Annotated in this window: 163 protein-coding genes, 3 pseudogenes and 1 riboswitch (1 of these 167 only partly in view); of the genes and pseudogenes, 72 read left to right on the top strand and 94 right to left on the bottom strand. The window is 57.6% G+C overall.

Features of this window, described 5'->3' with window-relative positions:
* The 5 genes and pseudogenes from H598_RS0105065 to H598_RS0105080 form a co-directional block, all read left to right on the top strand.
* Positions 1-1,457 carry the 3' portion of an acetyl/propionyl/methylcrotonyl-CoA carboxylase subunit alpha gene (locus H598_RS0105065; RefSeq protein WP_028112041.1) on the top strand. Its footprint begins 499 nt before the window's first position, so only the last 1,457 of its 1,956 coding nucleotides appear in the window; its start codon lies beyond the left edge, outside the window; it ends in the stop codon at positions 1,455-1,457.
* A complete protein-coding gene (locus H598_RS0105070; RefSeq protein WP_028112042.1) occupies positions 1,454-2,359 on the top strand; it encodes a hydroxymethylglutaryl-CoA lyase in 906 nt (301 codons plus the stop codon). The genes H598_RS0105065 and H598_RS0105070 overlap by 4 nt, the downstream gene beginning before the upstream one ends.
* Complete coding sequence (locus H598_RS0105075) at positions 2,356-4,305, top strand: acetoacetate--CoA ligase (protein ID WP_028112043.1); 1,950 nt, start codon at positions 2,356-2,358, stop codon at positions 4,303-4,305. Before H598_RS0105070 ends, H598_RS0105075 begins: the two co-directional genes overlap by 4 nt.
* A gap of 345 nt (positions 4,306-4,650) precedes the next feature.
* Positions 4,651-4,839, top strand: a pseudogene (locus H598_RS27160) (LysR family transcriptional regulator); the annotation flags it as partial.
* 12 nt (positions 4,840-4,851) lie between these two features.
* Positions 4,852-5,568 (top strand): LysR substrate-binding domain-containing protein, encoded by a 717-nt coding sequence (locus H598_RS0105080; protein WP_245595555.1) that lies wholly within the window; start codon positions 4,852-4,854, stop codon positions 5,566-5,568.
* 220 nt (positions 5,569-5,788) lie between these two features.
* On the opposite strand, the gene H598_RS0105085 is transcribed toward H598_RS0105080, so the two are convergent.
* The 4 genes from H598_RS0105085 to H598_RS0105100 all read right to left on the bottom strand — a co-directional run bounded on the left by H598_RS0105085 (position 5,789) and on the right by H598_RS0105100 (position 10,115).
* Positions 5,789-6,367 carry a thymidine kinase gene (locus H598_RS0105085; protein ID WP_028112045.1) on the bottom strand — a complete coding sequence of 193 codons (579 nt, stop codon included), beginning with the start codon at positions 6,365-6,367 and terminating at the stop codon, positions 5,789-5,791.
* Positions 6,368-6,501: 134 nt separating this feature from the next.
* Positions 6,502-8,061 carry a Na+/H+ antiporter NhaC family protein gene (locus tag H598_RS0105090; RefSeq protein WP_028112046.1) on the bottom strand — a complete coding sequence of 520 codons (1,560 nt, stop codon included), beginning with the start codon at positions 8,059-8,061 and terminating at the stop codon, positions 6,502-6,504.
* Positions 8,062-8,147: 86 nt separating this feature from the next.
* Positions 8,148-8,346, bottom strand: a riboswitch (Lysine riboswitch).
* A 93-nt stretch (positions 8,347-8,439) separates the two neighbouring features.
* Positions 8,440-9,366, bottom strand: coding sequence for an FAD-binding protein (locus H598_RS0105095; protein ID WP_028112047.1), 927 nt, complete (start codon positions 9,364-9,366; stop codon positions 8,440-8,442).
* On the bottom strand, positions 9,366-10,115 hold the full coding sequence (locus H598_RS0105100; RefSeq protein ID WP_028112048.1) for an electron transfer flavoprotein subunit beta/FixA family protein: 750 nt from the start codon (positions 10,113-10,115) through the stop codon (positions 9,366-9,368). The genes H598_RS0105095 and H598_RS0105100 overlap by 1 nt, the downstream gene beginning before the upstream one ends.
* A gap of 312 nt (positions 10,116-10,427) precedes the next feature.
* Between H598_RS0105100 and H598_RS0105105 the strand changes: the two genes are divergently transcribed.
* The 6 genes from H598_RS0105105 (at position 10,428) to H598_RS0105130 (ending at position 17,033) form a co-directional block, all read left to right on the top strand.
* Positions 10,428-10,820 carry an H-NS histone family protein gene (locus tag H598_RS0105105; protein ID WP_028112049.1) on the top strand — a complete coding sequence of 131 codons (393 nt, stop codon included), beginning with the start codon at positions 10,428-10,430 and terminating at the stop codon, positions 10,818-10,820.
* Between the two features lie 141 nt (positions 10,821-10,961).
* The gene (locus H598_RS0105110) at positions 10,962-13,988 is read left to right on the top strand and encodes an amidohydrolase family protein (RefSeq protein ID WP_051252436.1); all 3,027 of its coding nucleotides are present in this window, start codon (positions 10,962-10,964) and stop codon (positions 13,986-13,988) included.
* A 7-nt stretch (positions 13,989-13,995) separates the two neighbouring features.
* The gene (locus tag H598_RS0105115; RefSeq protein ID WP_342663223.1) at positions 13,996-15,270 is read left to right on the top strand and encodes an amidohydrolase family protein; all 1,275 of its coding nucleotides are present in this window, start codon (positions 13,996-13,998) and stop codon (positions 15,268-15,270) included.
* Between the two features lie 78 nt (positions 15,271-15,348).
* Complete coding sequence (gene rcsF / locus H598_RS0105120) at positions 15,349-15,732, top strand: Rcs stress response system protein RcsF (protein WP_028112052.1); 384 nt, start codon at positions 15,349-15,351, stop codon at positions 15,730-15,732.
* Entirely contained in the window at positions 15,722-16,432 is a 711-nt protein-coding gene (tsaA, locus tag H598_RS0105125) for a tRNA (N6-threonylcarbamoyladenosine(37)-N6)-methyltransferase TrmO (protein ID WP_028112053.1), read from the top strand. The genes rcsF and tsaA overlap by 11 nt, the downstream gene beginning before the upstream one ends.
* A complete protein-coding gene (locus tag H598_RS0105130; RefSeq protein ID WP_028112054.1) occupies positions 16,425-17,033 on the top strand; it encodes an acyltransferase in 609 nt (202 codons plus the stop codon). Before tsaA ends, H598_RS0105130 begins: the two co-directional genes overlap by 8 nt.
* A 73-nt stretch (positions 17,034-17,106) precedes the next feature.
* Here H598_RS0105130 and H598_RS0105135 read toward each other — a convergent pair whose 3' ends face one another.
* The gene (locus tag H598_RS0105135; protein WP_084144337.1) at positions 17,107-18,684 is read right to left on the bottom strand and encodes a CHASE domain-containing protein; all 1,578 of its coding nucleotides are present in this window, start codon (positions 18,682-18,684) and stop codon (positions 17,107-17,109) included.
* Between the two features lie 226 nt (positions 18,685-18,910).
* Between H598_RS0105135 and H598_RS0105140 the strand changes: the two genes are divergently transcribed.
* Complete coding sequence (locus tag H598_RS0105140) at positions 18,911-20,626, top strand: proline--tRNA ligase (protein WP_028112056.1); 1,716 nt, start codon at positions 18,911-18,913, stop codon at positions 20,624-20,626.
* A gap of 82 nt (positions 20,627-20,708) precedes the next feature.
* On the opposite strand, the gene H598_RS23390 is transcribed toward H598_RS0105140, so the two are convergent.
* A complete protein-coding gene (locus tag H598_RS23390; protein WP_051252438.1) occupies positions 20,709-21,332 on the bottom strand; it encodes a TetR family transcriptional regulator in 624 nt (207 codons plus the stop codon).
* Between the two features lie 331 nt (positions 21,333-21,663).
* Between H598_RS23390 and H598_RS23395 the strand changes: the two genes are divergently transcribed.
* Complete coding sequence (locus tag H598_RS23395) at positions 21,664-22,827, top strand: patatin-like phospholipase family protein (RefSeq protein ID WP_051252441.1); 1,164 nt, start codon at positions 21,664-21,666, stop codon at positions 22,825-22,827.
* Here the strand turns inward: H598_RS23395 and H598_RS0105155 are convergent.
* The 19 genes from H598_RS0105155 to rpsB form a co-directional block, all read right to left on the bottom strand.
* Positions 22,785-24,734, bottom strand: coding sequence for a monovalent cation:proton antiporter family protein (locus H598_RS0105155; RefSeq protein WP_028112057.1), 1,950 nt, complete (start codon positions 24,732-24,734; stop codon positions 22,785-22,787). The two genes, H598_RS23395 and H598_RS0105155, sit on opposite strands and share 43 nt — an antisense overlap.
* Positions 24,735-24,790: 56 nt before the next feature.
* The gene (gene tilS / locus H598_RS0105160; protein WP_028112058.1) at positions 24,791-26,116 is read right to left on the bottom strand and encodes a tRNA lysidine(34) synthetase TilS; all 1,326 of its coding nucleotides are present in this window, start codon (positions 26,114-26,116) and stop codon (positions 24,791-24,793) included.
* A complete protein-coding gene (gene accA, locus H598_RS0105165; RefSeq protein ID WP_028112059.1) occupies positions 26,107-27,066 on the bottom strand; it encodes an acetyl-CoA carboxylase carboxyl transferase subunit alpha in 960 nt (319 codons plus the stop codon). The genes tilS and accA overlap by 10 nt, the downstream gene beginning before the upstream one ends.
* A gap of 34 nt (positions 27,067-27,100) precedes the next feature.
* Positions 27,101-30,577, bottom strand: a complete 3,477-nt coding sequence (gene dnaE / locus H598_RS0105170) for a DNA polymerase III subunit alpha (protein WP_028112060.1) — start codon at positions 30,575-30,577, stop codon at positions 27,101-27,103.
* Between the two features lie 9 nt (positions 30,578-30,586).
* Positions 30,587-31,162 carry a ribonuclease HII gene (rnhB, locus tag H598_RS0105175; protein ID WP_035415441.1) on the bottom strand — a complete coding sequence of 192 codons (576 nt, stop codon included), beginning with the start codon at positions 31,160-31,162 and terminating at the stop codon, positions 30,587-30,589.
* Positions 31,155-32,300: a lipid-A-disaccharide synthase gene (gene lpxB / locus H598_RS0105180; RefSeq protein ID WP_028112062.1), complete on the bottom strand. Its 1,146-nt coding sequence runs from the start codon at positions 32,298-32,300 to the stop codon at positions 31,155-31,157. Before lpxB ends, rnhB begins: the two co-directional genes overlap by 8 nt.
* A 10-nt stretch (positions 32,301-32,310) precedes the next feature.
* Positions 32,311-33,081, bottom strand: a complete 771-nt coding sequence (lpxA, locus tag H598_RS0105185; RefSeq protein ID WP_028112063.1) for an acyl-ACP--UDP-N-acetylglucosamine O-acyltransferase — start codon at positions 33,079-33,081, stop codon at positions 32,311-32,313.
* Positions 33,082-33,085: 4 nt separating this feature from the next.
* The gene (fabZ, locus tag H598_RS0105190; protein ID WP_028112064.1) at positions 33,086-33,535 is read right to left on the bottom strand and encodes a 3-hydroxyacyl-ACP dehydratase FabZ; all 450 of its coding nucleotides are present in this window, start codon (positions 33,533-33,535) and stop codon (positions 33,086-33,088) included.
* Between the two features lie 18 nt (positions 33,536-33,553).
* Positions 33,554-34,588: a UDP-3-O-(3-hydroxymyristoyl)glucosamine N-acyltransferase gene (gene lpxD, locus H598_RS0105195; protein WP_028112065.1), complete on the bottom strand. Its 1,035-nt coding sequence runs from the start codon at positions 34,586-34,588 to the stop codon at positions 33,554-33,556.
* A gap of 4 nt (positions 34,589-34,592) precedes the next feature.
* Complete coding sequence (locus H598_RS0105200; protein ID WP_035415443.1) at positions 34,593-35,078, bottom strand: OmpH/Skp family outer membrane protein; 486 nt, start codon at positions 35,076-35,078, stop codon at positions 34,593-34,595.
* A 57-nt stretch (positions 35,079-35,135) separates the two neighbouring features.
* Positions 35,136-37,625: an outer membrane protein assembly factor BamA gene (gene bamA, locus H598_RS0105205; RefSeq protein ID WP_028112067.1), complete on the bottom strand. Its 2,490-nt coding sequence runs from the start codon at positions 37,623-37,625 to the stop codon at positions 35,136-35,138.
* 28 nt (positions 37,626-37,653) lie between these two features.
* Complete coding sequence (rseP, locus tag H598_RS0105210) at positions 37,654-39,009, bottom strand: sigma E protease regulator RseP (RefSeq protein WP_028112068.1); 1,356 nt, start codon at positions 39,007-39,009, stop codon at positions 37,654-37,656.
* A complete protein-coding gene (ispC, locus tag H598_RS0105215) occupies positions 39,009-40,199 on the bottom strand; it encodes a 1-deoxy-D-xylulose-5-phosphate reductoisomerase (RefSeq protein WP_028112069.1) in 1,191 nt (396 codons plus the stop codon). Before ispC ends, rseP begins: the two co-directional genes overlap by 1 nt.
* Positions 40,200-40,202: 3 nt before the next feature.
* Entirely contained in the window at positions 40,203-41,060 is an 858-nt protein-coding gene (locus H598_RS0105220; protein ID WP_028112070.1) for a phosphatidate cytidylyltransferase, read from the bottom strand.
* Positions 41,061-41,091: 31 nt separating this feature from the next.
* Positions 41,092-41,850, bottom strand: a complete 759-nt coding sequence (gene uppS, locus H598_RS0105225) for a polyprenyl diphosphate synthase (protein WP_028112071.1) — start codon at positions 41,848-41,850, stop codon at positions 41,092-41,094.
* Between the two features lie 88 nt (positions 41,851-41,938).
* The gene (frr, locus tag H598_RS0105230; protein ID WP_028112072.1) at positions 41,939-42,496 is read right to left on the bottom strand and encodes a ribosome recycling factor; all 558 of its coding nucleotides are present in this window, start codon (positions 42,494-42,496) and stop codon (positions 41,939-41,941) included.
* A 36-nt stretch (positions 42,497-42,532) separates the two neighbouring features.
* Positions 42,533-43,264 (bottom strand): UMP kinase, encoded by a 732-nt coding sequence (pyrH, locus tag H598_RS0105235; protein WP_028112073.1) that lies wholly within the window; start codon positions 43,262-43,264, stop codon positions 42,533-42,535.
* 69 nt (positions 43,265-43,333) lie between these two features.
* Positions 43,334-44,209 carry a translation elongation factor Ts gene (gene tsf, locus H598_RS0105240; RefSeq protein ID WP_028112074.1) on the bottom strand — a complete coding sequence of 292 codons (876 nt, stop codon included), beginning with the start codon at positions 44,207-44,209 and terminating at the stop codon, positions 43,334-43,336.
* A gap of 117 nt (positions 44,210-44,326) precedes the next feature.
* Complete coding sequence (gene rpsB, locus H598_RS0105245) at positions 44,327-45,055, bottom strand: 30S ribosomal protein S2 (RefSeq protein WP_028112075.1); 729 nt, start codon at positions 45,053-45,055, stop codon at positions 44,327-44,329.
* A 270-nt stretch (positions 45,056-45,325) separates the two neighbouring features.
* Here rpsB and map point away from each other — a divergent pair, with 270 nt between their 5' ends.
* From map to H598_RS0105265, 4 genes are all read left to right on the top strand, one after another.
* Positions 45,326-46,114, top strand: coding sequence for a type I methionyl aminopeptidase (map, locus tag H598_RS0105250; RefSeq protein ID WP_028112076.1), 789 nt, complete (start codon positions 45,326-45,328; stop codon positions 46,112-46,114).
* A gap of 62 nt (positions 46,115-46,176) precedes the next feature.
* Positions 46,177-48,762: a [protein-PII] uridylyltransferase gene (gene glnD / locus H598_RS0105255; protein ID WP_028112077.1), complete on the top strand. Its 2,586-nt coding sequence runs from the start codon at positions 46,177-46,179 to the stop codon at positions 48,760-48,762.
* A gap of 18 nt (positions 48,763-48,780) precedes the next feature.
* Positions 48,781-49,605: a 2,3,4,5-tetrahydropyridine-2,6-dicarboxylate N-succinyltransferase gene (dapD, locus tag H598_RS0105260; RefSeq protein WP_028112078.1), complete on the top strand. Its 825-nt coding sequence runs from the start codon at positions 48,781-48,783 to the stop codon at positions 49,603-49,605.
* Positions 49,606-49,888: 283 nt separating this feature from the next.
* Positions 49,889-50,242 (top strand): DUF3718 domain-containing protein, encoded by a 354-nt coding sequence (locus H598_RS0105265; RefSeq protein WP_035415447.1) that lies wholly within the window; start codon positions 49,889-49,891, stop codon positions 50,240-50,242.
* Positions 50,243-50,293: 51 nt separating this feature from the next.
* Here the strand turns inward: H598_RS0105265 and H598_RS0105270 are convergent, their stop codons facing one another.
* From H598_RS0105270 to truC, 3 genes are all read right to left on the bottom strand, one after another.
* A complete protein-coding gene (locus tag H598_RS0105270; RefSeq protein ID WP_028112080.1) occupies positions 50,294-51,700 on the bottom strand; it encodes a PTS transporter subunit EIIC in 1,407 nt (468 codons plus the stop codon).
* 10 nt (positions 51,701-51,710) lie between these two features.
* Positions 51,711-52,181, bottom strand: a complete 471-nt coding sequence (locus tag H598_RS0105275) for a flavodoxin (protein ID WP_028112081.1) — start codon at positions 52,179-52,181, stop codon at positions 51,711-51,713.
* A 199-nt stretch (positions 52,182-52,380) separates the two neighbouring features.
* On the bottom strand, positions 52,381-53,163 hold the full coding sequence (gene truC, locus H598_RS23400) for a tRNA pseudouridine(65) synthase TruC (RefSeq protein WP_245595560.1): 783 nt from the start codon (positions 53,161-53,163) through the stop codon (positions 52,381-52,383).
* Between the two features lie 571 nt (positions 53,164-53,734).
* Here truC and H598_RS0105285 point away from each other — a divergent pair.
* Positions 53,735-54,670, top strand: coding sequence for a DUF5692 family protein (locus tag H598_RS0105285; protein WP_028112082.1), 936 nt, complete (start codon positions 53,735-53,737; stop codon positions 54,668-54,670).
* Positions 54,671-54,755: 85 nt separating this feature from the next.
* Here H598_RS0105285 and H598_RS0105290 read toward each other — a convergent pair whose 3' ends face one another.
* On the bottom strand, positions 54,756-55,070 hold the full coding sequence (locus tag H598_RS0105290) for a YqcC family protein (RefSeq protein ID WP_028112083.1): 315 nt from the start codon (positions 55,068-55,070) through the stop codon (positions 54,756-54,758).
* A gap of 110 nt (positions 55,071-55,180) precedes the next feature.
* On the opposite strand from H598_RS0105290, the gene H598_RS0105295 reads away from it, so the two are divergent.
* Positions 55,181-56,203, top strand: a complete 1,023-nt coding sequence (locus H598_RS0105295; RefSeq protein ID WP_084144338.1) for a DUF3549 family protein — start codon at positions 55,181-55,183, stop codon at positions 56,201-56,203.
* Between the two features lie 3 nt (positions 56,204-56,206).
* Positions 56,207-56,626, top strand: a complete 420-nt coding sequence (locus tag H598_RS0105300; RefSeq protein ID WP_028112085.1) for a DUF3301 domain-containing protein — start codon at positions 56,207-56,209, stop codon at positions 56,624-56,626.
* Between the two features lie 739 nt (positions 56,627-57,365).
* Here the strand turns inward: H598_RS0105300 and H598_RS0105305 are convergent.
* Positions 57,366-58,010, bottom strand: coding sequence for a GNAT family N-acetyltransferase (locus H598_RS0105305; RefSeq protein WP_028112086.1), 645 nt, complete (start codon positions 58,008-58,010; stop codon positions 57,366-57,368).
* A 280-nt stretch (positions 58,011-58,290) separates the two neighbouring features.
* Between H598_RS0105305 and H598_RS0105310 the strand changes: the two genes are divergently transcribed.
* On the top strand, positions 58,291-58,521 hold the full coding sequence (locus H598_RS0105310; protein ID WP_028112087.1) for a DUF2789 domain-containing protein: 231 nt from the start codon (positions 58,291-58,293) through the stop codon (positions 58,519-58,521).
* Positions 58,522-58,579: 58 nt separating this feature from the next.
* Here the strand turns inward: H598_RS0105310 and H598_RS0105315 are convergent, their stop codons facing one another.
* A complete protein-coding gene (locus tag H598_RS0105315; protein ID WP_028112088.1) occupies positions 58,580-58,966 on the bottom strand; it encodes a DUF3192 domain-containing protein in 387 nt (128 codons plus the stop codon).
* Positions 58,967-59,146: 180 nt separating this feature from the next.
* Between H598_RS0105315 and H598_RS0105320 the strand changes: the two genes are divergently transcribed.
* Positions 59,147-59,428: a hypothetical protein gene (locus H598_RS0105320; RefSeq protein WP_028112089.1), complete on the top strand. Its 282-nt coding sequence runs from the start codon at positions 59,147-59,149 to the stop codon at positions 59,426-59,428.
* Here H598_RS0105320 and H598_RS0105325 read toward each other — a convergent pair.
* A complete protein-coding gene (locus H598_RS0105325) occupies positions 59,425-60,918 on the bottom strand; it encodes an MFS transporter (RefSeq protein WP_028112090.1) in 1,494 nt (497 codons plus the stop codon). The two genes, H598_RS0105320 and H598_RS0105325, sit on opposite strands and share 4 nt — an antisense overlap.
* A 120-nt stretch (positions 60,919-61,038) precedes the next feature.
* Between H598_RS0105325 and H598_RS0105330 the strand changes: the two genes are divergently transcribed.
* Both H598_RS0105330 and H598_RS0105335 read left to right on the top strand, forming a co-directional pair.
* Entirely contained in the window at positions 61,039-61,815 is a 777-nt protein-coding gene (locus tag H598_RS0105330; RefSeq protein WP_028112091.1) for a Zn-ribbon-containing protein, read from the top strand.
* A 205-nt stretch (positions 61,816-62,020) separates the two neighbouring features.
* Positions 62,021-63,538 (top strand): aldehyde dehydrogenase family protein, encoded by a 1,518-nt coding sequence (locus tag H598_RS0105335; protein ID WP_028112092.1) that lies wholly within the window; start codon positions 62,021-62,023, stop codon positions 63,536-63,538.
* A 114-nt stretch (positions 63,539-63,652) separates the two neighbouring features.
* Here the strand turns inward: H598_RS0105335 and H598_RS0105340 are convergent, their stop codons facing one another.
* The 5 genes from H598_RS0105340 to H598_RS0105360 all read right to left on the bottom strand — a co-directional run bounded on the left by H598_RS0105340 (position 63,653) and on the right by H598_RS0105360 (position 69,214).
* Positions 63,653-64,258: a TetR/AcrR family transcriptional regulator gene (locus H598_RS0105340; RefSeq protein ID WP_028112093.1), complete on the bottom strand. Its 606-nt coding sequence runs from the start codon at positions 64,256-64,258 to the stop codon at positions 63,653-63,655.
* Positions 64,259-64,495: 237 nt separating this feature from the next.
* Positions 64,496-66,199 (bottom strand): hypothetical protein, encoded by a 1,704-nt coding sequence (locus H598_RS0105345; RefSeq protein WP_028112094.1) that lies wholly within the window; start codon positions 66,197-66,199, stop codon positions 64,496-64,498.
* Between the two features lie 357 nt (positions 66,200-66,556).
* Positions 66,557-67,324, bottom strand: coding sequence for a response regulator transcription factor (locus H598_RS0105350; RefSeq protein ID WP_028112095.1), 768 nt, complete (start codon positions 67,322-67,324; stop codon positions 66,557-66,559).
* A 342-nt stretch (positions 67,325-67,666) separates the two neighbouring features.
* Positions 67,667-68,569: an MBL fold metallo-hydrolase gene (locus H598_RS23405; protein ID WP_084144339.1), complete on the bottom strand. Its 903-nt coding sequence runs from the start codon at positions 68,567-68,569 to the stop codon at positions 67,667-67,669.
* A 78-nt stretch (positions 68,570-68,647) separates the two neighbouring features.
* Positions 68,648-69,214 carry a cytochrome b gene (locus H598_RS0105360; protein WP_035415450.1) on the bottom strand — a complete coding sequence of 189 codons (567 nt, stop codon included), beginning with the start codon at positions 69,212-69,214 and terminating at the stop codon, positions 68,648-68,650.
* A gap of 130 nt (positions 69,215-69,344) precedes the next feature.
* On the opposite strand from H598_RS0105360, the gene H598_RS0105365 reads away from it, so the two are divergent.
* The gene (locus H598_RS0105365) at positions 69,345-70,235 is read left to right on the top strand and encodes a LysR family transcriptional regulator (protein ID WP_028112097.1); all 891 of its coding nucleotides are present in this window, start codon (positions 69,345-69,347) and stop codon (positions 70,233-70,235) included.
* A gap of 78 nt (positions 70,236-70,313) precedes the next feature.
* Here the strand turns inward: H598_RS0105365 and H598_RS0105370 are convergent, their stop codons facing one another.
* On the bottom strand, positions 70,314-71,573 hold the full coding sequence (locus tag H598_RS0105370) for an SLC5/6 family protein (protein ID WP_425402351.1): 1,260 nt from the start codon (positions 71,571-71,573) through the stop codon (positions 70,314-70,316).
* A gap of 307 nt (positions 71,574-71,880) precedes the next feature.
* Here H598_RS0105370 and H598_RS0105375 point away from each other — a divergent pair, with 307 nt between their 5' ends.
* From H598_RS0105375 to H598_RS0105385, 3 genes are read left to right on the top strand one after another with little or no spacing between them, the layout of a single operon-like run.
* Positions 71,881-72,261, top strand: a complete 381-nt coding sequence (locus tag H598_RS0105375; protein ID WP_028112099.1) for a Rid family detoxifying hydrolase — start codon at positions 71,881-71,883, stop codon at positions 72,259-72,261.
* Between the two features lie 14 nt (positions 72,262-72,275).
* Positions 72,276-73,556 carry an L-cysteine desulfidase family protein gene (locus H598_RS0105380; protein WP_028112100.1) on the top strand — a complete coding sequence of 427 codons (1,281 nt, stop codon included), beginning with the start codon at positions 72,276-72,278 and terminating at the stop codon, positions 73,554-73,556.
* A gap of 12 nt (positions 73,557-73,568) precedes the next feature.
* Positions 73,569-74,231, top strand: a complete 663-nt coding sequence (locus H598_RS0105385; RefSeq protein ID WP_245595558.1) for a helix-turn-helix transcriptional regulator — start codon at positions 73,569-73,571, stop codon at positions 74,229-74,231.
* 83 nt (positions 74,232-74,314) lie between these two features.
* Here the strand turns inward: H598_RS0105385 and H598_RS0105390 are convergent, their stop codons facing one another.
* Complete coding sequence (locus tag H598_RS0105390) at positions 74,315-75,034, bottom strand: helix-turn-helix transcriptional regulator (RefSeq protein ID WP_028112102.1); 720 nt, start codon at positions 75,032-75,034, stop codon at positions 74,315-74,317.
* A 274-nt stretch (positions 75,035-75,308) separates the two neighbouring features.
* On the opposite strand from H598_RS0105390, the gene H598_RS0105395 reads away from it, so the two are divergent.
* Positions 75,309-77,390: a hypothetical protein gene (locus H598_RS0105395; protein WP_028112103.1), complete on the top strand. Its 2,082-nt coding sequence runs from the start codon at positions 75,309-75,311 to the stop codon at positions 77,388-77,390.
* Positions 77,391-77,616: 226 nt separating this feature from the next.
* On the opposite strand, the gene H598_RS0105400 is transcribed toward H598_RS0105395, so the two are convergent.
* Positions 77,617-78,057, bottom strand: a complete 441-nt coding sequence (locus H598_RS0105400; protein WP_028112104.1) for an Lrp/AsnC family transcriptional regulator — start codon at positions 78,055-78,057, stop codon at positions 77,617-77,619.
* A 110-nt stretch (positions 78,058-78,167) separates the two neighbouring features.
* Between H598_RS0105400 and H598_RS0105405 the strand changes: the two genes are divergently transcribed.
* The 3 genes and pseudogenes from H598_RS0105405 to H598_RS0105415 all read left to right on the top strand — a co-directional run bounded on the left by H598_RS0105405 (position 78,168) and on the right by H598_RS0105415 (position 81,495).
* Positions 78,168-78,761 (top strand): LysE family translocator, encoded by a 594-nt coding sequence (locus H598_RS0105405; RefSeq protein WP_028112105.1) that lies wholly within the window; start codon positions 78,168-78,170, stop codon positions 78,759-78,761.
* 342 nt (positions 78,762-79,103) lie between these two features.
* A pseudogene (locus H598_RS27165) lies at positions 79,104-79,317 on the top strand (IS5/IS1182 family transposase); the annotation flags it as partial.
* A gap of 1,257 nt (positions 79,318-80,574) precedes the next feature.
* Positions 80,575-81,495 (top strand): DUF5692 family protein, encoded by a 921-nt coding sequence (locus H598_RS0105415; RefSeq protein ID WP_028112106.1) that lies wholly within the window; start codon positions 80,575-80,577, stop codon positions 81,493-81,495.
* Positions 81,496-81,639: 144 nt separating this feature from the next.
* On the opposite strand, the gene syd is transcribed toward H598_RS0105415, so the two are convergent.
* Positions 81,640-82,263, bottom strand: coding sequence for a SecY-interacting protein (syd, locus tag H598_RS0105420; RefSeq protein WP_028112107.1), 624 nt, complete (start codon positions 82,261-82,263; stop codon positions 81,640-81,642).
* Between the two features lie 57 nt (positions 82,264-82,320).
* Between syd and queF the strand changes: the two genes are divergently transcribed.
* The 3 genes from queF (at position 82,321) to H598_RS0105435 (ending at position 85,031) form a co-directional block, all read left to right on the top strand.
* Positions 82,321-83,175, top strand: a complete 855-nt coding sequence (gene queF, locus H598_RS0105425; RefSeq protein ID WP_028112108.1) for an NADPH-dependent 7-cyano-7-deazaguanine reductase QueF — start codon at positions 82,321-82,323, stop codon at positions 83,173-83,175.
* A gap of 105 nt (positions 83,176-83,280) precedes the next feature.
* Entirely contained in the window at positions 83,281-84,660 is a 1,380-nt protein-coding gene (gene trhP, locus H598_RS0105430) for a prephenate-dependent tRNA uridine(34) hydroxylase TrhP (RefSeq protein ID WP_028112109.1), read from the top strand.
* 119 nt (positions 84,661-84,779) lie between these two features.
* Positions 84,780-85,031 carry a YfhL family 4Fe-4S dicluster ferredoxin gene (locus H598_RS0105435; RefSeq protein ID WP_028112110.1) on the top strand — a complete coding sequence of 84 codons (252 nt, stop codon included), beginning with the start codon at positions 84,780-84,782 and terminating at the stop codon, positions 85,029-85,031.
* Positions 85,032-85,035: 4 nt separating this feature from the next.
* Here the strand turns inward: H598_RS0105435 and ubiT are convergent, their stop codons facing one another.
* The gene (gene ubiT / locus H598_RS25450; RefSeq protein WP_051252449.1) at positions 85,036-85,473 is read right to left on the bottom strand and encodes a ubiquinone anaerobic biosynthesis accessory factor UbiT; all 438 of its coding nucleotides are present in this window, start codon (positions 85,471-85,473) and stop codon (positions 85,036-85,038) included.
* A 132-nt stretch (positions 85,474-85,605) separates the two neighbouring features.
* Here ubiT and ubiU point away from each other — a divergent pair, with 132 nt between their 5' ends.
* Together ubiU and H598_RS23415 are read left to right on the top strand one after the other, a co-directional pair.
* Complete coding sequence (ubiU, locus tag H598_RS0105445; protein ID WP_028112111.1) at positions 85,606-86,601, top strand: ubiquinone anaerobic biosynthesis protein UbiU; 996 nt, start codon at positions 85,606-85,608, stop codon at positions 86,599-86,601.
* Between the two features lie 12 nt (positions 86,602-86,613).
* Positions 86,614-87,468, top strand: a complete 855-nt coding sequence (locus H598_RS23415; RefSeq protein WP_051252451.1) for a U32 family peptidase — start codon at positions 86,614-86,616, stop codon at positions 87,466-87,468.
* Here H598_RS23415 and H598_RS25455 read toward each other — a convergent pair.
* The 5 genes from H598_RS25455 to H598_RS0105475 form a co-directional block, all read right to left on the bottom strand.
* Complete coding sequence (locus H598_RS25455; protein WP_051252453.1) at positions 87,389-88,078, bottom strand: hypothetical protein; 690 nt, start codon at positions 88,076-88,078, stop codon at positions 87,389-87,391. The genes H598_RS23415 and H598_RS25455 overlap by 80 nt on opposite strands.
* A gap of 102 nt (positions 88,079-88,180) precedes the next feature.
* Positions 88,181-89,431 carry a glutamate-5-semialdehyde dehydrogenase gene (locus H598_RS0105460; RefSeq protein ID WP_028112112.1) on the bottom strand — a complete coding sequence of 417 codons (1,251 nt, stop codon included), beginning with the start codon at positions 89,429-89,431 and terminating at the stop codon, positions 88,181-88,183.
* Positions 89,428-90,546: a glutamate 5-kinase gene (proB, locus tag H598_RS0105465; protein WP_028112113.1), complete on the bottom strand. Its 1,119-nt coding sequence runs from the start codon at positions 90,544-90,546 to the stop codon at positions 89,428-89,430. The genes H598_RS0105460 and proB overlap by 4 nt, the downstream gene beginning before the upstream one ends.
* Positions 90,547-90,674: 128 nt before the next feature.
* On the bottom strand, positions 90,675-91,964 hold the full coding sequence (locus tag H598_RS0105470) for an NCS2 family permease (protein ID WP_028112114.1): 1,290 nt from the start codon (positions 91,962-91,964) through the stop codon (positions 90,675-90,677).
* Positions 91,965-93,249: 1,285 nt separating this feature from the next.
* Positions 93,250-94,149 carry a LysR family transcriptional regulator gene (locus H598_RS0105475; RefSeq protein ID WP_035415464.1) on the bottom strand — a complete coding sequence of 300 codons (900 nt, stop codon included), beginning with the start codon at positions 94,147-94,149 and terminating at the stop codon, positions 93,250-93,252.
* Positions 94,150-94,261: 112 nt separating this feature from the next.
* Here H598_RS0105475 and H598_RS23425 point away from each other — a divergent pair, with 112 nt between their 5' ends.
* Positions 94,262-95,398: an alcohol dehydrogenase family protein gene (locus H598_RS23425; RefSeq protein WP_035415466.1), complete on the top strand. Its 1,137-nt coding sequence runs from the start codon at positions 94,262-94,264 to the stop codon at positions 95,396-95,398.
* Positions 95,399-95,403: 5 nt separating this feature from the next.
* Here H598_RS23425 and H598_RS0105485 read toward each other — a convergent pair whose 3' ends face one another.
* On the bottom strand, positions 95,404-96,924 hold the full coding sequence (locus H598_RS0105485; protein ID WP_028112116.1) for a M17 family metallopeptidase: 1,521 nt from the start codon (positions 96,922-96,924) through the stop codon (positions 95,404-95,406).
* A 174-nt stretch (positions 96,925-97,098) separates the two neighbouring features.
* On the opposite strand from H598_RS0105485, the gene H598_RS0105490 reads away from it, so the two are divergent.
* Positions 97,099-98,556 carry an aminoacyl-histidine dipeptidase gene (locus H598_RS0105490; RefSeq protein ID WP_028112117.1) on the top strand — a complete coding sequence of 486 codons (1,458 nt, stop codon included), beginning with the start codon at positions 97,099-97,101 and terminating at the stop codon, positions 98,554-98,556.
* 55 nt (positions 98,557-98,611) lie between these two features.
* On the opposite strand, the gene H598_RS0105495 is transcribed toward H598_RS0105490, so the two are convergent.
* From H598_RS0105495 to H598_RS0105505, 3 genes are all read right to left on the bottom strand, one after another.
* Complete coding sequence (locus tag H598_RS0105495; RefSeq protein ID WP_028112118.1) at positions 98,612-99,019, bottom strand: hypothetical protein; 408 nt, start codon at positions 99,017-99,019, stop codon at positions 98,612-98,614.
* A gap of 260 nt (positions 99,020-99,279) precedes the next feature.
* Positions 99,280-100,329, bottom strand: coding sequence for a DNA polymerase IV (gene dinB / locus H598_RS0105500; protein ID WP_028112119.1), 1,050 nt, complete (start codon positions 100,327-100,329; stop codon positions 99,280-99,282).
* Between the two features lie 65 nt (positions 100,330-100,394).
* Positions 100,395-100,967, bottom strand: coding sequence for an FMN-dependent NADH-azoreductase (locus tag H598_RS0105505; RefSeq protein ID WP_028112120.1), 573 nt, complete (start codon positions 100,965-100,967; stop codon positions 100,395-100,397).
* Positions 100,968-101,103: 136 nt separating this feature from the next.
* Between H598_RS0105505 and soxR the strand changes: the two genes are divergently transcribed.
* Entirely contained in the window at positions 101,104-101,592 is a 489-nt protein-coding gene (gene soxR, locus H598_RS0105510; RefSeq protein WP_028112121.1) for a redox-sensitive transcriptional activator SoxR, read from the top strand.
* A gap of 27 nt (positions 101,593-101,619) precedes the next feature.
* On the opposite strand, the gene H598_RS0105515 is transcribed toward soxR, so the two are convergent.
* The 9 genes from H598_RS0105515 to H598_RS0105555 all read right to left on the bottom strand — a co-directional run bounded on the left by H598_RS0105515 (position 101,620) and on the right by H598_RS0105555 (position 111,040).
* Entirely contained in the window at positions 101,620-103,623 is a 2,004-nt protein-coding gene (locus tag H598_RS0105515; RefSeq protein ID WP_028112122.1) for a methyl-accepting chemotaxis protein, read from the bottom strand.
* A 302-nt stretch (positions 103,624-103,925) separates the two neighbouring features.
* The gene (nqrM, locus tag H598_RS0105520) at positions 103,926-104,147 is read right to left on the bottom strand and encodes a (Na+)-NQR maturation NqrM (RefSeq protein ID WP_028112123.1); all 222 of its coding nucleotides are present in this window, start codon (positions 104,145-104,147) and stop codon (positions 103,926-103,928) included.
* Positions 104,144-105,184: an FAD:protein FMN transferase gene (locus H598_RS0105525; protein ID WP_035415469.1), complete on the bottom strand. Its 1,041-nt coding sequence runs from the start codon at positions 105,182-105,184 to the stop codon at positions 104,144-104,146. Before H598_RS0105525 ends, nqrM begins: the two co-directional genes overlap by 4 nt.
* A gap of 14 nt (positions 105,185-105,198) precedes the next feature.
* A complete protein-coding gene (gene nqrF, locus H598_RS0105530; protein WP_028112125.1) occupies positions 105,199-106,422 on the bottom strand; it encodes an NADH:ubiquinone reductase (Na(+)-transporting) subunit F in 1,224 nt (407 codons plus the stop codon).
* A 35-nt stretch (positions 106,423-106,457) separates the two neighbouring features.
* Positions 106,458-107,066, bottom strand: a complete 609-nt coding sequence (nqrE, locus tag H598_RS0105535; protein ID WP_028112126.1) for an NADH:ubiquinone reductase (Na(+)-transporting) subunit E — start codon at positions 107,064-107,066, stop codon at positions 106,458-106,460.
* A 9-nt stretch (positions 107,067-107,075) separates the two neighbouring features.
* A complete protein-coding gene (locus tag H598_RS0105540) occupies positions 107,076-107,705 on the bottom strand; it encodes an NADH:ubiquinone reductase (Na(+)-transporting) subunit D (RefSeq protein ID WP_035415471.1) in 630 nt (209 codons plus the stop codon).
* The gene (locus H598_RS0105545) at positions 107,705-108,481 is read right to left on the bottom strand and encodes a Na(+)-translocating NADH-quinone reductase subunit C (protein ID WP_028112128.1); all 777 of its coding nucleotides are present in this window, start codon (positions 108,479-108,481) and stop codon (positions 107,705-107,707) included. The genes H598_RS0105540 and H598_RS0105545 overlap by 1 nt, the downstream gene beginning before the upstream one ends.
* Positions 108,474-109,700 carry an NADH:ubiquinone reductase (Na(+)-transporting) subunit B gene (locus H598_RS0105550; protein ID WP_028112129.1) on the bottom strand — a complete coding sequence of 409 codons (1,227 nt, stop codon included), beginning with the start codon at positions 109,698-109,700 and terminating at the stop codon, positions 108,474-108,476. The genes H598_RS0105545 and H598_RS0105550 overlap by 8 nt, the downstream gene beginning before the upstream one ends.
* A complete protein-coding gene (locus H598_RS0105555; RefSeq protein ID WP_028112130.1) occupies positions 109,700-111,040 on the bottom strand; it encodes a Na(+)-translocating NADH-quinone reductase subunit A in 1,341 nt (446 codons plus the stop codon). The genes H598_RS0105550 and H598_RS0105555 overlap by 1 nt, the downstream gene beginning before the upstream one ends.
* 450 nt (positions 111,041-111,490) lie before the next feature.
* Here H598_RS0105555 and H598_RS0105560 point away from each other — a divergent pair, with 450 nt between their 5' ends.
* Complete coding sequence (locus tag H598_RS0105560) at positions 111,491-113,026, top strand: MFS transporter (protein ID WP_028112131.1); 1,536 nt, start codon at positions 111,491-111,493, stop codon at positions 113,024-113,026.
* A gap of 62 nt (positions 113,027-113,088) precedes the next feature.
* On the opposite strand, the gene luxS is transcribed toward H598_RS0105560, so the two are convergent.
* The 8 genes from luxS to H598_RS0105600 all read right to left on the bottom strand — a co-directional run bounded on the left by luxS (position 113,089) and on the right by H598_RS0105600 (position 120,468).
* Entirely contained in the window at positions 113,089-113,598 is a 510-nt protein-coding gene (gene luxS, locus H598_RS0105565) for an S-ribosylhomocysteine lyase (RefSeq protein ID WP_028112132.1), read from the bottom strand.
* A gap of 65 nt (positions 113,599-113,663) precedes the next feature.
* Positions 113,664-114,758, bottom strand: coding sequence for a TRAP transporter substrate-binding protein (locus tag H598_RS0105570; RefSeq protein WP_035415473.1), 1,095 nt, complete (start codon positions 114,756-114,758; stop codon positions 113,664-113,666).
* A gap of 65 nt (positions 114,759-114,823) precedes the next feature.
* Positions 114,824-116,182, bottom strand: coding sequence for a TRAP transporter large permease (locus H598_RS0105575; RefSeq protein ID WP_028112134.1), 1,359 nt, complete (start codon positions 116,180-116,182; stop codon positions 114,824-114,826).
* Entirely contained in the window at positions 116,182-116,682 is a 501-nt protein-coding gene (locus H598_RS0105580; RefSeq protein ID WP_028112135.1) for a TRAP transporter small permease subunit, read from the bottom strand. Before H598_RS0105580 ends, H598_RS0105575 begins: the two co-directional genes overlap by 1 nt.
* Positions 116,683-116,878: 196 nt before the next feature.
* Positions 116,879-117,187, bottom strand: coding sequence for a BolA family protein (locus H598_RS0105585; RefSeq protein WP_028112136.1), 309 nt, complete (start codon positions 117,185-117,187; stop codon positions 116,879-116,881).
* Between the two features lie 94 nt (positions 117,188-117,281).
* Complete coding sequence (locus H598_RS0105590) at positions 117,282-117,893, bottom strand: alpha-ketoglutarate-dependent dioxygenase AlkB family protein (RefSeq protein ID WP_035415477.1); 612 nt, start codon at positions 117,891-117,893, stop codon at positions 117,282-117,284.
* A 28-nt stretch (positions 117,894-117,921) separates the two neighbouring features.
* Complete coding sequence (locus tag H598_RS0105595) at positions 117,922-119,094, bottom strand: glycerate kinase (protein WP_028112138.1); 1,173 nt, start codon at positions 119,092-119,094, stop codon at positions 117,922-117,924.
* Between the two features lie 234 nt (positions 119,095-119,328).
* The gene (locus H598_RS0105600) at positions 119,329-120,468 is read right to left on the bottom strand and encodes a sugar diacid recognition domain-containing protein (RefSeq protein ID WP_028112139.1); all 1,140 of its coding nucleotides are present in this window, start codon (positions 120,466-120,468) and stop codon (positions 119,329-119,331) included.
* Positions 120,469-120,625: 157 nt separating this feature from the next.
* Between H598_RS0105600 and H598_RS0105605 the strand changes: the two genes are divergently transcribed.
* The 5 genes from H598_RS0105605 (at position 120,626) to rhlP (ending at position 125,232) form a co-directional block, all read left to right on the top strand.
* Positions 120,626-121,732, top strand: a complete 1,107-nt coding sequence (locus tag H598_RS0105605) for a methyltransferase (RefSeq protein ID WP_028112140.1) — start codon at positions 120,626-120,628, stop codon at positions 121,730-121,732.
* A 24-nt stretch (positions 121,733-121,756) separates the two neighbouring features.
* A complete protein-coding gene (locus H598_RS0105610) occupies positions 121,757-122,311 on the top strand; it encodes a YajG family lipoprotein (RefSeq protein ID WP_028112141.1) in 555 nt (184 codons plus the stop codon).
* 13 nt (positions 122,312-122,324) lie between these two features.
* Positions 122,325-122,906, top strand: coding sequence for a peptidylprolyl isomerase (locus H598_RS0105615; RefSeq protein ID WP_028112142.1), 582 nt, complete (start codon positions 122,325-122,327; stop codon positions 122,904-122,906).
* 4 nt (positions 122,907-122,910) lie between these two features.
* A complete protein-coding gene (locus H598_RS23430) occupies positions 122,911-124,296 on the top strand; it encodes an AmpG family muropeptide MFS transporter (protein WP_035415479.1) in 1,386 nt (461 codons plus the stop codon).
* A 108-nt stretch (positions 124,297-124,404) separates the two neighbouring features.
* Positions 124,405-125,232: a rhombotarget lipoprotein gene (gene rhlP, locus H598_RS0105625; RefSeq protein ID WP_028112143.1), complete on the top strand. Its 828-nt coding sequence runs from the start codon at positions 124,405-124,407 to the stop codon at positions 125,230-125,232.
* A gap of 80 nt (positions 125,233-125,312) precedes the next feature.
* Here rhlP and H598_RS0105630 read toward each other — a convergent pair whose 3' ends face one another.
* Entirely contained in the window at positions 125,313-126,383 is a 1,071-nt protein-coding gene (locus H598_RS0105630; protein ID WP_028112144.1) for a permease, read from the bottom strand.
* 244 nt (positions 126,384-126,627) lie between these two features.
* Between H598_RS0105630 and H598_RS0105640 the strand changes: the two genes are divergently transcribed.
* Positions 126,628-127,947, top strand: a complete 1,320-nt coding sequence (locus tag H598_RS0105640) for an SLC13 family permease (RefSeq protein ID WP_028112145.1) — start codon at positions 126,628-126,630, stop codon at positions 127,945-127,947.
* Here the strand turns inward: H598_RS0105640 and H598_RS0105645 are convergent.
* Together H598_RS0105645 and H598_RS0105650 are read right to left on the bottom strand one after the other, a co-directional pair.
* Positions 127,944-128,834, bottom strand: coding sequence for a LysR family transcriptional regulator (locus H598_RS0105645; protein WP_028112146.1), 891 nt, complete (start codon positions 128,832-128,834; stop codon positions 127,944-127,946). The genes H598_RS0105640 and H598_RS0105645 overlap by 4 nt on opposite strands.
* A 127-nt stretch (positions 128,835-128,961) precedes the next feature.
* Positions 128,962-130,728 carry a flavocytochrome c gene (locus H598_RS0105650; protein ID WP_028112147.1) on the bottom strand — a complete coding sequence of 589 codons (1,767 nt, stop codon included), beginning with the start codon at positions 130,726-130,728 and terminating at the stop codon, positions 128,962-128,964.
* 221 nt (positions 130,729-130,949) lie between these two features.
* Between H598_RS0105650 and H598_RS0105655 the strand changes: the two genes are divergently transcribed.
* The 3 genes from H598_RS0105655 (at position 130,950) to H598_RS0105665 (ending at position 132,977) form a co-directional block, all read left to right on the top strand.
* Complete coding sequence (locus tag H598_RS0105655; RefSeq protein WP_028112148.1) at positions 130,950-131,972, top strand: porin; 1,023 nt, start codon at positions 130,950-130,952, stop codon at positions 131,970-131,972.
* 80 nt (positions 131,973-132,052) lie between these two features.
* On the top strand, positions 132,053-132,304 hold the full coding sequence (locus H598_RS0105660) for a VF530 family protein (RefSeq protein ID WP_028112149.1): 252 nt from the start codon (positions 132,053-132,055) through the stop codon (positions 132,302-132,304).
* A gap of 109 nt (positions 132,305-132,413) precedes the next feature.
* Positions 132,414-132,977: a chalcone isomerase family protein gene (locus tag H598_RS0105665; protein WP_028112150.1), complete on the top strand. Its 564-nt coding sequence runs from the start codon at positions 132,414-132,416 to the stop codon at positions 132,975-132,977.
* A 50-nt stretch (positions 132,978-133,027) separates the two neighbouring features.
* Here H598_RS0105665 and H598_RS0105670 read toward each other — a convergent pair whose 3' ends face one another.
* The gene (locus tag H598_RS0105670; protein WP_028112151.1) at positions 133,028-133,648 is read right to left on the bottom strand and encodes a TetR/AcrR family transcriptional regulator; all 621 of its coding nucleotides are present in this window, start codon (positions 133,646-133,648) and stop codon (positions 133,028-133,030) included.
* Positions 133,649-133,750: 102 nt separating this feature from the next.
* Between H598_RS0105670 and H598_RS23435 the strand changes: the two genes are divergently transcribed.
* Both H598_RS23435 and H598_RS0105680 read left to right on the top strand, forming a co-directional pair.
* Positions 133,751-134,878 carry an efflux RND transporter periplasmic adaptor subunit gene (locus H598_RS23435; RefSeq protein ID WP_084144341.1) on the top strand — a complete coding sequence of 376 codons (1,128 nt, stop codon included), beginning with the start codon at positions 133,751-133,753 and terminating at the stop codon, positions 134,876-134,878.
* The gene (locus tag H598_RS0105680) at positions 134,875-137,961 is read left to right on the top strand and encodes an efflux RND transporter permease subunit (RefSeq protein ID WP_028112152.1); all 3,087 of its coding nucleotides are present in this window, start codon (positions 134,875-134,877) and stop codon (positions 137,959-137,961) included. Before H598_RS23435 ends, H598_RS0105680 begins: the two co-directional genes overlap by 4 nt.
* 1 nt (position 137,962) lies before the next feature.
* Here the strand turns inward: H598_RS0105680 and H598_RS0105685 are convergent, their stop codons facing one another.
* The gene (locus H598_RS0105685) at positions 137,963-138,211 is read right to left on the bottom strand and encodes an HP1242/YdcH family protein (protein WP_028112153.1); all 249 of its coding nucleotides are present in this window, start codon (positions 138,209-138,211) and stop codon (positions 137,963-137,965) included.
* 119 nt (positions 138,212-138,330) lie between these two features.
* Entirely contained in the window at positions 138,331-138,885 is a 555-nt protein-coding gene (locus tag H598_RS0105690) for a hypothetical protein (protein WP_028112154.1), read from the bottom strand.
* 236 nt (positions 138,886-139,121) lie between these two features.
* On the opposite strand from H598_RS0105690, the gene H598_RS23440 reads away from it, so the two are divergent.
* Positions 139,122-140,720: a sensor histidine kinase gene (locus H598_RS23440; RefSeq protein ID WP_035415484.1), complete on the top strand. Its 1,599-nt coding sequence runs from the start codon at positions 139,122-139,124 to the stop codon at positions 140,718-140,720.
* A complete protein-coding gene (locus H598_RS0105700) occupies positions 140,717-142,048 on the top strand; it encodes a sigma-54-dependent transcriptional regulator (protein ID WP_028112155.1) in 1,332 nt (443 codons plus the stop codon). Before H598_RS23440 ends, H598_RS0105700 begins: the two co-directional genes overlap by 4 nt.
* 11 nt (positions 142,049-142,059) lie before the next feature.
* On the opposite strand, the gene H598_RS0105705 is transcribed toward H598_RS0105700, so the two are convergent.
* Entirely contained in the window at positions 142,060-142,308 is a 249-nt protein-coding gene (locus H598_RS0105705; protein WP_051252465.1) for a hypothetical protein, read from the bottom strand.
* Positions 142,309-142,525: 217 nt separating this feature from the next.
* Between H598_RS0105705 and H598_RS0105710 the strand changes: the two genes are divergently transcribed.
* Positions 142,526-144,535, top strand: a complete 2,010-nt coding sequence (locus H598_RS0105710; RefSeq protein ID WP_028112157.1) for a methyl-accepting chemotaxis protein — start codon at positions 142,526-142,528, stop codon at positions 144,533-144,535.
* Between the two features lie 131 nt (positions 144,536-144,666).
* On the opposite strand, the gene H598_RS27095 is transcribed toward H598_RS0105710, so the two are convergent.
* The 5 genes from H598_RS27095 to purL form a co-directional block, all read right to left on the bottom strand.
* Positions 144,667-144,801, bottom strand: a complete 135-nt coding sequence (locus H598_RS27095; RefSeq protein ID WP_281171303.1) for a hypothetical protein — start codon at positions 144,799-144,801, stop codon at positions 144,667-144,669.
* A gap of 149 nt (positions 144,802-144,950) precedes the next feature.
* Positions 144,951-145,070 carry a cytochrome bd-I oxidase subunit CydX gene (cydX, locus tag H598_RS25910; protein ID WP_028112158.1) on the bottom strand — a complete coding sequence of 40 codons (120 nt, stop codon included), beginning with the start codon at positions 145,068-145,070 and terminating at the stop codon, positions 144,951-144,953.
* A 12-nt stretch (positions 145,071-145,082) separates the two neighbouring features.
* Positions 145,083-146,222, bottom strand: coding sequence for a cytochrome d ubiquinol oxidase subunit II (gene cydB, locus H598_RS0105720; RefSeq protein WP_028112159.1), 1,140 nt, complete (start codon positions 146,220-146,222; stop codon positions 145,083-145,085).
* Complete coding sequence (locus tag H598_RS23445; protein ID WP_051252459.1) at positions 146,215-147,855, bottom strand: cytochrome ubiquinol oxidase subunit I; 1,641 nt, start codon at positions 147,853-147,855, stop codon at positions 146,215-146,217. Before H598_RS23445 ends, cydB begins: the two co-directional genes overlap by 8 nt.
* 1,154 nt (positions 147,856-149,009) lie before the next feature.
* A complete protein-coding gene (gene purL / locus H598_RS0105730) occupies positions 149,010-152,900 on the bottom strand; it encodes a phosphoribosylformylglycinamidine synthase (RefSeq protein WP_028112160.1) in 3,891 nt (1,296 codons plus the stop codon).
* A 142-nt stretch (positions 152,901-153,042) separates the two neighbouring features.
* Between purL and mltF the strand changes: the two genes are divergently transcribed.
* The gene (gene mltF, locus H598_RS23450; RefSeq protein ID WP_051252461.1) at positions 153,043-154,452 is read left to right on the top strand and encodes a membrane-bound lytic murein transglycosylase MltF; all 1,410 of its coding nucleotides are present in this window, start codon (positions 153,043-153,045) and stop codon (positions 154,450-154,452) included.
* Positions 154,453-154,856: 404 nt separating this feature from the next.
* Here mltF and tadA read toward each other — a convergent pair whose 3' ends face one another.
* From tadA to hcp, 9 genes are all read right to left on the bottom strand, one after another.
* On the bottom strand, positions 154,857-155,360 hold the full coding sequence (gene tadA / locus H598_RS23455; protein ID WP_051252463.1) for a tRNA adenosine(34) deaminase TadA: 504 nt from the start codon (positions 155,358-155,360) through the stop codon (positions 154,857-154,859).
* A gap of 70 nt (positions 155,361-155,430) precedes the next feature.
* Positions 155,431-155,796 (bottom strand): VOC family protein, encoded by a 366-nt coding sequence (locus H598_RS0105745; RefSeq protein WP_028112161.1) that lies wholly within the window; start codon positions 155,794-155,796, stop codon positions 155,431-155,433.
* A gap of 9 nt (positions 155,797-155,805) precedes the next feature.
* On the bottom strand, positions 155,806-156,789 hold the full coding sequence (locus H598_RS0105750; RefSeq protein WP_028112162.1) for an ABC transporter permease: 984 nt from the start codon (positions 156,787-156,789) through the stop codon (positions 155,806-155,808).
* Between the two features lies 1 nt (position 156,790).
* A complete protein-coding gene (locus H598_RS0105755; RefSeq protein ID WP_245595559.1) occupies positions 156,791-157,696 on the bottom strand; it encodes an ABC transporter ATP-binding protein in 906 nt (301 codons plus the stop codon).
* Positions 157,697-157,996: 300 nt separating this feature from the next.
* Positions 157,997-158,569 (bottom strand): LutC/YkgG family protein, encoded by a 573-nt coding sequence (locus tag H598_RS0105760; RefSeq protein WP_028112164.1) that lies wholly within the window; start codon positions 158,567-158,569, stop codon positions 157,997-157,999.
* On the bottom strand, positions 158,569-159,954 hold the full coding sequence (locus tag H598_RS0105765) for a lactate utilization protein B (protein ID WP_028112165.1): 1,386 nt from the start codon (positions 159,952-159,954) through the stop codon (positions 158,569-158,571). The genes H598_RS0105760 and H598_RS0105765 overlap by 1 nt, the downstream gene beginning before the upstream one ends.
* Before the next feature lie 12 nt (positions 159,955-159,966).
* On the bottom strand, positions 159,967-160,710 hold the full coding sequence (locus tag H598_RS0105770) for a (Fe-S)-binding protein (protein ID WP_028112166.1): 744 nt from the start codon (positions 160,708-160,710) through the stop codon (positions 159,967-159,969).
* Between the two features lie 503 nt (positions 160,711-161,213).
* A complete protein-coding gene (locus H598_RS0105775) occupies positions 161,214-162,194 on the bottom strand; it encodes an FAD-binding oxidoreductase (protein ID WP_028112167.1) in 981 nt (326 codons plus the stop codon).
* A 143-nt stretch (positions 162,195-162,337) separates the two neighbouring features.
* Positions 162,338-163,999 (bottom strand): hydroxylamine reductase, encoded by a 1,662-nt coding sequence (gene hcp, locus H598_RS0105780; RefSeq protein ID WP_028112168.1) that lies wholly within the window; start codon positions 163,997-163,999, stop codon positions 162,338-162,340.
* 1,503 nt (positions 164,000-165,502) lie between these two features.
* Between hcp and H598_RS0105785 the strand changes: the two genes are divergently transcribed.
* The 10 genes from H598_RS0105785 (at position 165,503) to H598_RS0105830 (ending at position 177,087) form a co-directional block, all read left to right on the top strand.
* On the top strand, positions 165,503-166,642 hold the full coding sequence (locus tag H598_RS0105785; protein ID WP_028112169.1) for a hydrogenase small subunit: 1,140 nt from the start codon (positions 165,503-165,505) through the stop codon (positions 166,640-166,642).
* The gene (locus tag H598_RS0105790; RefSeq protein WP_028112170.1) at positions 166,642-168,345 is read left to right on the top strand and encodes a nickel-dependent hydrogenase large subunit; all 1,704 of its coding nucleotides are present in this window, start codon (positions 166,642-166,644) and stop codon (positions 168,343-168,345) included. Before H598_RS0105785 ends, H598_RS0105790 begins: the two co-directional genes overlap by 1 nt.
* Before the next feature lie 10 nt (positions 168,346-168,355).
* Positions 168,356-169,027 (top strand): Ni/Fe-hydrogenase, b-type cytochrome subunit, encoded by a 672-nt coding sequence (gene cybH / locus H598_RS0105795; protein ID WP_028112171.1) that lies wholly within the window; start codon positions 168,356-168,358, stop codon positions 169,025-169,027.
* 3 nt (positions 169,028-169,030) lie between these two features.
* Positions 169,031-169,585 carry a HyaD/HybD family hydrogenase maturation endopeptidase gene (locus H598_RS0105800; protein ID WP_028112172.1) on the top strand — a complete coding sequence of 185 codons (555 nt, stop codon included), beginning with the start codon at positions 169,031-169,033 and terminating at the stop codon, positions 169,583-169,585.
* Complete coding sequence (locus H598_RS0105805) at positions 169,582-171,264, top strand: Kae1-like domain-containing protein (protein WP_028112173.1); 1,683 nt, start codon at positions 169,582-169,584, stop codon at positions 171,262-171,264. The genes H598_RS0105800 and H598_RS0105805 overlap by 4 nt, the downstream gene beginning before the upstream one ends.
* A complete protein-coding gene (gene hypF, locus H598_RS23460) occupies positions 171,261-173,546 on the top strand; it encodes a carbamoyltransferase HypF (RefSeq protein WP_035415488.1) in 2,286 nt (761 codons plus the stop codon). The genes H598_RS0105805 and hypF overlap by 4 nt, the downstream gene beginning before the upstream one ends.
* A gap of 230 nt (positions 173,547-173,776) precedes the next feature.
* The gene (locus H598_RS0105815; RefSeq protein WP_028112174.1) at positions 173,777-174,019 is read left to right on the top strand and encodes a HypC/HybG/HupF family hydrogenase formation chaperone; all 243 of its coding nucleotides are present in this window, start codon (positions 173,777-173,779) and stop codon (positions 174,017-174,019) included.
* Positions 174,012-175,139: a hydrogenase formation protein HypD gene (gene hypD / locus H598_RS0105820; RefSeq protein ID WP_028112175.1), complete on the top strand. Its 1,128-nt coding sequence runs from the start codon at positions 174,012-174,014 to the stop codon at positions 175,137-175,139. Before H598_RS0105815 ends, hypD begins: the two co-directional genes overlap by 8 nt.
* A complete protein-coding gene (gene hypE / locus H598_RS0105825; RefSeq protein ID WP_028112176.1) occupies positions 175,136-176,140 on the top strand; it encodes a hydrogenase expression/formation protein HypE in 1,005 nt (334 codons plus the stop codon). The genes hypD and hypE overlap by 4 nt, the downstream gene beginning before the upstream one ends.
* Before the next feature lie 101 nt (positions 176,141-176,241).
* The gene (locus H598_RS0105830) at positions 176,242-177,087 is read left to right on the top strand and encodes a LysR family transcriptional regulator (RefSeq protein WP_028112177.1); all 846 of its coding nucleotides are present in this window, start codon (positions 176,242-176,244) and stop codon (positions 177,085-177,087) included.
* Here H598_RS0105830 and H598_RS0105835 read toward each other — a convergent pair.
* On the bottom strand, positions 177,047-177,817 hold the full coding sequence (locus tag H598_RS0105835) for a TSUP family transporter (RefSeq protein ID WP_028112178.1): 771 nt from the start codon (positions 177,815-177,817) through the stop codon (positions 177,047-177,049). The two genes, H598_RS0105830 and H598_RS0105835, sit on opposite strands and share 41 nt — an antisense overlap.
* 228 nt (positions 177,818-178,045) lie before the next feature.
* Between H598_RS0105835 and H598_RS0105840 the strand changes: the two genes are divergently transcribed.
* A complete protein-coding gene (locus H598_RS0105840; protein ID WP_028112179.1) occupies positions 178,046-178,639 on the top strand; it encodes a PhnA domain-containing protein in 594 nt (197 codons plus the stop codon).
* A 206-nt stretch (positions 178,640-178,845) separates the two neighbouring features.
* The gene (locus H598_RS0105845) at positions 178,846-180,351 is read left to right on the top strand and encodes a glycosyl hydrolase family 28-related protein (RefSeq protein ID WP_156896942.1); all 1,506 of its coding nucleotides are present in this window, start codon (positions 178,846-178,848) and stop codon (positions 180,349-180,351) included.
* Between the two features lie 62 nt (positions 180,352-180,413).
* On the opposite strand, the gene H598_RS0105850 is transcribed toward H598_RS0105845, so the two are convergent.
* The 3 genes from H598_RS0105850 to guaB all read right to left on the bottom strand — a co-directional run bounded on the left by H598_RS0105850 (position 180,414) and on the right by guaB (position 184,204).
* Complete coding sequence (locus H598_RS0105850; protein ID WP_028112181.1) at positions 180,414-180,914, bottom strand: GNAT family N-acetyltransferase; 501 nt, start codon at positions 180,912-180,914, stop codon at positions 180,414-180,416.
* Positions 180,915-181,086: 172 nt separating this feature from the next.
* Positions 181,087-182,661 carry a glutamine-hydrolyzing GMP synthase gene (gene guaA, locus H598_RS0105855; protein ID WP_028112182.1) on the bottom strand — a complete coding sequence of 525 codons (1,575 nt, stop codon included), beginning with the start codon at positions 182,659-182,661 and terminating at the stop codon, positions 181,087-181,089.
* 79 nt (positions 182,662-182,740) lie between these two features.
* On the bottom strand, positions 182,741-184,204 hold the full coding sequence (guaB, locus tag H598_RS0105860) for an IMP dehydrogenase (protein WP_028112183.1): 1,464 nt from the start codon (positions 184,202-184,204) through the stop codon (positions 182,741-182,743).
* A 129-nt stretch (positions 184,205-184,333) separates the two neighbouring features.
* Between guaB and xseA the strand changes: the two genes are divergently transcribed.
* The 4 genes from xseA (at position 184,334) to H598_RS0105880 (ending at position 188,010) form a co-directional block, all read left to right on the top strand.
* Positions 184,334-185,668: an exodeoxyribonuclease VII large subunit gene (gene xseA, locus H598_RS0105865; RefSeq protein WP_028112184.1), complete on the top strand. Its 1,335-nt coding sequence runs from the start codon at positions 184,334-184,336 to the stop codon at positions 185,666-185,668.
* A gap of 625 nt (positions 185,669-186,293) precedes the next feature.
* On the top strand, positions 186,294-186,869 hold the full coding sequence (locus tag H598_RS0105870; protein ID WP_028112185.1) for a hypothetical protein: 576 nt from the start codon (positions 186,294-186,296) through the stop codon (positions 186,867-186,869).
* Positions 186,870-186,994: 125 nt separating this feature from the next.
* Positions 186,995-187,459, top strand: coding sequence for a hypothetical protein (locus tag H598_RS0105875; protein WP_028112186.1), 465 nt, complete (start codon positions 186,995-186,997; stop codon positions 187,457-187,459).
* A 131-nt stretch (positions 187,460-187,590) separates the two neighbouring features.
* Positions 187,591-188,010 carry a hypothetical protein gene (locus H598_RS0105880; protein WP_028112187.1) on the top strand — a complete coding sequence of 140 codons (420 nt, stop codon included), beginning with the start codon at positions 187,591-187,593 and terminating at the stop codon, positions 188,008-188,010.
* 296 nt (positions 188,011-188,306) lie between these two features.
* On the opposite strand, the pseudogene H598_RS26740 reads toward H598_RS0105880, so the two are convergent.
* Positions 188,307-188,798, bottom strand: a pseudogene (locus H598_RS26740) (transposase); the annotation flags it as partial.

Raw genomic sequence — 188,798 nt, forward strand, 5'->3', positions numbered from 1 at the left:
GGATGCGCATCGTCGAGCATGGGGATCAACTGGCCGCCGCTTTGGCCACCGCCCGTCGCGAAGCCCAGAGCGCCTTTGGTAATGACATGCTGTTACTGGAACGTTTCCTGGCAGCGCCGCGACACGTGGAGGTGCAAGTCTTCGCCGATGCCCATGGACACTGCATTTACTTGTCGGATCGGGACTGTTCCATTCAGCGTCGCCACCAGAAGGTGGTGGAGGAAGCGCCGGCACCGGGTCTGTCCGACACCCTGCGCCAGCAGATGGGCGAAGCCGCCGTCAAGGCCGCCAAAGCCATCGACTACCTGGGCGCCGGCACCGTGGAGTTCCTGCTCGATGCTCAGGGTCGCTTCTACTTTATGGAGATGAACACCCGCCTGCAGGTAGAACACCCGGTCACCGAGATGGTGACCGGCCAGGATCTGGTGCACTGGCAGCTGTTGGTGGCATCGGGTCAACCGCTGCCGCTGACCCAGCAGCAAGTTGAGATTCGTGGCCACAGCCTCGAGGTTCGACTCTACGCCGAGGATCCACAGCGAGAGTTTCTGCCGGCCACGGGCACCCTGACCCGCTTTGAGGTCCCCGCATCGCTGCGGCTGGACAGCGGCGTGGTAGAGGGCGACGAGATCAGTCCTCATTACGACCCGATGATCGCCAAGCTGATCACCTTTGGCGACACTCGCACCCAGGCGATTCAACAGATGAGTCGCGGCCTGCAGCAAACCCAGCTGGCCGGAGTCACCAGCAACCTGGCCTTTCTGGGGCGCATCATTAATCACCCACAGTTTCAGGCCGCCGACCTCGATACCCGCTTTATCGACACCCATTACGCCCAGTTGACCGGTGCCGATGACTTGCGCCACGTAGCCGCTATCGCCGCAGCGCTGGTGATCAGTCAACCGGGCTGCCAACGCAGCCCATGGCACTCCGTCGCCGGTTTCCGTCTCAACCAGAGTCCGGTGATGCACCATCACCTCGAGGACGATCACGGCGAGCGCTACCCGCTGCTGGTCAAAGGCCACTGGCCGGCTCTGACGGTTCAGCTCAACGAGGTGGCGTATCAGGCCGTCATCGGCATCGATGACGATCAGCTGAGCCTGGAGCTGGATGGCCACTTGTGCCACTGGCCGTTCCAGCGCTGTGGAGAATCCGTGACCCTGTTCCTGCCACAAGGCCCACTGCGGTTTGATGCCGTCAGCCATCAGGGCGGTGACGGCGACGACAGCGGCGAAGACGCCCTGAAGGCACCGATGAACGGCACCGTGGTCACCCTGCTGTGCGAACTGGAGCAAACCGTCGAAGCCGGTCAGCCGCTGCTGGTGATGGAAGCGATGAAGATGGAGTACACCATCACCGCCCCCTACGCCGGTCAGGTGCTGGCACTGCCCTATGGACCTGGCCAGCAGGTCAATGACGGCACCGCCCTGGTAACGCTGGAAGCCTTGGAGGAGTCATGAGTCACGCCACCATCGTCGAAGTCGGGCCCCGGGATGGGCTGCAGAATGAAGCCGCAGTCACGCTGGCTCAGCGCATCGCCCTGGTCGATGCCCTCTCTGGCACCGGCCTGAGTCAGATTGAAGCCGGCAGCTTTGTCTCGCCGAAATGGGTGCCACAGATGGCCGATGCCGACCAACTGTTCGCCCGGATTCAGCGGCGTCCGGGCGTTCGTTACAGCGCACTGACCCCCAATATCAAAGGCTTTGACGCGGCGCAGCAGGCAAAGGTCGACGGCGTGGCAGTGTTCGGCGCCGCCTCGGAAAGCTTCAGCCAGCGCAACATCAACTGCTCCATCAGCGAATCGTTGCAACGCTTCGAGCCGGTGTTTGCCGCCGCCCGCCGCGCCGGCCTGCCGGTTCGCGGCTACGTCTCCTGCGTGCTGGGCTGCCCCTATGAGGGCGACATCGACGTCGCCAAGGTGGCCGACGTCGCCGAATCGCTGTACCGAATGGGCTGCTACGAGATCTCTCTGGGCGACACCATCGGCGTCGGTACCCCGGCCAAGGCCAAAGCCATGTTGGCGGCCGTGACCGAACGGATACCGGTATCGGCATTGGCGCTGCATTTCCATGACACCTACGGCCAGGCCCTGGCCAATGTGCTCGCCTGTCTGGATCTGGGTGTCACCACCTTCGACAGCGCCGTGGCCGGACTGGGCGGCTGCCCCTATGCCAAGGGGGCCAGCGGCAACCTGGCCACCGAGGATCTCCTGTATATGCTGCATGGGCTGGGCATGGATACCGGCGTCAACCTGGACGCCGTCATTGCCGCCGGCACCACGATCTGCCGTCAACTGAACAAGCCGCCCTCCAGTAAGGTCGCCCAGGCCTGGCTCGCCAACCATAAGGAGCAACCGGCATGAGCACTCACTCCCCAATCTGGCAACCCAGCCAGAGCCGCATCGATGCCAGCCAGATGGAAGCGTTTCGCCACTTCGTCAATAACAAGCTGGCGCTGACGCTGAGCGATTACCAGCAGCTGCATCGCTGGAGTACCGACCATCCGGATCAATTCTGGCAAGCAATCTGGCAGTTCGGCGAGGTGATCGGCACGCCCGGTCAACGGCTGTTGCTAAATGGCGATAAGATGCCTGGTGCTCGCTTCTTCCCGGACGCCCGGCTCAATTTTGCCGAAAACCTGCTGCGCTATCAGGACGACCGCATCGCCCTGGTGTTTCGCGATGAAGCCGCCAACCGGGTCGCCCTGTCCTATAACGAGCTGTATCACGAAGTGGCCCGTCTGGCCCACCACCTGCGCCACCTGGGCGTGGTGGCCGGCGACCGGGTGGCCGCCTTTATGCCCAACCGCATCGAAACCGTGGTCACCATGCTGGCTGCCGCCAGCCTGGGGGCCACGTTCAGCTCCTGTTCGCCGGACTTTGGCTTCAACGGCGTCCTCGACCGCTTCGGCCAGATTCAACCTAAGGTGCTGGTGGCCGCCAATGGCTACCGTTACAACGGCAAAGTCATCGATTGCAGCGACAAGATCGCCCAGATTGCCGACGCCATCGGTTCGCTGCAGCAGGTCATCGTGGTACCGGCCTTCGATGCGGTCGCTCAGGTTCAGCATCCACTGGCCATTGGCTGGCATCAGGCCCTGGATAACCCGGCCCGCAGCGTGTCGTTTACGCCACTGCCGTTTGACCACCCCCTGTACGTGCTGTACTCCTCAGGCACCACCGGGCAACCCAAGTGCATAGTTCATGGCGCCGGCGGCACCCTGTTGCAGCACCTGAAGGAGTTGCGGCTGCATACCGATATTCAGCGTCGAGATGTGCTGTTCTATTTCACCACTTGCGGCTGGATGATGTGGAACTGGCTGATCTCCGGCCTGGCCACCGGTGCCACCCTGGTGCTGTACGACGGCAGTCCGTTTGCCCCAGGCCCGGAAGTGCTGTGGCAGCTGGCCGAACAGGAGGAGGTCTCGGTGTTCGGCACCAGTGCCAAGTACATCGCCGCCCTGGAAAAGGCCGGTTACCGGCCGGCGGAACACCATCGGCTGACTCAGCTCAAAGGGCTGCTGTCCACCGGTTCGCCCCTGGCCCACGAAGGCTTTGATTTTGTGTATCGGCACATCCACCCGGATCTGTGTCTGAGCTCCATCTCCGGGGGCACCGACATCGTCTCCTGCTTTGCCCTGGGCAATCCCATCAAGCCGGTCTACCGTGGCCAGTTGCAGAGTCCCGGGTTGGGAATGAAGGTCGAGGTCTATAACGAGCAAGGCCAGCCGCTGCAACAGCAAAAAGGGGAGCTGGTGTGCACCACGCCGTTCGTGTCGATGCCCATCGGCTTCTGGGGCGATGACGATGGCAGCAACTACCACCACGCCTATTTCGACCGTTTCGACAACGTCTGGGCTCACGGCGACTACGCCGAAACCACCGCCGAGGGAGGGTTGATCATCCACGGTCGCAGTGATGCGGTACTCAACCCGGGAGGGGTGCGGATCGGCACCGCCGAGATCTACCGCCAGGTCGAAAAGGTGGACCAGGTACAGGAAAGCCTGGCCATCGGTCAACAGTGGCAGGATGACGTGCGAGTGGTGCTGTTTGTGGTGCTCAAACCCGGCACCAGGTTGACCGATGCATTGCAGCAGCAGATTCGCACCACCATTCGCGCCAACACCACCCCGAGGCACGTGCCGGCGAAAATCATTCAGGTTCAGGATCTGCCAAAAACCTTGTCCGGAAAGTTAGTGGAGCTGGCAGTGAGAAAAGTGGTCCACGGTCAGGCGATCACCAACACCGACGCGTTGGCCAACCCTGAATCTCTGCAACAATTTAAGCACCTGCCAGATCTTCAGTGTTAACGCAAAGAATCCAGTCACAACTGTATTTTTACATATGCGACTGGATTTTTACCCATCTTTTCAGAAGCTTAGACTTTCCGAAAGCGCCAAATTGCTCGAAAAAAGCGAGCAATCCAACCATTGCTTAAAACACGATATTAATAAAAAAAGCTTATAAAGCTTCTCTTAAATCAAACAGTTAGATCATCAAAGAAAAAGTGTGAACTGCTACCAAACCCCCACTATTGCACCTACTCGCTCATGCATGTTAGATTCCGCGGCCAGATGAATGTCTAAAACTTGACTAAGATTTATTAATATAATGAATTTAGTCAGCGTAAGTTGGAAAGTACTATGCCAGTGTTAATGCGTGACTTTGATTCGATTGATATACGACTGCTCATAGTGTTCCGCGCAGTGGTTTTTACCGGTAGCTTAAGCAAAGCCGCCCGGAAACTGTCCGTAACGCCTAGTGCCGTCAGTCAATCCCTGTCAAAACTAAGTAAATACTTCAGCCACCCACTGTTCACCCGAACCAGCAATGGACTGGAACCCACCGATTTCGCGATGGAGCTGTACGGCTACGTTAACTCGGCCCTGGATCTGCTGCAGGACGGCGTTGAAAGCCTGAGCGACTTCGATCCAGCCAACAGCAAACGTCGCTTTAGAATCTCGGCCAACCACATTCTTGACCTGATCATTCTTCACCCGCTGGCCCGCCACATCGAGTCCTTTAACAGTCAACTCAAGGTGTCGGTCAATAACCTGGTGGAAGAGGAATCGAAGATCATCGACAGCCTGCAGATCGACAACAACGACCTGTGCCTAGTGGCGATGAAGATCGACATGAAGAGCATCATTCAGGAGAAGGTGCTGGACGAAGAGATGGTGGTTCTGGGCTGCAAATCCAACCCGTTGACCAAAGAGGTCATCGACATGGACACCTTCCTGGCTCAGCGTCACTGCCGTTACGCCGTCGGCCAGATTGGCTACAAGATGGGCAACGCCATGAACATGGGTTACGTCGACGAACGGGAAGTGTTCCTGGACACCAACAACCCCTTCAACGCCATGATGATGACTCAGGGCACCGACACCCTGGTGACCATCTCCCGCTGGTTGTGGGAAAAGTACGCCAGCCAATTCGAACTGGCAGAGATTAAGACCAGCTTCGACATTCCAACGGTGCCGCTGTATCTGACCTATCTGAAGAAGATGGAAGACAGCAAGGCCAATCGCTGGTTGCGCGACCAGGTCAAACAGACCCTCGCTTCATTGCGATAACACCGAATTGCGGGAATGGATTCCTGCCCCTCTCCCCAGCTTCAACCTTCCCTTTCTGCCAGGCAAAAAAAAGCCGGCACATACCGGCAAACCCACACTGCGCTAGCAACTTAAAACTGCTTTAAATTTAGCAGCGGTTTACCAGCTTGCAATATTCGGGCGTATTTTCAGCCGAGAGTGCCCCACCGGTTCGATGCGACACCCCCTGATTCATCGATACTCAGTCCCAGGCCAACTCTCGATAATGGGTCCGGCACATGGAGACATAACTGTCGTTACCACCGATCTGTACCTGGTCACCGTTGCGCACCGGGTTGCCGGTTTCATCCAGCCGAACCACCATGTTGGCTTTACGGCCACAGTGACAGATGGTCTTGAGTTCAACCAGTTTATCCGCCCAGGCCAACAGGTATTGGGCACCTTCAAACAGCTCCCCCTGGAAATCGGTGCGTAAGCCGTAACAGAGTACGGGAATGTCCATCTTGTCCACCAGGTAGGTCAATTGACGCACCTGACTCTTGGTCAGGAACTGACACTCATCCACCAGCAGACAATTGACCGCTTGAGCGTCATTCTCCCGCAGGACCATCTGGATCAGATCATCCTCTTTGCGGTAGATAAGGGCATCGGACGACAACCCGATTCGCGACGTCACTTTTCCCTGACCGTAACGGTCATCCAGGCCCGCGGTCATCACCAGAACCTGCATGCCCCGTTCGCGGTAGTTGTACGCCGATTGCAGCAGAGAGGTGGATTTTCCGGCATTCATTGCCGAATAGTAAAAGTAGAGTTGAGCCAAAATTGATCCCCCAGTAATCGCTGAGGCAAGTCTACCGAAAAGCCCGGATCTGAACCAGAGTGGGGGGGCAAAAAATGGCGGCGGCAAACGCAAATCGGGCCCCTGGTGGGGCCCGATGTGTCAGCGGATTAACCTCAGCGCCGACACAGGCGTTTCAGCAGCAGAATCACCAGCACCAGCCCCAGGGTGGCGGTGGCAAATCCGGCCATGACCGACCCGGTCATCCCCAGTACCAGGTAACCGGCCAGCGAGATCAGTGCGGTCAGCACCGCATAGGGCAACTGAGTAGTAACATGATCAATGTGGTGGCATCCGGCACCGGTGGAGGACAGGATGGTGGTGTCGGAGATCGGCGAACAGTGATCGCCGAACACCGCACCGGCCAGTACCGAAGACAGCATCGGCAGCATCAGTGCCAGATCCACCGCTTCGGCCATGTTGGCAGCAATGGGCAGCATGATGGCAAAGGTGCCCCAACTGGTGCCGGTGGCAAAGGCGGCAAAGCCACTGAGCAAAAACAGCAACGCCGGCAATCCCCAGGCAGGCAGGTTACCCTGGGCCAGAGTCGCCATGAATTCGCCGGTCTTCATGTCGCTGATCACCCCGGCAATGGTCCAGGCAAACAGCAGAATGTAGATAGCCGGTAGCATCGATTTGATGCCACTGATCACCGCCTTACTGATGTAGGCCGCCGGCACCCCCTGGCGCAAACCGAACAGCAGGGTAAAGCCGACCCCGGCCAGGCCAGAGTAGAACAGGGACCAGGCGACATCGGTGTTTTCAAAGGCACCGATAAGGGAGAACGCCTTGTCGTCCGCCGCCAAGACCTGGTTGCCGGAAAACAACATCAAAGAAACCGTTATCGCAATCAGGAAACCGATGGGGGCCACCAGGCCGGCGACCCGGCCATTGTTGGCCTCGGGCAGGTCCAGCTCTTCACCGGCAGGCACCCCTTTGGCTTCGTCCCACAGTTGACCGCGCTGAGCTCGCTGCTCGGCGTCCGCCATGGCGCCGAAATCCAGGCCGAAATAGACCACCGCCAGTAACAGGGCAAAGGCAAAGATGGCATAGAAGTTCATCGGTACCATCTGCATAAAGGCACTCAGGTAACCGATGTCGGTCATGCCATGGGTGGTGAGCAAGCCCCCGATCAGGGCGATGATGTACGCGCCCCAGGAGGAGATCGGTGAGATCACGCAGATGGGCGCCGAGGTGGAGTCGATGCAGTAGGCCAGCTTTTCCCGCGACACCTGATAGTGATCGGTCACCGGCCTGGCCACCGAGCCCACCACCAGAGTGTTGAAGTAGTCATCGATGAAGATCACCACCCCCAGTGCCATGGTCATCAACTTGGCATCGCGGCCGCAGCGGATGCGGTGACGGGCCCAATCGGCGAAAGCACGGGTCGCCCCGGAGACCGAAATCAGCGCAGTCATCACCCCCAGTAACACCAGAAAACCGAGCGTGTAGAGATTCCAGCTGTTGAGGGCGCCGTCATCCCAAACCAGAGAGACGGCACGGGAACCGAGCTCGGAAGCGCCATCAACCACAGAGAAATCCACCAGCATCAGGATGCCAATGGCAATGCCTAACCCCAGGGACAGCAGAACTTTTCGGCTGGCGATTGCCATGCCAATGGCCACCACGGGGGGCAGCAGGGAGAGTGCCGAATCGGCGTAACTAATTAAAGCCATCGTAATGTTATCGTCATTATTAGCGATGGAGGCAACTGACACGGCCAAAGCCGCGGGGGACTAGCAAAAAGCGAGAGATCCACCTTCCATTCAGTAGCGCTCCATAGTAAATCATCTTCCCAACATCCGGTTGGAATTTACTATGGCAGTGTTACTCCTGTTAGAAGTAACCCCAGCGCGCAGGGATGATGCCCGGCACACTTCGGCATCGACTCCTTTGGGCCGGCGTCGTCGGGTATCAACCTCGACCGGCTTACTGATAGGCGATGCGCCTCTACCTTATCGGTACTCGCATACGAAGATGCGAAGGCGGCATTCTAACTGCAAGTGCCCCTCACTTGACCAGCAGATGCCGCCATATTGTGAGTTATATCACAGTTATAACAGTTCTGTGAGCTTAGGGACAGCGTCAAACAGATCCGCTTCCAGTCCATAATCGGCCACCTGGAAAATCGGCGCATCCGGGTCCTTGTTGATCGCCACGATCACCTTGGACTCCTTCATGCCGGCCAGGTGTTGAATGGCACCGGAGATGCCCACCGCGATGTACAGATCCGGGGCGACAATTTTACCGGTTTGTCCCACCTGCAAATCGTTGGCTACGTAGCCCGCATCCACCGCCGCCCGAGAGGCACCGATGGCTCCACCGAGCTTGTCGGCCAGAGCTTCGATCAAAGCAAAGTTCTCGCCGCTGCCCAAACCGCGGCCGCCGGAGATCACCACCCGTGCGGCGCCAAGCTCAGGACGCTCAGACTGCACCAGCTCTTCGCCGACAAACTGGCTGAGGCCGCTGTCCTTGACGCTGGACACCGTCTCGATGTCTGCCGCCGCCTGAGTGGCTACGGCATCGAACGCGCTGGTTCGAATGGTCAGCACCTTGATGGCATCCAGGCTTTGTACCGTTGCCAGGGCATTACCGGCATAAATCGGGCGCACAAAGGTGTCTTCTGACTCAATGGCAATAACATCGGAGTGCTGAGCCACGTCCAGCAATGCCGCCGCCCGCGGCAGCACGTCTTTGCCCTTGGCACTGGCTGCGGCCAGGATGTGGCTGTAGCCACCGGCCAGCTCCAGCACCAGGTCGGCGACCGGTTCTGCCAGCTGATGGGCATACCCATCGTGATCCGCCAGCAACACCTTGGTGACGCCAGCCAGTTGTGCCGCCTGATTGGCGGCCTCGGCCACGCCGCTGCCGGCGACCAATACATGAATCTCCTGACCCAGTTGAGTGGCCGCACCCACGACTTTGGCACACTCGGCACCCAGGCCCTGTTTGTCCAGCTCTGCAATAATGAGGATCGCCATTAGACCACCTTCGCTTCGTTTTTCAGCTTCTCAACCAGCTCTTCAACCGAGCCCACCATGATGCCGCCACTGCGTTCCGCCGGGGCCGTTACCTTTATTACCTGTTGGTGGGATTTCAACTGCAACTCGAAATCCGCCACTGTAACGGTGTCCAGTGGTTTGCGCTTGGCCTTCATAATATTCGGCAGCGACGCATAGCGCGGTTCATTCAGGCGCAGATCTGCAGACACAACGGCAGGCAGTTTGACACTCAGGGTTTGAATGCCGCCATCGATCTCCCGGGCAACGGTGACTTGATCGCCTTCGACCTCAATGCTGGAGGCAAAGGTTGCCTGCCCCATGCCTGCCAGTGCCGCCGTCATCTGCGCGGTCTGGTTGTTGTCGCCATCGATGGATTGCTTACCAAACAGCACCAAATCGGGTTGCTCCTTTTCAACAACCGCTTTTAACACCTTGGCAATCGAGATGGGCGCCAACTCTTCATCGTGCTCCACCAGAATCCCGCGATCGGCGCCCAAGGCCATGGCCGTACGCAATTGCTCCTGGGCCACTTTAGGACCGATTGATACCGCAATAATCTCATCGGCCTGGCCTTTTTCCTTTAGCCTTACCGCTTCCTCGACGGCGATCTCGCAGAAGGGGTTGATCGCCATCTTCAGGTTGGCCAGTTCCACCGCTGACTCATCAGCAGCGACTCTCACCTTCACATAGGGATCGACCACCCGCTTGATCGGAACCAGAATCTTCATAGTACGTCCTTTGTTTAGCGCCAGAATCGACTTTGCATAACACTGCTTCCCACTCTAATTACTGTTAACGTAAACGTCAACATTCAAAGGCCGGCAGCAGGGTGAAAATGAACAGAAGCTGAACCAGTGACATCGAAGGACATTTTTTTCAATGACACGGAACTCCTGAATAATGTAAATGTCTGCAAAGATATCGATATATCATCTTAGTAATGAGTAATTAATTGTCTTAATTTACGAGACAACTATAATTGCCCATGCTAATCTAAACACTGTTAAATTTGCACACTTGATAATTAGGTTGAATCCACGATGGCTGATTTCTTAGAAATTTTGACTCACGGTCGCCGCTTAAAGGCTCAAGTTAAAGAGCTAGAGCTGGATGAGCTGAAAGATGTAATCGCTAAACTGCAGAAAATTGCAGACGAGCGCGAAGCTGAAGCAGAGGAAGAAATTGCTGCTCAAGCTGAACGCCTGGCTAAAATTGAAGCAATCCGCAAGCAACTTGCAGAAGATGGAATTAGCGTTGATGAGCTAAATGCACTGGAAAGTGCTTCTCCACGTCGCAAGCGTGCACCACGCCCAGCTAAATACAAGATTGTTGTTGATGGCGAAACCCTGACTTGGACCGGCCAAGGCCGCACTCCAAAAGCCATCAAAGAAAAACTGGATCAAGGTCACTCCCTGGAAGAGTTTCTGATTTAAGATTTAGTTACAAAGTTTCCTAAAACGGCTGCCAATGGCAGCCGTTTTTTTATGCCCGCTTGCCGAAGGCGAATTGCAGCCCCTCGTCGATGCAAGGATAATGGATTCGATTCAGGAATAATAAAACAAAAGGATTTTTGAATGCCTCTGCCCACAACTCATTGGCGTTGGCGGCTGCTGTGTCAGGTGCTCGCCTGCGCCGCCAGCCTGCCGGCATTTGCCAGCCCCACTCAACCCGTCAGCGCCATTGCCAGTGCCGATGATCACTACCTGGCCTTTACCCATGCCACCTTAATCCCCACTCCCGGCCAGCGACTCGAGAATGCGACGCTGGTGATAAAAGATGGGAAAATTGTTTCTATTTCAGAAAGTAACAAGGTTCCAGACGGGGCAAGAGAGATCCATTCCAGGGGAAAAACCATCTATCCGGGCTTTATTGACCCCTATACCGACTTTGGCCAACAGTGGCAGTATTCCGACTACCCCGACGGCGGGCCTCACTATAATGCCGAACAAGCCGGCGCCAAGGTAAATAACCGGGCCATCCACGCCGAAATGAACTGGGCGGACCATTTCCAATTTGATCATGAACGCGCTCAAGATTGGCATAATAATGGCTTCACTTCGGTACAAACCGGCAAACTCGACGGCTTATTTCAGGGCATGAGTGCAACGGTCTCCCTCATTGACCTTCATTCTGAAAGCAGTATCTATGCCATCGAAGGCGCTCACCTGATGTCATTTGACAAGGGAAGTTCTGAGCAAGAATACCCAAACTCGCTCATGGGCAGTATTGCGCTTATTCGACAAACGTTAAAAGATGCACAGTGGTATCAACAGCAATCCAGCAAATCAATACCTCAGTTATCGTTAAACCTGAATCAAACCTTTACCAAACTGTTACAGTTTAACAATCAACGAATCATATTTGACCCAGGACAAGGAAACAACGCCTCCCGCGCGCTGCAACTGTTGCAACCATTTCATCCTTCGCCGGTACTCGTGGGCAATGGTTTAGAGTTTGAGCGACTGGAGTCGCTGAAACAAACTCGGCTTATCTTGCCATTAACTCTGGCTGCAAAACCGCCATTGGATGCCGGATTGGATATTAGCCTTAAACAGCTTCGCCATTGGGAGCGCAGTCCCGGCAACCTTGCGGCAGTCGCCGCCGCCAATATTCCCTTTGCCATCACTCAGCATGGAATCGATCCACTCGAGTTTTGGAACCGAATAACCAAAGCGGTGGAATATGGACTGCCCAAATCCACCGCTTTGGCCGCCTTGACTACCGTCGCCGCTGAATATGCCGGCGTCGACGACTTCCTTGGCCAACTGCAACCCGGCTTTCAGGCCGATTTGGTGATCGCCACCGGTGACCTGTTTGCCGGAGCCGAGATTGAAAGCCTGTACCTCAAGGGCCGACCTCTGCCATTGAATCCGCAACTGGGTAGTCGGCTTTCGGGTCAATATCAGTTGTCCATTGATGAGACCGACCTGACGCTGGTTCTGAGCCAGGATCAGGGCGAACTCTCCGCCCAACTTGAAAGCGGCGAACGGCTGATTCTGCTGGACGTCTCCCACAGCGCGGCGGAACAGTTCAGCGCCGTCGCCGACCTGACGGAACTGGGCTTACCCGGATTAACCCGGTTGACCTTGCACCGGGTCCGCCAAGGATTGTTTGGCAACCTGACCCAGCACGACGGTCAACTGCTGCCGCTGGCAGCCAGCTACCTGGGTCCGATAGCCACGAGCACCGAACCGGAGCCAGTGACAGCACCGACCTACCTGAGCCGTCTGACTCGACCGAACCGGGCCTTCGGTACCGACGCCCCCCTGCAGCAGGAACGACTGCACATTCGCGGGGCCACCCTGTGGACCGCCGCTGACGACGGCATCATCGCCGATGCCGATCTGCTGATCGACAATGGGGTGATTCGCGCCATCGGCGAGAACCTCACCACCCCAGAAGGCTTCGACGTCCTCGATGCACAGGGCAAACACCTGACCCCCGGCTTTATCGATGAGCACAGCCACATCGCCATTCGAGGCGGTGTCAACGAAGCGTCGGACAGCAACACCGCCGAAGTCCGAATCGGTGACGTTCTCGATGCCGACGACATTCACATCTACCGGTCGTTGGCCGGAGGGGTCACCACCGCTCAATTGCTGCACGGCAGCGCCAACGTTATTGGTGGCCAGGCCCAGGTGATCAAACTGCGTTGGGGCGAATCCGACCATGACCTCAAATTTCAACAGGCCCCAGCCAGCATTAAGTTTGCCCTGGGTGAAAACGTCAAACAGAGCAATTGGGGCGATCGTTACGTCAGTCGCTTTCCCCAAACCCGAATGGGAGTAGAAGCCTACCTGGAGGATCAGTTTGAACAGGCCAGGGAACTGCAACGTCAGCAACAGGCCTACCAAAGCCTGAGTCGTAACCAGAAACGGCGCCAATTGGCCCCGCGCCCCAACGACCGGCTTGAGGCCCTGATCGAGATACTGAACGGCAGCCGCAACATTCACGTTCATTCCTACGTGCAATCGGAAATTCTGATGTTGCTGCGGTTGTCGCAGCGGCTGGGATTCCACGTTCAGACCTTCACCCACATCCTCGAGGGCTACAAGGTGGCCGATGAGATGGCCAGCTATGGCACCAGTGCGTCCACCTTTTCAGACTGGTGGGCCTACAAGTTTGAAGTCTATGATGCCATTCCCCACAACGCCTGCCTGCTGCTGCAGAAAGGCGTCAACACCAGCATCAATTCGGACAGCGCCGACTTGATTCGCAAGCTCAATCAGGAAGCCGCCAAATCGATGATGTACTGCGGCATGAGCGCCGAACAAGCCCTGAAGATGATCACCATCAACCCGGCCAAGCAGCTGAAGATTGATCGCTACACCGGCTCACTGGAAACGGGCAAACAGGCGGATCTGGTGCTGTGGGACCAACCGCCGATGTCGGTGTATGCCCGGGTGGAGTCCACCTGGGTGGATGGCGTGCGTCGTTTCGACCGCCAGCGCGATCGGCAGCTGCAGCGTCAAGCCGGAGCCGAACGTCAGGCCTTGATTCAGAAACTGCTGCTCGATGACAGCGATGACGGGGAGGGCGAATCGCTCACCCCGGACGAGGTGCCGCTGTGGCACTGCGACAGCCTCATCCACCAGCATTAAGGAGCCGATGATGAAAACCCTGTATACCTTGCTACTGCTGGCCCTAGGTAGCCCGGCATTGGCCACCGCCCTGATGGTTGCGCCGCCCCAGTCTCAACCGATCCTGATTCAGGGCGGCACCCTGCACACCGTCACCCAGGGCGTATTGCCCAACACCGACCTGCTGGTGGAAGCGGGTCGCATCCGCGCCATCGGTACCGCACTGCCCGTGCCCGCCGATGCCCGCCTTATTGACGCCAGCGGCCAACGAGTGTACCCGGGCCTGATCGCCCTGGCCAACACCCTGGGCCTGGAAGAGATTGAGATGATCCGTTCCACCGTCGACAGCGAAGAGGTGGGCCAACTCAATCCGCAGCTGAGGGCCGCCGTGGCCTACAACCCGGACTCGGAACTGATCCCCACGGTACGCAGCAACGGCATTACCCACATCCAGCTGACGCCCTCCGGGGATCTGCTGGCGGGCACGTCCTCCCTTCTGAACCTCGATGCCTGGAACCTGGATGATGCCCTGGTACCCGGCGGCGAAGGGCTGCACCTGTATTGGCCCGACCTTCATCTCAGTGTCAGCGACGACGAGTTAGCAGAGCGACAACGGCAACGTCAACAGCGGCAACTGACCCAACTCAACCAGGCGTTTGAGCAGGCCTATGGCTATTACCTGAATCGGCAACACGCCCAACGCCAGGATCGGCGCTGGCAAGCGATGCTGCCGGTGTTCGAGGGGCAGCGGCCGCTGTTTGTACACGCCGACACTCAACCACAAATCGAGCAAGCGTTACGGCTGGCGGATCGCTATCGGCTGAAGATGGTACTGGTGGGTGGCTACGACAGCTACCGCCTCATCGACCAGTTGCTGGCGCAACAGGTTCCGGTGGTGTACACCCATGCCAACAGCCTGCCGTTGCGGCGCCACGAACCCGTGGATCTGCCGTTTACCATTCCGGCCCTGCTGGCCGACGCCGGGGTTGAGCTGGCACTGGCTTATCCCGGCAGTTGGGACAGCCGTAACCTGCCGTTCGCCGCGGGTTACGCCGCCGCCCATGGCCTCGGCGGTGCCCGGGCGCTGAAAGCGATCACCCTGTCCCCGGCCAACATTCTGGGGCTGTCCGACATGGGGGCTCTGGAAGTCGGCTATCGAGCCAACCTGGTGATCAGCGACGGCGACCTGTTGGACATAGGCCAGAGCCGGGTCAGCATGGTGCTGATCGACGGCCGCCAGATCGACCTGAATAACCGCCATAAACAGCTGTACCACAAATACCTGAACAAGCCCGCTCGCTAAGGGCACTGGCCGCCGGTTCACTCACCCGGCGGCCCCTTTGTGGTACACTTCTGTCATCTCTATACTCGGATATCTCCCATGTTTTCATTGACCTCGTGGCACCGATGGGCCCTCGTTCTGCCGCTGCTTAGTGGCTGCAGCAGCCAGTTCCAGTTTTCATCCAACCTCGACAGCGATGCCGTCGATGACTACTTCAAGGCCGGTAAGGTGCAGGTTTATCAGGGCAGCACCCCTCCCGCCGCTGAGCGGGATCTGGGACTGCTGGAAGCCACCAGCTGTCAAGCCGACAGCAACGCCGTGCCCGCCAGCCAGGCCGATGCCCGCACCCAGCTCCGTCGGCTGGCCGCAGATCAAGGGGCCAACGCCATCTGGGTCAGCCAGTGCATCGAACTCAGTGCCGACAAGCATTGCCAGCACTCCATTGTCTGTTACGCCCGCGCCCTGGTGGTTCATGAAGATTGAGATGACACCGGTGGCCCTGTGCCAGTCGCCTTACAAGCAGAAGTTCGCCATTCCCCGGCAGCCACGACTGGTGCCAGCGGCGGTAGGCCGCCTGCTGCTGCAAGGGGAGTGCAACACCGGCGATGTGCTGCGAGGCATTGAGCAGTTTGAGTATCTATGGCTGATTTTCAGCTTCCATCAGAACCTGCATCAAGGCTGGAAACCAACGGTACGGCCGCCGCGCCTCGGCGGTAACGAACGCATGGGGGTGTTTGCCACACGGGCCACCTTTCGCCCCAATGGCCTGGGCATGTCGGCAGTTAAACTGCGGGGCATCGGCTGCGAACAGGGCCAGCACTATCTGGAGGTTGAAGGCATCGATCTGCTGGACGGCACCCCGATCTACGACATCAAACCCTATGTGCCCTACTCCGACGCCCTGCCCGACGCCTGTGGCGGCTTTGCCCAACAGCCCCCGGAGCCGATGGCCGTCACCCTCAGTGACGCCGCCCAGCGGCAGATGAACGACGCCGAACGTCGTCAACCCGGCTTTCGTCAGTTGGCGGAGCAGGTGCTGGCCCAGGACCCCCGTCCCGGTTATCACAGAGGCGACAGCGACCGCGAATACGGCGTGCAACTGCACCAATTTGATCTGCGATGGCAAGTGATCGACGGCGTCAATCACATCATCGCGGTAGCCCCGCTGGCCAGCCATGACTGATCGCTACCGCGCACAGCACAAGCAGCGACTGAACTGGATGCCGTGGCTGTATTATCGTCTCAAGGAGAAGCACCTGGCGTGGGCTCGCCCCTGGCAGCAGCAGCACCAGCACCAGCTGATGGAGCTGGAAACAGTTCGCTTCGGCGCCGACTGCTTTGTGGCAGAGGAGTGTGCCCTGTTTGCCGAACCCGGTCGCGACATCGTCTTCGGCGATCGCTGCATGCTGGCCAGCAACAGCTTTCTCCACGGTCCATTGCAGTTTGGAAATGAAGTCAGCATCAACCATGGCTGCAGTCTCGATGGCGGCCGGGCCGGGATTCGCATCGGCGATCAGACCCGCATCGCCCACGACGTGTCGATCTATGCCTTTAATCACGGCATGGCACTGGATCAACCCCTGTATCAACAAGGCGTCAGCTCCAAAGGGGTGGTGATCGGCAAAGACGTTTGGGTGGGCGCCAGAGTCTGCATCGTCGACGGTGTCACCATCGGCGATCACGCCGTCATCGGCATGGGCTCGGTGGTCACCAAGGATGTGCCCGCCTACGCCAAGGTGGCCGGCAACCCTGCCCGGGTCATTGGCGATCGTCGACAGCCCTAAGCCCCCGAGCCCCCCTTGACGCCAACGGCGGCTCGCCGCCGCCGCACTCTGCCAGGGTAGGCCGGCACCGGGCTCAGCCCAGCATCAGATCCCCGTGCTGTTCGTTGTGGTAGGCGATGCGGTTTCGGCCCTGGCTCTTGGCTTTGTACAGCGCCTTGTCCGCCAACTCGAAGAACTGCTCCGGAGTCTGATCCACCTCGGGCACCAGCGTCGCCACACCAATGCTGATGGTGACATAACTGCCGATGTCGGAGCCCTCGTGAGGGATACCCAGCGCCTCCACCATCGCCCGCAGGCTATCGGCAAATTTCACCGCCTTGCGGCCGGTTTCCGGCAGCACTGCCGCGAACTCCTCGCCGCCGTACCGTGCCAGCAGATCTCGCGGCCGATTCAACTGACTGGCCAGCATTCGGGCTATCTTCTTCAGGACCCGATCCCCGGCCAGATGGCCATAGCGATCGTTATAGGATTTAAACAGGTCCACATCGATGACAAACAAGGTAATCGGCTTGCTGGTTCGCCGGGCACTCTCCCACTCCTGGCTGAGCCAGTTATCAAACTGACGCCGGTTCGCCACCTGAGTCAGGCCATCGGTGAGGCTCTGGCGGGTCAACTGCTGGTTAACCCGGTTCAACTCCTCGGTACGAGCTCGAACCAACTCCTCCACCTCCCGGTTGCGCCGACGCATCTGCCACATGAACACTCCGGAAGCTAGGGCTGCCAGGGCACCGCCGATGCCGACCAGATAGGGGGTCAAGCTGCGCTTGCTGGAGAAGAATGCGGGATTGGCCAACGCCTCCAGGCGCCACTGACGCCCAGCCAGGTCGGCGTACACAAAGCGCTTGCTGCGCTCGCCAGCCACAGTCGGGTGCGGTTCGGCCCCCAACAACAAGATGCTATTGTCGCCGCTGTCGTCCCAGATCTGGTACTCGAGGTGAGCCCGGTGGCCGTCGAGCACCAGGTCATGGAGCATCTCCTCCACCTGAAACACCCCCAGCAAATAGCCTTTCAATAGCTTTTCCCGGCTGGCCACCGTCAGCGGCAGGCTGTGGTAGATGGGCACCACCGCCATCACCACCTTGCCAAGGTCCACATCCAGGTTTACGGCGGTCAGCGCCGGATTGGCACTGTTCATCGCCAGTTCAAAGGCGTCGGTCACCTCGGGTTGGCGTGACATGTCCATGCCGAAGCGGCGCTCGTTGCCAGAAAAGGGGCGCACGTAATAAACCGGGTAGTAACGCTCTCTCTGGCCGGCGGCCACCGGTTGCCCCTGCACCTTGTCGGTAAAGGTAAAAGCCGGATAACGTTGCTGCATCGCGGCCTCAAAGGCGCCACGCTCACTCGCCTTCACCCGGGGAATCCACTCCAGCGCCTTGATCTCACGATGCCGGGCCAGGATGCCATCGGCCACCATGGCAAACTCCTGCTCGGTGACCTCATCAGACCCCTGATACAGGGTGGACAGGTAATTGAGCACCGACAGCGACGAATCGATGCGCCATTTGATCAGCCGGGCCTGGTTGGCGGCAAAATAATCAAAATCGCGCTCCAGGGATTGCTGCTCGGTCTGATACAGCTTAAACGCCAGCCATGAGGTGGACATCACCCCGACCAGCACCACCGCCACGATGTCCCATCGCCTCTTGCTCATTCGCTGCCGCACTCCCGCCAAAACTTTTAACAATTATTCCATATAAAACAAATAATACTAACCTTAGATTCGCTGACATCACCGAATCCCTTGTCAGTATAAGGTGCTCACGACAGTCGCAGAGGCGAAAATAGGCGGATAATCCGCCCCAACCTCGCCGTGCCATTAGACTTGCGCCACAGGCCTGATAGAATATTGGCTTCATTTTTTTGCACGGATTTTATTGATGAGAACCAGCCGTTACCTGGTCTCCACTCTCAGAGAGACCCCATCAGACGCCGAGATCATCAGCCATCAGCTGATGCTGCGCGCCGGTATGATTCGCAAACTGGCTTCTGGCCTGTACACCTGGTTGCCCACTGGACTGAAGGTCCTGAAGAAAGTGGAGAACATCGTCCGCGAAGAGATGAACCGCGCCGGGGCAGTGGAAACCCTGATGCCGATGGTACAACCTGCGGATCTGTGGCAGGAAACCGGCCGCTGGGACGACATGGGACCAGAGCTGCTGCGCATCAAGGATCGTCATCACCGCGACTTCGTGCTGGGCCCGACCCACGAAGAGGTGATCACCGACATCGTTCGCAATGAGGTGAAATCCTACAAACAACTGCCGCTGAACCTGTATCAGATTCAGACCAAATTCCGTGACGAAGTCCGCCCCCGTTTCGGCGTAATGCGCTCTCGCGAATTCCTGATGAAAGACGCCTACTCTTTCCACCTGGATCAGGCCACCATGGATGATACCTATCACGCCATGCACAAAGCCTACTGCAACATTCTGGAGCGGATGGGACTGGAGTTTCGCCCGGTTCTGGCGGACACCGGCGCCATCGGTGGCGCCCTGAGCCACGAGTTTCAGGTACTGGCTTCCAGCGGCGAAGACGCGGTGGTGTTCTCCACCGACAGCGACTACGCTGCCAATATCGAAAAAGCAGAAGCGCTGGCCCTGGGTGAGCGCGGCGACGCCGGTGCCGAGATGACCCTGGTGGACACCCCCAACGCCAAAACCATCGATGAGTTGGTGGCGCAGTTTGACCTGGCCATCGACAAAACCGTCAAAACCCTGATTGTGCACGCCAGCGACAGCTGTGAACACGACCTGGTGGCGCTGATGGTTCGTGGCGACCACGAGCTCAACGAAGTGAAGGCCGAAAAGCTGGCCGAGGTGGCCACCCCACTGCAATTTGCCAGCGAAGAAGAGATTCGCAACGCCATCGGCGCTGGCCCTGGCTCCCTGGGCCCCGTCGGCCTGAAACTGCCCCTGATCATCGATCGCTCCGTCGCCACCCTGAATGACTTCGGCGCCGGTGCCAACATCGACGACAAGCACCATTTCAACATCAACTGGGAACGGGACGTGGCCCTGCCACGGGTTGAAGATCTGCGTAACGTAGTGGAAGGCGACGCCAGCCCATGTGGCCAAGGCACCCTGAAGATCGCCCGCGGCATCGAAGTGGGTCACATCTTCCAGCTGGGCACCAAGTACTCCGAGTCCATGAAAGCCACGGTACTGGATGAGAACGGCAAGGCTCAGCCACTGATCATGGGCTGTTACGGCGTTGGGGTATCCCGCATCGTGGCGGCAGCCATCGAGCAAAACCACGACGACCGCGGCATCATCTGGCCGGCGGCCATCGCACCGTTCCAGGTGGTCATTGTGCCAATGAACATGCACAAGTCTCACCGGGTTCAGGAAGCGGCAGCCAAGATCTACGACGACCTGCAGGCCGCCGGAGTGGACGTGCTGTTCGACGATCGCAAAGAGCGTCCCGGGGTCATGTTTGCCGACGCCGAACTGATGGGCATCCCCTACAGCATCGTGATCGGCGAGCGCGGCATCGATGCCGGCTGCTTCGAGTTGAAAGTGCGTGCCGACGGCAGCAAAGAGGAAGTTGCCATCGACGCCATCGTCGAGGCCCTCAACACTAAGCTGAACGGCTAAGCACGCCTCTACCGCAGCAAAAAGGGTTGGCCATGGCCAACCCTTTTTTGTGTTTGCTGATATCAGCCAGGCTGAAGCGTCGTTACTGGGCCTCAGGCGCCCGGACTGCACGGCCCACACCGTCGATCAGCTCATCCAGCAACGCATCCAGATCCACCCCTTGCATGCACTGGCGAGGGCTGCAGATCAATCGAGTCAAGCCATCGTGCATGGCATTAAACAGCAGGAACGCGGTGCTGACCGACATGCCCGGATGCAGCTTGCCCTGGTCGTGGGCCATCTGCAATGCTTGCTGCATGTGGGAATCTTCCTGACAATGCAGCTCATCCAGGCTTTCACTCAGCTCGGGCACCATCTCCGCCTGTCGGTACAGCATCATCACCTGGCGCATGTTGGACTCTCGGGTCAGTTCGTGCCAGAAGGAGCGACTGGCCTTAAGCAGGCACTCCAGTGGATCCGCCCCCTCATCGGTAATGCTGCGCCACAAGCGTTCCATTTCCGGAGAGATGGAACGCTCAAACAGCGCGTGCAGCATCGCCGCCTTGTCCTCAAAGTGCCAATAGATGGCCCCCCGGGTCATTCCACAGGCCGACGCAATCTGCGCCAGGGTGGTTTTGGCCACGCCGTTCTCACTAAACAGTTTTAACGCCGCATCCAGCAACAGCTGACGGGTCTTCTCGGCTTCGGCTTTGGTCTTTCTGGCCATTGGGTTTCCGCGGTTAATGCCTGTCGCTTGCCAGACAATCTGACAGCCAGGCCAAAAGAAATATTACTCCCGCCCCGATGATCAGGTAGCTGACGGGATTGTAGGCGACGAACGCTGTCATGGTGAACACTCAGTTACATGCAAGGATGTTTGTATAGTCGCTTATTATACATACAGCCAAGTTTGTATCAAGCCGATTCGGCGCTGAACTATACTTATCTCATTGCGCCATCCTGTTAATCCCATTGTCTTTATCAGGTAATAAATGACGGCGATGGTATCGGCGCCCACCGACAACATGGATCCAGTCACAGGGACGATACGCAAACACATGACAGCCAAACCAAACCAAGGCCAATGGGCCCTGCAACTCAGCGGCGGCGGCGGACGTGCAGCCTATCAGATAGGGGTACTTAAGGCGATAGCCAACTTCTATCCCCGTAACCACGGCCTGCCGTTTCCCATCCTCTGTGGTACCTCCGCCGGTGCCATCAACGCCACCACCCTGGCCTGCTACGCCGGCGCCTTTCACAAAGGGGTGCGCAAGCTGGAGTGGATCTGGCGCAATTTCACCAGCAGCAAGGTCTACCACGCCCAGACGTGGCCTCTGGGCCGCTACCTGCTGCATCAGGTACTGCACCGAAAAGATCCTCAGCAGCCCCCTAGCCTGCTCAACAACGCCCCGCTGCAAACGCTGCTGCAGCAGGTTCTGCCGCTGGAAAAGATAGAACGCCATATCGATGCCGGCCACCTCAAGGCGCTGACCGTCGCCGCCTCCAGCTATCGCCACCCCTGCTGCGTCAACTTTTTTCAGGGGCAACCGAACCTGAGCCCATGGCAACGATTCCGTCGCCGCGGGGTGCCGGCCAGCATCGACATACATCACCTGATGGCCTCGGCGGCGATTCCTTTGGTGTTTCCCTCGGTCGCCATTGACGGCGAGCATTACGGTGACGGTGCCGTGCACCAGTTGTCGCCGTTGAGCGCACCGATACATCTGGGGGCCGATCGCATCTTCATCATCAACCTCGAAAGCCCGGGCAACCCCGCGCCCCAGCACAACCCGCCCAACAGCGGCCTGATCACCGGTCACCTGCTGGACGCGGTGTTTTCCGATGCCCTCAACTCAGACCTGGAGCGCATCGCCCGCATCAACGCCTCGCTGGCGTTGATTCCACCGGAGCGGCGGGTGATGCAGCCACTGAAAACCGTCGAAACCATGACCATCAAACCGTCACAGAATCTGGACGCCATCGCCCTGCGCCACTACGGTTCTCTGCCCCGAGGCGTGCGTTCGCTGTTAAAGGTGATTGGGGTGGATGATCAGAGTGAGTCCAGCCTGCTGAGCTATCTGATGTTTGAAGCGGCGTATTGCCAGGAGTTGATAGAGCTGGGCTTTAACGATGCCAACGACAAGCAGCGGCAATTGAAGCTGTTCTTCGATCTTGATGATCACGGCCCTTCCAGCAGTGCCCGCTCCGCCAGTTCAACCTGATGAGGGGTCCCCAGCAACAGCAGGGTGTCACCATGAGCCAAGCGGGTCGTGGGCACGAAGGACAACGCTTCACCGTCTCGCTTGATGCCGTCGAGCTTGACCCGCCAATGATTCAGCGGCAACTCCACCACGAAATGGCCCACCGCCCAGGCATTGGGACTGAGGGTCACCGCATGCAACAATTCTCGCCCCGGGGCCAGATCCTCACCACCAAAGAAACCGTGCAGAATTCGATAGCGATCCCGCCGTTCCCGTTCGATGCGCAATAAAATCCTCGGCAACGGCACTCCCAATTGATACAGCACCTGACTGACCAGCATCAGGCTGCCCTCCAGGCTCTCTGGAATCACCTGATCGGCGCCAGCCAGTTCCAGCGCCTCCAGGGTGGAGTCGTCCCGGGTCCGCACCAGGGTGCGAATGGAGGGCGCCAGCCCCTTGATGCAATCCAGCAGATTGAAGATGTCGCGGCGGTTATCAAAAGTCACCACCACCAGCCTGGCATGGGGCAGGCCGACGTCTTTGAGAATCGCCTGACGACGGCCATCACCAAACACCACAGGCTCACCACCAGTACGGGCTTCGCGGACACGAATCGGATCCAGATCCACCGCCACAAATGGCATCTTTTCCCGCTTCAGGAACCGGGCAATGGTCTGGCCTACCCGGCCATAGCCCAGCAGCACCACATGATCACGGGTGACCAGTTCCGGCTGGGGCGGTTCATCTCCCAGCCATTGCTCCCGTTGACCCAGTACCTGCTTGGCCAGATCCAGGCAACGATCCACCAACGTCGGGGTCAACGCCATGGAAAAGATGCCAGTCATTACCAGCAGGTTGGCCAGATCCCGCTCCAGCACCTGCCACTTCACCGCCAGGGCAATCAGCACGAAACTGAACTCCCCCACCTGAGCCAGGCAGATGCCGGTGGCCAGGGCGTCTTTGGCTTTTTCACCGGAGAGGCCGGCCAGGGCCCAGATGATGGCGGCTTTGGACAGCATCACGGTCACTACCAACGCCAATAGCAGCGGCAATTGCGCCCATAACAGTGACAGATCCAGCAACATCCCCACCGACACGAAAAACAGCCCCATCAGCAGATCCCGAAACGGCCGAATGTCCGCCTCCAGTTGCTGACGGTACTGGCTCTCACCCAGCAGCATGCCCGCCAGAAACGCCCCCAGGGTCATGGACAGCCCCAGAGACAGGGTCACAAAGCCGGTGGCCAGGGCCACCGCCAGGGTGGTCAGCACAAACAGCTCATCGGAGCGCGAGCGCGCCACCTCATCGAAAATCTTCGGCAGCAGGAAGCCGCCCAACCCCAGCAGCAGTACGAAGGCCGCAGCCCCCTTCAGCAGCGCCCAGGACAACTCCATCGCCAGCACCGCACCGCTGCTGTCGGATCCCAGCAGCGGAATCACAATCAACAGCGGAATCACCGCCAGATCCTGGAACAGCAGAATGCTGACCGACAGTTCGCCATGACGACGGTTGATCCAGCCCCGTTCATCCAGCTGCTTCAGCACAATGGCGGTGGAAGAGAGGGCGATGGCACCGCCGCAGACAAAGGCAGCCCGCACGTCCAGGCCCAGCAGCCAGGACAACAGCGAGGTACACAGCAGGGTAATCAGAACCTGGGCACTGCCCAGGCCAAACACCCGGGCCCGCATGGCCCACAATCGCGGCAGGGAAAACTCCAGCCCCAGGGAGAACATCAGGAACACGATGCCGATCTCCGCCACCAGCGCAATCTGGCCACTCTCCAGCCAGTTAAATCCCTGACTGCCCGCCAGGCCTCCGGTCACCAGCCAGGCCAGAATCACCGGCAGCCGCAGGCGTCGGGTTACCACCAGTGAACCGATGGCCACCAGCGCCAGTAACAGAATGGGGATCAGAGAACCGTGTTCCATCGGCAGTGCGTTTCCTCCTGAAAGCGTACTCGAATCGATTGTGAGACGGCCAGCGCTCAGTCTTGTCGAACTGGCAGCAAGCCTTCGCCGGCGAGCACCAGCGCATCGCGCTCCAGCCAGTATCCCAGTGCCGCCACCAACTGCTCTCCAAAGAACAGCATCGGAATGCGGCTGCGCACCCAGGGGGGCACACCCAGCTCCTGCCACACCTTCTTCAGCGGCCGGGAGCCGCTGCGAAGATGAGGACGGACTCTCTGGGTGCCGAGCAGGTCGTAACGAATGGTGATCGCCTCCCCCGCTTTCGGCAACCGCAAGCGTTCGCCGCTGCAGGCCGCCTCCAGGCACCAATGTTCGCCATTGGCCATCTGCTGCCGAACCCGGGGAATCATCATCTCGGTGTCCAGCTGCGGCCCGTCATCCTCGGCCACCAGGTACAAGCCATCACGATAACGACGCAGCCAATGCTGCCCCACTTTCAGCTGCGGCTGCGCATCCTCGCGTGCCAGCCAGAACTGGGCGATCTGCTGCAGTTGCACCTGCGAGGGCATCATCAGGTTATGCCGTCGTAACCAATACCTTACCAGATTGTTGCGCCGCGGCGCAGACAAAAGACTCAGGCCCTCGATCGCCAATCCATCCGCCGCCAGGCTGAGCCGACTCAGATCCTCGGCGGCCATCTCATCACACAGGCTCTGTTGCTCACCGCACAGCTGGGCGCTGCGGGCGACCGCGTTGTTGAACCCGGGCCAGCGCTCGGTCAGCAGCGGCAGGATTCGGTGACGGAGAAAATTGCGATCGAATCGAACATCGGTGTTGCTGTCGTCCTCGATGTGAGCCAGCCCCAGTTCCTGAGCCGCCAGCTCCACCTCGGCGCGACTGTGGCCGAGCAGGGGCCGCAGCAAGGTGGCACCGGCGAAGGGTTGGCTGGGCAACATCCCTGCCAACCCCAGCGGGCCACTGCCTCGCTTCAGGGCCAGCAACAGCGTCTCGGCCTGATCGTCCTTGTGCTGGGCCGTCAACAGCAGGTCACCGGGCTGCAGCAGCCGATCCAGGGCTTGATAACGGGCGCTGCGCGCGGCTGCCTCGAGGCTGATGCGGCTGCCCTGCTCCACCGTCACCCTGGCCACGGTTAGCGGCAGGCCATACAGTTCGGCCCGGCGCTGACAGTGCTCGGCCCAGGCATCGGCGTGATCCGACAAGCCATGATGGACATGAATCAACAGAAAAGGGCGGGCAGGAAATTGCGGCCTCAGACGGGCCAGGATGCTGGCGAGCAGTTCAGAATCAATGCCGCCGCTGTAGGCGAGGACCACGCGGCGGGCATTGTCCAGCTGGGCCGACAGCGCGGCCCTGACACTGGATTCAAGCTGGTTTAACGACAATAACCGTACTCCATCAACCGGTCGTAACGTTGTTCCAGCAGAGTATCCACATCCAGAGTGTTCAACAAGTTCAAATCGGCAAGAATTTGATCTTTCAGGTTGCGGGCCATACCGTCGATGTCGCGATGGGCACCGCCCTTGGGCTCAGGTACCACCTTGTCCACCAACTCCAGCTCGTGCAAACGCTCGGCGGTGATGCCCATGGCTTCGGCCGCCTTCGGCGCTTCCGCCGCGTCTTTCCACAAAATGGAGGCACAGCCTTCGGGGGAGATCACCGAGTAGGTGGAGTACTGCAGCATGTTAACCCGATCGCCGACGCCGATGGCCAGCGCGCCACCGGAACCGCCCTCACCGACCACGGTGCAGATCACCGGCACCTTGAGGCCGGCCATCACTTTCAGGTTGCGGGCGATGGCTTCACTCTGGCCGCGCTCCTCGGCGCCGACACCCGGGTAGGCCCCCGGAGTATCGATGAAAGTGATGATCGGCATCTTGAAGCGCTCGGCCATCTCCATCAGGCGCAGCGCCTTGCGGTAGCCTTCCGGACGTGGCATGCCGAAGTTGCGGCGCACCTTCTCCTTGGTGTCACGGCCCTTCTGATGGCCGATTACCATCACCGGCATGCCGTCCAGACGGGCGGTACCGCCAACAATGGCCGGATCGTCGGCGTAGGCACGATCACCACACAGCTCATCAAATTCGGTGAAGATGCGGTCGATGTAGTCCTGGGTGTAGGGGCGCTGCGGATGGCGGGCCATCTGCGCGACCTGCCAGGCACCAAGGTCAGAAAACACCTTGGTAATCAGGTTTTCACGCTTCTCTTCCAGCTGTTGAATCTCATCCTGAAGATCCATGTCCAACTGGCTGTTGCGGCTGACGTTCTTCAGCTCGTCAATCTTTGCCTGTAGCTCGGCTATCGGCTGTTCAAAATCCAAAAAATCCAGGCTCATAGTCTGATCACCTAAAGGTGCCTGTTGGCACTCATCAATATGTCATTGTTACTTTATCCGAACCGAACAGCGTTGCCAGTTGCAACAACAGCTCATCGTCCGGGCGTACCTGCCAGTCTTGTCCCAACTGCAGGGTGCCGCTGGCATCGGGTCGGTTAAATCGAATCTGTACCGGGCAACTGCCGGAGCGGTATTCCCCCAACAGCGCTTTTATCTTGGTCAGTTTAGTGTCATCCAGGCTGTCGGAGTCCAGCTCCAGGCTGACGCCCTTGGCCCATTTCTCCCTCGCCTGACTGATGTCCAGCACCTCTTTGGCAGACATTTTATTGCCACCGCTGAAATCATCAAAGCTGACCTCTCCCTCGACAATCAGGATCTTATCCTTTACCAACAGATCTTGGTACTTTTCTACCCCTTCTGCAAACATCATCACTTCGAGGCGACCGCTCTTGTCATCCAGGGTCAGAATGCCCATCTTGCTGCCGCGCTTGGTGATCATCACTCGGGCGGCGATCACCAACCCGGCCACCCTGGTACTTTTACCGCGACCGGTGGGCACCACATCTTTAAGGCGACCGGAAGTCCAGCCTCTGAGCTCTTTCAGGTACTGATTGATGGGGTGGCCGGTGAGGTACAATCCCAGGGTCTCGCGCTCGCCGTCGAGCCAGATTTTTTCCGGGAAGTGAGGCACCGAGACAAAGGCCTGATCCGCAGCGCCCGGCTCCGGGGTCAGGCTGCCAAACAGGTCATCCATGCCCTGAGCCTGGTTGCGGGCATTCTGGCCCGCCGCTTTCGCCGCCTGGTCCAGGGTCGCCATCATCGCCGCCCGGTGCGGCCCCAGGTTGTCCATGGCGCCGGCCATGATCAGTTTCTCGATGGTGCGCTTGTTGACCTTCTTGAGGTCGACCCGGTTGCAGAAATCAAACAGGTCACGGAACGGTCCGCCACTGTTGCGGGCCGCCAGTATTTCATCCACCGGCCCCTCACCGACCCCTTTGATGGCGCCGATGCCGTACACAATCTCTTCTTTGGCGTTGACGTTGAACTTGAACAGGCCCATGTTGACGTCCGGCGGCAACAGGGTCAGCCCCATGCGCTCGCACTCGTCCACCAGGGTCACCACCTTATCGGTGTTGTCCATATCCGCCGACATCACCGCCGCCATAAAGTAGGACGGGTAGTGGCGCTTCATCCACAGGGTCTGGTAAGACACCAGGGCGTAGGCGGCCGAGTGGGATTTGTTGAAGCCGTACCCGGCGAATTTCTCCACCAGGTCAAAGATCTTCATCGCCAGATCGCCATCAACGCCGTTGTTCTCGGCCCCTTCACGGAAGGTGCCCCGCTGCTTGGCCATCTCCTCGGGCTTTTTCTTACCCATGGCACGACGCAGCATATCCGCGCCACCCAGGGTATAGCCCGCCAGCACCTGAGCGATCTGCATCACCTGTTCCTGATACAGGATGATGCCGTAGGTGGGTTCCAGGATCTCCTTCAGCGATTCGTGCTGATACTCGGCATCCGGATAGGACACCTCTTCGCGACCGTGCTTACGGTCGATGAAGTTGTCCACCATCCCCGACTGCAGCGGCCCGGGGCGGAACAGGGCCACCAGGGCGATCATGTCTTCGAAGCAGTCCGGACGCAGCCGCTTAATCAGATCCTTCATGCCGCGGGATTCCAGCTGGAACACCGCGGTGGTCTCCGACCGTTGCAGCATGTCGAACGACGGCTGATCATCCAGGGGGATGCTCTCGATGCGAATCGGCGCCTGCCCTTTGGCTTCCAGTGCCGGGTTGGCCATATCCAACGCCCACTGGATGATGGTCAGAGTCCGCAGCCCCAGGAAGTCAAACTTCACCAAGCCGGCGGTTTCGACGTCGTTCTTGTCAAACTGGGTCACCGGGTTACCGCCGGTATCATCGCAATACAGCGGCGCGAAATCGGTGATGGTGGTGGGGGCAATGACCACCCCACCGGCGTGCTTACCGGCGTTACGGGTACAGCCTTCCAACTTACGGGCGATGTCGATGAGGTTCTTCACCTCCTCGTCACGATCGTAGATCTCCGGCAGCGCCGGCTCCTCTTTAAACGCCTTAGCCAGGGTCATGCCCGGGTCCGGCGGAATCAGCTTGGAGATGCGATCCACAAAGCCGTAGGGGTGCCCCAGCACCCGACCCACATCCCGAATCACCGCCTTGGCCGCCATGGTACCGAAGGTGATGATCTGCGACACCGCATCTCGACCATACAGCTCGGCGGTGTGATCGATCACCTCGTCGCGACGATCCATGCAGAAGTCGACATCGAAATCGGGCATCGACACCCGCTCCGGGTTCAGGAAGCGTTCGAACAGCAGATCGTATTCCAGCGGATCCAGATCGGTAATCTTCAGCGCGTAGGCCACCAGCGAGCCGGCACCGGAACCCCGTCCCGGCCCCACCGGAATGTTGTTGTCCTTAGACCACTGAATAAACTCCATCACGATCAGGAAGTAACCGGGGAACCCCATGTTATTGATCACTTCCAGTTCGATTTTGAGGCGGTCGTCGTACTCCGGCCGCCGTTGCAGCCGCTCGGCCTCGTCGGGGAACAGGAACTCCAGTCGCTGCTCCAGTCCCTCCTCCGACACCTTAATCAGGAACTCTTCAATCTTCAGATCGCCGGTGGGGAAGTCCGGCAAAAAGTACTCGCCCAGGCGCACGGTGACGTTACAACGCTTGGCAATCTCGACCGTGTTGTCCAGCGCCTCGGGAATGTCCTCGAACAGCGCAGCCATCTCGTCGGCACTGCGCAGGTACTGCTCCCGCGAATACAGCCGCGGCCGGCGACTGTCATCCAGAGTAAAGCCGTCATGGATGCAGACCCGAATCTCGTGTTCATCAAAATCTTCCGGGTCCAGGAACACCACCTCGTTGGTGGCCACCACCGGCAGACCGGTGGCGTCGGCCAGCGCCACCGCCCGGTGCAGATAGGTCTCCTCGCCACTGCGGCCGGTGCGAATCAGCTCCAGGTAGTAACGATCGGCAAAATGCTGCTGATAAAACGCCAACAGGGAATCGACCACCTGCTGGTTGCCCTTGGTCAACGCCTGGCCCACATCGCCGTCTTTGGCGCCGGAAAGCAGGATCAACCCCTTGGCGTGCTCCGCCAGCCAGGCCCGGTCCAGCACCGGCCGGTGATCGACGTGACCACGCAGGTACGCTTTGGAGATCAACAGAGTCAGGTTTTTGTAGCCGTCGTTGTCCATGGCCAGCACCGTCAACCGACACTGCATGTCATCCAGCTCGGGACAGATTTGCCAGAAATCCGCACCGATGATCGGCTTGATGCCGTTTTTATGGCTGCCGCCATAGAACTTCACCAGACCACAGAGGTTGGTCTGATCCGTCAAGGCCAGTGCCGGCATCTCCATCTCCGCCGCCCGGCTGAGAATGGGACCGACTTTCTGCATACCGTCGACCATGGAAAAGTCGGAGTGGACCCGCAGGTGAATAAAGCGTGGTTCGGCCATGGTGTTCGTTTACTCCAGACCCAGTGCGCGTCGCACCGGTTTAAAACTGGTTCGGTGAAAAGGCGTGGCCCCCAGGGCGGCCAACTGCTCGAGGTGTACCTTGGTGGGGTACCCCTTGTGCTGGGCAAACCCGTATTGGGGATACTGGCGGTCCAGCGCCAACATTTCGCCGTCTCTGACCACCTTGGCCAGAATCGAAGCGGCACTGATGGCCGGCTCCTTGTCATCGCCCTTGATCAGGGCTTCCGCCGCCAAGCCGCCAAAATCCGGGCAGCGATTGCCATCCACTCGCACCAGCGTCGGCGTCAACGTCAATCCGGCCACCGCACGCTGCATCGCCAGCATGGTGGCATGGAGAATGTTCAACTGGTCGATTTCGGCCACGCTGGCTCGGCCCACGTGCCACGCCAGTGCCTTCTCCTGAATCTCGATGAACAGCGCGTTGCGTTTTTTTTCGGACAGCTTTTTTGAATCCCGCAGCCCGTCGATGGGGTTGTCGGGATCGAGGATCACCGCGGCGGTCACCACGTCCCCCACCAAGGGGCCACGGCCCACTTCATCGACGCCGGCAATGTACTCAATCATGATCGGCTCCAATCAGGGTCAATACCGCCTTCGCTGCCTGCTCGGAGGCGTCCAGGCGCAGCTCGGTGTGCATGCGGGTAAAGGTATCCAGCAGCTCGCCATTGTCACCGTCCAGATAACCACGCACCTGTTCGGCCAGCTGCGGGCCGGTGCAATCATGCTGAATCAGCTCCGGCACCAGGTCGCGCCCGGCCAGCAGGTTGGGCAGGCTGAAGCGGTCGATGTTCATCAGCCGCTGGGCAATGCGATAAGTCAGCGGCGCCAGCTTATAGGCCACCACCATTGGTCGCTTCACCAGCATCGCTTCCAGGGTTGCGGTACCGGACGCCAGCAGAATCACGTCACTGGCGGCCATCACGGTACGTGACTGGCCCTCAACCAGGGTCAGCTCCAGTTCCGGGGCCAGTTCCGCTTTCAGGGCTTCAAACTGCAATCGACGCGCCTCGTTGGCCAGCGGCACCACGATCTGCAACTGCGGATGCGACTGCCGCAGCAAGCGGGCGGCCTCCAGGAACGGCGCACTGAGACGCTTCATCTCACCACCGCGACTGCCCGGCAACAGCGCCAGTACCTGAGCCTCCCCATCCAGTCCCAGCGTCTGCCGGGCCTGGCCCTGATCGCTGACCAGGGGAATCTCGTCCGCCAGGGTATGGCCGACAAAATGGCAGGGAACCTGATACTGGTCGTAAAACGCCTTTTCAAACGGCAGCAGCGACAGCACCAGGTTGGTGGCCTTGGCGATCTTAAAGATTCGCTTTGGTCGCCAAGCCCATACTGACGGGCTGACGTAGTGCACCGTGGCAATGCCGGCGGCCTTCAGGGGCGCCTCGATGCGCAGGTTGAAATCCGGCGCATCGACACCGATGTACACGTCGGGACGACACTCGATCATGGTGTCGATGACGGTCTTCTTGATTCCCATCAGCTTCGGCAGGCTGCCCAGCACCTCCACCAGCCCCATCACCGACAGATCTTCGATGTCCGCCAGGTTTTCGATGCCAATGGCCTGCATCTTGGGGCCGCCGATGCCGACAAACCGGGCATCGGGGTGACGCCGGCGAATGGCTTGCATCAGGCCGGCACCTAAAATATCGCCGGAGAGTTCCCCGGCGACAATGGCTATGGTCAGTTGGCTCAATCAACCATCCTCATCGAACGATGCCACGGCTGGATTGCTCAACGAAGTCGGCCATAAAGGCCACCTCGGGGAAGCTCTCCGCCAGTTCCCGCAACTGAGGCAGGGCCTCGGCGGTGGTCAAGCTGCTGCGGTACAGCAATTTGTAAGCCTTACGAATGGCGGCGATGGCCTCTTTACTGAAGCCACGGCGCTTCAAGCCTTCGCTGTTGATGCCCCGTGGCACCGCGCTCTGGCCGGAAGCCATCACGTAGGGAGGCACGTCCTGCAGCACCAGAGAGCAGCCAGCCGTAAAGGCATGGGCGCCAATCTTAACGAACTGGTGCACGCCGGTCATGCCGCCGAGAATGGCGTTATCACCCACATGCACGTGACCGGCAATGGAGGCGTTGTTGGCCATAATGACGTTATCGCCAACCACACAGTCATGGGCCACGTGGGTATAGGCCATAAACAGGTTGCCGGAACCGATTTTGGTCAGCCCCTGATCCTGAACCGTGCCACGGTGAACGGTACAGCATTCGCGAAACACGTTGTTATCGCCAATCTCCAGACGGGTTTGCTCGCCAGCGAACTTCTTGTCCTGGCACTCTTCACCAATGGACGCAAACTGGAAAATCTTATTGCCCTTACCGATGCTGGTAGGGCCTTTAATCACTACATTGGCGCTCACCCAGGTGTCGTCACCGATGCTGACGCCCGGGCCGATGTAACTGAATGGTCCAATGGTGACATTTTCACCGATGCTGGCATCGGGATGAACAATCGCCTGAGAATCGATCACGATATTAAGCCTCTCGCTTGGCGCACATCAGGTCTGCGGTACAGACAACTTTACCATCCACTTTCGCCTGAGCGGCGTAGAAGCCGATGCCGCGACGATCCTTAATGAACTCGATGTGCAGATCCAGAGTATCCCCTGGCACCACCGGCTTCTTGAAGCGGGCGTTATCGATGCCGGCAAACAGGTACAGTTCGTTCTCTTTCTTGCCGTAGGTCTTAAAGGCCAAAATGGCAGACGCCTGGGCCAGAGCCTCGAGGATCAGCACACCGGGCATAATCGGAGCCGCGGGGAAATGACCCGGGAAAAAGGGTTCGTTGTAGGTCACATTCTTGCGCGCGTGCAGCGATTCACCAGGAACGAAATCCAGCACCCGGTCCACCAGCATAAAGGGGTGGCGATGGGGAAGGTATTGGAGGATTTCATTGACCTCCATGGAGTTTAATTGCTCAGACAAAGTCGTCTCCAAAAACGGTTATTGATCCTGCTCGGAATCCGGCAGCTGTTTTTCCAACTCGCGCAGGCGCTGATGCATATCATCCAGTTGACGCATGCGAACCGAGTTGCGACGCCAGGACTTGTTGTCCTGAATGGGCGAACCGGAGGAGTAGACGCCGGCTTCACGCAGCCCCTTACTCACCCGGGACATCCCGGTAATCTGTACGCCATCGGCCAGTTCAATGTGACCGGCAATGGCGGAGTTGCCACCGATGATGCAGTGACGACCAATCTTGGTACTGCCGGCAATGACCGAACAACCGGCAATGGCGGTATGGGCGCCAATGATGTCGTTGTGGGCGATCTGACACAGATTATCGATGATCACCCCATCCTCAATCACGGTGTCGTCGATGGCACCACGGTCGATGGAGGTATTGGAGCCAATCTCAACCCGGTTACCGATGCGCACGCTGCCCACCTGGGGAATCTTGATCCACTGACCGGCTTCATTGGCATAACCAAAGCCGTCGGAACCGATCACCGCACCGGAATGAATGATGCAATCCTGCCCCAGTTCGACGCCATGATACAGAGTGACGTTGGCCCACAGGCGAGTCCCCTGACCAATGTGGGCGCCCCGTCCGACCACCGAACCGGCACCAATCTGAACGTTGTCGCCGATAACCGCGTCGGCTTCAATCACCGCGTTGGCGGCCACCGTCACATTGGTACCGAGGCGGGCGCTGGCATCAATCACCGCCGACGGATGAACGCAATCGGCGGCCATCGGTGTGGTATCCAGAATCTGGGCGATTCGGGCGAAGCAGACATAGGGATTGGCTGCGATCAGCGCATTGCCAGAGTAAGCGTCACTGTCAGCCTCAGACAAAATCACCGCCCCGGCGGCGGTGTGGTCTAACTGCTTGCGATACTTGCTGTTGGCGAGAAAGGAGATGTGATCCGGGCCGGCGTTATCCAAGGTGGCCACGCGGGCCACCTCTTTATTGCCGTCCCCTTTAACGGTAGCGCCGACCAGTGAGGCCAGCTCCGTCAGGGTTTTGCTTGTCATACTGTTAGTTGCCTTTACCTACGGCTTCGACCACTTTGGCAGAGATGTCGGCGGCGTCGTTCACGTAAACCGCGGCGCCGCGCTGAAGAATGATGTCAAACTTTTCCGCTTCGGCAACGCTGTTGATGGCGGTTTGCACCTTCATCAGCAACTTCTGTTGCTCTTCGTTCTGACGCTTTTTCATGTCTTCCTGCAGCGCCTTGCCTTTCAGCTGGTAGTCTGCATTCAGGCTTTCCAGCTGACGGCTCAGTTCGGTCTTCTGCTCATTGGTCATGATCAGGGCGTCTTTCTGCTGCTTTTCAGCCAGTGTCTTCAGCTCGGTTTCGATCTTACGTACCGCGGCAACACGCTCGGAGAACTCATTCTGCAGACCCTGCATCATTGCTTCCGCCTGAGGCAATTGCGCCATAATGGCCCGCATGTCCAGCACGCCAATCTTCTCAGCCCAGGCCGAAGGTGCCATTACTGCCATCATCAGGGCAATTGTCATTAACTTCTTCAAGTTTCTATCCTCTGTATTTTATCCCAGTGCCATCGAGCATCGGGTTTAGAAAGTTCGACCAATGTTAAAGGAGAACACTTCGTTGTCATCCCCTTCGTACTCTTTGATCGGCTTGGCCAGACTGAACACCATGGGCCCCATGGGGGACAACCATTGCACCGACAAGCCGGCCGACGCTCGAATGCGCATCGGATCGGAGTAATCCTGAATCTTCTCGAACTCAGACTGGGGCAATGCCCGGTAGCTTTCGTAATCAAATTCGGTGTCCCATACGTTACCGGCATCGACGAAGAAACTGGTTCGCACCGAGTTCTTGTACGACTCATCCAGGAACGGAGTCGGGATAATCAGCTCGGCACTCAACGTGGCGATGCCGTTACCACCGATGGAACGACCCGTATCAACCGCTACGGTATCAGGATCACCCGGCAAATTACAGCCTCCGAAGCCGCCGTTCGGATCCGGAATGCATGGGGTACCGTCACCGGTCAGGTAGAAGGCCCGTGGACCCACAGAGTTGGTCTTAAAGCCTCGCAGAATGGTGGAACCACCGGCGTAGAAGTTTTCCCAGAACGGCAGGATGTTGTCCTGGCCCTTGTACTGACCGTAGCCGTTACCATAGCCCAGTTTACCCCGGGTCAGGAACACCCAGTCGTGGGTCCGGTTGAGCGGGAAGTAGAAGCTGGTGTCAAAGCTCAACTTGAAGTATTGAATGTCGCTGCCAGGAATCGTGGCCTTGGCAAAGAACTTCTGGTTGTTACCCGAGGTCGGGAAGGTACCCCGGTTCAGGGTACTGCGGGTCCAGTTGCCGTTCACTTCGTAGTTGTTGAACGCAATCTTGCTGCCGGAGTTACTGGCATCGCCATAGATGTTGTAGAACTTAATCACCTGCTGATACGGCGACACTTCCGACAGTTCGTTGTGGCGATAGAACAGGCCCACACCCAATCGGTTGTATTCGTTCAGCGGCCAGGACAGGTCGAAGCCCCCACCGTAGGAGTTGTTCTTATAGGACTCCAGATAGTACTCATCGGCGTCAAACTCGGACCAGTAGATGCTGCCCCCCAGGCTGACTCCGTCCTTGGTGAAGTACGGGTCGCGGTAGGAGAAGTTAATGTCCTTCTGGTACGAGTTGTTGTTCAGGTTGATGCCGACGCTGTTACCGGTCCCCATGAAGTTACTCTGAGACACACCCAGCTGCAGACTCAGCTTGCTCTCGGTACCGTAGCCAACACCAAAGTTAAACGAGCCGGAAGGCTGCTCTTTCACCTTAAAGGCGACATCCACCAGGTCATCACTGCCCGGCACCGGCGTGGTTTCGGTCTCCACCGTCTCGAAGAAGCCCAGACGGTTCAGACGCTCCTTGGACAGTTCCACCGAACGGCTGTTGAGCCAGGCGCCTTCCATCTGGCGCATCTCCCGGCGCAGCACTTCGTCTTTGGTGACGTTGTTGCCGGAGAAGCTGACACTGCGAACGTAGATTCGCTTGCCGGGATCGATGTTGATGTTGAGGGTAACCTCTTTGGTCTCCTCATCCACCTCGGGGTAAGTACTCACCCGGGGATAGGCATAGCCGTAACGGCCGAGGAACTTGCCGATCAGCTCCTCGGTAAAGGTCACTTCACCGCCGTTGTACATCTCACCGGTCTCGATGGGCACCAGGGATTTCAGCAGTTCATCTTTACCCAGCAACTCACCGGTCAGGTTGATGTCCTTAACCGTGTACTGCTCCCCCTCTTCCACGTTGATGGTGACGTACAGCCCGGTCTTATCCGGCGTCATCGCCACCTGAGTGGAATCGATCTTGAATTTCAGGTAGCCGCGGTCGTTGTAGTAGGAGGTCAGAGACTCCAGGTCCCCTTCCAGCTTCTGCTTCTGATAGCGACGATCGCCGAAGAAATCCCACCAGGCCACGTAATCGGTCAGCTCCAGCAGGCCGATCAGCTCGTCATCCGGATAGACGGTGTTTCCGACGATGTTGATTTGATGGATGTCGGCGGCGTCGCCCTCGGTGAACTTCAGCTTCAGCTCGACCCGGTTGCGCGGCAGCGTGACGATCTGCGCGTCTACTTTGGCGTTGTATTTACCGACGCTGTAGTAGAAGTCCTGCAGACCGGATTCGATCTCGGTCAGCAAGGTGCGGTCCAAAGGCTCGCCGGTCTTAATGCCCGACCCGTCCAGACTCTCCTGCAGCTGCTCGTCTTTGATGTCTTTGTTGCCTTCAAACACGATGCTGGAGATGGTCGGCCGCTCTTTCACCGCCACCATCAGCACATCGCCGTCCCGCGACACCGAGATGTCCTCAAAGTTATCGGAGGCGTACAACGCCTTGATGGCCCGCTGCAGAGTGACGGAATCAACCTGATCCCCCACTTTGATGGGCAGATTCAGCAACGCAGCACCCAGGGCTACCCGCTGTAGTCCCTCAACCTTAATATCTTCTACCACAAAGGCATCAAAGCCTGCAGCGTGCCCTTGTGCCGTGATGGCCGCACCGATGAATACCATCGATGCCATAATTTTATTCAGTCTCATAGACGAAGATTCTTATTATTCCTTGGGCCTACAGTCGTGCTACGTCGTTGACGATAGCGATAATCATCAGCATCAACACCAGCGCCGAGCCGATGCGATAGCCAAAATCTTGAATTTTTTCCGGTACCGGCTTGCCGGTCAGCACTTCCACTGCGAAATACAGCAGATGGCCACCGTCGAGGACAGGGAGGGGCAACAGGTTGATGATGCCGAGGTTCACACTGATCAATGCCAGAAAACCAAGAAAATACACCAAACCGTATCCCGCCGAGCTGCCGGCGCCCTGGGCAATGGATATCGGGCCACTTAGGTTACTCACCGCAAGGTCGCCCGTAAACAACTTACCAATGGTTTTTACCGTCAGCTCCACCAATTGCCCGGTTCGCTGCAACGCCGGCATCACTGAATCCAGTACGCCGTAGCTCAAATCGATGCGGTATTCCTCTGGCCAGGACTCAGCCCGGGGTGACACGCCAATCTTACCCACCAGCTTGCCATCCGCGCCCGGCTCCCCTCGGGGCACCACGGTGACCTCCAGGCTGTTGAACTCCCGTTGCAGCGTCAGCACCATCGGGGTATCGGCACTGGCCTCCACCAGAGCCACCAGTTGCAGCCAGTCCTGATAGGGTTGCCCATCGATGGCCATTAACTTGTCACCGACGCGGACCCCGGCCGCATAGGCGGCGCCCTCTTCGGTCACCAATGCCAGTTCATTGCTGATGGCCGGGCGCCAAGGCATCATGCCCAGGCTGACAAACAGCGGTTCTTTATCCGGCTGAACCTGCCAGTCGCGCAGGTCGAGGTCGACGGTACGGCTACGGCCGCTGTTTCCGTCCTCCACAGTCAGGCTCAGTTCATCATTGCCGATGTACTCTACCAGAGCGAGGTTGACCGCTTCCCAGTCAACGGTGTCACGATCCCCGATTCGGGTGACGATGCTGGTCGGCGTGATCTGTGCCTCGGCGGCGATGGAGTGAGGGGCCACCTCTCCGATGACCGGGCGCACCGTGGGTACGCCAATCAGGAACATCAGGTAGAAGGCAAAAATGGCAAAGGCAAAGTTGGCCAACGGTCCGGCGGCGACAATGGCAATGCGCTGCCACACCGTCTTGGTATTGAATGCCTGCGACTGCAACGACGCCGGCACCTCATCGACCCGGCCATCCAGCATCTTGACGTAGCCCCCGAGCGGGATCATCGCCAGGGTGTACTCGGTCCCGTCCTTGCCGACGCGACGCAGCAGGGTTTTACCGAAACCGATGGAAAAGCGTTCCACTTTGACGCCACAGCGCCGAGCGACCCAAAAGTGGCCATATTCATGAACGGTAATCAGAATCCCCAGGGCCACCACAAAGGCCCCAAGACTCCATAAAAACTGCAGCATTACACTCCCCTGGCTATCCAGCCGTTGGCCATGGCCCTGGTTTGAGAATCCAAGGCATTCAACGCGGCCAGATCCGTAAGTGGGCTCAAATCCGCCTGTTCAAGGCAAAACCTGTTGACCCGGGCGATATCCGTAAATTTAATCTGCCCCTGAAGAAAAGCGGCCACCGCCTGTTCGTTGGCGGCGTTGACCACAGTGGTCGCTTCCTGGCCATGATCACAAGCATCCATGGCCAGTTTCAGACAGGGATACCGTTGAAAATCGGGCTCTTCAAAGGTTAATTGTCCGACCTTGAAGAAATCCAAAGGTTCCACACCACTGACAATTCGATTGGGGTAGGACAGGCTGTGGGCAATGGGGGTACGCATATCCGGCTGCCCCATCTGAGCCAGAACCGAGCCATCCTGGTACTGCACCATGGAGTGGATAACGCTTTGAGGGTGAATCACCACCTGAATCTGCGACGGCGAGGCATTGAACAGCCAGCGGGCCTCGATGTACTCCAGGCCTTTGTTCATCATCGACGCCGAGTCCACCGAGATCTTCTGCCCCATACTCCAGTTCGGGTGGGCACAGGCCTCGGCGGGGGTAATGGCATCGAAACGGCTCAGGTCGCGGGTACGGAACGGGCCGCCGGAACCAGTCAACAGCAGGTGGGAGACGCCATTGCCAGCCAGATCGCAATACCCCAGTTGCTGTTGCACCGCTTCGGGCAGGCTCTGGAAGATGGCATTGTGTTCGCTGTCCACCGGCAGCAGGGTCGCCCCATGCTCCCGAACGGCGTCCATAAACAACCGCCCGGATACCACCAGGGCTTCCTTGTTGGCCAGCAGGATACGCTTGCCTTTGCGCACCGCCGCCAGGGTGGAGTTGAGACCGGCCGCGCCGACGATGGCCGCCATCACCACGTCGACGGAATCCAGCTCCGCCACATCAGTAAGCGCTTGCTCACCAGCCAACACTTCGGTGTTCGCCTGGCCCTTGAGGGCCTGGTTCAACTGTTGCGCCGCCTGTGGGTCCACCATCACCGCCACCGCAGGCTGAAACTCCTGACACAGCGCCAGCATCGACTGCCAGTTGCTGTGGGCGGTCAGTACCTCAACCTGAAATTGTTCGGGGTGACGACGAACCACATCCAGAGTGCTGGAACCAATGGAGCCGGTGGCTCCGAACAGCGCAAGTTTTTGCATTTACTACATCCACCAATACAGGTACAGCAGGGCAAACACCGGCATGGCCGCGGTGATGCTGTCGATACGATCTAGGATACCACCATGACCGGGAAGAAGTCGGCCGCTGTCCTTAATATTGGCGCTGCGCTTAAACATGCTCTCAGACAGGTCTCCCAACGCCGAAGACAGCGCCGTCACCAGCACCACCGCCAGCACCGGCACAAAACCGTTGTTGGGCAACCACTGCCAGCCGGCAATGGCCAGCAGCACACACACCAGCAGGCCGCCCAGCAGCCCCTCGATGGTCTTACCCGGGCTCACGTGGGGAGCCAGCTTGTGCTTTCCAAAAGCGCGGCCAAAGAAGTAGGCGCCGGTATCGGCACCCCAGACAATCAAAAATACCGCCAGCACCAGGTAGGACCCGAACAGCGGGTCTTCCCCCTGGTTGAGGCTGTGCAGCACCATCATCGCCACAAAGGCCGGAATCAGTGTCAGTTGGCCAAACACCGCCTTGAGCACCATGGAATGGTGCCACATCCGCACCGAACGCACGTAGGTCACCACCAGCCCCAGAGCCACCAGCCACCACAAGCCGCCAGCCTGCAGGATGATCTCCGCCAGCGGATGCAACTGCTGTTGATTCCACATCAAATCCACCGGCATGATGAAGGTCAGAGCCGCCAGTAGCACGGCGATAGACAGGGTGAAGCTCACCTGGACCAGACGGTCACCGGGTTGAATGAAGCTGCCCCACTCCTTGGCAGCCAGCAGCATCACCAATGCGATGGCGATGGCAAAGCCACCGACCGGAAGAAGAAAAATTGCGGCCAGCGCTGCAGGAAGCAGCAGGATGGCAGTTAACACTCGTTGCTTAAGCAAAAAACTAACCTCTTAGGGTATTTTAATCTTGTTATTGAGCCTCGACCTGGGCACTGGTCTGCCCAAATCGGCGCTGTCGACCGGCAAACTCGTTGAGGCAATCATCCAGTGCCTGCTCGCCGAAATCGGGCCACAATACCGGGCTGAACACCAGCTCGGCATAGGCCGCCTGCCACAGAATAAAGTTGCTGATGCGGTGCTCACCGCCGGTGCGCACCAACAGATCCACCTCCGGCAGATCGGACATGGTCAGCTGCCGGGCGATGGTGTCCTCATCGATCTGCTCTACGTCCAGCTCACCGCGGCTGGCCGCCAGGGCAATTTTCTGGGTTGCCTGCAGCATGTCCCATCGACCGCCATAGTTGGCGGCCACGTTCAGCACCAATCCCTGACAGTCGGCGGTCATCGCCTCCGCCTTGCGAATGCGTTGCTGCAACTCTGGACTAAAGGCGTCGGTGTGGCCAACGACTTTAAGGCGTACATCGTTGTTGCGAAGCAACTTTACCTCACGGGACAGCACCGTCATAAACAGCCGCATCAATAATGCGACCTCACGCTCCGGACGACGCCAGTTTTCACTGGAAAACGCGAACAAGGTCAACGCCTTGATACCATGTTTTCGACACACCCGTACCGCTTCTCTGACGGCCTTCACCCCAGCCCGATGTCCGGAGACCCGGGGGCGGCCTTTGGCCTCGGCCCAGCGGCCATTGCCATCCATGATGATAGCAATATGCTGCGGGAGTGGCACACAGGATGCCGGGCTTGTCGAATCACTACTGACGAGCATGGGAAGAAAATCCTGACCATTAAAAACAGAAACGCCGCGTAGTATATCCAAACGCGGCGTCAAATCACTAGCAAACTAAGGCGTCTGCTTAGATCTCCATCAGCTCGGCTTCTTTCTCAGCCAGCACTGCATCGACCATCTTCACGTACTTGTCGGTCAATTTCTGGATTTCATCTTCGCCTTTGCGAGCATCGTCTTCACCGATCTCTTTTTCCTTCTCCAGATCTTTGATGTCGGAGTTGGCGTCACGGCGAATGTTACGGATGGCCACTTTGCCGTTTTCGGCTTCGCCACGAACCACTTTCACCAGGTCTTTACGACGCTCTTCGGTCAGTGGAGGCAGTGGAATGCGAATGGTGGCGCCAGCAGAGTTGGGGTTGAGACCCAAATCGGAGGCCATGATCGCCTTCTCTACCGCCTGAATCATGGTGCGGTCGAATACGGTTACCGCCAGGGTGCGGGAATCTTCAGTGGCCACGTTGGCCACCTGCTTCAGTGGCGTATCGGCACCATAGTAGGAAACTACGATGGTATCCAGCAGGCTAGGGTGAGCGCGGCCAGTACGAACCTTAGCCATCTGGGTACGGCAGGCTTCTACGCTCTTTTCCATACGCACTTCTGCGTCTTTCTTAATGTCGTTAATCACGGTGAACTTCCTTACGGTGTCAACTCAGTGTCAATCTTACAGATTGTTGGTGATCAGGGTGCCGTTGGCTTCCCCCATCACGGCCCGGCGCAGCGCACCTGGCTCGTTCATATTAAAGACCATCAAAGGCAGGTCATGGTCGCGGGCCAGGGTAAAGGCCGACAGGTCCATGACTTTCAGTTCTTTTTCGAGAACTTCGTTGTAGGTGATTTTATCATACTTCACTGCGTCCGGATTAGTAACCGGATCATCGGAGTAAACACCATCTACTTTTGTGCCCTTGAGTACCACATCGGCCTCAATCTCAATGCCACGCAGGCAGCAAGCGGAATCGGTGGTAAAAAATGGGTTACCGGTACCGGCGGAAAAAATCACCACCCGGCCTTGCTTGAGCAGGCTGATGGCCTCGGCCCAGTTGTAGTTATCGCACACGCCGTTAAGAGGAATGGCAGACATCAGTCTGGCGTTCACATACGCACGGTGCAGGGCATCACGCATCGCCAGGCCGTTCATCACGGTCGCCAACATGCCCATGTGATCGCCCACTACCCGGTTCATGCCCGCTTTCGCCAGGCCTTCACCGCGGAACAGGTTACCGCCGCCAATAACCAATCCAACTTGAATACCCAGTTCGACCAACTCTTTGATCTCTTGGGCCATACGGTCTAATACTTTGGCGTCGATGCCAAAGCCTTCTTCGCCTTGGAGTGCTTCGCCACTCAATTTCAACAAAATGCGTCGGAAAGCCGGTTTTGGATTGGTGCTCATTTTCTGTGTCCTGAATGCTAAAAGACCGCGACAATTCGCCGCGGTCTGTATCAAAGGTTATCGCGGGCCTTAGGCCTTTTTGGCTGCTTCGATTTGAGCCGCTACTTCTGCAGCGAAATCTTCTTCAGCTTTCTCGATACCTTCACCTACTTCCAGACGTACGAAAGTGGCTACGTCAGCGCCGGCGTCTTTCAGCAGCTTGCCAACGTTCATGGATGGGTCCTTAACGAAAGGCTGACCAGTCAGAGAGATCTCACCGGTAAACTTCTTCATACGGCCTTCAACCATCTTCTCGGCAATCTCTTGAGGCTTGCCGGAGTTAACCGCGATCTCAACCTGGATGCGGCGCTCGTTGGCGACAACGTCGGCATCAACGTCTTCAGGCTTAACGAACTGTGGGTTGGACGCTGCAACGTGCATTGCAATGTCTTTCGCCAGGGCTTCGTCACCGCCGTTCAGGGCTGCAACTACACCGATCTTACCACCGTGGATGTAAGCACCCAGGTTAGCGCCTTCAACCAGAACAACACGACGTACGTTCATGTTCTCGCCGATTTTAGCAACCAGGTTAGCACGGGTCACTTCAACGGTGTTGCCGTCCAGCTCAGCCGCATTCAGCGCATCGATGTTGTCGATTTTGCCAGCCAGAGCAACGTCTGCAACCTTGTTAGCGAAAGCCAGGAAGTTTTCGTCACGAGCTACGAAGTCAGTTTCGCAGTTCACTTCAACCATTGCCGCCAGGCCGTCATTGCTCTTAACAATGATCACACCTTCAGCAGCAATACGGCCGGCTTTCTTAGCAGCTTTAGCTTGGCCGGACTTACGCATGTTCTCGATGGCCAGTTCGATGTCGCCGTTGGTTTCTACCAGGGCTTTCTTACAATCCATCATGCCAGCGCCAGTGCGGTCGCGCAGCTCTTTAACCAGGGCAGCGGTAATTGCCATGTCCAATTCCTCTATGACTTGCGTCTTAAATGCGTAAAAAAACAGGGGCCACGAGGGCCCCTGTTAACCAATATCTGTTGGTTAATAAGGGGCGAGTAAACTCACGCCTTATTATGCTTATTCAGCTTCTACGAAACCGTCTTGCTCAGCTTGAACAGCCAGGTCTTGGTTACGACCTTCGGTAACAGCTTCAGCAACAGCGTTAGTGTACAGCTGGATAGCACGGATAGCATCGTCGTTACCAGGAACAACGTAGTCGATGCCGTCTGGGTTGGAGTTGGTATCAACGATAGCAACTACTGGGATGCCCAGGTTGTTGGCTTCTTTGATGGCGATGTGCTCGTGCTCGGCGTCGATCAGGAAGATCGCGTCAGGCAGGCCGCCCATGTTCTTGATACCGCCCAGAGACTTCTCCAGCTTAACCATTTCACGGGTGCGCATCAGCGCTTCCTTCTTGGTCAGCTTTTCGAAGGTACCGTCTTGGCTCTGAGCTTCCAGATCCTTCAGACGTTTGATGGACTGACGAACGGTTTTCCAGTTGGTCAGCATGCCGCCCAGCCAGCGGTGGTCTACGTAGAACTGGTCACACTTCTGTGCAGATTCTTTAACGCTCTGACCTGCAGCGCGCTTGGTACCAACAAACAGGATTTTACCTTTCTTAGAAGCAACGTTGCCCAGGAAAGCCAGAGCTTCGTTCATCATAGGAACGGTAGATTCCAGGTTGATGATGTGAACCTTGTTACGAGCGCCGAAGATGAAAGGCTTCATCTTAGGGTTCCAGTAACGGGTTTGGTGACCGAAGTGCACACCGGCCTTCAGCATGTCGCGCATGGATACAGTTGCCATGATATTCCTCAATAATAGTTCGGGGTTAAGCCTCCACGCATCCCATGACCCGACCCCGAGGGGCACCCCGGACCATGTGCCGATACGTGTGTGGTTTAATAACAAATTAACGATATAATAGACGCCATTGTTCGCGTGGCGACCCGCAGGCCATTCAGCCCGGGTTCCATCACGACTCAACAGAGCCGGCGCGCTTTATACCATACTGAGCAGCAAAGCTCAACTTAAGTGTGTGCCACGCCACCGAGTTTTCGATAGAAGAGTAGACCAATGACCATCGTTATAAAAACCCCGGAAGAGATCGAAAAAATGCGCGTCGCAGGCAAACTGGCGGCCGATGTACTGGAGATGATCACCCCCCATGTGCAAAAGGGCGTCAGCACCGGTGAACTGGATGAGATCTGCCATCAGTACATCACCGACGTGCAAGAGGCGATTCCGGCCCCTCTGGATTATCATGGCTACCCCAAGGCCACCTGCATCTCGGTCAACGAGGTGGTGTGCCACGGCATTCCATCGCATAAGAAGCTGAAAGAGGGTGACATCGTCAACATCGACATCACCGTCATCAAAGACGGCTACCACGGTGACACCTCGAAGATGTTCATCATCGGCCAGACGCCGCTGCGCAACAAGAAGTTGGTCCAGGTCGCTCAGGACTCTCTGTACGCCGCCATTCGCCAGGTGCGCCCCGGACTGTGCATGAGCGAAATTGGCGCCGTGATTCAGCCCATCGCCGAAAAAGAGGGCTTCTCCGTCGTCCGCGATTACTGTGGTCATGGCATCGGCGCCAAATTCCACGAAGAGCCACAGATTCTGCACTACCGCAACCGCACCAAGCTGACCCTGCAGGCCGGCATGTGCTTTACCATTGAGCCGATGGTCAATGCCGGCGATTACCGCTGCAAACTGAACAAGAAAGACGGCTGGACAGTCACCACCAAAGATGGCCAACCGTCCGCCCAGTGGGAACACACCCTGCTGGTGACCGACGACGGCGTCGAAGTACTGACCCTGCGCAGTGACGAAACCCTGGAACGGATGATCTCACACAGCTAACTGGCCCTCAGCCTGGGCCCGTTCAATGCGGGCCCAGCTCATCATCAGGACACCACACCGGCATGAAGCCCGACAACACCGCCCTCACTCCCATCGACATCCGCCAGCAGCTGCAACAGCAACGTGAACAGCTGCAACAGCAGTTTGCCCAGGGCGACGCCATTGGCGTGCTGTTAGCGGAACGCTCACATCAGATCGACACCCTGCTGCAGCAGCTGTGGCAGCAGCACCAGGTGCCCCCCTGTCAGACGGCACTGATTGCCGTCGGCGGATACGGCCGCGGCGAGTTGCACCCGCACTCCGACATCGATCTGCTGGTGCTGACCACCGAACAGTGTGAGCAGGCCACCGAGGAGGCCATCGGCACCCTGCTGACCACCCTGTGGGACAGCAAGCTGGATGTGGGTCACTCGGTTCGATCGGTAGAGCAGACCTTTGAACAGGCCTGCGGCGACGTCACCATCGCCACCAACCTGCTGGAGTCCCGTTTCCTGTGTGGCGATATCGCGCTGTATCAGCAGCTGCAACAACGGCTCGCCAGTGCCGATTTCTGGCCCATCTCGGAGTTCTACCTGGCCAAGCGGGACGAGCAGCGCAGTCGGCACGCCAAGTCCTCGGGCTTTGACCTGGAGCCCAATATCAAGGCCTGCCCTGGCGGCCTGCGGGACATTCAGACCATCACCTGGGTGGCGATGCGCCACTTCAACGCCTCCTGCATGGCCGACCTGGTGTCTCATGGCTTCCTGGCCCGCGAGGAACTGGAAGAGCTCAACACCTGCCGCAATTTCCTGTGGCGACTGCGCTTCGCCCTGCATTCGGCCGCCGGCCGCCCGGAAGACCGGCTGCTGTTCGACCATCAGCCCAAGGTGGCTCAACTGCTGGGCTACACCCAGGGTACCCAGTTGCCGGTCGAGCAGATGATGAAGCGCTATTACCGAACCATTCGAGCGGTGCGAGAACTGAATCAGATGCTGTTGCAGCTGTTCAAGGGCGAGATGTTGCCGCACCTGGCCAACCGCGACGACCCGGTCAACCTGGACCAGGACTTCTGCCGCATGGGCCGTTACATCGCCGTGCGCCATGAGGGCGTGTTCGAGCAACCGGACAAGATTCTGACCCTGTTCAGCCACTGCGCTCGGAATGCCGAGATCGAGGTGGTGGCCGCTCCGACCCTGCGACTACTGCGCAACGCCCGCCGACGCCAGAAACAGCCTCTGAGTGAGCGCCCGGAATGCCGCAGCCAGTTTATGGCGATCCTGCGGCACGCCAACGGCATCAAGGCACTGTCATTGATGCACCGCCACGGCATCCTCGGCACCTACCTCAAGGCCTGGCAACAGATCGTCGGCCAGATGCAGTTCGACCTGTTCCACGCCTACACCGTCGACGAACACACCCACCGATTGCTGCAGTTCATCGACCGCTTTGCCGACCCGGCCCACAAAGAGATCTTCCCCCTGGGCAGCGTACTCATCGACCAGTTGCCGAAAAAGGGGCTGCTGGTATTGGCGGCAATCTTCCACGACATCGCCAAGGGCCGCGGCGGCGACCACAGTGAGCTGGGCGCCGTCGACACCCTGCAGTTCTGCCAGTTGCACAACCTCAATGACCACGACGGTCGCCTGGTGGCCTGGCTGGTACAAAACCACCTGCTGATGTCGGTGACCGCCCAGCGCCGCGACATCAATGATCCCGAGGTGATTCAGACCTTTGCCGAGGCGGTCAGTGACACCACCCGCCTCAGCTACCTGTACTGCCTGACGGTGGCCGACATCTGTGCCACCAACGACAACCTGTGGAACAGCTGGAAGGGCTCGCTGCTCAGGCAGCTGTACCAGAGTACCCGCGGCATGCTGCTCAATGGCCTGGAGAAACCGGTAGACACCCGCGCCCGCATTCGCGAGCATCAGAATAAGGCCCTGTACCAGCTGTCGAAACTGGGGTTTGTCGAAGCGGACGTCACCCCGTTGTGGCACCGGTTCTCCGCCGACTACTTCCTCAGGTTCAGTCCACTGCAGGTGTGCAACCACACCCAGGCCCTGCTGGAACGCAAGGATGAGCAGCCCCTGGTGACCATGGCCGAGCACGAAAGCAGTGCCGGCACCGAGCTGTTTGTCTATTGCCGTGACCGCCCTGGCCTGTTTGCCACCGTGATGGCGGTGCTCGACGGCAAGAACGTCATCGTTCATGACGCGCAGATTTTCACCTCCAAAGATGGCTACGCCCTCGACAGTTTCGTGATTCTTGAGCAGGACGGCAGCCGGGTGGTACACCCATCACGCATCAACAGCATCCGCAATAGCCTGACCCGTATGTTGTTATCACCGACACCGGCAAAAGTGCGGCAACGGCCATTGCCAAGGCGTATGCGACAGTTTAAGGTTCGTACGCAGGTGAATTTTCTTCCCGGCAAGCGCAAACAGGGTTCCATGGTCGAAATCATCACCCTGGACTCCCCCGGCTTGCTGGCTCGAATTGGCCAGGTGGTGGATCAGTGCCGATTCACCATCCATTCGGCCAAAATCACCACCGTCGGGGAGAAAGCCGAGGATCTGTTTATGCTGGCCAATGACGACGGCCTGCCGTTAACACCGGATCAGCAGAACCAGTTCCGGGACTCCCTTACCCAGGCACTAACCACCGATTAAATTCAGAGGATAAGTTTCATGACCGAGTTGCAACAACGTATCGAGGCCGCCTTCGAACAGCGCGCCGACATCACCCCAGCCAATGCCGATGCCGGCCTGGTGAACGATGTCAAAATCGCCCTGGAGATGCTGGATAAAGGCCAGGCACGGGTTGCAGAAAAACGGGACGGTCAGTGGGTGGTCAATGAGTGGCTGAAAAAAGCGGTGCTGCTGTCATTCCGTCTGTTCGACAACCAGGTGATGGAGGGCGGTGAGACCCGCTACTTCGACAAGGTACCGATGAAATTTGCCGACTATGATGACGCCCGTTTCCGCGAAGAGAGCATTCGTGTGGTGCCGCCGGCCACCGTACGCCAGGGAGCCTTCATCGGCCGCAACACCGTGCTGATGCCCTCCTACGTCAACATCGGCGCCTACGTCGACTCCGGCACCATGGTGGATACCTGGGCCACCGTTGGCTCCTGTGCCCAGATTGGTAAGAACGTGCACCTGTCCGGTGGCGTCGGCATCGGCGGCGTTCTGGAGCCGCTGCAGGCCAGCCCTACCATCATCGAGGACAACTGCTTCATCGGCGCCCGTTCCGAAGTGGTGGAAGGGGTGATTGTCGAGGAAGGTTCGGTGATCTCCATGGGCGTGTACCTGGGGCAGAGCACCCGCATCTACGACCGTGAGACCGGCGAAGTGCATTACGGCCGGGTTCCGGCTGGCTCGGTAGTGGTGTCTGGCACCCTGCCCTCCTCCGACGGCTCATGCAACCTGTACGCCGCCATCATCGTCAAGAAGGTGGACGCCAAGACCCGCAGCAAAGTGGGCATCAACGAACTGCTTCGCAGCGCCGAATAACGGCCCTGCGGCGGCGATGCCGTCACCGGGTTCCCGGTCGGCACCCCCGCTAATTAAAAAAGTCCGCTTCGGCGGACTTTTTTGTTTCAGACCGGACACACTTTTTTGAAGGAATAGTGAGTCAAATTAGCCGCCTTTCTATGCAGCCCTTGCCCTCGCAGCTCGCAGACACACCTGTTTACCCTTTGTAACAGTGGGGACACGGTTCAGGCACCATGCTTAAAACGAACTTCCCCCCTCTGTACCGACCGCGTGTGACTGAGTGACACAGGAGAGACTGATAATGAAAGCCCTGACTCTGACTGCAGTAACCCTGGCCGCCAGCCTGGCCATTCCAGCTCAGGCTGCCCAGGCCAACATGACCGCCGCCATGGAGCAGTCCCTGATTGCGACCTGCAAAGCCTCGCTGACCGACAGCAAATATCGCTTCAACAAAACCATGAAGGTGTTCCGGGTCAATCCGTACCGGGTATTGGATAAGTTGGTGTGCAATGGCCAAGACATCGCCACCTTTGCTGAAAATCACGGCGCCCCCAATAACGCTGAGTACATCCGTGATCGCTACCTGCCTGGTCAGGTAACCATTCAGGATATCGCCATGACCAGCAATCGTCTCGAAGTCTGGTTCGAGCAGTAACGCTTCAGAAGCCTGAAACTCACAAGCCACCGTCTCGGTGGCTTGTTGCTATCACAGCAGGTCCTGCATCTCTCCTCGCAGTTTTTCCGCCTTGGGGCCAAACACCACCTGAACCCCGTCGCCGATCACCACCACCCCTTTGGCCCCCAGGCTGCGCAGTACCGCCTCGCGCACCTTACCGGCCTGATGAACACTGACTCGCAGCCGGGTCAGGCAGGCGTCCAGATCGCGAATGTTGTCGCCGCCCCCCAGCGCCGTCAACACCTGTTCGGCCTGAAACCGCTCCATATGCTGCTGAGGCGTCCGCCCCGGGGTTGGAAGATTAAAACGAATAATGGCAAAGCGGAACAACGCGTAATACGTCACCGCGTACAAACAACCCAGCACCCAAAACCAGACGCCATTATGAGACAGGTGATAAAACAGGCTGAAGTCCAGCAGTCCCTGGGAGAACACCAGGCCATGATGGAAGTCCACCGAGATCACCAGTACATAGGCCAGCCCCGTCAGAAGCGCATGGATCAGGTACAGCAGCGGCGCCACAAACAGAAACGCAAACTCCACCGGCTCGGTCACCCCGGTGATGGCGCAGGTCAGCGCCGCCGACAGCATCACCCCGGCGGTCTGAGCCCGCTGCTTGCGATCGGCACAGCGCCAAATGGCCAGTGCCGCTGCCGGCAGTCCCCACACCTTGACCAAATAGCCCCCGGCCAGGTGGCCGGCATTAGGGTCACCGGCCAGGAAGCGGCCGACTTCGCCTTGAATCAGATAGCCACCCGGAGTATTGAAACTGCCCACTTCGTAGAAAAACGGCAGATTCCAGATGTGGTGTAACCCCAGCGGAATCAACAATCGTTCCACCAGGCCATAGAGGCTCCAGGCCAGCATCGGCTGCTGATACACCACCCAGTTGGAGAAGTGATCCAGCACCAGGGTCATCCACGGCCACAGGCTGGCCAGCACCAGCCCCAGGCCGATGGCCGCCAGCACATTGGCCAGCGGCACCAGGCGACGACCAGAGAAAAAACCAAGAAATTCTGGAAGTTCAACCCGATAACAACGGCGATAGACCCAGGCGGTCAGGCCGCCACTGAGCACCCCGCCGAGTACCCCGGTATTGAGGGTCGGCAACCCCAATATGGTACTGGTTTCCCAGCCGTAATACTGGGCCAGCGCCGACATGGTGGCCAGCATCACCCCGTAACCAATCACCGCCGACACCGATGCCGAGCCATCCTGATAGCAGAAGGACAGGGCGATGGCGATGGCGAACAGCAACGGCAACAGGTTGAAGATGATGGTGCCGGTTTGCAGCAGCAGGCTTTGCACCACCGGGTGGAACCACCCCATGGGACTGGTCCCCAGCCCCAGCAACAGCCCGGCCGCGGGCAACACCGCCACCGGCACCATCAGGGCCTTACCGACCCGCTGCAATCCTCGGAACCAGGAGAAGGTCATAGCGCCCCTCTCAGGCCTGAGACAGCGCCAGCGTCAGCGCCGCCTGCCAGGTGTCCACCCAGGCCACGGCCGCGTGCTCCGGCTCAAAGGTGTCACAGGCATCGATGGTCAACATCTCACCGATGCGCGACGCCGTCAGCTCCTGCAGCAGGGCATCGAACTGGCGGCCGCCGCCACAGAAGGTGTCACCATAGCTGGAGTCCCCCAGGGCGATGACACCGTAAAAAAGATCAGGGATCAGAGGAAAGCGGTCATTAAGAGAGGTAAACAGCGGCAGAATGTTGTCCGGCAAATCGCCGCTGCCGGTGGTGGAGGTGATCACCAGCCAGGCGTCGCTGCCCTCGGCCAGCAACTCCTCGGCACTCTGGGCACCACTGATGCTGGCGCTGTGTCCCTGGGCCATCAGAACCTGACACACCTGCTCTGCCGTGTACTCGGCACCACCGTATACGGAACCAACCAATACGCTAATCTTAGCCATCCCTAAACATCCTGTTAACGACTTGATAAATTCACATTTCCACCTTACTGTAAGGACCGTAAAGGCGCAACAACCGCTAACTCGGAGGCAGGATGCAGTACCGTCAGCGAACACGCCGGCTCCACCATAAAGTCCACATTAAGCGGCAACGGGTGCGCCGCATTACCTACTTTACCCAGAGCCATATGGAAGGCCAAGTTCAACTCCCCAAGGCAGCGCCGTCACGATCCAACAGCTGATAATCAGACTGTTGCTGTGACCAGCCAAAGGCCTCAAACAACTGCAGCCACTCGGCTTCCAGTTCGGTTTCCAATACCACCACCGTCTCAGTCACCGGGTGGGTAAACGACAACGTCTTGGCAATCAACCACAGCCGCTGCACACCGAAGTGATCCCGATAGAATTTGTTATGGCGACCATCGCCATGGCTGGTATCACCGATAATGGGATGACGCAGGTGGGCCATATGCCGACGTAACTGGTGCTTGCGCCCGGTCACGGGCTTCATCTCCACCAACGAATAACGACAACTGTCGTAGCGTCCCACCGGGAAGGGCAGTTCGACCTGGTTCAAGGGCCGGTAATCGGTGATCGCCTCCTGGGCCTCTTTGTCCTGGCTGGCCCGGGCATCGGCAATCTTGTCCAGCTCCTCTTTCAGCGGATAATCGAGATGCCCCGCCTCATTAACGTAGCCCCGTACCAACGCCAGGTAGCGTTTATCGATGCCACGCTCGGCAAACTGCGGCTGCATCACCCGCGCCACCTCGGCAGATTTGGCAAAAATCAGAATGCCGGAGGTGGGCCGATCCAATCGATGCAGTGGAAACACATGGCAGCCAACCTGATCCCGCACCATCTGCATGGCAAACTCGGTCTCTTTGCGCGCCAGGTAGCTGCGATGCACCAGCAAGCCGGAGGGCTTGTGCACGGCCACGATGTGCTCGTCTTCAAACAAAATGTTAATCATGGGGTTCCGCTGAATCTGCTGTTAAAAACCACGCTCGCCACCGAGCGGCGCTAAAAGGTACCAGATTTTGCCGACTTTGGCCTCTGCGGGTTAGCGCTGACGTCGGTGATGCCTCATCCCGGCACCGATGGTGGTCCCCACCCAACTCAGGCAACCACCGAGAAACAGCAAGTACCGAGCCGACACGCCTCCTCGGTGAGAGCTGAGTCACACTGAGTTACCCTGATCTAACGAAAAATAGAGTATTTGCTCTATATTTGTTGAAAAATTGATGTAAGACAAGAAATCGGAGTCTATTCAGGCGTAATTTAAATATGAAGCATTGGTGATTTGGTAACTGAAACAGTCGATATAAAGGTTAGCGTAACGAGATTGCATTAGTGATATTTAACCGTTTATTTTTTTAGCCTGGCTAGAAAAAAACACAATAACTAAATTCGATAGGTTGGCCGTCGCAGGTAACTCTGCGCCCACGATTTATTTAATCTAAAAGTATTCAGCACTCTATTCTGAATACCCGGTTGTGGGCGACACTCAGAGTTATTACCAGGCCAGTCGCAATTATTATAAATGGAGATAGTGTATTATGGGTTTCTTTTATGAAGTCCCCGGACTCATGGGCTGGGCCATCGGCCTGGGCGTACTCATCGCCCTGATGGCCTTCAATGAATTCGGTCGTACCACCATGTGGGGCGGCATCCTGCTGTATCTTATCATGCCCATCGGGCTGACCATCTTTGTATGGCCAACCACCGCAGCGCCGGGTAACGAATACGGCACGGGTAACTGGTTCAACTGGGTGAAAACCTATTCTGCACTGGCTGGCTGCCTTGGCTTTATGGCAATACGTTACAGCCCTAAGCTAGCCAAGAATAAATATGCACTGGCCTTCCCCGCTTTTATTCTGGCACTGAATATTTTTGAAGCCTGTCTGCGTGATTTCCAGGTTTACAGCTATGGTGCCTGGGATGGACAGGTTATCGATAACCTATGGTTAATGTCCGGTTCATGGAACATCATGAATGGTATCGCTGGCCTGCTTAATATCATTACCATCTGCGGCTGGACCGGTATTATGATCTCCAAGGACAAATCCAAAGATATGGTTTGGCCTGATATGATCTGGCCCTGGATTATTGCCTATGACCTGTGGAACTTTGCCTACACCTACAACTGCATCACCGACCACTCTTTCTACTGTGGCGTGATCTTACTGTTGTCCTGCACCATTCCGGCCTTCTTCATCAAGAAGGGCGCCTGGCTGCAACACCGGGCCGCGACTCTGGCGCTGTGGATCATGTTTGTCATGTCCGTGCCCTCCTTTGCGGATCGCATTGCACCGGTACCGGCTACCCGGGACCCAGATGCCTTCTTCGCCGCCAGCTTCGTCGCCCTGGCCGCCAACGTGGCGCTGTTTGTCTACCAGTTCTACAAGATCCGCAAGCACAAGCTGAACCCGCTGAAAGACGAGATCTTCTCCGATACCGCCCCGTACAAACTGGTGGTTGAAGAGAACAAATAGTTCATCATCCTGCAAGACCCCTAACAGGCACGGTATGGCACCCATACCGTGCCTTTTTTTGTCTCTGACTGCTTCAGCGACCCTCCTAGGCCGAGCAGAGCAGCGCATCCAGATGGGCAATGGCCGCAACCAGCGCGGGCTGCGAGCCCGCAAAGGTCTGTTCGGCCATCGGCGCCACCGCCACCTTGGTCGGCAATGGTTGACCCGCGTCCAGCAGCGCTTGCAGCTTAGGCAGATAGATAAACTGCAACCATTGCGGAAAAGACAGGGTATCAATGGCGAAGGGCTGGGTACTGGCCAGCGCCTCGGCCGACACCGGCGTCTGTTGCCATAACTGCGCTTGCTGCAGGGCCTGTTGCAATCTCAGCAGCCCGTGCTGCACCTCATTCTCGCGGCTCATCTCTCACTCCCAGGGAACAAATGGGGCCAAATCATACCATCGGGCAAGCCTTGGCCCTATAATACGCGGCTAGTTTGCACAGCGATTCGTGCCTCAGATAAGCGATCATCATGACCATGGAAAACATCAATACTCTGCATCAGTTCCTGCAAGCCGCCGGAGTTCAGTATCAGGTCTTCGATATGGGCCGCCGCGTCACGCCCATCGATCCCATCGAATTTGCGCAGATCGAAGCGATGACCACGCCCTACCCCTACCCCAGAAACGGCCACGCCTGGTTGGGGATCCTGTTCTGGAATCCACAGGAATCGCAGCAGCACTTTATCTGGTTTCTGAAGTTACCGGTGGATGAACAGGGCCTGCTCAACCCCGCCGCCCGCAGCCAGTTTCTGCAAACCGTGGTCGACGGTCTGGGTCGGGACCCCACCGCCCCCATGACCGAGGCGCAGCAGGAGGGGCTCAAGAGTAACCCTTTCATCTTTGCACCAGGTCAGGAAAAACTGGCGGTGTTCCATGCCCGGGTCAACCTGCAACTGGCGCGGCCGGCTTCCATCTATTTCGAACACTGCCAGAGTTACCTCAAGGGTCAGATGGGCTGGGACAACTGGCAGCAGGTCGGGCTGCAGGGACTGGCAGACATCCTGGCCCGGCTCACCGAGCAGCAAGCCCGGCATGAGTTACCCACCGCCATCGGCCAGATGCCACCACAGCCACTGGCGGCCCTGGCTTCTGTGGCCGAGAACTTTCCTTGTGGAGAGGCGATGGCCGACGCCTGGTTGCACCTGATGCAAGATGGCAGCAACGACGCCATTAACCAGATGGTCTTGCGTGGCCTGGCGGGGGCCGATCAGGCGCTGGCCAAAGCCATCGACCTGGCCCTGCCCCACGCCAGCGCCGATACCCTGGTGGTGATCGCCGCTCGCTGCTGGGGACCTCTGGCTGAACCCCAACGAATGATGGCCTACCTGGAACGACTGGCGACCGAGGACAAAGAACTGTTCGTTGCCCTTTACTCTGACCTGGTTTCCATGCCAAGTTTACGACAACAGGTATTGACCGCCATTCGCACCCCACAGCGTTCGACGCAGTTGGCGGCCGCCATCGGTCATCTCATGCAATTAGTCAGGGCTTAATCAATGCTAAATCTCACCGATCTCATTCTCGGCCTGCTGGTATGTGGCATTGCCGCCGTATTCTGGCAGCTCAGGCAGATCTCTGAAATTGCGGAGTTCCATGTGAAGCGGGTATGTCAGAAACGCCGGCTACAGTGGGTCAGCACCGCCCGGGTTCAGGCCCGGCTGGGATTCATCCCTGGCCAGGGGCTGGGCTGGAATACCCGCTATCAATGTGAATTTTCCACCGACGGCATCAACCGACTGCACGCCATCGTGGTGCTCAGTGGCAAGAAACTGAAAGACGTTGAGATGCCCCTGTACCCGGAGCCGGAGTGGCAACAGGCCCCCGAGAGCAAAGGCCGCATCGGCGGCTGCGGTGGCGGCGGCGGTGCCAGCAGCTGCTCTCCCCGTTCCGGCGGTTGCTCCAGCGGCTGCAAGTAGACCCGGGTTGCCACACCAAAAACCACCGCACGCGGTGGTTTTTTATTGCCTAGCCTACGAGTCAATTGCCCGGAAAAGCGCGGTTGTGGGTGCAGGGTGCCGACAGGGACGCACAAAAAAGCCTGGCATTCGAGCCAGGCCGTTTGTCACTTGCCGGTGCCAGCACCCACAAGCAGAAATAGAACGGGGCGCCACGAGTGCGCCCCTAGATATTACACGCTAAGCAATCCTGCTATAATTGGTGCTCCCTGCATCATCCTTGCGTACTGCTGCTTCCTGCGGTCTTCCTTGCGCTGATCCTTCAGCTTCCTTGTACTACTGTACTGTCGTCCTTAACACGATAACATCCTGTTATCGAACTCATCTCCATCCTGGAGGTGTCCTGATCCATCCATGGGAATCTGCAATCCTGGCAGAGTAAGCGCCCTTCTCAAGTCTCACCATCCTAGTGATGTCTGATCCGTTTGCTTTCACCGAACTCGTGTATGGCAACCTCCTGTCACGCATCACTAATTCAGTTCCTAGCCGTTTCCCTTGGCACAACTAAAGTCTACTCAGATCACAGAACTAAACAAGGCATTTTCGCACCATACTGAAGCCGAAACTCAAGATTTCACATTGCGAAAGTCTGACTGAAATACCACTTAATTCATGAGCTTAAATGAAAACACCTGTTCGAATTTCGTCAATCTTCGGCCCTTTATCCTACACGCTTGTAAGAGATCTCGCACAAAGGCGATCAGCAAGACTGGGCCAATTCATCCTCACCCGTCTGGGTGCAGTACATTAATTGGCCGCTTACGTCAGCCACGGTCACTTTCTGAAGTCGCTTGAAACCTTTTTGTTCAAACAGAGCTTCGTGTTCCTGCTGAGACACAAACACCGCCAAGCCATCCACTTCGTGATCGGCCATCAGTTCGATCAGAGACTGCACCACCTGCGCCCCCAACCCTTTACGTTGATGCTGCGGGTGTACCGCAATCAGCTGCAGCAACCAATAGTTGTCGGTGGGCAGCAACCGCTTCAGTTCATCTTCACGCTCAATCCAGTTGCGGGTTGGCGTCCAGCCGGTACCCAAGGCCATTTTCAGGCGCCAGTACCAGTAGCGGCTCTCGCCCTGGGGATACTCTTTATCCACCACACAGGCGACGCCCACCAGCACATCTTCCAGGTAAAAACCGATCACCTTCTGCTGGTGATGCCACAACTCATTCAACTCTTCGCGCATGGCGGCCCGCAGCTTCTGGCCATAGCTTTGTCGACCGAAAGCCTGCTGAAAAAACAGATCATCGTGGTAGGCGTTGTACAACAGCGACGCCGCCACCCTTAACTCTTCTGCCGTCAGATACACCGCTTTTACGGCACTCACTTGCTCACTCTGCATCCATCCTCTCCCAACAAATGCATCATCGCTCACCTCGGCCTCCACTCCGCATCAGGTCATGCCAGGCCACGCCTCGATTCGTCGCCGTTATGACGGAGTGAAGAGCACCAATGACTCTACTAGTTATAAACCCTCCTTTGATAACACAAGATGAGGGATTGGGATACCCCAACCAAAGCACGAGCGAATCCGAATGACGACAATTTAGCGGGTCGGCGCTCGCCGAAGCCGGTTTTGGCCAACTACACTTCATCACACAACGATTTGGGAGCCGTTAATCATGGACACCACTCAAGCCACCCTGCCCCACCTGTTTGAGCAGTTGGGACTGCCCAGCAGCGAGCAAGCCATCAATCAGTTTATTCAGGCCCACCCCCTGGATCGAGCCACGCCCCTGGAGCAAGCGCCGTTCTGGACCGCAGCCCAATCAAGCTTTCTCAGTGAAGAGCGCAATCGCGATGCCCAGTGGAGCGAAGTTATCGATACCCTGGATACCCTGCTGCATAAATAGGCCAGCACAACGACAGGCGCCGGCACGAGGCCGGCGCATTAATACATACAAGCCGTGCTTAGATGGCGTTGTGGTAGGCCTTATCCCCCCAGCCAACCACCTTGCCCTGCTCCAGCACCACCGCCGTGCACTCCTCTTTGGTGGTCTTGCCATCCCCCTTGGTGCGGTGGGTACGATAGAACAGCACCTGCACGTCCTTATCGTCCTGACGATAAAACTCATTAAATTCTGCCGTCCCCAACAGTGCCACCACCTGGTCAACACTCATGCCCGGGCTCAGCTGTGACAGCTTCTTGCGATTCTCTTTCTCCAGCTTAGCCCAGTGACTGCTGGAATCGCTGTCCCAGCTGTCTGACTCCCAGCCGTCACCGCCAACGGCTACCACACAACCACTCAAACCGAACGCCGCCGCCACGACCATGGGCAACAAAACTTTAGATTGCATCTCTGTCTCCTTGAGGAATGATCAGTACCACCTACTAGGAGCAAGTCCTTTGCCAACTATTTAACCAATTGAAAACAAACGGGTAATCAATTTTAACTTGTGGTGGAGTGATAAAATCCGCCACACTGTTGGCTAAAATCACTAACAGTTAGGCTGACCCAACAGGTTGAGGAGGCCCTTATGGATTCCCAGATACAACAGGCACTTGGCCGCCTGCATCGACAGGGGCAAACGGTGTCTCTGGCCACCCTCAAAGGCCAGTTAAGCGGCAGCTACCCGATGCCGGTGTTGATTCAGGCCATCAAACACTACAAGCAGAATCCGGACTCGGTGCTGCAGCTGTCGCCCGAGGTCACTGATGTGCCCCCCGTTGCCGAGCCGGACGATCGCCTCGCCCGGCTGGAACGCCAGATCCAGGCGTTAACCGCCCGAATCGAACAGCTGGAGGCCGAGCGGCGCTAACTCAGCGGATGGCGCTGGAGCCAACGACCGTAATGAATCAGGCCAGCGGTGGTCACCAAGCCCACCGCGGCCATCAGATACCACACCAGCCCCACCTGGCCGGATTGATACAGCTGCTCGGTCAGCACCGAGGCGCTGAGTCCGGTCTGCTGCTGCAGATGCTGAAAATACTCCCCCTGAGGAATACCACTGAGCTGCGCCGCCGTCATGCCATGCTGAGCCAGTGCCTCCCTTGCCAGCGTCTCCTTGGCCCCCCAGGCATCGTAAACCCGTGGCCCGATGATCGACTCCGCCACCCAGCCAATACCATAGGGCAGCTCTTTAAACCCCAGATACATCGCCTTTTTGTCATCGGGCGCCAGATTGCCGATGAACTTGGAGGAGGTGGGGCTGGCCAGCATCTCGCCGGAGGAGAACACCAGCACCGCCAGCACGATGATCCAGGCGTAGGTGGACAGCCCCAGGGTCAGCAGTCCCAACGAACATAACAGGGTGCCAGTTACCAGCGACGGCACCGTACCGATGCGGCCGGCCACCGCCGCATACAGGAAGCACACCAGCATGATCATGCCAAAGTTGATGTTCATGATCCCCTCCGGCAACACCGCCAGGGTATCGGGGTCGATGGCCAGAATGGCCTGCATCAGCGCTCCTGGCTCGGCCCCACCAAACAGGCTGGTCACCAGGGTGCGGGTGTCGACCCAATCTCGAATGTACACCGGCAGCACGTCGAACAGGGCCATGAACATAAACCAGAAGCCGGAGAACAGCAGGGTGTACCTCAGCAGGTGGGGTTGTCGAATCTCCCGCCAGGCGCTGCGCCACATGCCGCTCTGATGCGACACCGCCCGTCGCTGCGCCTTACCCGGTTCCCGGTAGGTCAGCAGCAACAGGAAATTAAGGCTGATGATGGCCGCACAGGCAAAGAACAATTTATCCCAGGCCAGGATTCGCATCTGAGCCGCTAAAATCGGCCCCAACCAGCCGCCAATGTTGACCATCTGGTAAAACAGGCCCCAGGCCATGGCCGAGTTCTCCCGGGTCGAGCACTTAACCAGGGTGCCCTGAATGCCGGGTTTAAAGATGCCGGTGCCAAACGCCAGGGTCGCCGCCCCCAGCAAAAAGCCCCAGAACGACGGGAACAACGCCATGAGCAGATAAGCCGCAATCTTAATCACCGTCGACAGGGCGATGGTTTCCTTGTAGCCGATGCGATCGGCGGTGGCACCGAAGAACACCGGCACAAAGGACTGAAACAGGGCCCAGGCCAGCAAAATCCAGCTGAAGTCGGTCATGGTCAGGCCAAGGCCGCCGGCGGATTGCGCATCGGTGGCATAGATACTGGCGGTGGTTTTGACGCCATAGAAGGCCAGTCGCTCCACCAGTTCCATACCACCGACCACCCAGAATACGTAACCGAGACTGGCGATGGCGGCACCGATCCCCAGTTTACTGGCGTCGTTCCAGCCACCTGAAGCGGGTTGGGTCATCCTTGAACTCTCATATTTTAGAATAAAGTATACAACCTAGCGATTGCGGCCCCCAGGTACAAGCTTGCCGTCACCGCCAACGCCGTTATAATGGCCGCCCCAACCCAACCGGAGTCCCTCATGTACTTGGTAGAACTGCGTTTCGAATGCTTTGATGACACCACCCTGTCTCAGGTGGAGTACGCCATCAATCAGCTGGTGGAAGCCTGGCGCGCCAATGGCCAGATCCTGGGAAAAGAGTTCCCGGTGATGCAGAACCAGGCCGAGTTTCGACTGCGGGCCCTGTGCCCGGAAGAGGACAGCCTGCATCCGAGGTTTCACTCCGACTGGGTCAAACAACGGCTGGATAAGTTGGCCGATGCCAGCCTGACCCGCCCCCGCCTCAAAGTGCTGGGGCGCGACATCAACAGCGAAGCCAGCTCACCGGTGCTGCCCACTAACTGGCAACTGCTGTACACCACCTACGTGCACACCTGCTCACCGCTGCGGGATGGTGAAACCATGATGCCGGTGCCCCTTTACCGGTTGCCGGCAACCTTTAACGGCGACCATAAGGCACTGATTAAATGGCAGAGTGAATGGCAAGCCTGCGATGAGTTGCAGATGGCTGGCAGTGGCGCGGTCGAGTTTGCCGCCCTGGACGAGATCAACCAGGTGGACAGCGCCCTGTTCCGCCGCGGCTGGGATCTCCGCGGTCGCATCGAGTACCTGACCCAGGTCCCCACCTATTACTACCTGTACCGGGTCGGCGGTGCCAACCTGGAGCAGGAGAAGGCACGCCCCTGCCCCCGCTGCGGCAATCCGGACTGGTACCTGGGCGAAACCATCCACGATCTGTTTCACTTCGTCTGCCACGACTGTCGACTGGTGTCCAACCTGTCCTGGGACCTGATTTGAGCCGGCATTAGACTAAAGTCTAAAGGCGAAACGCCTCAATCCTTTCATACTGGCGATTCGGCTTCGATAAACGAAGCCTTTCAACTCCCAATCAAAGAGCTTTCGGCGCGGCCGAAGCCCGAGCCATTTTCTGGGCTCCAACGTCTTTGTGCTGTGTCGTCTCCCGCGCCGTCACTCTCGCCACTCGAAGCGAAGGAGACGCACCATGATCTATGCCAAACCCGGCAGCACCGATGCCCTGTTCAACTTTAAGCCACGCTACGCCAACTTCATCGGCGGCCAGTGGGTCGAACCCAGCCAGGGCCGCTATTTTGCCAACACCAGCCCGGTGGACGGCTCCACCATCTGCGACATCCCCCAGTCCTGCGCCGCCGACATTGAACTGGCGCTGGACGCCGCCCATCAGGCACAACCGCTGTGGGGTGCCACCCCGGCTGCCGAGCGGGCCAACCTGCTGCTGAAAATTGCCGATCGCATCGAGGCCTACAGCCAGACCCTGGCGTTGGTAGAAACCTGGGACAACGGCAAACCGATTCGCGAAACCCTGGCCGCCGATCTGCCGCTGTGCGTCGATCACTTTCGCTACTTCGCCGGCGCCCTGCGCGCTCAGGAAGGCAGCATCGGTCAACTGGACGCCAATACCAACGCCTATCACTACCACGAGCCCATCGGCGTGGTCGGCCAGATCATCCCCTGGAACTTCCCGCTGCTGATGGCGGCCTGGAAACTGGCACCGGCGCTGGCCGCCGGCTGCTGCGTGGTGCTCAAGCCCGCCGAGCAAACCCCGGCCAGCATCCTGGTGCTGATGGAAACCCTGCAGGACCTGCTGCCCGCCGGCATCATCAACGTGGTTAATGGCTACGGCCACGAAGCCGGTCAGGCCCTGGCCAGCTCCAAGCGGATTCGAAAACTGGCCTTTACCGGCTCCACCGAGGTCGGCCGCCACATCATGCACCAGGGCGCCGACAACCTGATTCCAGTAACCCTGGAGTTGGGCGGCAAGTCCCCCAACATCTACTTCGAAGACATTCTGGATCAGGACGACGCCTACATCGACAAGTGCGTCGAAGGGCTGCTGCTGGGCTTTTTCAATCAAGGCGAGGTCTGCACCTGCCCTTCTCGGGCACTGGTGCACGAGGCCATCTACGACCGCTTCATTGAACGGGTGATCGCGCGTGCCAAGGCCATCAAGCAGGGCAACCCACTGGACACCGACACCCAGGTCGGGGCCCAGGCCTCTCAGGAGCAGTTTGATAAGATCATGAGTTATATGGAGGTGGCCCGGGCCGAGGGTGCCGAGTTCCTCATCGGAGGACAAGCCAGCCAACCTGCAGGCGTGGAATCCGGCTTCTACGTGCAGCCGACCCTGCTTAAGGGTCACAACAACATGCGGGTATTCCAGGAGGAGATCTTCGGCCCGACCCTGGGGATCACCACCTTCAAAGACGAAGCCGAAGCACTGGCCATTGCCAACGACACCAGTTACGGCCTGGGCGCTGGCATCTGGACCATGAATCAGAACCGAGCCTTTCGAGTCGGTCGTGCCATCGAGGCCGGGCGGGTGTGGGTCAACTGCTACCACCTCTATCCCGCCCACGCCGCCTTCGGCGGCTATAAGCAATCGGGCATGGGCCGGGAAACCCACAAGATGGCCCTTGGCAACTACCAGCAAACCAAAAACCTGCTAGTGAGTTACGATCCCAACCCGCTGGGCTTCTTCTAAGCCCTGCCACACAAACGGCCTCCTTCGAGGCCGTTGGTACAACCTTGTTGGTTCCATGCCGCCCGGTCCCCCATCATCAATGCCTGTTGATGGCCCAACCGGTATCGCCTGCCGCTACTGTCCGGCTCTTTGCGGGCACAAAAACAACGCCACCGATTGTTGAACGTAGTCAGCAATGACCGCCTGAGATGGTGGCGCCGTTCCCAGCAAGGCTTCATGAAAGAAATTGGCCCGCATCAAGCCCAAAAACTGTGCGGCCGCAATGTCTGAATCGGCAATGTCGATATGCCCTCTCTCGGCATAATCATTAAGAAACTCACCCAGTTGGCTGTGCAAACGCCGAGGTCCCTGGGCCATAAACAGCTCGGCCAGTTCGACATCCTCTCTGGAGGCATCACTCATCACCCGATACATGTTGATGAAGTCCTGACGGTAAAACATGTTGATGTAGTCTTTACCAAATTGAATCAGCTTTGGCTCTAAGCTCTCTGCGGACCCAGCCTCAAACTGAAACAGCACCCCGGTCATTTCAACTTGTTGTTGAATCACCTGCTGCAGCAACCCTTTCTTATTACCAAAGTAGCGATAGAGGGTTTCTTTAGACCCTCCGCACAACTCCAATATCTGGCTCATGCTGGTCTGACTAAACCCTTGTTTAAAAAATAGCTCTCTGGCAATAGTCAGAATCTTATCTCGCTTCTCTTTTGAGGATGGTCGCATCTATTGGGGCCTTCAGGACTGGGAGAACAGAGCCTAAACACAAGGTAGGCGTTGCCATTCTAAGGACAAGCCCCCGCACCATCAAGGCATTCTCCGCAAGCCAGCGTTGAAGCGATCAATCCCTGCCGCAACCCGAAAAATGCCGACATGCCCGCCCAGGAACAAACAACCGATGCCGCAGGGCATCGGTTGTTTCCATCAGGCACTCACGCACTCCTCTCTTAATCTCGTCTCTGATTAAGGGGTGGTGTGGCAACTGACGCAGGCGTACGGCTCAGGGAACTGCTCATCGGTATGCCACAGGGAGTTGGATGAGGTCAGCTGCTCATCCGCATAGCCCTCGCCATTACCCGCAGCATCATGAGGTTTCACTAGCAATGCCGCCGCGTTCGCACAAGGCCCGGCTTCGCCGTCAGGGCAGGTCAATTGAGACAACCGGTATTTGTTACTGGCGGTTCCGTGATTGATCATCGCCTTGTCTTGAGAATGGCACCAGCTGCAACGGGCGGTTTCACCATGGCCAGGAGTCGCACCGTTACTGCCATGGCACGACGCACAGTAATGGGGCTGAAGGTTGGCTGGCAGAATCGGGGAGTCTCCCTGCAAATGGGTTCGTTCCAGGGCGTGACATTGAGAGCAGTCGGCAATTTTCCAGCCAAAGTGGCTGTCTGTCAGCGGCTTGATGGCATCGCGAGAATCGTACACCTCCTGTTTGCCATCGCCAACGACATTGGGCTGCGGCGTTCCCCACAGTCCGGGCATGATGTTGTGCCACTGCAGCTGCACCATCTCAGGCGTGGCATTCAACACCCAATGATCCGACATCTGGTGAATTTTGTTGCCGCCAAATACGTCGTTCCAGTCCGCCTGACAGATCTTGGCCTTATCAAGATCCATCTCCCCTAACCAGGGGCAGAATGTTCCATCTTTATTCTCCAGAATCGTCTCTAATGGCACTTCCACTTTACCGATGGAGCCGAAGAAAAAGTCCCGCTCTGAGGCAATTTCACCCACTTGATAGGCCCAGCCATACAGGCCGTTGGCAGCGCGGCCCTCAAACTGAGTGACCGCAAACGCATTCACCCTGGCATTGGTCGACAAAGTCGGCCAATAAGTAAATTCCAGATTAAAACCGTAGTCATAGTGCAGCGTCATGAAAAAGTCAGCCAGCGTGTATACGTCTTTTTGGAACAGATCATCACGAATGTTGAAGTGCCTGACTTTAATATCTTTGGCCAGAGTCACATAGCCACGGCCATCCTTGAGATTGACCTGAAATTCAGGAATGATCAACGCACCGCCATCCCGGGCACGGCGCGCTACCTGCTGCCGCTGCAACTGTTCCCGCCGCTGAGTCATGGCACTGGAATGAGACTCGAATCGAATCTCCGTGCCATACGCCACAATCAACTCATCCGCCGGCCGGTAATGAGCCTCCAGTTCCACCGGGCCAATCTCTCGCTTCAATTCACTGGCATAGCCCCATCTTGGATACCAGTCCGGGCTGCGATAGTTGTCTGCCCCATCACCTTCGGCACTGAACTGACCATCACCATTCACATCCCAAGACACCAGGAATTTGTGAGTGCCGATGGATTCATCAAATCCAGTCAGCTCAATCTGAAAGTCATCACGAATATCACTGACGTACATCATCACGTCCAGCAGTGAATAATTTCCTGCGACAAAAATATCCGGCCTCAACGGCTGCGGCCGAGCTTGTTTTAATTTTTCCGCCGCCACGGTAACAATGTATTTGCGGTCATCCAGCGTCGAGCTGGACTTATTGTCTGCAGTACAAAACTCAGGGTGCGCTTCTCCACAGGGAAACCACGGTCCCAAATACACAGTGACCTCACCCTCCAGGCTGGATTGGTTATTGACCTGCAGTTGAAGGTTGTCGTATTGAACCTCTGGTGGTTCAGTTGGGGGTACGGCCACAGTCTCATCGTCTGAGTCACACCCGCTTATCAGTGCTCCAAGCAGCAACATTGGCAGCCACTTGAAAGGTTTTAATATTGTCATCGGTACCCTACCTCTTCATTTCATCTCTGCCTTTTCAGGTCACTCTGAAAAGCCATCATTTCCCTGTGGTATTTATCACCAGCACGGTAAAGAAATGCTCCTATAACTCCCGGTCGAGAATCTGTGTCGAAATGTATAGAGATTTAGCGCAAGCCTAAAAAGGGTGATCGGCATTGGAATTCAAAGCCTGCAAAACCGGCTTGGCTGCATCGTAATTCGCCACGCGATATAGATTCGATGCCCTAAGGTTTGAGCATCACTCTGCCATCAACGTCAGAAAATCAATCTGTTCCGGTATAGATGAGAAACGAGATGAACCCGGTTTTTCGCACCAATTTTGTCTTTCAATGTATCGATGTGATACATCACGCCCCTTTCGGTCATAAAGAGAGAATCGGATATCGACTTCGTGGTTTCTCCCTTTGAAAGCAGCTCAATGATTTTTAAAGACTTAGCGCCTATTACTGAAAAATTAATATAGGGATTTATCTCATCGGCATGACATCGGAACAGATCCTCACTGCAGGCTTTTAATTGATGCGATACTTCTGGCAATCCAAGTCGTCTCTGCAATTCAGACTGCTGGTAACTCGAATACAGTGTAAACACGGCGACCCAGTGAGGCATGACGTCCAACTCCATGACCACCAACACCTTGGCGCCGACGCCGAACTGCCCCCAATAGTTGGTGCACGACTGGCGCTTCACACATTGAAAGGCGGAGCAGCCCACGACTCGGTCACCGGCCTCGCTGCGTGAGGTAAACGGCAGCAAGTGCTGACATCGCTTCCTGAACCTCAGGGTATAATCTGAATTGCAGATGCTCCTTGCAGGTTGTCTTATGCAAGACTCTTTCGGGCGACGCCCCAGTTCCCCTCCGACTTCCAGCCACTCCTTGTCATAGAGGTAATAATCAATAAAGCGCAGCCCGAGCTGTGGCAGTGCTTTGGCCAACCTCTCAAGCCGCTCCTTGCCTTCCAAGACTGCCACCTCTCCAGAAAGTGCCATCGACACACGGCCAATGCCTATCCCAGTATTCATATCCCCTCCTTTACCGCGGAGCTCTTCTCTCCCTCGCCAATGACAAAGCCCTCATCACCTGAAGTGAAGAAATTTTGAGTCTGGTTACACGGCCATTAACGAACCGTACCGTACGGTACGATAAATGGAGAATCATAAGCAACGATCGCTAAGATCCTGGGCCCTCATTTGCGATCAACATCAACTTTGTCTCAGTAAAGCCAGGACAGCAGAGTAACTCCTATCCGGTATCAGCCCCGTTCCCGGGCTAACAGTCCCGGGCCCGACCCTGTCGCCACCAACCGAATCGGCCCGGAGGAATCCCCCGGGCCGAACCTGAATACCGCCAATCCAATACAGCCGTTACCAGCCCATATGATAATAGGCCCAGATTCGCTCAACATTCATAGGCAACCACTGTTCGTAGTATTGCCATTGTTGGTACTTAGGCAGTTTGATGTGCTGCCTTAACGCATCAGGACTATGCACACCGGAGTCCATGGCTTGCTTCACCGCAGCCATCAAGTCTTCGATGTAGACTCGCTGCTCCTTAATCACCGAAGCCGGATCTATGGCGGGCTGATCCTGAGGCCCGTGAGCCGAAATCACATAGGCTAAATCCATGCGTTCAATCTCCTTCAGGGAACGCACCCACTCATCGGGCCAGAAATCCGGCATTCCCCGGAATGCCACTCTTCTGGGGGTGACAATATCGACGATAAACGCAATATTCTCTTCGGGAAAATGAGTCACAATCAGGCTATTACCATGATTAGGTCCGAAATACCTCAGTTCCAGCGTCCGGCCTCCCAGGGTCAGTGTGTAGCTGTCTTCAAAGGTGATATCAGGCAGTGGCAACACCGGACTTGGGTGGTCCGCTAACTCAGCCAACACATTTTTATGCCCGATAAATTGGGCGCCTTGATCCTTGAAGATGGTGCCACCGGAAATGTGATCATGGTGATTGTGGCTGTAAATGACGTACTTCACCGGCTTGGTGGTGACCTTACGAATTTCAGACTGCAGCAACTGTGCCGCCTTGGGGTTCAGTGGATCCGACACAATTACCCCCTCGTCGGTCACCAGAAAGAAGTTTCGATACACCCACCAGCGAAACACATACAAGCCATTACCGATATGCTTAACACTGTGACCGAACTCTTTTCCTCCCATGGGTTCCTGAGTCGGGAAGGTGGCTGTGGCCATCGCCGTAGTGGACAGCAAAAGGCCAAAACAGATAAGGGCCGCTTGCGCTATTGATTTCATAACAGAGTTCTCCTTTAACTGAGGTATTTGCAACGCTCCTGCTGACGAGCGGTAACCAGGCAAATGGATAACAGGGATTTACGAGCGAGGTTTTACCGGCAACATTCGCGGCAACACATCCGCTTCCGGGGCATCGAAAACACGGTGCTTGATGGCGCCAGCAATGTGAGCCAACAGAGCCCCCATCAATCCCGATACCAAAATCAGGTGAGCTTGCTTCGCGACCTCAACCAGAGCAGGGTCTTTATCAACCAACAGTGGCAGTTTCACCAGTCCAAACACAATGACTGGAAAACCCGCGTAATTAGTCATCAGATAACCACTGAACGGTATGGCCAGCATAAAGAAATACAACGCCAGGGTAATGGTCTGGGAAAGTCGACGCTCCCAGGCCGCCAACACCTGAGGCAATTTCGGAGGACGTGAAATTCGGTGCCAAATCACTCGAGCTATGGCCAGTTGCATAAACACCACCCCAAGGGATTTATGCAGTCCCATCAGCGGCAAACGATTCGGATCACCACTCTCCAGGCTGACCATGTAGTTTCCTATGGCGACGAGCGCAATCAGCATCAGGGCCATGACCCAATGTAATCCCATCGCCAGAACGCCATACCTTTGTTTATCTATACGATTCGTCTTCATAAGCCACCTCTGCCTCAAATGGAACTGACACCGGTCCCCCGGTAACCATCACTAGCCCCAGCTTATTGTATCCATGAGGGTGGATATATAAGCTAAGGTTCACATCATTGTTCACCTATTGGAAACAACCATGCATACATTGGCGTTAATGGAGACTTTTACGGTGGTGGTGGAGTCCGGCAGTTTTACCGCCGCTGCTGAAAAGCTGAAACTGTCAAAGTCCTTTGTCAGTAAACAGGTGTCTCTATTGGAACAGGATCTGGGAACCCGATTGCTGCATCGAACCACCCGAACCCTGAGCTTGTCTGATGAGGGGAGCCAATTTTACCGCCACTGCCAACGGATCATGAAAGAAGCGGAGCTTGCCAGGGCGGAGATACTGGACAGCCAAAACGCCCCCAGAGGAAAAATCCGCATGACAATTCCTCAAAGTCTGATTATCTCCGGATTCAGTCAGCTATTGATTGCATTTCAACGCCAATACTCCGACATCGACCTCGACGTTATCGCCAGCGGCCGGGTAGAGAACCTGATCGAAGAAGGCATTGATCTGGCCATCAGAGTCGGGCAACTGGAAGACTCTAGCTTAGTATCGCGGCGGCTAGGCGAGTGTCGGTTTCAGGTTGTCGCCTCGCCAAGCTACCTTCAGGCTTGGGGGGAACCCACGCACCCATCGGACTTAATGAAACACAACTGCCTGCTCTACGGTGATTCGAAGTCGAGCAGAGGCTGGCAGTTTCGCAAACCCGATGGAGAGGCGTTAACAGTAAAGGTAACAGGGAAGCTAACCAGTAATGATGGAAACCTAATCGTGGAGGGTATGAGGCAGGGGCTGGGCATTGGATTTGGCCCCAGCTTCCTGTTTAAAGACCACATCGATAGCGGTGAGTTATGCCCGCTTCTGGGCGACTACTGTCAGCCCCCCAGCTCCATATCGGCTCTGTATCCACTCAACCGCACTCTGCCACGAAGGGTGAGAATTCTTATTGAGTATCTGGCCGCTCACCTCGCACTGGAGTAAACCCAAGGCTATCGGTATGGATTCTGCCACACAAACGGCCTCCTTCGAGGCCGTTTGTGGTGTCGCTCCTTTCCCCGATTACAGGAACGCCAGCACCGGCGAAATGCACAGCAAGATGCCGGTGCCGATAATCAGGTTGGTGCCCAGGCCCTTGTACTTGTGCAGATCCGGCACCCGGTGCACCAGGTACGCCGGGATCAGGCATCCCACCAGACCGAAGATCGGGCTGCAGATGGAAGTAAAGGAGAGAATTGGCGCATTCAACGCGATGGCACTCCAGGCCATCAGAATAATGAACACCACCACCACTTTATCCACCAGCTGCTGATTCACCTGCTCTTGGCTTCTGCTGCGCAGCAGCAGGTTCATCACCAGCCCCTTACAGGCTTCACGAAACGCCAGGAACACCCCAAAGAAAGAGGTGACGATGGCGAAGATGTTGATCACCACGCCGGTGATGGTCGCCCAGCTGCCGGGGAAGTAATGGGCAATGATCGCCAGCGCCGACACGTTGCGGTTCATGGCATCCACCGCCTGATCCTGGCTGATGGCCAGGGTGAACGACACCGCGAAGAAAAACACCACCACAAACAGAATTGCAAAGGCGATGGTCATCGCCCGCGACGCCTTGTACCGCGCCACCTCGATGGACTTTTCATGGGCGCGATAGGAGATCACCATCGGGCTCAGAGACTGAATAAACAAGATCGAGGTCAGGGTGAACGGCAGGGTAATGATGGCGTCTTTGAGCATCGGCACCATGTCGCCCACCGCAGGAATGTTGGCCAGGTCCCAGCGTGAGATCAACAGCACGCCCATCACCGCCACCAGCGACAACACGGTGACCGCCATGAAACCGGACAATTTAAACAGCAGCTTTTCCCCTTTGCTGCCGAGGTAAGACAACACACAAATCAGCCCCAGACCGTAAAACAGGTTGTCACTCAACAACCCTTCGGTCACCCCGAACGACTGCAGGTAGGAGGCGCTGTCATTGGTCACCGCCAGTGAATACACCAGCACCCAGATCACCAGCATCAGGAAATACAGTACCCCCAGGGCCACGCCCCAGTTCTTGCTGAGATACCCCGAGATCACCCCGGGGTAATCGGTGCATTGTTTGGATTCCGCCAAGGTATTGATGAACAGTTTCTGAAACAGGTACATGGCCGGATAGCCAATCACCGACGACAGCAGGAACACCCACAGCCCCATGATCCCCACCTGCACCGGCAGAAACACGATGCCGGCGCCGATGGCCATGCCGATACTCATGACGATCCAGCCAATATCCACGCTGTCGAACCGCGTGGCCTGCCGCCAATCCGATTCAGACATCCCTGCCTGTTCGTGGGCAGGCAGTCTCCCCTGCCCCAGTGTTGCCGTGTTTGTATTCATCAGTTGTGTCTCGTTGTTTTTGGATTTTATTCAAATTTATTTGAGAGATGCTATTTTCTCAACAATTTTTGCACGCTCGTTAACAAGGCTGAGACGAAACGCAGCAAAACCGCCAGAAAACGCGACAATGATCACGCTATTTGCGTGAAATCCCAGTCAAAACTCAAATTTATTTGATTTAATTGAGTGCTGAATTTACAGTTGACCGCAACAGTCACACTGATTTACTCAATTATTAAGGAAAGTCATGAAAACCCTTATTGATGCCGCCCAAGCCCCGAAAGCGATTGGCCCATACTCCCACGGTACCCGTTTCGAAAACTTGATCTTCACCTCAGGTCAGCTTCCGGTTGATCCACAAACCAACGCCGTGGTTTCCGGTGGTATCTCGGCACAGAGCCTGCAATCCCTGACCAACCTGAAAACCGTGCTGGAAACCGGCGGCGGCAGCATCGACACCGTGCTCAAGACCACCTGTTACCTGGCCAACATCGAAGACTTCCCGGCCTTCAATGCCGTCTACGCCGAAGTCTTCAACCGTGATTGCCCGGCTCGCAGCTGTTTCGCGGTCAAGGATCTGCCTCTGGGCGTACTGGTGGAAGTCGAAGCCATCGCCCACACAGCCTAAGCCGGGGAAACTCCATGCGTCCTGATTCACAGCCACATCCGTACATCGACATCATCAACAAGGTGGTGAAACCCGCCGTTGGCTGCACCGAACCCATTGCCGCCGCCTACGCGGCTGCCGTGGCCTGTCGGGCCCTGAACGCGGTACCGGACACCCTGCAGGTGTGGGTATCGGACAACCTCTACAAGAACGCCATGGGCGTGTTTGTGCCCGGTACCGGCAAAACCGGTCTGGCCATCGCCGCCGCCGCCGGTGCCATCGCCGGCAACCCGGACAAAGAGCTGGAGGTACTGGGAGAGGTCTCAAGCGAGGATGTGACCGTGGCTCAGGCGCTGATCGATGCCGGCAAGGTGACGGTCGAACGAGCGGTTACCGAAGAGTTTATCTACTGCAAGGTGATCGCCACTCAAGGCAACACAGTGTCCCTGGTGGAGATCAGCGGTGGTCACACCAACGTCATCCACACCTCTTTGAACGGCCACACCCAGTTTCAGCAGGCCAGTGCCGAAGCCAGCAATACCGCTTCGGTGTGCGACGGCATCGACATCAGCATCGAAGCCATATACGACTTTGCCCTGCATGCGGAGTTTGAGTCGATTCGGTTCATCCTCGATGCCGCCGAGATGAATGACCGGCTGTCGCAGGAGGGGCTGGCCAACAACTATGGCCTCGAAGTGGGACGCACCCTCCAGGACAACATCGAAGACGGTCTGCTGTGCGACGACCTGTCCACCCGGATTCAGATGCGCACCTCCGCCGCGTCCGATGCCCGTATGGGCGGTGCCAGCCTGCCGGCCATGAGCAACTACGGCAGTGGCAACCAGGGCATCGCCGCCACCCTGCCGGTGGTGGTGACCGCCGAGCAGCTGCGCAGCAGTGACGAACAGCTGGCGCGGGCGCTGATCATGAGCCACCTGGGTGCAATCTACATCAAATCCCATTATCCTCCTCTGTCGGCATTCTGTGGCAACACCGTCACCAGTGCCGCCGCGGCGATGGCGATGGTGTACCTCAGTGGCGGCAGCTTCGAGCAGAGCTGCTACGCCATCCAGAATGTCCTCAGCGACAGCTCCGGCATGGTGTGCGACGGCGCCAAATCGTCTTGCGCCATGAAGGTGTGTACCTCCTCCACGGCGGCGGTACGTGCCTTCTTAATGGCCCGCCGCAACAAGGTGGTCAGCAACCAGGGCATCGTCGCGGAAGAGGTGGAAGCCACCATTGCCAACGTCGGCTGTGTGGTTAACAGCGGCATGCAGGCCACCGATTCGGTTATCATAGACATCATGTCGCAATAGAAAAGGACGAGAGTGCACACCGTGGAACTGAAGCAGCTGACCCCCAGTGATTACGAGATCCTCGATGCCCTGGCCACCGTGGTCGAAGGCATCGCCGCCAGCTTTGGTGAGCACACCGAAGTGGCGCTGCACAGCCTGGACAAGAACTCGGCCGGGATCTACCGGATTGCCAACGGTCACGTCACCGGCCGCAGCCCGGGGGCGCCCATTACCAACCTGGCGTTAATGAAGCTGAAAGAGGGCAAAGACGTCTCTGACTCCTACTTTGCCCGCACCGAGACCAACCGCGAGCTGAAGTCGACCACCACCATCGTGCGCAACGGCGCCGGCGATCCCATCGGCCTGCTGTGCATCAACGTGGATCTGGGGGCACCGATTCAGTCCTTCCTCAAGGCCATGGTGCCCATGGACTGCACCCTGCCCGGCGCCAGCGGCACCCCGGAAACCTTTGCCCGCAACCAGGAGGAGTCGGTGAGCAGCACCGTGGAGCTGGTGAAAACTCAGGTGTTGAGCGACGACCAGATCACCCCCTCCAAGCGCAATCGCGAGGTGGTCACCCGCCTGCATGGCCTGGGCATCTTCAACTACAAAGGCAGCATTCCACTGACTGCCAGCCTGCTGGATATCTCCAAAGACACCGTCTACCTCTACCTCAGAGGGCTGGAGAAGAAGTAAGCCCCTCCACCGCGGTCTCTCTATTGCCGCGGTGGGATTTCCATCGCCGTCTCGATGCCAGCGAGGACTCTCAAACCGCCCACTTAAATCAACAATAAGCTGTGAGATTTATGCACCAGGTTATGGGTGTTTTTCGCCCCTAATAAACACTTGGCCCGTTCGAGATGGTAATCAATGCCTCGTGGGGTCATATGGTGAACCTCAGACAATTCGGTCCGTGAGCAGCCCTGAGATAAATGCCGAATAATCGAGATGGTGGCCGACTTCAACATTCCGTAGTCTTCCAGCGGGCTGGTAATTAGATGGGAGGCACTCACGGCAGTTTGATAAACAATCATTTCATTGAGACTATTCTCAATACTGCGGCGAATCTCAAACTCACTCTGCTCACTGACACCGTCATAAAAATACAGAAACCGGCCGCGAAGATCGCTGCAGGTCGCCAGTGGAATCGACACGGAAACCACCCGCTCATAGCCCCCTTCCCGAATTCGCTTTGCTGCATGGCTGCTTACAGACGACCAGCTATAGAGATCTTTCCTGACGCTCTTGGACAGCTCAATATCCATAGATTTCAGTCGCTTCCTGTAGCTCTCAAAGGTCTCTTCCAACCTGGCTGAAGAAAACAGGATCGACTGCCTCTGTTTCAGGCATTTCAACCAGGACTTGCCGAGCCAAACTTCCGGCTTATTGAGGTCTATATGAAACAACGCATCCACCGCCCCCACAGAAGTAACCAGTGATTTCAGCATGGCCGACAACGCCTCTTGCTGATTATTAAGATCTTCAAACTGGATTTTCATAAAGGCGCACCATCACTGACTGAATAGCAATTAGTGTACCGATAACTTGCCCCTGCCAGATAAGACCCACCTCAAAAAAACTCCCCTGGTTTGGGGCCGTGTTTCTAAGCTGTGAACCCTGCCCTGCGCCCCTGCTGAATCGCGGAAATTCAGTGTGATTTTACGAAGTCGAAATCCGGCCATTCCGATGCAGTATGGAGTAACGCTTTCTTTAGAAATGAATTTAATTGACCAGGTTCTTCAGAAAGGGCAAAAACAGATAAGGAAACACGAGATGATGAAAAGAAATATCGGGGTGCTGTTGGCCTCATCACTATTACTGAGTGCCTGCGGCGACAGTGACAGTAATGAGGTTTCGGTACCCACTCAGCCCCCAGAGCAGGAAACCCCTGCGACCGGCACCGGTGCGTTTGAGAAAGTATGGGGCCCGGACGTTAAGTATCAACTCAACACCACGGTGTACGCCTACCTCGATGGCAACATCGATCGCCAGGACATGATCGACCAGTTCGAGCGCAAAACGCCCGAGCACGGCATTGCCGTCGATCCTGAAAAACTGCGGGCCGCCAAGGCGGCATCCTATAAAAAGGGTGATGGCCTCTACATTGCCAGTGACATCTTCAACGACAATCAGATTACCTTTGCCGATGTACTGATGTACCTGTCACAGACCCGGGACGATTTCCACGTCGAATACCAGTGGAGTGATGAGATACAGTCGTACCGTTACACCGTCTGGCACGATAAAAATGGCGATGGTGACTTCGACGATGAGGGCGACGTCAACGCCGATCCCAACTGGTACGCCACCTACATGATCGATTTCGGCCGCTTCAAGCGGGAACTGTATTACACCGAGTCGGGAGAAGCGCTGTACCTTCGCCTGGAAGAGGTGTTGGTGCAGCCCAACTCCGGGCTTCACTTCCGCTCCTACAGCCCGATGATGACCAAACGCCGGGAGTCGGTTCAGCACTACCAGGCGGAACTGAAAGACAGCAGTACCCCCTCCTATTACAGCCAGGATACCCACGTGATCGTGGTGCCTACGGTGGCCCTGACCCCCATCGAAACCATTGGCACCGCCGGCGGCAAACAGTTGCTGTTTCACAACGTCGAGGCTCGAAGCCACAACCTGCGCCCCGATGTGTTTAAGAAGGATCAGGCCATTACCATGGCCGACGTGCTGCTCAGCATGAAGGAACAAGGACTGATCGAATCGGTAGGCTTCACCTTCTGGGGCAAACTGGCGTCCGACGTCGACGTGCAGCACTTTGTTATCAACGAGATTAACGGTGCCCGCTCGTCCGGCTTTCACAACTACGTTATCAACACCGGCGTTAGCTGGGCCATGGAGGACTTTGCCGCCAAGTACATGGTCAGCCAGCAAACCAATCTGGACTCCACCGCCATTGGTGCCTCCTCATCGACCATGCCCACCTACTGCGATCGCAAAGGCCAGTCCAACCCCTTCGATCCCAGCGACACCAGCCTGGATCATGCCGATGGCATTATCGATGCTGTCGGTGATCCTTTGAGGCTGGAGGAGTGCGATCCGGACACCACCGACATCAGCGATTGGTACAACGATCAGGAGTTTCATTTCTTCAGCGACACCTGGGTCATGAACCACCCCGGCGACCTGATGACGGTCATTAACTTCACCATGTACGATTTCTATCCTGAAGAGGAATCCAAACGGCTGGTGGGGGATGAAAAGTGGCCGGTGGCCGACATTGAGGACGCCATTGCACCGCTGGATCAACAGCACTTCGGCTGGGGCGTCGCCGACTGCGGCACCTGCCACTCTCTGGATGGCATTCACGCCGACGGCGATGTGGGCGTCAGCCTCGGAGTCAATCCCAAGCCCATCTCCATCTATGACGAAGGCGTGCGCAGCTACCCGGTCGACGACGCCTCACAACTGTTGGTGGCACCGTACCAATGTGCCGCCTGTCACGGCAGCAACGGCGCCCCCAAAGGCCACGGCGAAACTGGCACCTGCTTCTGGTGTCACTCGGAGGACTACATTCCGCCCAACCACGGCACCGCCTCCAGCTACATCTCCAAGATGTACCAGGGCGGGAATACGCCAGACATTCCTAACCGCACCTTCGACGCCATCGATGTCGACAGCACCGATGCGGCCGCCGTATCCCAGCTGGAAGCGGAGTTGCAGGAGTCGCTGACCCCGATCATGAATCTTGGCATCTACCCTGCAAAACAGGACGTTACCTGGCAAGGGTACTGGGGCCGTTATAGCGATGACATGAAGGTGAGAACCAACAGCAGCTGGACCACGGATCCCGTGTACCCGGACCCCTATGCCTGTGTCACCTGCCACCCCAAAGGCGAGTAACACAGTAATCTAACCATCCCCAGACAGGGCAGAGAGCCGCTGCCCTGTCTTCTCCTGCGCAATAATCAGCAGCCGAACCGACAACCTAACTGAACTGCCAACTGCAAAAGGCTTTTCAAGTGCCTGGACAGTAATCTAAACCGGAAACACTCAACTGCACCGGGGTAACCCCAGTGACGTGTCATGTTCCGGCATCATAACGATAAGAAGATGGCGAGAATGTTCCTTACCTTTCGTCTTTTGGCGTATCCATAACCACCATGGTTGTAATGGCGTTCACTTGTGGGATCTCTCCCAGCACATCAGAATGAAAACGTTTGTAGGCCGCTAAATCGCTCGTCTCAACCCTGAGCAAATACTCATTCTCGCCCGTGACATTGAGGCACTCTGTCACTTCTACTGCCCCCATGATGTGATCTTCAAAGCCCTGCTGTGATTTTTTGCTATGGTTCGACAGACCAATGGCAACATAGGCGATAAAGCCAATTCCCAGTTTGTTAAGGTCGAGTACCGCTCGGTATCCTTTTAGCACACCAAGACGTTCGAGTTCCTGAACCCGTCGCAATGTCGCCGAAGGAGATAGACCTATCCTGTTGGCAAGTTCCACATTGGACAGCTTGCCGTTCGACTTCAACTCGCGCAATATTCTTTCGTCAAATCTATCCATATTTTTATTTTATTGCTAAAAAAGCCATTTTTGAGCAAAGTTAGGGATAAAATTTACGTCATATCTCACTAATATACAAGGACTCACAACCAACACGAAATGAGAGAAATATGGATCACCAGCAGCTCCTCGCCCTAGTGGCCTTCGCGTTCGTATCAACCGTTTCACCAGGTCCTAACAATGTCATGCTGATGACATCTGGCGCTAAGGTTGGCTTCATGCGTACCATCCCCCATATGTCTGGTATTGTACTGGGATTCAGCCTTATGGTGTTCTTGGTCGGTATCGGCTTAATGAAGATATTCGCTCTATACCCCATCACCCAACAAATATTACAAATCAGCTGCATTGGTTATCTTTTGTATTTAGCTTGGAAAATCGCCTTGAGCCAATCAACAGGTAACAGTGCATCAGATTATAAGCCAATGAGTTTCTGGGCTGCAGTCTACTTTCAATGGATAAATCCAAAGGCTTGGTCAATGGCACTAACCGCCATTAGCGTTTACAACGCTTCTACCAATGTGTACGGCGTTTTATTTGTCTCTCTGGTGTTTGCCTTAATCAATATTCCATCGGTTAGCATTTGGACAATTGCTGGCAAGACATTAAGCGCAGCATTAAATAATGAGTCAAAAATGAAGGCCTTTAATTATGCCATGGCTCTATTGCTATTGGCATCCACATTAATGATGCTCGAAATCTGATTTCGGTATTACGTAAAGCCATTTCTCTAGCCATAAACTTCTGTTTTTGTCATTAGCGCCTAATTGGTGTTGCCAAACTTATGGGGACTCATCAAGGTCCTCTTGTCTTAACCATGGATAAAGCATTGATCCATATAGCTCACAGAATGGATGCCTCTGTAGCGCAAAGGCAGCACTCCTCTGACTGCCAGCCAGCTTGATACCTCCAAAGACACCGTCTATCTCAGAGGGCTAATAAGAAGTAAGCCAATCCGCCGCGACTCGAAGTCGCGGCGTCATTGGGCTATGCCAGCAACTGCCTAATCTGCTATCTGCAGTTAAACAAGCAAGTCCATGAAAACGTTACGAAGCGATGAATTGTCGAAATGGAAGCAGGACAACGATTGCGATCAGCGCTCATTATCAACAACGGCCATGTATCGCATCACACAGCCCTTTTGTTCTCAAACTGAACCTGCGTAACTGCAACACCCAAGTCGGCGTGGCGTTGACTGGAATCAAAGTGCTGAACAAAGTCATAGGCCTCAGTATGCCCGTTCGACGACGAACAGCTTAGATAGTAATTTCCCTTGGGGCATAAACGTCTCAAGCCGGGATTTGCTCAACAAGGCCCTCAAAACGTGAAACGCTACCAGGAGCAACCTCTTAAGAGTTTGCGAATGCCGCATGAATGGAATTTTCCAATCACGTCACAATTATCGCAAATGGTTGTTATTCGCATTTAGGTCAAACTGGCTCTCTGATAGAGTAGTGCCTAGATTTAAGTTACAAAGGTTTTTACCTAGTGAGTCTATTTTTTTTCTTGGCCATATAATGTTGTCTTTGCATTCATTGGCTCAGGATGATTCTAAAACTTGCTCTAACCAAAATACAGCGTTTTTCACAAGGCAATAACTAATTGGAACTATGTTAATTTCACCGCTGTTGAGCAAAAGGAATTACATTTTAATTATGGTAATTTAAAGGGTATGCTTTTATGGGTGGATTTAGTATTTGGAACTTGTTGGTAGTATCATTGTTTTTGGGTTCATTTATACTGCCTTTCTTCTTAACCGTTTTTTCTAAGCGAGCAAGAGGCGCTGAGAAATTTGGTTGGGTTATCTTGGTAATTGTGACATCTTGGATAGGATATGCCGTATTTTTGATCGTTACCAGAATGGCAAGAGGTAATACCTAGACAAGGTTTTTGACGCCAAATAACCCTTACATAGTTATGATAAAAAGCTTTTTATAGTATTTTATAAATTGAAAATAGGAGCGGCATCGTGCGATGCCGTTAGAACTGCGATTCGAACGACCACAACGGCGACAATTGTCCGCACGCAGCCTTACCAAGACCCTATGCTCGCAGCACTGTTAAAACATTGATTCAATGATGAGTGTCTTTGAAATCACCAGGCTCCATCGGCTCAATAATCAGACACCTTCTCTATAGGTTGCCAGCAGGCCGGGCCTCTCTGAATACATTTCAAGCCGAGCTTATGCTCCTGACCGTCGATATTATTGATGGCAATATCGAGTCAATTGGGTAAATGCGGTGACATTTAACCAATGAAAATAGTTTAAAGGCTGTTCAAATTCGGTTTGAATTACATTAAGAAGAGTATTTACCTTATCCTGTCTAGAGTGGTGATCATGGTAACAAAAGTTTGCACTGGCTATAATTCACACAGCCTGAATTGATCCATATCAGTTCTAATAAAAATCACCAGCGCATCATTTGAAGGAATACGTACTTTACTGATAAACGATTTTTTGGATGGGGGAGTTCCGAAAATCAAATTCGCTTTTAGTGTGAATAGGATTTAACGCTATGCTCTTATTTGAAACTATCTCTATTGAGGCTGCCCTGGCCTGGTTTGCCATTCTCATGGCACTTATCCTCCTGAACGAAGTAACCCGTTACAACAAGCAAATGGGGATACTCTTCTTCGTGTTATTACCCATTGCATTAACGCTATTCGTGTGGCCAACGACATCAGGAACGGACAGCGGTGCTCAAACCGCAAACTGGTTTGCCTGGATAAAAACCTATTCTGCGCTAATCGGCTGCTACATTGGTTTAGGCTTGCGGTTCTCTAAACGCCTGCAAGCAAATAAATGGTGGTTGTTATTAGCGCCAGGCATCTTAGCCATCAACATTCTTGAAGCCGTGATTCGCGAAGTTGAGGTGGTTGGAATGCAAGGGATCACCGAAGGCATGTTTTATATGGGTGGCCCCTGGAACTACGTCAACGCACTCGCCGGAATTATCAATATCCTGTGTATCAGCGGCTGGTTTGGCATCATCATATCGAAAGACAAACACCATGATCTCGTTTGGCCCGATATGCTGTGGTTCTGGATTATCGCGTATGATTTGTGGAACTTCGCCTATGTCTACAATTGCCTGACTGACCGAGCCTTCTTTAGCGCGGCCTTGCTAATTTCCTGCACAATTCCAGCATTTACCACCAAACGTGGAGCATGGGCGCAACACCGGGTTCATACCTTAGCCTTATATATGATGGCCATGATGACCTTCCCAAGCTTCTTTATCGAAAGCAGTATGGCGGTACCCTCCACTCACGATCCTGTCGCCTACTGGTCGGTGAGCATAATTGCTCTTGCATTTAACGTGTGCGTACTCGTCTACCAAGTTAACACCATCATTAAACGTAAGAAGAATCCCCTTACTGAAGACATCTACGATCACTTTGCAGAACACCAAGCTATCGTAAAAGCGAATCGTTGATTTGAGCGAAGGCCGGGTTAGCCGGCCTTCTTTTTAACCTGCTGCATTACACATTTGTACTCGTGTGATGTTCGCTTATTTTCAGGCTCGGCCGCCTTCCATTGAAAAGACGTGCCCCACCAGCGCGCAGACCTCTACGCCGCACTAGCGGCCCCGCAGATGGCCCCACATCACCTTGAGTCGCTCCACAAACCCCGGCCTTGGTGCCATTTCAACAGGGGTCGGTTCCGGCATGATCACCCTGGGAGCGATCTGGCTCAGCAGTTCAGACAGGTTGTCCGCCAGCTTCTGATGCGGCTCCTGCCCGGGAATCTCCAGCCACAGGCTGCCATCGGCATTGTCCATCACCACCATGGCATCAGACTGTTCCATCAGCCCCACAAACCAGGTCGCCGGTTGCTTGAGGCGTTTTTTCATCAGCGCGTGCCCCACCAGGTTCTCCTGCAGGAAGGCAAAATCATCCTGGTTCCAGGGCTGCAACAGCTCACCGCTGCCAAACTCGGCGTCAAACTGCAGGTTGCCGGCAAAGAAGTGACCGTAGAACGCCTGCAGATCCGGGTGTACCGGCAACTCCAGCGCCGGCTCCAGGTTGGTAAACGCCCCCAGCGGCTGCTGAGCCACCGCCTGCCAGTGCTGGCCCAGCTCATGCTCCGACACCGCCGCCGGTCCGGCTTCGTCGCGGTCGGTTACCGGCAACTGGCCGTGGGTAGACTGCCAAGCGTGGCGAAAACGGTCGAAAAACTGCTCTAATGCGGCACTGTGGTTCATAGATTCCGGGTCACTGGGGTAGAATAGAGGATTATTGTGCCACGAATCGGAAACGTTATGACAGATCATCACGATCCCTACCATGGGGCCGACGCCCTGTCGGGATTAACTCTGGGTCAGCAAACCCAGTATCAGGACCAGTACGCCCCAGAGCTGTTGCAAGGGGTGCCACGGCAACTGAACCGTGATGCCATCGGTCTCGGCGATGCCCTGCCCTTCACTGGCGCCGACATCTGGACCGGCTTCGAGCTGTCCTGGCTCAATGCCAAGGGCAAGCCCATGGTGGCCATTGCCCATTTTGCCCTGCCGGTCAGCTCCGCCAACCTGGTAGAGTCCAAGTCGTTCAAGTTGTACCTCAACAGCTTTAACCAGACCCGTTTCGACAGCGTCGACGCGGTGCGCGAGGCTCTGGCCAAGGATCTGAGCCAGTGTGCCCAGGGCGAGGTGTCGGTGCGCATTGTCCTGCCGGATGCCTTTGGCGCCGAGCCTCTGGTGGAACTGGAAGGGGAGCTGATCGACGACCTGGACATCAGCATCGACGACTACCAGTTCAACCCGGATTACCTCAGCGGCGCCGCCGCTGACGAGGTGGTGGAAGAGACCCTGCGCTCCAACCTGCTCAAATCCAACTGCCTGATCACCTCGCAGCCGGATTGGGGCAGCGTCCAGATCCGCTATAAAGGTGGCCGCATCGACCGGGAAAAGCTGCTGCGTTACCTGATCAGCTTCCGTCGCCACAACGAGTTTCACGAACAGTGTGTGGAGCGTATCTTCATGGACCTGAAACGCTACTGCGGTTGCCAACGGCTGACGGTGTACGCGCGCTACACCCGTCGCGGCGGCCTCGACATCAACCCGTTCCGCAGCGACTTTGAAGCCCTGCCAGCCAACCACCGTCTGGCCCGCCAGTAAGCGGCAATAGCCACAAGTTGGCAATGGTTATTTTATAATCAAATTTGCATCCGCAGGCGGGCATTCTGTAGAATGCCCGCCGCCCTGAAGAGCTATAGGAATACCATGTTTAAGCCAGAACTGCTGTCCCCTGCGGGAACCCTGAAGAATATGCGCTACGCGTTTGCCTACGGTGCCGACGCGGTGTACGCCGGTCAGCCCCGCTACAGCCTGCGAGTGCGCAACAACGATTTCAACCTGGACAATCTGGCGACCGGCATCGACGAAGCCCACGCCCAGGGCAAGAAGCTGTACGTGGTTTCCAACATCGCTCCTCATAACAGCAAGCTCAAGACCTATCTGCGCGACATCGATCCGGTGATGCAGATGAAGCCAGACGCACTGATCATGTCCGATCCCGGGCTGATCATGATGGTCAAAGACGCCTACCCGGATCAGCCTATCCACCTGTCGGTGCAGGCCAACGCCATCAACTGGGCCAGCGTCAAATTCTGGAAGCGCCAGGGCATTGAGCGGGTGATTCTGTCACGGGAACTGTCTCTGGACGAGATCGAAGAGATTCGCATGCAGTGCCCGGAGATGGAACTGGAAGTGTTTGTGCACGGCGCCCTGTGCATGGCCTACTCCGGCCGTTGCCTGCTGTCCGGTTACATCAACAAGCGCGACCCCAACCAGGGCACCTGCACCAATGCCTGTCGCTGGAACTACAACGTTCACGAAGCCAAAGAGAACGAAGCCGGAGACGTGGTCGCCGTCAACCCGCAAACCGACGCCAGCCAGCCACAAATCGTGCAGCCGACCCTGGGCGCCGGTGCCCCCAGCGACCAGATCGTGCTGCTGCAAGAGGGCAACCGCCCCGGCGAGTACATGCCCGCCTTTGAAGACGAGCACGGCACCTACATCATGAACTCCAAGGATCTGCGTGCCATTCAGCACGTGGAGCGCCTGAGCAAGATGGGCGTGCACTCGCTGAAGATCGAAGGCCGTACCAAGAGCTTCTACTACGTTGCCCGTACCGCGCAGCTGTACCGCAAGGCCATCGATGATGCCGCCGCCGGTCGACCGTTCGATCCCAATCTGATGCTGTCGCTGGAATCCCTGGCCCACCGTGGCTACACCGAGGGCTTCCTGCGTCGTCACACCCACGACGAGTACCAGAATTACGACTACGGCTACTCGGTGTCCGAGAAACAGCAGTTTGTCGGCGAATTCACCGGCGAGCGCAACGCGCAGGGCCTGGCGGAAGTGCTGGTGAAAAACCGCTTTGAGATTGGCAACAGCGTCGAGTTGATGACCCCACAGGGCAACCTCAACCTTAACCTGGAGCACATCGAAAACCGCAAAGGCGAAACCATGGCAGTGGCGCCGGGCAACGGCCACACCGTGTACCTGCCGCTGCCGGAAGAGATCAATCTCGGCCACGCCATCCTGATGCGCAACCTGGACGAGGGGCAAACCACCCGTAACCCCATCAAACCAGCCTAGCGCCGCACCGAACAGGCAATCAAAAGGGCACCCTAGGGTGCCCTTTTTGCTCTGTGCTGACTCGCAACTAAACTTATGGTAAAGTCGCCGCCCTCTCTCGCAATCGAACCGGAACGATCATGGCGTTAATCATCCTCGACAGCTGCATCAACTGCGACATGTGTGAACCTGAGTGTCCCAACCAGGCCATCAGCATGGGTGAGGAGATCTATGAGATTGATCCGGACCGCTGCACCGAGTGCGTGGGCCATTACGACAAGGCCACCTGCGTCAGCGTCTGCCCCATCGATTGCATCGACCCGGATCCTGAGCACCAGGAAGACGACGCCACCCTGATGGCCAAATACCTGATCCTCACCGGCAAGGCCTGAGCGCCTAGCCGAACGGCCCTTTCAGCAACCGCTGACACCAGGGCAGCAACGACTGCGGCAACGGCGGCAGCAGGCTGACCCGCCCCAGCAGCGCTTTCAGTTCCATCGCCAACTCGGTCTCACCGCTCATCTCCAGCTGACGCTGGAAAAACAGCCCATCGGCATCCCCCTGGCCAAACGCCAGGAAGGTGAAAGCGCTGAGACTGCCATCGAGCAGGGCGTCTTCGCTGCCATCGGCCCAGTCAATCTGCCAGGCGCCGTCTTTCAACCCCAGCGACACCGCCATCGGCATCCCCCGCAGTTGAATGGCGATCCGTTTGCCTTGCAGAAAATCAAGGTCTCCCTGGCGCCGCAAATCATCGAAGCGCAGCTTCAAAACCTGCTGTAAAACCAAGGCGATGGGAGTAAGCGGTGGGGTAAAATGGGGCAGAGTATGGGTCACCTAAACGTCCATTATTAGGTCAAAAAACGCATTGTAAATAAGATCTTCGTCACAATCAGTGTTCAGGATCAAAGTCTGGTTTTCTGTTTCCGGTAAATTGGCCAAATCCACAAATTCAGTCGAGTTTAAGACATGGAACTTCTGGCTCCGGTTGCCAACCTGGCGGCCCTGGACAACGCCCTGGACGCGGGCGCCGACGCGGTCTACGTCGGCCTGAAAAACGACACCAATGCCCGCAGTTTCGCCGGCATCAACTTCACCGCCGAGGAACTGCAACAGGCCAGTGAACGCTGCCACCAGCGCGGCAAGGTGCTGATGGTGGCCATCAACACCTTTCCCCAACCCGGTCAGGAGCAGCGCTGGCAACAGGCGGTGTGCACCGCCGCCGAAGCCGGTGCCGACGCCCTGATCATGGCCGACCCCGGCCTGCTGGCCTTCGCCGCCTGCCACTACCCGGACACCGAGCGCCACCTGTCGGTACAGGCCAGCGCCGCCAACCTGCCGACCCTGAAACTGTTTCACGAGCAGTTTGGCATCACCCGGGCGGTGTTGCCCCGAGTGCTGGACATCGACACCGTCGAGGCCATTTGCGCCGACAGCCCGGTGGAGATCGAGGTGTTTGCCGGCGGCAGCCTGTGCGTGATGGCCGAAGGCCGTTGCCAACTGTCGCATTACGCCTGCGGCCACTCCCCCAACTCCGGCGGCGCCTGTTCCCCCGGCGCGCTGGTGAGCTGGGAGACGCAGAACCACAGCCGCGACGTACGCCTCAATGGCCACCTGCTGGATCGGGTTGCCCCCAACGAGCCCGGCGGCTACCCGACGGTGTGTAAGGGCCAGTTTGTAGTGGAAGGCAAAGCCCTCTACCCCATCTCCCGCCCCTGCTCCCTGTCCACCTTGCCACTGCTGCCCCGCTTTGGCCGTGCCGGCGTCGCCGCCCTGAAACTGGAAGGGCGCCAGCGCAGCCCCTACTATACCCGCCAGGTCACCCAGATCTGGCGCCAGGCCATCGACCGCTGGCGCCAGGATCCGGATGGCTATCGCAGCGATCCCCACTGGCAGGGACAACTGAAACAATTGGCAGAGGGCAGCCTGATCACCACCGGCGCCTATCTGGGCAGCTGGCACTGATAAGGAACCTCGATGAAACTGTCATTAACCCTGAACAGCTGGCCCCTGAGCCGCCAACAACAGCAACAACAGCTGCAGCAACTGAGCCAGTTGAGCGTCGACCGGGTCTATCTCGGCGAAACCGTGTGTGAAAAGCGCGACCGACCGGCGCTGCGCACCCTGCTGGAGTACGCCGAAACGGCCAGCCACAGTGGTAAGCAGGTGGTGCTGTCGACCCTGAACCTGGTGAACGGCCCACGGGAATTGAAACTGGTGGAGAACGTCTGTCGCCAGTCGGAGTTTCTGGTAGAAGCCAGCGACCTGACGGCGGTGCAGCTGATGGCGGAGCAAAAACGGCCGTTCTGGGCCAGTGCCAACCTCAACCTGTACAACCTCGACAGCCTTCGCTGGATGCAGAGCCTGGGTGCCATCGGCTTTACCCCGCCCATCGACATCAGCGATGACAATGCCGTCCGCTTAATCGCCGAGTCCAGAGAGTCGCTGATTGCGCCGTTGTCGGCGGAGATGATTGGCTTCGGGTGGCCGGTGTTGGCGGTGTCCGCCCGCTGTGCCACCGCCCGGATTCAGGGGCGCAACAAGCAGCACTGCGACAAAATCTGCCAGCAGAGGAGAGTGCCGCTGGCCTCCACTCTCGAGGGCCAGAATCTGCTGCACATCAACGGGCCACAGTCACACGGTGCCCGCCCGGTAGACCGCCTCGACGCCGTCCATTACTGGCAACAACAAGGGGTAGAATGGATGCGGCTGGTGCCCGGCCCTAGCCTGGATGCCGACTGGTTAAGCCACCTTAGTGAGGATCTGGCCGCTGCGGCTCCGTTTCGCCGTCACGAAATACCAGCACCAACGCATAAAACAGCCATAGGGTAACCGACACCAGCAACAGCCACCCCAACAACGCCGGCCACCAAATCAGTGGCCGTTCGGCCCCAAACAGGCCAAAGGGGTAGCGGTCCTGCAACACCAGCAGGGCGTCATCCCGAAACAGCAGGTTGGAAGCAAACAGCGCCGCCGCCACCGCCGGAACCACCCCCCAACGCGGCGGCTTATCCACCAGGATCGAGCGGCAGTAAAACAGGGCGCAGATAATGGTCATGGCATAGAAAGCCATCATCGCCTTGGAATGCAGGGTACCGACGTTGACCGGAAACAGACCGCAACCGGACAAACACAGGCTCAGCAGCACTCCACACACCAACAGGGGCGAACGAAAGCTCCTGTTGATCAACCAGTTACTGAAGATAAACGACAAGGTCAGCGCCAAACCGCCGAAAAACAGGCCGCCGTTCACCAGCACCGCCAGCGGCGAGGTGCCGTAGCGTCCCAGCTCCGACAGGCTGTGGTTCAGAAAACTGAACGACTCGCCGCTCTCCCCCTGATACACCAGTGCGGCAATCAAAGAGGGCAACAGCAACAAAGCCAGGGCGGCAATGCCGATACGGTTGGTCAGTCGAACCAGAGGACGGTGCTGAAATTTCATACTTTTTCCGCTTTGGGCAATGCTGCACAGTGTACCCGCTCAGGGAGATTGAGCAAACTGCGGCGGCGCGGCCGAATGTAGCGCCGCCGAGAAAGGAAGGGCTTACTGACGCACGGTGTAGTCGCCGACGCCCAGCCACTTGTAGGTGGTCAATGCCTCCAGCCCCATGGGGCCGCGGGCATGCAGTTTCTGGGTGCTGACCGCCACCTCGGCGCCCAAACCAAATTGGCTGCCATCGGTAAAGCGGGTGCTGGCGTTGATGTACACCGCCGCCGAATTGATGCTGGCGGCAAAATAGTGCGCCACCGCCATGTCGGCGGTCAGGATCGACTCAGAGTGATCGCTGGAGTGGGCCCGAATGTGATCAATGGCCTGCTCGACGTCGTCCACCACCTTGATGCCCAGGGTCAGAGACAACCACTCACGGTCGTAATCACCGTCACCGGCGGGCGCCACCTCGATCACCGCACGGCTGCGCTCACAGCCCAGCAACGTCACCTGCTGAGGGGCCAGTCGCGCCTGCAGCGCCGGCAGCAGGGCATCGGCCATCTCGGCGTTCACCAGCAGGGTGTCCAGGGCGTTGCATACCGTCGGCCGCTGCACCTTGGCGTTTTCGATCACCGCCAGTGCCTTATCCAGATCGGCGCTGGCATCCACATACAGGTGGCAGATGCCGATGCCGCCGGTGATCACCGGAATGGTGGCCTGCTCCTTACACAGCTGATGCAGACCGGCGCCGCCACGGGGAATGATCATATCCACGTAGCGATCCAGCTTCAGCAGCTGGGTCACCAAAGCTCGATCCGGGTTGTCGATCAGGCCGATGGCGGCCTCGGGTAAGCCGTGCTCCGCCAGGGCCCGGTGAATCACCGCCACCAGCGCCAGATTACTGCGGCGGGTCTCCTTGCCACCCCGCAAAATGGCGGCGTTGCCGGTTTTCAGCGCCAGCACCGCGATGTCGATGGTGACATTGGGCCGCGCTTCGTAGATCACCCCGACCACCCCCAGGGGGATGCGGCGACGACTCAGGCGCATGCCGTTGTCCAGCAGCTTGCTGTCGATGTCCTCGCCCACCGGATCGGCCAAGCCGATGACGGTCTGAATGTCGGCGCAGATCGCCGCCAGTCGCTGCGGCGTCAGCAGCAACCGATCCAGCATGGCGTCATCCAGGCCGGCGTCGCGGGCATCGGCCAGATCCTGACCATTGGCCGCCAGAATCTCCGCCTCGGCGGCACCGATGCCGTTAATGATGCTGGTCAGCAAGGCGTCTTTCTGGGGGCGACACAGTGACATCAGGGCAAAGCTGGCCTTGCGGGCCGCCTGGCCCAGAGTACTTAATTCGTTGTTAGTCATAGAATCACCAAATCGTTGCGATGCACCGCCACGGTGCCGTAACTGAAGCCCAGGTGCTGCTCAATCTGATCCGAATGGCAGCCCAGAATCTTGGCCAGGCTGGCACCGTCATAACGGGCGATGCCGCGACCGATGATACGGCCATTCTGGTTGCAGATGTCGATGGTAGCGCCGCGCTGGAATCGCCCGTGCAGCGCCACGATGCCCTTGGGCAACAGGCTGGAGCCCTTATTCACCAAGGCGCGTACCGCCCCTTCGTCGACGGTCACCGAACCGGCACTGGAAGGCGCCGCCAGCAACCACTGCTTGCGGGCATCCAGGGGCTGGGCATCGGCGCAAAAACGGGTACCGACCGACTCGCCCAGCACCAACCGCTCGATCACCCCTTCGCTGTGACCGGCGGCGATCGCCACCGGAATTCCGGCCCGCTGGGCCACGTCGGCGGCTTGCAGCTTGGTGGCCATGCCGCCGGTGCCCAGGTTGGTGCCACTGCCGCCGGCCAGTTTGCGCAGCTCATCGGTGATGCGGTTCACCTCGGAGATCAACTCGGCCTCGGGGTTGGAGCGGGGATCGGCGGTAAACAGCCCCTGCTGGTCGGTCAGCAGAATCAGCTTGTCGGCGTCCGCCAGCATCGCCACCAGCGCCGACAGGTTGTCGTTATCGCCGACCTTGATTTCGGCGGTGGCCACGGCGTCGTTTTCGTTGACGATAGGCACGATGCCAAAGTTCAGCAGCGCGTGCAGGGTGTCCTTGGCATTGAGGTAGCGCTCGCGATCGTCGAGATCGGCCCGGGTCAGCAACATCTGTCCCACGTGCATGCCGTAGAGGTTAAACAGGTGCTCCCACTGCTGAATCAGATGGCTCTGCCCCACCGCCGCCAGCATCTGTTTGCTGGCCACGTTGTTGGGCAGGCTCGGTTGTCCCAGATGCTCCCGTCCTGCGGCGATGGCACCGGACGTGACCAGAATCACCTCGCAGCCGCCGCGTTTCAGGCGAGCCATCTGGCGCACCAATTCAACCATGTGGGCCCGATCCAGGCACTCTCCCCCAGAGGTGAGAACACTGGTTCCAAGCTTAACCACCACGCGTTTATAGGACGTTGATAAAGAAGACATCGTACTGACAGTTAGAGACACATCCCTCCTTTATAACTCAGGCCATCTCAAAGCACATCTTAAAAACGCAAAAAGGCGCCCCTAAAAGGGACGCCCATCACGACTCGTTGCTTTTTTATACGACTTGCTTATAGGAAGGCGTATTTCAGGATAAAGGCCACCGCCAGAATGGCCACCGCCGGGTTCAGATCCCGGAACCGGCCGGTCATCAGCTTCAGTGCCGCGTAGCTGATGAAGCCCACGGCGATGCCGTGAGAGATGGAGTAGCTGAGCAGCATCACCAGGGTGGTCAGTACTACTGGCGCCGCTTCGGTCAGATCTTCCCAGTCCACGCCCACCAGGCCAGACATCATCAGGATGGCGACGTACAACAGCGCCCCGGTGGTGGCGTAAGCAGGCACCATCCCCGCCAGTGGCGAGAACAGCAGACAGGCACAGAACAGCAGGCCAACCACCACCGCGGTCAGGCCGGTCCGGCCGCCGGAGGCAACACCGGCGGTGCTTTCCACGTAACTGGTGGTGGTGGAGGTTCCCAGCATGGCACCGGCGATGGTGGCACTGGAGTCGGCAAACAACGCCTTGCTCAGACGAGGCAATTTGCCCTGGTCGTCGAGCATGTTACCGCGCTGGGCCACTGCAATCAGGGTACCTGAGGTATCGAACAGGTCCACAAACAGGAAGGCGAACACCACCGACAACATGCCCACTTCCATGGCACCGGCCAGGTCCATCTGCATTAGAGTCGGCATGATCGACGGCGGCGTCGACATGATGCCGGTAAACTCCTGCTTACCGAACACCAGTGCCAGCACGGTTACCACCAGAATGCTGATCAGCACCGCCGCTTTGAGGCGGAAATGCACCAGGGTAATCACCATCAGGAAGCTGAGCATCGCCATGATGCTTTCGAAACGGGTCACATCGCCCAAAGACACCAGGGTTGCCGGGTTATCGACGATGATCCCGGCACTTTGCAGGCCGATGAACGCCAGGAACAGGCCGATGCCTGCAGCAATGCCCAGACGCAGCGACATGGGAATGGCGTTGACGATCCACTCGCGAATCTTAATCACCGACAGCAGCAGGAAGCACAGACCGGACAGGAATACCGCTCCCAGTGCCGTCTGCCAGGAGTAGCCCATCTGACCGACGACCACAAAGGTGAAGAATGCGTTCAGGCCCATCCCGGGTGCCAGAGCGATGGGGTAGTTGGCCACAAAGCCCATAATGAAACAACCGATGGCAGCCGCCAGACAGGTGGCCACAAACACGGCCCCTTGGTCCATTCCGGCAATGGCCAGCATCGATGGGTTTACGAAGATGATATAAGCCATCGCCAGGAAGGTCGTCAGTCCGGCGATCACCTCTTGGCGCGCGCTGGTACCGTTGGCCTTCAGCTTGAAGAGCTTTTCCAACATAGGATGTCCTAATTTTTTTGTATTTTAATAATTTGAGTACAGAGTCGCACTGCCTGGGGCAGTTGCGGCGCAATTATGCGGATTTCGCCTCATTTCAGCAAGCAAAAGGCCAAAATGATGGCAAAAGTGTTATGAAAATGCGCAGGAATGTGATCGGGATTAACCGACAGATTAAACTCGGTTCAGACTCTGTTTCGACGGTCTCCTTAGCCTAGGCATACGCCAATGGGTACCAGGGTGCCGCTGAAAACAGATAAAAAAACGCCGGCAACAAGGTTGCCGGCGTCAAGGATGACAAAGTTGGACCGTACAACCATCGGCGAATCCCGCCAATGGCACAGATGGGGTCTAAAACAAGTAACTGATGAAATTACAAAGGGTAAAGCTTAGCGAACGTAATAAATTGCGGTCGCGTTCCAGCCGGCGGATGACCAGCTGCCATACAGGTTAACGGTGTAACCAAATGGGGTATTCATAATGTATGCTCCGATAGTTGCTAACACTGATTCGATAGTGGTGCGGTTCCCTGGCACAGCGACTCGGTTCCTTGGAGATACGGTTGCCTCAGCGGAGTGAGGCGGGGTAACGGCGACGCCGTTACGGTTTCTCTTAGCGAGCGAAGTAGATCGCGGTGGCGTTCCAGCTCATGTGAGACCAGCTGCCGTGAAGAGAAACGTTGTAAGCGAATGGGTAGTTCATTGTGTATGCTCCGATAAATTGCTAACACTGATTAAAATAGTGGTGCGGTTCCTTGGCACAGCGACTCGGTTCCCTGGAGATACTGTTGCCTCACCGAAGTGAGGCTGAGTAACGGTGTCCGTTACCGTCCTTCTTAGCGAGCGAAGTAAATCGCAGTCGCGTTCCAGCTCATGTTTGACCAGCTGCCGTGAAGGGAAACGTTGTAAGCGAATTGGTAGTTCATAATTGTTCTCCGATAAAAATGCTAACACCTAGTGAAAGTGGTGCGGTTCCTTGGCACAGCTCGCTCAGTTCCTTGGAGAAACTTTTGCCTCAACCCTTTGAGGCAAGAAAACCAATCTGGCTTTACTAGGGGGAGTTGCCTCCCGACAGTTGCTATAATACCTTTTTGTAATTTTATTACAAGCTTTTCTGTGAATTAATTTAAAAAAACCGCGATTTCTGAAAGTTTATTACATGATAACCAATGTGAATGAACCCTCCTGGCGCGACCGTCATCACAAAACCCCTCCAAAATGACAAGCTCACCCCAAAGCTGCCCAACAACAGTGGCATCGATCACACTTTCAGGCCCGCTTTCTGCCATTTATTCATCCTCAGCCCGGATTGCCCGGGACGCCCTCAGGATGCAGGCCTGTATTCGACTGACCCGTTGCCGTTCCAACTCGGGCTGGTGTAACAGGCTAATGGTCAATCGCCGTTTACGCGACAGATAGTCAGGTAAAGCAGGACGCGACTCCGCGGCCAACACCGACTCAGGCACCAGCGCCAGCGCCACGTCGGCATTGACGGCTGCCAGCACGTTATCCATCACCGCCGTCGACAGCACCACCTTATGTCCAGCCCCACCGGACTTAAGATCCGCCAACGCCCAATCCCGAACCAGGCAGTCCTCGCTGAACAGGGCCACCGCCAATGGCTGTTCCGGGGTCATCAACAGTCGCGGCGCGCCGTGCCAAACCCAGGTTTCCTGCCATAACACGGTGGCACGCTCGTCGGCGTTGTCGGTAGCCACAATGGCCATATCCAATGCGCCCAGCGCCATCAAGCGCTGCAACTCCCGGCTGCGTTGGCATACGATACGAGCGTCTAACCCGGGAAACTCCATCGACAACGCCGGCATCATTTTTTGCAGCAGCGCCGGCAGGTACTCACTGGGCACACCGATACGAAGTTGGCCGGTGATCAGAGGCTGACTGACCGCCGACACCGTCGCGGCATTCAGTGCCACCAGCCGTTCCGCATACTGTTTCAATGTCTGCCCGGCCTGGGTCAACTGAATACCCCGATTGGAGCGGCTCATCAGGCTGGTTCCCAGTTGCGCCTCCAGCTTTTTCAGTTGCATGCTGACCGCCGCCTGGGAACGATACACCTCGGTCGCGGCGGGTTTGAGACCGCCGTGTTTCACCACCGCCAAAAACGTGTTCAGCAACTCGGTGTCGAGCAATGGGCGGGTATCGGTATTCTGCGGCAGCGTAGGGGGCATCGGCGGCTCCAGTGATTCAGGTTTACTAAATCATACTCCAATTTTATTCGTTTGCCTGAATAACAGCGTGCCCCTACCCTGCCCTTATTGATTCTCAGATCGGAGCTGCGCCATGACTCACCCTTCTCTCCCCACCACCATGAGTGGCGTCCAACTCAGCGGCCATGGAGGGCTGGAGACACTGAACTACCGAACCGATCTAAAGGTGCCCAGCCCAGGTCCGAATCAGGTGTTGATTCGAGTCGGGGCCGCCGCCATCAACAATACCGACATCAATACCCGCATCGGCTGGTACTCCAAGTCCGTGACTCAGGCAACCGATGCCGGCGGCCGTCACGGCTTTGAGGCCCTCGCCAGTCAGGATGCCTCCTGGGCCGGCCAGCCGCTGTCCTTTCCCCGCATTCAGGGGGCCGATTGCTGCGGTCGCATTGTCGCCGTCGGCGAAGGCGTGGCGCCACAACGGCTGGGCCAGCGAGTATTGGTGCGACCGCTGCAGTCGCCGCTGCACGCCGTTACCGACGATCATCCCGACTGCATTACCTGGGGCTCAGAGTGCGACGGTGCCTTCGCTCAGTTTGCCCTATGCCGGGCCTCGGAGGCGTATCGGGTCAACAGTCGCCTCAGCGACGCCGAACTGGCTGCCATTCCCTGCGCCTACTCCACCGCGGAAAACATGTTGCATCGCGCCAACCTTGGCGCCGGCGAACGGGTGCTGATCACTGGCGCTTCCGGCGGCGTCGGCAGTGCCGCCATTGAGTTGGCCCGGCGCCGCAATGCCAGAGTCTGGGCGGTATCGCAGCCCAACAAACACGCGTCGCTGTTGGCCATGGGGGTAGAGCGGGTCTTCAGTCGAGACAGTGATCTGCTGGCCGAGGTGGGGCCGGAGTCGGTGCAGGTGGTGATCGATCTGGTGGCCGGCAATCACACCGCCACCTTAATGGAGCTGCTCTGTCGCGGCGGACGCTACGCCATCGCCGGCGCCATTGCCGGCCCGCTGATACAGCTGGACATGCGCACCCTGTACCTGAAAGATCTCAGTCTGCTGGGCTGCACGGTTCAGCCACGAGTGGTGTTTGAAAACCTGCTGGATTACCTCGAACGGGATCAGTTGTCCCCCAAAATAGCGGGCCGCTTTCCGTTGTCGCAGATACGCCAGGCCCAGCAGGTCTTTTTACAGAAACGCCACGTCGGCAAGTTGATTCTAGAGCCTCACGGGCCTCAGGCAGGGAGCGGGCCCCTGCCTGAGTAATGGCATTACAACTCGGCCATCATCGCCAGCAGGGTGGCCACCGGCCGCGCGGTCGGTTTGCCGTACAGCGGGTTGCTGGCTTCCACCGCGCTGGAGGCGATGTCCACATGCAGATAGGGAATGGGCTTGTCGCTGCCGAGGTGATACCGGTCCAGGCCAGACGCTTTGAGCAGGAAGGCCAGTGGAAACTGGTGACCACGACTGATGTTGACCGATGCCCCATTGTTGGAGGACAACAGATCTTCCGACTCACTGCGCGGCGCCACCTGAGCGAAGTCTTCCCGTCGCAGCGTCGACAACTCCACCGGCTCTGCCCAGCGCTCCCCCACTTGCTGCATCACCCGGCCCAGCTGGCCACTGCGGGCCACGCTGTTTTCCACCACTCCGGTATAGGGCCCATAGGCCCGGCCCACGTGACCGGTGAGGGTCGCCAGGGAAAAGACTCTGGGGTTCACGGCCTGGTCGGCCTGCTGGCGCAGGTGCGACAGCAGGTCCGCCAGCACCAGCCGCCCTTCGGCATCGGTGTTGCCGATGCGGACTTTGGCACCGGCATGGCCGGTAATGATTTCGTCAGGCACAAAGGCATCGCTGCCGATGCTGTTGCGCACCAGCCCCAGCTCGGCGATGATTCGTATCCCTTTGGGCTGCAGCATCGCCACCGCCTTCATCAATCCCGCCGCCGCCGCCGCGCCGCCTTTATCCCGGCTCATGCCCGCCATGGAGCCGCCGACTTTCAAATCGGCGCCGCCGGTATCGAAGGTCACGCCTTTGCCGGCAATCAACCAGGTCTGGTGAATCTCTCCTTCGGGGCAATACTCCACCCGCACTACCCGGGCGCTGTGGCGGGCTACGGCGAAACTGCTGCGGGCCACGGCACTCAGCAGCGGGTACTCCCGCACCAGTTGCTCGGCATCATCGATGATGGAGACGTCCAGCGGCTCCTCCTCAAACAGCGCCAGACAATAATCCGCAAACGCCGGTGGCGCCATCTGTTCCGGATCGCCGCCACACAGGTCCCGGGCTGCAACCCGCCCATGCTCGAGCGCATTCAGCCTATCGGCATCCTGACTATCCAACACCCCAACCCGAACCTGGGTACTGTCCTCCACATCCGGATTCAGATACAGACCCTGACCACAGCCTAGGGCCGCCACATCGGCGCCATACAGGTAACGGGCATCGGTTTTCGGACCATCGACCAGCAACAGCACATTGCGGGCACCGGCGCGATACGCCATCTTGATGCCGGTCTCTGCCGCTTCATAAAAGCGGCGGGCGTCTTCATAGTCGCTGCCCAGATCACCGGTGGGAGCCAAGACCAAACGGCCACCGGCCAGCCCTGGCGCCAACAACAGAGTGGCTTCGCTGCCGATGCGCTGATCCACCGATGCCGCATGCTGAATCAACTGCGACACCTCCGGCCATTGAGCCAGCTCGAATCGATCGCTGACCACCAACACCGCGTCCCAGGGGGACTGACCAAACAGCGCATCCCGCTGCTGTGAACTGAAGATTACCTGTGCCATAACGTTGTCTTTCCTCTATAAATCCCTTGTGAGCCATGATAGCAACTCCCCGGCCCCTTCGCTCCCCTTGCGCGCCCCCTGTCAACCTGAGCTTCCAGTTGACCACAGCGGTCTGCGGTGGATGTGGTACACTGCCCCGACCCTTTTTTTCGGCGAATACAGGAGTAATTGCTTGTGCAGTCACTGAGTTCCTTGAGCCCACAGCCATTGTGGCGCTGGTTTGAAACCATCTGCTCCATCCCACACCCTTCCAAGCATGAGATTGCCTTGCGTGATCACATTGAGCGCTGGGCAAAACAAAAGGGGCTCAGCACCCAGATCGATAACGTGGGTAACCTGATCATCTCCAAGGCCGCCACCGCTGGCATGGAGAACCGCAAAGGGGTGATTCTGCAAGCGCACCTGGACATGGTGCCGCAAAAGAACGCCGACACCGATCACGACTTTACCCGTGACCCGATTCAGGCGCGCATCGACGGCGACTGGGTGACGGCCACCGGCACCACCCTGGGCGCCGACAACGGCATCGGCATGGCATCGGCGCTGGCGGTTCTGGAAGCCGACGATCTGCAGCACGGGCCACTGGAAGTGCTGTTGACCATCGATGAAGAAGCAGGCATGACCGGCGCCTTTGGCCTGGAAGCCGGGGTATTGAACGGCGACATCCTGATCAACACCGACTCCGAAGAAGAAGGCGAGGTGTACATGGGGTGTGCCGGTGGCGTCGATGCCGCCCTGACCGTGGCCATCTCCCGCGAAACCGCTCCGGCGGATCTGCACAGCTTTGACATCGCCCTGACCGGTCTCAAAGGCGGCCATTCCGGCTGCGACATCCACCTGGGACGAGGCAATGCCAACAAACTGCTGGCCCGGTTCCTGTTTGGCCACGCCGACGAACTGGGCTTGCGTCTGTCCAGCTTCAACGGTGGCACTCTGCGCAACGCCATTACTCGAGAGGCCTGGATGTCGGTGCAACTGCCGGCGGCTAAGGTCGATCTGCTGGAGCAGCGCATCAGCCAGTACCGAGCCATTTTGCAAAACGAACTGGCCGCCACCGAGCCCGGCCTGGCTCTGACCCTGCAGCCTTCCGACAAGGCCGCACAGGTGTTCAATGCCGACGCCCAAAGCAAGCTGGTTGCCCTGATGCACGCCGCCCCTAACGGCGTCATCCGCATGAGCGACGAGTTTGACGGTGTGGTGGAAACCTCATTGAACATGGGAGTGGTCACCACCAGCGACGATCAGGTCGAGATTCTGTGCCTGATTCGCTCCACCATCGACAGTGGCCGAAGCATGGTAGAAAACATGCTCAAGGCCCTGGGCCAGTTGGCCGGCGCCGAGCTGTCCCTGTCTGGTGCCTACCCTGGCTGGAAGCCCGATGCCAGCTCGCCCATCATGGCGGTGGTACGGGAAACCTATCAGGCTAAGTTCGGTACCCTGCCCAACATCATGGTGATTCACGCCGGTCTGGAGTGTGGCCTGTTCAAGAAGCCTTATCCGAATCTGGATATGGTCTCCATCGGCCCCACCATTCGATTCCCGCACTCGCCAGACGAAAAAGTGGAGATCGCCACGGTCGACAAATACTGGCAGTTACTGACCGAAGTGCTGCAGGCGATTCCAGCCAAGTAAGCCCCATCAATCAAAAAAGCCGTCCAGCTGGACGGCTTTTTTATGCCCGACGGGGTCAGATCAAACCTTTCTTTTTCACCGCGGGCTTGTTGTGCTCCAGCACCAGCATCTCCACCAGATCGCCGGGGGCCTCGCGGCAGCTCTGCAGCAACGCCTCATGACGCTGAGTCTCGCACGCTTTAACTATCTCGATGCCTTTGTCCTTACCAAACCGGCGCATCAGATAGCCCATGGCGTTGTCTTCGGCGTAGCCGAGCAGCACCTTCACCTTGTCGGTATTGCCCTGATCCTGATAATAGGTCACCGTGCGACAAAAGGTTTTGTCGCCCACATACTGGGTGAAATAATCGGAATCCCGCATTGGCTTTTGTTGGTAGAAGCCATACCCAAGGCCGTAACAGACCCCCATCACCAGCGTCAGCAGACCCGCCGACACCAGCAGTTGTTTCGCTAAGGTTCTCATCCTTAACCTCCTTCCTGTCGCCGGTGGATTGCTGGTCACCGACTGATGGTAGGCGCTGTATTGCCAGCTGGCAGAAAGGACGCAACGCCGTACCCGAAACCAGGCAAAGATGTGTAATGTGGGGATACTGCTTGTAACACGCCTGGTGTTCCCGCTTCACCAACACCTCTGGCTCTATGGCATCATGCGGGTGTTTTCAGGAAGCTCACTACCAGATTATGCTGTTGTTTAATTGAGCGTTTTGACGAGGATCAAAAAAATTAAAGCGGCAAGGTCAACTGTTTCAGCGCCTTGGCATCCGCCAGCTCCACCTGAATCCCCACCAAGCGCACCGCCCGGCCGCCGCCACGGTTGAAAGCGATGGTCAACAGGGCTTCAAACAACTGTGGACTCAACTGCTGACTCTGTTGAGACACCGTGGTCAGTTCGAAATCGGAGAACTTCAGTTTCACCGTCTGTCCCTTGATGCTGCGCCGACTCTTGGCCAGGCGTCGCTGCAGCTCCGGCACCAGCGTCTGCAACTGGTTCAGACAGGCATCCACGCTGGGCAGATCTTTAGCCAGTGTGGTCTCCACCCCCACCGACTTGCGGATGCGGCTCGGCTCAACCGGGCGTTCGTCCAGCCCCTGACACCGTTGCCACAACACCGGGCCAAACTTGCCCAGCATCTGCTCCAACTCCACCGCCGTCAATGCCAGCACATCCTTGCCGCTACTGAGCCCCATCCGCTGCAAGCGCTCGCTGGTCTTAGGGCCGACACCGGGAATTCGCTTCAACGGCAACCGGGCGGCAAACTCGGCCGCCTGTTCCGGGGCCACCACCATTTGACCATTGGGCTTATTTTCATCCGAGGCCACCTTGGCGAGGAATTTATTCGGCGCCACGCCGGCGGAAGCGGTTAAGCCAGTTGCCGCGTAAATGTCGGCCCGAATCGCTTCCGCCATGCGGGTAGCACTGCCCTGACAATGGGGTTTGCCAGTCACGTCCAGGAAGGCTTCATCCAGTGACAGCGGCTCCACCAGCTCGGTGTATTGTCGAAAGATGGCGTGAATTTGCTGAGAGACGGCCTTATAAACCTCCATTCGGTGAGGCACCAACACCAGATCCGGACAGAGTTGTTGTGCCTTATGGGTCGGCATTGCCGAGCGCACCCCAAAGGCGCGGGCCTGGTAATTGCAGGTGGCAATCACCCCCCGCCCCGACGCCTGACCACCCACGGCAATGGGCTTGTCCCGCAATGACGGGTTGTCCCGCATCTCCACGGCAGCATAGAAACAATCCATGTCGATGTGAATGATCTTACGCTGCATCCAGCCAACACCTGTATATAAAACCAGTATCAGAATATCAGCTTGTTACTGCAATGCCAATGACCTTAGGCCACGCTGTGCAACCGGGTGCGAATCCTGGCCAACGCCTGCTGACGCAGGTAGGTATCCAGCTGATTGGCATGAATCACGGTCAGATCCGTGATGCCCATCTGGGCCAGTGGCCCTCGCAACTGCAACTCGGCGCCCCCGGTGTCGCTGCCGCCACAGGCCAGCACCAGGTAAGCACGTTTGCCGGACAACATGCCTTGAATGCCGCCATCATGGTAACGAAAGGTTCGTCGTGGCCGCATCACATGATCCAGCCAGCTCTTGAGGGTAGAGGGCAACGCACTGTTGTAAACAGGCGCACCAATCACCACCACATCGGCGGCCTTTAACTCATCGATAAGCCGGTTCGACAGTCGATCGGCAGCGTCGATCTCCGGGCTACTCTGTTCACCATAGAAGGCTTCCAATGTGTGGCCACTGAAATGGGGCAGCGGATCGGCAGCCAGATCCCGCTCCGTCAATGTGATTGACTGAGTCTGGCTTAAGCTGGCGACCAGCTCACGGCACAGGCTTCGAGACTGGGATTCTTGCTCACGGGCGCTGCTGTGCAGCAGCAACAGATTGGTCATTGGGACTCCGATTCCAGAAAGGGTCTGACGGCCCCTGTCTGGGGCCGGTTCGTTAAGGCTGAAACGGAGTCTAAAACTTAAACATTACTTTAAGTCAAGTTATACTTCAGGCCTGAACCATAAACCGATTTGGGCCATGAAACGAAAAGACAATTACCTCAGCGTCAGCGAGGCCGCCGACCGAGCCGGAGTGGCGGCCTCGGCGCTGCGCTTCTACGAAAGCCGGGGGCTGATTCGGGCCAGCCGCACCGCCGGCAATCAACGACGTTTTCACCCGTCGGTGCTGCGCACCATCTCGGTGATTCAGGTGGCGCAGAAGCTGGGCCTGACTCTGGAAGAGATCGGTCAGGCGCTGGCCAGCCTGCCCGATGAGCGACCGCCGAATAAGCGCGATTGGGAGCGGCTATCGGCCCGCTGGAAAAACCAACTGGACCAACGGATTGAAAACCTGCAACGACTGAGGGACAACCTCAGCGGCTGCATCGGCTGTGGCTGCCTGTCGATGCGCTCCTGCGCCCTGTTCAACCCCGACGATGAAGTGGTTGCTCGAGGCAGTGGTCCCCGGTTTCTGCTGGAAGACGCCATTCAAGGTGGCGAAAGCGGCCATCAAAAAGGCCACCCCTAGGGGTGGCCTGATTGTTCCTGGCTTCTGTCAGACCCGGTAGCGGTCCAGGCCGCTGGCCAACTGATGGCCCCCTTCCGACAACTCCTCCAGATTGCGCTCCAGCTGATCGCCACGCGCCACCGCGTCGTCGGACAACTCATGCACCCGGGACACCGTGGTAGCAATCTCCTCCGCTACCCGCGCCTGCTGAGAGATGGCCTGAGTCATCTCCTGCACCTGATGCTCAATCCGCCCCACCTCGGCACCGGCCTCGGCCAGGGTATCGACAATCTGTTGATTGCTGACCTGACTCTGATCCACCTGGGCGCAACTGGTCTGCATGGCACGTTCCGCCTCAATGCTGGATTGCTGCAAGGTGGCGATAATGGCCTGAATGTTGGCGGTGGAATCCTGAGTCTTCGACGCCAACGTGCGCACCTCATCCGCCACCACCGCAAAGCCCCTTCCCTGCTCTCCGGCCCGAGCTGCCTCGATGGCGGCATTAAGCGCCAGCAGGTTGGTCTGCTCGGCGATGGTGCGAATCACATCCAGCACTTCGCCGATCTGGTCGGCATTCTGACGCAACCGTGATACCACCCCACTGGCATCGCCGACCTGGGCCGACAGTTGTGCCAGCGCCTGTTTGCCCTGCTCCACCGCATCACCAGCCTGGCGCATCTGTGCCGTCACTTGCTGCGCATGCTCGGTAACGGTATCGGCACTGCGGGCCATCTCGGCGCTGGTCTGCGCCATCTCGTTGGTGGCTGCCGATGCCTGTTCCACTTCGCCTTTTTGCGCCGACATCGAGGCCAACGTCTGCTCCCAGATGTCGGTGGCCACCTGGCTGCTTCGGGACACCGACTGAGTCAGCTCTTTGCTCTGGTTCACCAACTGATGTACCCGCTCTGCGAACAGATTAAACGCCCTCCCCAATTGGCCCAGCTCGTCGGCGCGACTGACCTCGATGCGGCTACTGAGATCCCCGTCTCCCTGAGCGATCTCCTCCATCGCCCTCACCAGCTGCCGAATCTGGGCTTTCAGCGGCAGCAACAACAACCACACCACAGCGGACACCAACAGAGTCAGCAGCACCGATGCCAGTCCGGTCGACCAGGCTTCGCTGGCGACATGGGCATCCACCACCTGCTCCGGCAGCAGGAACCCCAGTCGCCAGTGCATTAACGGATAGTCACTGTCTACCGGTTGCCACTGCACTCGCTGCGTTTGGCCCTGCCACTGTACCGAGGCGGTACCAGTGGGCTGGTTGATCAACTGGCTCGCCAAAGCGGCAAAACCGCTGCTGTCGGCAAACTGATTGTCCACCTCGCCCAACAACGAACCAGGGGGAAAACGGTCAGAAAACGCCGGGAAAAATACCAGCTTGCCCTGTTCAGTCATCAGGAACGCTTGCCCCTGTTGCTGGTACTTAATGTTCGACAGCAGCGACTCACCGATGGTGGTGATCAAAATGTCCATGCCACCGATCCCCAGCAGCTGGCCATCGTGGTCATAGACGGTGCGCTTTACCGTCGCCGAGACCGAGCCGTCATTAGCGTCCACCGCCGGATCGGTGACGTAGAGGCGATCTTTGCCGAGGGCCTCACCCCACCAGGGGCGTTTATTGGTGTAGTAGTTGGGATCGTCGGAGTAGCGACCATTGAGATCAAAATACTCATAGGTGTGATTGCTGCCGAAAAACAAGCTCTTAATCGCCGGGTCCTGGTCGGAAAAGAAGCGAAAATAATCGGTCACGTCGTGGTAGTCAGCGTTGCCCTGCAATGAGCCGCCGCGTTGATCGTATTCGCGAAAGAAGCGCTTCACCTGCGGACTGGAAAACGCCGCGTGAATCACCTGGCCCTTGGCCTCGAAAAACGCCGCAATGGCGCTGGCCTGTTCCGACACCAGTTGCGCCACCTCGCGCCCCACCTGTTCCCGGGTTTGTTGCCGACTCTGGCTGACCTGATACACGGTCACCAGCGTCAGAATGATAAACAGCGACCCACCAATGGAAGCCACCAGTTGCCGAGTAAGCGATGCCCTAAACCAATTCATCCTTGATCCCCAATTCATCCATTTCTTATCGTTATCGGCCAAAATTACCGTTGCTAAACATCATACCGGAAGCAGGCGGCAATGGACGGCTGAAGAGGCAAACACGATATTGCTCTGCCACTGGCCGACAACTCAATATAAACGTCGCAAAATCAAAGACTCATCATTTTTTCGAATCCGAATTAGCAGTCGCAAAGGCAATATCCGTCGGCCATTGCTGGCAACATCCTGGCCATTGACCAGGCAAAAAAAACGGGCCTGGTGTCAACACCAGGCCCGCCATTGAATCGGAAGCATCAGCCTCAGATGATGCGCTGTTCCATCAACTGCTGACGGCGGCTCTCCTGTGCCATCTTGGCTTTGCGCTTGTCGCAGGGCTCAGGACAATCACAGGCCTTGTCGACGCCAACGCCGCCCAGTCCGCCACAGGAGCCGCTGATGGTCTTACGCTTAAATACATAGCCCACCGCCATGATGGCCACAACGCCCAACATAATCACAAAGGTGGCAATAAAGGTGTTCATGATGCTTGCTCCTTAGACTCCAGATAGGCGTTGAACGCCTTGCTGTAATGCACCTGATACTGGCCATCAGCCCGCTCTATCAACATTACCGCTAACCCGGTGCGCTCAGCAAGGGCCAGGCCCTTTTCCACGCCCATCACCATCAGCGCCGTCGCCAGACCATCGGCGGTCATGCAGCTGTTGGTGATCACCGTGGCGGACACCAGGTGGTGAGCCACCGGCCGACCGGTAGCCGGATCGATCAGATGGGAAAACTGCACCCCGTCCTGCTCGAAGAAATTGCGATAATCGCCGGAGGTGGCCACCGACATGTTGCCCGGTTCAATCACCGTGAACACATCCCGACCGGCGGGATCCGGACGCTCAATGGCCACGCGCCAGGGTTGCCCCTGAACCTTATGCCCCTTGACCCGCAGTTCACCGCCCACCTCGACCAGGTAGTTGTGAATGCCCCGGCTTTCCAGCACTTCGGCCACCACATCGACCCCATAGCCTTTGGCAATGGAGGAGAGATCCACCTTCAGAGTCGGTTCGGTTTTAAACAACCAGCGCCCTTTCATGGACAGCTTGTCATGACCGATGGTGGCTTTAACTCTGGCGATCTGTTCGTCAGAGGGGGCCGTCTCAATATGGCCGTCGGGACCAAAGCCCCACAGGTTGACCAGCGGCCCCACGGTCACATCCAACGCGCCGTCGGTGAGATCGGTAAGCCGTTTGGCTTCGGTCAGCACCTTGGCGAACTCAGAACTGATCTCCATGCCGCCTACCCGCTGCATGCGGTTAAAGCGACTGACCTCGGAACTGCGCTTCCAGGTGGACATGGACCGGTTGACCTGACCCAGCCTCAGGTCGATCTCGCCCTGCAACAGCAGCGGATCCACCGGCGAGTCGGTGTCGACCCAGCTGATGTGATAGGTGGTGCCCATGGTGTGTCCGGAAACGGACTCCACCTCCGGCGTTGTCGGGGAGCATCCAGAAAGAAAGATGGCCAGCCCGACGAGGGCCAGCCATAGATGCTTATAGGCTCGATACAACATGAAGCCTCGCAAGTTTAGCCACCGAAATCATCCAACAGGATGTTTTCGTCTTCGACGCCCAGATCTTTGAGCATGTTGATCACCGCGGCGTTCATCACCGGAGGACCACACATGTAGAACTCGCAATCTTCGGGGGCGTCATGGTTCTTCAGATAGTGTTCAAACAGCACGTTGTGAATGAAACCGGTGTAGCCGTCCCAGTTGTCCTCAGGCTGAGGATCGGACAGGGCCACGTGCCACTCGAAGTTGTCATTCTCGGCCGCCAGACCATCGAAATCTTCGGTATAGAACATCTCACGCTTGGAGCGGGCACCATACCAGAAGCTGATTTTACGATCGCTGCTCAGACGCTTCAACTGGTCAAAGATGTGCGAGCGCATCGGCGCCATACCGGCACCACCACCGATGAAGATCATCTCGTTCTTGGTCTCTTTGGCGAAGAACTCCCCAAACGGCCCGGAGATGGTCACCTTATCGCCGGCCTTCAGGCTCCAGATGTAGGACGACATCTTACCGCAAGGCAAGCTCAGGTTGTTTGGCGGCGGCGTCGCGATCCGCACGTTCAACATGATGATGCCTTCCTCTTCCGGGTAGTTGGCCATGGAGTAGGCGCGAATGGTCTCATCCTCAACCTTGGATTCCAGGTTGAAGAAACCAAAACGCTCCCAGTCGGCCCGGTACTCTTCCGGAATGTCGAAGTCGGCGTATTTCACGTGGTGCGCCGGCGCTTCGATCTGAATGTAACCACCGGCGCGGAACGGCACCGATTCGCCGTGAGGAATCTTCAGCTTCAGCTCTTTAATGAATGTGGCCTTGTTATCGTTGGAGATAACTTCGCATTCCCACTTCTTGATGCCGAACACCTCTTCCGGCAACTCGATGTCCATGTCGTTCTTAACTGCCACCTGGCAAGCCAGACGACACCCTTCACGGGCCTCGCGCTTGGAGATGTGGTCCAGCTCGGTAGGCAGGATCTCGCCGCCGCCTTCGTGTACCTTCACCCGGCACTGGCCGCAGGAGCCACCGCCACCACAGGCTGAGGAAACAAAAATACCGTTACCCGCCAGCGCGCCCAGCAGTTTGTCGCCGGCTCCGGTGGTAATGGTCTTATCTTCATCGTCATTGATCTTAATGCTGATGTTACCGGAAGAAACCAGCTTGGATTTGGCAAACATAATCACCAGTACCAGCACGGTTACAATTGCGGTAAACATCGTTACGCCGAGTACAATTTCCATCGACACGTCCTTTTACTTCTTATTCTCGGCGCCGCTTACAGCGACACTCCGGAAAATGACATAAAGCCCAGAGCCATCAGGCCCGCGGTCACGAAGGTGATGCCCAGCCCACGCAGCCCTTCCGGCACGTCGGAGTACTTCATCTTTTCGCGGATGCCTGCCAACAGAACCAGCGCCATGGCCCAGCCCACACCGGCACCCAGACCAAAGACCACGGATTCAATGTGACCGTACTCGCGGTTAGCCATGAAGGACACGGCCCCGAAGATGGCACAGTTCACCGTAATCAGCGGCAGGAAGATGCCCAGCGCGTTGTACAGAGGCGGGAAGAACTTATCCAGAATCATCTCCAGAATCTGCACCAGAGCCGCAATCACACCGATGAAGGTAATGAAGTTCAAGAAGCTCAGATCCGAATTTTCCATCCCCGCCCAGGACAGCGCGCCCGGCTTAAGGATGTACTGAAAGATCAACTGGTTAAACGGCACCGCCAGGGTCAGCACCACAATCACGGCCACACCCAGGCCCATGGCGGTTTTGACTTTCTTGGACACCGCCAGGAAGGTACACATCCCCAGGAAGAAGGACAGCGCCATGTTTTCAATAAAGATCGCCCGAACCAACAGGCTGATGTAATGTTCCATATCTTGTCCTTAGTCCTTAGGTTCGACCTGCTCCGGACGCGCAGTCCGAATGCCCCAGATAATGAAGCCAATCAGGAAGAACGCGCTCGGAGGCAGCAACAGCAGACCATTAGGCACGTACCAACCGCCGTCGGTTACCTTAGACAGTACTTCAACTCCAAACAGGGAACCGTTACCAAACAGCTCTCGCACGAAACCGATGGACATCAGTACCGCCGAGTAACCCAGGCCGTTACCGATACCGTCGAGGAAGCTCGGCAGCGGCGGGCTCTTCATGGCGAACGCTTCGGCGCGTCCCATCACGATGCAGTTGGTAATGATCAAGCCAACGAATACCGTCAGCTGCTTGGCGACTTCGTAGGCGTAAGCTTTCAACACCTGGTCCACCACAATCACCAACGAGGCGATGACGGTCATCTGGACGATGATGCGCACACTGTTGGGAATGTGATTGCGAATCATGGAGATGAACAAGTTGGAGAAGGCACACACCATTGTCAGGGCGATGGACATCACCAACGCCGTTTCCAGCTTGGAGGTGATCGCCAGGGCAGAACAGATACCCAGTACGTTAAGTGCAATGGGGTTACTGGCTATCACCGGTCCCAGGACAATGTCCTTCATGGATTTCTCAGACATCAGAGAATGCCTCCTTTACGAGCGTTGGCAATAAAGGGACCAAAGCCCTCCTCACCCAGCCAGAAGTCCAGGGTGTACTGCACGCCGTTGGCGGTCAGCGTGGCTCCGGACAGAGCGTCAATGTCGTGTTGTTTGTCGGTGGGCATCTTGGTGACACGAATCTTGAGATCGCCCTGCGAATCAAACAGCTTTTTGCCAGGCCACAGCGCCTTCCATTTCGGGTTCTGGACCTCACCGCCCAGACCGGGAGTTTCACCGCTGTCGCTGAAGTCGTAGTAGACCATGGCTTTGACGGTGTTCATGTCCGGTTCCAATGCCAGGAAGGCGTACATGGTGGACCACAAGCCGTAGCCGTGCACCGGCAGAATCACGCTGTCCAGCTCGCCATTGTCGTCTTTCACCAGATACACCAGCGCCTGATTGGCACGGCGCTTGATGGACGCCACGTCGTTGACCGGCACCATGGAGGTGGCGGTATCTCGGGCAGCCTGGCGCTGGTTAAATCCGGCGGCGTCGACATTGGTATCGAACTCACCGCTGTTCAGGTCAACCACCTTGGCTTCGATGTACTGGTTGTACACCGCTGCCACGTCGCCGTTGACCTTATCCAGCAGACTGGCGGCTTCCAGGATGTACTTCTGGGTGTCCTGGGCCTTGTTCTTCTCCTGCAGCGGCTTCAGGGCCACGGCGGCCGTAGACACCACCAGGGAACACACCAGACACAGGCCGATAACCACGCCCAGGGTCTTGCCAAAACTTTCGTTGTTGTTAGCCATTGCGCGCCAGCCTCCGCTTGATGTTGGATTGAACCACGAAGTGGTCGAACAAAGGTGCCCACAAGTTGGCAAACAGAATCGCCAGCATCATGCCTTCGGGGAAGGCCGGGTTCACCACGCGGATAAGCACCACCATCACCCCAATCAGGATGCCGTAGGCCCACTTGCCCTTCTCGGTAAAGGAGGCGGACACCGGGTCGGTAGCCATAAAGAACATACCGAAGGCGAAACCACCCAGAACCAGGTGCCAGGTCCAGGGAACGTTGAACATCGGGTTGGCGTCGGAGCCAATCAGGTTAAACAGAGACGACATGGCAATCATGCCCACCATAGTACCCATGACGATGCGCCAGGAGGCGATGCGGGCGTAGATGATCACCAGTCCACCCAGGGCCAGGGCCAGGGTCGAGGTCTCACCAACACTGCCGCCAATGAAGCCGTAGAAGGAGTCCCACCAGGCGGCATCGCTGAAGGCATCGAACCAACCGTAATCGGCAAAGCTCTTGGCGCCGGACGCGGCCTGACTCAGGTAAGTAGCCCCGGTGTAGCCGTCAACCGCACGCCAGATGGAGTCACCGGACATGTTGAGTGGGTACGCGAAGAACAGGAAAGCCCGTCCCGCCAGCGCCGGGTTCATGAAGTTACGACCGGTGCCGCCAAACAACTCTTTGGCAACGACCACGCCGAAGGTGATCCCCAGCGCCACCTGCCACAACGGAATGGTGGCCGGCAGAATCAGTGCGTACAACACCGAGGTCACGAAGAAACCTTCGTTAACTTCGTGTTTGCGCACACTGGCAAACAGTACTTCCCAGAAGCCCCCCACCGCGAAGGTGGTCAGGTAGATGGGCAGGAAGAAACAGGCGCCGTACAGCATCAGGCCACCGATGCCGGTAGCGGCGTTGAGCTGCCCTCCCAGCATCTCAAACAGGCCAACCTGCCACATGGCTGGCAGTCCAAAGCCTTCAGCCATGGCCAGTTGCGCCTGCAAACCGACGTTGTACATACCAAAAAACATGGCCGGGAAGGTACACAGCCACACGGTAATCATGATCCGCTTCAGATCGATGTTGTCACGGACGTGGGTGCCACCCTTGGTGGTGTGTCCCGGAGTGTACAGAATGGTCGCCGCCGCTTCATACAGGGCATACCACTTCTCGTACTTGCCGCCTTTTTCAAAATGCGGCTCAATTTGCTCGATAAAATTCTTCAGACCCATCAGCCTTCCCTCTCGATGATCTCAAGACAGCGACGCAGTTCGACCCCGTAGTCGTACTTGCCCGGACACACGAAAGTGCACAGGGCCAGATCTTCTTCGTCCAGTTCCAGACAGCCCAGCGATTGGGCGTTGTCGGTGTCTTTGGCGATCAGATCACGCAGCAAAATGGTGGGCAGAATGTCCAGAGGCATCACCCGCTCGTAGTTGCCCAGCGGCACCATGGCACGCTTGGAACCACCGGTACTGGTGCTCATGTTGAACAGCTTGCCCTTGCTCAGGTGAGCCAGGAAGGTGCGGGTCAGGGAGAACTTGTCACCGCCGGGCATCAGCCAGCCGAACAGGTCTTTGCTATCGCCCTCTTCCAGCACGGTCACCTGCTGGTGGAAACGCCCGAGGAAGCCATGGGAACCGCTGCCGGTATGACCGGACAACACCGAACCGGAGATCACCCGGTGATGAGGGTTGGACAGCGCACCGTCGGTCAACTGCGCCAGGTCGGCGCCCAGCAGAGTCTTGAGCAGACGCGGCTGGTTGACCACCGGACCGGCCAGGGACACGACCCGTCGGCAATCCAGCTCACCGGTGGTGAACAGGGTGCCGATGGCAATCACATCCTGATAGCCGATATGCCATACGCTGCGAGCCATGCTGGCCGGCAACAGATGATGGATGTGGGTGCCTGCCAAGCCTGCCGGGTGGGGCCCTTTGAACTGGGTCATCTGCAGATGATCGTTGTCACCCACATCCAACGCGGTTTCGCCGGTATTGAGGTACACCTTACCGTCGGTCAGCTTACCCAGCACCGTCAGGCCGTGACAAAACGCATCGTAGGCTTCGGCAATCACCACCATGGGATCCGCAGCCAACGGATTGGTGTCGATGGCCGTCACAAAGATGCCGGCGGGGGCACTGTCCAATGCAGGAGTTTTGCTGAACGGGCGAGTACGAAGGGCGGTCCACAAGCCACTGTCCACCAGGTTGCTTTGTACCCGGTCGCGACTCAACTGACTCAGCTCTTCGACGGTGTAGTGGGGGAAGCGAATGCCTTCGTCGCCATCAATGTCGATGACTACGGATTGCAATACGCGTTTGGCACCCCGGTTGATGGCACTGATGGTGCCACAGGCAGGAGAGGTAAACTTAACGCCCGGGTTCTTTTTGTCTTCAAAAAGTACCTGGCCGCGCTTCACCCGCTCACCCTCTTTGATATGCATGGTGGGGCGCATACCGTGATATTCTTCTCCAAGGAGCGCGACCCGAGTGACCGATGGGCCCTCAAAAATCTTTTGCTCCGGACTCCCTTCAATGGGGAGGTCCAATCCTTTCTTTATTGTAATCATACTCATTTGCACTGCTGTCTGGGACTTCGTCTCTTCGCCCACGAATGGTGGAAAAGAGGAATTCATGTTGACGTCGTTAGCAATTCACCAACCAGACATGAACCGCCGCATAAAAATGACTATTAGTGAGATCCATGTCACGCTGACTCGGGCGAATCATACCCCAACCGTGCCTATACTGCTACGAAAATCACCAAAGAATGGATCGATTGCTGCGATTACTGCCGTTTTATTAACAAAAAGCGCTTAAACGTGCGAAAAGCAGGTGAAATATATTACTAACCCGGTTCACCTCTCATGATTAGCGTGATATTTCCACCCCCAATTTCGATCGAATTTCAGTCATATATTTTTCCGATTTTATTGCATAAAAGTCCCGACTTGAGTTGCAGGGGCAGATTCGAGTAGAGTCGGCACACCGCAATTACATCGATAACACAGGGACAACAGGTGCAACAGCTGGATAAATACAAAGACAACGACCTGACCGAGGTTAAGCAGCTGGGGTTATGGGCCTCCATCGCCGGGCTGGGCTACATCTTCTGGTTGGTCGGAGGCATGGAGATCATCGAACGCCTGGCCTACTACGGGGTCAAGGCCACCGCCGGCATCTACGCCAGCGACCCGGTCTCCAAAGGGGGACTGGGGATCACCATGACCGATTACGGGGTGATCATGTTCATCTTCGCCCTGACTCAGACCACGGTGCCCATCGTCACCGGCGGCCTGTCGGATCGCCTCGGCTATAAAGAAACCATCGCCCTATCAACGCTGATAAAGATCGCCGCCTACCTGATCATGGCGTTTTTCCCCAGTTTTCTGGGCTTTACCCTGGGAGCCATGACCCTGGCCTTTGGTACCGGCATCTTTAAACCGGGCATTCAGGGCACCATGGTGAAGGCGGTGCCCAGAGAGTCCACCACCATGGCCTGGGGCATCTTCTACCAACTGGTGAACATCGGCGGCTTCCTGGGTCCACTGGTGGCGGTACAGCTGCGCCAGCTGTCCTGGGATCACCTGTTTTTCGCCTGTGCCGCCATTATCTCGCTGAACTTCCTGTTTCTGCTGATGTACACCGAACCGGACAAGGACGAGCGCCTGGCCCGAAAGCAGGCGGTGAAGGCCGGCGAAATCAAGCAACAGGCATTGTGGAAAGAGTCTCTGAGAGAGATCCGCAAACCGTTGGTGTTTGGCTACATGTTTGCCTTTTCCGGTTTCTGGTTCATGTTCAACGCCATGTTTGATGTACTGCCGGTACACATCAAAGAGTGGGTGGATACCAGCACCATCGTTACCGACCTGTTTGGCGCCGGCGGCACCCAGAATCCGTTCTGGATCGGCCTGCTGGGACTGAACCACGAAGGCACCCGGGTGATGCCGGACTTCCTGATGAGCGTCAACTCAGTGATGATCGCCACCTGCTGCTTCCTGGTGGCCGCAGGCACCGCCAAGTTCCGCATCATGAGCTCCATGCTGGCCGGTGCCCTGTTCTGTACCGGCGCCATGCTGGTGGTGGGCTTCACCCCCGGCGCCTGGTTTATGATCATGGCCATTGTGGTCTTCAGCCTCGGCGAAATGCTGCTCAGCCCCAAAAAGGGCGAATTCATGGGCAACATCGCCCCGGCCGACAAGAAGGCGATGTACCTGGGCTTCGTCATGCTGCCCCAGGGAATCGGCTGGACTCTGGAGGGCTTTATCGCTCCCTGGCTGTACGACATGTTTGCCTCCAAGGATCGGTTGTCCCGCGACTACCTGGGTGAGCTGGGAATGGCCACCGACCGAATTCAGGGCATTCCTCAAGGGGAGGCGTTCGATCGGCTGGTGAGTTTTGCCAACACCACTCCGGAGCTGATGACCCAGACCCTGTATCAGGCCAACAACATCGGCCTGGCCTGGTACATCATCGCCACCGTAGGCGCCATCTCGGCGGTGGGCATCTACATCTACGCCAAGATGGTGTTCCGCATTCAGAAAGCGGCTAACTAACGCTAAAAAAGCGCATCAAAAAGGGGAGCCTGAGGCTCCCCTTTTTCATATTCAAATGCCAGTTACAGCTTGGCCAGCTGCTCTTCACTGAGGGTGATGTCACTGTTGCGGTTGACCCCAACACCGCGGGCAATAATATCATTGGCAATGGCCTTGGCCTGCTCCAGCGAGTGCATCTCATAGGTCCCGCATTGGTACTCATTCAGCTCCGGAATCTGCGACTGCGACTGCACCGCCAACACATCCTTCATGCTCGCCAGCCAGGCATCGGCCACCTGCGACTCTGCCGGCGTCCCCACCAGGCTCATGTAGAAACCGGTGCGACAACCCATGGGGGAGATGTCGATGATCTCCACCCCGTCGCCGTTAAGGTGATCCCGCATAAACCCGGCAAACAGGTGCTCCAACGTGTGAATGCCCCGCTCCGACAGAATTTCGGCGTTCGGCAGGCAAAATCGCAAATCGAACACCGTGATGGTGTCGCCCTTGGGGGTCGCCATGGTTTTCGCCACCCGCACCGCGGGCGCTTCCATACGAGTATGATCAACGGTAAAACTGTCTAGCAGTGGCATTGGACCATTTCCTTCTATACGTCTAAACGGCTATACGCAAACCATACTCTGACGCCGTGCCGAGATCAATCCTGCTCAATCGGCCCGCGAGCTTGGTTATACGCCTCTTCACTGATTTTATGATAGCGCCGTACCCCCTGATAGAAATTGCGGTAGCTGTCATAGACCTTTTTCATCTGAGGATCGGACGCCGCCTGCTCGGCCACCACCTGTGCTGACGCCTGGCGCAGCGCGTCCAACACGTCGTCGGGAAAACGGCGCAGCTGCACGCCGTGGTCCTGCACCAAAGCCTGCAGGGCATCGATGTTACGCATGGTGTACTCATCCAGCATATCCTGGTTCACCGCCTGGGAGGCGCTGACCACGATGGCCTGCAGATCCACCGGCAGGGCATCGTAGGCCTGCTGATTGACGATAAACTCCAGCGTGGTGCCCGGCTCATGCCAGCCCGGGTAGTAGTAATAAGTGGCGGCCTTATGCAGGCCAAAGGCCAGGTCGTTATAGGGCCCCACCCACTCGGTGGCATCGATGGCTCCGGTCTGCAGGGCGGTAAACAACTCCCGCCCCGGCAGCGTCACCGGCACACCGCCGAGACGGGCCAGCACTTCGCCGCCCAGGCCCGGCAGTCGCATCTTCAAGCCTTTAAAGTCCTCAAGAGAGTTGATCTCCTTATTGAACCAGCCCCCCATCTGCACCCCGGTGTTGCCACCCGCCAACGGCTTAATGCCAAAGGGGGCGTAGACTTCATGCCACAGCGCCATGCCACCACCGTAGCGCAGCCAGCTGTTCATCTCCTGGGCATTCATGCCAAACGGCAATGAAGAGAAAAACTGCGCCGCCGGCACCTTGCCCTTCCAGTAGTAGGCGGCACTGTGACCCATCTCGGCCGTGCCCTGACTAACCGCATCAAACACTTCGAAAGCCGGCAGCAGATCGCCGGCCCCATAGACGGTGATGGTCAGGCGGCCATTGGACATCTGATTGACCCGCTCGGCAAAGCGTTCTGGCGCCATCCCCAGGCCGGGAAAGTTCTTCGGCCAGGAAGTCACCAGCTTCCATTGATGAAGCTGTTGCGGTTGAGTGGCCGCCACCTCCTGATCCTGAGGTTTGGAACAGCCCAGCAGGGCCAGAGTGAGCAGTGCAGTAACCATGACGCGCATTGAGATCCTCCCCGAACGACTTCGCCGCAGGCGGTCGATATGTTGTTGTTGATTGTGTTTAATTATTAACCATATATTTGAGACGGCAACCAGGTGGCCAGAGAGGGCCACAGTGCCAACGCCAACATCATCAGCAGTTGCAGCGCAATAAAGGGCATCACCCCGCGATACAGGGTGAGGCTGTCCAGACCCGGCGGCGCCACCCCACGCAGATAAAACAACGCAAATCCAAACGGCGGTGTCAGGAACGAGGTCTGCAGATTCAGTGCCAGCATGATCCCCAACCACACCGGATCCAGCCCCATCAACATCAGGGTCGGCGCCACCAGCGGCACCACCACAAAGGTGATCTCGATAAAGTCGAGGATGAACCCCAGCAGGAACACCAGCAGCATCACCACCAGAGTGGCGCCGATCACTCCCCCGGGCAAATTGGACAACAGCTCATGAATCAGGCTCTCTCCTCCCAGGCCGCGGAACACCAGCGAGAACATCGACGCCCCGATCAGGATCAGGAACACCATTGCGGTAATGCGAACCGTCTCCTGCAGCGCCGCCGCCAGCACCGTAAGGTTGAGATTGCCCCGTAACCTGGCCAGCACCAGGGCACCGAACGCCCCGACCGCCGCCGCTTCGGTGGGGGTGGCCAGCCCCAGTAAAATCGATCCCAGCACCAGTACGATCAGCACCAGTGGCGGCAGCAGGGCCAACAACACCTGCCTCAGGGCTCCGGGCTGCGCCGCCTGATGATCGGCAGCAAAGCGCTCGGGCTGACGCCACGATAGCCACAGGGTGTAGAGGATGTAGAGGGCCACCAACAACAAGCCGGGGATCAACGCCCCGGCAAACAGATCCCCCACCGACACCGTTCGAGGGCTGAACACCCCGGCCTTGAGTTGCGCCTGCTGAAACGCCGACGACAACACGTCACCCAACAACACCAGGGCAATGGAGGGGGGAATGATCTGCCCCAGGGTACCGGTGGCACAGATGGCACCGGCGCTGAACGCCGGATCGTAGCCTCGCCTCAGCATGGCCGGCAGCGACATCAGCCCCATGGTCACCACGGTGGCGCCGACAATGCCGGTACTGGCCGCCAACAGCGCCCCCACCAGCATCACCGAGATCGCCAGCCCGGCCCGAACCCGTCCAAACAGCTGCGCCATGGCCCCCAGCAGTTGCTCTGCCAACCGTGAACGCTCCAGGATCACCCCCATCAGCACAAACAGCGGCACCGCCAGTAGCGTTTGGTTGTTGATGATGCCAAACAGGCGATTGGGCATGGCGGTGATAAACGCCCAGTCAAACACCCCGGCGGCACTGCCGATAAGGGCAAACCACAGCGCGGTGCCCGCCAGGGCAAAGGCCACCGGTATGCCGGTCATCAGCACCAGACACACCACGACAAACAACGCCAGCGCCATCATGACGACCGCCTCAATTGCCTGAGATTACGCGCCACCTCCACCAGCGCCTGCAGCCCCAGCGTCAGACACAACATCAGCAACAACGATTTCTGCAGATAGACGCCGGGCAGGCCGCCCGCTTCGCCGGAGCCCTCCAGGCGAGACCAGGAGGCGCTGACGTAGGGCCAGCTCAGTATCCAGATGGCCACCAGAGCCGGCAGCAGAAACAGCAATAGGCCGGCCAGATCCACCCTAGCCTGACCACGGGGAGAGAAGTTGCGGTAGAAGATATCGACCCGAACATGGCCCTGATGCTTCAGGGTAAACGCGGCTCCCAGGGTAAAGGCGGCGCCGTGCAGGTAGAGCACCGTCTCCTGCAGGGCAATGGAGCCAACTTCAAGGCCATAGCGCAGCGCCACCACGGCCATGGCACACAACAGCATCACCAGAATCATCCAGCCACACAGCCGCCCCAGGCGTTCACTGAAGGCATCCCCCCACTCGATCCATCTCTGCACCCTGCCCTCCCTTTGCGTTATGACCGGACAGCACCGGACCTCAAGAGTTAACACCTTGATAACAAAAAACGCAGAGGATAGCGAATAAACGCGGAAACGACGGCTTCGGGCAGCGAAGTGTCAACCTAGCTGCTCGCCGCGACAGACGGTCAATCAGGCTGCCAGCGACGGCAGCCTCTGTTTCGCTCAGATGGGATCAGCTCAGCGAGCCGGTGCAGCCCGGTGTGCGCGGGGCTTGTTGCTGCTGCTGCCACTCATCCGGCGTATAGGTGTGCAGGGCCAGGGCATGCAGGCCGGCATCAAACTGGGGCTGCAGCAGGCCATTGATGGTGCGATGACGGGCCAGCAATCGCTGCCCCTCAAACTGAGCACTGACCACGATCAGCTTAAAGTGGGTTTCACTGTCTTTGGGGGTACGGTGCATGTAGCTTTCGTTGATCACCTCGAGGTGAACCGGTGCCAGCGCCTCGTTTACTGTGGTTTCGATGGCCTGTTGAATCGACATTGGGGGACTCCATGGCGTCTGAATGTGTGCCTTGGGCCACTTATACCCTGCCGAGTGGGGGAACTCAACCGCACCGCCAGCAGGGGCATTGGCATCAGTGCCAGAATCCGGGAATGATGTGGCGGAAGGTCAGGCTGATGCGCTCCTGGTCCACCCGCTTTCGAGCCGGTAACTGATGCTTACACTGACGCTGGGCCAGAGGCAACAGCTGCAGCAAGCTGCCGTGAGGCATGGTGAAATCCTGCTGCTGATGATCCTGGCTGCGCAACTGCAGCGGCCGCCCGGCGCCAAGGGAGACGATGGCCACTTGCGGCTGCTGCCCCATCTCGGGCTCGTTATCGCTGTGCCAGCCCATCTTGTCATCCCCGCTGCGATAGCGGTTAGCCAACACGGCATTGAAGCGGGTGCCACAATGCTGCGAGACATTGAACATCAGGGCATTCAGCCAAGGGGGCAGAGGTTGAGGTTTCAGCAGGGTACCGGAATAGCGGTAATCGCACTGGTGTTCGCCCAACCAGCACTGCATGCGCGGGATCTGGTGTCGACGTCCAAACACCTGCACGCTGGGTTGCTCCCAGGGCAGGGCCAGGCATCGCTCAAACAGCTGATCGCTTTGATCCCGAGTCAAAAATTGTGGCCAGTAGCGGGCCAGTTCACTGTCTTTCAGGTACAGCCGCTGCGGCACCTGGGCCTGATCAAGTATCATCTGTCACCGTATTCCTTTACCGGTCTGGCTAGGCTGCCGACGAACGAGCCCGCGTATAGAGGTTCATCTCCTGAGCCAGCACCAGGCTCATGGCCAGGTTTCTGGCGGTGCGTTCCACGTTGGTCTGTGCCTGGGCCAGCGCCTGCTGCAGAGGCACCGACGCCGGTACCACAGGGAATACCGCATCGATGCCATGCTCCAGCACCACATCGCTGTCGTCGGAGACGCAGCCGGCAATGGCGATCACCGGAATGTTCTGTGCCTTGGCGGCCCGGGCGACGCCAATGGGGGTTTTGCCATGAATGGTCTGGCTGTCGATGCGGCCTTCACCGGTAATCACCAGATCGGCGCCTTTGAGCTGCTCCGGCAGCGCCACGGCCTCCATGACGATATCGATGCCCGGCCGCAGTGAGGCGTTCAGCAGCCCCAACAGGGCAGCCCCCAGTCCTCCGGCGGCTCCGGCCCCGGCGGCGTGCTTGATGTCCCGCCCCAGTTGAGTCTTAATCAGATCCGCGTAATGACTGAGGTTGGCATCCAACTGCAGAATCATGTCTTCGCTGGCGCCCTTTTGCGGACCGAACACCCGTGACGCTCCACGAGGGCCGCACAACGGATTATTCACATCGCAGGCCACTTGCAAGGTCACCTGGGCCAGACGAGGATCCAGCCCCGACAGATCGATCTCGGTCAGTCCGGCCAGGGCACCACCGCCAAAGCCGGCGTCATTGCCACACACGTCCAGCATGCGCGCCCCCAGGGCCTGCACCATGCCCATACCGCCGTCGTTGGTGGCGCTGCCGCCAATGCCGACAATCAGGTGGCGAACCCCCAAATCCAGCGCCGCTCGAATCAATTCGCCGGTGCCAAAACTGGTGGTGATAAGGGGGTTTCTCTGCGCCGCCGGCACCAGATGCAGGCCGGAGGCCGCTGCCATCTCGATGACCGCAGTCTGTCCGTCTCCCAGAACGCCAAAGAAGGCATCGACCGGTTGGCCCAGCGGGCCGGTCACCTGTTGATGAACCAAGCGTCCACCGGTGGCATCCACCAGGGACTGCACCGTTCCTTCGCCGCCGTCGGCCATCGGCAACTTGTGAATGTCGGCGTCGGGCATCGCCTGCCGCAGGCCGGTTTCAATGGCACAGGCCACTTCCATGGCATTGAGGCTCTCTTTGTAAGAGTCCGGGGCGATGACAATTTTCATGGCGTGCAATCCTCACAGTCGGCCGACGATTCCCCCGAGAATCCCTGAGGGTAACCATAAGACGGGCCTTCGGCCCTTCCACAGCCGCGAAGCTGCGTCAATTACTATGGCACAGGCGGGAACCTTGTTCTTTGTACGGATGACTGAATATGAGGCGAAAAAAATTCCCCTTTTTTGTGCACTCGCACAATCCAAGTGGGGATTTTGCGCAAAATCAGGCCGATTTTACCCGGGTTAACGGTTCAACATCGCCAGATACAACCGGGTGCGATCGCTAAGGGTGTGGATATCCAGGCCGGTAATGCTGGACACCTTATCGAGGCGGTATCTCAGGGTGTTGCGGTGAATGTGCAAGGTGTCGCAGGTGCGGCTGAGGTCGCAATCCTGATCGAAGTAGTGATGCAACGTTCGCAACAGACTGCCATTGCCATCGGCGGCTTGCAGCAGTTGCAGAGGCTGTTGCAGTTGCTGCTGGCGCCAGCTGTCCGCATTGAGGCCACTGAGCAACACCGGCAGGATATGATCCTGATAGAAAAGAACCTCACCATGATCACCGGCGGCATCCAGGGTGGCTTTGGCGGTTTGGTAGGAGCGGGCCAGCCCTCTCAGGCCGGGGAAAAACTCCCCCAGGGCGATGCGGATTCGAAACTGGTCTTCGCCGCTGATCCGTTTCATCAGCTTATCCACTCGCTTACGTTCGTTCTCCACCGACCAGCCTTCATCGGTCAACTCCACCGGCTTGAGCACCACCACTTCGTTGTCGGACACCGACGAGATCGCCACCAGGTTGTCTCGCTGTGGGTACTCCAGCAACTGCACCAACCGCTGCAGGTGATGGTGGGACTGGCCATCGCGGTTGTATGGAAACACTTTGACGATGGCGGCGATACGAGGCTGAGTCAGGTCCAGCTGCAACCGGTCGGCCACCGACAACAACTGCGACTCATTGAGGCTCTGACCATGGGTCAGGCTGAGCACCAGCTCCTCACGATGGCGCTTGCTCCACTGAATCTGATCCATCAGCGCCGCCTGCTCCACCACCAACTCGGCGGTCATCTTTACCAACTCACCGTAGTTGCTGACCTGCTCCGGCTTACCGGAGATGCCCACCACGCCGATGGGCTTACCCTGGAACAAGATCGGCAGGTTAATGCCCGGCAGCACCCCTTTGAGGCTGGCCGCCATGGCATCATCGATCTCCAACACCCGGTTGTCTCCCATCGCCAGGATGGCCCCTTCGTGGCGCTGATTGAGCCGGCGCGGATCACCGGAACCGATGATCCAGCCATTTTCGTCCATCACCACCACCGAAAACTTGATGATCTTCATGGTGCGTTCGACGATCTGTCGGGCAATGGTTTTGGTCAGTTGCATAGAGATTTTGAGTTGTTGAAGGACCCGGCCAGTGTGCCATGTGCGCCGGTCAGCGGCAATCGCTTCCCGGTCGAGCGCCCATTAAGCGCAGTTTGCCGTTTGGCGCCCCGGCCGACTTCTGCGACAATAGCGCCACCTACACTCTTTCCACGCCGCCATGTCCGAGACCCTGACCCTGGAGTCCCTCAACCTGAGACTCCGCCGCTTCCCCGACACCCAGCACAGCGACTTGCTCGCCTGGGATGCCGCCGATGAACTGTTGATGCTCAATGCCCTGCCCGACGTCAGTGGCCCGTTGCTGATCATCAATGACCACTTCGGCGCCCTGGGCTGTGCCACTGCGACACTCAATCCACTGTGGGTCAACGACTCATTCGTTGCCCATCAGGCACTGAAGCAGAACCTGGATCTCAATGCCCTGCCCCGGCCCAGCCATTGCCTGGCGGATCTGCAACCGCCGCAGGCCCCCATCGAACAGGTGTGGCTGAAACTGCCGCGCAATTTGCGCTACCTGGAGTACATTCTGGACTGGCTCAATGGCCACCTGCCCGAGGGCACCAAGGTGATCATCGCCGCCCGACTGAAAGAGATGCCCACCACCCTAAAAGGGCTTACTGAAGCCTACCTGGACGAGATTCAACCGTCCCGAATCCGCAAGAAGGCCCGTCTGCTGACGGGGCGGACCAGTGGCCGCCGCGCCACCAAGACGCTAAAGCAACGCTGGAGCGCCGACGATACCGGCTGGCAACTGGACAACTACCCCAATGTCTTTTCCGGCAACCGTCTGGATCTTGCCGCCCACCTGATGCTGCAACACATTCCCGGCGGTCATCGGCAGATCATCGACCTTGGCTGCGGTAACGGCGTGCTGTCTCTGGCGGCGGCCCGGGCCAACCCGGACGCGGTGGTACACGCGGTGGACGAATCCTGGCATGCGGTTAAAAGCTGTGGCGACAACCTGGGCCGCTACCTCGAACCGGGACAATTCCAGACCCATTGGGACGACTGCCTGACCCACTTCGATGGCGACAGCGTCGACCTGATCCTGTGCAATCCGCCGTTCCACCAACAGCAGGCCATCACCGATCACATCGCCTGGCAGATGTTTCGCGACGCCAAACGCACCCTGGCGCCCGGCGGCCGCTTAAGAGTCATCGGCAATCGCCATCTGGGCTACCACATCAAACTGATGCGGTTGTTTGGCAAGGTGGAAACCGTGGCAGCCAACGCCAAATTTGTTATTCTCGATGCCGTTAAACACTAACCACCTCACCAGTTAGGGACCCCTATGAACAAAATTCTGCTCATCGCCGCCGCCCTCCTGCTCGGCGGCTGTGCCTCGACCCCCAACACTCTGATTCTGTCTCCGGATGCCCCCATGGTCGCCAGCCACAGCCCCCAAGGCCAACTGCGGATGGAAACCGTCGATCATCGCAGCGAACAGTACCTGGTGGAGATTCGCAGTGGCGACGGCGCCGCTCAACTGCTGAGCCCGGCCGAGCCCCCTAGACAACTGCTGGACAACGGTGTGCGCAACGCCCTGACCCGAATGGGCTTTGACATTAACCCCGCCGCCAATACTCGAATGACCCTGTCGCTGGACCGACTGGTGATGGAGGTGAATCAGACCACCTTTAAGCACGACGCCAACAGCCAGTTGGACGCCACCGTGTTCATCGACAACAACGGCCGCCAGCTGACCAAACGCTTTACCGTGCGCAGCAACTTCAACGGTCCGCTGAAACCGGACATGGCCCGCATCGAGCGCGAAATGAACGACCGCCTGACTCAGTTGATGACCGACATCGTCACCGACGCCGAAGTCCAACAGTACCTGCAATAAGGAGATGGCAAGGATGCGAACCCTGATCCCCCTGCTGCTGTCACTGTTCATCGGATCGGCCTGGGCCGATGCCATACAGAGTGACAATCTGTTCCCTCGGGTACAGATGCAGACCAGCAAAGGCACCCTGATCGTGGAACTGGATCGTACCCGGGCACCACTAACGGTGGACAACTTCCTCACCTACGTGGTCAACGGCGACTACGACAACACCGACTTTCATCGAGTGGTGGCCGGGTTTGTGGTTCAGGGCGGAGGCTACCGCGCCGATGGTGACGCCATCGCCGAACGGGCCACCATTTTCAATGAATCCGGTAACGGCTTGTCCAATGAGTACGGCAGCATCGCCATGGCACGGGAAAATGCGCCCCATACCGCCAGCAACCAGTTCTTCTTCAACCTGGACGACAACAGTCGCCTCGACCCGTCGCGGCGCCGCTGGGGATACGCGGTATTTGGCTCGGTCAGCGAAGGACTGGAGGTGCTCGACGCCATGGGCGAAGTGTCCACCGAATACGATCCGGACATGGGGGCCGACAGCAAGCCAGTCGAACCCCTGCTGTTGATCAAAGCCACCCTGTTACCGGAACAATAAGCCGATGATCGATCGCCTGCAGCAGCGCTTCGGCGCCTTTTCCGTCTATCTGCACAAGCGGGTATTGGTGCTGCTGGCGCTGGGGTTCTCTTCCGGCCTGCCACTGATGCTGGTGTTCGGCTCACTGTCTTTCTGGCTGCGGGAAGCGGGCATCGACCGCACCACCATCGGCTTCCTCAGCTGGGTGGCCATGGCCTACACCGTCAAGTTTTTGTGGGCACCGGTGGTGGACCGAATGCCGCTGCCGTTGGCAACCCGGCTGTTTGGCCGTCGCCGCAGCTGGATGCTGCTGTCGCAGTTGGGACTGGTCCTTGGCCTGGCCGGCATGGCCAGCTCCGATCCAACCCAGAACCTGACGGCACTGGTGGGCTTTGCCCTGATGGTGGCGCTGTGCTCGGCCACTCAGGACATCGTCATCGATGCCTTTCGCATCGAAACCGCGCCCGAAGAGATGCAGGGCGCACTGGCCGCCGCCTATCAAACCGGCTACCGCCTCGGCATGATGCTGGCCACCGCCGGCGCCCTAGCCATCGCCGCCTGGGCCGGCGGTGATGATGGGTACAATCCGGTGGGCTGGCAAACGGCCTACCTGGCCATGGCTGCCGCCATGAGCGTCGGCATCATCGCCACCTTGTTGGCCAAAGAGCCTGAGATCAACCCACAGCGATTGCAACTGGAGTCCCTGGACACGCTGGAGCGGCTGCTGCACCTGCCGCCACGGTTGCAGCGGTTGCTGATGTGGGGCTACACCGCCGTCGTCTGCCCGTTTAAGGACTTCTTCCAACGCTTTGGCCGCCAGGCACTGCTGATCCTGCTGCTGATCGCCTGCTACCGCATCTCCGACGTGGTCATGGGGGTAATGGCCAACGTGTTTTACGTCGACATGGGCTTCTCCAAGGCCGAGATTGCCACCATCTCCAAGGTGTATGGGGTGATCATGACCATGGTCGGCGCCGCCGTCGGCGGCGTGCTCATCGCCCGTTTCGGGACCCTGAAGATTCTGTTCGCCGGGGCTCTGGCCGTGGCCCTGACCAACCTGCTGTTTTCCCTTCAGGCGCTGGTGGGCTACAACACCACCTTACTGACGGTGGTAATTGCCGCCGACAGCTTCAGCGCTGGCATTGCCACCGCCGCCTTCATTACCTACCTGTCCAGCCTGACCAATGTGGCGTTTTCGGCCACCCAGTACGCGCTGCTGTCTTCGATGATGTTGCTGCTGCCCAAATTCCTGGCGGGCTTCTCCGGGGCCCTGGTGGACGCGGTCGGCTATCCGAGCTTCTTCCTGCTGTGCTGCTTGCTGGGGCTGCCGGTGCTGGTGCTGATTGCCCTCACCGCTCGCCATGGCAGCACCGGGCCGGCGCCGGAGGCCGACGCTCCCCAGCAACAGTAATGCCGTCACAGGGCTTTCCTTTGCTGGCCAAATCGGATTAAATTCATCCAATAAATTCATAAGATTAGGTGTCTTAGCCCCTAGTCCCACCATCACCCTGGAGTCGTAATGAATCGTCAGTCCCTGGGAATCGCATTCATGGTACTGTTATTGAGTGCCTGCTCCCTCGTCGAATACAACACCAATGACAAAACAGTCTCCAGCAGCCTAGTCAGTTTCCTCTACCCGGATGAGCAGAGCCGGGTAGAGCATCAGCCAGCGTTGCCCAGGTTAACCCTGCCGGTAAAAGTCGGCTTAAGCTTCGTCCCCTCCAGCAGCTGGCACGACCAGGCCCTGAGCGATGCCGAGCAGATGGCGTTATTGGAACAGATCAAAGACGCGTTTACCCAGTACGACTACATCGATCGGATTGAGGTGATTCCCAGCACCTACCTGAAGGCCGGCAAAGGCTTCGAGACCCTGGACCAGCTATCACGGCTGTATGACATCGATGTCATGGCACTGGTGTCCTACGACCAGATCACCAAGAGCCAGGAAAACACCGCCTCACTGCTGTACTGGACCATTGTCGGCATGTACCTGATCGAAGGCAACGACCACTCCAGCCAGACCTTCGTCGACACCGCCGTGTTTGATATTCGCAGCCGTACCCTACTGTTTCGGGCGCCGGGCCTGAGCAAGCTGGACGCCAGCTCCACCGCTGTGCACCGCAAAGGCGAACTGGACAAGCTGTCCATGGAGGGCTTCACCCAGGCCGTGGCACAGATGACCGTCAATCTGGACAAGGAACTGCACCGCTTTGAAACTCGGGTGAAGGAGGAAAAAATTGCTCAGGTAGAGACGAAACCGGGCTACAGCGGTGGCGGCCTGGGTGGGGTCGTACTGCTGGCCGGAGCCCTGCTGGTTGGCTGGCGACGCCACGGCCTGATCCCCTGATCGGCACCGCGACTGGCAATGGGCCAGCATCGCCGCGGATCACACCACGCCGGCATTGCGCCGGCGTGGTGCCTGTTGCCTTAAGCGAACAGGAAGGAGTACAGGAACCCGGCGCCGATGGCCATGGTCAGAATCACGGTGACAAAGGCTACAATCATTTGATTCTTAAAGATCGATTTCAGCAGAATCACCTCGGTCAGGCTGGCTCCGGCACTGCCGATGATCAACGCCATCACCGAACCCAGCGCCATCCCTTTGGCCACCAGTGCCGAACTCAGCGGAATCACCGCCTCGGCCCGAATGTACAGCGGAATACCGATGACGGCGGCAACCGGAATCGCGTACCAGTTACCGGCACCGGCGTACTTGGCAATCAGATCGGTGGGAATGAACCCATAGATCAACGCCCCCAGCGAGATCCCCAGCATCAAGTAAGGAAACACCTGCTTGAAGTCTTTCCAAGTCGCATGCCACAGACGCAGCCAGCGATTTTCCTTAACCACCTCGACACTGCCACAGGCGGTCGCCGTGCCGCAGCCGCCAGTAGCCACCGTCACCTGTGGCTCGGAAGACGCGCAGCAACTGCTGGTCGCCTGAGGTGCCGGGGCACTGTCACAGCAGCCCCCGCTGGTTGTCTTGGCGGCCGGTTCGCCACAACCACCGCTGGTGCCGCAACTGCTGCCACTGCCGGCGGCTTCATAGGCTTCCGGCTTCACATAACGCTCAAAGCCCAGTTTCTCTAACAGGATCCCGGCAGTGACCGACACCGCCATGGCCACCACAAAGTAGAACGCCGCCACCTTGATGCCAAAAGTCACCACAAACAGGCCGATGATCACCGGATTCAGCAGCGGGCTGGAGAACAGAAATACCATCATGGGTCCAAAACCCGCCCTGGCCCGAAGCAACCCTTTGAGGAACGGGATGGTGGAGCAAGAGCAAAACGGGGTAATGGAACCCAGCAGCGCCGCCACGATGTAACCCTTGCCCTTACGGGAACTCAGAATCGACTGAATCTTTTCCGGAGTCAGAAACTCCTGCAGCACGCCGACCAGATAGCTGATCACCAGGAACAGGATGATCAACTCGGTAGCAAGAAAGGCAAACATGTTGGCCGCCTCTTTGGCCATGGTCATAAACTCGGGACTCATAACAAGCTCTCAATCATTTCGAATAATGTCGAAATATTAGACCTGCCTAATATCGCCGTCAAGCAATTATTTCCATTAATATGGAATTGTTCATTATGAGATTGAAATTCTGTCGAATAAAATGTGGGTAAATCCCCCGAACACCCTCGGCGACCTGTCGGAACATGACCCCCTCAACAGTGACCCCGACGAAAATACCGTACACTGGTGGCCATGAACCCGATCGCCTTAACACCCCGTCGCCATGACTAACTGGATTGCCGCAACCTTGCTGGCCTTGCCGCTGTGGCTGGGCATGAGCCATGCAACGCCCCCCTTGCAAGGCATGCTGCTGTTCGCCCTGGCGATGATTCTGTGGAGCAGTCGCTTGCTGGGTGAATTGCCCGGCATTGTGCTGATTCCGGCCCTGGCGTTGGCACTTGGATTGATTCACCCCGCCGACATCGCCGATATTCTGTTATCACCGGTGCTGGCCATCTTCATCTTCGGCTTTACCTTTGCCACCCTGAGCCGGGAACAACAATTGGATCGTCTGACCCTGTCGCTGTTAAGCCGCTACTCCGGTCACAGCGAACGCCGAGCCTGCTACCTGCTGTTCGCCATGACCGCGCTGATCTCTATGTGGACCAGCAATGTGGTGACCACCGCCTTAATGCTGCCCCTGGCAATGAGTATCGCTCTGACCACGCCCAGTCAGCAGCAGGTCCACAAGACTCATTATCTGGGCATTGGCGTGGCCTTCAGTGCCACACTGGGTGGCATGGCTACCCAGGTGGGCAGCTCCACCAGCCTGATCGCCAGTAATCTCAGCGGACTCGACTTCATTGGCTGGTCCACCCTGGCGCTACCTGTGGTGGTGGTGTTGTGGCTGTTGATGCTGGTGACCCTGGAGATCCAGTTTCGACCTGAATTCAACCCCAACATGTCACTGCCCGAAGCCACCGCCATGACCCGGTCACAGCGGTGGACCTTGAGCATTGTGCTCGTCACTCTGATTATCTGGGTCGCCGGCGCCATCGCCCTCAGAGGGCAGACCCGCATCTACGGCCTGGTGCCCCTGATCGCCGTGCTGGCTTTGCTGGCCAAGGGGCTGGTAAGCCCCATGAGCGTCGTGAAGTCGATAAAATGGCGGGTGGTCAGCATCTTTGTCAGTGCCATTACCCTGGGAAAGGTGCTGCACAGCAGTGGCGGCGGCGAGTTACTGATGCAATCAGTATCGCCGCAGGCCTCGGCGCTGCCGCTGCTGGCCCAATTCGCCCTGTCACTGGCCATCATCGCTGTGGTCACCGAGTTTATGAGCAATGTCGCCAGTGCTTCTCTGCTGGCGCCGCTGTTGGCGTTGTTGCTGCTGCCTCAGGGGGTCAGTCAGGAACAGGTGGCATTGTTGGTGGGGATCGGCTGTTCCTTTGCCTTTGTGTTGCCCAGTTCCACCCCCACCAACAGCTTGATTCTGGCGTCGGGAGCGGTGTCCCCGTCCAGACTCATGCAGGTCGGCCTGAGGTACAAGTTAGTGGCCGTCTGTTTACTGCTGCTGGTGCTATACGCCGTTGGTGTCCGCCCTTAGGCTGGCTTTTTGGATACATCACAACTGTCCAGAAAGGTGTCCATCAGTGGCGTCAGATTGGCCTGCTTGTAGATGACGTAGATGTGCCTCGACTGTGTCTCGGTGTCGGTAGCCACTTCCACCAGTTCGCCCCGCTCCAGCTCAGCATCGACGGACAACAGCGGTAACACACTCAGGCCAAGGCCGGTGCCCACCGCCCGCTTAATGGCCCCCATGGTGTTCATGATGATCTCATCCTGAACCGTCACCCCCAGCCCCTTAAGCAGATGCAAAGACTCAATGCGGGTGGCCGAATCCTCCTCATCCAGAATCCAGGTCGCGGCAGACAAGTCTGCCGCAGTGGCTGGCCGGTGGGCCAATTTATGCCCAGGCGCCGCGACCACACATAAGCGGTCACTGCGCCAGCGAATGAACTCCAGATCTTTGCTTTTGGGAGGGCGGCCGATAAACGCCAGATCCAGCTCATTCTGAGTCACTAACTCTTCGATGGCGGTGCTGGAAAGAATTTTGAGGCGAGTGTTAACCGAAGGGTACAGCATTTTGAAATGAGGCAGCTTTTTAGACAGTACGTAATTGCCAGAGGTCTTATTGGCGCCAATACTTAAAGTGCCGCCGATGCCTTGAGCTTGCTCCTTAAACAGCTTCTCCAGCTGCTGCACTTTATTCAGCACCGTATTGGCGTAGGTCAGCACCAGAGTGCCGGAATCGGTGATCACCAGCCCGGACGCGGTTCGCTCAAACAGACGAGCCCCCAGTGAAGACTCCAACTCCTTCAGGCTCATGCTCACCGCCGGCACCGACAGATGCAGTTGCCGCGCCGCCTTAGACAGCTGACGACCGTCACAAATGGCCTTGAACACCGTCAATTGCTTTAACGTAATTCTCATGACTCTCCCTCACCTTTGCCTACAGTGTATCCAGCCCCGTGCCAATGCGCTGCGGCAACCCTCACGCAGGCTAAAAAAAGCGGGACCCTAGGTCCCGCTTTCGTCGATGTGATGATGATGTTCTGAGTTACTTATCCTTGGCAAAGGCCGCCGCATGGGCACCGGCCCGGCGACCAAAGACCACGGTATCGGCAATGGCATTGCCACCCAGGCGGTTATAGCCATGAACCCCGCCAGTGACTTCACCGGCAGCATACAGACCTGGAATTGGCCAGCTCTGCAGGTTCAGCACTTCGGACTCATCGCTGATGGCCACGCCGCCCATGGTATGGTGAATGCCCGGTGCCACCTTCACCGCATAGTAAGGAGGTTTGCTCAAATTCAGTGGCATGTCTTCACGGCCAAAGGCCTCGTCCTTACCCTTAGCCTGGTAACCATTGTAGGCGGTCACGGTTGTTGGCAGATCCTTCATACCGGTGATGCTCGCCAGCTCCTCGACGGTGTTGGCTTTTGACAACATGCCCAGGTGGTCGTAACCCCGTACCATCTTCTTCTTTTCCACCAGTTGCTGGTCAAACACCAACCAGGCGTATTGATCCTTCTGCTTCAAAATGGCGTCAGACGCCCGGTCACGGGTGGTCAGTTCACTGATAAAACGCTGACCATCGGTGTTGACCATAATTGCTCCCACACCTCGCACGGTCTCGGAGATCAGGATGCGACTGTCCTTACCGATGGTCGGGTGCGCCTGAATCCAGTCGATGTCGGTCATGGACGCACCGATCTCCTTGGCCAAGGTGATGCCATCACCGGTGGCGGTGACGTTGTTGGAGCTGGTCATATCGGCGAAAGTAGGCCGGTAGTAGGCGATCATCTCTTTATTCATGCCGTAGCCACCGGTAGCCAGAACCACCGAGTCGGCCGCCACCATGCGGTAGCCAGAGTGCTTACCGTGCACCACCACCCCGGCAATGCTCTTATCGTCGTTCAGCACCAGCTTTTCTACCCGGGAGTTAAGGCGCACGTCGACATTTTCACGTTTGGCCGCTTTACGCAGGGTGTCAATGATGTGAGGGCCGACACTGGCACCGCCGGAAGGCCGGTGAGTCCGCTCAACCCGGGCACCGCCAGAGCGCTTCAGGTCATCCATGTTGGCACCCAGAGACTCCAACCACTTGATGCCGTCCGCCGACTCCTCGGCCATGATCCGCACCAACGACTCATCATTTTGATAACGCCCCCCTTTCATGGCATCTTCGACGAACCAGTCGATGCTGTCCTTGATCCCTTTTTTCTGCTGCTGCGGCGTCATTACCGCATTGAAGCCACCGGCAGCCAGCATGGAGTTGCCACCGGAGTACGGCGCCTTTTCAAACAAAATGACCTTGGCCCCCGCCATTTTGGCGGAGATGGCGGCGTTGAACCCGGCACTGCCGGCACCCACGACAATCACGTCGGTGGTTTCTACCGGGCCTTTGTCGATGGCTTTCTGAATCGCGTCCTGATCCCACTCAGCGTCCCAAGCTGGCTTTGCTTTGGCGTCGGCAAACGGCATCGACTCGATGTCGAAAGAGTGACAGTCGTTACATTTAAACACCGGCTGTTCGTGTGCCTTATGGCAAGAGCTGCAATTGATGTCACCCAGGTGAGAAGAGTGAGGATCGAACTCCAGTTCACTGTTGGCCAACTCCTCGTAGCCACCGTGACACTCTTTACACTGAGTGTTCTCATGGGTTTCGCTGTCGGCAACCTTGCCAATGGGCTTGGCATGGCAAGACTCGCAACTGCCCATGTCAGCATGAAACTGTGCCAGCGAATCCGCACCAGCAGAAGCGGTTGCGGACAAACTCATCAGCACGGCGGCGACCGATAAACAGGATAATTTAATTTTCACAGTAATAACCTTTCCAAGCAGGGTTTCTGAATTCATTTTTAGAATACCCGTACCACTAAAGGGATAAACTTGACCGACTTCAAACTCCTTCAGACGTTCATTTCGATCTATTTAATTAGGTTTAAGAAAAATTGAATAGCAATTAATTCCAGCGTGACATGATTCAAAATGTGAATTTTTTTCACTCCTTAAACTAAATGCAACGACACAAGGAATCCATCATGAAAAAAATTGCACTACTCTGCCTGGCCTCCCTGGCATCCTCTTCCGCCCTTGCAGAATCCCCCACTGTATACGGCCGAATGTGGTTAGGAACCACTTACTCCGATAACGGAATCGCCAGCAACGAAAAGGTCAAAGGCACGGCATTAGAGAGCTATTCCTCTACCCTTGGAATCAAAGGGAGCTACGACATCGCCCCTGAACTGGCGGTAATATACAAAGCCCAGGTTATTATTCAGGGCATGGACCAAGATAAGTCTGAAGATCCATTTAAAGCACACAACACCTATTTGGGTTTAAAAGGTAATTTTGGTGAGGTCGTATTTGGTAGAAATGACACTGCCTTTAAAAAGCTCGAAGGTGGAATCGATCAGTTTAATATTACCTCGGCGGATATGAGCAAGTTATTTGCCGGTAATGATCGCCTGTCTGACTCCGTCAACTATTACAGCCCGACCCTGGCAGGCGTGCGCTTTGGCGCCGTCTACGTCCTCGAGGATGACTTTCAGGGCAGCGCCGATCTGAATGATGCCAATAATTATGCCGTAACCATGACCCTGGGCGACGGCAAACTGAAATCCACCAATCATTACCTGGGATTGGGCTACGCCGATGGCTTGAATGGATTAAAAGCAGTTCGGGTTTCTGCCGGACTGAAATGGAACCATCTTAAACTGGGTGCCATCTATCAGGATTCGGAGTCCCTCAAATACACCAACCTCGAGGGTCAGTCCTGGTTGTTGAGCGCCGCCTACAGCATCAGCAAACAACACATCCTCAAAGCCCAGTTTGGCGGCGACGATTCCGGCCTGGGTAAGCTCACTAAGAATGCCGGTGCCTCACTGGGCGACGTCAGCGACAACCAGTCTTATGCGTACACGCTCGGCTATGACTACAAAGCCAGCAAACAGGTCACCATGGGCCTTATCGCTGCGTACTACGACGGCGAGTTTACCGACAATCTCGGCAAACAGAGCTTCGATGACACTCTGTTCACCGCCCACCTGAAGTACATGTTCTGAGTACCGGTGGCGGCAAATTCCCGGCCGTCCAATCCTCGCGTATGCTAAACTGGCGCCTTGTCATCCAGCAAGGCGCCACCATGAGCCACTCCCAACCCAATAACCCCCTGCACGGCGTTAAGCTGCAAACCATCGTCGAAGATCTGGCCGAATATTATGGCTGGACCGAGCTCGGTCGCCGCATTCCAGTCAACTGCTTCAACAGCAACCCGTCGGTGAAATCCAGCCTCAAATTTCTGCGCCGCACTCCCTGGGCAAGAGACAAAGTCGAACAGCTGTATCTGGACTCGCAACAGGACATCAACGACTGGCGCCAACAGCACCCAAGCTGAAACAACTGGTATAACCAGTTGAGTTGCCAGAGATCGACACTTGTTCGCATCGAGCTGACCTGTTATCACTGCTGGCAATCCTTACTCAACTCATAAGAAGTCGTTGTTTATGAAGAAACTCACCCTGATTGCCGCCCTCACTGCCGGCCTGTCACTCTCGGCCGTCGCCGCCACCGACATCGCCGGTGTCAAGGTCAACGACCAGATCCAGCTGCAGGGTAAGCCCCTGACTCTCAGCGGCGCAGGCATCCGCTCTAAGTTCTTCATGGATCTGTACGTCGGCTCCCTCTACAGCGCCGCGACTGGGGTGGACGCCGACAGCGTGATTCACGGCGAGCACGCCAGTGCCATTCGCCTCAACATCGTTTCCGGGCTGATCACTTCCGATAAGATGATCGACACCATCGAAGAAGGCTTTGAAAATGCCGCTGGCGACGACTTCGACGCCCTCAAGCCGCAGATCGACCGCTTTATTGCCGTCTTCAATGACAAGATCGTCGAGGGTGACCAGTTCACCCTGCTGTCGCTGCCCGGTGTCGGGGTCGAAGCCTATAAGAACGGACAATTGCTGACTCTGGTAGAAGGCGAACGCTTCCGTCAGGCGCTGCTGGGAATCTGGCTGGGCAATAAACCGGCCGACAAAGACCTCAAGCAGGAGATGTTGGGCCAATAACTCCGTGGCACCTTGATGAATAGAAACGGACGCCGACGCGTCCGTTTTTTTTATCGACCAGGAGGCCGGTAGCCCGCCAGAAACAGGCTCACCGTCTGCCGCAGGTAGTCATCGCGTTGACGAGCGTCCATCACCTGCTCCAATCCCAACTCACCGCGCATCTTATCCATGGTCTGCAACATCAACAGCAACTGCTGTGCCGCAAACAGGCAGTTGGGGATCGCCAGGATTCCGCGCTGATTCAACTGGATCAGATAGCCCAGCATCAACGCCTGCATGCGGCTGGGGCCGGCGCCATAGTAAAGCTCGGATAACTCCGGGTGAGTTTCGGCACTGCGAACGCAAGAACAATAGATATGACGCGCTTCGTGACTGAGCACCATGTCGCTGAACCTGTGAGCAAAATCCAGCAGCACTTCGGCCGGTTCGGCGTCGAGATCAAAGCCTTCCGGGGTCATCTGATGGCTGCTGCAGCGGCTCTCGATGCAGTGGACAAACAGGTCGTTTTTGTTACCAAAATGAGAATACACCGTCTGCTTAGAGACCCCGGCCCGTTCAGCCACCTCGTCCATGGAGGTGGTTTCCAGCCCGTTCTGCATAAAGAGTTCGGTGGCGGCTTCCAATATCTGGCAGCGTTTTTTGCTCTTCCTGTCGCAACCTGCTGATCCCATAAGCCCTCACAATAAAGTTACAACTAATTTACAAATCATACTGGACAGTCTAGTTTGATTCTACCAAACTAGACTCACTAGTCTAATTGTAAAGTGGTTGTTATGACAAGATTCCCATGGCTGACGGCCACAATGCTGGCCCTGACACTAAGCGGCTGCCAGCAGCCCGCTCCCCAGGCGGTGGATAAGGCACCCGCCGAGGTGTATGCCCGGTCGATTCAGATGCAAACCAGTTACCCGATCACCCATCGCTTTGTCGGCCGGGTCTACCATCCGCTCACCAGTGAGATCGGCTTTGAACCCTCAGGCACCGTCGATCGAATCGCCGTCGATCTGGGGCAAACGGTGAGACAGGGGCAAACCCTGGCCACTCTGGATACGCGACTGTTGCACAGCGAGGCGGATCAGCTTCGAGCCTCTCTGGCGCAGAATCAGGCCGATCTGTCCCTGACCCAAGCCACCCTCAAGCGGCAGTTATCCCTGTCCAAACAAGGCTACCAGTCAGAACAGCAGCTGGATGAACTTCGCAGCCAGCAGGCCCAGCTGCAGGCCCGACGCCAGCAACTGCAAGCCAACCTGCAATCGGTGGACATTCGGTTGCAAAAAAGCACCCTCACTGCGCCCTACGCTGGCACCATAGTCCAACGTCATCTGACTCAAGGTCAGGTCACCGGCAATGGCCAGCCCGCCTTTACCCTGGTGCCCGACGGCGCCGCCGAAGCCCGGGTCGGACTGCCGGTACGGCTGCTGTCGCGGCTGCCATTGGATCACCCGTGGCGCGCCAGCATTGATGGCCAACCTCTGGCACTGGACTACATCGGCCGCAGCGTCGAAGTGGATCCCACCACCCGCACCGTTACCCTCAGGTTTGCCTTAAGTCCAGAACAGAAATTACTCAATGGTCAGCTGATGTATCTGGAGGTGGAAGAGCAGATCACCGCCGTCACCGCTCAAGTGCCGCTCACCGCACTGACGGCCGGACTACGTGGGCTGTGGAATCTGTACGTGCTGGAGGACCTGGGCGACGACAGCTATCAGATCAGTCGCCGCGACGTTCGAGTGCTGCATGCCGATCAGCACCACGCCTGGGTCGAAGGGGCCATCAGCAATGACGATCGACTGATCACCACCGGCCTGCAGCGACTGGTCAGTGGCCAGCGGGTCAGAGTCATCGATGATCAGTCCCAGTTGGTGGTCAGTCAGACCACGGTGCTGGAGGGCACGTTGTGATTCGGGCCCTAGTTCAAAACCCCAGAGTCGCCGCCCTGCTGACGGCCTTGCTGCTGGTCAGTGGTCTCAGTGCTCTCTCCAATCTGCCCCGCACCGAAGACCCTAACCTCACCAATCGAGTGGCCGCCGTCATCACCCCCTACCCCGGCGCCACCGCAGAGCGGGTCGAAGCCCTGGTCACCGAGCCGCTGGAAGCGTCATTGCGACAACTGGATGAGATCAAAAACCTCACTTCGACCTCTCGTCCCGGCATCTCGGTGGTCACCATTGAACTGCAGGATCGGGTTATGGACGCCGACCCGGTCTGGTCCCGGGCCCGGGATCTGATCGCCGATACCGCACCGACGCTGCCCCAGGGCACCGCGTCACCGACCCTGGACGATCAACTGGCCTATGCCTTTACCCGCATCTTTGCTTTCACCTGGCAGGGACAAGGCCAGGCGGACGCCACCATATTGGGCCGCTATGCCGACGAGCTGGCCAGCCGCTTGCGGTTGGTGCCGGGCACCGATTTCGTTAAGGTGCTGGGCAAGATGGAGGAGGAGATACTGGTCAGTATCGACGACGCCGAGTTGTATGCCCTGGGACTTTCCATCGACGATCTTGCCGCCCAGATTCGGGCCGCCGACAGCAAAACCGCCTCCGGTAACCTCGAGGGTAACCGCATCAGGGCTCAGTTAGAGGTCTCCGGCGAGCTGGTGTCTCTCAACCGCATTCGTCAGGTGCCGCTGCGACCGGGTGATCAATTGCAGACCCTGAGGGTGATGGACGTGGCCAGTGTCAGTCGCAGCGCCAAGTGGCCACCTCAGGAGCTGGTACTCAGCCAGGGACAACAAGGGGTGCTGGTGGCGGTACGCATGCTGCCGGACACCCGCATCGACCGCTGGAACGATCAGGTGGAACAGACGCTGGCGCAGCTGACACCGCTGCTCTCAGGCAACGTCAGCCTGGACACCCTGTTTAATCAGCAAGGTTACACCGAGATTCGCCTCAGCGAATTGGTGGGCAACCTGGGGCTGGGCTTCATGCTGATCCTGGCGGTGCTGCTGGTGACCCTGGGCTGGCGCAGTGCCCTGCTGGTGGCCTTTGCCCTGCCGGTCACCGTGCTGTTTACCCTGTTCTGCATGCAGCTGTACGGACTGCCAATACACCAGATGTCGGTCACCGGTCTGGTGGTGGCCTTGGGGATCATGGTGGACAACGCCATTGTAGTGGTCGATGCCATCGGTCAACGCCGCAGTCGCGGCATGAGTGGCGTCGAAGCGGTGACGGCCACGGTGCGCCAGTTCTGGCTGCCACTGCTCAGCTCCACCCTGACCACGGTGCTGGCGTTTGCCCCCATCTTCCTGATGCCCGGCCCGGCTGGCGAGTTTGTCGGCGGCATTGCCCTGGCGGTGAGCTTTGCCCTGGTGGGATCCTACCTGGTTTCCCTGACCCTTATCGCCGGCCTCGGCGGCCGCTTTATCGGTCCCCGGCAAGGCAACCACTGGTGGCAGCAAGGCATAACCCTACCCTGGCTGGGGCAGGCGCTGCGCCGCACCCTGGCCATCGCCCTCGCCTGGCCAAAACTGACGCTGTTGGCGATGCTGATGATGCCGGCGACCGGCTTCTGGGCTGCGGGCCAGATGACGGAACAGTTCTTTCCCGCGGCCGACCGCGACATGTTTCATATCGAGGTGTTCATGCCTCAGCAAGCCAGCCTGCCCAACACCGTCGAAGCGGTCAGCGAGCTGGACAACTGGCTGCGCCAGCAAGCGGGGATTGAACAAACCAGCTGGACCTTTGGCCGCAACAGCCCGTCGTTCTACTACAACCTGTTGCAGCGTCGTCGCGGTGCCGCCAACTACGCCCAGGGGATGATCACCGCCACCGACTTCGAAGTGGCTAACCGGCTGATTCCACAGTTACAAAAGCAGTTAGATAGCCGCCATCCACAGATGCAGATTCTGGTCCGCAAGCTGGAGCAGGGCCCGCCATTCAACGCCCCCATCGAACTGCGGGTCTATGGTCCGGAGCTGGATCAGCTGACTCAACTGGGGGATCAACTGAGGCTACTGCTGAACCGGCAGCCGGACATTACCCAGACCCGCGCCACCCTCACCAGCGGCGCCGCCCGGGTCAAACTGGCCATCGACGAGGAAGCCAGCCTGGCCAACGGCCTGACCCTGTCTCAGGTCGCCGGGCAACTGCGGGCCTCCATGGACGGTGTGGTAGGCGGCACGGTTCTCGAAGGAGTCGAAAACCTGCCGGTACGGGTGCGACTCAATGCCCGGGATCGTAATCAGGCGGCGGATCTGGGGTCAGTACAGCTGATCAGCGCGTCGGCCAACCCCACCATGCTGCCGCTGTCGGCGGTATCACAGATGAGCATCGAGTCCGGCCGGGCCGCCATTCCCCGGCGCAATGGCCAGCGCATCAACAGTATCGAAGGCTATCTGGTGGCCGGTGTTCTGCCCTCCAAGGTGTTGGATGAGATCGATGCCGAGCTGGCCCAGTTTCGCCAGTCACTGCCGGCGGGATACCGGCTGGAGATTGGTGGCGAAAGCGCCAAGCGGGATCAGGCGGTGGCCAAGCTGATGTCGTCGGTCACCATCATCATGGTGCTGCTGATCAGCGTGGTGGTGCTCAGTTTCAACTCGTTCAGGCTGACCACGGTGATTCTGGCCAGTGCCGGTCAGTCTGCCGGTCTGGGGCTGCTGTCGGTATACCTGATGGGCTTTCCCTTTGGATTTAACGTCATCAACGCCCTGATGGGCTTGGCGGGTCTGGCCATCAACGCGGCCATTGTGATTCTGGCGGAGCTGGAGGAGAACCCGCAGGCCAGTGATGGCGATCCCCAGGCGATCATCGATACCGTGGTAGGCTGTGGCCGCCACATCGGCTCCACCACCATCACTACCTTTGGCGGCTTCCTGCCGCTGATACTGGCCGGAGGCGGCTTTTGGCCGCCGTTCGCGGTGGCCATCGCAGGAGGAACCCTGCTGACCACCTTCCTGTCCTTTGTGTTTGTGCCGGCCTGTTACCTGCTGATTCGGGGACGACGACGCCCCCAACCCCGGCCAGCGCTGGCGGCAACGGCCTGATTCAGCGGCCGCTGCCATTGATGATGCGGTTGTAGAGCTGATCTTTCAGCTCTACCCGCCGACTCTTCATGCGATTAAATTCGGTGTCACTGGTGGGGACGTCGTTCATCTCCAGGCCGCGAATGCGGTGATCCAGGCTGTGGTACTCTCTGGCCATGGACGCAAATTCGTCATCCTGATGCTTCAAGGTGTGGATCCGATCCTTATAATCCGGAAATTCATCCAGCAGGCTGTGGCTTTCTCCAAGCATGGCGGGCTCCTTTGTGTGAGCGTGAACGGTGCTATAAAGTTAGTCAAGGATCGTCGTCACTACCAGAGCCCATAGGCCCCGGCGCCCCCACCACACCAACACAAAGAAGCTAACTGTCTCTATTTCACCGCCTTATCATCCAAAGCCCGACGCAAACGTTGCACCTCCTCCTCGCTGAACGTCTGCTCGCGGATCAGCGATTCCACCATGGCCGCCTTGTGCTGATGCCAGTGCTGCAATTGCTGGTGCCCCTGCCTCTCCAACTCCGCCACCAAGGCCTGGGCCTGGGCCGCCATCCGCTCCCCCTCCAGGGCCAGAGTTTGTTGCAGCTGCTGCAGTTGCGCCCGCTCGGGCAACTCCGGCAGCTCAATCACCCGCACCCGCGCCGAGCGTGCATCGTCACTGAGCCACAGAGACCACTGCCCCGGCTGCGCCGCCATTGCCTGCAAGCGATGCAACCAGCTATCCCGGATTGACGGCTCCAACGTCGCCAGCAAGGCCTCCACCCGGCGCCAGTCCGGGGACGCCGAATCCAGGCTGAGATGACTGCGTTCGCCGACATCTTCAAAGGCCAGTGACAACCCGCCCTCGGCCTGTCGGGCGGTCAGCGACGCGGCCCCGGCTGCGGCCGACACCGACAGTACTGCCACAATGGCCAGATATCTTAATGTCATGAAGTGCTCCTTGTTCGAGGTAAACCCAACCTCAGCTAAGAAAGAAGCGTGCCAAGGTCGCCGGGGCCCGTATGCGCGCACCTGGGGCGCCACCGGTAGGCCTTCGCTCCCCATATGGGTCCCCCCTCTCCTCATATGAGCACCGACCGGCCTTGCCAGTGGTTCCTCGCGCCCAGCCGTGCTAACGTCGGCTTTGGCACGAGTCTTGATGGGCAATCCTTACGGAGGAGGAACCGATGTCCCTGAAACGTTACCTGATGATCGCCTTTGGCTCGCTCATATTGCTGTTTACCCTGATGCAGTGGCTGCTGATCCAGCAGCTCACCGGCGAATTTCGCGCCCAGCTGGCCAACCGCTCCGAAACCGTGGCTCAGCAGGTCGCCGAAGTCACCATCGACACCCTGCTGCCCACCGAATCACTGACGCTGCCAACCATGGCTCCCCTTGCGGCGACGGCCCCGCGGCCATCGGAGCCACTTCAGCCCGAGGCGGTGCCGAATCAACCGCTCCAATTGAATGCCGACATCGAGGCGGAGCTGCAGCGGGCGCGAGCCCAACTGGCCGAAGAGGAACAACGACAGCAGCAACGATTACAACAGCAACAACAGCAGATTGCCGACATCGAACAACGACTGGAGCGAGTGCACTCCCAACTGGAGCTGGAAGCCCACCAAAACGAGCTGCAACATCGCCTGCATCGGCTGCAGCAAACCGAGATGACCATCGACGCTCTCAGCGACGCCGGCGACTTCCTGTCCCAGCAGCAAGTGGAGGAGATTCGCGCCGCCGCCGAACGTGCCCGCGACGCATTGAAACAGCAAGCCAAGCAGATCCAGGTGGTGTTTCCGGATCAACAAAACCAGTTAATCATTAAAGGCCTGGGGGCTAACCTGGCGGTGCCGCTGGATTGGCAACCGCAGCAACAGATGCTGAACCGCTTCGTCGAACGGGTGCTATTGGTGCTGCTCATCGGTGCATTGTTGAGCCTGATCGGCGTGGTGCTGCTGTCACGCAAACTGGCGCAGCCACTGGAGCAACTGGATGAGGGCTGCCAGCGCCTGTCCCGGGGCGAACTGGGATTGCAGCTGCGCCGCAGCGGTACCCAGGAAACCCGCCGCGCCATCGACACCTTTAACCACATGAGCACCGAGCTCAAACGCAGTCAGGACCAACAGCAGCAGTTTCAGCAACGCCGGCACCTGGCCGAACTCGGCGAGATCACCCGGGGCATCGCCCACGCGCTGCGAAACCCCCTGCACACCATCGGCCTTCTGCTCGACGGCCTGCCCTCGGAGCAGGAACGGCTGAAAGGACAGATTGCCGCCAAACTGGAACACCTGGACACCAGCCTGTCGGCACTGTTAACCCTGTCCAGCAATGGCCTTGACCGTACCCAGACGGTGAAGCTGTTCCCCCTGGTGGAAGAGGTGAGGCTGGAGCTAAGCCAGGCCCAACACCCGGTTCACTTTGACAATCAGCTGCCCGAACAACTGACCGTGGCCGGAGCAGAGATCGAACTGCGAACCATACTGCATACCCTGATGGCCAACGCCCAGCAGGCCTCGCAACCGGATCAATGGGTGCGCATCCACAGCAGTCACAGCCAGGGACACCACTACATCTGGGTAGAGGACCAGGGCTGCGGACTCAGTGACGAGATTCGTCCACACCTGTTTGAGCCCCACCAGACCACCAAGCCCGAAGGCGCCGGCATGGGGCTGTACATCGCCCGCCGCATCGCCCGACTGTGGTATCAGGGCGACATCCTAATCGAAGAGCAACCGCAGGGATTGCGGGTCGGATTGGCCCTGCCACAACAGAGAGACACTCCATGAGCACCAATAGCGGACAGCGCATTTTACTGTTAGAAGACGATGCCACCCAGAGGGCATTATTGCAGCAGATGCTGCAACAGGCCGGACACCAGGTGGCGGCAGTGGCCGACGCCGACAGCGCCTGGCAGCAGCTGACTCAGGGTGAGTGGCAGATCCTGTTCAGCGACTGGAAGCTGGCCAGGGGGGATGCCGGCGCCGTCATCGCCCGGGCCCGGCGCCAATTCCCCACTCTGGGGATCATTGTCGCCACCGCCTACGGCTCCATCGACCATGCGGTGGAAGCGATCAAGATCGGTGCCGACGATTACCTGCCCAAGCCGTTTCAAAAACCGGCCATGCTGCTGGCCATCGACAAAGTCGCCCGCCAGCATCAATTAAAAGAGGACAACCAGCGACTCAACAACCAATTGCAGCGGCACAATCAACTGCTGGATATGGTAGGCGGCAGCGCGGTAATGACCCGGCTGTATCAGCGCATCGAGCGCATTAGTGCCATCAATACCACGGTGCTGATTCAGGGGGAGAGCGGCACCGGCAAGGAGTTGGTGGCCCAGGCGATTCATCGTCTGTCACAACGAAGTGGTGCCTTTATCGCCCTGAACTGCGGTGCCATTCCCGAAAGCCTGGCGGAATCCGAGCTGTTTGGCCATGAAAAAGGGGCCTTTACCGGGGCCGTCGGCGCCAAAGCCGGCAAGCTGGAAGCGGCTCAGGGCGGCACCCTGTTTCTGGATGAGATTGGCGAGTTGCCACTGACCCTGCAGACCCGGCTGTTGCGGGTGTTGCAGGAGGGCCGGGTCACCCGCATCGGCAGCCATAAAGAGATTGAGCTGGACATTCGGGTAGTGGCAGCCACCAACCGGGATCTGCTGGAGGAGGTTCAGGCACAGCGGTTTCGCCAGGATCTGTACTACCGCCTTAACGTCATTCCGGTCAGCCTGCCGCCGTTGCAGCAACGCCGGGAAGACATCCCGTCACTGGCCGAGCACTTTTTGTGTCATTTCAGCGACAAGTATCAGCAGCCGAAGCCCCAGTTGTCGGCTGCCGAACTGACGGCATTGGAGAACCACGACTGGCCCGGCAATGTGCGTGAATTGAGTAATTGTATGGAGCGGTTTGTGTTGCTGCAGGAGTTGGATCTGCAGCCAATTCGCTGCCAGGGCAGCATCGAACTGCCCGAGGCCGGCCTCAACTGGGAGAGCGTCGAAAAAGCCTACCTGCAGGCGGCGCTGGATCGTTCCGGAGGCAACCGAACCGAGGCGGCACGACTGCTGGGACTGGGTTACAAGGCCTTTTTGTACCGTTCCGAGAAATACGGATTAGGCCAGTAACCCGATGCTGTCTACAGGCCTTTATGGGTAAACAACATGGCGCGATCGGCCGCAAATCCCACCTTGATCTGCCGTTGATCGGTGCCCCAGACGCAGGTTTCGGTGCCCATGGAGCCAGAGCAGTCATCGGCCCGGCCAATCACCGCTTCCACATCGGCCTTGGACATTCCCAGTTCCAGCTTATCGTAATTTTCTTGCGTAATACGGCTGCAGCCACTGAGCAGCAGCACGGCGGCGACGGTCATTCCCATCCAGCGCATGTTCGATTCCCACAGTGAGTCTTTGCCCATCAATGTAACTTTTACCACTTGAAAAACCAACCAAAGAGTACCGGTTCACTTTGCAGGATGAATCCCATTATGCCGTTAGGTGCATGTGACCCCGATCAACCCTTTCGCAGACGAATTAATTTACTCTGTGCTGCACCAACTCCCGCGCCTGAACGACGCTTAAAAATAAAAATTAACAGGGGACAACATGGATTTCCGCTTCTGGAACATTGGCCGTCAAATCGGCGTTTCTGCTTTGCTGCTGACTATCCTCACCTTTTCCATGACCGGCTTCTTCGGCTACCGGGTCGCCGCCGACAGCCTTATCGAAACACTGCAGGAGTCCGAGGCCGAGATGGCCCGAACCCTGTCCGACACTCTGGATTTGCAATACAAACTGCTGATCAAACAGGTGCGCACCAATGCCGACCTGTTTGACAAGATGTTCTCCAATACCTTCACCCTGATGGACCGTCGAATCAACATCGCCGGCGCCAACGCTCCGGGACTGCGCCACGGTCGCAGCCTGGTCAACAGCGCCGTCGCCCACGTGGATCGCTTTGCCAACATGACCGGCGGCAATGCCACCGTATTCGTTAAAGACGGCGATGACTTTACCCGCATCTCATCGTCACTGCGCAAACAAGACGGTAAGCGGGCCACCGGCACCAAGCTGGGCAAGAACCATCCGGCCTACTCGCTGATCATGGCCGGCAAGTCCTACGAGGGTTACGCGACCCTGTTTGGTAAGCGCTACGCCACCAGCTACCGTCCCATCCGCGACGAAGCCGGTCAGGTGATCGGCATCCTCTACATCGGTCAGGACGTCACCGAGATGATGCAGTCCATGGGCGACGCCCTGGCGGCAATCACCATCGGCCAGACCGGCTACGTATCACTGCTGCGCTACGAAGACGGCGGTTTCATGTACCACCCGGAGTATACCGGCCAGAATCAAAGCCAGTTCACCGATGACCAGGGCCAGTCCATCTATGGCCCGGCCCTGGCCCAGAAACAGCGGACCGAGTCCAACTTCACCCGCAACGGCGACAGCTGGTACATGCTGGCGATGCCGGTGCCAGACGCTAACTGGATGGTGACCCTGCAGGTACCGGAGAAAGAGCTGAAACACGCCCTGCTGCCGCTGGCCCAGACCAACATCGGCCTGTCGCTGTTTGGTTGTGTGCTGATCACCGTCCTGCTGTGGATCATGCTGGCCCGCAACCTGAAGCCACTGACAGTGCTGTGCAAACAGGTCGAAGCCATCGGCCAGGGTGAGCTGAACATCGCCCTCAACAATGCCAGTGACCAGAGCAACAACGAGGTGCACCGCATCACCAACAGCGTCGCCTTTATGACCGCCAACCTGAGGGAGCTGATTGGCACCCTGCAGCAGTCCACCTCCAAACTGGAACAGTCTGCCGCCGACATGCAGAACGTCGCCGAGGTTAACGGCAGTGGCGCCCAGCAGATGATGCAGCAAACGGATCAGATTGCCGCCGCCGTCGAAGAGTTAACCACCTCGGTGCAGGAAGTGGCCCGTCACGCCACCAGCTCGGCCGAACAGACCGTGGCCGTCGACCAGGCCGCCAAAGATGGCGATCAACAGGTGGATAAAGTGATTGAGCAGATGCAGGCCCTGGGCAATGCCCTGGAGGGCGGCAATCAGGCCATCGGTCGAGTCGAAGAGGGCAGCCACGCCATCACCAAGGTGATTCAGGTGATTAACGAGATCGCCGAGCAAACCAACTTGCTGGCGCTGAACGCCGCCATCGAAGCCGCCCGGGCCGGCGAGCAGGGACGTGGCTTCGCGGTGGTCGCCGACGAGGTACGCACCCTGGCACAGCGAACCCAGAACTCCATCAGTGAGATCACCACCACCATCGAGCAGCTGCAGCAGCGCACCCAGGACGCGGTTGGACAGATGCACGAAAGCCGCAAACTGGGCGAGACCTCGTCGCAGCTGAGCGTTCAGGCCGGTGACTCGCTGACCGAGATCTCTCACAGCGTCACCGACCTGTCTCAGAACGCCACCTCCATCGCTACCGCCACCGAACAGCAGGGGTCCGTAGCCGAGGAGATTGCCCGCAACATTAACGGCATTACCGAGCTGGCTCGGGAATCGGAGCAAACCGCCGGTCAGACCGTCGATGCGTCCGAGCAGTTGACCTCCCTGGCGGCCGAGCTGAGAAATCAGCTGTCACACTTCAAGGCCTAAGCCGGCTTCACCACATAACAATCCCGCCACCAGGCGGGATTTTTTTGGCCCCGAATCAGCCCCTTTGAGCAAAGATAAGCGGGTCGTTCCGGACATAACCCTGGCGCAAACGCAAGACAGTCGCTGGCGCCTTATCCACAGTTACCCGCATCCACCGCGTTCAGCATGCTCAGCACAGTGAGGTTGGTACCACCGGCGCTGCCGCATGCCCCTGTGGCATCGATGCACTCAAGCGCACGCTGAGTCAGGGTTTGGCCGGGCCTCATCAGCGCTTAGCCTCTACGCTGCTGCAGTGGCTGCTCTCTGCCTGCGGTTGTCCTACGGCAATCAAAGCCGATGTTAGGCACAACATGCGCCGGGTCATGCGGACACAAAAAAGCCGCCCTAGGGGCGGCTTAGTCGGAATCAAATAGGTTTAGTCTTGATTCTTCTCGGCTTTTTTAGCCATCTCGTCTGAGTGCTCGTACCATAAGGCATTGATGATGCCAAATGCACAGGCCAACAGCACGCCGAGAATCCAGGTGAAATACCACATAGTGTCGGCTCCTTAATACAGAGAGTGCTTGTTGGATTCAATAAAGTCGTTGTTCAATCGACCGTACATCTTGATGTAACACCAGGTGGTGTAACACAGGATGAGCGGCACGAAGATGCACGCCACCACAAACATGATGGTCAGGGTCATCTCAGAACTGGTGGCATCCCACATGGTGAGGGAGTGGCTTGGGTTCAGAGACGATGGCATCACGAACGGGAACAACGAAATCGCCGCCGTCACAATCACCGCCACCAGGTTCAGTGAACTGGTGACAAAGGCCAGGCCATTGCGGTTAGCGGCAGTCAGCACCGCCGTCAGCAGTGGCATGACCACCGCCAGCAATGGCAACAAATACAGCACCGGCATGGCGTTGTAGTTGTTAAACCAGGCCCCTGCCGCCGCTTCCGCGGTCTTCAGGGTCGGGTTTGACGGGCCATTGTGGTCCAGGGCAGAGGTAATGACGTAGCCATCGATGCCGCTGTACAGCCACAGACCTGCCAGCACGAACAGTACCGCGCCGGACAGACCAATCACCTGAGTGGCCTTGCGAACGCGCTGATACAGAGCACCGTCGGTCTTCATTCCCAGCCAGGTGCAACCTTGCAGCAGGAACATCGACACACACAGCAGTCCCACCAGCAACGCAAAGCCATTCAGCAGGCCGAAGAAGCTGCCGCGGTAGAACACCCGCAGGTACTCGTCGTATTCAAACGGTACGCCTTGCAACAGGTTACCGAAGGCCACGCCGATGATCAGCGGCGGAACCAGGCCGCCGATGAACAGGCCCCAGTCCCAGGCATCACGCCAGCGTTTGTCTTCGATCTTTGACCGGTAGTCAAAGCCGATAGGCCGGAAGAACAAGGCAAACAACACCAGCACCATGGCGATGTAGAAGCCAGAGAATGCTGCAGCGTAAACCAGAGGCCAGGCCGCAAAGATGGCTCCGGCGGCGGTCAGCAGCCACACCTGGTTGCCGTCCCAGTGAGGGGCGATGGAGTTGATCATCACCCGACGCTCGTTGTCGTTTTTACCTAGGAAGGGCAGCAGGGCGCCCACTCCCATGTCGAAGCCATCGGTGACGGAGAAACCGATCATCAGAACGATAACCAGCAGCCACCAGATAGCGCGTAGAGTTTCATAATCAAGCATGGCTAGTGGCCTCCTTGGCGTCTTCACGAGACTGTCGAGCTTTAGTCAGTTTCGCCAGCAAACGGGCGTCTTCGGCGGCGTTATCCGCAGATTCGAAGTGGTAGCGGCCGGTCTTGAGGCTGCTTGGACCCAGACGGGCAAAGCGGAACATCAGGAACATCTCGACCACCAGCGCCAGAGTGTAGAAGCCGCAGATCAGCGCAATGCTGAAGATCAGCTCACTGGCACTGAGGCTAGAGGTGGACATGGCGGTTGGCAGAATCTCGGCAATGGTCCATGGCTGACGACCGTATTCGGCCACAAACCAACCACACTGAATCGCCAGCCAAGGGGCAGGCAGAATCACAATCGCCAGTTTCAACAACCAAGGCTTATCCAGTACCCGTTGCTTGGCGCTCTGCAGGAAGGCCAGGCCGATAACAATCAGCATCACCACACCCAGACCCACCATCACCCGGAAGGACCAGAACATCGGGCCTACATTAGGAATGGAGTCGTCCACGGCCGCCTGAATCTGGGCTTCGCTGGCCTGGTCGATCTCATCCAGGTAACGCTTCAGCAGGAAGCCATAACCCAGATCGACCTTACGTTCCTGGAACTGGGCAATCTCGTCGTCGTTGGCCGAGCCATCACGCACTTTCTGCAGCAGGGTGTACGCCACCATGCCGCTGCGAATGCGGGCTTCGTGCTCCACCTTGATGTCTTTGATGCCCATCACCTCCTCGTCCAGAGAACGGGTGGCGATGATGCCCATCAGGTAGGGAATCTTAACCGCGTAGTTGGTTTCCATGTTCTCGCTGTCGGGGATGCCGATGGCGGTAAACGACGCCGGCGCCGGGTGGGTATCCCACTCCGCTTCCACCGCCGCCAGTTTCACCTTCTGTACGTCACCCATCTCATAGCCAGATTCGTCACCCAGGACGATGACCGACAGGATGGATGCCAGACCAAAGGCGGAGGCGATGTAGAAGGAGCGCTTGGCAAAGGCGATGTCACGCCCTTTCAGCAGGTAGTAGGAGCTGATGGCCAGCACGAACACCGAACCGGTGACGTAACCGGAGGCGACGGTGTGGACAAATTTCACCTGAGCCACCGGGTTGAAGATCAGCTCGGCAAAGCTGGCCATCTCCATCCGCATGGTGACGTAGTTGAATTCGGCGCCGATGGGGTTCTGCATCCAGCCGTTGGCGATCAGAATCCACAGCGCCGACATGTTGGAGCCCAGGGCAACCAGCCAGGTTACTGCCAGGTGCTGACGCTTGGAGAGGCGATCCCACCCGAAGAAGAACAGACCGATGAGCGTCGACTCCAGGAAGAAGGCCATCAGCGCTTCGATGGCCAGCGGGGCCCCGAAGATGTCGCCGACGTAGTGGGAGTAGTAAGCCCAGTTGGTACCGAACTGGAACTCCATGGTAATGCCTGTGGTCACCCCCAGGGCAAAGTTAATGGCAAAGAGCTTGCCCCAGAACTTGGTCATGTCCTTATACACTTGCTTATCGGTCATCACATACAGTGATTCCATGATGGCAAGCAGGAACGCCATACCCAGGGTGAGTGGAACAAACAGGAAGTGATACATCGCCGTCAGTGCAAATTGCAACCGCGATAGATCGACTACTTCATCGACAATCATTGGAGTCTCCTTACGCCTGCCGCGCCGCCGAAGCGGCGCCGGAATTCAGGAATAGGTTATGGGGTACAGAAAAAAATAAAGACAAAAAGCCTGAACAAATTGGGGCATCACAACCACACCGGGCTGCTGGAGTTTGGCGCGGGCTCAGTCTCGGGCCTGCGACAGAGAGGGACGCAAAGAAGCAGGGGTTCACCGCTACATCCATGACAGGCCTCCAAGCACTTACTGCAACCATCCGTTAACACTCCTTGCCTCTCTGTGACTCTGCCGTGCTCTCCTGCACCGGAAAGTTAAGCAGAGAATCAGCTAGCAATTCAGCCAATTTTATATCATTCCCTCTGCCCACCCCTCAATCCCTGCCAGAATACTCTGATCACTTTTGGGAGCTGACTCACAATTATTGAGAGATAACAAAAAAGGGTTAGATATCAATCAAATGTTAATAAATTCAAGGTGAGTTTTATTCACCCTCGCAGTACTCAGATTCATGCCGTGCCAGCTAACAAGTTTGGCCAAATATAAGTACGGCTACAAAATAAACGATCAGACAACAAATGGCTGTAAATTACTAAAAAATATAGAAATTAAATAAATGTTAAAAAACAACAATCGCATCACAAGGGATATTTAATAAGAAAAACTAATCCGAAAATAGAGTTTTTCTAGTTTGCCAACCACCGCAGTCGAATCTACTATAGCCCCATCGAAACGAGATGATGGATTAATCAACACATCGCTTCGATTCTGAACACAATCAACTCATTCATGTTAAGGGGAGGCTCTTATGACTCAACTACTGCATCGCTTGGTTAAGCTGTACCAACGTAGCTTTTCCGAACTGTACCGCCAACAGGTTCAGTGATCGCCTGGCCTGTTGAGTGTCGACAGGCAAGTATCACCTTCTTTGCGAAATGCTAGCGCATTCTTTGGCCGCTCCCTCCCCGGGATGCGGCCTTTTTTTGTCGCCGCTTCTGTCCCAGAATACGCCTCAAAGCAGCCCAAATATTGCGCCAAGACAACATCCACGGGTAAGCTGATTCAGTGTCAGATTCGGTGCCGAGCCCGGCAGCGGTGCTGCGCCGCCGACAGCCCCCTCGGCCCTGAGGACACAAAAAAGCCCGGCAATGCCGGGCTTTGTCGTGCTGATGTCGAGGTTAACCCAGGGCCACCCGAGCGTTGCGGAACATCCGCATCCACGGGCTGTCTTCTCCCCACTCATCCGGGTGCCAGGAGTTGGCTACGGTGCGGAACACCCGCTCCGGATGCGGCATCATGATGGTCACTTTGCCGTCGGTGGTGGTCAGGCCGGTAATCCCGGCCGGAGAGCCATTGGGGTTCGCCGGATAAGCGCTGGCGATCAACCCTTGGTGGTTCAGGTAACGCAAGGCCACCGTTCCGGACGCATCCGCCGCTTTAAACGCCTGCTGGCTGGCAAACTCGGCCCGCCCCTCACCGTGGGACACGGCAATGGGCATTCTGGAACCGGCCATGCCATCAAAGAACAGGCTCGGGCTTTGCTGAACCTCCACCAGGGAGAAGCGAGCCTCAAAGCGTTCAGAGCGATTGCGGACGAAGTGCGGCCAGTGTTCAGAGCCGGGAATGATCCCCTTCAGGTTGGACAGCATCTGGCAGCCATTACACACCCCCAGAGCCAGGGAGTCACTGCGCTCAAAGAACCCCTGGAACTGCTCACGGGCTCGATCGTTGAATAGGATCGATTTGGCCCAGCCCTCACCGGCGCCGAGAACGTCGCCGTAGGAGAAGCCGCCACAGGCCACCAGCCCCTGGAACTGTTCCAGCGTCAGGCGTCCCTCGAGGATGTCACTCATGTGCACATCCACCGCGTCGAAGCCGGCCCGGTCAAACGCTGCCGCCATCTCCACGTGAGAGTTCACCCCCTGCTCACGCAAGATGGCCATTTTCGGCGCACTGCCCTTGAGGATATAGGGCGCCGCCACGTCTTCGGCCGGATCAAAGCCGAGGCTGACCGACAAACCCGGATCGTCGGCGTTGAGTTTGCCCTGGTGCTCCTCTTCGGCGCACTGGGGGTTGTCCCGCAGCGACTGCATCGCCAGGGTGGTTTCCGCCCAGATGCCTCTGAGCTCGGTACGGCTCTCGTCCAGCACAGTGTCACCGCCATCGGTGATCACCAGCCGCTTACCGTCGTTGGCACTGCCGATGACATGGCTGCACTGAGCCAGCCCGTGCTCTGCCAGCGTCTGCTGAACCTGCGCCAACTGCTCGGTGGTCACCTGCAACACCACGCCCAGCTCTTCGTTAAACAACTTAGCCAATCGGTCACCGGCCAGGGCGGTCAGATCCGCCTCGAGGCCGGCTTTGCCGGCAAAGGCCATTTCGGCCAGGGTCACCAGCACACCGCCGTCACCCTTATCGTGATAGGCCAGCAAGCGCTGCTCGGCGATCAGCGACTGCAGGGCGTTGAAGAAGCCCTTCAGCAACTCCGGCTGATCCACATCCGGGGCCTGGTTGCCCAACTGATTGTACACCTGAGCCAGCGCCGAGCCGCCAAGGCGACTTTGGCCATCACCGAGATCGATGTACAGCAACTGCGTTTCGCCCTTATCCAGCCGCAGCTGAGGCGTCAGGGTATGGCGAACGTCGTTTACTCGACCAAAAGCGGTGATCACCAATGACAGCGGCGAAGTGACACTCTTATCCTGGCCGTCATCGGTCCAGGCGGTCTTCATGGACATGGAGTCCTTACCCACAGGAATGGTCAACCCCAGGGCCGGACACAACTCCTCACCCACGGCCTTAACCGCCTCATACAGGCCGGCATCTTCACCCGGATGACCGGCGGCGGCCATCCAGTTGGCAGACAATTTAATGTGCTTCAGTGAGCCGATGTCGGCGCAGGCGATATTGGTCAGCGCTTCACCGACGGCCATGCGGGCAGACGCACCGTAGTTGATCAGTGCCAGGGGGGTACGCTCGCCCATGGACATCGCTTCACCGTGATAGCTGTCCAGTGAGGCCGCGGTAACCGCACAGTTGGCCACCGGCACCTGCCAAGGCCCCACCATCTGATCGCGGGCCACAAGACCGGTCACCGAGCGGTCACCGATGGTGATCAGGAAGGTCTTCTCCGCCACTGCCGGCAGGCGCAGAACCCGGCGCACCGCGTCGGCGGCTTTGATGCCCGACAGGTCCAGTGCCGGCGCCTGGCAACGTTCGGAGGTCACATCCCGGTGCATCTTCGGTGCCTTACCCAACAGCACCTCCATCGGCATATCGATGGGCGTATTGTCAAAATGGCTGTCTTCCAGGCTCAGGTGGCGAGCCTCGGTGGCTTCACCAATCACCGCATACGGGGCACGTTCCCGGCGACAGATGGCATCGAAACGGGGCAGATCCTCGGCTGCCACCGCCATCACGTAGCGCTCCTGAGATTCGTTGCACCAGATCTCCAGTGGCGACATGCCAGGCTCATCGTTAGGCACGTCCCGTAACTGGAAGCGGCCGCCACGACCACCGTCGTCCACCAGTTCGGGCATGGCATTGGACAGACCGCCGGCGCCAACATCGTGAATAAAGGCGATGGGGTTGTCGTCCCCCAGTTGCCAGCAGCGATCGATCACCTCCTGGCAGCGACGTTCAATCTCCGGGTTCTCCCGCTGCACCGAGGCAAAATCCAGATCTTCGGACGATTGGCCAGAAGCCATGGAAGAGGCCGCGCCACCGCCCAGGCCGATGTTCATTGCCGGGCCGCCCAGTACAATCAACTTGGCGCCGACGGGAATCTCACCTTTTTGGACGTGTTCTTCGCGAATGTTACCCAGGCCACCCGCCAGCATGATCGGCTTGTGATAGCCGCGCACTTCGGTGCCATTAAAGCTGGCCACTTCCTGCTCGTAGGTACGGAAATACCCCAGCAGCGCCGGACGACCAAATTCGTTGTTAAACGCGGCGCCCCCCAGGGGCCCTTCGGTCATGATCTCCAGGGGAGTCACGATGCGATCCGGTTTGCCGTAGGCTTGCTCCCAAGGCTGTTCGAAGCCGGGAATATTGAGGTTGGATACCGTAAAGCCAGTCAGACCGGCCTTCGGCTTTGAGCCTCTTCCGGTAGCACCTTCATCGCGAATCTCACCACCGGAGCCGGTGGCCGCGCCCGGATAGGGGCTGATGGCGGTCGGGTGGTTGTGGGTTTCCACCTTCATCAGGATGTGAACCGGTTCCTGATGGTATTGATAACTGCCGTCTTCATTAGGGAAGAAACGCCCGGCGGTAGAGCCGGTCATCACCGCGGCGTTGTCCTTGTAGGCCGACAACACGTATTCCGGTGTCTGTTCAAAGGTATTCTTGATCATCTTGAACAGCGATTTAGGCTGTGCCTCGCCGTCAATGGTCCAGTCCGCGTTGAAGATTTTATGCCGACAGTGCTCGGAGTTGGCCTGGGCAAACATGCACAGCTCGATGTCGTTGGGATTGCGTTCCAGGCGGGAGAAGTTCTCCACCAGATAGTCAATCTCATCGTCGGCCAGTGCCAGCCCCATGCTGGTATTGGCGGCCACCAGTGCCTGACGGCCACCGCCGAGGATGTCCACCGACTTCAGCTCACCGGGCTCGGCGGTCACAAACAGCGACTCGGCCTGATCAAAGTCGGTCAGCACCGCTTCAACCATGCGATCATGGAGCAAGTTCAACAGCTGACGCTGCTGCTCATCACTCAACTCACCCTCAAGCTTGACGTACCAGGCGACGCCGCGCTCCAGTCGCTGTACCGAGCTAAGGCCGCAGTTATGGGCGATGTCAGTGGCTTTGGAGGACCAGGGGGAGATGGTGCCGGGGCGTGGTACAACCAGAAGCAATTTTCCTTGAGGATCATGCTGTTCCAGTCGAGGGCCGTAGGTTAATATCTGTTCGAGGTGAGTCGTTTGCTCGGAGTCGAGCGGCGCGGAGAGGTGGGCAAAATGGCAGTATTCAGCGTAAAGATCAGAGACCGGGAGAGTCGCGTTTTGGCAAGCCGTAAGCAGCTTGTGGACCCGAAACGCGGACAGCGCCGGCGCGCCGCGGAGGATCTTAATCACGGTATTTTTACCTTATATAGTTATGTGTAGGGCTCAATTCCGTTAACCGTGCTCCGACCTGGATCACAGTTTCCGGAAACCAAGGTGGCGCCATTATAGTGGAAAGGGCGGTCGCAAAACAGTCTACAATGAACGGAAGATGGGGCTGATTTTAAATAAGTTAATAACATCAAGAAGCTTGCTTATCTGCCTGTGTCTGACACTGGGCGGCTGCATGCGGCTGGAGATCGAGACCCCGGCGGCCCCCAAGCCTGAACCGGACAAGCCACTGCGCGTCGGCACCCTGTACGGCCCGACCACCTATGTGGTGGGAGCGGCGGGCCCACAGGGACTGGATTATGAGCTGGCCGAGGGTTTTGCCAATCACCTGCAGCGCGAGCTCACCGTCATCCCCTACGCCTCACTGCCTGAGCTGTACAATGACATGAGCAATGGCAAACTGGACCTGATCGCCTCCAGCCTTGCCGATACCCACCTGAACCGCAGCTTCTGGCGCTTTGGTCCCCCGCTTTATCAGACCCGCCTGCAGGTCGTCTACAACCGCAACCAACCCCGCCCTGACGCCATCGATGCCCTGCCCCAACCACTGGTGGTGATGGCCGGCTCCAACCACGCCGAGCTGCTGGCCAACCTGGCCCTGGCGGGCACTCAGGTGCAATGGCAGGAAACCGACTCCCAGGCCGCCCATGAACTGCTGGCCCAGGTGGCCAGTGGCGAAGTGGCGTTTACCCTGGCCGATGACAAAACCCTGGCCGCCAGTCGTCGCATCCACCCGGAACTGGCCACGGCTTTTGACATCGGCCCGGAGTTTGACGTCGGCTGGGCCCTGCATGCCAGAGGCAGCGACGCCCTGTTCAGCGAGTTGCTGGATTACTGGCACCTGCTCAAGCAGGCCGGACGCATTGCCCAATTGGAGGAGAAGTACTTCGGCCATGTGGAGCGATTCGATTACGTAGACACTCGGGCCTTCATTCGAGCAGTCGAGCAGAAGCTGGCCCGTTATGAACCCTGGTTCAAAGCCTATGCCGGCGAGCTGGACTGGCGTCAACTGGCCGCCATCAGCTACCAGGAGTCACACTGGAACCCCAAAGCCCGTTCTCCCACCGGCGTTCGAGGCATGATGATGCTCACCCGTTCCACCGCCCGCCGGGTCGGCGTCGACGATCGCCTGGATCCTCAGCAAAGCATACGCGGCGGCAGTGACTACCTGCACGACCTGATTCGACGCCTGCCCGCCTCCATCCCCGAGCCCGAGCGGTTCTGGTTTGCCCTGGCGGCCTACAACATCGGCTTGGGACACGTCGAAGATGCCCGCGTGCTGGCCCAGCGCCAGGGCCTGAACCCCAGCAGTTGGCGAGACGTAAAAACCGTGCTGCCAAAGCTGACTCAGAAGCGCTACTACCAGCGCACCCGTTACGGCTTCGCTCAGGGCGGGGTCGCAGCCCACTACGTCGACAACATTAAACGTTACTACGACACTCTGGTGCTGCTGGAAACCCGACTACCGCCGATGCTGGCACCGCTGAAGGTCGCGATAAACGAAGAGTGATCGGGACAGAACTTTCCACCGAAATAGCCAATAAGATCCCAGATTTGATAGAGATAGCGCCTTAAAGGGGTTGAAAAATGGCGCCATCGTCGCTATCTCTAATGGCAAGATAAAAATCGGCGCCGGCTCCACGATCTGAGCCCGTCGTAGCGGCATCCGTCGCACTCACGGCCAACACTGTGAACTGGGCCCCAGCGGCCACGGTCAGCGTGATTTTGCCAACCTACCCAATGTCATCGAACTGCAAAGAGACGGGGATACCATAAATAAAAAGAGTACCAGTAAGGAGATTCTATGAAGAGTCCAGCACGCCGCCGCAAGGCACTTAGCAGCTTATCAGAGCGCCGCCGGGCCCTGCGAAAACGCGGCCATATGAAAGTCCTGCAACGGAGCAAGTCATTCGTTCAAGACGCGTCGTTCGACGACGCCTTCTGAGCTTGCTTTAAGGCTTTCTTTTCCGCCCTGCGCCGTTTAAAGAAATCACTCAACTGAGTCGCGCAGGGCTCAGCCAACACCCCTCCACACACCTCAGCCTGATGATTCATCGCGGGATGTTGCAGCAGATCCATGACGCTGCCTGCGGCGCCGGTTTTGGGGTCGCTGGCGCCAAACACCACTCGTCCGACCCGAGCGTGCACCAAGGCACCGGCACACATGGGACAGGGTTCCAGCGTCACGTACAGAGTGGTATCCAACTGCCGGTAATTCTGCAGCGCCAGTCCGGCCTGCCTCAGGCACTGCATCTCGGCGTGGGCACTGGGATCGTGATCGGTGATGCTGCGGTTATAGCCTTCGGCGATCTTAACGCCCGCTTTCACCAGCACCGCGCCAACGGGCACCTCTCCCAAGGCCTCGGCCTTAGCCGCCAACGCCATGGCCTGCTGCATCCAGTATTGGTCCTGCTCCACCTGTGCCCCTTCTCATGTTCCTGCCGGTTTCAACGGCGCACATTGTAATCAGCCACGGGGGGCGATGCCACTACATCGGCTGCCACAACTCCACTTTGTTGCCTTCGGGATCCAGAAACCAGCCAAAGTGACCGTAACTTTCTTTGACGATCTCCCCCACTTGCTGACCGCCGCCGGCCACCACCTGCTTCAAGGCTTCGGCCAGATCGTCCACCACCAGGTTGAACATAAAGCCCTTTTCTGACGGACTGAAATACTGCGTATCCTCGGCAAAGGGACACCACACCGTCATCCCCTTGTCCGGCATGGTGGTCGGTACAAAATCGGCCCCGTACTCACCCACCGCCATTCCCAGGTGGTCTCGGTACCATTGCCCCAGTGCCGTGGGGTTGCCACTCTTGAAAAACACCCCACCTACGCCCAAGACCGTTGCCATTCGCGCCTCCTAGTTCCAGCGGAATCCCTTGGCACCGATGGCAATCGCCACCACGGAGATTGTCGTCAACGCCAGCCAGTGCGGCCAGAGTGTCGCCACTCCAGCTCCGTCAATAATAATGGCACGGGATGCGGCATTGAGATGAGAAAGTGGCAACAGCTTCGCCACCGCCTGGATCCACTCGGCGGTCCCCTCCAGTGAGAACCATACGCCAGACAGGAACATCATCGGCCAGGCAATCAGGTTCAGCACCCCGTTGCCAAACTCCTCCGAACGAGTGCGGCAGGCCACCAGTAAGCCAACACTTACTAACGCCAGCGCCCCCAGCAGTGCGGTGATCAGCAGCAGCAGCAAGTTACCGATGATGGGGATGGAGAACATCCACGCACAGGCCACAAACACCAAGGTGGCGGTGGCCATCATCATCAGCATGCGACTGCAAATCTGCGACAGAATGAAAATCCACGGCTTCATGGGCGTGGCCTGATAGCGTTTCAGCACGCCGTTCTTGCGGTAGCGAATGATCACATACCCGACGCCATAGAGGCCGGAAAACATCATGTTCATGCCGATGATGCCTGGCATTAACCAGTCGATGTAACGTACCGCCTGCCCCTGCTCCTGAGTCGCCGTCAACGGCCCCACCACCCCCAGCACAATCCGTTCCGCCAGGTAGCCCTTGGCCGAGTCCGGGTTAACCACGTAACCGCGTTCGGTCAACAGCAGGTCCAACTGGTGCCGTCCGACCTTACTGCGGGCCAGCGCCTCATTGTCGTAGGGAATCAACTGCAGATAACGGGTCTGTTGCAGGGCCGCCAGGTAAGGCGGCGACCCCAGCACCCCGAGTTTGTACTCCGGCCGATCGGTATCGCTGAAAGCCACCCCGAAACCGATGATCAGCATCAGGGGAAACATCAGGCTCCAACCCAGGGCCGACCGGTCCCGCACAAACTCCAGGTTACGGGCATGGATCAGTGCCAACAGACTTTTCATCTCAGCTCCTCAGTTGGTGACCGGTCAGGGTCAAAAACAGGTCTTCCAGGTTGGGACGGCGAATATTGAGGCTGGTGACATCGACCTGATGCTGCTGCAACAGCGCCAGCACCTGATTGACGTCGTCGGTCTGGAACTCCAGCAGGCCGTTGCGCTGCTGAACCGGCAGTGGCCAATCCGGCCCCAGGCTGGCACTGGCTGGCAGACTGACAATCCGGGACAAAAACGCCTCGGCAATCAGCGCCGCCGGCGTATCCTGACGCAACACCCGGCCGTGATCCATGATGGCGATGCGATCGCACAACTGCTCCGCCTCATCCATGTAATGGGTGGTCAGCAAGATGGTGGTACCAGTGGCTTGCACATCCCGAATCAACTGCCAGAAGTTGTGCCTGGCCTGGGGATCCAGGCCGGTGGTGGGCTCATCCAGGAACAGCAGTTGCGGGCGATTGATCAGTGCCAGGGCCAGCAGCAGTCGTTGTCGCTGGCCACCAGACAGCGTCTGATGTTGCTGGTCCATGAGGCTGTCGAGGCGGCACTGCTGTGCCAACTCTGACAGCGGCACCGTGGTGCGATACAGGCTGGCAAACAGCGTCAGGCAATCTCTCACCGACAGGTGCTCCGGTAGCGCCGTCGCCTGAAACTGAATGCCGATATGGTGGCGATAATCGTCTAAAAGGGGCTGTTCTTTAAATAGAACCCGTCCGGAGGTGGGCTTGAGAATGCCCTCGAGCATCTCCAGGGTGGTGGATTTTCCGGCGCCATTGGGGCCCAATAAGCCGAAGCACTCCCCGGACATTAATGCCAGATTCAGATGGTCGACTGCGGCCAGGTCGCCAAAGTGCTTACTCAGATCCTGCGCTCGTAACAAAACCTGGGCATTGTGTGCGTTGCTCCGCTCAGCCACCTCTCGCTCCTTGACAAACAATTTCCCTAAAGCATTAAATGCCAAAAACCGGTCGGGTTGCAATCACCCATTTGGCGTGTTCGCGCCATAGGTGCTCCGCCATTGAGCCGGAAAAACAGACTTGGCCATCAGCCAGGCGCGTGTGCTGACTTCGCCACTAGGGCGCCCCGTTGTGCCGCCGGCGAAACAAAAAAGGCCCACCTAAAGTGGGCCAAGCGTGTGTGCTAACTACACGTGAAATCGTTGTACGAACAAATAGGCCCCGCTTTCGAGCAGGGCCTTTTTGTTACAGTCGGTCGATTAACCGATCATGTATACGGTCATGGAGCAGGCGCCGTGGGCACCAATCACCAGGGCCTGTTCGATGTCGGCGGTCTTGGACGGACCGGCAATGAACGCACCGTGCTGGCCGGATTCCAACTTAACCACTTTCACCGCTTCGTGCATGTTGGCAACAGTGGTATCGCGCTTCACCACGACCGCCAGGTTCTCGGTAATGTAAGGCAATACGCGGTGGCCACTGGCGGTTTCCCGTACAAACACCGCACCGTTTTCTGCAACGGCCAGTTCGGCATCGACGATAGCCAGGTCGACGTTGTGCAGATCGTGAGGCTTGGCATCCAGTTCACGGTTGCCAGTTAATCCCTCTACACGACTGATAACTTGTTGGTTATCTGCCATGGCTGCGTTCAGTTGCGCCTGAACCTCTTCCAGAGAGCTCACCTGAACCAGGGTGCCGCCGACCTTGGCCAGGTTGGCTTCGTACTGGCCGATCAGGTCGGTGTTATTTGGCTCAACGGTGATGGTTGGCATCGGTGCATCTGGCAGGCTGCAGCTGTCCAATGCGGCAAAAATTGCGTCACGGCTAGACATTATTTGTTCTCCCGGTTTTTGTTGAACCACGCTTCGAAAGAGCCGGTCTTTGGTGCTTTAGGCAGTTCGCGGTACTTAGTCCAGTCCATGCCAAATGGCTTCATCAGCGCATCCGGCAGGATACGCAGGGCAGTACGAGCACCGGCCATAGAGGTGTTCAACATGGTTTCGCTGGCCATGAAACGACCCACCCACGGCATGTAGCTGCCCTTACCGTAAGGCAATTCACCCTTCTCGGCGGTAATGCGACGCCATTTAAAGATGATCTTGTCCAGCGGTACCTTGGTCGGACACACCTGAGTACAGGAGCCACACAGGGAGCAGGCCCAGGCCAGGGAACGGGTTTCGTCGTCACCGGCGGCAACCGCGATACCGATAGGACCAGGAATCAGCGAGTTGTAGCTGAAGCCACTGGAACGGCGGTATACCGGGCAGGTGTTCAAACAGCCACCACAACGAATACACTTGTAGGCTTCCGCCAGCAACTCGTCCTGGAACAGCTTGGTTCGACCGTTATCCACCAGCACCACGTGCATCTCACCGCCCTGCTTAGGGCCTTTGTAGAAGGTGGTGTAGGAGGTGATCGGCTGACCGGTCGCGTTACGTGCCAGGGTGCGGGACAGCACGCTGGCCGCTTCCATGTTAGGCACGATCTTATCGATGCCCATACAGTGAATCTGCACGTTTGGCAGGTTCACACCCATGTCGGCGTTACCTTCGTTGGTAGCAACCGCAACCGCGCCTTCACTGGCAATCGCCATGTTGACACCGGTCAGGGCCGCGTCCGCTTGCAGGAATTTCTCACGCAAGTGAGCACGTGCCTGTTTGGTCAGGTAGGTCGGGCAGGAGGCGCCTTTCTCGGAACCGATCTTGCGGTGGAACAGCTCGCCCACCTCCTCTTTCTTGAGGTGGATGGCCGGCACTACGATGTGGCTTGGTGGCTGTTCATTCAGCTGAATGATGCGCTCACCCAAGTCGGTATCGATCACGTCGATGCCGCGCTCAATCAGGTACGGGTTCAGGTGACATTCTTCGGTCAGCATCGACTTGGATTTCACCAGGTTCTTAACGTTATGCTTGCTCAGAATGCCGTGCACAATCTCGTTGTGCTCTTTGCCATCTTTGGCCCAGTGAACCTGAATGCCGTTTTTCTTACAGTTGGCTTCAAACTCGGTCAGGTAGTGCTTCAGGTTAGACAGCGTGTGCAGTTTGTAATCGGAGCCCAACTGTTTCAGCTCTTCCCACTCTGGCAGGGATTCTGCTGCCAGGTCACGCTTGTGACGCAGGGTCCACAGCGCTTTGTCGTGCCAGTTTACCCGGTCTTCGTCTTTGTTGAACTTCGCTGCCGCACTGGCATGAGATTCAATTTCACCAATTAGTGCCATGAGAGTATCTCCTTACAGTGCCTGATTCAGCAGTTCAGCGATGTGCAGGGTTTCAATGCTGTGACCTTCGCGACGAATCACGCCGTCCAGGTGCAGCAAACAGGAAGGATCGAAGCCCACGGCGTATTTGGCGCCGGTGTCGGCGTGTGCCTTGGCCTTGTCTTTGCCCATCTTGCCGGACACAGAGCCTTCATCCAGGGCGAAGGTACCGCCGAAGCCACAACATTCGTCTTTGCGTTCTGGGTAGACGATGTCGATACCTTCGATGCGGGACAGCAGCGCTTCCACCTTGTTGTAGCCTTCACCTTTGATCTCTGACGGGGTCGCCAGATCCAGCATGCGAATGCCGTGACAGGACATCTGCAGGCTGATCTTGTGGTTGAACGGCTTGTTGAAACGCTCCAGGCCATGGATGTCGTGCAGAAACTCGGTCAGCTCTTTCAGCTTGCCGATCACAGCGGTGGCTTCCGGGCTGCAGTCAAACTCGTGGAAGTTCTCTTTGGCCGCAATCATGCAGGAAGCCGCAGGGCAAACGATGTAGTCGCAGTCAATGCCCTTAAAGGCATTCAGCAGCTTCAGCGTGGTTTTTTTAGCATCATCGAAACAACCCGAGTTAGTCATGGGCTGACCGCAGCAGGTCTGCCCTTTCGGCAGAATGACCTGATGCCCCAGCTTCTCGAGAAGCTCTACCGTGGCGATACCCACATTTGGTGTCATGTGGTTCACCAGGCAAGGGATGAACAAGGCGATTTTCATTATATTCTCCGCTGTGTTTGTGTCGGCAGTTTCGGCGGAGTCTATAGAGGGCACTCACCCCAGACTGTGATTCAGGTATCACTTATCGGCGGGCTGAATTTGGTTACTAACTTGTAAAATGCAGTTACCAGAAAGCAAACAATGCATAAAAAGCAACATTTAAAGATCATTAAAACACAATGCATTTAACAAATGCGCTACCTGCTGGGAATTGGTATTACCAAGATCCAGCCCAAATCAACCTAACAACAACCACCCGTTAACAATTGAGCAACAGCAAATCGAGCATTTTTCGGCCAAGCGTGCGATCTGGATCACACAATAATAGCAGATTGGTGACTGGTTTTATCGAACCCGATTTTCCACCGGTTTTGCAGGGGGACATTTTGACTCACCTGTGACCACGATCACCGCCGCGCGGGCGTAACCGGCCGTTGGCGATGGGACAAAATGCACAAAAAAAGCCTCCCGAAGGAGGCTTTTCATTCGCCGGTTACCCAGGCTCAGGGCAGCGTCACCGCCATGTCGCCGGTGGCCTTTGAGGCACACGCCAGGAAAAACCCTTGCTCCAGCTCTTCCGCCGTCAGGGTGCTCACCGAGCTGCGCTCCAGCTTATCCCCCTCGCCCTGGCATTTACAGCTGCCACAGACACCGGATCGACAAGCGGCGAAAATCGGTAACCCTTCCTTCTCCAGCGCCTCCAGAATGCTCTGATCGGCGTCAATGGCCACCTGTTTGTCTCCGACAGTCAGAGTATGGCCTTCACCACCAACGGCCTCAGAATCGCTCTGGGGCGCAGCAAAGGCCTCCTGGAACACCTGTTCCGGATCGACGCCCAGGCTGTTAAACCAGCCATGGGCAGCTTCCATGTAGCCCTGGGGGCCACACATCAGCACGCGACGCTCACGGATGTCGGTTGCCAGGGACAGCAACATGCGTGCGTCCAGCATGCCCTGAGACTGACCCTGCTCGGCGTCTTGTGACACCACCCAGCGCAGCTTTAAGTTAGGGTAGTCGTCCGCCAGATGCTCCAGCTCTTTGACAAAGATGCGGTCCTGCGGGGTGCGAGCACTGTGAATGAACACAATGTCAGCCTGCGGATCCGCCAGCAAACGGGCGCGCAACATGGAGTACACCGGGGTGATGCCACAGCCGGCACTGAGCATCAGCAACTTACCGGACTCGGCATGCTGATAATGAAACTCACCTGCCGCCGGCATCACTGAGAACTTGTCGCCCACTTTGGTGTTGTCGGCCAGGAAGTTGGACACCAGACCGTTATCAACCCGTTTAATGGTCAGGGCGTAATGAGCATCTCCGGGAATCGACGCCAGACTGTAACAACGGCTGTGCGACGCACCGTCCACCTCCACCTGCAATGGCAGAAACTGGCCGGGAATAAACTCGATGGGTTGACTGGCGGTAAACAGGTAGGTGTTAACGTCACGGGTTTCCGCTCGAATTTCGGTGCAGGTCAGCTGCATCAGTGATACTCCTTAGAATTGCTATCCCACCCAACGCAAAAACGGCCCAGACCCTCGGTTGTACCCACACAATCCCGATGGCAGAGCCGCTGACGCGCGTTGAACTTCGAGGGGGCCAAAGCCCCCTGAATGGTTGCGCTTGCTTAGCCCAGAATGTCGGCCATGTCCTGCTCGACCGTGGTGGTCAGGCGCAGGCCAGTGGCTTCGTGCAGATGGTTGATCAGGTTTTCGGTCAGGAAGGCCGGAACCGTCGGACCGACGCGAATGTCTTTGATACCCAGCGCCAGCAGCGTCAACAGAATGGCAATGGCTTTCTGTTCAAACCAGGACAGAATCAGCGACAGAGGCAGTTCGTTCACCCCGCACTCAAAGGTCTCGGCCAGGGCCAACGCCAACTGAATGGCGGAGTAGGCATCGTTACACTGACCCACATCCAGCAGACGAGGGATGCCGTTGATGTCACCAAACTCCAGATCGTTGAACTTGAACTTACCGCAGGCCAGGGTCAACAGCAGAGTATCGTCTGGCGCAGACTTGGCAAACTCGGTGAAGTAGTTACGCTCCTGCTTGTCGCCGTCACAGCCACCGACCAGGAAGAAGTGACGAATGTTGCCAGCCTTCACCTGTTCAATCACCGCCGGGGCCGCCGCCATCAGGGCATTGCGGGCAAAACCGGTCATGGTGTAATGAGGAATCTCGTCGTACTTGAAGCCTTCACACGCCAGCGCCTTCTCGATAACGGCGCTGTAGTCGTCACCGGTGTGGTGTACCACACCCGGCCAGCCTACGATGTTACGGGTAAACAGGCGGTCGGCGTAGGAACCCGGGTTTGGATCGATCAGACAGTTGGAGGTCATCACGATGGCACCAGGGAAGTTGGCAAACTCTTTCTGCTGGTTCTGCCAGGCGCTGCCGTAGTTACCCACCAGGTGCGGGTACTTGCCACCCAGCTCTGGGTAAGCCATGGCCGGCAGCATCTCACCGTGGGTGTAGACGTTGATGCCTTTGTCCTTGGTCTGCTCCAGAATGTGTTGCAGATCGATGAGATCGTGACCGGAAACCAGGATTGCCTTACCGGCCACTGGCTTCATGTTCACCTTGGTTGGCACCGGATGACCAAAGGCCTCGGTCTCACCGGCGTCCAGCATCTCCATCACTTTATAGTTCAGGTGGCCACAGGCCATGGCCAGCTCCAGCAACTCGTTCAGATCGCTTGGATCTTCACCCAGGCGGGCCATGATGCGGTGGAACTCACCGTACACGTCATCATCCTGTTTGCCGAGGATGCGGGCGTGCTCCATGTAGGCTGCAACCCCTTTCAGGCCATACAGCACCAGCAGGCGCAGACCGACGATGTCTTCACCAACATCGTTGAGGCCACGGTTCACCGCGGTGGCCGGAGCCTGGCTGATCATCGCCGCTTTCTCGGCGGTGATCTCGAATTGCGCCGCACCGGCCAGCTGTTTTGGCTCCACACCCTGAACGGTGCAGGCCGCCAGGTAGGCGTCTTTAAGGCGGGTCTTGGTGGCCACCGCTTCGGCGGTGTAGGCCACCAGACGTTCGGCGTCGAAGTTCACGTTGGTCAGGGTGGAGAAGAACGCCTGCGGCAGGTAAGCATCAGCGGCGGCATCGACAACCCCCAGCTCACGACCGGCGTGAGCGTAGGCACTTACGCCTTGCAGCATGTACACCAGTACATCCTGAAGGTCTGAAATTTCTGAAGTTTTACCACACATGCCCATGGCATACTGACAACCATTCCCTACTGGGGTCTGCATGGTTTGCTCACACTGAATACAAAACACGGCGCGCTCCTTTAAAAGGTGTATATATTATGTATGTTTTAGTGAGCACAGCTTAAAATAACCCCGCCCCCCAATAAAGGCATTTTGGATGCAAGTTTACAAAGCCTTGATTAGGATCAAGTTTTCGCCGGCCAAGAGTTATTCGAATTAAGCTAATGTTAAAGCGAATCTAACTTTACCCGGGCTTTTTTTATCTTCCGCAAATCCCTTTCCCGAACTGTTGGCACCGCATCGTCGGCACCCGTCGCCGGTTTCCTTCGACAGCGGTTGCTGCTTTGAGGGTGGACCCAAAGAGCAGGACAAATGAATATGTCGCCTGCTGTTGCTGGCGCCGCTGTCAGACTGCTCAGCCTGGAAACTGGCTGGCAACGGCGGCATGACGTCAACCTGAGGTTGCCGTCGAGAGGCTGGCCTCTGAGGACGGTTGTTGCCAACCAAGGTGATAACCTCAATGCCGAAGACACCGCCCTACTGAGGTGCCATGGCCCTACCTCTTCAACGAAACCCAACCGGCGGCCTTAGATAAGCTGATGCTCAACAGCCCTAAACCTCTGGCTGCCCTCCTTATACTGGCAGTCCCTCCTTATATAGCAGCAACAGCCTGCCAGCGACGGCCGTCACTTCTTTATATAGCGGCAACAACCTGTCGGCGACGGCAGTCACTCCTTATATAGAAGAGGTACCTGTCGGCGACGGCATCGACTCATCCGTGCCGCCTCAGCAACGACCACTCTCTGTTCTGGGGGCCTGAGCAGCCATGAGGGGGTACCACCGTACACTTCCATACAGCCCTGAGCACCGAAAACACGATTGCAGCACGGCGATCCCCCCTGAGTGTCAGAAGCGAACTGGCCCAACAAGAACGCTGGAACCTTTAGCCTTGAAGGGGCACCAAATTGAGCGCAGATTAAAAACTCATTTTGAACAGAAATTGGTCTGGGATCCCGATTCTGAACAAAAAACGATGCATTGAGGCGACGAGACAATGAGAAAAATTCTTATTTAGATCCCTGTCTTTGCCGCCGAAAAGTATTACGAATTAATAAATCTTAAGAACCCGGTAATATTATTTTCTCCAGCCAATTATTTATTTTAATTGGCTCTTTTTTGTTTCTTTTTAATAAACCGAAAAACGCGATCAAAAAAGATTGAGGAAAATCAAAATTGGACAAATATCCCCAAAAAGGAGCAAAAGTGACAACAGTCACAGACAAATTGTCGCACATATTGATCCGTGAAAGGGTCGATTTCAGAAGTAGAAATACACATTGAACGCGATTCTTACTAACAAAAAAATTTCACTCTCCGCCCCAAAAATTAGACAAAAAAGCCATTTCAGAGCAAGAAACAGAAAAAACCATGACCCAAGTCACGACAAGCCCAGTCATTCCGCCGGATAAATGAAGTTCTTGGCGCAACATTGATCTCGGTCATTATGTCCTATTCCGAATCCCATACACTTTGCTGGCAATCTCGTTGTACCCAATGCAAGGATTAAAAAATATGGGACAGTACGATGCTTTATTTTCGCGGGGAAAAAAGCGACTAACCGAGTTAAAGAATATTGACGCGGTCAAGTCCACTCCGCTGATGAAACGCTTAGAAAGCCAAGGCATCTCCCGTCGGGAGTTCATGACTTGGTCCGCTCAGGTTACCGCCATGCTGTCGCTGCCACTCTCCTTTAGCCCTCTGGTGGCTGAAGCGGCAGAGATCGCAGACCGTGTGCCTCTCATCTGGCTGCACCTGGCCGAATGTACCGGCTGCTCCGAATCCCTGATTCGCGCCGATACCCCTACCATTGACAGTGTCATCTTCGACCACATCTCAGTTGAGTATCACGAAACTCTGATGGCGGCTGCCGGCTGGCAGGCGGAAGAGAACCTGGAGCACGCACTGGAAGCCTATAAAGGCGGCTACGTGCTGGCAGTAGAGGGTGCGGTACCGACCGCCAACGACGGCCACTACCTGACTGTGGGCTGTAAAGGCCACACCGGCATGGAGATCGTTCACCATGCTGCAGAAGGTGCGGCGGCCATCGTTTCCGTTGGTACCTGTGCCGCCTTCGGTGGTGTTCAGGCGGCAGCGCCGAACCCAACCGAAGCCAAGGGTGTCGACCAGGTGGTTCACAAGCCTGTCGTTAACCTGGGTGGCTGTCCTCCAAGCGAAAAGAACATTGTCGGTACCCTGATGTACTTCGTCATGTTCGGTAAGCTGCCACCACTGGACATGTACGGCCGTCCTAAGTGGGCCTACGGTGCTCGCGTTCACGATAACTGCGAACGTCGCGGTCGTTTCGACGCCGGTGAATTCGTAGAGACCTTCGGTGACGAAGGCGCCAAGCAGGGTTACTGCCTGTACAAGGTGGGTTGTAAAGGTCCATACACCTACAACAACTGCCCTACCGAGCGCTTTAACCACCACACCAGCTGGCCGGTTCTGGCAGGTCACGGCTGCATCGGCTGTTCCGAGCCAAACTTCTGGGACGCCATGGCCGATTTCGAAAAACCCCTTGGTCGTCGCGACATCCATAGCCTGGATATGACCGCCGACTACATCGGTACCGCCATCCTGGGTGTTGCCGCTGTCGGTGTCGGTGCCCACGCCGTTGCTGGCGTGTTCGCTAAAGACGTGGAGGAGAAGTGATGAGCAAACGTGTTGTAGTCGATCCAATCACCCGTATTGAAGGTCACCTTCGTGTCGAGGTTGAGGTCGATGAGAATAATGTCATCACCAACGCCTGGTCTGGCTCCACCCTGTGGCGCGGCATCGAAACCATCCTGAAGGGCCGTAGCCCAATGGATGCCGGTCTGCTGGTTCAGCGTATCTGTGGTGTCTGTACCTACTCCCACTACCGCTGCTCCATCGAAGCCGTGGAAGACGCCCTGGACCTGAAAATTCCGGAAAACGCCAAGCTGCTGCGCAGCCTGATGCAGTCTTCCCTGTACATGCATGACCACGTGGTGCACTTCTACCACCTGCACGCGCTGGACTGGGTAGACATCGTCTCCGCGCTGAGCGCCGATCCTGCCAAGGCAGCCAAAGTGGCCATGCAGTACAGCGACAAGCCTATCAACGCCGGTGAAGGTGACCTGCGTGCCGTTCAGGAGCGGGTTCAGGGACTGGTTAACACCGGTAAACTGGGTCCATTCGCCAACGCCTACTGGGGCAACGGCACCTACAAGTTCACCCCTGAGCAGAACCTGATTGCGGTTTCTCACTACCTGAAGGCACTGGAAGTTCAGCGTGTTGCCGCTGAAATGCTGGCCATCTTCGGTGGTAAGCAGCCTCACCCTCAGTCTCTGGTTGTGGGCGGCGTGACCTCCGTACGCGACATGCTGAGCCCAGCCCGTCTGCAGGAATGGAAAGACAAGCACGCCATGGTGACCGACTTCATCAACCGTGCTTACCTGCCTGACGTGGTCATGGCGGCCGACGCCTATAAGGGCGAAGCCTCCGTACTGGGTGGCGTTGGCGTGAAGAACTTCATGGCGTCCAAGGACTTCTACCTGGGCAACGGCGAGTTCCTGTTCGACGAAGGCGTGATCATGAACGGTGATCTGGCTAACGTACAGCCGGTTGACCTGACCCTGATCGAAGAAGACGTGACCCACTCCTGGTACCAGGACGGTGCGGCCCGTCATCCATACGACGGTGTTACCGAGCCGAACTACACCGGCCTGATTGACCGTGAAACCGTGTACGGCACCCTGCCGACCTTCGACAACGACGGCAAGTACTCCTGGGTGAAATCCCCACGTTACGCCGGCGAGCCAATCGAAGTGGGCCCACTGTCCTGTCTGTTGGTGAGCTACGCCAAGGGCAACGAGCAGGTGGTCAATGCCGTCAACGGTCTGCTGAAGGCCACCGGGCTGCCAATCGAAGCGCTGTTTACCACTCTGGGCCGTACCGCTGCCCGTCTGGTACAGACCATGCTTGTGGCTGAAAACAGCCTCAAGACCTTCGATGCCCTGGTTAGCAACATTGTGGTAGACCAGTCTACTTACATTGAACCTAACATCGATCCAGACAAAGAGTACAAGGGTGTGGGCGTTATCGAAGCGCCGCGCGGCCTGCTCAGCCACTGGATTCGCATCAAGGGTGGCAAGATCGAGAACTACCAGGCTGTGGTACCTACCACCTGGAACTCCGGTCCTGTTGACGCCAACGGCAAAGTCGGTCCATTTGAGCAGTCATTGGTTGGCATGAAGCTGGAAGATCCTACCAAGCCATTGGAGATCATCCGCGTCATCCACTCCTTCGACCCCTGTATGGCCTGTGCCGTACACGTGATGGATTACAAAGGCCAGGATTTGGGGCAGTTCCAAGTAGCACCAAACGCCGGCTAAAGGAGGAGCTATGTCTAACAAGGTTCCACACTCAAGGGATTACATCTTCAGTCCAGTGATTCGTATCTGTCACTGGCTGAGGGCGCTGTCCATCGTGTTGCTGGTGATTTCCGGATTCTACATCTCCTGGCCGTTCCTGGTTCAGTACGGTGGTCCGGACAATCTGATGCAGGGCTGGGTGCGCTTCGGCCACCTGATCGCCGGCTTCCTGCTGGTGGCCATCACCCTGGGCCGCGCCTATCTGTATTTCTTCAGTCGAAGCGATATTGAACGGCGCTCCTTCCGTGATGTGATCAGTCCCAAAGCCTGGATTGAGAACCTGAAAGCCTATGGTTACATGGGCAACATGCACAAATCCGGCGTGTACGGACCGCTGCAATACATGACCTACCTGGCGCTAACCCTGGTAATCGTGGTGATGTGTGTAACGGGTCTGATTCTGCATGCCCATGTGTATCACGAAGGACTCGGCGGTGCCTTTATGCCCGTGGCCGAAGCCCTGATACCGATGTTCGGTACTCTGGCCTTTGTCCGTGAGCTGCACCACTTCCTGACCTGGGTGTTCGTTATATTCATGCTGGTGCATGTGTATATGGCCGTATTCAGCGGTATCCGCTTCAAGCACAACTCTGTGGATTCCATTGTCTCCGGTTACGATTACCACCCCATGAAGGACAAGTAATTCATGCCACAAAAGATCCTCTTACTGGGGATTGGCAATGTACTGTACGCCGATGAAGGCATCGGCGTACATTTTGCCAACTACATCCAGCACTGCTACACCTTTGAGGGGCAAGCTCAGCTCGAATTTATGGACGGCGGCACTCTGGCCAACGCCCTGATTCCTCTGATTGCCCCTTATGACCATCTGATTGTGGTCGATACCATCAACGCCGCCAGCGCCAACTACGGCGACGTGTTTTTCTTTGATTTCGACCAGGCCCCCGCCGAGGTGGACTGGCAAGGCAGCGCCCACGAAGTGGAGATGCTGCAAACCCTGAATATGATGGACATGGTCGGCGATCGCCCCAAGACCCATGTCCTGGGCGTGGTACCTACGGTGCTTGAGTCCATGAGCTTCGAGCTCACGCCTCAGGTCCAGGGTGCCGTTGCCACCATGGAAAAAGCGTTACTCGCTCACTTGCAACAGCTGGGCATTACCGCCACCAAAGTCCGCGACGCGGACATTCAGGAGCTGGCATACCAGTCCTGTGAAACCCAAGGGGAACCGCAGCCATGAAGCTGAAATTTAACTTCCATTGTGATCGACCCGTCCCCTACTACGCCCATCGCTGTAATCAACTGCTCTCCCATCCCCAGGTCCTCGCCACCGGCCTAGAAGACAATGTCTACTTCTTTGAAGCCGAAGGGGATCAGGCCCAGTTGTCCGCCTTGGCAGAGCAAGTTGGCCAGGAGTGGGCCATGTCCTGCTGGCTGACCCACAGCGATCTGCACGCCGTCGAGACCCTCTCCGGCCACCAGCATGCCCTGGCCCATGGCCCGGTAAGCAACCCCTATTGCAGTCATTGCCGTGACCACCAGGATGCCTGTCCGCAATGCGGCAGCGCCGCCGTTCCGGCCATCGACGATGCCACCCTGAGCCTGGCCGTCGACGCCCTGCAGCAGGACGGACAATGCACCCTGGAAACCGGCAACGGCCTGCGTCGCTTCTCTCTGCTGAGCCAAGCGCCGGCCGCAATCAACCAGCTGCTGTTCTGTCAGCCCCAGGCCCTTAACGAAGCGCTGCACGTCTCCAACCAGGGCGTGAAACTGCTCAGCAGCCTGGAAAAACCGATGCTGCAGCTGTTGCCTAAAACCGCCTTTGCCGAGGCCAACCAGTTGGCCTCCAAGCTGCACCTGTGTCACCTGGCCGACGACCGGATAACCCTGATGTTGGGCCAGCGACTGGCACAACTGGGCATCGACGTGGTCGCGGTAGAACCGCTGGATCATCAGCCGCGACTGGTGCTGACCTTCATCGAAGACAAGCCGGTCGCCCTGAGCCACCGCCAGCTGCCCAGCCTGCCCCTGGATGGCAGCGAGCCCCTGTGGGACGACGCCGCCATTGCCGGTTTCGCCAGTCAGGTGAACGATCAGCGTCTGTCGGTCAGCACCGGCGCCAATGTCTCGAGCATCAACGACCGTTGGGCCGCCGCCTGTGCCCTGCACAGTGCCCAGTTGCAGGCACCGAAGGAACACACCATCGCGGTGCTGTACCTGAGCCGCAACCGCCCCTCCGGCCTGCTGTATCAGGATGACAACGGCGACTACCAGTGGCTGGTGAAGCTGGCTGAACAGAGCATCGCTCCGGCGCAGATTCTGGACACCATCGCCCAGTGCCCGGACTCCGGTGACAAACTGGTGACTCGCTTTAAGGAGCGCTACCCAGAGCACGCTCAGGCCCTGGCCAAGCTGTCGGCACAACCGGCTTCCGGTAACCTGTCGCAGTTGTACGCCCAGGCGGCATGGCTGCTGAATCTGGCCGACGCCAATGACAGTGCCGACGTGGCAGCGCAGAAGTTTACCGCCCTGGCCCTAGGCCACGACGGCAAGAACAGCCCGCGCATCGACTTCAAACTGCAACGCCAGGACGAAGTGCTGACCCTGCAGAGTCAAAAAGCGCTGCAGGCCTGCCTCAGCTACCGCATGGCCGATGAAAACAGCGCCCAGGGCGTCTGCTATGGCCTGGTCGACTCCTTTGCCGACTTTGTCGCCAACTGGGTGGAACAACTGGACGCCGACATCGGCATCGACCAGCTGGCACTGGCGGGAGACGAGTTCGAGTCGCCGGTATTGCTGGATCGCATCTACCGCCGTCTGGGCAACAACTTCAACCTGCTGTTGCCGCAACAGGCAGACTTTGATGGCTCCAACCTGGCATTGGGCGGAGTGTTCCTCAAACGCAGGAATCGTGCATGAGTCTGATCCGTCGCCACTATCAGATCCTGGGGACGGTGCAAGGGGTCGGTTTCCGGCCCTTTGTGTACCGCCATGCCACCGACAACGATCTGACCGGCAGCGTGCTCAACGACGCCAACGGCGTCAGCATCGAGGTTCAGGGCACCGAGGCCCAACTGGCGCCGTTTGACCATGCCATGCACCATCAACTGCCGCCACTGGCCCGGGTCGATCACCTGCAGGTGACGCCCCAGCCAACGGTTGACGGCGAGTCGGCGTTCATCATCCTTGAAAGCAGCGGCAAAGCCGACGCCCAGGTGGCGCTGGCCACCGACAAGGCCAGCTGCCCCGACTGTCTGGCCGACATCGCCGACCCCGGTAGCCGCTACTACCGTTACCCGTTTACCAACTGCACCAACTGCGGCCCCCGCTACACCATCATTCGCGATCTGCCCTACGATCGCCCCAATACCGCCATGGCCGGCTTCAAGATGTGCCCGGCCTGCGCCAAAGAGTACCAAGACCCTCTTAACCGTCGTTATCACGCCCAGCCAGTCAGCTGCCCCCATTGCGGGCCACAACTGAGCTGGCGTCGACCGGACGGTCAGCTTGAAGCGGTGGAATCGCCGCTGCAGCACAGCGCCCGCCAATTGCTGGACGGCCAGATCATCGCCATCAAAGGCCTCGGCGGCTATCACCTGATGTGTGACGCCACCAACGCCGAGGCCGTCGACACCCTGAGACGACGTAAACAGCGGCCCGCCAAGCCGCTGGCGGTGATGGTTAAAGATCGCGCCAGCGCCGAGAGGCTGGTGCAGGGTGATGCCGCCGAATGGGAGACCCTGTGTTCCCTCGAACGCCCCATCACCCTGATGCGTACCACCGGCAGTACCGAACTGGCCGACGGCGTGGCCCCGGGCATCGATCGGCTGGGGCTGTTTCTGCCCTACACCCCGATTCACCAGTTACTGCTGGAGCAGTTGGACCGGCCATTGGTGGCCACCAGCGCCAACCTGTCCGGCGAACCGGTGATCACCGAACTCAGCCAACTGGTGGACAAACTGGGCCATGTGGTTGACGGCATCCTCGATCACGACCGTCCGATCCTCAACCCCTGCGACGACTCGGTGGTTCAGGTGGTTCAGGGCCGACGCCAATGGTGGCGGCTGGCTCGGGGCATCGCCCCTCAGACCGAACGCCTGCCCGAGGCCTGCGATCGCACCATTTTGGCAGTGGGTGCCCAGCAGAAAAATCGACTGGCACTGGCCTTTGGTCAGCGCAGCATCGTCAGCCCCCACATCGGCGATCTGGACAACCTGGCCACCGAAGGTTACTTCGAGCATACCCTGGCACAACTGCAGCGCATCTACGGCTTACACATCGACCAGTTGGTCGGTGACCTGCACCAGGGCTACGGCAGCAGTCAGTGGGCCAGCCACTACGCCGAGCAGCACCGTTTGCCACAGCTGCAGGTGCAGCACCACTACGCCCACGTGCTGGCGGTGATGGCAGAGCATCAGCATCGCGGCCCGGTACTGGGCTTTGCCTTTGACGGCACCGGCCTGGGCGACGACGGTCAACTGTGGGGCGGGGAAGTGCTGCTGGCAGACACTCAAGGTTATCAGCGCCTGCACCACGTCAAACCGTTTCGCCTCATTGGCGGCGAACAGGCGATCAAACACCCGGCGCGGGTGGCCCTGTCACTGCTGTTCCAGCATGCAGACCTGGACCGCATCCAGGCCAGTGGTTGGCCGCAGCGGCTGGGCATCGATGCCGCCACCCTGAGTAATCTGCACCTGATGTGGTCCAAAGGGATTAACTCCCCTTACAGCAGTTCCATGGGGCGATTGTTTGATGCCATGGCCAGCTTCCTGCAGCTGTGTCAGCACACCGATTTCGACGGCCAGGCAGGCATGTTGCTCGAAGCCAGTGCCGAGCCGGTGGCCCAGGCCGATCTGAAGCTGCCGTTGTCGCTCAATGAGCAGGGGCAGATCGACACCGCCGGCCTGATCCAGTACCTGTTGCCCCGGGGCGATCAGGCCCTGGATACCGCCCACTGTGCCCGCGCCTTCATCGACGGCATCGCCGAGATGATGGTCGCTCTGATGGATCGTTACCCTCAGCACCCCATCGTGCTGTGCGGCGGCGTGATGCAGAACCGCTGTCTGCTGGAGAACTTACTGCAGCGCATGGGGTCTCACCATCAGCGGTTGATGTGGCCCGAACGCACTCCGGTCAACGACAGCGGCATCGCCCAGGGACAGCTATGGTACGCCCTCAACCACCCGGTTTCCGGGGAGTAGCTGGCGATGGAAACCGGACTGCAATGCTTACCGCTAGCCCGCCAGCACACCGCCAATTGGGGGGCGTATACGCCGGCGGCCTGCCGGCAACCGCCGGATTGTTATTGATCGGCACCTGATTCATACCAAATGTTGGCAGAAAAACCCCGGCGAACATGATGTACATCATGAAAGTCGCCGGTCTGTTGACGAATAATGTTCGAAATGTAAAAAAGGGACGTACTCAGACCATGTGTTTATCCATTCCCTCTCAGATTGTGCAGTTGCACCCTGAAGACACCACCGCCACCGTCGATACCATGGGCGTAACCCGCCGTGTCAGCACTCACTTGATCAGCGAAGAGCTGGCCGTGGGCGACTATGTGCTCATCCACGTTGGCTTTGCCATGAATAAAATCGACGCCGCCGCCGCTCAGGAAAGCCTGGATCTGTACAAGGAGATCGTCGAGAAGATGGAGGCCGAACATGTCTGAGCTGGTCCTGTCCGATCTGTATCAGGGCTTTCGGGATCCGGAAACCATTAAGGCGCTGCTGAAACGCATCGCCGAACTGGCGCCGCAACTGGACGAACCGCTGCGCATCATGGAGGTCTGTGGTGGCCATACCCACAGCATCATGAAGTACGGCATCCACCAGTCCCTGCCCGACAACATCGAATTTATCCACGGCCCCGGCTGCCCGGTGTGCGTGATGCCCAAAGAGCGCATCGACCAGGCCATCGCCCTGGCCAATCAGCCCAACGTCATCCTGACCACCCTGGGTGACATGATTCGAGTCCCGGGTTCCAACTCCAGCTTGGCCCAGGCTCGAGCCCAGGGCTGCGACGTTCGCGCCCTGTACGACCCCATGGACGCGGTGCGACTGGCTCAGGAGAACCCCGACAAGATTGTGGTGTTCTTTGCCATCGGCTTTGAAACCACCACGCCGATGACCGCGGTACTGGTGCAACAGATTGAACAGCACAACCTTCATAACCTGCTGCTGCACGTCAACCACGTGCTGGTACCACCGGCGGTGCACGCCGTCATGGCCGATGGCCAGGCGAAAGTGAACGCCTTCATTGGCCCGTCTCACGTCAGTGTCATCACCGGCGCCAAGGTGTACCAACCCATCGTCGACGCCTACCAGACCCCGGTGGTCGTCTCCGGCTTCGAACCGGTGGACGTATTGCAGAGCGTATTGATGCTGCTGGAGCAGATGCTGGCTGGCGAAGCCCGACTGGAGATCCAGTACGATCGTGCCGTGACCCTGGAGGGCAACCACCACGCCCAGGCATTGATCGAACAGTACCTGACCCTGCGACAGGATTTCCGCTGGCGCGGCCTGGGCAACATCCCCTACTCGGCCCTGGAGCTGGCACCGGCCTATCAGCACCTTAATGCCGAAAGTCATTTCGCCGACGTGCTGCCTACCGACGAGATCAACGATCACAAAGCCTGCCAGTGTGGCGACATCCTTAAAGGCCTGGCCAAACCCAGTGACTGCAAGGTGTTTGGCCGCGGCTGCACCCCGGAAACCCCCATGGGCAGCTGCATGGTCAGCTCAGAGGGCGCCTGCCACGCTCATTATAAGTACGCCGGAGTAATTCTATGACCCGCGACACCAAACGACGCATTCAGCTCAGCCACGGTGGTGGTGGCGTCGAAATGAACCAGTTGATTCGCAAACTGTTCTTTAAATACTTCAGCAATGAGATTCTGATTCGCGACGAAGACGCGGCCCGACTGGACATCAGCGGCCCTCTGGCGTTTACCACCGACAGCTTCACCGTCTCGCCACGCACCTTCAAGGGCGGCGATCTGGGTAAGATCGCCGTGGCGGGCACGGTCAACGACCTGGCCATGGCCGGTGCCATTCCTCAGTACCTGAGCTGTGGCTTCATCATCGAAGAGGGCCTGGCCTTCAGCGAGCTGGAACAGCTGGTGCAATCGATGGCCACCGAACTGGAAAAGAGCGGTGCCCGCATCGTCTGCGGCGACACCAAAGTTGTGCCCAAGGGCACCGCCGATGGCATCTTCATCAACACCTCCGGCGTTGGCCAGTGCATTGCCGCCCCGTCCTGGACCAAGCTGCAGCCCGGTGACTGCGTGCTGGTGTCCCGGGACGTCGGCCGCCACGGTGCCTGCATCCTCGCCAGCCGTGAAGGCCTGGCCCTGCAAGGCGATCTGGCCAGCGACTGTGCCACCCTGTGGCCCGATGTGAAACGACTGCTGGACGCCGGCATCGACATCAAGGCGATGCGCGACGCCACCCGCGGCGGCTTGTCGGCGGTGCTCAACGAGTGGGCCGCCAGCCGTGAACTGGGCATCGAGGTGCAACAGCAGCAGGTTCCCATCGCCCAGGAGGTTCAGGGGCTGTGTGAGCTGTTCGGCTTTGAGCCCATGGAGCTGGCCAACGAGGGCACCTTTGTACTGGCGGTGTCCGCCGACCAGGCCGAGCAGGCTCAGGCGCTGCTGCAACAAAGCCAGCCCACTGCCGCCATCATCGGCACCGTGGTCGATGCCCACGTCGGCAAAGTGGTACTGACCACCCCCTGGGGCAGCCAGCGCTACCTGGAGCTGCCCAAGGGCGAGCTGCTGCCGCGGATCTGCTGAGCAGACATCGATTCAACCGCAAGGGTGCTCCGGCACCCTTTTCTTTTGCCTGCGCCAACATGACTGTATAATTATTCCCAAATTTCACCATTGAGATTGCCATGCTGCTGGAGGGAATCGAGACCCTGCTGACCCTGTCTCAGGAACGAACCATGACGCGCACCGCCACCCGCCTGTATCTAACCCAAAGCGCGGTGAGCAAGCGCATCGCCAAGTTAGAACGTCTGGTTGGCAAAAAACTGGTGGAACCCGACGGCCGTCAGATTCGACTGACTGAGGCGGCTCAGGAATTGGTGGCCAGCATTGGCCCGAGTTACATCGAAATTCGAGGTTTGGTCTTCGATCAACAAACCCGGCCGGAGCGGTCCGCCATGGATGTCGCCTGCTCGGAAACCTTGCTGGCTGGATACCTCAAGCCCATCGCCGCTGAGTTGCTCAACCAAGACCCTCATATCCGCTTCTCCACCCACCATACGCCGATGATTCTCGAGAAAGTACAATCCGGAGAAGCGGTACTTGGCTATTGTGCGGGGCAACTGCCCGGTCAACATGGCCTAGTGACCCGTCATCTGTTCGATGAGCCTTTCGTGGTCATCAGTCATGCTCCGACAACCGGCTTACCCCCTTCAATGCTGGTTAACGACCTCTCCAACCCCGCCAACAGCATGCAAGTCGCCACGCTTCACCGCCTGGGCATTACTCCGATGATGCAGATGGACTCTTACACTGCTGCGGCCCAACTGGCCCTGGCGGGTGTCGGGCCAGCATTGGTGCCAATGGCAACCGTGCAGACCCTGGGTATCGCCCGCAAATACTGTTTTAACTTCGAGGAACTGAGGGCACTGACCCGGCCAGTCCACCTCTGTTATCGCCAACGCAGCGGCCGCTTGCCGAGGGTCGCCCGACTCATTGAAGCCATTGCCCGTGCTGTTCCCACAACAACTTAACGGCCATCAGCGCCGACACGCCGATGACCATGGGGCGCACCAGTTTTGCGCCGCGACACACCACCAGGCCAGCGCCCATGCGCGCTCCGATCAAGCCGCCGAGGGCCATTAACAAACCCAGTTGCCAGACAATCAGCCCGGCAGACAGAAACGACATCAAGGCCGCCAGGTTGGAAGCGAAATTAAACACCTTTGCATTGGCCGTGGCTCGAACCAGCCCGAAGCCAACGAGGGCAGAAAACCCCGCGGTATATAGAGCGCCAGCCCCCGGCCCAAAAAAACCATCGTAGAAGCCAACCATTACACCAACCACAGGCATCAACCACAGCCTGGGCTCTGCCCGCTCCTGGTTTGCCATCGTGCCACCTGGAGCCAGCAGAAAGTACACGCCCAACATCAGCAACAACCCGGGGATCACGCCCATCAACTGAGTCGCATCGACGCGAGTCACCACCGCGGCCCCCGCCCAGGCACCAACCGCGGTGCCAATGCCCGGTAATAGCACCGCTCGAGGGCTGATCAGCCGGCTTCGAACGAAATAGAGGGAGGCCGAACCACTGGCAAAACACCCCTGTAGTTTGTTGGTCGCCAGCGCCTGTACCGGCGGCACGCCGACCGCCAGCAGCGCCGGCACTGTTAACATTCCGCCTCCACCAGCAATGGCATCGACAAACCCCGCTATCATGGCGACCAGCGCCAGGCCCAGCATCAGCTCCAAAGACAGGTCCACACGTCACTCCAGCCCAATAAAAGGAAAGCTAAGATACCGCTGCCAACCCCATTGGATAAGTGAACTCTCGGACTACAACTCATTCCAATTGGGAATCAGTAAGGTCCATCAGAGAACAAATTGTGGTGGCACACCGACAGTTTTGTTGCCGATCCTGATCCCGGTCTCTGACAGAACCGCTTGTGGATTGCTATAATCCCGCCTTAACACTCGTGAGGACGAATTTAGATGAGCATTGAAAACACCCTGATGCAGCGTGGCGACTCCAAATGTGAGTTGTGTGGTACCAACGACCAGCTGAGCGTGTATGACGTCCCACCGGTAGACAAGAGCAGCGAAGACAAGGCGGTGCTGACCTGCATCACTTGCAAAACCCAGCTGAACGACGCCGCCAGCGTCGACGTCAATCACTGGCGCTGCCTGAACGACGCCATGTGGAGCCAGGTTCCTGCGGTACAGGTGGTGGCTTACCGCATGTTGCACCAGCTGAACGCCCAGGGCGAAACCTGGTGCCAGGATCTGCTGGACATGATGTACATGGAAGAGGACACCAAGGCCTGGGCCGATCTGGGCCTGCCGGAAGAGGAAGATCCCGATGCCATTGTTCACCGCGACAGCAACGGTGACGTCATCGTTGCCGGTGACACCGTTCACCTGATCAAAGATCTGGTGGTTAAAGGCGGCAACTTCACCGCCAAGCGCGGCACCCCGGTACGCAACATCGGTGTGACCAACAACCCGCTGCACATCGAAGGACGGGTTAACGGCCAGCGTATCGTGATCCTGACCGAGTTTGTGAAGAAGTCCAAGCACGGCGAATAACCACGCCTCTGCCACTCCATGGGCCCGCCAACGGGCCCATTATTAATTTCGGCCTGCTTTTTAGCCATTCCGCCTCCCGATAGCCACCCTCCTAATCCATCATATAAAAATGGTGATCAACATCAATTAACTCATTGTTATTTAAACGTAATATCAGTCGCCCTGCCAAGAGCCTGTATGCTCTTGCTTCCTCCAAGTGGTGATAAATGAAAACCTTCTATTCTCTTTGCTTTATTTCCCTTCTCTTTGGGTGTGGCTCAGGTGGTGGATCCAGCTCCGCTCCCGACACCCCAAGCCCAGTAGATCCCCCAGAACAAGCAGTGTGTGGATATACAGACAGCAGTGATGGTTTTCTGGCAGAAAATACCGAGCAACTACAAACGCTTCTGACCACTCTGGCCAACAATGGCCACGACGACATCATCTATTTGGCCGCTGGCACCTATCAAGTAACTACTCCGTTAACTTACGACTTTGCCACCGCTGCAGGTCAGCCAATGGAGAAAATTTCCCTGATTGGCTGTGGCGCCGAACAAACCATCTTCGATGGCAATGGCAACAGTCGAGTCTTCAATTTCTGGAAAAATGGTCCTGAGATCGATGAAGACGCCATCCACATGGGGCCCAACCCCTCTCTCTATATGCAGGATCTCACCATTCAGAACGGTCGTTGCATCGGAGAGTGTTCGGACAAATATGGCAACAGCGGAGCCGGCATCCATGTTCAACGTTACGACACTGAACTGGTTAGAGTCTCTTTGCTCAACAACTACGACCTCAATGAAGGCAGTGCCCTAAATGGTAGCGGCCACACCACTCTCAATGACGTCCTGGTAGACGGTAACGAACAAGGCACCGCCATCAGTGTCTGTGGTCGCCTCACCGTCATCGACTCAGTCATCACCAATAACATCGGTGGCGGCATCTATCGGGGCATCTGCCTGGACGGAGATTACAGTGACTTCGACGTCAACGTTGTCCGCTCCCACTTCGAAGGTAACTTAGGTACTCGGGGTTACGCCAAAGACCATGGCGCCCTGCAGGTGCTTGGCGGTACGACACCGGGTAAATTATCGATTACTGACTCCGTCTTTATAAACAACCGAACAGATTCCTACGGTGGCGCTGCAGTTCTTACCCGCCACGGCAATCTGACCATCAGTAACAGCCGCTTTATTGATAATCTGGTCGTGGATGACCACCAACCATGCACCGAGTACTCCATGGACTGTCAAACCGGAGGGGCTCTTTTCATCGATAACTGGTTCCCTGGTGGCGGCAAGACCCTTATTGATAACAGCGTCTTTAACAATAACCATGCAACCGATGCTGGTGGCGCCATTTTCATGGGAGGAGGCGAAGATTGTGAGCGCGACCTGGTGCGCGGTTACGACAGCTATTGTCGTCCCGATGACTTCCCACAGCCTCAGCCAAGCCAGCAAACACTGACGGTTACCAACAGTACCTTCAACGGTAACCAAGCGGCGAAAGCCGCCGATGTCATCATCGCAAAAATGGAGCTGCAGGGAGGTTTCCAGTCTGGAAATGTCACTTTGGAAGCCAGCAGTTTTAGCAACTCGGCAGGGAAGAGTTCCATGGTCATCGGTGGCAACCTTACTCTGTCCGAAACGGCAATTGGCAACAGCGTACACCTGGCTGGCGAACTGAGCAGCGACAACCTTTCCAGTATTGAATCCCTAATTCAACGCTAACCTTAACGAAATAACATGAAAAAGCCCGCCAATCGGCGGGCTTTTTCATGCGAACTCGGCACTTAGCTCAGAGGGTCACAGTCCAACCACTTGTACATCACCAGGGCATCGACGTACCCCTGAGTGGGGTGGCAAAACGCCATCGGCAGTCGGCCGACGGTCTGAAAATCCAGCTTGCTCCACAGCTTCACCACCGTGGTGTTGGTCACCGCCACGAAATTAAACTGCATCGCCCGGTAGCCCAGCGACACCGCCAGTCGCTGCGAATGGCGACAGAGATCTGACGCCAACCCCTTACCACGGGCGGCTGGCGCCACCATGTAGCCACAGTTGCAGACGTGATTGCCCGGTCCGGCCTGGTTGGTTTTCAAGTAGTAGGTGCCCAGCACCTCCCCTTCCCGCTCCGCCACGTAGGTGACCCTGGGGCCACGCATCCACAGGTCGTAAGCCTGGTCGCGACTGATGTCCCGATCGTAGCCATAGGTTTCCCCGGCAACGGCGATGGGTTGAAAGATGGCCCAGATGGCCTCGAAATCCGCATCGGTGGCGGGACGGATCTGCATAGTGGTGCTCCTGGAGCAGGAAAACGAAGCGGCATTGAGGCCAAGGCGGACTCAGGCGCCGGCTTAATGCCGTAACGGCCATTATCTCACTCAACGGCGCCGCCGTCATGGATTGCATGGGGGATTGATAAAAAAAGGGGCCAACTGGCCCCTCTTGTCTACCTCTGCGGGATCATTCCCACTCGATGGTGGCCGGCGGCTTACCGGAGATGTCGTACACCACTCGAGAGATGCCGTCGATCTCGTTGATGATGCGGTTGGACACCCGACCGAGGAAGTCGTACGGCAAGTGGGCCCAGTGGGCGGTCATAAAGTCGATGGTCTCCACCGCACGCAGGCTCACCACCCAGTCGTACTTGCGGCCATCGCCCATGACGCCCACAGATTTCACCGGCAGGAACACGGTAAAGGCCTGAGACACCTTGTTGTACAGGTCCGCCTTGTGCAACTCGTCGATGAAGATGGCATCGGCGCGGCGCAGCAGATCGCAGTACTCTTTCTTGACCTCGCCCAGTACCCGCACGCCCAGGCCCGGCCCAGGGAAGGGGTGACGGTACAGCATGTCGTACGGCAGGCCCAGCTCCAGGCCGATCTTGCGAACTTCATCTTTGAACAGTTCGGTCAGCGGCTCCACCAGTCCCAGTTCCATGTCTTCCGGCAGACCGCCGACGTTGTGGTGAGACTTGATCACGTGAGCCTTACCGGTGGCGGCACCGGCGGACTCGATCACGTCCGGGTAGATGGTGCCCTGTGCCAACCATTTCACATCCTGAATGCGCGAAGCCTGCTCATCGAACACCTCGATGAAGGTGTGGCCGATGGCCTTACGCTTCACTTCCGGATCGTCGATCCCTTCCAGGGCCGCCAGGAAGCGCTGCTCGGCATCGACACGAACGATGTTGAGGCCGAAGTGATCGCCAAACATCTCCATCACCTGGTCGCCCTCGTCCAGGCGCAGCAGACCGTTATCCACAAACACGCAGGTCAACTGGCTGCCGATGGCACGGTGCAGCAGCATCGCCACCACCGAGGAATCGACGCCACCGGACAGGCCCAGAATCACCTTGTCGGAGCCCACCTTGGCTTTGATGCGCTCGATGGCATCTTCGATGATGGTGGCGGAAGTCCAGCGAGTGTCGCAGCCACAGATGCCGGTGACGAAGTGCTCGATCATCCGTTTGCCCTGGCGGGTGTGGGTCACCTCAGGGTGGAACTGCACACCATAGAACTGGCGGCTCTCGTCGGCCATGGCCGCGAACGGACAGGTGTCGGTCTCGGCGGACTTAACGAAGCCCTCTGGAATGGCGGTAACCTTATCGCCGTGGCTCATCCACACGTCCAGCAGTGGTTTGCCGTCGTCGGTCAGGGCATCCTCGATTTTGTCGAACAGCGGGTTGCTGTCCACCACTCGAACCTGGGCGTAGCCAAATTCACGCTTATCGGAGCAAGAGACCTTGCCGCCCAGCTGTTCGGACATGGTTTGCATGCCGTAGCACACACCCAGCACCGGCACGCCGGCCTGGAACACGTACTCAGGGGCCCGTGGCGAGTTGGCTTCGGCCACACTTTCCGGACCGCCGGAGAGGATGATGCCGTTGGGGTTAAAGTCGCGAATCTTCTCTTCGCTGACGTCCCAGCCCCACAGTTCACAGTACACGCCGATCTCACGAATGCGGCGGGCAATCAGTTGGGTGTACTGAGAACCGAAGTCCAGAATAAGGATACGATGGTCGTGGATGTTGCTCATCTTAGGTCAATCTCATTGTTGTATAGGGTAGGCCACGGAAACGCTGCAAAAAGGGCAGACCTCAGTCTGCCCTTCGGGATTAACCCATGCGGTAGTTCGGCGCTTCCTTGGTGATGGTCACGTCGTGCACGTGGCTCTCTTTGATGCCGGCGCCGCTAATGCGGACGAATTCCGCCTTGGTGCGCAGCTCTTCGATGGTGCCACAGCCGGTCAGGCCCATGCAGGAACGCAGGCCACCCAGTTGCTGGTGAACGATCTCTTTCAGCTTACCTTTGTAAGGAATGCGCCCTTCGATCCCTTCCGGAACCAGTTTGTCGGCGGCATTGTCACTCTGGAAGTAACGGTCGGACGAGCCCTTGGTCATGGCACCCAGAGAGCCCATGCCACGGTAGGACTTGAAGGAACGGCCCTGGTACAGCTCGATTTCACCCGGCGCTTCTTCGGTACCCGCGAACAGGGAACCGGCCATGATCAGGCTGGCGCCGGCGGCGATGGCCTTGGCGATGTCACCGGAGAAACGGATGCCACCATCGGCAATCACCGGAATGCCGTATTCGTTGGCGACGCTGGCCGCTTCCGATACGGCGGTGATCTGCGGCACACCGACACCGGTAACAATGCGGGTGGTACAGATGGAGCCCGGGCCGATGCCGACCTTGACGGCATTGACACCGGCGTCGATCAGCGCCTTGGCACCGGCGGCAGTCGCGACGTTACCACCGATGATCTGAACCTCAGGGAAGGCGGCGCGGGTTTCACGAATCCGCTGCAGTACCCCTTCGGAGTGACCGTGGGAAGAGTCGATCAGCAGCACGTCGACACCGGCTTCCACCAGTGCCGCCACCCGCTCTTCGTTGCCTTCACCGGCACCGACGGCGGCGCCGACGCGCAGGCTACCCTTGTCATCTTTACAGGCGTTAGGTTTACGCTCGGCTTTCTCGAAATCTTTCACGGTGATCAGACCGCACAGCTGGAAGGAGGCATTGACCACCAGCACTTTTTCAATGCGGTGCTTCTGCATCACCTGCTGGGCCTGCTCCAGTGGCGTGCCCTCGACCACAGTCACCAGACGGGCTTTCGGCGTCATCACGTCGGCCACTTTCTTGGACAGGTCTTTGACAAAACGAACGTCACGGCCAGTGATAATGCCCACCAGCTCGTTGCCTTCGGTGACCACAGGGTAACCGGCAAAGCCATTCTGTTCGGTCAGTACCTTCAGCTCGGCGATGGTCAGTTCCGGAGTCACTGTCAGCGGATCGGCAACGATGCCGGCTTCGTATTTCTTCACCATACGAACCTGAGCCGCTTGCTTCTCGATGCTCATGTTTTTATGGATAAAGCCAATGCCACCTTCCTGAGCCATGGCGATGGCCAGACGACCTTCGGTCACGGTATCCATGGCGGCGGAGACCAGGGGAATGTTCAGGCGGATGCTTTGGGTCAGTTGGGTGCCAAGCTCGGCGGTGTTCGGAAGAACAGTAGAGTGGGCAGGGACGAGTAGGACATCGTCAAAGGTAAGCGCTTCTTGTTTAATTCTTAGCATGGCAACATTTCACCGGTAGGGTTTTTGTGGGTGTAAAATATTGCCGGGGAATTATAGGGATCAAGGCTTGCCTCTGCAATCATTTATTGATATTAATTGTCGATCCAACTATTTAACACCGGGCCAACAGTGGCAAATCAAGTCCTTACCGTCTCCGCTCTGAACCGCCAACTGAAAGCCGCCGTCGAACAGCAATGGAACCGAATCTGGCTCTCCGGCGAGATCTCCAACCTGGCGACGCCCTCTTCCGGCCACTGGTATTTCACCCTCAAAGACGATCGCAGTCAGCTGCGCTGTGCCATGTTCCGTGGCCGCAATAACCGGGTAACCTTCCGGCCAGAAAACGGCATGCAGGTGCTGGTGCGCGCCAGCGTCACCCTGTACGAGCCCCGAGGCGATCTGCAGCTGCTGGTGGACGCCATGCAGCCCGCCGGCGACGGCCTGCTCAAGCAACAGTTCGAGCAACTGAAAATGCGCCTGGCCGCCGAAGGCCTGTTTGCCTCCAGCGCCAAGCAGCCGATACCGGATCCCATCGAACGGCTCGGCATCATCACCAGCCCCAGCGGCGCCGCCATTCACGACGTGCTGACGGTGCTCAAGCGACGCAACCCGTCGCTGCAGGTGATCCTCTACCCCAGTCTGGTGCAGGGGGCCGAGGCCAGCGCCAGCCTGTGCCGAGCCATTGAAACCGCCAACCAGCGAGACGAAGTCGACTGCCTGCTGCTGACCCGCGGCGGCGGTTCCCTGGAGGATTTGTGGTGTTTCAACGAAGAGGCGGTGGCCAGAGCCATCTTTGACTCCTACCTGCCGGTGGTCAGCGCCGTCGGCCACGAAGTGGACATCAGCATCGCCGATTTCGTGGCAGATCTGCGGGCGCCGACGCCATCGGCGGCGGCCGAACTGCTCAGCGGTGACAACCAACATCAGTTTAAGGAGCTGGCCAACCTGCGGGCCCGGCTGCAACGAGCCACCAGTCAGCAGCTGCAGGGGCAAGGCAACCGGCTGGCGCTGCTGGAATCGCGGCTGCATGCCAGCCACCCGCAGCGGCAACTGGACACCCTCAACCAGCGATTGGATGAGGTCCAGCTCAGGTTGCATCACCAGATGGAGCGACGCCTGACCCAGGGACACCAGAGCCTGGCTCAGCTGCAGACCCGGCTTCAAAGCTGGCAGCCACAGCGGCAACTGCAGCAGCGGCGCCAGACCGTCAGCGCGCTGCAACAACGACTGAGCCAAGGCATGAGCCATCTGCAGCAGCAAAAGCAGCAGCAACTGGCCGGGCAGGCGCAAGCGCTCAACGCCATCAGCCCATTGGCCGTTCTGGGCCGGGGCTACAGCATCCTGCAAAACGCCGAGGGGGTGGCCCTGACCTCTGCCGAGCAGACTCAGGTCGGAGAGCAGTTGAAGGCGCGTCTCAATCAGGGTCAGCTGACCCTCGAGGTAACCGCACTAGACAGCGATTAAGCCTTAAAGCCTCCAACCTCTATCGCCCCCGCAAACGCGGGGGCCCCGTGTCCTCGACTTTTTCGGCGCCTACCCCACCAGTCACCAATCACCAATCACCCCATCCCCCTTTATCTGACACCACGATAAGTGTAGGATTTTCTTCAATTGAATCCGTTAGTTATTGATTTGGGGTGGCACATCACGGCGGAGCTCGGCCAAAATACGTCGTCTCGAATATGGTTACGGTTACAATTCAATCTCTTATGGGTTTGTGATTACTAACCCCGACTGCCATTCGCGCCATTCTGTGGCCCAGCGGCGCCATCGAGTATGAGCGGTAACTGCCACTCTATCGCAGGCTAAGGCGCAGGGTTTGCGGGGACCGGTGCCTGACTTAAGACCACAAAAAACCAGTAACTCTTCACTTCGACACCGGATCAAACACAGCCAGGAGGCGGCGCCGCTTTTGGGCAGGCGGAATCCGCCTTACGTGTCTGAGGGCCTTGGTTAAATAGCCCACTTCTTGGCGCTATTATGTTGAAAAATATGTCCTTTAGATTCAGAGCGGGAAACCTAGCTCCGACAGATAGGCGGCAAGGTTTTGTGGATTGATAGGCGGCAAACCGCCGCATAATAAGCTGTTATGTTTTTATGGTGGTTCGGAGGATATTTGATAAGGTTAGTTATTATTCTTGTTGTATTGTTCATTCCGTTAGATATACATTCTATGGAGGTTGATTTAACGGATATTGCTAGTCAAATCGGTGCAGATGTAAACGCATTAAAGAAAGTTGAAAAAGCATCACAAATTAGATTGGATAGAATGTGCTTGCAGCATGGCTGCTCTGAACTAAATCCTGTGATCAACTCATGTAGTATAAATCCCTTACCGAACACTTGCGTGATATTAGCTTTTTATAAGCAAGCAATGATTCTAGAACTCTGTGAAAATGATTTATATTGTATGAAGGCGCATCGTGAAAATGAGCTTAAATTTATTTCCTTTTACGAAGACAAAGCTGCAGATCCGGGTATCGGAAGAACTGCTGTCAACATCTGCTCTCCTTTGCACAGATTCCATTCTCAAAATGAGTTGATACAAGAGATTGAAGCCGAGTTGGGTATTGTTCAGGTTTTCATAGAATTTTTTGACTTCACTTCATACTTTGAATGTATATCTGACACATACAAAAGACTATCTATATCTGCTTCAAACTAATGTGACAAAACATAACAAGGCACTGCAGGCGGATTTCAACCAACCCGGTTTCACTCGTGCCTCGCGGAGTATGTCCGGGCAAGTTGCTCCCGCTGAGTGGAGCGTTATAGTTTCAGGAGAGTACAGTGAGTGATCTCGACAAAATATTGTTAACTACAGTTCTGACTATTTTTGGTGGTCTGATGATACATGTGCTCTCTCAAATGTTTATTAAGATGTTTTTAGAGCCTTGCATTGAATATAAGAAAATCAGATCAGATGTGATTTCGCACATGTCATTCTATTCAAACATGTTCGATTCAAAACTGAGGGCTGATGATTCTGATGATTACAGAGAAAGATATTATAAAGCTCAAGATGATATTCGATTGTCCATGGCTAAGTATAGAGCATCATATAACTCAATAACACCACTAATATTAGCTAGGTTGCTCCGTATTGTTCCAAGTTTCAGTGACTTTGAAAGTATCAGCAAAAATCTTTTAACATTGTCGTTCTTGGGTTCAATAAAACATGACGAATCTGGATATAATGAACAGTACAATTTAGCGAAAGAGACACTAAAACTACTTCAGGTCAAAGGGTATTGAAACTATAACAAGGCACTGTAGGCGGATTTCAGCCAGCCCGGTTTCGCTCGTGCCTCGCGGAGTATAACCGGGCAAGTTGCTCCCGCTGAGTGGAGCGTTAGTTGTCATTGAATCATGCATGGAGACTTAAGATGAAAATTATTCAGTTTAGCGGACAGTATGGAGGAGGTGGAAACACAGAAATTCCGAAACTCCAACGACGTTTGAATGCTATTTTTTTCGCGGATTCGAATGTTCAATTTTCGCTGGGTCCAATTGAATATTTCTCAATTGTATTTCGGGTTAGTGGCCCAGTAAGAGATTTCGGATATGAGGGGCCAGAACGCTTAAAAAAAGTTCGAGGGAAAAATATCATAACGATTGATTTTTCAATTCCGGAAACTCGTTGGAAGACGTTGTCAGGTATTAGGTTAAGAAAGTATTTGGCTGAAGGAATCGAGGAGTGCTTCATTCAATTATTGACTAGAGCAGAAAAACAATACGACTTAAATACAAGTGAGTTTGAAAAGCCATTTCGTCAGGGTTTAACTGAGTTTTTGAATGAATCGTAGACATGTAAAAAGACAACTAAAATAAAATGAAAAAAATAAAATAGACACTAAAAAAATAAAATAGACACCCATTTTAAAATCCCTCACAAAATAAAATAGACACCCATTTTAAAATCCCTCACTAAGCGCCAGTGCCTGCAGCCCTCGCTTAGTCAATGAGACCTCGATGAAATCCAGTACCAATTCCCCAAAAGGCGGGTCTTGGAGCATTCAATAAAAAAATTCCCAAAAAGCGGACAGCAGTGAGCTTCTTGGAGGGCAAGATTCGTTAAATGAGATAGTGGAGTGCGTACCGACTAAGCACCAAGCAAACGCTTAGCGTTTCCTGAGCCTCGAATTCGGTGCATACCATCGGTTTGACGGCAGTCCTGCAGGCTGTGCAGTCGTCCTGCCAGATGACAGAATTGGAACTCAAAACCCTCTGTGAGCTCCATCCAGCTGTCTAAATCAATATCGAGCCGTTGCAGTAATGTGCCGCAGGTGGATGGGATGGCCCCGGTTTTGTCGCCCCTGATGGCACGACCGGTAAACCCCACCAGTTCCAGATAATCATTGAGATGACACGGCAATGCATGCAGGCCCAAACTGTTGGTATCAAAAGGTTTTAGCGGCTCTGGTTGTTTGCCGTGAAGGGCGGCGCGGATGCGCATTTGAATGCTGGTAAAGTCCGATTGCTCCGGGGTCTTGGCGATGCCTGCCCGAATAGGGTTGAGGTCAACGTAAGCCATACACGCCAGCAGAGCCTGCTCATCGAGCAACGCCTGAGATTTGAAACGGCCCTCCCAGAA

This window comes from Ferrimonas kyonanensis DSM 18153, assembly GCF_000425405.1.
GTDB classification, from domain to species: Bacteria; Pseudomonadota; Gammaproteobacteria; order Enterobacterales; family Shewanellaceae; genus Ferrimonas; species Ferrimonas kyonanensis.

Bases quoted from the DNA above. Each gene is read 5' to 3' on its own strand.
- H598_RS0105070 (WP_028112042.1), top strand. From the start codon at position 1,454: ATGAGTCACGCCACCATCGTCGAAGTCGGGCCCCGGGATGGGCTGCAG.
- H598_RS0105075 (WP_028112043.1), top strand. From the start codon at position 2,356: ATGAGCACTCACTCCCCAATCTGGCAACCCAGCCAGAGCCGCATCGAT.
- H598_RS0105080 (WP_245595555.1), top strand. From the start codon at position 4,852: ATGGAGCTGTACGGCTACGTTAACTCGGCCCTGGATCTGCTGCAGGAC.
- H598_RS0105090 (WP_028112046.1), bottom strand. From the start codon at position 8,061: ATGGCTTTAATTAGTTACGCCGATTCGGCACTCTCCCTGCTGCCCCCC.
- H598_RS0105095 (WP_028112047.1), bottom strand. From the start codon at position 9,366: ATGGCGATCCTCATTATTGCAGAGCTGGACAAACAGGGCCTGGGTGCC.
- H598_RS0105100 (WP_028112048.1), bottom strand. From the start codon at position 10,115: ATGAAGATTCTGGTTCCGATCAAGCGGGTGGTCGATCCCTATGTGAAG.
- H598_RS0105105 (WP_028112049.1), top strand. From the start codon at position 10,428: ATGGCTGATTTCTTAGAAATTTTGACTCACGGTCGCCGCTTAAAGGCT.
- H598_RS0105110 (WP_051252436.1), top strand. From the start codon at position 10,962: ATGCCTCTGCCCACAACTCATTGGCGTTGGCGGCTGCTGTGTCAGGTG.
- H598_RS0105115 (WP_342663223.1), top strand. From the start codon at position 13,996: ATGATGAAAACCCTGTATACCTTGCTACTGCTGGCCCTAGGTAGCCCG.
- rcsF (WP_028112052.1), top strand. From the start codon at position 15,349: ATGTTTTCATTGACCTCGTGGCACCGATGGGCCCTCGTTCTGCCGCTG.
- tsaA (WP_028112053.1), top strand. From the start codon at position 15,722: ATGAAGATTGAGATGACACCGGTGGCCCTGTGCCAGTCGCCTTACAAG.
- H598_RS0105130 (WP_028112054.1), top strand. From the start codon at position 16,425: ATGACTGATCGCTACCGCGCACAGCACAAGCAGCGACTGAACTGGATG.
- H598_RS0105135 (WP_084144337.1), bottom strand. From the start codon at position 18,684: ATGAGCAAGAGGCGATGGGACATCGTGGCGGTGGTGCTGGTCGGGGTG.
- H598_RS0105140 (WP_028112056.1), top strand. From the start codon at position 18,911: ATGAGAACCAGCCGTTACCTGGTCTCCACTCTCAGAGAGACCCCATCA.
- H598_RS23390 (WP_051252438.1), bottom strand. From the start codon at position 21,332: ATGGCCAGAAAGACCAAAGCCGAAGCCGAGAAGACCCGTCAGCTGTTG.
- H598_RS23395 (WP_051252441.1), top strand. From the start codon at position 21,664: ATGACAGCCAAACCAAACCAAGGCCAATGGGCCCTGCAACTCAGCGGC.
- H598_RS0105155 (WP_028112057.1), bottom strand. From the start codon at position 24,734: ATGGAACACGGTTCTCTGATCCCCATTCTGTTACTGGCGCTGGTGGCC.
- accA (WP_028112059.1), bottom strand. From the start codon at position 27,066: ATGAGCCTGGATTTTTTGGATTTTGAACAGCCGATAGCCGAGCTACAG.
- dnaE (WP_028112060.1), bottom strand. From the start codon at position 30,577: ATGGCCGAACCACGCTTTATTCACCTGCGGGTCCACTCCGACTTTTCC.
- rnhB (WP_035415441.1), bottom strand. From the start codon at position 31,162: ATGATTGAGTACATTGCCGGCGTCGATGAAGTGGGCCGTGGCCCCTTG.
- lpxD (WP_028112065.1), bottom strand. From the start codon at position 34,588: ATGACAAGCAAAACCCTGACGGAGCTGGCCTCACTGGTCGGCGCTACC.
- H598_RS0105200 (WP_035415443.1), bottom strand. From the start codon at position 35,078: ATGACAATTGCCCTGATGATGGCAGTAATGGCACCTTCGGCCTGGGCT.
- bamA (WP_028112067.1), bottom strand. From the start codon at position 37,625: ATGAGACTGAATAAAATTATGGCATCGATGGTATTCATCGGTGCGGCC.
- rseP (WP_028112068.1), bottom strand. From the start codon at position 39,009: ATGCTGCAGTTTTTATGGAGTCTTGGGGCCTTTGTGGTGGCCCTGGGG.
- ispC (WP_028112069.1), bottom strand. From the start codon at position 40,199: ATGCAAAAACTTGCGCTGTTCGGAGCCACCGGCTCCATTGGTTCCAGC.
- uppS (WP_028112071.1), bottom strand. From the start codon at position 41,850: ATGCTCGTCAGTAGTGATTCGACAAGCCCGGCATCCTGTGTGCCACTC.
- pyrH (WP_028112073.1), bottom strand. From the start codon at position 43,264: ATGAGCACCAATCCAAAACCGGCTTTCCGACGCATTTTGTTGAAATTG.
- tsf (WP_028112074.1), bottom strand. From the start codon at position 44,209: ATGGCAATTACCGCTGCCCTGGTTAAAGAGCTGCGCGACCGCACTGGC.
- rpsB (WP_028112075.1), bottom strand. From the start codon at position 45,055: ATGGCAACTGTATCCATGCGCGACATGCTGAAGGCCGGTGTGCACTTC.
- map (WP_028112076.1), top strand. From the start codon at position 45,326: ATGACCATCGTTATAAAAACCCCGGAAGAGATCGAAAAAATGCGCGTC.
- glnD (WP_028112077.1), top strand. From the start codon at position 46,177: ATGAAGCCCGACAACACCGCCCTCACTCCCATCGACATCCGCCAGCAG.
- dapD (WP_028112078.1), top strand. From the start codon at position 48,781: ATGACCGAGTTGCAACAACGTATCGAGGCCGCCTTCGAACAGCGCGCC.
- H598_RS0105265 (WP_035415447.1), top strand. From the start codon at position 49,889: ATGAAAGCCCTGACTCTGACTGCAGTAACCCTGGCCGCCAGCCTGGCC.
- H598_RS0105270 (WP_028112080.1), bottom strand. From the start codon at position 51,700: ATGACCTTCTCCTGGTTCCGAGGATTGCAGCGGGTCGGTAAGGCCCTG.
- H598_RS0105275 (WP_028112081.1), bottom strand. From the start codon at position 52,181: ATGGCTAAGATTAGCGTATTGGTTGGTTCCGTATACGGTGGTGCCGAG.
- H598_RS0105285 (WP_028112082.1), top strand. From the start codon at position 53,735: ATGGGTTTCTTTTATGAAGTCCCCGGACTCATGGGCTGGGCCATCGGC.
- H598_RS0105290 (WP_028112083.1), bottom strand. From the start codon at position 55,070: ATGAGCCGCGAGAATGAGGTGCAGCACGGGCTGCTGAGATTGCAACAG.
- H598_RS0105295 (WP_084144338.1), top strand. From the start codon at position 55,181: ATGACCATGGAAAACATCAATACTCTGCATCAGTTCCTGCAAGCCGCC.
- H598_RS0105300 (WP_028112085.1), top strand. From the start codon at position 56,207: ATGCTAAATCTCACCGATCTCATTCTCGGCCTGCTGGTATGTGGCATT.
- H598_RS0105305 (WP_028112086.1), bottom strand. From the start codon at position 58,010: ATGCAGAGTGAGCAAGTGAGTGCCGTAAAAGCGGTGTATCTGACGGCA.
- H598_RS0105310 (WP_028112087.1), top strand. From the start codon at position 58,291: ATGGACACCACTCAAGCCACCCTGCCCCACCTGTTTGAGCAGTTGGGA.
- H598_RS0105315 (WP_028112088.1), bottom strand. From the start codon at position 58,966: ATGCAATCTAAAGTTTTGTTGCCCATGGTCGTGGCGGCGGCGTTCGGT.
- H598_RS0105320 (WP_028112089.1), top strand. From the start codon at position 59,147: ATGGATTCCCAGATACAACAGGCACTTGGCCGCCTGCATCGACAGGGG.
- H598_RS0105325 (WP_028112090.1), bottom strand. From the start codon at position 60,918: ATGACCCAACCCGCTTCAGGTGGCTGGAACGACGCCAGTAAACTGGGG.
- H598_RS0105330 (WP_028112091.1), top strand. From the start codon at position 61,039: ATGTACTTGGTAGAACTGCGTTTCGAATGCTTTGATGACACCACCCTG.
- H598_RS0105335 (WP_028112092.1), top strand. From the start codon at position 62,021: ATGATCTATGCCAAACCCGGCAGCACCGATGCCCTGTTCAACTTTAAG.
- H598_RS0105340 (WP_028112093.1), bottom strand. From the start codon at position 64,258: ATGCGACCATCCTCAAAAGAGAAGCGAGATAAGATTCTGACTATTGCC.
- H598_RS0105350 (WP_028112095.1), bottom strand. From the start codon at position 67,324: ATGAATACTGGGATAGGCATTGGCCGTGTGTCGATGGCACTTTCTGGA.
- H598_RS23405 (WP_084144339.1), bottom strand. From the start codon at position 68,569: ATGAAATCAATAGCGCAAGCGGCCCTTATCTGTTTTGGCCTTTTGCTG.
- H598_RS0105360 (WP_035415450.1), bottom strand. From the start codon at position 69,214: ATGAAGACGAATCGTATAGATAAACAAAGGTATGGCGTTCTGGCGATG.
- H598_RS0105365 (WP_028112097.1), top strand. From the start codon at position 69,345: ATGCATACATTGGCGTTAATGGAGACTTTTACGGTGGTGGTGGAGTCC.
- H598_RS0105370 (WP_425402351.1), bottom strand. From the start codon at position 71,573: ATGTCTGAATCGGATTGGCGGCAGGCCACGCGGTTCGACAGCGTGGAT.
- H598_RS0105375 (WP_028112099.1), top strand. From the start codon at position 71,881: ATGAAAACCCTTATTGATGCCGCCCAAGCCCCGAAAGCGATTGGCCCA.
- H598_RS0105380 (WP_028112100.1), top strand. From the start codon at position 72,276: ATGCGTCCTGATTCACAGCCACATCCGTACATCGACATCATCAACAAG.
- H598_RS0105390 (WP_028112102.1), bottom strand. From the start codon at position 75,034: ATGAAAATCCAGTTTGAAGATCTTAATAATCAGCAAGAGGCGTTGTCG.
- H598_RS0105395 (WP_028112103.1), top strand. From the start codon at position 75,309: ATGATGAAAAGAAATATCGGGGTGCTGTTGGCCTCATCACTATTACTG.
- H598_RS0105400 (WP_028112104.1), bottom strand. From the start codon at position 78,057: ATGGATAGATTTGACGAAAGAATATTGCGCGAGTTGAAGTCGAACGGC.
- H598_RS0105405 (WP_028112105.1), top strand. From the start codon at position 78,168: ATGGATCACCAGCAGCTCCTCGCCCTAGTGGCCTTCGCGTTCGTATCA.
- H598_RS0105415 (WP_028112106.1), top strand. From the start codon at position 80,575: ATGCTCTTATTTGAAACTATCTCTATTGAGGCTGCCCTGGCCTGGTTT.
- syd (WP_028112107.1), bottom strand. From the start codon at position 82,263: ATGAACCACAGTGCCGCATTAGAGCAGTTTTTCGACCGTTTTCGCCAC.
- queF (WP_028112108.1), top strand. From the start codon at position 82,321: ATGACAGATCATCACGATCCCTACCATGGGGCCGACGCCCTGTCGGGA.
- trhP (WP_028112109.1), top strand. From the start codon at position 83,281: ATGTTTAAGCCAGAACTGCTGTCCCCTGCGGGAACCCTGAAGAATATG.
- H598_RS0105435 (WP_028112110.1), top strand. From the start codon at position 84,780: ATGGCGTTAATCATCCTCGACAGCTGCATCAACTGCGACATGTGTGAA.
- ubiU (WP_028112111.1), top strand. From the start codon at position 85,606: ATGGAACTTCTGGCTCCGGTTGCCAACCTGGCGGCCCTGGACAACGCC.
- H598_RS23415 (WP_051252451.1), top strand. From the start codon at position 86,614: ATGAAACTGTCATTAACCCTGAACAGCTGGCCCCTGAGCCGCCAACAA.
- H598_RS25455 (WP_051252453.1), bottom strand. From the start codon at position 88,078: ATGAAATTTCAGCACCGTCCTCTGGTTCGACTGACCAACCGTATCGGC.
- H598_RS0105460 (WP_028112112.1), bottom strand. From the start codon at position 89,431: ATGACTAACAACGAATTAAGTACTCTGGGCCAGGCGGCCCGCAAGGCC.
- proB (WP_028112113.1), bottom strand. From the start codon at position 90,546: ATGTCTTCTTTATCAACGTCCTATAAACGCGTGGTGGTTAAGCTTGGA.
- H598_RS0105470 (WP_028112114.1), bottom strand. From the start codon at position 91,964: ATGTTGGAAAAGCTCTTCAAGCTGAAGGCCAACGGTACCAGCGCGCGC.
- H598_RS0105475 (WP_035415464.1), bottom strand. From the start codon at position 94,149: ATGCCCCCTACGCTGCCGCAGAATACCGATACCCGCCCATTGCTCGAC.
- H598_RS23425 (WP_035415466.1), top strand. From the start codon at position 94,262: ATGACTCACCCTTCTCTCCCCACCACCATGAGTGGCGTCCAACTCAGC.
- H598_RS0105485 (WP_028112116.1), bottom strand. From the start codon at position 96,924: ATGGCACAGGTAATCTTCAGTTCACAGCAGCGGGATGCGCTGTTTGGT.
- H598_RS0105495 (WP_028112118.1), bottom strand. From the start codon at position 99,019: ATGAGAACCTTAGCGAAACAACTGCTGGTGTCGGCGGGTCTGCTGACG.
- dinB (WP_028112119.1), bottom strand. From the start codon at position 100,329: ATGCAGCGTAAGATCATTCACATCGACATGGATTGTTTCTATGCTGCC.
- H598_RS0105505 (WP_028112120.1), bottom strand. From the start codon at position 100,967: ATGACCAATCTGTTGCTGCTGCACAGCAGCGCCCGTGAGCAAGAATCC.
- soxR (WP_028112121.1), top strand. From the start codon at position 101,104: ATGAAACGAAAAGACAATTACCTCAGCGTCAGCGAGGCCGCCGACCGA.
- H598_RS0105515 (WP_028112122.1), bottom strand. From the start codon at position 103,623: ATGAATTGGTTTAGGGCATCGCTTACTCGGCAACTGGTGGCTTCCATT.
- nqrM (WP_028112123.1), bottom strand. From the start codon at position 104,147: ATGAACACCTTTATTGCCACCTTTGTGATTATGTTGGGCGTTGTGGCC.
- H598_RS0105525 (WP_035415469.1), bottom strand. From the start codon at position 105,184: ATGTTGTATCGAGCCTATAAGCATCTATGGCTGGCCCTCGTCGGGCTG.
- nqrF (WP_028112125.1), bottom strand. From the start codon at position 106,422: ATGGAAATTGTACTCGGCGTAACGATGTTTACCGCAATTGTAACCGTG.
- nqrE (WP_028112126.1), bottom strand. From the start codon at position 107,066: ATGGAACATTACATCAGCCTGTTGGTTCGGGCGATCTTTATTGAAAAC.
- H598_RS0105540 (WP_035415471.1), bottom strand. From the start codon at position 107,705: ATGTCTGAGAAATCCATGAAGGACATTGTCCTGGGACCGGTGATAGCC.
- H598_RS0105545 (WP_028112128.1), bottom strand. From the start codon at position 108,481: ATGGCTAACAACAACGAAAGTTTTGGCAAGACCCTGGGCGTGGTTATC.
- H598_RS0105550 (WP_028112129.1), bottom strand. From the start codon at position 109,700: ATGGGTCTGAAGAATTTTATCGAGCAAATTGAGCCGCATTTTGAAAAA.
- H598_RS0105555 (WP_028112130.1), bottom strand. From the start codon at position 111,040: ATGATTACAATAAAGAAAGGATTGGACCTCCCCATTGAAGGGAGTCCG.
- luxS (WP_028112132.1), bottom strand. From the start codon at position 113,598: ATGCCACTGCTAGACAGTTTTACCGTTGATCATACTCGTATGGAAGCG.
- H598_RS0105570 (WP_035415473.1), bottom strand. From the start codon at position 114,758: ATGCGCGTCATGGTTACTGCACTGCTCACTCTGGCCCTGCTGGGCTGT.
- H598_RS0105575 (WP_028112134.1), bottom strand. From the start codon at position 116,182: ATGGCGCTGGCGTTGTTTGTCGTGGTGTGTCTGGTGCTGATGACCGGC.
- H598_RS0105585 (WP_028112136.1), bottom strand. From the start codon at position 117,187: ATGTCGATTCAACAGGCCATCGAAACCACAGTAAACGAGGCGCTGGCA.
- H598_RS0105590 (WP_035415477.1), bottom strand. From the start codon at position 117,893: ATGATACTTGATCAGGCCCAGGTGCCGCAGCGGCTGTACCTGAAAGAC.
- H598_RS0105595 (WP_028112138.1), bottom strand. From the start codon at position 119,094: ATGAAAATTGTCATCGCCCCGGACTCTTACAAAGAGAGCCTCAATGCC.
- H598_RS0105600 (WP_028112139.1), bottom strand. From the start codon at position 120,468: ATGCAACTGACCAAAACCATTGCCCGACAGATCGTCGAACGCACCATG.
- H598_RS0105605 (WP_028112140.1), top strand. From the start codon at position 120,626: ATGTCCGAGACCCTGACCCTGGAGTCCCTCAACCTGAGACTCCGCCGC.
- H598_RS0105610 (WP_028112141.1), top strand. From the start codon at position 121,757: ATGAACAAAATTCTGCTCATCGCCGCCGCCCTCCTGCTCGGCGGCTGT.
- H598_RS0105615 (WP_028112142.1), top strand. From the start codon at position 122,325: ATGCGAACCCTGATCCCCCTGCTGCTGTCACTGTTCATCGGATCGGCC.
- H598_RS23430 (WP_035415479.1), top strand. From the start codon at position 122,911: ATGATCGATCGCCTGCAGCAGCGCTTCGGCGCCTTTTCCGTCTATCTG.
- rhlP (WP_028112143.1), top strand. From the start codon at position 124,405: ATGAATCGTCAGTCCCTGGGAATCGCATTCATGGTACTGTTATTGAGT.
- H598_RS0105630 (WP_028112144.1), bottom strand. From the start codon at position 126,383: ATGAGTCCCGAGTTTATGACCATGGCCAAAGAGGCGGCCAACATGTTT.
- H598_RS0105640 (WP_028112145.1), top strand. From the start codon at position 126,628: ATGACTAACTGGATTGCCGCAACCTTGCTGGCCTTGCCGCTGTGGCTG.
- H598_RS0105645 (WP_028112146.1), bottom strand. From the start codon at position 128,834: ATGAGAATTACGTTAAAGCAATTGACGGTGTTCAAGGCCATTTGTGAC.
- H598_RS0105655 (WP_028112148.1), top strand. From the start codon at position 130,950: ATGAAAAAAATTGCACTACTCTGCCTGGCCTCCCTGGCATCCTCTTCC.
- H598_RS0105660 (WP_028112149.1), top strand. From the start codon at position 132,053: ATGAGCCACTCCCAACCCAATAACCCCCTGCACGGCGTTAAGCTGCAA.
- H598_RS0105665 (WP_028112150.1), top strand. From the start codon at position 132,414: ATGAAGAAACTCACCCTGATTGCCGCCCTCACTGCCGGCCTGTCACTC.
- H598_RS0105670 (WP_028112151.1), bottom strand. From the start codon at position 133,648: ATGGGATCAGCAGGTTGCGACAGGAAGAGCAAAAAACGCTGCCAGATA.
- H598_RS23435 (WP_084144341.1), top strand. From the start codon at position 133,751: ATGACAAGATTCCCATGGCTGACGGCCACAATGCTGGCCCTGACACTA.
- H598_RS0105685 (WP_028112153.1), bottom strand. From the start codon at position 138,211: ATGCTTGGAGAAAGCCACAGCCTGCTGGATGAATTTCCGGATTATAAG.
- H598_RS0105690 (WP_028112154.1), bottom strand. From the start codon at position 138,885: ATGACATTAAGATATCTGGCCATTGTGGCAGTACTGTCGGTGTCGGCC.
- H598_RS23440 (WP_035415484.1), top strand. From the start codon at position 139,122: ATGTCCCTGAAACGTTACCTGATGATCGCCTTTGGCTCGCTCATATTG.
- H598_RS0105700 (WP_028112155.1), top strand. From the start codon at position 140,717: ATGAGCACCAATAGCGGACAGCGCATTTTACTGTTAGAAGACGATGCC.
- H598_RS0105705 (WP_051252465.1), bottom strand. From the start codon at position 142,308: ATGCGCTGGATGGGAATGACCGTCGCCGCCGTGCTGCTGCTCAGTGGC.
- H598_RS0105710 (WP_028112157.1), top strand. From the start codon at position 142,526: ATGGATTTCCGCTTCTGGAACATTGGCCGTCAAATCGGCGTTTCTGCT.
- H598_RS27095 (WP_281171303.1), bottom strand. From the start codon at position 144,801: ATGAGGCCCGGCCAAACCCTGACTCAGCGTGCGCTTGAGTGCATCGAT.
- cydX (WP_028112158.1), bottom strand. From the start codon at position 145,070: ATGTGGTATTTCACCTGGATTCTCGGCGTGCTGTTGGCCTGTGCATTT.
- cydB (WP_028112159.1), bottom strand. From the start codon at position 146,222: ATGCTTGATTATGAAACTCTACGCGCTATCTGGTGGCTGCTGGTTATC.
- H598_RS23445 (WP_051252459.1), bottom strand. From the start codon at position 147,855: ATGATTGTCGATGAAGTAGTCGATCTATCGCGGTTGCAATTTGCACTG.
- mltF (WP_051252461.1), top strand. From the start codon at position 153,043: ATGGGGCTGATTTTAAATAAGTTAATAACATCAAGAAGCTTGCTTATC.
- H598_RS0105745 (WP_028112161.1), bottom strand. From the start codon at position 155,796: ATGGCAACGGTCTTGGGCGTAGGTGGGGTGTTTTTCAAGAGTGGCAAC.
- H598_RS0105750 (WP_028112162.1), bottom strand. From the start codon at position 156,789: ATGAAAAGTCTGTTGGCACTGATCCATGCCCGTAACCTGGAGTTTGTG.
- H598_RS0105760 (WP_028112164.1), bottom strand. From the start codon at position 158,569: ATGTCTAGCCGTGACGCAATTTTTGCCGCATTGGACAGCTGCAGCCTG.
- H598_RS0105765 (WP_028112165.1), bottom strand. From the start codon at position 159,954: ATGGCACTAATTGGTGAAATTGAATCTCATGCCAGTGCGGCAGCGAAG.
- H598_RS0105770 (WP_028112166.1), bottom strand. From the start codon at position 160,710: ATGAAAATCGCCTTGTTCATCCCTTGCCTGGTGAACCACATGACACCA.
- H598_RS0105775 (WP_028112167.1), bottom strand. From the start codon at position 162,194: ATGCAGCTGACCTGCACCGAAATTCGAGCGGAAACCCGTGACGTTAAC.
- H598_RS0105785 (WP_028112169.1), top strand. From the start codon at position 165,503: ATGGGACAGTACGATGCTTTATTTTCGCGGGGAAAAAAGCGACTAACC.
- H598_RS0105790 (WP_028112170.1), top strand. From the start codon at position 166,642: ATGAGCAAACGTGTTGTAGTCGATCCAATCACCCGTATTGAAGGTCAC.
- cybH (WP_028112171.1), top strand. From the start codon at position 168,356: ATGTCTAACAAGGTTCCACACTCAAGGGATTACATCTTCAGTCCAGTG.
- H598_RS0105800 (WP_028112172.1), top strand. From the start codon at position 169,031: ATGCCACAAAAGATCCTCTTACTGGGGATTGGCAATGTACTGTACGCC.
- H598_RS0105805 (WP_028112173.1), top strand. From the start codon at position 169,582: ATGAAGCTGAAATTTAACTTCCATTGTGATCGACCCGTCCCCTACTAC.
- hypF (WP_035415488.1), top strand. From the start codon at position 171,261: ATGAGTCTGATCCGTCGCCACTATCAGATCCTGGGGACGGTGCAAGGG.
- H598_RS0105815 (WP_028112174.1), top strand. From the start codon at position 173,777: ATGTGTTTATCCATTCCCTCTCAGATTGTGCAGTTGCACCCTGAAGAC.
- hypD (WP_028112175.1), top strand. From the start codon at position 174,012: ATGTCTGAGCTGGTCCTGTCCGATCTGTATCAGGGCTTTCGGGATCCG.
- hypE (WP_028112176.1), top strand. From the start codon at position 175,136: ATGACCCGCGACACCAAACGACGCATTCAGCTCAGCCACGGTGGTGGT.
- H598_RS0105830 (WP_028112177.1), top strand. From the start codon at position 176,242: ATGCTGCTGGAGGGAATCGAGACCCTGCTGACCCTGTCTCAGGAACGA.
- H598_RS0105840 (WP_028112179.1), top strand. From the start codon at position 178,046: ATGAGCATTGAAAACACCCTGATGCAGCGTGGCGACTCCAAATGTGAG.
- H598_RS0105845 (WP_156896942.1), top strand. From the start codon at position 178,846: ATGAAAACCTTCTATTCTCTTTGCTTTATTTCCCTTCTCTTTGGGTGT.
- H598_RS0105850 (WP_028112181.1), bottom strand. From the start codon at position 180,914: ATGCAGATCCGTCCCGCCACCGATGCGGATTTCGAGGCCATCTGGGCC.
- guaA (WP_028112182.1), bottom strand. From the start codon at position 182,661: ATGAGCAACATCCACGACCATCGTATCCTTATTCTGGACTTCGGTTCT.
- guaB (WP_028112183.1), bottom strand. From the start codon at position 184,204: ATGCTAAGAATTAAACAAGAAGCGCTTACCTTTGACGATGTCCTACTC.
- H598_RS0105870 (WP_028112185.1), top strand. From the start codon at position 186,294: ATGTTTTTATGGTGGTTCGGAGGATATTTGATAAGGTTAGTTATTATT.
- H598_RS0105880 (WP_028112187.1), top strand. From the start codon at position 187,591: ATGAAAATTATTCAGTTTAGCGGACAGTATGGAGGAGGTGGAAACACA.